This window comes from Pedobacter steynii, from assembly GCF_900103665.1.
GTDB lineage: Bacteria > Bacteroidota > Bacteroidia > Sphingobacteriales > Sphingobacteriaceae > Pedobacter > Pedobacter steynii.
Genome location: NZ_FNGY01000003.1, coordinates 634,386 through 865,071, shown reverse-complemented (window position 1 = coordinate 865,071; position 230,686 = coordinate 634,386). Strand labels below are relative to the sequence as shown.

The 230,686-nt window shown below is 42.3% G+C and carries 178 protein-coding genes and 2 tRNA genes (2 of these 180 only partly in view); 97 read left to right on the top strand and 83 right to left on the bottom strand.

Features of this window, described 5'->3' with window-relative positions; translation table 11 throughout:
* The 9 genes from BLQ87_RS11820 to BLQ87_RS11780 form a co-directional block, all read left to right on the top strand.
* Positions 1 to 1,176: the 3' end of a TonB-dependent receptor gene (locus BLQ87_RS11820; RefSeq protein WP_074606707.1), read on the top strand. Its footprint begins 2,319 nt before the window's first position; only the last 1,176 of its 3,495 coding nucleotides appear in the window; its start codon lies off the left edge, out of view; the stop codon is at positions 1,174 to 1,176.
* 29 nt (positions 1,177 to 1,205) lie between these two features.
* Positions 1,206 to 2,966, top strand: a complete 1,761-nt coding sequence (locus BLQ87_RS11815; protein WP_172664746.1) for a RagB/SusD family nutrient uptake outer membrane protein — start codon at positions 1,206 to 1,208, stop codon at positions 2,964 to 2,966.
* Positions 2,967 to 3,075: 109 nt separating this feature from the next.
* Positions 3,076 to 3,990, top strand: a complete 915-nt coding sequence (locus BLQ87_RS11810) for a helix-turn-helix transcriptional regulator (protein WP_074606705.1) — start codon at positions 3,076 to 3,078, stop codon at positions 3,988 to 3,990.
* 172 nt (positions 3,991 to 4,162) lie between these two features.
* Positions 4,163 to 5,065 carry an alpha/beta hydrolase gene (locus BLQ87_RS11805; protein ID WP_074606703.1) on the top strand — a complete coding sequence of 301 codons (903 nt, stop codon included), beginning with the start codon at positions 4,163 to 4,165 and terminating at the stop codon, positions 5,063 to 5,065.
* Positions 5,066 to 5,229: 164 nt separating this feature from the next.
* Positions 5,230 to 6,147 carry a dihydrodipicolinate synthase family protein gene (locus tag BLQ87_RS11800; protein ID WP_074606701.1) on the top strand — a complete coding sequence of 306 codons (918 nt, stop codon included), beginning with the start codon at positions 5,230 to 5,232 and terminating at the stop codon, positions 6,145 to 6,147.
* A 2-nt stretch (positions 6,148 to 6,149) separates the two neighbouring features.
* The gene (locus BLQ87_RS11795; protein WP_074606699.1) at positions 6,150 to 7,697 is read left to right on the top strand and encodes an aldehyde dehydrogenase (NADP(+)); all 1,548 of its coding nucleotides are present in this window, start codon (positions 6,150 to 6,152) and stop codon (positions 7,695 to 7,697) included.
* Positions 7,697 to 8,698, top strand: a complete 1,002-nt coding sequence (locus BLQ87_RS11790) for a 4-hydroxyproline epimerase (RefSeq protein ID WP_074606697.1) — start codon at positions 7,697 to 7,699, stop codon at positions 8,696 to 8,698. The genes BLQ87_RS11795 and BLQ87_RS11790 overlap by 1 nt, the downstream gene beginning before the upstream one ends.
* A gap of 33 nt (positions 8,699 to 8,731) precedes the next feature.
* Positions 8,732 to 9,976 carry an NAD(P)/FAD-dependent oxidoreductase gene (locus BLQ87_RS11785; protein ID WP_074606695.1) on the top strand — a complete coding sequence of 415 codons (1,245 nt, stop codon included), beginning with the start codon at positions 8,732 to 8,734 and terminating at the stop codon, positions 9,974 to 9,976.
* 108 nt (positions 9,977 to 10,084) lie between these two features.
* Positions 10,085 to 10,990, top strand: coding sequence for an AraC family transcriptional regulator (locus tag BLQ87_RS11780; protein WP_074606693.1), 906 nt, complete (start codon positions 10,085 to 10,087; stop codon positions 10,988 to 10,990).
* 6 nt (positions 10,991 to 10,996) lie between these two features.
* Here BLQ87_RS11780 and BLQ87_RS11775 read toward each other — a convergent pair whose 3' ends face one another.
* The 14 genes from BLQ87_RS11775 to BLQ87_RS11705 all read right to left on the bottom strand — a co-directional run bounded on the left by BLQ87_RS11775 (position 10,997) and on the right by BLQ87_RS11705 (position 30,975).
* Positions 10,997 to 11,497, bottom strand: coding sequence for a GNAT family N-acetyltransferase (locus BLQ87_RS11775; protein ID WP_074606691.1), 501 nt, complete (start codon positions 11,495 to 11,497; stop codon positions 10,997 to 10,999).
* Positions 11,497 to 12,873 (bottom strand): aspartate kinase, encoded by a 1,377-nt coding sequence (locus BLQ87_RS11770; RefSeq protein WP_074606689.1) that lies wholly within the window; start codon positions 12,871 to 12,873, stop codon positions 11,497 to 11,499. The genes BLQ87_RS11775 and BLQ87_RS11770 overlap by 1 nt, the downstream gene beginning before the upstream one ends.
* A 17-nt stretch (positions 12,874 to 12,890) precedes the next feature.
* Positions 12,891 to 13,793, bottom strand: coding sequence for a prohibitin family protein (locus tag BLQ87_RS11765; RefSeq protein WP_074606687.1), 903 nt, complete (start codon positions 13,791 to 13,793; stop codon positions 12,891 to 12,893).
* 274 nt (positions 13,794 to 14,067) lie between these two features.
* Entirely contained in the window at positions 14,068 to 15,279 is a 1,212-nt protein-coding gene (locus tag BLQ87_RS11760; RefSeq protein WP_074606685.1) for a serine hydrolase domain-containing protein, read from the bottom strand.
* A gap of 85 nt (positions 15,280 to 15,364) precedes the next feature.
* Positions 15,365 to 16,600 (bottom strand): RagB/SusD family nutrient uptake outer membrane protein, encoded by a 1,236-nt coding sequence (locus BLQ87_RS11755; RefSeq protein WP_074606683.1) that lies wholly within the window; start codon positions 16,598 to 16,600, stop codon positions 15,365 to 15,367.
* A 36-nt stretch (positions 16,601 to 16,636) separates the two neighbouring features.
* Positions 16,637 to 19,480, bottom strand: a complete 2,844-nt coding sequence (locus tag BLQ87_RS11750; RefSeq protein WP_083361811.1) for a TonB-dependent receptor domain-containing protein — start codon at positions 19,478 to 19,480, stop codon at positions 16,637 to 16,639.
* A gap of 240 nt (positions 19,481 to 19,720) precedes the next feature.
* Positions 19,721 to 20,602 (bottom strand): hypothetical protein, encoded by an 882-nt coding sequence (locus BLQ87_RS11745; protein ID WP_143010415.1) that lies wholly within the window; start codon positions 20,600 to 20,602, stop codon positions 19,721 to 19,723.
* Between the two features lie 93 nt (positions 20,603 to 20,695).
* Positions 20,696 to 23,635, bottom strand: a complete 2,940-nt coding sequence (locus BLQ87_RS11740) for a hypothetical protein (protein ID WP_074606676.1) — start codon at positions 23,633 to 23,635, stop codon at positions 20,696 to 20,698.
* A 2-nt stretch (positions 23,636 to 23,637) separates the two neighbouring features.
* Positions 23,638 to 24,123, bottom strand: a complete 486-nt coding sequence (locus BLQ87_RS11735) for a DUF4280 domain-containing protein (protein WP_074606674.1) — start codon at positions 24,121 to 24,123, stop codon at positions 23,638 to 23,640.
* A gap of 16 nt (positions 24,124 to 24,139) precedes the next feature.
* Positions 24,140 to 25,033 (bottom strand): hypothetical protein, encoded by an 894-nt coding sequence (locus BLQ87_RS11730; RefSeq protein ID WP_074606673.1) that lies wholly within the window; start codon positions 25,031 to 25,033, stop codon positions 24,140 to 24,142.
* 15 nt (positions 25,034 to 25,048) lie between these two features.
* A complete protein-coding gene (locus BLQ87_RS11725) occupies positions 25,049 to 26,857 on the bottom strand; it encodes a type VI secretion system Vgr family protein (RefSeq protein ID WP_074606670.1) in 1,809 nt (602 codons plus the stop codon).
* A gap of 472 nt (positions 26,858 to 27,329) precedes the next feature.
* Positions 27,330 to 28,988, bottom strand: coding sequence for a DUF3472 domain-containing protein (locus BLQ87_RS11715; protein WP_172664747.1), 1,659 nt, complete (start codon positions 28,986 to 28,988; stop codon positions 27,330 to 27,332).
* 316 nt (positions 28,989 to 29,304) lie between these two features.
* Positions 29,305 to 30,096 carry a class I SAM-dependent methyltransferase gene (locus BLQ87_RS11710; RefSeq protein ID WP_074606664.1) on the bottom strand — a complete coding sequence of 264 codons (792 nt, stop codon included), beginning with the start codon at positions 30,094 to 30,096 and terminating at the stop codon, positions 29,305 to 29,307.
* Between the two features lie 3 nt (positions 30,097 to 30,099).
* Positions 30,100 to 30,975 (bottom strand): 1-aminocyclopropane-1-carboxylate deaminase/D-cysteine desulfhydrase, encoded by an 876-nt coding sequence (locus tag BLQ87_RS11705; RefSeq protein WP_074606663.1) that lies wholly within the window; start codon positions 30,973 to 30,975, stop codon positions 30,100 to 30,102.
* A gap of 352 nt (positions 30,976 to 31,327) precedes the next feature.
* On the opposite strand from BLQ87_RS11705, the gene BLQ87_RS11700 reads away from it, so the two are divergent.
* Complete coding sequence (locus tag BLQ87_RS11700) at positions 31,328 to 32,359, top strand: RluA family pseudouridine synthase (RefSeq protein ID WP_074606661.1); 1,032 nt, start codon at positions 31,328 to 31,330, stop codon at positions 32,357 to 32,359.
* Positions 32,360 to 33,205, top strand: a complete 846-nt coding sequence (locus BLQ87_RS11695; protein WP_074606659.1) for an aminotransferase class IV — start codon at positions 32,360 to 32,362, stop codon at positions 33,203 to 33,205. It abuts the gene before it with no gap.
* On the opposite strand, the gene fmt is transcribed toward BLQ87_RS11695, so the two are convergent.
* Positions 33,173 to 34,093: a methionyl-tRNA formyltransferase gene (gene fmt, locus BLQ87_RS11690; RefSeq protein WP_074606657.1), complete on the bottom strand. Its 921-nt coding sequence runs from the start codon at positions 34,091 to 34,093 to the stop codon at positions 33,173 to 33,175. The genes BLQ87_RS11695 and fmt overlap by 33 nt on opposite strands.
* Before the next feature lie 61 nt (positions 34,094 to 34,154).
* Between fmt and BLQ87_RS11685 the strand changes: the two genes are divergently transcribed.
* A complete protein-coding gene (locus tag BLQ87_RS11685) occupies positions 34,155 to 35,210 on the top strand; it encodes a DNA topoisomerase IB (RefSeq protein WP_074606655.1) in 1,056 nt (351 codons plus the stop codon).
* A 19-nt stretch (positions 35,211 to 35,229) separates the two neighbouring features.
* Here the strand turns inward: BLQ87_RS11685 and BLQ87_RS11680 are convergent, their stop codons facing one another.
* A complete protein-coding gene (locus BLQ87_RS11680) occupies positions 35,230 to 35,442 on the bottom strand; it encodes a hypothetical protein (protein ID WP_074606653.1) in 213 nt (70 codons plus the stop codon).
* A gap of 12 nt (positions 35,443 to 35,454) precedes the next feature.
* On the bottom strand, positions 35,455 to 36,726 hold the full coding sequence (locus tag BLQ87_RS11675; RefSeq protein ID WP_083361810.1) for an exo-beta-N-acetylmuramidase NamZ family protein: 1,272 nt from the start codon (positions 36,724 to 36,726) through the stop codon (positions 35,455 to 35,457).
* Positions 36,727 to 37,088: 362 nt separating this feature from the next.
* Here BLQ87_RS11675 and BLQ87_RS11665 point away from each other — a divergent pair, with 362 nt between their 5' ends.
* The 4 genes from BLQ87_RS11665 to BLQ87_RS11650 all read left to right on the top strand — a co-directional run bounded on the left by BLQ87_RS11665 (position 37,089) and on the right by BLQ87_RS11650 (position 42,087).
* The gene (locus BLQ87_RS11665) at positions 37,089 to 37,274 is read left to right on the top strand and encodes a hypothetical protein (RefSeq protein WP_074606648.1); all 186 of its coding nucleotides are present in this window, start codon (positions 37,089 to 37,091) and stop codon (positions 37,272 to 37,274) included.
* 90 nt (positions 37,275 to 37,364) lie between these two features.
* The gene (locus BLQ87_RS11660; protein WP_074606646.1) at positions 37,365 to 38,585 is read left to right on the top strand and encodes an ABC transporter permease; all 1,221 of its coding nucleotides are present in this window, start codon (positions 37,365 to 37,367) and stop codon (positions 38,583 to 38,585) included.
* Positions 38,586 to 38,609: 24 nt separating this feature from the next.
* Complete coding sequence (locus BLQ87_RS11655) at positions 38,610 to 40,340, top strand: ABC transporter ATP-binding protein (RefSeq protein WP_074606644.1); 1,731 nt, start codon at positions 38,610 to 38,612, stop codon at positions 40,338 to 40,340.
* Complete coding sequence (locus tag BLQ87_RS11650) at positions 40,330 to 42,087, top strand: ABC transporter ATP-binding protein (RefSeq protein ID WP_074606642.1); 1,758 nt, start codon at positions 40,330 to 40,332, stop codon at positions 42,085 to 42,087. The genes BLQ87_RS11655 and BLQ87_RS11650 overlap by 11 nt, the downstream gene beginning before the upstream one ends.
* On the opposite strand, the gene BLQ87_RS11645 is transcribed toward BLQ87_RS11650, so the two are convergent.
* Genes BLQ87_RS11645 through BLQ87_RS11635 form a run of 3 tightly spaced genes read right to left on the bottom strand, consistent with a single transcriptional unit; the run spans position 42,084 to position 43,840 of the window.
* Entirely contained in the window at positions 42,084 to 42,530 is a 447-nt protein-coding gene (locus BLQ87_RS11645; RefSeq protein ID WP_074606640.1) for a DUF2059 domain-containing protein, read from the bottom strand. The genes BLQ87_RS11650 and BLQ87_RS11645 overlap by 4 nt on opposite strands.
* Before the next feature lies 1 nt (position 42,531).
* Positions 42,532 to 43,074, bottom strand: a complete 543-nt coding sequence (locus BLQ87_RS11640; protein ID WP_074606638.1) for a YfiT family bacillithiol transferase — start codon at positions 43,072 to 43,074, stop codon at positions 42,532 to 42,534.
* Positions 43,075 to 43,081: 7 nt separating this feature from the next.
* Entirely contained in the window at positions 43,082 to 43,840 is a 759-nt protein-coding gene (locus BLQ87_RS11635) for a YqjF family protein (RefSeq protein ID WP_074606636.1), read from the bottom strand.
* A 103-nt stretch (positions 43,841 to 43,943) separates the two neighbouring features.
* On the opposite strand from BLQ87_RS11635, the gene BLQ87_RS11630 reads away from it, so the two are divergent.
* Positions 43,944 to 45,245, top strand: coding sequence for a DEAD/DEAH box helicase (locus BLQ87_RS11630; protein WP_074606634.1), 1,302 nt, complete (start codon positions 43,944 to 43,946; stop codon positions 45,243 to 45,245).
* Positions 45,246 to 45,315: 70 nt separating this feature from the next.
* Here the strand turns inward: BLQ87_RS11630 and mazG are convergent, their stop codons facing one another.
* The 5 genes from mazG to mnmD form a co-directional block, all read right to left on the bottom strand.
* On the bottom strand, positions 45,316 to 46,122 hold the full coding sequence (mazG, locus tag BLQ87_RS11625; protein WP_074606632.1) for a nucleoside triphosphate pyrophosphohydrolase: 807 nt from the start codon (positions 46,120 to 46,122) through the stop codon (positions 45,316 to 45,318).
* A gap of 59 nt (positions 46,123 to 46,181) precedes the next feature.
* On the bottom strand, positions 46,182 to 46,382 hold the full coding sequence (locus BLQ87_RS11620; protein WP_245723844.1) for a hypothetical protein: 201 nt from the start codon (positions 46,380 to 46,382) through the stop codon (positions 46,182 to 46,184).
* 4 nt (positions 46,383 to 46,386) lie between these two features.
* On the bottom strand, positions 46,387 to 47,502 hold the full coding sequence (locus BLQ87_RS11615; RefSeq protein ID WP_074606630.1) for an AI-2E family transporter: 1,116 nt from the start codon (positions 47,500 to 47,502) through the stop codon (positions 46,387 to 46,389).
* Positions 47,503 to 47,623: 121 nt separating this feature from the next.
* Positions 47,624 to 48,574, bottom strand: coding sequence for an aldo/keto reductase (locus BLQ87_RS11610; RefSeq protein ID WP_074606628.1), 951 nt, complete (start codon positions 48,572 to 48,574; stop codon positions 47,624 to 47,626).
* A 161-nt stretch (positions 48,575 to 48,735) separates the two neighbouring features.
* Positions 48,736 to 49,398, bottom strand: coding sequence for a tRNA (5-methylaminomethyl-2-thiouridine)(34)-methyltransferase MnmC2 (gene mnmD / locus BLQ87_RS11605; RefSeq protein WP_074606626.1), 663 nt, complete (start codon positions 49,396 to 49,398; stop codon positions 48,736 to 48,738).
* A gap of 100 nt (positions 49,399 to 49,498) precedes the next feature.
* Between mnmD and BLQ87_RS11600 the strand changes: the two genes are divergently transcribed.
* Entirely contained in the window at positions 49,499 to 49,834 is a 336-nt protein-coding gene (locus tag BLQ87_RS11600) for an MmcQ/YjbR family DNA-binding protein (RefSeq protein WP_074606624.1), read from the top strand.
* Positions 49,835 to 49,894: 60 nt separating this feature from the next.
* On the opposite strand, the gene BLQ87_RS11595 is transcribed toward BLQ87_RS11600, so the two are convergent.
* The 3 genes from BLQ87_RS11595 to BLQ87_RS11585 all read right to left on the bottom strand — a co-directional run bounded on the left by BLQ87_RS11595 (position 49,895) and on the right by BLQ87_RS11585 (position 54,039).
* Entirely contained in the window at positions 49,895 to 51,928 is a 2,034-nt protein-coding gene (locus BLQ87_RS11595; RefSeq protein WP_074606622.1) for a M13 family metallopeptidase, read from the bottom strand.
* A gap of 247 nt (positions 51,929 to 52,175) precedes the next feature.
* Positions 52,176 to 53,072, bottom strand: a complete 897-nt coding sequence (locus BLQ87_RS11590; RefSeq protein ID WP_074606619.1) for a DMT family transporter — start codon at positions 53,070 to 53,072, stop codon at positions 52,176 to 52,178.
* Positions 53,073 to 53,157: 85 nt separating this feature from the next.
* Positions 53,158 to 54,039, bottom strand: coding sequence for an NAD(P)-dependent oxidoreductase (locus tag BLQ87_RS11585; protein WP_074606617.1), 882 nt, complete (start codon positions 54,037 to 54,039; stop codon positions 53,158 to 53,160).
* A 148-nt stretch (positions 54,040 to 54,187) separates the two neighbouring features.
* Here BLQ87_RS11585 and BLQ87_RS11580 point away from each other — a divergent pair, with 148 nt between their 5' ends.
* From BLQ87_RS11580 to BLQ87_RS11545, 8 genes are all read left to right on the top strand, one after another.
* Entirely contained in the window at positions 54,188 to 54,544 is a 357-nt protein-coding gene (locus tag BLQ87_RS11580; RefSeq protein ID WP_074606614.1) for a winged helix-turn-helix transcriptional regulator, read from the top strand.
* Positions 54,545 to 54,694: 150 nt separating this feature from the next.
* A complete protein-coding gene (locus tag BLQ87_RS11575; protein WP_074606612.1) occupies positions 54,695 to 55,237 on the top strand; it encodes an RNA polymerase sigma factor in 543 nt (180 codons plus the stop codon).
* 178 nt (positions 55,238 to 55,415) lie between these two features.
* On the top strand, positions 55,416 to 56,927 hold the full coding sequence (locus BLQ87_RS11570) for a glycoside hydrolase (protein ID WP_074606985.1): 1,512 nt from the start codon (positions 55,416 to 55,418) through the stop codon (positions 56,925 to 56,927).
* Positions 56,928 to 57,145: 218 nt separating this feature from the next.
* Positions 57,146 to 58,057 carry a FecR family protein gene (locus BLQ87_RS11565; protein ID WP_074606609.1) on the top strand — a complete coding sequence of 304 codons (912 nt, stop codon included), beginning with the start codon at positions 57,146 to 57,148 and terminating at the stop codon, positions 58,055 to 58,057.
* A 175-nt stretch (positions 58,058 to 58,232) separates the two neighbouring features.
* Positions 58,233 to 61,655, top strand: coding sequence for a TonB-dependent receptor (locus BLQ87_RS11560; protein WP_218129450.1), 3,423 nt, complete (start codon positions 58,233 to 58,235; stop codon positions 61,653 to 61,655).
* A 16-nt stretch (positions 61,656 to 61,671) separates the two neighbouring features.
* The gene (locus BLQ87_RS11555; RefSeq protein WP_074606607.1) at positions 61,672 to 63,471 is read left to right on the top strand and encodes a RagB/SusD family nutrient uptake outer membrane protein; all 1,800 of its coding nucleotides are present in this window, start codon (positions 61,672 to 61,674) and stop codon (positions 63,469 to 63,471) included.
* A gap of 93 nt (positions 63,472 to 63,564) precedes the next feature.
* The gene (locus BLQ87_RS11550) at positions 63,565 to 65,970 is read left to right on the top strand and encodes an outer membrane protein assembly factor BamB family protein (protein ID WP_074606605.1); all 2,406 of its coding nucleotides are present in this window, start codon (positions 63,565 to 63,567) and stop codon (positions 65,968 to 65,970) included.
* Between the two features lie 362 nt (positions 65,971 to 66,332).
* Positions 66,333 to 68,486, top strand: a complete 2,154-nt coding sequence (locus BLQ87_RS11545) for a S9 family peptidase (RefSeq protein ID WP_074606602.1) — start codon at positions 66,333 to 66,335, stop codon at positions 68,484 to 68,486.
* Between the two features lie 202 nt (positions 68,487 to 68,688).
* On the opposite strand, the gene BLQ87_RS11540 is transcribed toward BLQ87_RS11545, so the two are convergent.
* On the bottom strand, positions 68,689 to 69,135 hold the full coding sequence (locus BLQ87_RS11540; protein WP_074606600.1) for a putative immunity protein: 447 nt from the start codon (positions 69,133 to 69,135) through the stop codon (positions 68,689 to 68,691).
* A 489-nt stretch (positions 69,136 to 69,624) separates the two neighbouring features.
* On the opposite strand from BLQ87_RS11540, the gene BLQ87_RS11535 reads away from it, so the two are divergent.
* On the top strand, positions 69,625 to 72,294 hold the full coding sequence (locus tag BLQ87_RS11535; protein WP_074606598.1) for a valine--tRNA ligase: 2,670 nt from the start codon (positions 69,625 to 69,627) through the stop codon (positions 72,292 to 72,294).
* A gap of 199 nt (positions 72,295 to 72,493) precedes the next feature.
* Here BLQ87_RS11535 and BLQ87_RS11530 read toward each other — a convergent pair whose 3' ends face one another.
* Both BLQ87_RS11530 and BLQ87_RS11525 read right to left on the bottom strand, forming a co-directional pair.
* Positions 72,494 to 72,718 (bottom strand): DUF6965 family protein, encoded by a 225-nt coding sequence (locus tag BLQ87_RS11530; RefSeq protein WP_074606595.1) that lies wholly within the window; start codon positions 72,716 to 72,718, stop codon positions 72,494 to 72,496.
* Positions 72,719 to 72,792: 74 nt separating this feature from the next.
* Positions 72,793 to 73,254, bottom strand: a complete 462-nt coding sequence (locus tag BLQ87_RS11525; protein WP_074606593.1) for a type I restriction enzyme HsdR N-terminal domain-containing protein — start codon at positions 73,252 to 73,254, stop codon at positions 72,793 to 72,795.
* A 56-nt stretch (positions 73,255 to 73,310) separates the two neighbouring features.
* Here BLQ87_RS11525 and holA point away from each other — a divergent pair, with 56 nt between their 5' ends.
* On the top strand, positions 73,311 to 74,336 hold the full coding sequence (gene holA / locus BLQ87_RS11520) for a DNA polymerase III subunit delta (RefSeq protein ID WP_074606591.1): 1,026 nt from the start codon (positions 73,311 to 73,313) through the stop codon (positions 74,334 to 74,336).
* Positions 74,337 to 74,527: 191 nt separating this feature from the next.
* Here holA and BLQ87_RS11515 read toward each other — a convergent pair whose 3' ends face one another.
* From BLQ87_RS11515 to BLQ87_RS11505, 3 genes are all read right to left on the bottom strand, one after another.
* Positions 74,528 to 74,857, bottom strand: coding sequence for a DMT family transporter (locus BLQ87_RS11515; RefSeq protein WP_074606589.1), 330 nt, complete (start codon positions 74,855 to 74,857; stop codon positions 74,528 to 74,530).
* A gap of 113 nt (positions 74,858 to 74,970) precedes the next feature.
* Positions 74,971 to 75,537 (bottom strand): Crp/Fnr family transcriptional regulator, encoded by a 567-nt coding sequence (locus tag BLQ87_RS11510; protein WP_074606586.1) that lies wholly within the window; start codon positions 75,535 to 75,537, stop codon positions 74,971 to 74,973.
* Positions 75,538 to 75,629: 92 nt separating this feature from the next.
* On the bottom strand, positions 75,630 to 77,081 hold the full coding sequence (locus BLQ87_RS11505) for a TlpA family protein disulfide reductase (RefSeq protein WP_074606585.1): 1,452 nt from the start codon (positions 77,079 to 77,081) through the stop codon (positions 75,630 to 75,632).
* 444 nt (positions 77,082 to 77,525) lie between these two features.
* On the opposite strand from BLQ87_RS11505, the gene BLQ87_RS11500 reads away from it, so the two are divergent.
* From BLQ87_RS11500 to BLQ87_RS11480, 4 genes are all read left to right on the top strand, one after another.
* A complete protein-coding gene (locus BLQ87_RS11500; protein WP_074606583.1) occupies positions 77,526 to 78,362 on the top strand; it encodes a DUF6266 family protein in 837 nt (278 codons plus the stop codon).
* 383 nt (positions 78,363 to 78,745) lie between these two features.
* Positions 78,746 to 82,558: a PKD domain-containing protein gene (locus BLQ87_RS11490; protein ID WP_074606579.1), complete on the top strand. Its 3,813-nt coding sequence runs from the start codon at positions 78,746 to 78,748 to the stop codon at positions 82,556 to 82,558.
* Positions 82,555 to 86,292 carry a DUF6443 domain-containing protein gene (locus BLQ87_RS11485; protein ID WP_074606577.1) on the top strand — a complete coding sequence of 1,246 codons (3,738 nt, stop codon included), beginning with the start codon at positions 82,555 to 82,557 and terminating at the stop codon, positions 86,290 to 86,292. Before BLQ87_RS11490 ends, BLQ87_RS11485 begins: the two co-directional genes overlap by 4 nt.
* An 11-nt stretch (positions 86,293 to 86,303) precedes the next feature.
* Complete coding sequence (locus BLQ87_RS11480; protein ID WP_143010413.1) at positions 86,304 to 86,708, top strand: hypothetical protein; 405 nt, start codon at positions 86,304 to 86,306, stop codon at positions 86,706 to 86,708.
* Between the two features lie 482 nt (positions 86,709 to 87,190).
* On the opposite strand, the gene BLQ87_RS33500 is transcribed toward BLQ87_RS11480, so the two are convergent.
* Entirely contained in the window at positions 87,191 to 87,436 is a 246-nt protein-coding gene (locus tag BLQ87_RS33500) for a hypothetical protein (RefSeq protein ID WP_143010412.1), read from the bottom strand.
* Positions 87,437 to 88,588: 1,152 nt separating this feature from the next.
* Between BLQ87_RS33500 and BLQ87_RS11465 the strand changes: the two genes are divergently transcribed.
* Positions 88,589 to 88,996: an EVE domain-containing protein gene (locus BLQ87_RS11465; protein ID WP_074606568.1), complete on the top strand. Its 408-nt coding sequence runs from the start codon at positions 88,589 to 88,591 to the stop codon at positions 88,994 to 88,996.
* Positions 88,997 to 89,286: 290 nt separating this feature from the next.
* On the top strand, positions 89,287 to 91,632 hold the full coding sequence (locus BLQ87_RS11460) for a hypothetical protein (RefSeq protein ID WP_074606566.1): 2,346 nt from the start codon (positions 89,287 to 89,289) through the stop codon (positions 91,630 to 91,632).
* A 14-nt stretch (positions 91,633 to 91,646) separates the two neighbouring features.
* Here the strand turns inward: BLQ87_RS11460 and BLQ87_RS11455 are convergent, their stop codons facing one another.
* From BLQ87_RS11455 to BLQ87_RS11445, 3 genes are all read right to left on the bottom strand, one after another.
* Complete coding sequence (locus BLQ87_RS11455) at positions 91,647 to 92,840, bottom strand: cation:proton antiporter (RefSeq protein WP_074606564.1); 1,194 nt, start codon at positions 92,838 to 92,840, stop codon at positions 91,647 to 91,649.
* A 41-nt stretch (positions 92,841 to 92,881) separates the two neighbouring features.
* Positions 92,882 to 93,403 carry an acyl-CoA thioesterase gene (locus BLQ87_RS11450; protein ID WP_074606562.1) on the bottom strand — a complete coding sequence of 174 codons (522 nt, stop codon included), beginning with the start codon at positions 93,401 to 93,403 and terminating at the stop codon, positions 92,882 to 92,884.
* Positions 93,404 to 93,466: 63 nt separating this feature from the next.
* Entirely contained in the window at positions 93,467 to 94,855 is a 1,389-nt protein-coding gene (locus BLQ87_RS11445; RefSeq protein WP_074606560.1) for a phosphatase PAP2 family protein, read from the bottom strand.
* Positions 94,856 to 94,992: 137 nt separating this feature from the next.
* Between BLQ87_RS11445 and BLQ87_RS11440 the strand changes: the two genes are divergently transcribed.
* Positions 94,993 to 96,483, top strand: coding sequence for an alpha-amylase (locus BLQ87_RS11440; protein WP_074606558.1), 1,491 nt, complete (start codon positions 94,993 to 94,995; stop codon positions 96,481 to 96,483).
* 2 nt (positions 96,484 to 96,485) lie between these two features.
* Here the strand turns inward: BLQ87_RS11440 and BLQ87_RS11435 are convergent, their stop codons facing one another.
* Both BLQ87_RS11435 and BLQ87_RS11430 read right to left on the bottom strand, forming a co-directional pair.
* Entirely contained in the window at positions 96,486 to 97,757 is a 1,272-nt protein-coding gene (locus BLQ87_RS11435) for a type IX secretion system plug protein (RefSeq protein ID WP_074606556.1), read from the bottom strand.
* The gene (locus tag BLQ87_RS11430; protein WP_074606554.1) at positions 97,757 to 99,670 is read right to left on the bottom strand and encodes an ABC-F family ATP-binding cassette domain-containing protein; all 1,914 of its coding nucleotides are present in this window, start codon (positions 99,668 to 99,670) and stop codon (positions 97,757 to 97,759) included. The genes BLQ87_RS11435 and BLQ87_RS11430 overlap by 1 nt, the downstream gene beginning before the upstream one ends.
* A gap of 241 nt (positions 99,671 to 99,911) precedes the next feature.
* On the opposite strand from BLQ87_RS11430, the gene BLQ87_RS11425 reads away from it, so the two are divergent.
* A complete protein-coding gene (locus tag BLQ87_RS11425) occupies positions 99,912 to 100,940 on the top strand; it encodes a quinone-dependent dihydroorotate dehydrogenase (RefSeq protein WP_074606552.1) in 1,029 nt (342 codons plus the stop codon).
* Positions 100,941 to 101,043: 103 nt separating this feature from the next.
* On the opposite strand, the gene BLQ87_RS11420 is transcribed toward BLQ87_RS11425, so the two are convergent.
* The 3 genes from BLQ87_RS11420 to BLQ87_RS11410 form a co-directional block, all read right to left on the bottom strand.
* Positions 101,044 to 101,220: a spore protein gene (locus BLQ87_RS11420; RefSeq protein WP_074606550.1), complete on the bottom strand. Its 177-nt coding sequence runs from the start codon at positions 101,218 to 101,220 to the stop codon at positions 101,044 to 101,046.
* A gap of 40 nt (positions 101,221 to 101,260) precedes the next feature.
* Positions 101,261 to 101,331, bottom strand: a tRNA-Cys gene (locus tag BLQ87_RS11415).
* 48 nt (positions 101,332 to 101,379) lie between these two features.
* The gene (locus tag BLQ87_RS11410) at positions 101,380 to 102,129 is read right to left on the bottom strand and encodes a TrmH family RNA methyltransferase (protein ID WP_074606548.1); all 750 of its coding nucleotides are present in this window, start codon (positions 102,127 to 102,129) and stop codon (positions 101,380 to 101,382) included.
* On the opposite strand from BLQ87_RS11410, the gene tamL reads away from it, so the two are divergent.
* The gene (tamL, locus tag BLQ87_RS11405; protein ID WP_083361809.1) at positions 102,120 to 104,534 is read left to right on the top strand and encodes a translocation and assembly module lipoprotein TamL; all 2,415 of its coding nucleotides are present in this window, start codon (positions 102,120 to 102,122) and stop codon (positions 104,532 to 104,534) included. The genes BLQ87_RS11410 and tamL overlap by 10 nt on opposite strands.
* On the opposite strand, the gene BLQ87_RS11400 is transcribed toward tamL, so the two are convergent.
* Together BLQ87_RS11400 and BLQ87_RS11395 are read right to left on the bottom strand one after the other, a co-directional pair.
* A complete protein-coding gene (locus BLQ87_RS11400; RefSeq protein WP_074606546.1) occupies positions 104,531 to 105,061 on the bottom strand; it encodes a hypothetical protein in 531 nt (176 codons plus the stop codon). The two genes, tamL and BLQ87_RS11400, sit on opposite strands and share 4 nt — an antisense overlap.
* 82 nt (positions 105,062 to 105,143) lie before the next feature.
* Positions 105,144 to 105,620 (bottom strand): TspO/MBR family protein, encoded by a 477-nt coding sequence (locus BLQ87_RS11395; protein ID WP_074606544.1) that lies wholly within the window; start codon positions 105,618 to 105,620, stop codon positions 105,144 to 105,146.
* A 148-nt stretch (positions 105,621 to 105,768) separates the two neighbouring features.
* Here BLQ87_RS11395 and BLQ87_RS11390 point away from each other — a divergent pair, with 148 nt between their 5' ends.
* The 3 genes from BLQ87_RS11390 to BLQ87_RS11380 are packed head-to-tail and all read left to right on the top strand — an operon-like array spanning position 105,769 to position 108,979.
* Positions 105,769 to 106,449 carry an HAD-IA family hydrolase gene (locus BLQ87_RS11390; protein WP_074606542.1) on the top strand — a complete coding sequence of 227 codons (681 nt, stop codon included), beginning with the start codon at positions 105,769 to 105,771 and terminating at the stop codon, positions 106,447 to 106,449.
* A 7-nt stretch (positions 106,450 to 106,456) separates the two neighbouring features.
* Positions 106,457 to 107,794 carry a DUF5690 family protein gene (locus BLQ87_RS11385; protein WP_074606540.1) on the top strand — a complete coding sequence of 446 codons (1,338 nt, stop codon included), beginning with the start codon at positions 106,457 to 106,459 and terminating at the stop codon, positions 107,792 to 107,794.
* 21 nt (positions 107,795 to 107,815) lie between these two features.
* A complete protein-coding gene (locus BLQ87_RS11380; RefSeq protein WP_074606539.1) occupies positions 107,816 to 108,979 on the top strand; it encodes a TIGR03364 family FAD-dependent oxidoreductase in 1,164 nt (387 codons plus the stop codon).
* Positions 108,980 to 108,981: 2 nt separating this feature from the next.
* Here BLQ87_RS11380 and BLQ87_RS11375 read toward each other — a convergent pair whose 3' ends face one another.
* Positions 108,982 to 109,401 carry an SRPBCC family protein gene (locus tag BLQ87_RS11375; protein WP_074606537.1) on the bottom strand — a complete coding sequence of 140 codons (420 nt, stop codon included), beginning with the start codon at positions 109,399 to 109,401 and terminating at the stop codon, positions 108,982 to 108,984.
* Positions 109,402 to 109,589: 188 nt separating this feature from the next.
* On the opposite strand from BLQ87_RS11375, the gene BLQ87_RS11370 reads away from it, so the two are divergent.
* The 3 genes from BLQ87_RS11370 to BLQ87_RS11360 all read left to right on the top strand — a co-directional run bounded on the left by BLQ87_RS11370 (position 109,590) and on the right by BLQ87_RS11360 (position 112,763).
* The gene (locus tag BLQ87_RS11370) at positions 109,590 to 110,837 is read left to right on the top strand and encodes a PepSY-associated TM helix domain-containing protein (RefSeq protein WP_074606534.1); all 1,248 of its coding nucleotides are present in this window, start codon (positions 109,590 to 109,592) and stop codon (positions 110,835 to 110,837) included.
* A 15-nt stretch (positions 110,838 to 110,852) separates the two neighbouring features.
* A complete protein-coding gene (locus BLQ87_RS11365) occupies positions 110,853 to 111,560 on the top strand; it encodes a DUF4198 domain-containing protein (protein WP_074606532.1) in 708 nt (235 codons plus the stop codon).
* Positions 111,561 to 111,698: 138 nt separating this feature from the next.
* Positions 111,699 to 112,763 (top strand): META domain-containing protein, encoded by a 1,065-nt coding sequence (locus BLQ87_RS11360; RefSeq protein ID WP_074606530.1) that lies wholly within the window; start codon positions 111,699 to 111,701, stop codon positions 112,761 to 112,763.
* Between the two features lie 76 nt (positions 112,764 to 112,839).
* Here BLQ87_RS11360 and BLQ87_RS11355 read toward each other — a convergent pair whose 3' ends face one another.
* The 3 genes from BLQ87_RS11355 to BLQ87_RS11345 all read right to left on the bottom strand — a co-directional run bounded on the left by BLQ87_RS11355 (position 112,840) and on the right by BLQ87_RS11345 (position 115,694).
* A complete protein-coding gene (locus BLQ87_RS11355; protein ID WP_074606979.1) occupies positions 112,840 to 113,790 on the bottom strand; it encodes a nitrilase family protein in 951 nt (316 codons plus the stop codon).
* Positions 113,791 to 113,913: 123 nt separating this feature from the next.
* Positions 113,914 to 114,702 (bottom strand): helix-turn-helix transcriptional regulator, encoded by a 789-nt coding sequence (locus tag BLQ87_RS11350; RefSeq protein ID WP_074606528.1) that lies wholly within the window; start codon positions 114,700 to 114,702, stop codon positions 113,914 to 113,916.
* Between the two features lie 11 nt (positions 114,703 to 114,713).
* Positions 114,714 to 115,694, bottom strand: a complete 981-nt coding sequence (locus BLQ87_RS11345; protein WP_074606526.1) for a GlxA family transcriptional regulator — start codon at positions 115,692 to 115,694, stop codon at positions 114,714 to 114,716.
* Between the two features lie 128 nt (positions 115,695 to 115,822).
* Between BLQ87_RS11345 and BLQ87_RS11340 the strand changes: the two genes are divergently transcribed.
* Positions 115,823 to 116,242: a VOC family protein gene (locus BLQ87_RS11340; RefSeq protein WP_245723843.1), complete on the top strand. Its 420-nt coding sequence runs from the start codon at positions 115,823 to 115,825 to the stop codon at positions 116,240 to 116,242.
* A 5-nt stretch (positions 116,243 to 116,247) separates the two neighbouring features.
* On the opposite strand, the gene BLQ87_RS11335 is transcribed toward BLQ87_RS11340, so the two are convergent.
* The 4 genes from BLQ87_RS11335 to BLQ87_RS11320 all read right to left on the bottom strand — a co-directional run bounded on the left by BLQ87_RS11335 (position 116,248) and on the right by BLQ87_RS11320 (position 119,390).
* Positions 116,248 to 116,970, bottom strand: coding sequence for a siderophore-interacting protein (locus BLQ87_RS11335; RefSeq protein WP_083361808.1), 723 nt, complete (start codon positions 116,968 to 116,970; stop codon positions 116,248 to 116,250).
* A gap of 49 nt (positions 116,971 to 117,019) precedes the next feature.
* Positions 117,020 to 117,451, bottom strand: coding sequence for a DoxX family membrane protein (locus BLQ87_RS11330; RefSeq protein ID WP_074606522.1), 432 nt, complete (start codon positions 117,449 to 117,451; stop codon positions 117,020 to 117,022).
* Between the two features lie 80 nt (positions 117,452 to 117,531).
* A complete protein-coding gene (locus BLQ87_RS11325; RefSeq protein WP_074606520.1) occupies positions 117,532 to 117,759 on the bottom strand; it encodes a hypothetical protein in 228 nt (75 codons plus the stop codon).
* A 2-nt stretch (positions 117,760 to 117,761) separates the two neighbouring features.
* On the bottom strand, positions 117,762 to 119,390 hold the full coding sequence (locus BLQ87_RS11320) for a dihydroxyacetone kinase subunit DhaK (RefSeq protein WP_074606517.1): 1,629 nt from the start codon (positions 119,388 to 119,390) through the stop codon (positions 117,762 to 117,764).
* A gap of 156 nt (positions 119,391 to 119,546) precedes the next feature.
* On the opposite strand from BLQ87_RS11320, the gene BLQ87_RS11315 reads away from it, so the two are divergent.
* Positions 119,547 to 120,584, top strand: coding sequence for a glycosyltransferase (locus tag BLQ87_RS11315; RefSeq protein ID WP_074606515.1), 1,038 nt, complete (start codon positions 119,547 to 119,549; stop codon positions 120,582 to 120,584).
* Here the strand turns inward: BLQ87_RS11315 and BLQ87_RS11310 are convergent.
* Positions 120,570 to 122,945: an ABC transporter permease gene (locus tag BLQ87_RS11310; protein ID WP_074606513.1), complete on the bottom strand. Its 2,376-nt coding sequence runs from the start codon at positions 122,943 to 122,945 to the stop codon at positions 120,570 to 120,572. The genes BLQ87_RS11315 and BLQ87_RS11310 overlap by 15 nt on opposite strands.
* 251 nt (positions 122,946 to 123,196) lie before the next feature.
* Positions 123,197 to 125,668 carry a YfhO family protein gene (locus tag BLQ87_RS11305; RefSeq protein ID WP_074606511.1) on the bottom strand — a complete coding sequence of 824 codons (2,472 nt, stop codon included), beginning with the start codon at positions 125,666 to 125,668 and terminating at the stop codon, positions 123,197 to 123,199.
* A 149-nt stretch (positions 125,669 to 125,817) separates the two neighbouring features.
* Between BLQ87_RS11305 and BLQ87_RS11300 the strand changes: the two genes are divergently transcribed.
* From BLQ87_RS11300 to BLQ87_RS11285, 4 genes are all read left to right on the top strand, one after another.
* Positions 125,818 to 126,381: a Crp/Fnr family transcriptional regulator gene (locus BLQ87_RS11300; protein WP_083361807.1), complete on the top strand. Its 564-nt coding sequence runs from the start codon at positions 125,818 to 125,820 to the stop codon at positions 126,379 to 126,381.
* Positions 126,382 to 126,496: 115 nt separating this feature from the next.
* On the top strand, positions 126,497 to 126,934 hold the full coding sequence (locus tag BLQ87_RS11295; RefSeq protein WP_074606974.1) for an SRPBCC domain-containing protein: 438 nt from the start codon (positions 126,497 to 126,499) through the stop codon (positions 126,932 to 126,934).
* 221 nt (positions 126,935 to 127,155) lie between these two features.
* Positions 127,156 to 127,470, top strand: coding sequence for a hypothetical protein (locus BLQ87_RS11290; RefSeq protein WP_074606509.1), 315 nt, complete (start codon positions 127,156 to 127,158; stop codon positions 127,468 to 127,470).
* A gap of 79 nt (positions 127,471 to 127,549) precedes the next feature.
* Positions 127,550 to 128,053, top strand: a complete 504-nt coding sequence (locus BLQ87_RS11285; protein ID WP_074606507.1) for an anthrone oxygenase family protein — start codon at positions 127,550 to 127,552, stop codon at positions 128,051 to 128,053.
* 38 nt (positions 128,054 to 128,091) lie between these two features.
* On the opposite strand, the gene ccsA is transcribed toward BLQ87_RS11285, so the two are convergent.
* The 5 genes from ccsA to BLQ87_RS11260 all read right to left on the bottom strand — a co-directional run bounded on the left by ccsA (position 128,092) and on the right by BLQ87_RS11260 (position 133,636).
* Positions 128,092 to 131,439, bottom strand: coding sequence for a cytochrome c biogenesis protein (ccsA, locus tag BLQ87_RS11280; RefSeq protein WP_245723842.1), 3,348 nt, complete (start codon positions 131,437 to 131,439; stop codon positions 128,092 to 128,094).
* A 193-nt stretch (positions 131,440 to 131,632) separates the two neighbouring features.
* Positions 131,633 to 132,283, bottom strand: a complete 651-nt coding sequence (locus BLQ87_RS11275; RefSeq protein ID WP_074606505.1) for a nucleotidyl transferase AbiEii/AbiGii toxin family protein — start codon at positions 132,281 to 132,283, stop codon at positions 131,633 to 131,635.
* Positions 132,284 to 132,290: 7 nt separating this feature from the next.
* Positions 132,291 to 132,788 (bottom strand): helix-turn-helix transcriptional regulator, encoded by a 498-nt coding sequence (locus BLQ87_RS11270; RefSeq protein WP_074606503.1) that lies wholly within the window; start codon positions 132,786 to 132,788, stop codon positions 132,291 to 132,293.
* A 101-nt stretch (positions 132,789 to 132,889) separates the two neighbouring features.
* A tRNA-Arg gene (locus BLQ87_RS11265) sits at positions 132,890 to 132,961 on the bottom strand.
* A 120-nt stretch (positions 132,962 to 133,081) separates the two neighbouring features.
* On the bottom strand, positions 133,082 to 133,636 hold the full coding sequence (locus BLQ87_RS11260; protein WP_143010411.1) for a hypothetical protein: 555 nt from the start codon (positions 133,634 to 133,636) through the stop codon (positions 133,082 to 133,084).
* A gap of 146 nt (positions 133,637 to 133,782) precedes the next feature.
* Between BLQ87_RS11260 and BLQ87_RS11255 the strand changes: the two genes are divergently transcribed.
* Positions 133,783 to 135,174 carry a TlpA disulfide reductase family protein gene (locus tag BLQ87_RS11255; protein ID WP_143010410.1) on the top strand — a complete coding sequence of 464 codons (1,392 nt, stop codon included), beginning with the start codon at positions 133,783 to 133,785 and terminating at the stop codon, positions 135,172 to 135,174.
* A gap of 320 nt (positions 135,175 to 135,494) precedes the next feature.
* Positions 135,495 to 136,868 carry a magnesium transporter gene (gene mgtE / locus BLQ87_RS11250; protein ID WP_074606497.1) on the top strand — a complete coding sequence of 458 codons (1,374 nt, stop codon included), beginning with the start codon at positions 135,495 to 135,497 and terminating at the stop codon, positions 136,866 to 136,868.
* Positions 136,869 to 136,933: 65 nt separating this feature from the next.
* Here the strand turns inward: mgtE and ychF are convergent, their stop codons facing one another.
* Positions 136,934 to 138,028 (bottom strand): redox-regulated ATPase YchF, encoded by a 1,095-nt coding sequence (gene ychF / locus BLQ87_RS11245; protein WP_074606495.1) that lies wholly within the window; start codon positions 138,026 to 138,028, stop codon positions 136,934 to 136,936.
* 101 nt (positions 138,029 to 138,129) lie between these two features.
* On the opposite strand from ychF, the gene BLQ87_RS11240 reads away from it, so the two are divergent.
* Positions 138,130 to 138,600 (top strand): hypothetical protein, encoded by a 471-nt coding sequence (locus BLQ87_RS11240; protein WP_074606969.1) that lies wholly within the window; start codon positions 138,130 to 138,132, stop codon positions 138,598 to 138,600.
* An 83-nt stretch (positions 138,601 to 138,683) separates the two neighbouring features.
* Here BLQ87_RS11240 and BLQ87_RS11235 read toward each other — a convergent pair whose 3' ends face one another.
* Complete coding sequence (locus tag BLQ87_RS11235) at positions 138,684 to 141,101, bottom strand: outer membrane beta-barrel family protein (RefSeq protein WP_074606493.1); 2,418 nt, start codon at positions 141,099 to 141,101, stop codon at positions 138,684 to 138,686.
* A 201-nt stretch (positions 141,102 to 141,302) separates the two neighbouring features.
* On the opposite strand from BLQ87_RS11235, the gene BLQ87_RS11230 reads away from it, so the two are divergent.
* Both BLQ87_RS11230 and BLQ87_RS11225 read left to right on the top strand, forming a co-directional pair.
* On the top strand, positions 141,303 to 142,316 hold the full coding sequence (locus tag BLQ87_RS11230; RefSeq protein ID WP_074606491.1) for a sensor histidine kinase: 1,014 nt from the start codon (positions 141,303 to 141,305) through the stop codon (positions 142,314 to 142,316).
* Positions 142,317 to 142,364: 48 nt separating this feature from the next.
* On the top strand, positions 142,365 to 143,099 hold the full coding sequence (locus tag BLQ87_RS11225; RefSeq protein ID WP_074606489.1) for a LytR/AlgR family response regulator transcription factor: 735 nt from the start codon (positions 142,365 to 142,367) through the stop codon (positions 143,097 to 143,099).
* Between the two features lie 6 nt (positions 143,100 to 143,105).
* Here BLQ87_RS11225 and BLQ87_RS11220 read toward each other — a convergent pair whose 3' ends face one another.
* Both BLQ87_RS11220 and BLQ87_RS11215 read right to left on the bottom strand, forming a co-directional pair.
* Positions 143,106 to 143,795 (bottom strand): SRPBCC family protein, encoded by a 690-nt coding sequence (locus BLQ87_RS11220; RefSeq protein ID WP_074606486.1) that lies wholly within the window; start codon positions 143,793 to 143,795, stop codon positions 143,106 to 143,108.
* Positions 143,792 to 144,037, bottom strand: a complete 246-nt coding sequence (locus tag BLQ87_RS11215) for a hypothetical protein (RefSeq protein ID WP_074606484.1) — start codon at positions 144,035 to 144,037, stop codon at positions 143,792 to 143,794. The genes BLQ87_RS11220 and BLQ87_RS11215 overlap by 4 nt, the downstream gene beginning before the upstream one ends.
* Before the next feature lie 173 nt (positions 144,038 to 144,210).
* Here BLQ87_RS11215 and BLQ87_RS11210 point away from each other — a divergent pair, with 173 nt between their 5' ends.
* The gene (locus BLQ87_RS11210; RefSeq protein WP_074606482.1) at positions 144,211 to 145,632 is read left to right on the top strand and encodes an alpha-L-fucosidase; all 1,422 of its coding nucleotides are present in this window, start codon (positions 144,211 to 144,213) and stop codon (positions 145,630 to 145,632) included.
* A gap of 60 nt (positions 145,633 to 145,692) precedes the next feature.
* Here the strand turns inward: BLQ87_RS11210 and BLQ87_RS11205 are convergent, their stop codons facing one another.
* Genes BLQ87_RS11205 through BLQ87_RS11185 form a run of 5 tightly spaced genes read right to left on the bottom strand, consistent with a single transcriptional unit; the run spans position 145,693 to position 153,347 of the window.
* The gene (locus BLQ87_RS11205; RefSeq protein WP_074606480.1) at positions 145,693 to 148,827 is read right to left on the bottom strand and encodes an efflux RND transporter permease subunit; all 3,135 of its coding nucleotides are present in this window, start codon (positions 148,825 to 148,827) and stop codon (positions 145,693 to 145,695) included.
* Between the two features lie 29 nt (positions 148,828 to 148,856).
* Complete coding sequence (locus BLQ87_RS11200) at positions 148,857 to 149,951, bottom strand: efflux RND transporter periplasmic adaptor subunit (RefSeq protein ID WP_074606478.1); 1,095 nt, start codon at positions 149,949 to 149,951, stop codon at positions 148,857 to 148,859.
* 5 nt (positions 149,952 to 149,956) lie between these two features.
* Positions 149,957 to 151,225, bottom strand: coding sequence for a TolC family protein (locus tag BLQ87_RS11195; RefSeq protein ID WP_074606475.1), 1,269 nt, complete (start codon positions 151,223 to 151,225; stop codon positions 149,957 to 149,959).
* A 58-nt stretch (positions 151,226 to 151,283) separates the two neighbouring features.
* The gene (locus BLQ87_RS11190; protein ID WP_074606473.1) at positions 151,284 to 152,642 is read right to left on the bottom strand and encodes a sensor histidine kinase; all 1,359 of its coding nucleotides are present in this window, start codon (positions 152,640 to 152,642) and stop codon (positions 151,284 to 151,286) included.
* A gap of 21 nt (positions 152,643 to 152,663) precedes the next feature.
* Positions 152,664 to 153,347 carry a response regulator transcription factor gene (locus BLQ87_RS11185; RefSeq protein ID WP_074606471.1) on the bottom strand — a complete coding sequence of 228 codons (684 nt, stop codon included), beginning with the start codon at positions 153,345 to 153,347 and terminating at the stop codon, positions 152,664 to 152,666.
* Positions 153,348 to 153,554: 207 nt separating this feature from the next.
* On the opposite strand from BLQ87_RS11185, the gene BLQ87_RS11180 reads away from it, so the two are divergent.
* Entirely contained in the window at positions 153,555 to 154,001 is a 447-nt protein-coding gene (locus BLQ87_RS11180; RefSeq protein WP_073233468.1) for a KTSC domain-containing protein, read from the top strand.
* 218 nt (positions 154,002 to 154,219) lie between these two features.
* On the opposite strand, the gene BLQ87_RS11175 is transcribed toward BLQ87_RS11180, so the two are convergent.
* On the bottom strand, positions 154,220 to 154,864 hold the full coding sequence (locus BLQ87_RS11175; RefSeq protein WP_074606469.1) for a hypothetical protein: 645 nt from the start codon (positions 154,862 to 154,864) through the stop codon (positions 154,220 to 154,222).
* 130 nt (positions 154,865 to 154,994) lie between these two features.
* Between BLQ87_RS11175 and BLQ87_RS11170 the strand changes: the two genes are divergently transcribed.
* Both BLQ87_RS11170 and BLQ87_RS11165 read left to right on the top strand, forming a co-directional pair.
* On the top strand, positions 154,995 to 155,453 hold the full coding sequence (locus tag BLQ87_RS11170; RefSeq protein WP_074606467.1) for a GNAT family N-acetyltransferase: 459 nt from the start codon (positions 154,995 to 154,997) through the stop codon (positions 155,451 to 155,453).
* Between the two features lie 8 nt (positions 155,454 to 155,461).
* A complete protein-coding gene (locus BLQ87_RS11165; protein WP_074606465.1) occupies positions 155,462 to 155,929 on the top strand; it encodes a VOC family protein in 468 nt (155 codons plus the stop codon).
* Here BLQ87_RS11165 and BLQ87_RS11160 read toward each other — a convergent pair.
* Complete coding sequence (locus BLQ87_RS11160) at positions 155,926 to 156,822, bottom strand: lysophospholipid acyltransferase family protein (RefSeq protein WP_083361806.1); 897 nt, start codon at positions 156,820 to 156,822, stop codon at positions 155,926 to 155,928. The genes BLQ87_RS11165 and BLQ87_RS11160 overlap by 4 nt on opposite strands.
* Positions 156,823 to 157,384: 562 nt before the next feature.
* Between BLQ87_RS11160 and BLQ87_RS11150 the strand changes: the two genes are divergently transcribed.
* The 4 genes from BLQ87_RS11150 to BLQ87_RS11135 all read left to right on the top strand — a co-directional run bounded on the left by BLQ87_RS11150 (position 157,385) and on the right by BLQ87_RS11135 (position 161,024).
* Positions 157,385 to 158,008 (top strand): hypothetical protein, encoded by a 624-nt coding sequence (locus BLQ87_RS11150; protein ID WP_074606461.1) that lies wholly within the window; start codon positions 157,385 to 157,387, stop codon positions 158,006 to 158,008.
* Position 158,009: 1 nt separating this feature from the next.
* Positions 158,010 to 159,044 carry a hypothetical protein gene (locus BLQ87_RS11145; RefSeq protein ID WP_074606459.1) on the top strand — a complete coding sequence of 345 codons (1,035 nt, stop codon included), beginning with the start codon at positions 158,010 to 158,012 and terminating at the stop codon, positions 159,042 to 159,044.
* Between the two features lie 182 nt (positions 159,045 to 159,226).
* Positions 159,227 to 159,934, top strand: a complete 708-nt coding sequence (locus tag BLQ87_RS11140) for an RNA ligase family protein (protein ID WP_074606457.1) — start codon at positions 159,227 to 159,229, stop codon at positions 159,932 to 159,934.
* Complete coding sequence (locus BLQ87_RS11135) at positions 159,906 to 161,024, top strand: AAA family ATPase (protein WP_245723841.1); 1,119 nt, start codon at positions 159,906 to 159,908, stop codon at positions 161,022 to 161,024. Before BLQ87_RS11140 ends, BLQ87_RS11135 begins: the two co-directional genes overlap by 29 nt.
* A 39-nt stretch (positions 161,025 to 161,063) precedes the next feature.
* On the opposite strand, the gene BLQ87_RS11130 is transcribed toward BLQ87_RS11135, so the two are convergent.
* Positions 161,064 to 165,110, bottom strand: coding sequence for a hybrid sensor histidine kinase/response regulator transcription factor (locus BLQ87_RS11130; protein ID WP_172664748.1), 4,047 nt, complete (start codon positions 165,108 to 165,110; stop codon positions 161,064 to 161,066).
* 524 nt (positions 165,111 to 165,634) lie between these two features.
* Between BLQ87_RS11130 and BLQ87_RS11125 the strand changes: the two genes are divergently transcribed.
* From BLQ87_RS11125 to BLQ87_RS11090, 8 genes are all read left to right on the top strand, one after another.
* A complete protein-coding gene (locus BLQ87_RS11125) occupies positions 165,635 to 168,502 on the top strand; it encodes a SusC/RagA family TonB-linked outer membrane protein (RefSeq protein ID WP_074606452.1) in 2,868 nt (955 codons plus the stop codon).
* A 17-nt stretch (positions 168,503 to 168,519) separates the two neighbouring features.
* Positions 168,520 to 170,160: a RagB/SusD family nutrient uptake outer membrane protein gene (locus BLQ87_RS11120; protein WP_074606450.1), complete on the top strand. Its 1,641-nt coding sequence runs from the start codon at positions 168,520 to 168,522 to the stop codon at positions 170,158 to 170,160.
* A 24-nt stretch (positions 170,161 to 170,184) separates the two neighbouring features.
* The gene (locus tag BLQ87_RS11115; RefSeq protein ID WP_074606448.1) at positions 170,185 to 173,238 is read left to right on the top strand and encodes a SusC/RagA family TonB-linked outer membrane protein; all 3,054 of its coding nucleotides are present in this window, start codon (positions 170,185 to 170,187) and stop codon (positions 173,236 to 173,238) included.
* Between the two features lie 9 nt (positions 173,239 to 173,247).
* Entirely contained in the window at positions 173,248 to 174,990 is a 1,743-nt protein-coding gene (locus BLQ87_RS11110) for a RagB/SusD family nutrient uptake outer membrane protein (protein ID WP_083361805.1), read from the top strand.
* 229 nt (positions 174,991 to 175,219) lie between these two features.
* Positions 175,220 to 175,606 (top strand): hypothetical protein, encoded by a 387-nt coding sequence (locus BLQ87_RS11105; RefSeq protein WP_074606446.1) that lies wholly within the window; start codon positions 175,220 to 175,222, stop codon positions 175,604 to 175,606.
* A gap of 13 nt (positions 175,607 to 175,619) precedes the next feature.
* Positions 175,620 to 177,584 (top strand): heparinase II/III domain-containing protein, encoded by a 1,965-nt coding sequence (locus tag BLQ87_RS11100; protein WP_074606444.1) that lies wholly within the window; start codon positions 175,620 to 175,622, stop codon positions 177,582 to 177,584.
* A 118-nt stretch (positions 177,585 to 177,702) separates the two neighbouring features.
* Positions 177,703 to 179,142, top strand: a complete 1,440-nt coding sequence (locus tag BLQ87_RS11095; RefSeq protein WP_074606442.1) for an alpha-L-fucosidase — start codon at positions 177,703 to 177,705, stop codon at positions 179,140 to 179,142.
* A gap of 14 nt (positions 179,143 to 179,156) precedes the next feature.
* Positions 179,157 to 181,229 carry a glycoside hydrolase family 2 protein gene (locus tag BLQ87_RS11090; RefSeq protein ID WP_216857747.1) on the top strand — a complete coding sequence of 691 codons (2,073 nt, stop codon included), beginning with the start codon at positions 179,157 to 179,159 and terminating at the stop codon, positions 181,227 to 181,229.
* A 58-nt stretch (positions 181,230 to 181,287) separates the two neighbouring features.
* Here the strand turns inward: BLQ87_RS11090 and BLQ87_RS11085 are convergent, their stop codons facing one another.
* Positions 181,288 to 181,845 carry a thioredoxin family protein gene (locus BLQ87_RS11085; RefSeq protein WP_074606439.1) on the bottom strand — a complete coding sequence of 186 codons (558 nt, stop codon included), beginning with the start codon at positions 181,843 to 181,845 and terminating at the stop codon, positions 181,288 to 181,290.
* A 129-nt stretch (positions 181,846 to 181,974) separates the two neighbouring features.
* Here BLQ87_RS11085 and BLQ87_RS11080 point away from each other — a divergent pair, with 129 nt between their 5' ends.
* The 11 genes from BLQ87_RS11080 (at position 181,975) to BLQ87_RS11030 (ending at position 197,659) form a co-directional block, all read left to right on the top strand.
* Positions 181,975 to 182,754, top strand: a complete 780-nt coding sequence (locus BLQ87_RS11080; RefSeq protein WP_074606437.1) for an Fpg/Nei family DNA glycosylase — start codon at positions 181,975 to 181,977, stop codon at positions 182,752 to 182,754.
* A 50-nt stretch (positions 182,755 to 182,804) separates the two neighbouring features.
* On the top strand, positions 182,805 to 183,326 hold the full coding sequence (locus BLQ87_RS11075; RefSeq protein WP_074606960.1) for a CAP domain-containing protein: 522 nt from the start codon (positions 182,805 to 182,807) through the stop codon (positions 183,324 to 183,326).
* Between the two features lie 323 nt (positions 183,327 to 183,649).
* Positions 183,650 to 186,820 carry a SusC/RagA family TonB-linked outer membrane protein gene (locus BLQ87_RS11070; RefSeq protein ID WP_083361802.1) on the top strand — a complete coding sequence of 1,057 codons (3,171 nt, stop codon included), beginning with the start codon at positions 183,650 to 183,652 and terminating at the stop codon, positions 186,818 to 186,820.
* A gap of 10 nt (positions 186,821 to 186,830) precedes the next feature.
* Positions 186,831 to 188,327: a SusD/RagB family nutrient-binding outer membrane lipoprotein gene (locus BLQ87_RS11065; RefSeq protein WP_074606435.1), complete on the top strand. Its 1,497-nt coding sequence runs from the start codon at positions 186,831 to 186,833 to the stop codon at positions 188,325 to 188,327.
* 114 nt (positions 188,328 to 188,441) lie between these two features.
* Positions 188,442 to 189,683, top strand: a complete 1,242-nt coding sequence (gene phnA, locus BLQ87_RS11060; RefSeq protein WP_083361801.1) for a phosphonoacetate hydrolase — start codon at positions 188,442 to 188,444, stop codon at positions 189,681 to 189,683.
* A 53-nt stretch (positions 189,684 to 189,736) separates the two neighbouring features.
* Positions 189,737 to 191,182, top strand: coding sequence for a phosphonoacetaldehyde dehydrogenase (phnY, locus tag BLQ87_RS11055; RefSeq protein WP_074606433.1), 1,446 nt, complete (start codon positions 189,737 to 189,739; stop codon positions 191,180 to 191,182).
* Positions 191,183 to 191,203: 21 nt separating this feature from the next.
* Complete coding sequence (locus tag BLQ87_RS11050) at positions 191,204 to 192,349, top strand: TIGR03364 family FAD-dependent oxidoreductase (protein ID WP_245723840.1); 1,146 nt, start codon at positions 191,204 to 191,206, stop codon at positions 192,347 to 192,349.
* Between the two features lie 29 nt (positions 192,350 to 192,378).
* Positions 192,379 to 193,611, top strand: coding sequence for an NAD(P)/FAD-dependent oxidoreductase (locus BLQ87_RS11045; RefSeq protein ID WP_074606431.1), 1,233 nt, complete (start codon positions 192,379 to 192,381; stop codon positions 193,609 to 193,611).
* Positions 193,612 to 193,626: 15 nt separating this feature from the next.
* Positions 193,627 to 194,937, top strand: coding sequence for a DUF5690 family protein (locus BLQ87_RS11040; RefSeq protein WP_074606428.1), 1,311 nt, complete (start codon positions 193,627 to 193,629; stop codon positions 194,935 to 194,937).
* Positions 194,938 to 194,940: 3 nt separating this feature from the next.
* A complete protein-coding gene (locus tag BLQ87_RS11035) occupies positions 194,941 to 196,026 on the top strand; it encodes an alkaline phosphatase family protein (protein WP_074606426.1) in 1,086 nt (361 codons plus the stop codon).
* Between the two features lie 31 nt (positions 196,027 to 196,057).
* Positions 196,058 to 197,659 carry a LamG-like jellyroll fold domain-containing protein gene (locus tag BLQ87_RS11030; protein WP_172664749.1) on the top strand — a complete coding sequence of 534 codons (1,602 nt, stop codon included), beginning with the start codon at positions 196,058 to 196,060 and terminating at the stop codon, positions 197,657 to 197,659.
* Positions 197,660 to 197,685: 26 nt separating this feature from the next.
* Here BLQ87_RS11030 and BLQ87_RS11025 read toward each other — a convergent pair whose 3' ends face one another.
* Entirely contained in the window at positions 197,686 to 198,300 is a 615-nt protein-coding gene (locus tag BLQ87_RS11025; RefSeq protein WP_074606424.1) for a class I SAM-dependent methyltransferase, read from the bottom strand.
* Positions 198,301 to 198,385: 85 nt separating this feature from the next.
* Between BLQ87_RS11025 and BLQ87_RS11020 the strand changes: the two genes are divergently transcribed.
* From BLQ87_RS11020 to BLQ87_RS11010, 3 genes are all read left to right on the top strand, one after another.
* Complete coding sequence (locus BLQ87_RS11020; RefSeq protein ID WP_074606422.1) at positions 198,386 to 198,760, top strand: hypothetical protein; 375 nt, start codon at positions 198,386 to 198,388, stop codon at positions 198,758 to 198,760.
* Between the two features lie 97 nt (positions 198,761 to 198,857).
* Positions 198,858 to 203,216 carry a CusA/CzcA family heavy metal efflux RND transporter gene (locus BLQ87_RS11015; RefSeq protein WP_074606950.1) on the top strand — a complete coding sequence of 1,453 codons (4,359 nt, stop codon included), beginning with the start codon at positions 198,858 to 198,860 and terminating at the stop codon, positions 203,214 to 203,216.
* A gap of 13 nt (positions 203,217 to 203,229) precedes the next feature.
* Positions 203,230 to 204,375 carry an efflux RND transporter periplasmic adaptor subunit gene (locus BLQ87_RS11010; RefSeq protein WP_074606421.1) on the top strand — a complete coding sequence of 382 codons (1,146 nt, stop codon included), beginning with the start codon at positions 203,230 to 203,232 and terminating at the stop codon, positions 204,373 to 204,375.
* A 119-nt stretch (positions 204,376 to 204,494) separates the two neighbouring features.
* Here BLQ87_RS11010 and BLQ87_RS11005 read toward each other — a convergent pair whose 3' ends face one another.
* Positions 204,495 to 205,589: a PDDEXK nuclease domain-containing protein gene (locus BLQ87_RS11005; protein WP_074606419.1), complete on the bottom strand. Its 1,095-nt coding sequence runs from the start codon at positions 205,587 to 205,589 to the stop codon at positions 204,495 to 204,497.
* 560 nt (positions 205,590 to 206,149) lie between these two features.
* On the opposite strand from BLQ87_RS11005, the gene BLQ87_RS11000 reads away from it, so the two are divergent.
* Positions 206,150 to 207,385: a thioredoxin family protein gene (locus BLQ87_RS11000; protein ID WP_074606416.1), complete on the top strand. Its 1,236-nt coding sequence runs from the start codon at positions 206,150 to 206,152 to the stop codon at positions 207,383 to 207,385.
* Between the two features lie 225 nt (positions 207,386 to 207,610).
* Positions 207,611 to 208,045 (top strand): response regulator, encoded by a 435-nt coding sequence (locus BLQ87_RS10995; RefSeq protein WP_074606414.1) that lies wholly within the window; start codon positions 207,611 to 207,613, stop codon positions 208,043 to 208,045.
* Positions 208,046 to 208,048: 3 nt separating this feature from the next.
* Here BLQ87_RS10995 and BLQ87_RS10990 read toward each other — a convergent pair whose 3' ends face one another.
* Positions 208,049 to 208,528, bottom strand: a complete 480-nt coding sequence (locus tag BLQ87_RS10990; RefSeq protein ID WP_074606948.1) for an ankyrin repeat domain-containing protein — start codon at positions 208,526 to 208,528, stop codon at positions 208,049 to 208,051.
* A gap of 210 nt (positions 208,529 to 208,738) precedes the next feature.
* Positions 208,739 to 208,933, bottom strand: a complete 195-nt coding sequence (locus tag BLQ87_RS10985) for a cold-shock protein (RefSeq protein ID WP_074606411.1) — start codon at positions 208,931 to 208,933, stop codon at positions 208,739 to 208,741.
* Positions 208,934 to 209,188: 255 nt separating this feature from the next.
* Here BLQ87_RS10985 and BLQ87_RS10980 point away from each other — a divergent pair, with 255 nt between their 5' ends.
* On the top strand, positions 209,189 to 209,836 hold the full coding sequence (locus BLQ87_RS10980) for a response regulator transcription factor (protein WP_245723839.1): 648 nt from the start codon (positions 209,189 to 209,191) through the stop codon (positions 209,834 to 209,836).
* Here the strand turns inward: BLQ87_RS10980 and BLQ87_RS10975 are convergent.
* Positions 209,816 to 210,820: a glycosyltransferase family 9 protein gene (locus BLQ87_RS10975; RefSeq protein WP_074606406.1), complete on the bottom strand. Its 1,005-nt coding sequence runs from the start codon at positions 210,818 to 210,820 to the stop codon at positions 209,816 to 209,818. The genes BLQ87_RS10980 and BLQ87_RS10975 overlap by 21 nt on opposite strands.
* A 284-nt stretch (positions 210,821 to 211,104) precedes the next feature.
* On the opposite strand from BLQ87_RS10975, the gene BLQ87_RS10970 reads away from it, so the two are divergent.
* The 7 genes from BLQ87_RS10970 (at position 211,105) to BLQ87_RS10940 (ending at position 221,353) form a co-directional block, all read left to right on the top strand.
* Complete coding sequence (locus BLQ87_RS10970) at positions 211,105 to 214,080, top strand: CheR family methyltransferase (protein ID WP_074606404.1); 2,976 nt, start codon at positions 211,105 to 211,107, stop codon at positions 214,078 to 214,080.
* Positions 214,058 to 215,686: a PAS domain-containing sensor histidine kinase gene (locus tag BLQ87_RS10965; protein WP_074606401.1), complete on the top strand. Its 1,629-nt coding sequence runs from the start codon at positions 214,058 to 214,060 to the stop codon at positions 215,684 to 215,686. The genes BLQ87_RS10970 and BLQ87_RS10965 overlap by 23 nt, the downstream gene beginning before the upstream one ends.
* Before the next feature lie 10 nt (positions 215,687 to 215,696).
* A complete protein-coding gene (locus tag BLQ87_RS10960) occupies positions 215,697 to 216,674 on the top strand; it encodes a chemotaxis protein CheB (RefSeq protein ID WP_074606399.1) in 978 nt (325 codons plus the stop codon).
* Positions 216,675 to 216,763: 89 nt separating this feature from the next.
* A complete protein-coding gene (locus BLQ87_RS10955; protein WP_074606396.1) occupies positions 216,764 to 217,414 on the top strand; it encodes a response regulator transcription factor in 651 nt (216 codons plus the stop codon).
* Positions 217,415 to 217,569: 155 nt separating this feature from the next.
* Positions 217,570 to 218,106, top strand: coding sequence for an RNA polymerase sigma factor (locus BLQ87_RS10950; RefSeq protein ID WP_074606394.1), 537 nt, complete (start codon positions 217,570 to 217,572; stop codon positions 218,104 to 218,106).
* A gap of 170 nt (positions 218,107 to 218,276) precedes the next feature.
* Positions 218,277 to 220,415: a carboxy terminal-processing peptidase gene (locus tag BLQ87_RS10945; RefSeq protein ID WP_245723838.1), complete on the top strand. Its 2,139-nt coding sequence runs from the start codon at positions 218,277 to 218,279 to the stop codon at positions 220,413 to 220,415.
* Positions 220,416 to 220,420: 5 nt separating this feature from the next.
* Positions 220,421 to 221,353: an MBL fold metallo-hydrolase gene (locus BLQ87_RS10940; protein WP_074606391.1), complete on the top strand. Its 933-nt coding sequence runs from the start codon at positions 220,421 to 220,423 to the stop codon at positions 221,351 to 221,353.
* On the opposite strand, the gene BLQ87_RS10935 is transcribed toward BLQ87_RS10940, so the two are convergent.
* Positions 221,331 to 222,092, bottom strand: coding sequence for a DUF6266 family protein (locus tag BLQ87_RS10935; protein WP_074606388.1), 762 nt, complete (start codon positions 222,090 to 222,092; stop codon positions 221,331 to 221,333). The genes BLQ87_RS10940 and BLQ87_RS10935 overlap by 23 nt on opposite strands.
* A gap of 426 nt (positions 222,093 to 222,518) precedes the next feature.
* On the opposite strand from BLQ87_RS10935, the gene BLQ87_RS10930 reads away from it, so the two are divergent.
* The 3 genes from BLQ87_RS10930 to BLQ87_RS10920 all read left to right on the top strand — a co-directional run bounded on the left by BLQ87_RS10930 (position 222,519) and on the right by BLQ87_RS10920 (position 224,041).
* Complete coding sequence (locus tag BLQ87_RS10930) at positions 222,519 to 223,214, top strand: alpha/beta hydrolase (protein ID WP_074606386.1); 696 nt, start codon at positions 222,519 to 222,521, stop codon at positions 223,212 to 223,214.
* Between the two features lie 93 nt (positions 223,215 to 223,307).
* The gene (locus BLQ87_RS33970; RefSeq protein WP_074606384.1) at positions 223,308 to 223,616 is read left to right on the top strand and encodes a hypothetical protein; all 309 of its coding nucleotides are present in this window, start codon (positions 223,308 to 223,310) and stop codon (positions 223,614 to 223,616) included.
* A gap of 230 nt (positions 223,617 to 223,846) precedes the next feature.
* A complete protein-coding gene (locus BLQ87_RS10920; RefSeq protein WP_073233356.1) occupies positions 223,847 to 224,041 on the top strand; it encodes a pinensin family lanthipeptide in 195 nt (64 codons plus the stop codon).
* A gap of 45 nt (positions 224,042 to 224,086) precedes the next feature.
* Here BLQ87_RS10920 and BLQ87_RS10915 read toward each other — a convergent pair whose 3' ends face one another.
* The 4 genes in view from BLQ87_RS10915 to BLQ87_RS10900 are tightly spaced (at most 28 nt apart) and all read right to left on the bottom strand, a layout consistent with a single transcriptional unit that may run on beyond the window.
* On the bottom strand, positions 224,087 to 226,033 hold the full coding sequence (locus tag BLQ87_RS10915) for a lanthionine synthetase LanC family protein (RefSeq protein ID WP_172664751.1): 1,947 nt from the start codon (positions 226,031 to 226,033) through the stop codon (positions 224,087 to 224,089).
* 16 nt (positions 226,034 to 226,049) lie between these two features.
* Entirely contained in the window at positions 226,050 to 226,937 is an 888-nt protein-coding gene (locus tag BLQ87_RS10910; protein WP_074606380.1) for a thiopeptide-type bacteriocin biosynthesis protein, read from the bottom strand.
* A 3-nt stretch (positions 226,938 to 226,940) separates the two neighbouring features.
* Positions 226,941 to 229,631 carry a lantibiotic dehydratase gene (locus BLQ87_RS10905; RefSeq protein ID WP_074606377.1) on the bottom strand — a complete coding sequence of 897 codons (2,691 nt, stop codon included), beginning with the start codon at positions 229,629 to 229,631 and terminating at the stop codon, positions 226,941 to 226,943.
* Positions 229,632 to 229,659: 28 nt separating this feature from the next.
* Positions 229,660 to 230,686 carry the final stretch of a peptidase domain-containing ABC transporter gene (locus tag BLQ87_RS10900; RefSeq protein WP_074606375.1) on the bottom strand. 1,178 nt of this gene lie beyond the right edge of the window, so 1,027 of the gene's 2,205 nt are visible here — the last part of the coding sequence; its start codon lies beyond the right edge, outside the window — the gene reads right to left on this strand; the stop codon is at positions 229,660 to 229,662.

Genomic DNA, 230,686 nt, shown 5'->3' with positions numbered 1-230,686 from the left:
TCTTATGGTAAACTGGGAGATCAGCAATTTTTAGAAAACAACTATTATCCTTTCTATCCGAGTCTGGGAACAACGAGTCCGACCAGCACTTCCTGGCTCTTTGGAGGATCAAGACAAGCTGCGGTAGGTCAGCCAGGTTTGGTAGACAATTCATTGACCTGGGTCAGTACTTCGACCTTGAACTTTGGAACAGATGCGGCCTTTTTAGACAACAGATTGAACACGACGTTCGACTGGTATATTCGCAAGGCAAATGATGTAATGGGGCCAGCGGCAGCATTACCCGCTATTTTAGGACTTTCAGCTCCGGGCATTAATAACTCGGCCATAGAAACCAGAGGTTGGGAATTGTCTGTCGGATGGAGAGATAAAATTGGGAATGTGAGCTATGGACTTAAAGGTGTATTGAGCGATTATAAAGCCAAAGTAGTGCGTTATCCAAATCCAACAGGTGATTTAGGTACCTGGTACAAAGGACAACAAATGGGCGAAATCTGGGGATATCAGACCATAGGCTTTTTCAAAAGCCCGGAAGAAGTTGCAGCTGCGCCTTCACAATCTAAAATTAATGCCAATCTATGGACCCCCGGAGACATCCGTTACGCGGATCTGAATGGTGATGGTAAAATCGATGCAGGTACGAATACACTCAGCAATCCCGGCGACCGTAAAGTGATCGGAAACCTTACACCACGCTACAGTTATGGCCTTACTGCCGATGCCAGCTGGAAAGGTTTTGATGCCATGATCTTTATTCAGGGGGTGGCGAAACGTGATGCCGCGATCGGAAGTAATTATTTCTGGGGAATCGTAGGTGACGAGTGGCAAAGTTCATTATTTGCCCCTAATCTAGACAGATGGACACCGGAAAATCCAAATGGTTATTATCCTAAATATTACATGAGCGAGCAGAATGGTAAAAATACACAGGTACAGACAAAATACCTTCAGGATGCAAGCTATATGAGGATTAAGAATGTTCAATTGGGGTATACCATTAGTAAGGCGCTTCTTGACCGTATCAAAATCAGTAAGCTGAGGTTCTATGTCAGCATAGAAAACCTGGCCACCTTTACCAAATTTACCAAGTCGCTTGATCCTGAACTTACGTTAAATGAAGGAAAAGTATATCCGCTTCAGCGGAGCTATTCGGCTGGACTAAGTGTGACATTTTAATTCTACAGGCAATGACAAAAAATATGATTATGCGCAATAAACTATATCTGTTGATTCTTATAGGGCTGACTTCTCTGGCTGCCTGTAAGAAAAGTTTTCTGGACCAGACTCCGGAAACAAGCATTAGTGAAGCCGAATTTTGGAAAACACCCAACGACCTTCAGCTTTATGTCAATAACTTTTATTCTGCCTTTCCTTCTACCATCAGTGCTTTTGGCACGATAGGCCCTTATGGATTGGACGCAGACCAGGGGAGTGACAACATGATCACAATGTCTGTGGACGGGCCTTTAAACGGAACGAGAGTGGTACCTGGTGCAGGTGGTGGCTGGGCTCCCGGCGACTGGACGACACTAAGGAACATCAATTATTTCATGGCGAATTACAATAAAGTAAATGCCGCATGGGATAATCAAAAAAGCTATGTTGGTGAAGCCTTGTTCTTCAGGGCCTGGTTTTACTTTAGCAAACTCAGACAATTCGGAGATCTTCCATGGGTAAATAAACCGATGAACCCGGTGTTGGATCAGTTAAAAGGAGCACGTTTATCCAGGGCGGTCATTGTGGATTCCATTATGAACGACCTAGACAAGGCGGTAAATTACCTGCCGTCCAAAGGAAAAGCCCAACCTTCGAGGGTAAATAAACAGATCGCACAATTGCTTCAGGCAAGGATTGCGCTTTTTGAGGGAACCTGGGAGAAATACCACGCCAATACTCCTTTTGGGGTAAGCGGTAGCGATGGAACTAAATTCCTGCAAAAGGCCGCAACGGTAAGTAAGGACCTGATTGATAATCCTGATGGAAACGGACTAGCGCCAACACCAGGAACGGATGGCTATTGGAAATTGTTCAATCAAAGTAATTACAACGGAAATCCGGAAATCATGCTCTGGCGACAGTTTGACCTGAATGCAAACGGCGGTCATTATTGGCATCGTTATACAAACACAGGCGCAGGAAGAGGAATCACCAAAAACCTGATCGATTATTATTTATGTACCGATGGAAAACCAATCAGCGGAAATCCATTGTATCAGGGAGATGCCAACTTGTTGAATGTGGTTAAAAACAGAGATCCAAGGATGTTGCAAACGCTATATGTGAATGACGGAAATCACATCGTTACGAACAACAGACCAAATGGAGCTGCTGCGGCAATTTTTGAAGTACCCACTTTTACCTCTCCAAATGAGCAAAAACCAGCTACAGGGTATCAGGTCTACAAAGGACATAACCCGGATTATACGCAACAACAGGATCGGGGGACCACTGGCTACATCATTTTCAGGTTTGCAGAGGCGCTCTTGATTTATGCAGAAGCCAAAGCCGAATTGGGAACCTTTAATCAGGCAGATGCCGATTTATCTGTAAACAAGCTAAGGAGCCGTGTAGGCATGCCTAACCTGATGGTAGGCGGAATTGTAAATGACCCTAAATGGGAGTTTCCAACATTGAGCCCCGTGATCAATGAAGTGCGCAGAGAAAGAAGAATAGAGCTGGCCTGTGAAGGATACCGCAGAGATGATATGTATCGCTGGGCTGCGGCAGATGAATTATTGGTAGGCTGGAAACCAAAGGGAGCAATCCTGAGCCAGTGGACAGGTTTGGTTCCGGCTGCCAGTCTTGCTACTTATCCGGTTGATGCAAACGGCTATATCGAGTTGTTTAAAAATATTCCGGCGATGGCTTCCGGCTATCAGTTTAATGTACTCAGAGATTACCTGGCTCCGATTGCAATTGATCAGATGAGCCTGAATCCGGACATTAAACAGAATCCGGGATGGTAGTGTAAATAAGAATTAACGTTCTCCAGTTGGGTTAATAAAGTTACAGGTACGTTTGGTCACGTACCTGTTTCTTTTTTAGGGTCTTAGTGAAAATCATTATCTTGTTGGTATGTATTTTACCAGTCTGCCAGACCATACCAGGCCAGGGTTTGATGAAGCATTGCACTTCAGCAGATTCAGGAAGCACAACATCATTTTTAATGCAGAGAGCAGCGCGAGTAATTGCGACAATCATGTGGGCTGTCTTTCTTTTAAAACGGTGTTGAGTGGGGAAGAATGGTATGGCATTAATCGTCAAAGACTTGCGGTTAGACCGGGACAATTTTTGATTTTAAATGATGATCAGAACTATTCCTGCAGGAGTGATAATGGCGAAAAACTAAGGATCCTGTCGGTTTTTTTTAAAAAGGAATTTGCTTCGGCTGTATTTCGTGATGCCTTACATACGGAGTCGTTTTTACTGGATGAACCACTGAATAACGGAACACGAACCCTCGAGTTTTTTCAGACATTAAACCAGATCACACCTGAATTACAATTGCAGTTGTCAGGACTGCTGACAGCCCTTGATCAACAGGGGGATGAAGAGAACATGATGGACGAATACCTGGTTTTTTTGTTGCATGAGCTCATCCGGACGCATAAGTCAGCGTTCAATCGTGTGGGGCAGGTTGCTGCCCTTAAATCAAGTACAAAGACCGAGATTTACAAAAGGTTATGTGTTGCTAAAGATGTCCTGCATTCGACTTATATGGAGCATACAGATTTAGCGCATATCAGTAGTTTAGCCTGTTTGTCGGTTCCTCAGCTGGTCAGACAATTTAAAGCTGTTTTTCGCATCACTCCCCACCAATACCTGATCCGGGTCCGGCTGAAACATGCGGCGGATTTATTACAGTTTACGGATAAACCGATTCATGAAATCACCTGGATGACCGGCTTTGAAAATGTCAGTGCTTTTTGTCGCGCTTTCAAATCGGGTTACGGTATACAGCCCCTGAATTTCAGGAAAATGAGAGGGTAGATTGAGCATTCTTGCATATTTCTCTTCCTGGGGGAAGTATAATTTTGAGGTTAATCAATTGTATCCTTAAGTAAATCTGAAAACATTGAAACCATCATAAGTATACCACTTACAAACAGTAATGAATATGCTTATGATAGCTTCATAACCGCAAAAAAACAATTATATTCTGATGAAAAAAGTAATCTTAATTTTAGTATTGGCCTCATTTTTTAAGCTTTCCTATGGCCAGGAGAAAGCCATTCCTTTGTATGAGGGCATGATTCCAAATTCAAAAATAGCTCCGGCAGATTATGTGGAGCATATCGACAGCTCCGGTCTGACCCGTAATTTAAGCAATCCAGGTATCACACCTTACTTACCGGAAAAAGGTACCGCAACAGGAACCGCTGTAATTATCTGTCCGGGGGGTGGTTATCTGGTTTTGCCAACTATGGAGAATACTCTGGCTACCGTAAAGGCCTTTAATAAAATGGGAGTCACTGTTTTTGTGCTAAGATACCGTATGCCAAGTGATAAGGTAATGATCGATAAAACCATTGGGCCATTACAGGACCTGCAAAGGGCAATGCTTATCGTTCGTAAAAGGGCAGGAGAATGGGGAATAAACCCGAATAAAATTGGTGTTGCAGGTTTCTCGGCTGGTGGGCACCTCGCGACTACGTTAGGAACACATCAGGGCTGGACGGTGATAGAGAACAAAGAAAATATCAATCTTCGCCCTGATTTTATGGTACTGGTTTATCCGGTGATTCTTTTCGATCCGAAAATTCCAAGTGGGGTGAGGGAACGGTTAATCGGGATGACGCCATCTAAAGAATTGTTGGATCGCTTCAGCAATGAAAAACATGTTAGTTCCGATACGCCACCAACATTCCTGGTGCATACTGCAGATGACGATATCGTCCCGGTTAAAAACAGTCTTGATTTTTTTAATGCCCTGCTGAATTCCAAAGTTAAAGCTGGCATGCATATTTTTCAGTCCGGCGAACATGGATTTGGGCTAGACAATCCTAATAATAAGGATAAATGGATAGACATGTGTCAGCATTGGCTGGAAGAAAACGGGTTTTAACCAAAATCTGTTTATGTTGAGCATTCGTTCTGGTGTATTTACAGGGCATATTGGTTAATATCCGGGCATTTCCAGGCCTGCTAAACGCCTAAATTTGATTCTGATCAAGGGCTATGAAAAATGACCAGTCCCTGTTTTTAATTAAAAAATAAACCAAACAACGTATGAGTATCAATTGGAATGGGGTATTCCCCGCTGTGACGACAAAATTTACAGATCAGGATGAGTTGGATTTTAACATGTTTAACATCAACCTCGAGGCGCAGTTGGCCGCAGGTGCAGGTGGAATTATCCTGGGTGGTTCTTTAGGAGAAGCGAGTGTATTGAGTGATGAAGAGAAATTTGAATTGTTGTCGCATACCCTAAAGGTAGTAAACGGCAGGGTTCCTGTATTGTTAAACATTGCAGAACCGACTACAAAAAAAGCGGTTGCTGCAGCAAAAAAAGCAGAACAACTGGGTGCAAATGGCTTGATGTTGCTTCCTCCAATGCGTTATTATGCCGATCAGGAAGAAACACTGGCCTTTTTTGAAGCAGTCGCCCTAAGTACCCCACTGCCGATCATGATTTACAACAACCCGGTGGATTATAAGATCGAAGTTACCCTGGATATGTTCGAGGCTTTATCGAAACATGCGAATATACAGGCCGTAAAAGAATCAACAAGAGATATTTCCAATGTGACCAGAATGATCAATCGTTTTGGCGATAGGTTTAAGATCCTGACTGGGGTAGATCCTTTGGCGATGGAAAGCCTGGTGATGGGTGCTCATGGATGGGTTGCCGGACTGGTAGACGCGTTCCCTAAAGAGACCGTTGCCATTTTCAGACTGGTAAAACAGAACCGCATTCCCGAAGCATTGACGATCTATCGTTGGTTCCTTCCGGTGTTGGAACTGGACATACATCCTAAACTGGTTCAGTACATCAAGCTTGCGGAAACAGCTACAGGTATTGGAACCGAAACAGTAAGGGCACCGCGTTTGGCGATAAAAGGAGAAGAAAGAGAAAGGGTATTGAAAGTCATTAACGATGCATTGGCCAATCGTCCGCAATTGCCGGAGGGTAGCTGGGGAATCTAAATATGGAACAGATGAATGGAACTTTTTACGCTTTAAATCCGGCTACCGGTAAAGCCCTTGAAGGGGAGTTTTTAAAATCCGGACTAAGGGAGGCAGATGAAGCACTTCGCGCTGCTGAGCAAGCCTTTCAAAGTTATAAAAACATTAATAAGGATGTCAAAGCAGCCTTTTTAAGGTGCATTGCAGATGAGATCGCTGCACTGGGCGATACCCTGATCAACAGAGCAGCTGAAGAAAGCGGTTTGCCGATAGGAAGATTACAGGGAGAGCTGGGCCGTACAACAGGACAGCTCAGGTTATTTGCTCAACTGGTTGAAGAAGGATCCTGGGTGGATGCCATCATCGATACTGCGATGCCGGAAAGGCAACCGCTGCCAAGACCGGATATCCGGCGCATGCTGGTTCCACTGGGGCCGGTAGTGGTTTTTGGAGCGAGCAATTTTCCACTCGCATTTTCTGTTGCAGGAGGAGATACCGCTTCTGCGCTTGCTTCAGGTTGTCCGGTGATTGTAAAGGCACATCCTGCCCATTTGGGAACAAGCGAACTGGTGGGCTCGGCAATCGTAAATGCCATTCGTAAATCCGGGCTTCCTGAAGGACTCTTTTCTTTACTGTATGACGATGGCTATGAAATCGGAGCCTATCTCGTGACACATCCTAAAACTAAAGCGGTGACCTTCACCGGATCTCTTAAGGGAGGAATGGCCTTGGTCAGTCTGGCACAACAACGGAAACAACCCATTCCGGTATTTGCAGAAATGGGGAGCATCAATCCGGTCGTTTTATTGCCGGAGGCGATGGCAGAAAAAGCAACGGAACTTGCAGCAAAATGTGCCGCATCGATTACTCTGGGAGCCGGGCAGTTTTGTACCAATCCCGGTCTGTTAATCGCTGTACAGTCTGAGGGACTGGAGCTGTTTAAACAAGAATTGAGTAGCATCATCTCGGCAACACCTTCGGCAACAATGCTGACAGAAGGAATTTTTGCCAATTATGAAAAACGTGCTCAGGAAGTCTTGAAGGCGGCCGAAGTCAGCTTATTGGCAGAGTCTGGATTGAAGAACACGGATTTACAAAATCAGTCTATTGCTAAAATAGCTCAGGTTGGTGCTGCCGATTTTCTCAAATCGGATCATCTTCAGGAAGAAATCTTTGGGCCCTACTCTCTATTGGTAGTTGCAGAAAATACAGCGCAAATGGAGGAAGTACTGGATAGCCTGGAAGGGCAACTTACTGTGACGCTTTTTGCGGCAGAAAATGAGCTGAGCCAATATCCGGAACTGATCAGTAAGATTGAAGATAAAACAGGAAGAATGATCAGGAACGGTGTGCCTACCGGAGTAGAAGTTTGTAGTGCGATGCAGCATGGCGGACCTTATCCGGCGACAAACGACAGCCGGTTTAGCTCGGTAGGGACGACGGCAATTTACCGTTTTGTCCGCCCCCTTGCCTGGCAGGATTGGGCACCGGAACTCTTGCCGGATGCGCTTAAAGAGGGCAACCCTCTGGGAATTTATAGATTGATCAACCAACAAAGAACCAACACCTAATGTCAAGTAAAACCTTCTTTTGTGTAGATGCACATACCTGTGGAAATCCGGTAAGATTGGTAGCCGGAGGTGGCCCTCAGCTTAGAGGAGCCAATATGAGTGAAAAGAGGCAGCATTTTCTACGGGAATACGACTGGATCCGTACGGGTTTAATGTTTGAGCCCAGGGGCCATGATATGATGTCGGGAAGTATTCTCTATCCGCCACATGACCCTGCAAACGATGTGGCTGTGCTGTTTATAGAAACAAGCGGTTGTTTGCCGATGTGCGGTCATGGAACGATCGGAACGATTACCATTGCCATCGAAGAAGGCCTGATCAGCCCCCGTATTCCGGGAATCGTGAGAATGGAAGCTCCGGCAGGCCTGGTCCTGATTGAATATCAGCAGGAAGGAAAAAAAGTGACCGCTGTAAAACTGCGCAATGTTCCGGCTTACCTCGCCGCATCAGATCTTGAAGTGGAGTGTCCGGAACTGGGAACGCTTACTTTTGACGTAGCCTATGGGGGAAATTTCTATGCAATTGTAGACCCTCAACCCAACTTTTCAGGAGTCCAGGACTATACCGCCTCGCAATTGATCAGCTGGAGTCAGGTGATCCGTAAACGCATCAATGAACAACATACGTTTGTCCACCCGCTGGATGAAACGATCAATGGCTGCAGCCATATCCTTTGGGCCGGAGACCCTTTAGATCCGACCTCAACCGCGCGCAACGCCGTTTTTTATGGGGATAAAGCGATAGACCGCTCTCCTTGTGGAACGGGGACCTCTGCACGTATGGCGCAATGGCATGCAAAAGGTAAGTTGTTACCCGGACAGCCCTTTATTCACGAAAGCTTTATCGGGAGCAAATTTACCGGTAAGGTAGAGGAGGTGCTGAAGCTGGCAGACTTTGATGCGATTATTCCAAGTGTGGAAGGCTGGGCGAAAGTTTATGGATACAATACCATCAAGATCGATGATGATGATCCCTATGCCCATGGATTTCAAGTGATTTAATAGTCTGTTGTTTCAAGAAAAGGAAAAAAATAAATGTCGCATGTTTTAATTATAGGGGCCGGGATTGTCGGATTGAGTTCTGCCTATTACCTCCACAAGCAAGGTCACCAGGTCACGGTTTTAGATAAAGGAGAGGTTACTGATAATTGTTCTTTTGGAAACGCAGGGATGATTGTACCGAGTCATTTTGTACCTCTTGCTTCGCCGGGGATGGTCCAGCAGGGAATCCGCTGGATGTTCAACAGCAAGAGCCCGTTTTATGTACGGCCATCAGCAGACCTGAATCTGATCAGCTGGGGCCTGAAGTTCCTGAAATCTGCAAATTCCGGGCATGTATCCAGGTCGGCAGTGCCTTTGAGGGATTTATCCCTGCTCAGTAAGCAGCTTTTTGAAACGCTTGCCCAGGAGCCTGGTTTCGATTTTGAGCTGAAAAATAAGGGAATACTTGCTTTCTACAAAACGGAAAAAGTAGCGGAAGAGGAGGCTCATCTTGCCGGAAAGGCAAAAGAACTGGGCCTGGATATGGGCGTGCTAAATGCTGCCGAATGTCAGCTGCTTCAGCCGGAACTTCAGCTGGATGTGCTTGGCGCAGTGCATTATCGCTGCGACGGACATTTGTATCCGCCAAAATTAATGGAAGCCCTGGTTCATTACCTGGAGCACAATGGGGTCAATATTGTACGGCGTTCGGAAGTGAACAGAGTCGAACAAAACGGAACTAAAATAACAAAAGTGTTTACCGGGGAGAAAGCCTGGGAAGCGGATCAGTATGTATTGGCTTGTGGCTCCTGGTCGCCGGCCATCGCAAAAACGATGGACATCCGCGTGCCGCTGATGCCGGGTAAAGGTTATTCTTTTATGGAAAGCGAACCTGAACAACGCATGACGATTCCTGCTTTACTTTGCGAAGCAAGGGTAGCGATTACGCCGATGAACGGATCGATCAGGTACAGCGGAACGATGGAACTGGATAAAATCAACAATCGCGTCAATATGCAAAGGGTAAAAGGGATTGTGGAGGCGGTACCAAAGTATTTTACTAACCTGCATCCGCAGCTTCCCGCTGCCGAAAAGGTCTGGTTTGGTTTCAGACCTTCTTCACCTGATGGTTTACCTTATATCGGGCATAGTGCTAAATTGAAAAATTTGGTCATCGCTACAGGACATGGCATGATGGGATTAAGCCTGGGACCGGCAACGGGTGCGCTGGTTAGCCAGCTTATTTCCGGTCAGAAAACAGAGATAGAAATTGGCGCTTTTTCTCCTTCAAGGTTTTAAGGCTTGGCAAATATTAACTGGATATAACCGTATTTTAACATGATAATGGTTTTATGTCTTTACAGAATGTTAATATCCGTATATTAACATTCTGTAAACCGACCAGATATGAAAGTATTTCCATTTACATTGTTTGTGCCAGACGATAAAAGTGTCATATCGGAACACATTTCCCAGCCTTACTTTTACCAGTACCTTCATCGTCATGATGAATGGCAGATTACCTGGGTTCAGCAAGGAGAGGGAACCTTAATTGCCGGGAATAACATGCATTCCTTTTCCTCAGGGGATGTTTTTCTGATAGGAGCCAATCTGCCCCATCTTTTCAAGTCGAATCCGGAGTATTTTGCTGGCGATGAAAATAAAAGCATTTCCGCTTGTTCTCTTTATTTTAACCCTTCGGGCATCCTGAAGGCCTTATTTGATTTGCCGGAGATGAAACTGCTGAATTCTTTTTTTAAGAACAATAAGCATGGTTTTAAAATCCCGAAGAAATGGGCTGAGGAGATTTCTAACCAGATATTTGAAGTTCATCAGGCCTCGGGTACCCATGTTCTGTTTAGTCTTGTTCAGCTGCTGAATACACTTCAGGGAATAAATGAGGAGGTGGAAGTCCTTTGTTCCGAGGTGTATTCCTCAGACATTTCCGAAGATGAGGGAATCAGGTTGAGTAATATTATCAATTTTATTATGCGCAATTATAACCGGCAAATCACATTGGAAGATATTGCAAATACCGCTTATATGACTCCACCGGCATTTTGCCGATATTTTAAACAGCATACCGGACATACCTTTGTATCCTTTTTAAATGAAGTCAGGGTAAATGATGCCTGTAAAAGCCTGCTTGCCGGAACAAAAACAGATGGCATTTCCGGGGTTGCCTATAAGGCAGGATTTAATAGCATTACCAATTTTAACCGGGTATTTAAAAGCGTTACCGGGCAATCGCCACGCGCTTATATGGACGCTTATCATGGCCTGAGCAGCGCCAACTTGTCGGCCCGGATGTAACCTGCGCTATCCTTTAATCTTTTTAGCCAATATTTCTCCCGGTAAACCTTCTATTTCTCCCAGATATTCAGATGCGAAGCCCTGGTTGATCAGGATCTTTCTGGAAGCGCCATTTGCCGGATCAATGATGGCTGTAATTTTATGGAGAAAGGGTGTTGCTTCTGCCAATGCCATTAACTCCCGGGCGATTTCAGTTCCGTAGCCTTTGCCCCAGTATTCGGGCAATAGTAAATAACCGAGCTCTGCTTCACCGGCCACGCTATCGCTCAGGTCCATTTTCCCCAGGCCTATAAATTGATGGGTAGCAGAGTCGAATATTTTGAAACGCCCGAAATCAGGATATTTCTCATTCTTTTTGAGGACGATTTCAAATTCTGCTGTGGCTTCCTCCATTGGAAGCCCTCTTTCTGTCACCATAGCCATTACCTGCTCATTGGAAACGAGCAGGTAATAGTCTGAAAAATCAGCATACGTAGAGAATTTTTTGAGGTAAATTCTGTTTGTCATTAGCCCATAGCTTTATTTAATGCAATGATGGCTCTTTTGAAGTGCTCCGGAGCAATTAAGAACTGGATGTTCACTTTTCTTAGCGCAAAGCCTGCACTTTTAATGTTGATTCCATCTTCAGTAAGGGCATAGGCACTTTTTGCCAATAAGCCCGGCTGATCCATATTTGTGCCCAGCAAACAAACCATGGCTACATTCTCTACAGTCACCTTCTCGAAATCCTCTTCCAGTTTATTGATGAGTTTTTTATTGAAATCACGTGCCCAGATGACAATAGAGATGCTGTTGGCACTGGTCGATTTAAAGGTATAACTTACATTATAGTCGAAAAAGGTCTGCATGATCTGAAGGTCACTTCCTACATTTCCTACCATCGAAGGATCATACACATCGATCATCATCAGTTTATCCGTTCCTGTGATCACTTCCACACGTTTGTGCTCACATATAAATTCACGGGTAATCAAGGTTCCCGGGTGTGAAGGCTCAAAGGTGTTTTTAATCCTCAGGTGAATGCCGCTTACTTCCAGCGGTTTTGAAGCTTTAGGGTGGATGGCTTCCATGCCTACATCCGCCAGCTGATCGGCGATGTCGTAATTGGTATAGCCTACAGGAATGCAGTTTTCTATGCCTACCAATGCAGGATCAGCAGTGGAAAGGTGGTATTCCTTATGGATGATCGCTTCCTGAGGCTTTAAGAACTCCGCAATCTTACTGAAAGTAACTTCAGAATAACCTCGGTCAAACTCTCTCATGATCCCTTCCGTACCCTTCGCATAACCAGTCGTAATGCAAATGGTCTGTTCAAAATCAATATTTTTGAAAGCATGCCTGATCCGTTGGTCAATCGTAAAAGGACGGTGGTCACCAAATCCACTCAGGTCAACCAGGCGGGTATTAATGCCCATGTTTTGCAGGATATTGGTGAAGTTGAAGGCCGAATGGCTTTCTCCGATGGAAGCAAGAATCTCACGTGCTGCCTGAAGGATACCTTCTCTGCTCACATAACCTGAAGCCAGGATATTGGCCAGATTTTCCAGATAGGTCTGTGCTTCTTTAACGTGGTTCTCAATAAAACGATCAGCAACGGCAAGGTCCAGACCAAGGTCTACATATCTTTTATTGATGGTTTTTAATTTAACGATCAGCTCCTTTAAAGGGCGGTGAAAATCCTGTTGTTTTGCAATGCGATGGTAAACACCCGGAGCCCCGGTTTTCTTGTTCTCCAACAGGAGATCCGTAACCCCTGAGAATGCAGAGACTACGAATATCCTGTTATATAGTTGTTCACCGCTACGTTCAAATAATATGATATTTTGTATGACTTGCTCTAAGGCACTCATTGAAGTGCCGCCTATTTTTTCTACTGTTAACATGTAAGGTTTATAACGACTTAGTTTGAGCCTAAAATTACAGGATTTTTTCCGTTCCCCATAATGATGATCTTGGTATTTGGAGATAAAGCGATCTCTTTTTGCGCCTTTATCGACTCATACTGGAGTTGTTTGTCACTAAGTCCGGTAGACAAAATATGCTGATAATCGGCGATACCCTGGGCTTCTACCCGTTTCCGTTCTGCTTCCTGCTTTTCTTTCTGTAATACGAACTGCATTTTCTGTGCATCCTGCTCGGCGTTGATCTTTGATTCAATTGTTTTACGGACAGATTCAGGTAAGGTGACATTTCTGATCAGCAACTGTTCCAGCTTGAGCCCTCTTTTGGCAAAGCTATGGTTGATGGTAGAAAAGATCTTGTTCTGAAATTCCTGGCGTTTTGTGGAGTATAAGGCTACCGCTTCATACGAAACGGCATTGTCGCGGATGGCTGTTCTTGCGATCGGGCGGACCACCTTGTCCAGGTAATCCCCACCGATTTCTTTCAGAATCTTTGGCGCATCCTTAGGTTGAACACTGAATAAAACGGAAAGGTCAATCGTGACTTCCAATCCATCGGAAGTTAAAATCCGGATGGCATCATCGCCCGCTTTGCTTCCTTCATCATGAATGGCAGACATGGTATAGTTTTGTGTTTTAACGTCAAAAGTAGTGACCTCTACCAGGGGATTAATAATGTTCAGTCCGCTGTAAAGTACGTCATTATCTACTTTTCCGTATAAGGTTTTTACGCCTACCTGCCCTGCGTCGACGACCTTGAACATAGAAAGTGCGGCGCCTAATAAAGTGAGAACGATACCTGCAATCCGAATGAGCTTGCTGAATTTTGCAATTTGCTGATCAGTTCTGGCAACAAAGAAGCTTATGGCTGTGATAAGCAATCCTAAAATAATAAGAAACATCTTCTGAGGGTTAATTAAGGTTAAAATCCAGGTTTATATTTACTTTTTCGAGTGGTAATAGTAGCGCAGCATGATGCGCCGGATGTTGGAGCAGTTTGTAGTTTTCCATCTTTTTGATTTTTATGCGAGGAAAGCGGCAAAGGGGATGCCTCAAACTGGCTGCAACGAATAAATGCCCCTCAGGGCATTTAAGGTGTGTTTTTTCTTTTTTGCGAACTAATGGAAGTTAGCGGTAGTCTTTCAAAATGGGGTGGTGCTTTTCATTTTGAACCGGTTATTCCCGCTTTATTTTAGGTCCATATTTTTTCATTACATCCAAAATCTCATTTCGGTTTTCCAGGTATATATTGCTGAGAAAGATGATGCCGATCTCTTTATTGAAAAGCACATTTGAAATTACCCCGGGATCATCCCCGTCATGACCAATAAAGCCATCATTGTAAAGATTCCAGAGCACTCCTTTGTTTCTTGTTTTCAGGCTGAAGTTTTTAGGTAATTTATCTGCTGAGAACTGAGGCTTAAATATCAGTTCAAAACTCGCTTTAGAAAGTAAGGTTGAATTTCCTTCCAGTCCGAGCATCATTTGACTCACATATTTGCTGAGCTCATTTGTAGAGGTTCTTAATCCGCCATCCGGATAGGTAATCAATGAATAAAGAGGGAAGGTGATTTTCTTTTTGACATCAAAATATGGAAGCGAATGACTTTTAACGTTTTTCGGCGTTAAGTACCAGCCTGATTGGTTCATTTTCAAAGGTGCAAGTGTATACTTCTTGCTGAAATCGGCAAAAGACATGCCCGCTTTTATTTCTATCAGATACGCAATAAGTGCTGAACCAATATTGCTGTAAGCAGCACTTTCGGAAGGCTTGCTATTGGAGAAATTCGCTTTATCATATAACTTCCCCTCGTCAGACAGGTAGCTGTACATAAAGGTGCTTAAGGTCGTGTCAGAAAGCCCTCCCGTATATCCATTCTGATTCATAAAGGCCAGCACGGTTGGGTCCGTTTTTACATTGTGTTTAAACAGATAAGCCCTGGTGTAAATCCGGTTATTGTCTATGATTCCGGAGGTATGGGTAACTAAATGTTTTATTTTGATCTGCTCTTCAGGAAAATAAGGATTTTTTACTTTAAAAGGCAAGATAGAATTGATGTCTGTTTCTAAATCGAAATACCCCATTTCTATGGCTTTCATGAGCGCAAGGGCGACGAATGTTTTGCTTACAGAACCGATATTCTGGATCGTATGGGTGCCAAATACCCTTTTGTTTTCCATATCTGCATAGCCCAGACTTTTTTGATACAGAATTCCTTTTTTATCGACGATAATGGTGGAAAAACCTGGGAATTCTGATTTGGAATAGATACTGCTCAGTGCCAGGTCCAGAGAATCTTTGTAATTCTGAGCGAAAGCAGGGATATTCAGTAAATTGAAAAGAAATAAGAAAATAAAGATGTTTCTGATTTTCAGGATGATATTCATTTGATAAAGATAAATATCATCCGGAAAATAAAACACCCGGTATGAATCTTATTTCATACCGGGTGTTCTAATTATGTATTAGATTTTAACGGGTTTCAATTTCCGGAACACTGATCCAGTGCCATTTCCTGTTGGTAAAGCCCGGGTTCAGATCACCATCGATATTGAACCTTCTCAGGTCGATTAAGCGGGTGCCTCTCCAGGATAAGAAAACCCGTCGGATGGCCGTAAGCGTAGTCAAGTCTGACAAAGCAGTTTTGAGGTTAGAGTTTCCGGTGGCATCGTATTTTTGAATCACGCTGTTAACCAGTGCAGTGGCATCACCCGGGATTAAACCTCGGATCACCAGCTCTGCCCTGATCAGCTGCATTTCTTCTTCATCAGTCACCATCAAAGGATCTCTTTCTTTGTAATAGGTTAATGACCAATGGCCTTTAGCAGCTTTGACCACTGGAATCCGGGTCTGCTCTGCCACTGTTTTTAACTGAGCTACTAAGGTAGGGTCAACTGCGGCATCCCTTACATTGACATTTAATGCTGTAAAGAAGGCATTACTCGTTGTACCCACCGTATTCAGGAAAGAGAAATTCTCTGTTGGCTTAAAGGAAGAATTGATGTGTGATGCAGCAAGTGGGAAATTGCTGGTATGAATTCCAAGCTTAGCCAGTAGGGAATGCAGTAATCTTTTCTCCTGGTCGTTGGCCAGAGGCAAGGCTTCTTCCCAATAGCGTTGCGCTTTTGCGTAAGCATCGGCATGTTTTACCAGCTGATGGTCTGCATAAACGGCCTGATTTGTTTCACTCACGCTAAAATAATCAGCCATTAACATCCAGGCATAACCTGCATGAAGTTTCGCATTGAAAGTAGCGGATTGTTTAATCTTGATCTGGTCTGCATCAGCAGGGTTGAGTTGTTCTGCAATTTTGATGGCATCTTCTGCACGGGCCCTGTAGTTCTGTACGTTAGACCATACCCCAAATAGAGAAGTATTGTCGGGAGCAAGTTTATCTTCATCCAGTTCTTTATAGAAAGGCGAATTTGGGACTGCAGTTGGCACGATCTCGTCAACAATAGCACCAGAAGCCACCAATAGGTCTGAAGCAGAGGAAGCACCCGCACGCCATACTCCGGCGATCACAGGTCCATATACATAATTTCCTTTTTCAATGCGGCCCAGCATTTGAATGTTGTTCAGTTGGGATTCATCAACGGTATTGTTGGGCAATTTTGAGTCGTTCACCCACTTGTCGCAGGAGGAAAGGCTGAAAGCAAGGACGAACATTGCTGCGGTGCTCAAAAGGCTTTTTGTGTTCTTTAACATAAATTATTTATATCAACAGACTGAAGACAGTCCTAATTAAAATCCAATATTTAAACTAAATGCATAAGTGCGGGGAGCAGGAACAGTGGTCCAGTCGGACGACAGGTAGCCGATACCCCTGGTTCTTTTACTTCCTCCCTGAGAATCGATCTGAGGTTCAGCTCCACCATAATTGCTGCTGAGCCAAAGGTTATTCCCGGTCACAGAAACTACACAACGTTTCAGCACACCATTACTTTGTTTCTTTGCCCATGAACCCAGGTCGTAAGAAAGGGTTAAGTTGCTCAACCTCAGGAAATCTGCTTTTTGGATATAATCACCTCTTGTTCCTTCGTATTTAGACAATTGTGTCGCAGTGGCGATATAATCCGGAGTACCTGGAGTTTGTGTAGCCAGTTGTTCTTTTAAGCTTTCTTTAGCTTTAAAGTTTGTCCCCTGACTCGCTACGTTACGGTGTGAAATGTTGTACACTTTAGCGCCTTTTGAATAGGTGAACAATGATTGCAGTCGCAGATTTTCAAACAACTGAAGACCGAATCCGAATGAGCCGTTATAAGTAGGGAAGGGCTTGCCCAATTCCTGTAGAATACTTTCTTTAGCGCCGGTATATTCACCTTTTGCATTAAAAAGAGGACCTTCAGAAACGTTGGAATAAAACGTAAAAGCAGGCAACCCTTCACGGATCAGGTTTACAGTATTCAGGATATCCCTGCCACCGGAGTTCACCACTTTGTTGGATTGATGGTTGAAGATGGCGAAGATATCTAGGCTGTGTTTTTTATTGCTGCTGGTAAATACGCGGCCATTATAAGTCACCTCAATTCCTTTTCCCTGGATCTTTCCAATGTTTTCCGGATAATCTCCGCTTAAGCTGGATGGCCAGCCCAAAGAAGGCAATAAGGTCGTATATACGATCGCATCACGGGTATGCTGCTGATAATAGGTAAAGCCAAAACGCTGACCAAAAAGACTGATGTCGGTTCCCATTTCCAGCTCTCCCGTTCTTTCCGGTTTAATGTCAGGATTTCCTTTTCTTAAAGGTCTTACCTGTGTTCCGAAAGAAGAAGCTTCTACAAGGTAAGCGGTTTGCGCATCATTTGGATAAGGCAAACGGCCGGATTCCCCATAGGCAGCCCTGAACTTCCATTCCTCCACTTTACCTTTCAGGAAAGGCATGTCAGCTACATTGTAAGCTACACTAACAGTAGGGTACCAGATGTTGGCCACATTGGCACCAATCATATTGGAAACATCTCTTCTAAGTCCGGCGTTGATGAACAATTTGTTATCGTAATTCAGGAACGCTTCCCCATATAAACCATGGGTACGTTTCTCGTAGTCAGTGTCTGTTACGGACAGGATCTCCGCTGCTGAAGCGATGTTACTGATGCCGGGTACTGCGAAGTTCTTCACACTGATTCCGTTCACCCGTTCCGTAGCACTGGTCAGCTGGGAAAGTACGCTTAAATTTAATTGCCATTTCGGACTGAATACAAAGTTTTTGGACAGTTTAAAGTCCCAGTTCATATTCTGGTTGCGGCGGCTGCTCACTTGTTTGGCTCCGGTATTGTTGGTGCCTTGCAGGTAACCATATGGAAGATAGTTTAAACCTTCAATGTGGTTTAAGTCTAGTCCGACAAGGGTTTCCATCTTGATTTCAAATGGCAGGGTATAACCCAATCTCACACTTCCGGTAAAACGGTCATTGTCATATTGTTTTTGAATGGCTCTCCAGGTTTCTTCTGAAATAAAAGGCCATGGTGTGCGGTCTCTCATCAAGTTCCAAATTGCATCATCACGTCCGGAAGCAGATTGAGGGATGCTGAGCTTTCCTTTCACATAACCTGCAGTAACGGAAAGTTTAAAACGATCTTTTACCAGGTCGTAACCCGTACGGAAGGTTTGTCTGTTGTCCTGGTTTCCAGGAACGATACCTGCATTTTTATTGGTATTTGCAGAAAAGAAAATGCTGTTGCTCTGGTCTAACTGTGCAGTTAGGTTGGCATACAATTGTTGCTCCGATCCTTTCCTGAAAAAGTCATTCAAAGGATCATTGTTCACAAACTGGTCGTATTTTTTTGCCAGTTCACTGAAACCGGCGGTATATTTTACATTTACGGCAATTCCTTTTTGTCCGCTTAATCCGCGTTTGGTCTGAATGATGACCACACCATTTGCCGCTTCTGCACCATAAGAGGCTGCGGCAGCCGGGCCTTTGATGACATCTATCGAAGCGATGTCGTTTAAAGGCAGGTCATTTAATGCGCTCATTGCCTCCTGCGAAGAGTTGACATCGGCAGTATTGCTGTTGTTGTAGCGCACCCCATCTATAAAGATCAAAGGATCACGCTCCATGCTAAAAGTTGCCGCAGAGCGGATGTCAAAGCGGATAGGCATGCCTACTTTACCATTGGTATTGTAAACCTGTGCACCACTGATTCTTCCATTCACGATATCGGCAAGGGAAGAAGGATTACTTGTTGCAGCAACGGCCGCAGCATCAATATGGTCTACATTTGTTCCAATTGCCTTTTTACTTCTTGAGTTTGCTAAACTGGCAGTCACCATCACCTCATTTAAAGCAAGTCCGGATTCCAGATAAATAGCCAATTGCTGTCCATCTTTGCTCTGGTATTGCTTTTGAAAGGTTTTATAACCAACCATTTTAACGATCATCGTTTCTCCGGATTGCAGCTGTATGCTGAATTGTCCTTTTTCATCGGCCATCACACCCTTTCCCGGGCGTTCTTTGATGGCAATACTTGCCCCGATGATGCTTTCACCTGTATGCTTATCGTATATGGTCCCTTTGATCAGCTGCGCATGAGCCGCAGTGCAGAGGAGCATAGTGAGTCCTAAAATGGTAAAAAATCTATTCATATTGTGTATTCTAATTGTTCGTGGAAACGATGGTATCTCCTCCTGAGGAAACTTTAGGAAACCTAAAAAGCTCAGGAGCTTTGGATAGCTATTTAGTTTAAATCTAAATAAGACTAATCGGCCGCAAAGGTAAGAATTCTTGTAAAAAAGCCAAGAGATATCTGAAATAGATGGGTGTAAACGATAAAAACCACCTTGTAGATATAAATAAGGTGGTTTTTTGAAGGAAAAGGTATTGAATTAATGGATCAGTTCGAGGGTATTGCTGCCTTCCGGCTTATGCAACTGGCAGAAATAAAAGCCTACAACTGCTCTGCCATCTTCTTTGGATTCAGAACGCAATGCCGGTTCACCAATATTTGGATAGTCTATCCGCTCCAGGGTTACCAGACGTCCGTTTGCATAAAAATTCATTTTATATTTCTCTACAGGTTCCATTACTAATGTTGGATCTTTTATCAGTTCCAGGTAAGAGTCCCATTGATTTTGAGTTCCTTCCTGATCCAGAAACAAGGCCTGTGCATAATTCTTTTCTTTTTTATAAACCAGCTTGGCTAAAGCACCCGCATCTTTATTTTTTACGATGTTGATGTATTGCTGATAAAAGGCCAGGACCTCTTTTTCCAGTGTTGCTGAATCTTCTTTTCTAAGGTCTTTGCTTTTAGACCATGCGGTCAGGTCATAAGGAACTTTGGCATCAAACGTTCCTTCATAAATGGCGGTCGGTTTTCCTTTTTCAGTAAAGGCTTTACCATTCTCCCCAATTTCCAGAATCGTGAAAGGCTCGACAATGGTTTTCACGCCTTCTCCTTCATATTTTAGACCTTCAATGGTAATTTTTGCAAGTACGTTTTCAGATAAGGCAGTAAGCGGTACGTTGTTTTTGAAGCCTGGATATAAGATCAGTTTAAAGTGTTGTTTTCCACTTTTCAGGATCATGTCGTTAATCGGGGCGCTGGTATTGAATGTACCACCTGCTTCTTCAAAATTCTGAGCTACAGGTACATCATTGATCAATAAAACGAAATTAGAAGCCCCGACTTGTATGCCTGCACGGTAACTGATTTTTTGATCTTTAAATTTTACTTCTTTGTATAAATCCGGAATTAAATTATCATTCATTTTTTTCTTTTCTTGTGCACAGGATGCCAGTGAGCAGCCAATTAATAAATACAGAATTGTTTTTTTCATCTTATGGTTATTGAGTTGATTCTATCATATTCCCAGGTATAGTCTTCCCAGTTCCTTTTCATCCTGCTTGTCAATGGCCTGGTATTTAATTGATTTTTCCAGGTTCACTTTTCCGGCAGATGAGGTTTCTGTAGGCTTTTTTGCCTCTTCAGCTGAAGGAGGGTTTGCACCTGCCGCCGGAGGAGGGGTAGGGACCGGATCTTTGTACTTTTTCCCACTCACCTGTCCACTGATCTTAGCCTTACCAACAACTTCCAGTCCTGCGAAGTTACCATAATACTGGGTATAAAAACCCCTGTCGTCATAGCCAACGGTTCCCCTTGAGGAGAACTTTGCTTTGGCTTCCAGACTGGCTTCTACGCTTCCCTGCACCTGTACAAGCACGTAATCTTTTCTGACTTCAATTTTAATCTGAACAAGGAGGGTAAACTCAAGGTCACCGGTAATGGTAGCCAAAGGTTTCCCATTATTGGCCTGGTCTATCTTGTTAAACGAGTTTTCCTTCGTTACCGTATTAAAGAAACCTTCCAGTTTTCCACCAATGGTTCCTTTTGCACGAAGCTCACAAACAATTTTACTGCCATCTCCGATGAGTTTCATGCTCAGGTCGACTGCCGCGATTACGGCCAATGCGATTGGGTGTGCCCGTTGTATCAATGCCAGGAAGTCCAGGTAAGCGGACAATCCGATCAATGGTTTGGCTTCCACTGTGCCACTTAGTAAAATGCCGGTTTGATTGCGAAGGTCCTGCCGTTGTTTGGCATTGGTGTTCACCCTGCACCAACTGAAGGCTAAGGCGATCTCCGGCCATTCTACATCAAAACCTACAACTGATCTCTTGAGGTCTGAGACGCTCTCGAAGAGGGTATCCTGATCGGCCCGCGCATCTTTGTATTCGTCGCTGCTTTTATCTCCGGAGCTTGCCTTTATTTTGTCTTTGTTGTCCTTTACCTGCTGTTGCACGCGAAGCAGGTCTGCTCTTTTCTGAGCGGCTTCATCCTGCTCGGTGCCAAACTTTTTTCTGGCCTCTTTTAACCTTTCCTTTGCTGCAGCGTTTGGTTGGGTATGTTCTGAAGTACTGTTGTTCTGCTCTCCATTGAAAATACTTTTAACCATATCAGCGATCTCTGTGAAGGTCTTTATCTTTTTTAAGATGTTGTCTTTCAGGTCTTCCGCAAGGTCAAGTTTCTCTCCATCATCCCATTTGGCATGGAGTGCAAGTGTAATTTCCCATTCCAGTCCGAGTTTAAACTTAATTGGAGGCGTAGGTGGTGCAGGCAAGGGGGTATATGTTGCCTTCTTTTTAGACCTGCTGGATTTAAATTCAAGTGCAATTTCCCAGGAAACATCAGGATAAGTGAAAATTTTTATTTCCCGCTGATGCCTGCAGGTCCTGGCCACAACAACGTAAGGTTCGATCAGTACATTTTTGCCGATCCAAAAATACCTGAAAACCCAATGTATTGCTAAACCAGCCAGGTTTAATTGCTTCTTGTTGTAAATATACCTGGCATTGAATTCGAATAAGGCATCGGTGCTGTTTAGGATTTCCAGTGCATTCTCGCCTGTTGTGGAGGCATGTTCTTCTGCCTTCCCTAAGCCAAATCCTTCAAATCCATGTTTCCAGGTGGAGCTCCATTTGCTTTTTTCCACAACCGCTCCCGGTTTACTGTTGCCTATGGAACTTTCAGGATAGCCCAGCATCTTCATCACATTTCCTTTATGTTTTTGTCCCTGGGGCTGAGAACAATCGCTTTCCAGTGTTTCCAGGCTGTCGAGTCTGATGCTGATTTTCTTGGTGTTTTTCGTCTCTCCAACCACGATTTCAAACTCCCTCATGTTCCGGTAAGTGCCATTTTGTTCGTAGAGAATAACGTCTTTTACGATGTCTTTCTGAGTTACCTCATCTTTCTCAGGAATCAATAAGGTGATTCCTGTGTACTTACAGGCATGGTAAGTGCCGATCTCTGTAGGGATATAGTCTACTACAACCGGGTTATTACCGGAAAAGGTTAAGGCCGATTCTTCTTTCGCCACTCCCTGAACATTGATAAAGGCGTCTGTAAATTCCTCTTCTTTGGCCCGGCCTATTCCTCTGACTTTGGGATAGATTTTCAACCGGCTTCCACCATTAATCAGCCATCCTTCTTCAAGGTAGACGTCTATTATCGTTTTCTGAACATGGTATGTACTCGTATCGGCCAGTACCTTCGGCTTTGAAGCATTTCTCTGGGCCAGGGTGGAGGCAACCCTTAACTTGGATTTCTCTTCATCAGGCAGCATTTGATGAACCCTGACTTCAGTGGTGAAAAATGCAACCGGTGCCCCGTACTGAGACTTCTGGTCGATGATCAACAGATCGTTCGGATCCACCGTATCATGATCCATGAGTGTGATCTGCAGGTCATGACCGTACATGGCTTGTGTATAAACATGGAGTTGTACACTCTGGTTGATTTTCTTTAGGGAACCATTGATGATCCTGCCATCGTTATTTTTGCTGTATTCCCGCCATACTGCGGAGAGGATTTTAGGCTCGCCTTTGGCAGAGATAAAATAGCCGTTGGGTGCTTTATTTGTAGGTTCACTTCCCGGAACGAAAGGTTCCAGCCAGACCAGGCCTCCGCCTTCCATGACCTTGGGGAAATTGATCTGTAATTTAGGCCCAAATAATTTGGCGTTTCTGTCAATACTCTGAAAACTTGATTTACCACCCAGACTGCTCCAGATCCAATCCATTTCTGGAACTGGTTCAACCGGAGGTTTTTCAGGCGTTCCAGGTTTTTTTTTCTTACCCTTGATTCTGCTGGCGGTAATCACTATAGGGCCCAACTCTTCTTCTCCGGTAGTCGTTACCTCCACGTCAAAGTCGCTGGCAGCGTAAAGTGTGAGTTGATTCGTTGTACGGTTCACTACTCCTTTGGTAGGACTAACGTTTATCTTTACTTCTTTAATTATACGCATATCTATAGGTTATCCGCTGCTGCCGGAAGGTCAAATCGGAAAAGTTTATCGGCTATCTTCGTTACGTTCATGAGTGGATTCAGATAACTGGAACTGTCCTCCTCTGCTTTTTTTGTATTCTGACTGGAAACTGCAGCGGTCTGTCCATGAAAAGTGAACTCCACACAGGGTGCCCCGGCAACTGCACAGGTTCCTTTGCTATTTTCGAGTAATAGTTTTCCTCCGTTGTCGAGAACCACGTTCTCATAAAATTTCAGCCATGCTATAATCGCCGGACTGCATTTTGCATTGTTCATTAGCTTGCAGCTGCCAAAGGTTTTTGCCTTAAAAGGTTGCCCCAGATCCATGGTGTTACCCAGTGGTTTCTCAGATCCCTGTTCGTCATTGATGTAATGTTTTTTCTGCGAAAGGACCATGAGCTGATCCGGTGTAGAACCGAATTTACATTCGCAAATGGCGCCCTGGCATACTAAATGTTTCTCACTCATAGTGCTCTGAAATTATTTATTCAAGAAATGAAAAAAAGCTTTTGCTCTTTTTTACTTCTTTCTCTTCTTCTTTGTTGTCTTGTAACGGTGCTGTTCCCGCTTCATCTTTTTCCCTTAAGTGATATACCTGTACCTGAATGGCTCTTAAGGTTCCTTTTGAAAACAGGTCGAAACTTCCGGTGATCGAATTGATCGTATGGTCTTTTCGGTATAAGGAATAACGTAGGTTTACCTCGCCTTTACCGGGATCAATCTGGTCCCGTTCATCGGTACAGTGCCCTTTTTGTAAGAGCTGAAGCGTTCCGTTATCTGTTGGACTCCCGTCTGTCTCCTGCTTGATTTCGTATTTTACTGCTCTTGTATAAGGAAGCCCGGGAATGGAGATTTCAAAGGTTTCAAGGCCGATCTTATGACTGATGGCAATGGCTTTAGAAAAATAAAGTGCGACAAACTGATCCTCAAATACGGAATTCACCAGGTGGTGATCACTGCCCAGGGCAAGGTCCATGTAGCTGAAAATTTCTTCTGCTTTTTCTCCCTTATAATACTGCTGTAGTTTCGGCTTTTTCTCTTCCCATCTTTCCCTGATCGCCTTTTTATTGTTGATGCCAAGAAATTCACCATGCGCACTGGTGATGATCTCCAGGGGGTATAGTATGGCACCACAGGCAGCCGTGAACTGGTCAATTGTATTCTCGGGCATCTGGTTATTGATAAAAACGTCTTTTTTATCCATTTCTATCAAAAGATACTGGTCCTGAAGCTTTCCCAGGTATCTTATGCGAACCTCGAAATGAACATGCAGTTCTTTTTCTCCGTTTACCAGGTCAAAAATTACCCCATAGGTTCGCTTTAACCCTGCAGGGTTATAGAAAAGCGGGGAGGAGTGGGTTAGATTTACCTTTTGCATTGTTTCTCCGGCAGGTTAAAAGAGTTTGTTTTTCTCCACGCTTTTAGAAACGACAGATTTTCCTGAATACAGGGTCAGGTTCTCAACTTTACTGTTGATGTTGACATGGTCTGCGGTTTTTTCTACTTTCTTAGCTGTGATTTTATAGTCATTTGTTGCCCGTTCGGTAATGTTTTCAGCGAGTAAGGTAGCTTGTTTTGCCACACTGATCTTATGGTTCTGACTCACCTGAGTGTTCATGTCTTTCCTCACATTGACCTGCATGTTTTCCTCCACATTGATGTGCATGTTTTTGGCATTGAAAGTCATCGTTTCCAAAGCGGTAATGGTGATGTTGTTCCCTTTGGTATCGATGAGAATGCTGTTGTTGTGATGATCGGTGATTTTAATCCCCTGAGTCCCTTCTTCATCATCAAATTCAATGAGGTGACCACTTCTTGTCGAGATTTGTTTAAGGTGGTTCTTCTCATATCCTCCGGCACCTGTTTTTCCGTGGAATATACTACCGAGTACGAAAGGACGGTTGGGATCATTGTAACGGAAGCCAAGAATGACCTGGTCGCCGATTTCCGGAACAAACACGTAGCCTCTGTTTTGAGTCACAAGGTTACTGCTTCCGGCATCGGGTGTCAATACCCTGATCCAGTCTGTGGTTTCATTGTGTTTTTGCCAAAGCATCTGGACTTTCACCCTGCCTTGATTGTTAGGGTCTTTGTTGTCTTTTACGGTTGCCACCTGCGATTCTGCCTGTGGATTATGAACATTATCAGCCGGTACGATGCTCACATCGGCAGGAATTCCTTTAAAAATATTGCTATATCTTCCCAGCCCGTCAATCTGGTGGGTGATTTCTGTAATCAGGTATTTGTCCAGCGCTTCTTTTTTAAAGCTGTCCAATCCATCCCTCAGCGACACGTTGATGTCGGCCACAGAACCGATGGCCAATGCAGCGTTGGTGCTTTCCCCGCTAACATCTGTTAAATTTGCCGCCTGGCCTGCCTGATGGTCCCGGATAAACCTGGAAAGCTGACTTTTATTGGCTGGTCTTGGTTTCACAGGAACGTTTCCTTTTGAAGGAAAAATGTCCATAGATCCGGAAAGTGCCGTGCCCACATAATGGTTGCTGATGTTTACCGAAGATCCGGTGTGCTCATCGAGCATGTTGTCTTCTTCAGATTGGTAGCTATAATAGGAGAATTGCAAAGGAACTACACGAAGGGAAGAGTTTAAATAGGACAGGTTCTGACCCAGAACGAGGTGTACACTTTTTAATTCGCGGGGCTTGCCAAAACAAATGTCTACGCCATTGTTATAGAACCATTGACCATATTCTGAAGACAAACGGTTGATAAAATCAAAATTACTTTCTTTGAATTGAGTTTGATATAGAATCTGATCTTTGAAGCTATTGTTGATGATCATATTGGAAAAGCCGGACAATTCAGGCTCGGCAATTTTTTGAACAATCTCCTCTAATGTCATCGCACTGAAAGAACGGATCTGTTTTCCGGAGTCTAAAAGAATAGTGGTAGAATACCCTTTTACGATAATATTTGACCTTAATCCATGATTCTGGGAAAGGCCAATCTCACAAATGATCCCTTTGAAATTGTTTGCCCCCTGGTCAAAACTAGCGGTAAGAATATTTCCAACCCATTTCTGTGCCTGGTCAAGCTTATGTGTGCCGGTTTGTTCCACTACATCGTAATTGATGACTAACTCGAACTCATGGTGTTTATTGAATTTCTGAATTAGTTTAAAGGAACTGATGTGTAAAATTTCTGTTCCATTAATTTCTATTTCTATACTAGTTCTTTTTTCCATAAGTATTAATTGTAATAGCGTTCATTCTATCGTGTATGTTTAAATGGTCTCTTTCCTTAAAAATGCGGACAGTTCATTGCCAGCCTTTTTTGAGGTAATTAAATTTCAGAAGATTAATGTTTTATAAATCAGTCCTTGAACAGGACTTTGGTACTACAGAAAACGGTTCAAAATGCTTAATTTGATAGGAAGAGGCTTCCTGCATAATGAAATTAGAAAGAATTTTATAATTCTTATTTGAAAAAATTGGTCTTACTATGAAAGCCATAAACCTTGTTATTAAATAAATTATTATTCGGTATCATTCTGTTTGTGCAAAAATGTTGCCAGTTTGAATTTATTATGGAGTTAATTATCCGGATTTTATTTGCCGTGCGACAGAACTGCGATGAGAAACAAGATTATTACAAAACCGCAGAAATGAGGGCTGCTCATTTCTGCGGTTCGATTGGAATATTGATTTTTTAAACGGTTATTGTGCTTCTAATATCCATTGCTGATTTGGAGATCCGGATGCACCATTGATGGAGTATAAGGTGATTTTAGTGCCGGAAGTACTGCTGCTACCCGGATTGTCCAGTACATAATGACTCGACATGTTACTTTGGATCACATATTGATTTGTACCTGCAGAAAGAAGGTTCCATTGCTGATTAATGGCATTACTGATGGTGTACTGGATGACGTTTGCACCTATGGTTTGTGTTCCTCCTGAAATGTCAATGGCTTTGTTGCTGTTTGCATTGACGATTACATAGGCGGTTCCCTGTGCGGTGAATTTCCATTTCTGACCATTTCCGGTGCTGCTGCTGGCTTGTACAAGAAAAGCACTATTGGCGGTGCTGTTGTTTTCCAGTGCAAGATAAAGTCCGCTGGAGGCATTCTTTATTTTATACCATGTTGTTCCCGAAATGCCTGAAGTTACCGGAATGGTGATCGGGCTGGAGCTTTGATTAAAGATGTCTGTTATCGTAATTCTTACGGAATAGGTTCCGGTTCCCAATGTGCTGGAAATACTGGCAGATCTCTTTTGAGGCAGTACTTCGTTAACGGTACTTACCACTCCCCCTGTAGGATTGAGCAATTCTACTTTTGAAGAGAACTGAGGGCTTTTAACCGGATTGTTTACCCAGTTTACGGTAACGGTATTTCCTGTGCTTGTTGCTGTTGCAGATTGAACCTCCGCGATGGTCAGCAGGGGAGCTGTTCCCTGATTGGTTTGATCAGGAAGTGCCAGTGTACGTCCGGTTCCAAAGCCGGCACTGGGTTGTACGGTACCGCCATGCTCCATGAAATAGGCATCTTCGGTAGCGTCATATCCGGAATTAAAGGCCCGGTCGTAAATGCCGTTTCTACCCTGATCACCATCATTGGCACTGAAACTTCTGCTGGTGTGTTTTTGCCAGGTATTGGCGGTGTTCAGGTTCCAGCAATCTTTAAAGAATGCTTTTCGGATAAAACGGCCGTCATAAGCGGCATTGCTTCCAGTCCAGTTTTCCAGAAAGGCATCATTTCCGGATCCAAGGAAAGTAGTCCGTTCAGGAACAGCGAGTGTGGAGGTATGGAACCAGTTTCCTGTGGTCATGTTTTGAATAAAGGTACCGATGTACAGTTTCCCGTTCAATTTCCAGGCCCTGAGGGCAATATTGTACCAGGTATTCATCGCCCATTGGTAAGGATTGATGGTTTTATAGCCGTCTCCTTCTCCACCAAACCTGCTGCTGATGGTTCCCGGGGCAGTATAAGCGACTTCCGAAAAGATGCCTCCCGCCGTATTGGGATCCCATAAAGAGGAGATCAGAATGTTTGGCGTTCCAAAAGAATTGTCCGGGGTTTGTTGCAGACCTGCATAACCACCGGAATAATTGTGTACAGAGAAATATTCCGCATTGGCCGATTGCGTAATTTTTATCTTGTGTATTTTAACAATAGCATCCGAAGGAAAATTAAAATAAAGGTGCTCTGAAGGAGCTGCATTTTCTGTACCTGCCAGGGCTGCACTTGCAGCACTGAGTTCGGAACGTTGCTTCGCCTGATTTTCGGGAATCAGGGATTTGTGACAAGCGGAAAGTGCAGTGCAGAGAAAGAGCATGGCCATTACAGGCCAGGAAAAAAATCGGGTTGATTTCATGTTTTTGTTGGTTTAGTAGTTTAGGTTATACTGAAGTTCCTCAAAAACGATGGTAATGTGACACTCCTCCTTTACGCAAACGGTTGTGTAGCTCAAAACGGCTGAATTTAGCCGCTGAGCGGCTAACTGTTCATTTTTAAATCCCATAAAATGAGCAGTTTATGGCTTTGTCCGGCCGTTCGCTGTTTGGTTTTTACTTTTATGCTCCGGAAAAGTAGCCTAAAGGGGCTTGTTGCGGTTTTTTAGGGTCAATTGTTTGTAATGCAAACGTTTGTGTTGAGCTTTGGGTGTCTGCTGGTTTCGCTGATGAAATACTTTAAGCCTCAGCTGTTTTAGACAACACAATAAAAAGGTAATCGCCCATGCGGTCATCAAACCTGTCGCGCACAATATTGATTTTCTGTGATTTTATATCCCGCTCCAGCAATTCCAATCCGGAGGGAATTTCATCGGCCTGAGCCAGATCCGCGAAAGAAGAGATTCCTTTTCTGATTTCGGGATCAAGGTATATTTCCGGTTTTCGCTTTCCCGCATAAAGGAATAGGTCTTCGAGGTCAGCGGCGACGAAGTATTTCTCTGTTTTAGTGATTTCAAAGCCTGCATCGGTCCCGTACTCCCAGATCTTGGAAAAAGAAGGCATTTGATTCATCGCGCTGCTCATCATCTTTGGAAAATAATGATGCAGCCAATAATTGCGCATCTGCTCGGAAGTAGCGGTAAATATAACGAGGTTTGAACCCGATTTGAGGACCCTGTACAGCTCTTTTAAAGCTTTAGCCAGGTCAACCCAATGGTGGATGGTTAAGGTGGCAATGGCACCATCAAACATTGCATCAGGAAAGTCTATTTTTTCTGCGTATCCCTTTTTCCAGATGACCGGACTGACATTTTCTTCCGCAATCTTCAGCATTTGATCTGAAGGGTCTGTTCCGTACATCTGTAAGCCGGTTTTTGCCAGTTCCAGCGTATAGTTTCCCGTTCCACAGCCTACATCAATGATTTTATCGCCTTTTTTATTGCCGGTCAGGATACGGAGCCGTTGAGTGATCAATGGGTCTGCAGTTCTGGTGGTATTATAGGTTTGTCCGGTTTGATGGTATAAATTCATAGGTTAAGGTTTAAACTTTTCTTTCATCCCAAGGATTCCGAGTAAACCGCCGGTATGAAGGGCAACGATTTTCTCCTGTGGTTTAAAGTAATCTTTTGTAGAAAGGTCTTCAATGGCATAGAGCATTTTTGCGGTGTATACCGGGTCTATTAAAATGCCCTGGCTGCTTACAAAATTTTTAATGAAGTCGATGAGGGCGGGTTGAGTCTTTGCATAACCTCCGAAATGGTAAGCTGTGTGGAGCACGAGCTGATCGGTATTGCCCAGATAGTTAAAGATTTCTTCCTCAATAAAGCTTCCTCCTTTTAGCGCGGGAACTACGTGGAGGGTTGTTTTTAATCCTCGTTCCAGGATCCCTTTCAATAGGCCTGCTGCAGTAGTCCCTGTTCCGGCAGCGCAGAAGAGATGGTCAACGTCTTCCGGGAGCTCTGCGATAATCTCGGCACAACCCTGTACTGCCTCCGCACTTGCGCCTCCTTCATCAATAAAGAAGGCATTGGGATCATCACCAAAATGTTGTTGAAATAGTTGAGTTTTGTCTTTGTAGCTGGTCCTGTCGGTAAAGACCAGGTGCATTCCGAAGATCCGGCAGAGCATGAGCATCTCGTTTTCTACTTCTTCCCCACGTACAAAGGCGGAAGATTTCAATCCTGCTCTTGAGGCAGCGGCTGCGGTAGCGAGTAAATGATTAGAATAAGCACCCCCAAAAGTGATGAGGTGATGCTTATTCTCTTTAAATGCTTTTGATAAAAGGTACTTGAGTTTACGCCATTTATTTCCCGAGATATAAGGATCAATTAAATCATCTCTTTTCATCCAGAATTCCCGAAGAAGAGGATGTTTTAATTGTTGAAGGGGGCTATAAATATCTGTAAACATGCCTGCAAATATAGGCGCCTTTTGTTAAGCAGATAAATTAGGGCTTAAAATAGATCTTCCTTAACAGGTAAGGAAAAAAGTTTAAGATAATTTTAACGTTCTGAGTAAAGTTTTTCATAATTCTTGAATTAAAATTTAACAATTCTGATTCGTCGAGACCTTTGCCACCCGCTGTTTTTATTAGCCTAAGCCCTGAAGAATTCACAAAAATTATATTTGTTATTGGACTACGGGGTTATCAAAAAGCAGACCAATTTATTTTTTTTGAATTATGTAGTAGTTAAAGATTAGTTTTGCATTATGGAACCATCCTAGAATATGGCTTCCACAATCATAAACAGAGATACATTTCATGGAAAATAGCAGCAGTGTGCAGGAGTTAGAAGAGCAGGATTTATATGAACATTTTAATATTGTTGTTGATAAAGGACAGTCTTTGTTAAGAGTAGACAAGTTCTTAATGGGGCGACTGGAAAATGCTTCACGTAACCGTATTCAGAATGCGATTGATGCTGGAAATGTGCTCGTTAACCAGTCTACGGTTAAAGCGAGTTATAAGGTGAAACCTGCGGATGAGATCTCTATTGTCTTCCCGCATCCACCCAGAGATACCGAAGTTTACCCGGAAAATATCCCATTAGATATTGTATATGAAGATGAAGATCTGTTGGTGGTGAATAAACCAGCGGGTATGGTGGTTCATCCTGGGTTTAACAATTATACCGGAACATTGGTGAACGCGCTGGCCTACCATTTTGAAAAATTACCACAATTACCGGGAAATGAAGGCAGGCCTGGCCTGGTTCACCGGATTGATAAAGATACTTCCGGTTTGTTGCTGATCAGTAAGAACGAGATCACGATGACCAAACTGGCAAAACAGTTTTTTGACCATACCATTACCCGTAAATATATTGCCATGGCATGGGGAGATGTGCTGGAAGATGGCACCGTTACGGGCTATATTGGAAGGAGTGCAAAGAACAGGATTGTGATGGATGTATATGATGAGGAAGAAAAAGGTAAGTGGTCGGTAACACATTATTCGGTATTAGAGCGTTTAGGTTATGTAACCTTAATCAGTTGTCAGCTGGAAACTGGCCGTACACACCAAATCAGAGCGCATATGCAACATATCGGACACCCTTTGTTTAACGATGCCAATTACGGTGGAGATAAAATATTAAAAGGAACGACCTTCAATAAATACAAGCAGTTCGTTCAAAACTGTTTTCAAATGTTGCCACGTCAGGCATTACATGCACAAACTTTAGGGTTTATCCATCCGACTACTAAAGAGTACATGGAATTTGAGGCGCCTTTGCCGTCTGATTTTGATTCGGTATTAAACAAATGGAGAAACTATATCGTTGAGCCGTCGTAAATGCAACAGGAATATATTTTACATAATGATGAGTTTGTAGTGGCAAACCATCCTGTGATCGGGGTGCAGAACCGTGCATTCAGATATGGGGATGGCTTGTTTGAGTCTATGCGCATGGACAATGGTAAACTGAAGTTTGCAGAACAGCATGCTGATCGCCTCAGGGCAGGAATGAAGGCTTTAAAAATGGATGGCAGTAACCTGATGGATGAATATTTTCTGAAGCAGAAAACTGCAGAGCTGTGCAAAAAGAATAAGCTGAAGGATCACATTCGTTTCCGTCTTTCAGTGTACAGAGAAGGAGAAGGCTTATATACCCCTGAAAGTAATAAATCGGGCTATGTCCTGGAAGCGGCTCCCCTTGCTCAGCCAACATATGAGCTGAACAGGAAAGGGTTGATCGTAGATGTTTACGATGAAATCACGAAGCCCGTGAACAAGCTCTCCAATTACAAAACCACCAATTCCTTGTTGTATGTGATGGCGGGTTTGTATAAGAAACAGCACAACCTGGATGAGGCATTTATTTTGAACCAGCATGGCTTTCTTTGTGAAAGCATCAGTTCAAACGTATTTGTTGTTTACGATAAGCAGATTTATACCCCTGCTTTATCGGAAGGCTGTGTGGCAGGAGTGATGCGTAGTGTGGTGATGACTATGGCCAAAAGCAATAACATCCCGCTTATTGAAGCGCAGATAAATCCTGAAGTGCTTAAAGAAGCAGAGGAGGTTTTTATCACGAATGCAACAGGCGGGATCAGGTGGGTGATGGGCTATGGAAGGAAACGTTATTTCAACGAGATCTCCAAAGACCTAAGCGCCAGACTCAATGCGATAACCCCTTAGGAATTCTTCAGTTGACATGCGTTTTTTGCCTTCGTATTGAAGGTCTGTCAACTTGATGAAACCATCTTTTGCGGCAAATTTAATAAAGGTTTTTCCGTCCGACAGGAATCCACCGGGAGATATGCCTGTTTCTTTTTCTTCCAGCTCTGCGCGGAATACTTTCAGTGTTTTGTCGTTAAGCCTGGTAAATGCGGTAGGATAAGGACTCAACCCGCGGATCATATTGTAAATTGTTCTTGCCGGCTGGTTCCAGTCGATCAGACAATTTTCTTTAAATATTTTGGGTGCATGTTTCAGTTCTTCATGCTGAGGCTGTGGCTGCTCTTCGTAATTTCCTTCCTCAATCGCTTTTACGGTCCTGACCAATAATGCTGCTCCGACATTCATCAGCTCATCATGAAGCTCACCTGCAGTCGTGGTATCGCCGATAGGCACACTTGCAGAGAAGATCACATCACCGGTATCTATTTCCTGTTTCAGGAAAAAGGTCGTTACGCCGGATTCTTTTTCTCCGTTGATGATGGCATGGTTGATCGGTGCTGCGCCACGATACTGTGGCAATAGGGAGCCATGAAGGTTGATCGTTCCTTTTGCAGGCATATCCCAGACCACTTCCGGTAACATGCGGAAAGCAACAACGACCTGTAAATCGGCATTTAAAGCCTTTAACTCATTAATAAACTCCGGATCTTTTAATTTTAAGGGTTGTAATACCTTTATCCCTTTTCCTACAGCATATTGCTTTACCGCACTTTCCTGAAGCTTCTGACCTCTTCCGGCAGGCTTGTCGGCAGCCGTAACAACGCCAGCCACATCAAATCCGGCTTCCACCAAAGCGCTTAAAGAAGCTACTGCAAAATCGGGGGTACCCATAAAAACTAATCTCATCATCCGTATGTTTTAGATCACAAAATAACTAAAAATTTCAGGCATATTTTATGGAAAGTATATGGTAGAGACATTGGAAGTACTTAAAACAAGCGGATTGGTCTATGTAACAGACAGCAAACCTGGGATATACAGAAAGGGGAAGCCGGGGGATTTTCATTACGAAGATAAAGATGGAAATCCGCTGAAGGACGAAAATGACCTGAACAGGATCGCAAAGCTGGTACTTCCTCCGGCATGGACAAAGGTCTGGATTTCTCCAAAGAAAAATGGTTACCTGCAGGCTACCGGAGTTGATGTGGCAGGAAGGAAACAATACCGGTATCATGAGGAATGGACTTCCAGACGTTCCGATAGCAAATATTTCAGATTGCTGGATTTTGGAAAAGCCCTGCCTCAGGCAAGATCAAGAATTGCAAAGGACCTGAGGCGCAAAGATTTTGATGAACTAAAGGTCCTGGCCATCTGTGTGGAGTTTATGCAAAAAACTTTAATCAGGATTGGCAACGAATCCTACAAGCAGTTGTATGGAAGCTATGGATTGAGCACGCTGCGGAACAAGCATGTGAAGATCAATGGAAATCATCTGGTGCTCAGCTTTGTCGGTAAGAAGGGTGTTCAGCAGGAACTGAGTCTGAACGATAAAACCCTGGCTGCTTTGCTGAGGAAATGTAAGGAAATCCCCGGACAAGACTTGTTCCAGTATTATACAGACGGAACAGAACGCAGGGCGATAGATTCAGGGATGGTCAACAATTACATCAAGGAAATCACCGGGGGAGATTTTAGTGCCAAGGACTTTCGGACCTGGGGAGGAACACTGGAAGCATTGCGGCAACTGGCGATCTGTGAAGCAATGACTATTGAGGAGAAACCAAAGAAAAAAGTAATTGTTGAAGTGCTGGATGGTGTGGCCGCCAGACTTGGAAATACCCGGGCGGTATGTAAAAGTGCATATGTGTATCCGATGCTGCTGGAAGCTTTTGAACAGGGGGAGCTAACGAAGTATCTGAAGAAAATCGATATCGGTCAATCGAATACTTTAGCGGGAAGAAAAAATGACGAAAAGGTGCTGATGTCGTTTTTACGGGCGATACAGAAAAAAAAGAGGCCCTAAAATTGCTTCAGGGCCTTGATTACGCTTTAGGTGCTTTTTTTATAGGATGCACAGGTTGTTCTCCCTGTTCTCTTTCTTTAGCCGGATTCTTAAAGTCGGCTTCTTCTTTCTGATAATCTTTGTCTTCCGGTTTCTTTACTGCCTTATCTCCGGCAGGAACCTTATCCTTAGGGATTTCTTCCAGATAATTGCTACCTGGTTTTCCACTTTTCTTTTTGGGTTCGCTGTTCATTGGGATCCTTTTTTAAGGATACAACAAGTACTGTTGGCGCATTGTTTTATATCTGCTTAACCCAGGCTCCCAGCTGGCCCTGATTTCCTTTTCTGATTTTCCCGCAATGATTTGTTGTTTCAGGCCATAATCTCCGGAGAGCTTATCGAAATTCCCCATCTGGGTGCTGAGCTTAAAGTTGAAAAAGTCTGCTTTATTGGGGTAAGCATTGTAGAGTTCGATCAGCCAGTTTAAATTCAGCGCTTTGTCTTTGCGGATTTTAGCTACATCGTAAGTTCTGAGGTCCATACCGTAGCAGGCTTTATTTTGATGAAGGGGTGTTTCGGCCATTCCTTTAATGCTTTTAGGAGTAAAGCTGAAATCGTATTTTCCTTTCAATGCCGGTGCACCCAATACCGTAAACGGAAACTGGGTACCTCGTCCCTGACTCAGGTAAGTGCCTTCAAAAAGACATAAAGTTGGGTATAGCAAAATGGATTGTTGGGTATTCAGGTTTGGTGATGGTTTCACCGGAAGGTCGTAGGGAAGATCATGGTTGTAATTTTCTACGGTAATGATCTTGATTTTACATTTTACTTTGTTCTTTAACCAGCCTTCACCATTGAGCATTTGGGCGTATTCTCCAACGGTTAACCCATGAACAATAGGAATGGCTTGCAGGCCGATTCCGGAAACGAGTTTCGGATCGAGAATGGGGCCATCGATATAGAACCCGTTAGGATTGGGACGGTCCAGGATGAGTACTTCTTTATTTTCTGCTGCGCAGGCCTCCATCACGTGTTGCAGGGTATTGATATAAGTGTAAAAACGAACACCCACATCCTGAATGTCAAAGATCATGAGGTCTACATCTGCAAGGTCTTCTTTGGTAGGTGTGGAGTGTTTCCCATAAAGTGATACTGCTTTAATGCCTGTTTTTGCATCTATCGCATCGTTTACATGAATTCCTGCGCTGGCATTGCCACGGAAACCGTGTTCCGGACCGAAGATTTTTACAATATTTACGCCTAGTTTTAATAAGCTGTCTACAGAGGTTTCATTTCCGATAACGGAGGTTGGATTCACCACCATTCCAATGCGCTTGCCTTTCAGGTAAGGAAGGTATTTTTCCGTCTGTTCCGCACCGGTACGGATTGGGTTTTCTTGTACTTTTCCCGATTTGACGCCAGTTGAAGAGGCGCCAGTTATTGCCGGCTTAATTTTGGCAGGCTGACTGGAAGCGCAAGCCTGAAGACTAAAAGTAAGAAATGCAGCCTGGAAGATATAGGTTAGTGATCGTCTCATTGGGGAACCTTTTTTTAAGATAAAGGTATGAAAAAATGGCTAAGGCAGGAATTGAGGTTATAATTCCTAATTTTAGGAACGATAAAATGAATAGATGATGATCAGGTTTAGAACAAAACCAACTTTAGTTGCGCTGGCTATTTTTTTCTTTGTTACTATAGTGTATTCTCAATTTGAAGCCCCGCATGATGGTTTTACTTTGATCGGTTTTCCTTTTACTTTTTATAAATATAGCTCTGGTAAGATGGACCCGGAATATATTCATCTTAGCGATCTTGGGTTTTCGGCGGTAAACTTTATCCTGGACCTGATTATTTTAGGGTTTTGGATATCGTTTTTGAATTACAAAAAAGACCGGATTTATGGAGCTATATAAACAAATCTGTTTTGGTATTGTAGTTGTTGGACTAGGTATTCTTTTACTAAGAGACATCACGCAAAATTTTAAAGACTTTACCTTAACAGGCAATGGCTATAGGTTATATCTGGTGGCTTTAGCCTGTATGCTGCTGGGTTTCTATCTGATTTTTTTCTACCAGTCAGGGTAGATAGAATTGACCTAATGTATATTAAATTAAAAATTGCATTTTTACAGCTGAAAAGCAGCGAGCCTGCCATTTACCAATTATAGCAAAAGATTGAATACAGAATATTTCATAGCAGGGCGGATAGCCATTAAATCTGAGCGTACTTTTTCCAAGCTGATCGTTCGCATTGCAATAGCGGGTGTGATGCTCAGTTTAGCGGTAATGATTCTGTCGGTTGCCATTATAAACGGCTTTAAGACAGAGATTCAGGAAAAGGTGAGGGGATATATCGGAGATGTCCGCATCTTTAAGTTCGACCTGAATAATTCTTTTGAGCTTACGCCCTTTGTTCCGGGAGCAGAAACGATCAACAACCTTAAGAAAAATAAAGATGTCGTGTACTTTCAGCCTTATGCGACTAAACCTGCAATCATTTCGGTGAATGATGAAGTAGAAGGGATCAATTTTAAAGGGATCGACAAGAGTTTCAACTGGAAATATATTTCGGAGCATTTGGTAAGCGGAAGAGTGATCAGTTTTGCCGATAGCGCAGCAGCGATGAAGGAAATTATGATCTCTCAATTCACCGCAAACCGATTGAAGCTGAAAGCAGGGGATTCTTTTATCATGAATTTCGTACAGAACCCGCCCCGAAGCAGAAAGTTTAAAATTGTAGGTGTCTATAGCGTTGGCGTAGAGGAAATTGATAAGGGCTTTGTTCTTGGAGATCTGAATGTGATCCGCAGGTTAAACAACTGGGGCCCAAATGAGATCGGAGGGATAGAAGTCCGGATTAAGGATTTTTCTAAGCTTAAACCGGTTTCCCTGGATATCTATGAGAACCTTGAGGTAAACCTCAAATCAGAATCGGTTTCTGAATTTTTTCCCGCAATTTTTACCTGGCTGTCCTTACTGGATGTCAATACACGAGTGTTACTCATCTTAATGATGATCGTAGGGGTGATCAATATGATTACCGCGCTGCTGATCATGATTTTAGAACGAACCAATATGATTGGTATGCTGAAAGCCTTCGGGATGACGGATTTTAGTGTGATGAAAATTTTCCTTTACAATGCAATTTACCTGGTAGGCTTAGGTTTGCTGCTGGGCAACATTTTAGGGCTTGGCTTAGGCTTCCTGCAACAATATACACACCTGTTTAAGTTGGATCAGGGATCTTATTATTTATCTTATGTTCCTATAGAAATTCATTTTTCAGAAGTATTAATACTCAATGTCTGTACTGTGGTCATCTGTTTTATGGTGTTGATCCTGCCTTCTATGCTGGTCAGTAAAATCTCACCACTCAAAGCAATCAGATTTAAATAACAGATGCCAATAACCCATCCGGATATGAAAAAAAACAAAGCAGAGAAGAAGTCAAGTGTTTTTAGTCTGCTAAAGCCATATCGGGGAATGATCTTTTTATTGATATTCCTGGCTCTTTTGAGCAACGGTGTGAACTTGCTGCTCCCTAAAATAATAGCGAACAGTATTGACGCTTATACCGCAGGGACCTTTGAGATCCGGGCAATATTCATTGAATTCGGGATTGCCATTCTTCTTATTTTCCTGTTTACTTACCTCCAGAGTTTGGTGCAGACTTATGCTTCAGAGCGGGTAGCGAGGGACCTGAGGACCCGGCTTTCCGATCAGATTTCCCGTCAGAGTCATGCTTATATAGAAAAGGCAAACCCTTCGAAATTGCTAACTAACCTGACTATAGACATCGATGCGATCAAAACTTTTGTATCGCAAGCCATTGTATCCATCGCTTCTTCTATATTTCTCATTGTTGGTGCCAGCATCCTGTTGCTCAGCCTGAACTGGAAACTCGCTTTGGCGGTAATTGCGATCGTTCCCATCATCGGGACTTCTTTCTACCTTGTCCTGAGTAAAGTGAAACCATTGTTTAAGAAGAGCAGGGAAGTGATCGACTGGCTCAATAAAGTCATCAGTGAAAGTATTCTCGGGGCAGCATTAATCAGGGTGATCAATTCGCAACAGCTGGAATATGATAAATTCCTGTTGGCGAATACCGAGGCAAAGAATCTGGGCCTGTCTATCCTTAAATTATTTGCGGGGCTGATCCCACTGATCATCTTTGTAGCCAATATGGCCGGACTGTCGATACTTGCCCTGGGTGGTCATTTTGTGATCCAGGGAACGATGAGTTTGGGAGAATTTGCCGCTTTTAACAGTTATCTGAGCTTGCTGATCTTTCCGATCCTGGTGATTGGTTTCATGAGTAATGTAATTGCTCAGGCCACCACCTCTTACCAAAGGATCGAAGGCGTATTGAATATTGGAGAAAGTCCTGCGGATGGCAACATTAAGACCGTGCTGAGAGGAGCGCTGGAACTAAAAGATGTTTCCGTCTCTTATGGGCAGAAACCCGCTTTAAAAAATATTTCTTTTGCTTTAAAGGCAGGATCAAAAACAGCCATTATCGGCCCGACCGCAGCGGGAAAGTCGCAATTGTTGTACATTCTTACCGGATTGATCGATCCGGAATCCGGCGAAGTGTTATTCGACGGACATGACATTAACAGTTATAACCAGGAAGCCTTTCACCAACAGGTAGGCTTCGTTTTTCAGGACAGCATAATCTTTAACATGAGCATCCGGGAAAACATTGCATTTAGTGATACCGTGACTGATCAGTCTTTAGAAAAGGCAATTGAAACAGCCGAGCTGAATGATTTTGTTGCAGGGCTTCCCAATCAGCTGAATACCCTGGTTTCTGAACGCGGTTCGAACCTTTCCGGCGGACAAAAACAGCGGATCATGCTGGCAAGGGCCTTAGCCCTAAATCCTAAAGTTTTGCTTTTGGATGATTTTACTTCCCGTGTAGACCACAATACCGAAAAGAGAATCCTGGAAAATGTTCAACGAAATTATCCGGGGATCACCTTACTTTCTGTGACGCAGAAAATCGTATCCGTAGCACATTATGATAAAGTTATTGTGTTGATGCAGGGCGAGATCGTTGCTCAGGGAACACATACGGAACTGATGAAAAGCAGTCCTGAATACGTTCAGATTTATACCTCACAACAGAGCACCAGCAATTATGAATTATAATCTTAACCAGGGAAGTGCCACGCAGGAAAAGCGCTCTACTTATCAGGCGCTGAAAAAGCTGATACAACTGATCAGTAATGAGCGGAGAAACTTATGGATTGCTTCGGGCATCATTCTCTTAAACTCCGGATTACTGTTATTAGGCCCCTTATTAATTGGGCATACCATCGATGCTTATGTACGTACGAAACAATATCAGGGCGTATTGCAGTTTTCGGCAATTTTGCTGGGAATGTATCTGATCGCTTTTTGTACAGGATACCTGCAAACAAAATTGATGGGAGGGGTAGGGCAACGAATGTTGTATACGTTAAGAAATGCCATCTTTAATAAGCTACAGGAATTGCCGGTTGCCTTTTTTAATGAGAACAAAGCCGGCGATCTGATCTCCAGAGTGAACAGCGATACCGATAAAATTAACCAGTTTTTCTCTCAGTCGCTGATGCAGTTTATTGGCAGTATCGTGACGATGATAGGAGCGGGTATTTTCTTACTGCTGATCAATTTTGAGCTTGGAGCAGTCACTCTCGGACCGGCAGTGCTTATCCTGATCTTTACAGCGCTGGTTTCACCCTGGGTAAAAAGAAGAAATGCAGCCAACTTAAAGAGTGTCGGAGGGATGAGTGCAGAGATCCAGGAAAGCCTGAGTAACTTTAAGGTGATCATTGCCTTTAACAGAAGAGATTATTTTAGAAAACGATTTGATGAGGCCAACCAGAATAATTACCGGACTGCAATAGGTGCCGGACTGGCCAATAATATTCTAATGCCGGTTTATGGTTTGCTTTCCAGTATGGCGCAATTGATTGTCTTACTCTTTGGGATTTACCTGATTTCCCAGGGTGAATTTACGATCGGTCTATTGGTGAGTTACCTGTCGTATGCCATTAACTTTTATAATCCTTTAAAACAGCTGGCGGCTTTATGGGCCAGTTTTCAGGTAGCCATGGCCAGTTGGGACAGGGTCTCACAGATTCTATCTCTGGAAAATGATTTGCCTCAGCTGAAAGACACTGTGGAGACCTCCACCTCATTGCTGGAATTCCGTAATGTACATTTTTCTTATACTGAAGGACAGGAAATTCTGCACCACATTAATTTTAGCCTGGAAAAAGGCAAAACATATGCGTTGATTGGTCCTACAGGAGGCGGAAAAACAACGACAGCCTCGCTGATCGCCAGGTTGTATGATGCTACCGAAGGAACTGTATTGTTAAGCGGTAAGGACATCCGTTCCTATACGGATGAGGAGAGAAGTAAAAAGATCGGTTTTATTTTACAGGAGCCCTTCCTGTTTAGCGGAACGGTGAAAGACAACATCTTATATGGCAACCCTAAATATCAGGATTATTCGAATGCGCAATTGGAGGAGGTAATCAAAGCGGCAAATCTGGAAGCCTTGCTGGCGATATTTGATGAAGGGCTGGAAACGCTTGTTACGTCCGGATCAGATAACATCAGCCTCGGACAAAAGCAATTGATTGCTTTTATGAGAGCCGTATTGCGCAATCCTGAATTGTTAATTCTGGATGAGGCTACCGCAAATATCGATACGATCACAGAACAATTGTTAGGCATGATCTTGAAAAATTTATCTAAGGATACTACGCTTGTGATTATTGCACACCGCTTAAATACGATTGAGAACGCGGATGAGATTTTCTTTGTGAACTCCGGAGAGGTGATCAGGGCAGGTACGCTGGATCATGCAATGGATATGCTGCTCAAAGGAAAGAGGAAGAGCTAATAGCCCTTCTCTTTTAGTTTTTTATCGAACTGCTCTGTCAATCTCATGCCCCATTGCTGGCCTGCCTGCATGGATTCCTGCATAATGAGCGGTGTTTTTTCTGAGAATCTTTTGCCCGCAGGACTCTGATAGAAAGCAATAATGGCTTTCAGATCGGGCAGGCTGATGTGTTTCTGATAAATTGGGACTAACATTCCTAACAGTTCTTCCTGGGAAGCATCCAGGAAAGACTTTTCAAAATGTGTCCATACTTCATCAGGAACCTTGGACTTTTGCTCTTTAAGCATTTTAAAGGTTTGTACAATGGCGACTTTATAGCTTTCTGTTGCGCCGGAAACGTCCATCATTTCCTTTAGTGTATTTTTGTAAGCGGAATCGTCCTGGCCAAAGGATAGTGTTGCAGCAGCGAAGATTAAGGTAAAGGTGATGATGATTCTTTTCATATTAGTTCCAGTTTTTTCTCTTTTTCAATTCGGTGATATGTGCCAGGTGATGTTCCCCATGCCAGGCATAGATGCTTGTGTTTTCATTTAATAAAACTTTATTCCCATGTGCCGGATGAATAAAACTGCGTTCCAGATCTGAAGGAGAAAGGCTGCGGAGTAATTGCTCCCATCGGGCGTGCAGGCCTTCCAGCAAGATTAAACTGGCTGTGACTGCCATCGTTTTACCATCTGCGAGTTCTGCCCAGATTTCCTCATGGTAAGGTTTGATCACAGGATTGTCCTCCGTTAAAGCTAATTTAAAACGGATCAGCGCATTCATGTGGCTATCGGCACAATGATGTACCACTTGCCTGATCGTCCAGCCATCGGGCCTGTAAGGGGTGTCCAGCTGCTGGTCATTCAGGTCGATCACCTCTTTTTTAAGCTTTGCCGGAAAAGCAGCAATCTTTGAGATATACTGTTCCATCAATTCTGGTGTAATGCATTCCGGCTTTTCGTGTTGCCCTATCGGGAATTTAAGTTTTTCAAGTGCTATCGACATCGGGGGATTAGGTTTTGATTTCTTGTCTGGCCCAGGCGAGTACTTTCACACCCGGGGAATAACCGATCAGGTCTGGAGTCCGGTCGGTAAAACAGAAACCATTGATCTGATAGTCTATCGTTGTTTTTTTTAATTCCATTGCTGCAATCTGCCATTCCAGGTGATGGATTTCGTACCTGTACAGTTTCTGCCCCTGGTTAAGGTAAAGGCAATATCTTTCTGAAAGCCATAAATCAAGCTTGCTTTTTGACTGGAGGAAAGCCTTTACTTCAAATTCGAGGTCCAGGTTAAAGCCTTTTGCTGCATTTCTGGAAAGATAGGTATTTTTGTTGCGTTGCATCGTTGCTTTCCCGTAAGGCAAACCGGACAGCAGCTTTGCAATCCATACCGACAAATGTTTTTCGGCTTCTATATTTAGAAAAAAGACGCCCGGTTTACCTTCCGTTACCACATATGTTCTCAGGTTAATTTCATGGAAATCAGAAATGAAAGTCAGAGGAGGGAGTCCCGCCGGACTGATCTTCTGCATGGTAAAAGGAACCAATGAAATCCAGGCCTCGTTTTCAAAAAGGTCCAGTTCCAATCCTGCAGGAATCAAGGGTTTTAACAGCGCTGCCGGAACTTTCCAATGAAAGAACAATACTTCATTCCATTCCTGGTAATATTGCCATTTTCCTTCAGGTACAGGCCATGGCCGGTGACTGCTTTCCTTTAATAAGGCATTAAGATCTGCTAAAGAATAACCAGGAAACCAATTTTTAATCATTTAAAACAGCTTTTACATGCAATTAATAAGACAATTTGAAAAGCCTACAGACCTCAATTAAATATTACGTAAATTTGCAGAATTATATACTAATAAGGAAACTGTGTCATTAGAGAAATTAAAACTAAGCAAGCAACTGGTAACAGCGATGACTGATGCCGGATATATATCCGCGAAAGAGATTCAGGCAAAAACAATGTCAAGAATTCTTGGCGGACAAGATATCATAGCTGTTGCTCCTGAAGGGTCGGGTAAAACAACAAATTACGTGCTTGGGGTCCTAATGCGCTTTAAATATACAGCGGATGAAGCGCCGAAAGTTTTGATCCTTGTTCCGACTAAGGAGAAAGTATTGGAAGTGATTGCAGAATTCGAGAAGCTGAACAGAAATAAAAATCTTCGCATCATGGGCCTTTATGGAACTGGTGGGACAGAACAGGATGTCCTGGATCTGGTAGACGGAGTAGACATTGTAGTTGCGTTGCCAACACGTGCACGTGCGATTTATCTGAAACTGGGTTTAAACACCAGTAAACTGCAAATGTTTATTGTGGATGATGCAGAAATGATTGTAAAACAGGGAATGCAGCTTCCGGTTGCAGAACTGGCAAGAAGCGCAGGGAAATGTCAACACCTGATTTTTACCACTGTTGTTCACGAAAAACTGAACAATATGATTGATCAGTTCCTGAACTTTCCAACGACATTGGAAGTGGAAGACCTGGGCGATAGTCAGGCCAATACCCATGAACTGATTTTATATCCTGTTCCTAACTTTAAAACAAAAATAAACCTGCTGAACCTTCTTTTGAGAGATGATGAGGTATTTGATAAAGTGGTGGTATTCGTGAATACCCGTCTTACTGCTCAAAAACTGGGTAAAAGTTTGCATTCCGCTAAACCTGGTGCGGTTTCCGTATTGAATCCTTTGTTCTTCGATGAAGAGGGTTTTGACCATATCGAAGATTTCAAAGAAACGCCTGAAGCAAGGGTACTGATCGTTGCCAACGAAGGTACTGCTACTTTAGACCTCTCCGGAATTCCTTTCCTCTTCCATTTTGAAGTTCCGGAGCAAAAGGAAACTTTCCTGAGCAGAATTGTGAAAACCGATGATGAAGAGGTGGTTGCCATTACTTTCTCTACGGATATGGAACTGGTGGAAGTGAAAAAGATCGAGCAATCTATCGGAAAGAAATTAACCGTAATGGAACTGCCTGAAGATCTGGTCATCGATAAAGTAGCGAAATCTAAAGGAGGAATCGATAAAAGCAGGATCGTTAAGGAGAAGAATGTCGCACCTCAGGGCGGTGGCGCTTACCATGACAAGAAAGAAAGCAATACCAAAGATTATAATTATGGCATTGGCCAGAAAGCAAAAATGACCATGAAAAAGAAGCATGGTTAACGGATAAAAATTTAATGAAATGGCCCCAAAAAGATCAACTTATTGGGGCCATTTTTATGATTATAGCATCCTATACTTTCTTTGCTTCATTCCAGTAAACGTCCATTTCTGCAAGGGTCATATCCTGTAAAGCCTTCCCATTTTCCTTTGCCCTGGCTTCCAGATACTGGAAGCGTTTGATGAACTTTTTATTTGTTTTCTCCAGTGCATTTTCCGGATTGATGTTGATGAAACGGGCATAATTAATCAGAGAAAAGAGCAGGTCTCCAAATTCTCCTTCGGCCTTTTCTACATCTATCGCCGTATGGTCTACAGTATTGAACTCGTTTTTAAATTCCTGCAGTTCTTCTTCTACCTTTTCCCAAACCTGGGTTTTATCGTCCCAGTCAAAACCAACACCTCTGGCTTTTTCCTGAATCCGGCTGGCTTTCACCAGGGATGGCAAACCGGCAGGCACGCCCGCTAAAACAGATTTATTTCCTTCTTTAAGTTTGATCTGTTCCCAGTTGCGTTTTACATCGTTTTCATCCTGAACTTCTACATCACCATAGATGTGCGGATGACGGTTGATGAGTTTATCGCAAACCCCGTTCAGTACATCAACAATAGTGAAGTCGTTGGTTTCTGAGGCAATTCTCGCGTAAAATACGAGGTGCATCATCACATCTCCCAGCTCTTTTTTTACTTCTTCGAGGTCACCCTCAAGAATGGCGTCCGACAATTCATAGGTTTCTTCGATGGTTAAATGACGAAGGCTTTCCATGGTTTGCTTTTTATCCCATGGACAATCTGTACGAAGGGTATCTAAAACAGTTAATAACCTTTGGAAAGCAGCAGAAGGATCGGAGGCAGTTGATGGGGCGATATGGTTGGGCATTTTGACAAATTATTTGATGACGTTAAAGGTAATCATCATTGTCGTTAAAAAAAGAACAATCAGGCCTGATAAAAAGATGATGTCGCCAGAAAAGAAAGAATACAGCTGGTCATAAAAAGAATAATGGCCAATGCCGTCGTCTCATCGATCAGCGTGACGTCCTGCATCTTTGAAACCTTGATGGAGGTGAGTACGATGAAGCATAAACCCAGCAAATTTGCTGAGGTGCTTAAGATATGAGGCGACCTGTTTTCGCGCATAACGTTATTCCTGTTCTTCTAATTTGATGTTCTTGGTAATCCGGTAAACCTTTCTCTTTTTATGTGGCTTATCCTCACCACCAAGCAGGATTCCCCATGGTTTCAGTGAATCCACCTTGTCAAAAATGATCTTTAACATGGCAAGATAGGGGATACAGAGAAACATTCCTGAGATTCCCCAGACCATTTCTCCTACCACAATACCAATGAATGCAAATAATGCATTGATTTTAACTTTTGAGCCGACCACCAATGGCATGAGGATATTTCCATCAACGGCATGTATTGCTGCGAAGGCGATGATCACGAGTAATACTTTCGCCGCACCTGCCGTTGCAAAGGTGATGAGTACACTGATGAGTAAAGCACTGAAAATACCGATATAAGGAATGATGTTAAAAATCCCTGCAATTAAGCCCAATAAAACGGCATACTTTACACCCAATGCCCAAAGCACCAGCATCATCATGATGGTCACAATGAGCATCTGTAAAAACAGACCGGTAATGTATTTTTTAATGATGTATTGAATGCGTCTGACAATTTCACTTACTTTTTCCGTATGTTCTTCCTCGAATACGGAGGTCAGAAAGCTGAACAATACCTTGCGGTAGTTGAGCAGGAAAAAGGTGAAGAGCAGGAGGAAAAACAAGAATAAAAGGGAAGAGGAGAGGGTCAGTAAAGTAGCGCCCAATACCGTGGCACTTGTAGAAAGCGCTTTCGAGGCACCATCTTTCACATATTCAATCTGCTTCTGTGCATTCACACCAAAAGTAGATGATATCCAATGCTGCAGGTCATGAAAAGAAGTTTCTCCCTGTTTCTTCAGCAGTGGCCAATCCTGCCATAGATCGGTCAGCTGGTTGGCCAGAAAGTATAGAATTCCGGAAATCACCGCAATCATAATCACCACGGATACGATGGAAGCCATACTCCTTTTGAAACGCCATTTTTGCTCCAGAAAATTAGCCATGGGCAGCAACAGCACCGCAAGTAAAAAGGAAGTCAGCAATGGGGCAAGTAAGGTCTGACCTAAAATGGCCAGGTATCCCAAACAGATGATGGAGAACAGCACCATCGCCAGTTTGGTGGTAAAAGGTTGTGTGGAGAGGTTCTTCATAGGGTTTTTCCGGGTTTTAAATTAAAGGTAATTTACACATAAAGACAAATGCCCTGCCAATTATTATTCGGCAGGGCATTAATATTTAAAATATATTCCTTTTTAAGCAAAGATGAATGGCTTATTTCCAGTCACTTGCCTGATCCAATATGGCAATATCTTCTATGTTTAATTTTAAAGCAGCGGCCCTTTTCAGGTCTTCCAGCTGGCTTAAACTCGTTACACTGGCAATTGGAGCGGTTACCGAGGGACGGGCAATCAGCCAGGCCAGGGCAACACTTGCAGGAGAGGCATTGTATTGTTCTGAAACTTCATCTAAAGCTTTCAGGATTTTAAAACCTCTTGCGTTTAAGTATTGTTTCATTCCACCGCCCCGCTGACTTTTATTTAAGTCAGCCTCAGAGCGGTACTTTCCGCTTAAAAAGCCACTGGCGAGAGCATAATAATTGATCACACCAAGCTGATATTCAGTGACCACCTGCTCCAGTTCTTTTTCATACCCTTCACGGGCATATAAATTGTATTCCGGCTGGAAGGTCTGGTATTTCGGAAGACTGAGCTTTTGTGCAGTCTCCAAAGATTCCTTTAAACGCTCCGCGGAATAGTTGGAAGCCCCGATCCAACGGATCTTGCCTGCTTTGATCAGCTGATCATAAGCTTCCAGTGTTTCGGAAACCGGAGTAGCAGGATCATCGTAATGCGATTGATAGAGGTCAATATAATCTGTTTTTAATCTTTTAAGAGAGGCTTCCACAGATGCCAGAATGTTTTGTTTGGACAGGGATTTCCCATGTCCCATATCGGCACCTACTTTGGTGGCAATGATCACCTGACTGCGGTTTTTTCTTTCCTGCATCCAGTTGCCGATGATGGTCTCTGATTCTCCTCCGGAGTTTCCGGGATTCCACCTGGAATACACATCTGCAGTATCTATAAAGTTGAAGCCGGCTGCTGTAAAGCCATCTAATATTTCAAATGATTTAGCCTGATCTATTGTCCAGCCAAAAACATTACCACCAAAGGTGATCGGGTATACAAATAAGTCTGAATTTCCTAATTTTCTTTTTTCCATTTTGTAGCTATATGATGATATTGAGAACGTAGAGACATCAACAATATCCGGGATGATTTTGTTCCACAATATCTAGCTTCTTACTGGAAAATATAAAGAAATAAAGGAATTAAACATTCCGCTGACTTTTCTGCCGGCAGATTTGAACCCCTGTGTTGAAATTACAATTTTGTTCCTCTGAGCATTTCGCGTTTACCGGGTGCCCCAGGGAGTTTTTCAATGCTGAACCCATTGGCTTTCAGTGCACGTTTTAATTTTCCTGTGATGGCATACGTCACAAAGGTGCCGCCAGGTTTAAGAAAGCTACAGGTATGTGCAATGATTTCATCAGACCACATTTCCGGTTGATGCTGTACGGAAAAGGCGTCAAAATAAATCAGGTCAAATGGGGTGTCGCTTTGAAACTGATCAAGTGTGGTATGTGGAATGAACAACTGCTGTCCGGGCAAAAGTGCTACCGGGGCCTTTAATGCAGAAAGGTAATTTGTTTCCAGACTGTCCCATATTTCCTGAGGGACATATTGGTCATATCCTGTAGATTTCAGTTCAGTGGTTTCCAAAGGGAAGGCTTCAATCCCCGTATAGCTGAGCTGCAGGTTTTCTGCTACTGCATGGGCGAGTGTCAAAAGAAAATTAAGACCAGTACCAAAGCCTATTTCCAGAATGGAAATGTCCTTTCGGCTGGCAGCAACGTGTTTCAGGCCAGCATCAATAAACACATGTTTGCTTTCCTGCAATGCACCATGTTTGGAATGGTAATGTTCGCCAATAGTTTCGTTGTATAAGGTGTTCGAGCCGTCGGCAGTGATCGTTATTTTATTCATTTTTACAGATGTGCCGCAAGATAATGTTTTTTAAATTGTAGGAAGGAGAGGGCTTGCATTTATTCAAAAGGTGATTAGCTTTAGGAATTATTTGCAAATTATGGATATCGAAACATTCAGAGATTACTGTCTCAGTTTAAACGGAACTACTGAGGGCATGAAATGGGGACACCTTTGTTTCATGATCGAGGAGAAAATGTTTGTGATCATTTCTTTAGAAGAAGGCAGCTTTTCTATTAAGTGTGATCCAGAGGATTTTGATGCGCTGGTAGGCAGGGCAGGAATTCAACAGGCATCGCATATGGCTAAAAGGCAATGGGTCAGGGTGGATGGCTTGGAGGTGATGCCGGATGATGAGCTTAAAAAAAGGATTTCCGGATCGAGGGAATTGGTCCTTGCCAAGCTGAGCAAAAAGCTTCAGGAAAAATATAAATAAGTAAAAAGGCATCATTTTCATGATGCCTTTTACATATGGATATCTATATGTCAATATGTTTTACCACATCCTGATTCTGTCTTCAGGTTTTTTGTATAATTTGTCACCTGGCTGAACATCAAATGCTTTGTACCAGGCATCCATGTTTACCGGAGCACCGATGGTCCTGTAAGGGCCTGGCGAATGCGGATCGGTTTTGATTAACTGCGCTGCGGTTTCATCCAAAACATTTCCTCTCCATACCTGAGCCCAGGATAGGAAGAAGCGCTGATCCGGGCTAAAGCCATCGATTTTTTCTTCGGACTGACCTTGTTTGGTTAATTTGAATGCGGTATAAGCGGCATTTAAACCACCCAGATCGCCAATATTTTCGCCCATGGTCAGCTTACCGATGACATGAATGGTATCCAATACGGTGTAAGCATCAAACTGTTCACCCAATGCTTTGGTTTTGGTTTCAAATTTAACTTTATCTTCCGGTGTCCACCAGTTGCGCAGGTTTCCGTCTTTATCGTACTGACTACCTGAATCGTCAAATCCATGCGACATCTCATGTCCGATTACTGCACCAATACCACCGTAATTTACCGCGTCATCAGCATTCGGATCAAAGAACGGGAACTGAAGAATTCCCGCAGGGAACACAATTTCATTCATCGTCGGACTATAATACGCATTTACCGTTGGCGGAGTCATGCCGAAACGGGTCCGGTCTACCGGTTTACCCAGTTGCGTTACCATTTCGTTATAGGCCCATGCTCCTGAATTGCGCAGGTTTTGTAAATACGTCGTGCGACCGATCGTTAAGCCATCATAGGTTTTCCACTTTTCAGGATAACCGATCTTTGGTACAAAGGCATTTAGTTTTTCCAATGCTTTTCCTTTGGTTACGTCGCTCATCCAGTCCAGCCCTTTAATTCTGATCTCAAATGCTTTTCTAAGGTTGCTGATCAGCTCAGTCATGCGGACTTTGGCATCCGGCTTGAAGTATTTAGCCACATAAAGCTGGCCTAGAAGCTCACCTATGGTACCATCTGTAAGCTGAGACATCCTTTGCCATCTTGGTGTTTGTATTTTTTGTCCGCTTTGTGCCTGTGTAAAGGCAAAGTTTGCGTTCACAAAAGGAGAACTCAGGTTAGGTGCTGCGGATTTTAAAATATTCCATTCCAGATAGGTTTTCCAGTCGGAAAGAGAAACGGTTTTCAGCATTCCATCAATGCCCGTAAAGAACTTAGGGGAGGAAACTAAAATCGTATCTTGTCCCGTTACCTTAAATTTAGGCAGCATGGTGCTCCAGTTTAGTCCCGGAGTTATTTTGCTGAACTCAGTAACGGTAAATTTGTTATAAGTTTTATGCGGATCACGCATTTCCAGCCTTGTCATCTGTGCTTCTGCCAGTTGCTTTTCAATCGCCATTACAGCAGTTGCTTTTTTCTGTGCTTCCGCTGTTGTACTTCCGGTTAAGGTAAAAAGGGTCGTCATATAGGTTTGGTAGGCTTCCCTGATTTTTACACTCCTGCTGTCGTCCTTTAAATAATAATCGCGATCGGGTAGGGTTGTTCCACCCTGTCCAAGTTGTGCAAGGTATTTGTTTGCATTTTTTCTGTCCTGCCCAACAAAAAAGCTGAATATAGGCGCAGCAAGGCCTGAAGTACGCAGGTAAGCGGCGTGATCCAAAATACCCGGAATGTCTTTGATGAGTTTAATTTTTGCAAGATCTGCTTTGATCGGTGTATAGCCCAGTTTCTCAATGGTAATGCTGTCCATTGCTGCAGTGTAGAAATCACCAACGCGTTTTTTAATGGAACCTGCAGGAGCAGATTTGTCGGCCGCCGCATCCTCAACCAGGCCCTTAACCGCATTGATATTGAAGTCGCGAAGAGCGTTGAAACTTCCCCAACGGGTTTCCTTTGCAGGAACAGGGTTGTTCTTGATCCAGGTCCCACTTGCATATTTATAGAAATCGTCCCCAGGTTTTACAGTAAGATCCATATTTGCCGGATCTATAAATTTTGCCTGAGATTGGGCTTGTGCAGAATAGCTCGCAGCAATAATCCCCAAAGCAGCAAAATAGCTTTTCAGTTTTATATTCATAAGTCAATAAGTTAATAGTATGAGGTGTATTAATCCCTCAATGGGATCAATGTAGGAAATACCATTTAACAAATAATGTTCTTAATGAAAATATTACTTATAGAACCAATAATAGATTTTGGTTAACCCGAGTTTTCTGATGATCACCCCCGTAAATAAAACTAACTTTATCGCTTTCATATCTTGGGTATTTATATCTATTTAACATATTTTAACATATATTATTGTGTTTGGGGAAAAATATAGGTTATAATGTTTGCTTTTTTTGTCGCTGGCGTTGTCCGATATAAAGCCCAAGGATAACGAGAATGGTACCGCAAATGGTATACCAGGTGATGGGTTCGTTCATTAACCACCAGGCGTAGAAGAAGCCGAACAGGGGACATAGAAATAGCCATAAAGAAGCCTTTACGGTATCTATTTTTAACAGGTAAAACCAGCAGATGAGGCCAATTACAGAGACTGCGAGGCTTAACCAGAGGACAGCGTACCAGAAGGTCTGATCGGCATGAAAGGATTGAAAATCAGCAAAAGTGCAGATAACAGGCAAAAGGAATAAGCCACCAAGCGTTACCTGCCATCCATTGATCAGCAGGTTCGGTAATGTCCATTTTATCCGGGCATAATACACACTGGCAAAGGACACGATCACCATGCTCAGCAGGAGCAGGCCAATGCCTAAAAAGCTGGTGCTTTTGTCATGCAGTAAAGGATAGGTGGCAAAAGCGATACCCGACATTCCCAGAAAAATACTCAATAGCTCGGCAGATGTAGGTCTGCGCCGGATGAGCCAGGAAGAGAACAAAACAATGAGCAGGGGATTGGTGGAGACGGCCAGGCTCCCGATTCCTGCGGCGGTAAACTTCATGGCGTATACATATAATCCAAGATAAAGCGTGGTATTTAACAAGCCAAAGATGGCGAGCTGTTTCCATTCCGTTGCAGTGGGAAGACGGTATATTTTATTTCTGCTCCATCCATAACAGTAGCCGAGCAAGACCAGGCCGGCGAGGAAAAAGCGGATATTTGCCAGAATTAAAGGAGGAGCGGACTGTACCCCAAACTTGGTAGCTACAGATGCAGAAGCCCAAAGCATAGAAAATAATATGCCGGTTCCAATGTTCTTTAGGCTCTCTTTTGTCATTTGTTTTTAAACCTAACAAATTTGGGGATTTATCTGATCATTTAAAATGAAATGATGATCAGCAAAAATGAAATAATGGCGCGGTTTATTGTTCCCGGAGCACCTTAATCAAGGCTGCAACTTCCTGATCACCGTATCCGGCGAGGTCTGCTTTTTTAAAGAGTGCCGCCGCAAAAGAAGGGAACCGGGCATTGATACCAGCCTCAATGGCCGTTTGCTCCAGTCGCGCGGTAGCTGCTACAGAAATCCGGAGCGGACTTTCGGTAATGGCGTAGTTTTCGGTATGAACCATGTTCCCCTCATGTTTTAAAAATTCGCCAAAAGAAGGGCTGATGCCTGCGATGATCCTGGCATATTCTGCTACGGAAAGCCCCTGAGATTCTATGATTCTGGCACCATGGAAGAAACCAATTGATGCACCATATATATAGGATAAGGTGGCAAGGTCTACTGTTGGAGATGCGGCTATTTTCTCACCAAGATAGCTGATGGCACCACCAAAAACTTTCAGGATCGGCTCAGCAATGCGGTAGGTTGCTTCTTTTCCGGAGATCAGGATCGGGGTATCCGGCTGTCCCATTTGTGTTGGCGCTGCCTGAATGCCGCCATTGATATAACTTGCGCCATGTTCCGATGCCCACAATTCCGCTTCAACGGCTTCTTTCGGACTAATGGTGCTCAGTTGAACGAGTAATTTTTGATGGAGCAATGCGCTGACTTCCGGGCTATCCAGAATACTTTGACTGGCCTGGTGGTTGTAAACGCAGATCACGATGACCGGACTTGCAGCGATGGCTTCAGTAATATCTTTGGCCATGATTGCCCCTTCTTTGACCAGGTCATCCGCTTTGCCGCTACTCCGGTTCCATACAGTAACCTCATATCCTTTCTGTAATAATAGCCTGGCTAAGGTGGTTCCCATTGAGCCAAGACCTATGACACTTACTTTGTTGTTGTTCGTTTTCATCTTTTTTGTTGTTTTATGAAGACAAAATTCAACAGAATTGCAATGCCAAAAAATAAGGGAAAAAAGATTCAGCGGGGGAATAATTATTCCCTGTGAAGGGAATCCGGCAACAATTATTTTTATACATTGTGGGATAAAACCGATGCTTATGTACGAGAGAAAAATACCGGAAGACCTCGAATGTGGAATTAATATAGCGATGAAAGTATTGAGCGGTAAATGGAAGCCCTGTATCATTGATTGCATTAACAGGGGCATCAGAAGACCGAGTGAATTGCATGCTTATATCGATACTGCGGCACCAAGGGTGATCAATATGCAGCTTCGGGAGCTGGAAGCGTATGGGATCATCTGTAAAAAGATCTATCCCGGGCTTCCTTTAAAAGTGGAATATTACCTTACCGCTGTAGGAGAAGGTACATTACCAGTCATCCAGGCTTTAGACGAATGGGGGAATGAGAACCGGGAGCACGTAATGAAAGTCGTTCCACAGGGAGAGGAATAGGGCGATCCTGGCATATTAAGGGGGTGAAGAAAGACAAGAACTTAATGAAAACTTAACGGTGCTCATACCGAAGGTGTTTTTCTATTCCTTTATTTTTGCAATTAATTTATATATTGTATCACCAAATAAACCACCTAAGACCAACCTTTATTGAAATCGCTTACAGACCCGGCATTGCTGGCCTTACTGAAACAAGACAATGATGAAGCATTTAATGAAATTTATGCGCGTTATTGGGATGTGGTATATGCCATTGCCTGTAAGAAACTGAATAACCGGGAAGAGGCAAAAGACGTTGTTCACGACCTGTTTATGGTCATCTGGATGAAACGCCATACGCTTAAAATCACAACGACCTTTATCGGATATATTTACATCATCTTAAAAAATAAGCTCACTGATCTCAACCGTCGTCAAAGCCTGCGGATCAAACACGATGATGAGCTGTTGAAAGTGAGCGGCGAAAGCGATCATTCCTTATTTGAACAATTCGCCTCTAAGGATACGGCACAACACCTGCAGCTGGAAATACAAAACATGCCGGTCGGTATGCGTAAGGTATTTTTAATGAGCAGGGAAGAGGAGTTGTCTATCAATGAAATTGCAGGGCGACTGTCTATTTCCTCGCAAACGGTGAAAAACCAAATCACCAATGCTTTAAAACGGCTGAAGTCAAAATATCCCTTCCATTAAGTTACTGTTAAGTTTCATAAAACACCCTTTTTGCCATAGTACTCTTCCGGCTGATGTCCGTTATGTATTTCGTATGCCCGCAAAAAACTATCAGTTTATGCATAAAAACCATTTAAAAGATGGCGAGGGTTACGAATATATTTAGGTATTGAAAATCAATGTTTTAATTAAAATCCTTATGAGCTACAAAAGCCTGAAGATTGCCTTTTTAGCGATGGCCACCCTTACCATTGCAGAAAGTTGCAAGCAGAAATCTACGGAAGACCTGCTGTCGGATGCAAGCCGTCTGAAAACAAAAGAAATGTCGGCTGCTGCTGCAGGAAATGCCGGCATTACCCTGAACTGGGACCAAACTTACCAGCGGATCGATGGCTTTGGTGCCTTCGGCGGAAGGATCGTCCCTTTCTTTGAATCCCAGAAGCGGGATAGCATTATGTCCTATCTCTGGGGTGAGAATGGCTTACACCTGAACATGGTGCGTGGAAAAGTGCTCCATACTTATGGCTTTAACCAGCAAACGGGTATAGTGACCATCAAGCCGGCGGGGGTAGACATCGATGTGGATGTAAACAGCAATGCTTATAAATCGCTTACAGATGTCCAGAAGGAACATCTGGGGCAATTGTGGATCTTAAAGAAAATAAAAGAAAGGTACCAGGTGCCAATTACTTTTGCCAGTACCTGGACGCCGCCATTGTCTATGAAAACCAATCCAAACAGTGAAAGCGGGAAATGGTTTAACGGCCTGAACTTCAATACCAGTTCCAGCGCCTTTGCCCGTTACCTTGCAGGTTTTGCCAAGGCCTATCAAAATGAAGGGATTAACTTCTATGCGATATCGCCTTCCAATGAACCGGAGAACGTCTTTTCCGATTGGGATGCTTCTTACTGGAATTCTGCTCACCTTGGAGAATTTATCACCAATAATCTAAGACCGGCATTAAACCAGCAGGGCCTGAACTCTACCAAAATCTTATCTTCTGAAAATGCAGCCTGGGGTACCGCAAATACTTTCCTCGGCGGGATGGATAAAAGTAATGTGGATATTCTTGCAGGACATGGTTATGTGGAAATCGGTGAACTGATCACCGGAAAAAGAGGCTTGAATCAGAATCCGGTAACCTGGAATTATGCCACAGGAAATAAGCCGGTATGGATGACCGAAACTTCTGATGATGGTGGGACTTACGACAATAGTATTACCGGCGGATTGAAGCTTGCAACGAGTATGCATAAATTCATGGCGGAATGTAATGTCAATGCTTTTGTGTACTGGTTAGGGATGCTGGCGATCAGAAACAACGAATCGCTGATCTGCACCAACGGTGATGGTTCCCTTGATTTTCCAAAGACCTATGATGTGATGGGACAGTTTTCCCGTTATGTACGTGCCGGATATTTCCGCTTTGGGGCAAGTGTTCAAAACAATTCAGAGCTGAAAGTCTCTGCCTATAAAGATCCGGCAACGGGCAAGTTCAGTCTTGTCGTGATCAATCCCGGAACTCAGCAATTGACGACTACTTTGCATTTGCAGGGTTTTTCTGCAGGGACTTTGGTCGGTTACCAGACTACCGGAAGCAGCGCTGCACACTGGCAGCAGGGCAGTCCGGTAAATGTGGCTGTTGATGGCAGTTTTACATTGAACATTCCAGCTCAAAGTGTAACCACTTTCACGGGTACAAAAAACTAACGTTTATGATCGCTTCATAACCGATAAAAAACAATTATATTCCAATGAAAATCTCCCGCAGCAGCAAATCTCCGGGAGATTTTTTGTAGCTGGCACCCGCGTATGACGCCTTCTTTCCGTTTCATTATTTCAGATTATCTAAAAAAACTGAAGAATAAATAAAAAATATCAATTCCGCATAGTACCTCTCTGGTCCTCATTCGTTATGTACTTAGTATATGAACGAAAAAGATAAAAAAGACCTTTATAAAGAATTCGGAATCAATAACCCTGATGTGTTTTTTGAAGGGGAAAGTGACCGGGAAGCCATCCGTCAGGAAATTCTGGGACGGATACAGGCTACAAAAGAAATTCATAGCAAACAACAAAGCAGACCTGGCGTAAAGAGAAACTTTATAGGCATGGCTGCTGCTATCGGACTGATCCTGCTTTCTGCGGCCTTAATGTTGTACTATAATCATTCAGGAGCCCAAAGCAATTACATTACTGTAGTTGTTCCAAAAGGACAAACCCGGGAAGTGGTCTTGCCGGATGGATCTACGGTTTGGCTAAATGCAGCAAGTACCTTAAAATACCCTAAAAAGTTTGGAAAGAAACGGATGGTCTACCTGTTGGATGGAGAAGGTTTCTTTAAAGTAGTCCATGATGAGCATGTGCCTTTCGTAGTAGATGCTTCGGGCATTATGACGAATGTTTTGGGCACCTCTTTCGTCGTGAAATCTTATAAAAGCTTATCCACCATGAGTGTATCTGTGGTGACGGGAAAGGTCGCTGTAAGCGATGAGCGGAAACAACTGAGTGTACTCGTGAAGGATCAGGAGGTCGTTTACCATAAAGACCACCGGAAGCCAAGTGTCCTGAAAGTGAAAGCGCAGGAAAAGACGGAATGGAATAGCGGTAAAGTGATCCTGAATGCGGCCAATTTCGAGGAGGTCATTCTGGCGCTGGAGAATGCCTTCCAGGTGAAAATAAATTACGACCTGGACAAGTTTAAAAACTGCAGCACTACGATCAAGTTTGATACGGGAAAAAGTCTGACAGATGCAATGGAAACCCTAAAAGACATACAAGGAATAACTTATCAAATAAAAGAAAAGGAGGTGCTTATAGTAGGTAGCGGATGTAATTAATTGATCATTGGTATAAAAAAAATGATCAGTACCTGTTGGAGCAGATACTGATCTGAATGTACAGCATGCGGGCAACTCTTCGAAAAATTTTCCGGATGGCTGTGCTTTGTTTCAAACAATTTTTAAAACGAATAAAAATATGAAAAAAAACATTACTACACTAATTCTTAAGATAATGAAGGTAGGATTAATAGTGTTTGCTACGTTACTGACCTCTGCGGGGACCTTATTAGCAGAAACGGTCTTCAGCCAGAACCTTAAAGATGTTAAAGTTAGTATCAATCTTAAAGGCGAATCCCTGGAAAGGGCAATAGAAAAAATCAGCAAGACGAGCAAAATGGACTTTTCTTATAACAATAATGAGTTGAGAAAAGTCAAAGGGATAGTGCTTGATGTGAGCCATATGCCGTTAAATGAAGTGTTGATCCAGCTGTTAAAAGGGACACCTTTTTCTTATAGAGAAGCAGATAAAAATGTAGTGATCTTCCGGAAACGGGACCAGGATGCGCTTCCGGTTTTATCCTGGATTAATGAAGCAATTTTAATCAAAGGGGTCGTTACCGACGATCAGGGAGCGCCGATTCCAGGCGTTTCTGTCCGCATTATGGGGACTCAAAAGAATGTATCAACAGATGTGAATGGAAACTATCAGATTGAAGCGGGTTCGCCTGCCGATGTCCTGGTGTTCTCTTATGTGGGGCTAACGGAACAGAAAATCGTGATCGGAACAAGAAAGCTGATCAATGTAGTCCTGAAAGACGATGATAAATTTCTGAATGAAGTGGTGGTTGTCGGTTATGGGGTACAAAAGAAAACAAACCTGAGTGGTGCGGTAGATGGGGTGACGAGCAAAGACATCGAAAACAGACCTTTTCCAAGTGTCGGTGCAGGTTTACAGGGATTGATTCCCAACCTGAATATCGGTGTTTCCAGCGGACAGGTGAATAAAGCACCTTCCTTCAATGTCCGTGGTTTTACTTCCGTAAACGGGGGAGGACCTTATATCTTAGTCGATAACGTTCCTTTTACCACAGACGAACTGATGGCTTTGAATCCGGCGGATATAGAAAATGTAACGGTGTTAAAGGATGCGGCATCAGCAGCGATATATGGTGCAAGAGGCGCCTTTGGGGTGGTCCTGATCACCACAAAAACCGCTAAAAGTGCCGACCTGAAAGTTGGTGTAAATACTTATTATGCCATAAGAAATCTGGGTAAAGTGCCGGCTGTGGTGACAGATCCTTTACAGGTGATGGAATATAAACATGACGCGGCTTATCCTTTGTACAATCTTTACCCTGATAATATAAGGGCGTACGCCAGGGAACGTTCTCAAAATCCTTCCTTACCTTCTGTAATCATTTCTCCCTCAGATCCTAATGCCTGGATGTATTATGGAAGTACGAACTGGATGGATGAAGTGTATAAACCAAGTGCGCCGACCTACAGTGCGAACATGAACATCTCCAAAAAAGACGATAAGCTGAGCTATTATATGTCCTCAGAATATTTCCGGAATGAGGGGATGTTCCGTTATGGTAATGATACTTACGATCGCTATAACCTTCGTGCCAAAGCGGATTACAGCCTTTCAAAATGGCTGACAATTGGAAACAATACCTCTTTCATGTCGAGCACTTATGACGCTTCTTCGTATGGTGGAGAAGGATTTTTTCACAATGTGAACAGACAGAGTTCTTTGGATGTGCCGAAAAACCCCGATGGAAGCTGGACTTCTACAGGGGCAGCATTACTTGGCAGATTGCAAAGCGGCGGCCGTTCGGTAACAAGAAGCAATAACTTCCAAACGACCTTCACCGCGAAAGCGAGCCTGGTGAAAGATGTATGGGACCTGAAAGCAGACGCGACGATCAGAAGGATTGATACTGCCGGGAAATCTTATGAAATTCCTGTGGCCTATAAAGCTGGTCCGAATGCAGCAACCGGCTATACTGGTTCAAATCCAGGCTGGGCGCAAAATGACGATAGACATATCAGACACAATATTTATAACATTTATACTGATTTTCATAAAACATTCGGCAGCAAACATTATGTGCAGGTACTTGCCGGTTTCAATCAGGAGTACAGAAACCGTAATGCTGCCTGGGTCAACCGTAAAGGTTTAATCAGCAGTACCCTGCCTTCGGTTAACCTGGCTACAGGTGAATTAACGAGTAAGGAATACATCGAGGATTGGGCTGTAAGGGGCTGGTTTTACCGCTTTAATTATATTTTCGATGATAAATATATTCTGGAGCTGAATGGCCGTTACGACGGAACTTCCCGTTTTCCTACAGACGACCGCTGGGGTTTCTTTCCTTCGGCTTCTGTTGGATGGGTGCTGAGCAGAGAAAACTTCTTTAAGCCGGTGGCGGAAAAGCTAGGGATCGACCTGCTGAAATTCCGTGCTTCTTACGGAGCATTGGGTAACCAGGATGTAGGTGCATATTATTATATCCCTGCTATGGGGTCAGGACAGATCAATCAGATTCTGGATGGTAAAAGACCAACAGAAGTGAGACCTCCGGCAGCGGTAGCACAAAGCCTGACCTGGGAAAGGGTATCTACGGTTAACGTGGGTGGAGATGTCAGCCTCTTCAAAAACCGTTTAGACCTTAATTTTGATGCTTATACGCGTTATACAGAAGGAATGCTGACCAAAGGCAGAACACTTCCTGGACCATTTGGCGTGTTAGAGCCTAAGGTGAATGCCGCAGATTTGAAAACCAAAGGATGGGAGTTCAGGATCGGGTGGAAAGATGGATTCCTGTTGAACAATAGTCAGTTCTATTATAACATCGGCTTCAATATGGGAGATAGCAAGACTTTTATTACCAAGTTCGACAACCCGAATGGCCTGTTGTCTGATTACTATGTTGGACAGCAAATCGGAGAGATCTGGGGATTAGAAACAGAAGGTTTCTTCCAATCCAAAGAAGAACTGGCAAGTCATGCCGATCAAAGTGCAGTAGGTGCGGATGATACCGGATATAAATTTGATGTGGGGGATTTAAAATTTAAAGACCTCAACAATGATGGTAAAGTCGACAAAGGTAAAAATACAGTGAATGATCATGGCGATCAGAAGATCATCGGAAATGATGAAGCACGTTATCGCTATGGGATTGACCTGGGCGCAGGATGGAAAGGTTTTGACCTCCGCTTGTTCTTCCAGGGTGTAGGAAAAAGAGATTGGTATCCAAATGCGAGTAACCATTACTTCTGGGGCGTATATGCGCAGCCATGGACAAATGTTCAGGAACATAACCTGGATCACTGGACGCCAGAAAATCCAAATGCTTATTTCCCAAGAGTGAAAGCATACATTGCTGAGGATGAAAGTGAGCTTGGAAATCCACAGACGAGATACCTTCAGGATGCTTCTTACCTACGTTTAAAGAACCTTACAATAGGCTATACGCTTCCTAAATCTTTAACAAGCAAGATGAAGATGGATAAATTGAGAGTGTACTTCAGTGCCGAAAACGTATTTGATGTGTCGCACATCAAAGCGAGATTAGACCCTGAAGGTCTGGATGGGAAAGTCTATCCTTTCCAAAAAACATTCTCTTTTGGTTTAAACCTTAATTTTTAACGCAAGAAGAAGCATCATGAAACTAAGAACAACATATATCCTTGCTTTAGGATTGATTACTATAGGGATGACTGCCTGCAAGAAAGACTTCCTGCAGAGAGACCCGCAAACAGAAATTACTGAAGGCTCATTTTTTCAGTCGCCGGCCGATTTGGAAACCTATAGCAATGGCTTTTATAAATACCTTTCTCCAAGTTATTCGGACATTAGCTCCGATAATATTGCGAACTACAATGCCGATGGGGAAGTAGACCTGTTGGTAAGAGGTGGCTTATCCTCGGCTAATGTTGGCGGTTGGGGTAAAAAGGATTGGGAAGCACTGAGGACGATCAATTTTATGCTGGACCACATTCCGCAAGTAAAGGGAGATCCTGCACTGATCAAACATTTTGTGGGTATTGCACGCTTTTATCGTGCCAATTTCTATTTTGAAAAAATAAAGAAATACCATAATGTTCCCTGGTTCAATAAAACGTTAACAGCCGATGATCCGGCTTTAATGAAAACCCAGGATCCAAGAGCGCTGGTTGCCGATTCGGTGTTGAGCGACCTGAACTATGCGGCGGAAAATATCAAACCAGATGGAACAAATACCCGCGTTACCAAATGGGCAGCATTGGCTTTATTGTCGCGCTTTGCGTTGCATGAAGGTACTTTCAGAAAATACCATGATGAAATTCAGCTGACCGGCGATTATCAGCGCTTTCTGGATGCGGCAATTGCGGCTTCGGCAAAAATCATGAAAGATGGTGGTTTTAGCATCACCAATACCGGAAAAGGAGGACTGGATTACAGGGATTTATTCTCCAGTGCTAACCTTTCCGCAAATAAGGAAGTGATTATGCTGGCGGATTACAGTAAGGAACTGGGCCTTGGAAACAATAGCCATACTGTTCTTGATTATACCTGGTCGCTGAGCAGAAATCTTGCAGATACCTATCTGAAAACTGATGGTACCCCTTTTACTTCCAGTCCCGGATATGATACCAAAGTATATACTGAAGTTTTTGCAGACCGTGACCCAAGAATGATGGAAACGATTATTAATCCTGCATTCAGAGGGGCAAGCACGATTGATGAGCCTTATCGCATCAAACCTACCTTAGGAGGTTACAATCAGATCAAGTTTTATCCCCGTTCTGCGGACCTGAGACAAGGATGGGAACTGAATTATACGGACTTGCCGATTTTCAGGTATGCAGAGGTATTGTTGATCAATGCAGAAGCGAAGGCTGAATCCGGAACCATCAGTCAGGCCGACCTGGATCAAACGGTCAACGTGTTGCGTGCCCGTGTAAAAATGCCTTTCCTGAATGTTGGCGTTGGATTAGATCCTGTTTTATCTGCTGCTTATCCGAATGCCAATGCGGCTAACCGGGCATTATTGCTGGAAATCCGTAGAGAGAGAAGGGTAGAACTGGCTTGCGAAGGTCGTCGTTTTGATGATTTGATGCGCTGGAAATCAGGCAAACTGTTTCAGGATAGTCAGCAGGGGATGTATGTTCCTGCATTGGGGGCAATGGATGTGACCGGCGACGGGCAGCCTGACATTGCCATCCTTCCTTCTCCGAATGATGAATCTGCAATTGCAGGTTTGCCGGTAGCTGTCAGAGAAAAATTATCCAAGTATTACCTGAAGGATAAGGATGGAAAAGATCAGAATTTCTACCTGAGCAAAGGAACTTCGGGTTTCATCGCCTTTACCCGCGACAGAGATCAGCCGAGGATTTTTATAGAGCCTAAATATTATTACAGACCGATTCCTATCAGTGAAACGGTGGTAAACCCACAGCTGAAACAAGTATTTGGCTGGTAATAAATCATGAGGTACTCACACGCATAATCGAGCAGCAGGTTGAAAGGCCTGCTGCTTTTTTTATATTTTTAAACACACACACAAATAGAAATAATGAGGTTAATTTTAATGGTAACAATGGCACTGCTGACTTCGGTTGCAGGGGCGCAATACAAAGGGAAAGTCTTTGTAGACAGGAACGGAAATAAAACAGCCGATGGTCCGGAAAAAGGGATGGCAGGAGTGGCGGTTTCCGATGGACAGCATGTAGTCCGTACGGATCAGGATGGAAATTTTAACCTGCCCGGACATGCCAAAACAAGGTTTATATTCGTTACCCTTCCTTCAGGATATAAACTTGCCGATAAACATTACCTCAAGACCGACGATAAGGTAAAGGCGTATAACTTCGGGTTGTTGCCAGACCCTTCAAGTGCAGGGTCTTCGGTAAAAATGCTGCAAATCACGGATACGGAGACCGACAAATACAACGACTGGATTGGCAACTTAAAGAACTTCTCGAAAAAGCAGGACATCAGTTTCATTGTACATACAGGAGATATCTGTTACGAGAAAGGACTTAATTTTCATGCGAATCAGGTGACGGCAGAGACTTTGGGTAAGCAGGTGTTTTATTGCATCGGAAACCACGATCTGGTAAAAGGTGCCTATGGGGAAGAATTATTTGAGCAGCTGTTCGGCCCTGTATATTATTCATTCGATGCCGGACCTGCACATTTTATCGTTACGCCAATGCGCTCGGGAGATGTTCAGCCTTCGTATACCGTGGATGAAGTGATCAGCTGGATGAAGAATGACCTTGCTGCAACGGATAAAAATAAACCGGTCATCATTTTTAACCATGACCTGCTGACGTATAATGATCAGTTTGTGCTCAAAGGAAAGAACGACTCGATCAATCTGAATGAGAACAACCTGAAAGCGTGGGTGTATGGCCACTGGCATAATAACTTTGTCAGAAAGAGCGATAAAACAGGAATACAGTATATCTCTTCTGCTTCGCCAAGCATGGGCGGAATAGACAATTCTGCCGGACAATTTCTGTCGATCGAGATTGATAAGGATGGCGTAAAAGAGATTAAACCGCATTATACCTATCTGCATAAACACCTGGTGGTAAACAGCCCTTCCGGCAAGGATATGGTGTTGATTAAAGACGGCGCATTGCAGATCAATGCCAATATATACGATAGCGAGACGATGCTGAAATCAGCAAAAAGTATCATCTATGATGAAAAAGGAAATCAGCTCGCAGCAACTGCCTTAGCTGCAAATACGGATTGGAGCTGGTCCGGACAGGTTCCGTCAGCAAAGTTATCGAAAGGGAAAACCCTGACCATTCAGACGGAGCTGAGCTTTAATGACGGACAACAATACATTCAGAAACAGGAATTCATATTGCCGTTGAGTAATCATCCGGTAAAATCAGCAGAAAACAAGGCGACGCACTTATCCCTGAAATGGACGAATAATGTTAAAGGAAGTGTGTGGAAAGCCAATCCTTTACTTGCAGAAGGGAAATTGTTTACAGCAACAATAGATGATGCCAATAACCTGCTGTGTGGCGTAACGGCATTGGATGCAAAAACGGGAAAAATTGCCTGGCATTTTAAAACGCGGAATTCTGTGAAACATGCAATTTCTTACGATTCAGGACTGATCTTGTGTACGGATATGGAAGGCTTTACTTATGCGCTGAAAGCAAGTAATGGAACCTTAATCTGGAAAAAAGACCTGGGAATGAAGTACCTTCCGGGTTATGTGTCTGGCGGCATTGCAGAAAAAGGAATCTATTATACGGGCTCCGGAGCTTATTTTCAGGCGCTGGAAGTGGCCACTGGAAAGACCTTGTGGACGAATAAAGAATGGACTGGGGGAGAAGGAACTCCGGAAAAGATGACCATCGCAGGAGAAGTGATCATTACCGGAAGCAACTGGCAGAGCTTATTTGCCCATGATCGTAAAACCGGAAAGTTGTTGTGGAAAAGGAGCGACGAAGGACTCCGTTTCAGGAGCAGTACGGGGATCTACAAGGATGGTAAACTTTACATCACCGGATTAAATACCTTATTTATTATCGATCCTTTAACAGGGAAAAACCTGGATAAGATCGAGGCCGGTTACGAGTTCAAAGTGATGGCTACGCCATTGATTACGGATAAATATATCGTGATGCCTACGGCTAAAAACGGAGTGGTGGCGTACGACCTGAAAACATTAAAGGAAGTATGGAACAGACCTACGGGGAATGCCCTGGTGTATTCTGCTCCTTATACCGGACCGGAATCAGGAACGGTAGAAAGTACAGTTGTAAAACATGGACATGAATTGTTGTTCGGTGCTTCTGATGGTCATCTTTACGTGGTCAATGAAGATTCAGGTGCGGTCTTGCAAAAACTAAACCTCGGTGCTCCTGTCTTTGCAGACCCTGTATTGCTGGGCAATGAACTCTTTGTGGTGGATTTTGCCGGAAATGTATACGCCTTGAAAATTAATTAACTGATTATTACGATTTCGCTACCACTGAATAGTCTGTAATGGATAGATATAGACATATGGGTATGCATCGAATCAGAAAAATACTGGAACAGAAGGAGGGACTCCGACTTGAGTTTAAATTGGCATCAACGGAGTTCCTTCCTGATAATTTATTTGAAAGTATTTGCGCAATGATGCTATAAATGATGCTATAAGTACGGATGAGGCTATAAATGATGCTACAAATGAGGCTATACGTATCGATGATGCTACAAATGATGCTATAATCGGAAATGATGTGATAAATATTAATGTTGCAATATTGTTGCAGTCTAACACTCCTCCGAGTTAATCATTACATTTGGCGCATCAATTATAAAAGAATGAAGAAACTTATCTTAGTATGTCAGTTGGTATCGATTGCTTTTTATGGAATCGCCCAGAATAAAACACTGACGATGCAGGATGCAATGAGTAATGTCCGCACTACCCTTGCCCCTGAAAACCTGTCGCAGATCCAGTTCATCTATGGAACTGAAGATTACGTATATGCAAAACGTCTGGCCAATGGCCCGGTATGGATGACTGGTAATTTCAAATCTAAAGAAGAGCAACCTTTCCTTTCCCTCAGCCAGTTGAACCAGAAATTAAAAGCGGCACAAAAAGATACCTTAAAGGCAATGCCTTTTATTCAATTCAATCAGGGTGCCGACTGGATCCTGTTCCTGAATGGTGCCAAAGTAGCTTTTAACCCGGCAAAGAACACCTATAAAACGGTGGTCAGTGCAAACCTGGCGGAGAAAACAAATGCAGAAGAAAGTGAAGCCGGTTATGTGGCTTACCTGGACAATTTCAACCTGTTTGTATCCGATGGAAAAGAAGCAAAACAGGTGACTACTGATGGAACTAAAGATATCGTCTATGCTTCTTCTGTTCACAGAGATGAATTTGGAATCTCCAAAGGAATATTCTGGAGTAACAATGGCAAACAGCTGGCCTTCTACAGAATGGATCAGCAAATGGTTTCCGACTATCCAATTATCGACTGGACATCCCGCCCTGCAAAGAATGTAAATATCAAATATCCAATGGCGGGCGACAAAAGTCATGAGGTAACAATTGGCGTTTATAATGCAGAAACAAAAGCGGTAGTTTACCTGAAAACAGGTCAGCCGGCAGAGCAATACCTGACTAATATTGCCTGGAGTCCTGATGATAAATATGTATATGTTGCGGTTTTAAACCGCGGACAAAACCACATGAAACTCAATCAATATGATGCGGCAACAGGTGATTTTATCAAAACTATTTTCGAGGAAAAAGATGAAAAATATGTGGAGCCATTGGTGCCGATGTTGTTCCTTAAAACCGATCCTTCTAAATTTATCTGGCAGAGTAACCGCGATGGATGGAATCATTTATACCTGTATGACCTTAAAGGGAAAGTCTTAAAACAACTGACCAAAGGGAGCTGGGAAGTGATCGAAGTAAAAGGGTTTAACCCTAAAGGTGATCAGCTGTACTATGTATCTACCGAAGAATCGCCGATCACAAGAAATCTATATGTATTGAACCTAAAATCCGGAAAATCAAAAAGGATTACCCAGGGATTTGCCGTTCATAATGCACAGGTGAGCAGTTCAGGAAATACAGTGATCGACAGTTATAGCAGCCCGGATCAGCCAAGGGTGATCCAGCTTGTAGAAACTGCTTCTGCGAAAACTAAAGTTTTGTTGACTGCAGCCAATCCACTTGCTGCTTATGCGACAGAAAAGTCTTCGATCTTTACCATCAAAAGCAATACCGATGATGATATTTATTGCAGTCTGTATAAGCCGGTTAATTTTGACAATACCAAAAAATACCCTGTTATTGTTTACTGGTATGGCGGTTCTCATGCGCAACTGATCACCAATAGCTGGAATGCCGGAGCTGGTGATTACTGGTTCAGGTATATGGCGCAGCAAGGATATGTAGTGCTTACCATTGATACCCGTGGCAGCGACAACAGGGGTAAAGCTTTCGAGCAGTCTATGTTTAGAAAAGTAGGTGACGTTCAAATGGAAGACATGATGAAAGCGGTTGATCATCTGAAAGGTTTACCTTATGTAGACAGCAGCAATATGGGCTTATTTGGCTGGAGCTTTGGTGGTTTTAACACCGTTGATTTTATGGTAAACCATCCTGGTGTCTTTAAAGCTGCGGTTGCAGGTGGTGCCGTGATCAACTGGAAATTCTATGAAGTGATGTATACCGAACGTTATATGGATACTCCTCAGGAGAATCCTGAAGGCTTTGCTGCTACTAACCTATCTGATAAAGCAGGGAACCTGAAAGGGAATTTGTTATTGATTCATGGGATACAAGATCCTGTGGTATTGCAACAGAACACTGTTGATTTTGTAAAACATGCGGTTGATAAAAATGTTCAGGTAGATTATATGATTTATCCGGGGCATGAGCATAACGTGACAGGTAAAGACCGTGCACATCTTTATCAGAAGGTAACGGATTATTTTATGCTTCATTTGAAGTAACTTCCCGGTATTGATTCTTTAGATGATATACTGAAATTCTGCGCGTAAAAAAAGCCTATGTACTTTTCGGTCTCAAAATCTTTTGAAGGAAAGATTTTACAGGTCCTCAAAGCACATAGGCTTTTTTTATGTAAAATTAAGTTCCAAGAGCAGGATTCCATAGCATGATACCGATCCGATTATTGCGTAACAACTGGCCGTTTTATCCGGACCTGGCAGATAAAACCAATTCCATAACCTCCAATGGCAAGTGTTCATCCTGCCATTTTCTTTCTTTCTCAATTGATTTTCCGGCAGCCTTAATTGCTTTCAATGCATAGTCTGCGGCTCTTAACGAATGGTCGGCCATATGAGCCGTGGCAACGGCATGTCCAACTGCCCGTGCAATAGCAATTGAAATCCTAGTGGAAGATTCATTGGCAACAGCTATAGCTTGTAAAGAAGCAGCTCTGGCATCTCCAACCGAAGCTTGCCCGTTCTCCCAGGCCTTTGCAATAGTCAAAGCCCGATTCAGGCGGTCATCAATATCTCCCGAAAAATGAGGCAATACATGGGAAACACAATCATGAGCCCATTTTATCAACTGGCCATGCGCTTCTCTGCTAAGCGGACCCCCACGGTGAATGGCGACAAATCGTTTATCTCTCATTTTTTTCTCCTTAAAGCATTTCTCCCACAGGTTATCTGATATTGAGTCCCCTAAGGCTAAATTAGTGTTTTTTCAATCCCCTTTAAAGCTAATGGCTCCTATACAACAAATCTCTTACCATCGTAAGGGGTCAGTATTGATTCTGTTATAGGCTCTTTTACTTAACCTCCCAGTATCCGAACTCCCTGGCCCTCTGCCTGTCCTCCTCGCCTGGTCCTTTACCTTGTCCCTCTACCTGTCCTCCTCGCCTGGTCCTTTACCTTGTCCCTCTACTTGTCCTCCCTGCCTGTCCTCCCCGCCTGGTCCTTTACCTTGTCACTCTGCCTATCCTCCCTGCCCGGCCGCTCAGCAAAAAATTGGGTACTACGAGCTGGCCTTCCAAATGTTTTGCCCTTCAGCAAAAGATTTGAGCCAGCGAATAGTATCCCTATTTTTTTTACTATTTTTGCGACTCAACTGATACTTTTCTTTTATACTTTTTCTTTTAAAATGAGCATTTCTACAAAATACGATCCGGCAGCAACTGAAGATAAATGGTATAGCTACTGGATGTCAAAGAACTTTTTCCATTCTGAGCCAGACGAGCGCGAGCCATATACCATTGTAATTCCACCGCCCAATGTGACGGGTGTTTTACATATGGGGCACATGTTGAACAATACGATTCAGGATGTCTTGGTCCGCAGGGCGAGGATGCAGGGAAAGAATGCATGTTGGGTACCTGGTACTGACCATGCTTCTATCGCTACGGAGGCAAAGGTTGTGGCCATGTTGAAGGAGAGAGGGATTGAGAAGAAAGACCTGAGCAGGGAAGAGTTCCTGAAATATGCATGGGAGTGGAAGGAAAAATACGGAGGTATTATTCTTGATCAATTGAAAAAGCTGGGTGCTTCCTGTGATTGGGAGCGGACCCGTTTTACGATGGAAGACGATCTGTCTGAAGCTGTAATTGACTGTTTCATTGACTTATATAAGAAGGGGAAAATTTACCGTGGTATACGGATGGTGAACTGGGATCCTGCGGGTAAGACTGCAGTTTCTGATGAGGAGGTAATCCGTAAAGAGGTAAATCAGAAATTATACTATATCAAATATACGGTTGCAGGTACGAATGAACAGGAATTCCTGACGATTGCTACAACGCGCCCGGAGACGATCATGGCGGATGCTGCAATTTGCATCAACCCGAATGATGAGCGTTATACTCACCTGAAGGGGAAAAAAGTATTTGTTCCGCTGATCAACAGGGAGATTCCTGTGATTGAGGACGAGTATGTGACGATGGACTTTGGAACGGGATGTTTGAAAGTTACGCCTGCACATGATTTAAATGATTATGAGCTAGGGGTTAAACATAAACTTCCGGTGATTGACATCTTAAATGACGATGGCACATTAAATGAGCTGGCTGTAATCCTTGTAGGCGAGGACCGTTTTATTGCGAGAAAGAAGATCGCTGTATTATTGGATGAGGCCGGACATTTGGACAAGGTAGAAGATTATAAATCTCAGATTGGTTATTCAGAACGTACGGATGCGGCGATTGAGCCGAAATTGTCTTTACAATGGTTCTGTAAGATGGATGAGATGGCTAAACCGGCATTGGAAGATGTTTTGAATGGCGATGTGAAGTTGATTCCGGAGAAGTTTGGAAACACTTACCGTCATTGGATGGAGAATGTTAGGGATTGGAATATCAGCAGGCAGTTATGGTGGGGACATCAGATTCCTGCATGGTATGACGACAAAGGGAATTGGGTAGTTGCGAAAACCCAAGAAGAAGCGTTAGACGAATTTTTAAAGCTTAAAGATATTGACGGTGTATTTACTGCGAGCGAAGCTGCAGGATTTAAACATCAGCTGGCACCGTTTGTGAAACAGGATCCTGATGTAATGGATACCTGGTTCTCTTCCTGGTTATGGCCGATCTCGGTTTTTGATGGCATCAGAAATCCGGACAATGCGGAGATCAACTATTACTATCCGACCAATGACCTGGTTACTGCTCCGGAGATTTTATTCTTCTGGGTCGCGAGGATGATCATGGCCGGGCATGAGTTCCGTGGAAAGAAACCTTTTAACAATGTATACCTGACAGGTATTGTAAGAGATAAACAGGGACGTAAGATGTCTAAGTCTCTCGGCAATTCGCCTGATCCGATTGGCCTGATTGAAAAATATGGTGCAGATGGGGTAAGGGTAGGAATGTTGTTATGCTCTCCGGCAGGAAATGACCTCATGTTTGATGAGAGCTATTGCGAGCAGGGAAGGAATTTTGCCAATAAGATCTGGAATGCTTTCCGTCTGGTTAAAGGATGGGAAGTAGATGAAAGTCTGACTAATCCTAATGCGCAGGCCATCCTATGGTTTGAGAACCGATTCAATGAAGCATTGGCTGAGATTGAGGATAACTTTAAGCAATACCGTTTATCTGAAGCATTGATGGCTTCTTACAAACTGGTATGGGATGATTTCTGTGCCTGGTATCTGGAAATGGTGAAACCTGCTTATCAGCATCCTATTGATGCGGAAACCTTGAGGGTAACGATCGGTTTCTTTGAGAAGATTTTAACTTTATTACACCCATATATGCCTTTCCTTACCGAAGAATTATGGCATGATGAATTGTTTGGTGAAAAAGGAGAGCTGGATTGCTGTATTGTTGCTCCTTATCCGGTTGTAGGAACGGCTGATGCGGCATTGCTGAAAGAAGTAGAAGTGGTGAAAGGACTTGTTGCAGAGATCAGGAACGTGCGTAATACCAAACAGATCTCCCCTAAAGAAGCTTTGCCTTTGAACATCAAAGTAAACTCCGGACTGGATTATGAGAAATGGATGAACATCATTTTCAAACTTGCGAATATCAGTGAGGTGGAGTTTGTAAATGATAAGATTGCCGGAGCAGCTAGTTTTATGGTAGGGAACGACGAATTCTTTATCCAGCTAAACGAGACGATCGATATAGCCGCAGAAACGGAACGCTTAAACGCAGAATTAGTGTACCTGCAAGGCTTCCTGAAGTCTGTTGATGCGAAGCTAAGCAACGAACGTTTTGTTCAGAATGCGAAGCCGGAGATCATTCAGAACGAACGCAATAAAAAAGCAGATGCGGAAGCTAAGATTGGCATCATTGTAGGACAGATCGAATCTCTGGGTTAATCGCCCGGGATTCTTTTATCATAAGATCAAATGAAACCATCATAAGCATACCGCTTACAAAAAGCAATGAATATGCTTATAATAGCTTCATAACCGATAAAAATCAAATTATATTCCAATGAAAAAGACAACCCTAAAGGTTGTCTTTTTTTATAGCTGCTCTTTTTCTTTAATCTTTGAGTTTTCTTTTTGTTTCTTTTTATTCTTCTTCGGAGTTTTCCTGTTCCTTTTCTACCATTTCCTTGATTTTAAGGAGCCTGTCGTAGAAACATTCATAGGGTCTGATGTTGCCATAGATTTTCAATACAGTGAGGTGGGTATCTACACATTGTGCCACATCATTGAGTTTTGTTCCCGGATAAAGCTCCAGGGTTTGAGGTAAGTTTATGCCGGAAAAATAATCTTCTAATTCAGGAACTGTCATAGGGCAAAGATAATACTAAAATGAAGCTCCTCCGGTAAATTTATTAAAAAGGAAGGCTTTTCTCTGAAGGGTACTTAGAGTTGCAGGTATTCCGGTAACTCAGGACTAAACTGAAACCGCTCGGCAATATGGTCAATCTGGGCATAACAATGTTTCAGTCCGTTGGTAACCACCAGCCATTTGGCTTTATATACCGAATTGTAGCGGGATGCCTGGTCGAACACTGCCTGCGTAATGTTTACCGATGGCGCTTTGCATTCAATCACCATCAGTCTTTCTCCGGAGGTGTTAAAAATAACGATGTCGCTTCTTTTTTGCAGTTGGTTCAGGTTCAGTCCCCCCTCAATCTGGATCAGTGTTTTAGGGAATTTTTTTTCAAGAATAAGATACTGAATGAAATGTTGCCTTACCCATTCTTCAGGGGTCAGGACAAGGTGCTTTTTACGGATTTCATCGAAGATAAAATGCCTGTTGTCCTTTAGTGTAATTTTAAAAGGATACTCAGGAAGGTTCAATGCGGTAGGGGTAAATGCCATTTGTGCAAAAATAACCTTTAATATTTAGTTTTTAGCCGTTACATTTGGATAAATATATGAGTGCTGCCAACATAATCAAAGACATTAAAGCCAGAAAGTTTAAACCTGTTTACCTGTTACATGGTGAAGAGCCCTATTATATAGACCAGATTATTCATTATATGGAAGAGCATATTTTGACTGATATGGAAAAAGGGTTCAATCAAACAGTGCTATATGGTAAGGATACAGATATGGCTGCTGTCATGAATGCTGCTAAACGCTATCCGATGATGTCAGATTACCAGCTGATCGTTGTGAAAGAAGCACAGGATCTGAAATGGGCCAAAGAAGCTGAAGGAAGCAGTAAGGAGGCGGAGTTTGTTCAGAGTTATTTTGAAAAGCCCATGCCAAGTACCATTCTTGTACTGGGGTATAAATATGCCAACTTTGATAAGCGGAAGAAGATTTATAAGTCGATCGATAAAAACGGATTGATATTTCAGTCAGAGCTGGTCCGCGATTATAAGCTTGCCGCATGGATCGACGATTTTGTAAAAGAGAAAGGGTATAAGATTGCCCCGCAAGCCTCCGCCTTAATGGCCGAATACCTGGGTGCCGACCTTTCCAAGATCGCCAATGAGGTAGAGAAGTTAATGCTGAATATCGGCAAGGAAGTGACCATTGATACCGATCTGATCCAGAGAAATATAGGCATCAGTAAAGAATATAACGTTTTTGAATTGCAGAAAGCACTGGCGGTAAAGAACGTTTTGAAGTGCAACCAGATCATCAACTATTTTGCCGACAATCCCAAAGCCAATCCGATGGTGATGGTGATGGCCAACCTGAACGCTTATTTTTCCAAAATTCTAAAATATCATTATCTGCAGAATAAGGGGGATGCGGCGAAGGAGCTGGGCGTAAATCCATATTTTGTAAAGGATTTTGAAACTGCAGCACGTAGTTATAGCCTGCCTAAAACTTTCGACATCATCAGCCTTTTGAGGGAATACGACCTGAAAAGTAAAGGGGTGGACAGTACCGGAAATATCACAGATGGAGAGCTGTTAAAGGAGTTGCTCTTTAAAATGCTCCATTAAAGGACAAAAATTGTATACGCTTCGGTGTTGCTGAGGGGCTGGAGACGGGTTGACGAGGGGTTGGTAACGGTTGGTAAGGCCATTTACGTAACCAACCCCTCGTCAACCCCTAATAGCCCCCTGCTCAGGGACTAATGCTATACAAAATCCTATCTTTGTTAAACCTGTCTGTTTCGCCTGGTATTGAATTTTTAGTGAGAAGAAACGGCTTTCAATCCGATGATAGAACAGATCAGTGTCGTAATGAAAACGATACGCCAGAATGTAGCCGGTTCCTGGAATACAAAAATCCCAACCAGTACTGTTCCTACTGCGCCGATACCTGTCCATACTGCATAGGCAGTTCCGATTGGCAAGGTTTGCGTGGCTTTAATTAATAGCCCCATACTGATGAACAAACAAACCACGAAGCCTGTTCCCCACATGATGGCGGTGTTTCCTGTTGTTTCTTTCATTTTTCCAAGGCAGGAAGCAAAAGCAACTTCAAAAAGGCCTCCTAAAATTAATAATATCCAGCTCATAATATTGGTGTTCTTTGTGTTTATTGGTGTGCATTACAGCGTTAATTGCTGTTAAATTCTCCGACAAAGTTCCACAATTGCGATGGAAAGCAAACTAAACAAATGATAAGAAATTACCGGATTTCGGCGCGAATCCTGCTTAAGGAAACCGGAGTAATTCCGAGGTAAGAAGCGATATAGCTGAGCTGAACCCTTTGTAGCAGTTCCGGCTGATGGTCCATCAGGTTTTTGTAGCGTTGTGTGGCATTGAGCAATAGCCTGGAAATGAGCCGTTCTTCTACCAGGATGATTTCTTTTTCCATCAGTTTCCGTCCCCAGTTGGCGATTTCTATATCGGTCTCATATAAAGCGCCAAGGTGCTGGTGTTCCAGACGATAGAGTACGGTATCTTCCAGCAGTTCGATACTTTCATATCCGGGGGTCTGGTTGATATAACTATTGTAAGAAACTACAGCACTGCCTTCTGTCCCAAACCAAAAGGTCACATCATTGTCGTCGGTGCGATAGTAGGCCCGGGCAATTCCCGATTTGATGAGATAAAGGGTAGGGTCCATTTCATGTTGACGAAAAAGAAGATGGGATTTCGGGTAATGAATCTCCTCAAAAAGGTCGCACAGCTTTTGGGCTGAGGCTTCAGAAATAGCAGCAATATCGGTAATGATCTTTTTGAGGGTTTCCATTCGCAGGGGTCGATGTTTCAGCAAATATAAAGATCTTACTTTAACGCTGCTGAAGCTTTAAATTTTTCAGGGCTCAGGCCCGCTTGTTTCTATTAATTTTCTATTGATTCTTTTAATTTATCAATTAACAAAGGAGACGATGGTCGTTCTGCGAAAGGATCAATTATTTTCCCAAGCTTATCAATTAAAATATATCTAGGTAGACTGTTTATAAAATAATTATTAAGGAAGTCTTTTGCATCTCCGGATAAAACAACATTTGTCCCCAATAGTGGATTAGATTTTATGTAATTGTTAAGCCCATTCAGGTTATTGTCTATCAAAATATTTAGAAAAACAATCCTATGATTGATTTCAAATTGCTTGGCTATCCGATTAATGTTTTCCAATTCTTCAATAGAACTATGGCAGCCCTGAGACCAAAGATTTATAAATACACTACTCCCTTTAAAAGACGCTAATGAGATTTTTTTTCTTGTCAATCTCTCTTCCATTTGAAAATTTGGAGCAGTGCTTCCTCTTCCAATTTTTCCTAGGGCTTGAAATTTACGGGTAGCTATATCTAAATATTTAGCTTTTTGAAAAATAATACGAGCCTTTTTTAGCCTTTCTTCAAAAAATGAGACAAAGCCTAGATCAAGTGCATTTATAAGAATCTGAGTTGAGAAAAACTCGGCTATTTCCTTGTTTTTGAATATGGAAACAGACATATCTAATTTTTGGTCGAAAAAAAGCAACTGTTCCTCTTTGATGCTCAATTCATTTACCTTTTTTATTGCTCTAATCTGATTATCCATATACATGGATAAAAGATCCCTGAAGTTCCTGGATAGCAATCCATATTTGTTATTAAAAGGAATGTCTTTTGGTAACTCAGCAAAATCATATAAAATGGGCGTTTTTTCTTTAGTAAAATGATGGTGATATTCTGGGTATAGAACTTTTCTAATGATTAATAACGAGGACATATCAGCAATGTCATACATTTCAAAATCATGGTTAATCTCATGCTGTAGGTACTTGTTCCTAAGTGTAGAGATTTCCTTACTCACAGTTTCATTAAGCAGTTCAAATCTATCAGTGGGTAATGAATAAATATCTTTAAGACTTCCAGACGAAAGGGAATCCAATTTCCCTTTTTTTGCAGTCAGATATTTATTAATTGAAGAGTGGGACCCACTAAAATCGAAAGACGGTTTTATTTTCTTAAAATCCAGATAAAGACCAATCTTAGCTCCTTTATCAATGTAAATCGGAACAGTGACATCCCTATATGTCGCATAAATTATTGATGGCGCAGTGCAATTAACCCTAAGAGAAATAATCTCTAATCCATTATTTAAACTTACTGAAGTTATAATTTGTTCCTTGCCATCTATATATTGTTTCTTCAAGAAATACACTTTATCTGGCCGAGTATGACTGGATTTAAGACTAATTAAAGCAAAATCATTATTATAAGGCGCTGAATGATTTTGACCACCCAATCCCCTTAATGTAAAACTCAATAATACGATAGATATATATAAGATTTTCTTTATCATGATAGTGAAGATAAGGTAATACTTGTATTACCTTCTTAAAGTAACTTTTCTTGGTAAGGAAATGGTAGCAGTAATCAAAATCGCGATGCCATAGTTATTTAGATCTCTCGTCTGAGGGAAACTGATAACAGTGGATTTTTATAGAAGAAAAATATGTCAGGCTTCCTCTTCAGGAAAATTGCATTCGCATGATCATTTATGTTGATTATGGTGGGTATCCACTATGAAATCGCAATTCTTATCCAGCGCTAAGGGAGGATTTTGCTCCGTACCTTGCGTTAGACAAGTTTCAGGTTATCAGGCTTTATGTTCGCTGTATCCTCGGTCTATACTCGGTGAAGACAGGCTTGGTGGCGTGTAAACAGCGTATTAGCAAGGAGTAAATATCTAGTCAACTGTGACCGGGCCCGGAAACAGGTATGGCATTAATTTAAATAAAGGACTATGGCAAGAATTACAAAAGGTTTATTGGGTGGTTTCAGCGGAAAAGTAGGTACTGTGGTTGGTTATAATCTATACGGTATAGACCGGATGAGGAGTTTACCCGATCGGACTGCTCCTCCCACAGAAAATGAATTGAAAAACAGAAGCCGGTTTAAGCTGATGCAGGAAGTGTTGAACTCCATTAAAGGGTTGATTCAGGTTGGTTTCAAAGACTATTGGACAATAAGCGGAGGGATGCGCGGAGCCCTTTCCTATAACAGAAAATTTGCCCTTAAAACAGATGAGGAAGGAGATTACATTGATCCGGCTTCATTTAGGATCAGTGGCGGAAGCCTTGCTGGTTTAACAGCAGCGGCGGTTGTGCAGGAAAATGAGGAGGTATTGCGCTTTAACTGGGACCCTTCCCTTGTTGAAGGAGGGGCCTCTTACGATCAGGTGATGCTGCTGGCTATAGATATGCAGGGTAGAAAAGCTTCTTATCAAAGTACGGGTAATTTTAGAAGTATGGGAACAGATGTACTGGTGCTTTCAGAAGATTTGATAGGAAAAGAAGTTGATATTTATGTTGGGGTTGTGGCTAAAGACAGGTGTAGCCAATCGGAGAGCCAGTATTTGGGAAGGATGAAACTGCAGGGACCGGAACCGGTATTAACAGGGGAGAGCGAAACAGCTGAATTGATTGCGGAGTTGGCAGCAAAGGGTTTTCAAGCCATTGACAGTAGTGAAACGGGGAAGCTAGTGAAGAAGAATCATGTAGTTATGGATATTCGCCCATTTGTAAACCCCTTGTATGACAGGAGTATGGCGCCAGTTTTAGTTCGAAAACACATTTCTTAAGTAGATAAAACAACCCCTGTATAGGTGTTCTTTATTTTGTTTGGTTTATTTTTTTTATTTGCATGAGACATATATTTGAGTAATTTCGCATTAATTAATTATAATCATCCAGATTAACGCCGCTTCAATTAAATGGATGTTGTGTTCTCTTGATTGATATGGCGTATGTCGCATTTATGAAAGAATTTTTATTAGTAGTTTCGTTTCTCTTTAAGATCATTCCCGTACTAAGGGAAATTAAGTCAATCTTTTTTATCAAGCCATTGATTTTGAATCAAGCCAGATATACCGATTTTGTTGGGCTGGCTTTGATTTATGGAATCACAAATAATAAAAGCCGGTTGTCTCCGGCTCAACGAATAATTTTTTAATATATCAGCAGCATGAGAAAAAACTTATTCTTAGCTTTTGTAGCCATTTTATTTACGGTTACAGTCAGCAAAGCGCAAAGTGAAGTTAGCGTAAACAATTTTAAAGGGACACCTACCATTAGAATTCCTCTGATCGAGATTGGAGTAACCGGACTGATTCACCCTATTCAACTGACCTACCACGGAAGATCTGTAAAAGTGAGACAAGGGGATGGTGAGGTTGGAATGGGCTGGAATTTGGATGCCGGAGGTAGTATTGAAAGGGTTCTGAATGGTTTGCCGGACGAAGTTATGCCTACTGGAAAAGCAATTGGCAGTGGCTGGAGGCTGAAGAATAACCATAATGTGCCGATAAACTTTCCGATCTCAGATGACAACAATGATGCGACATGTGCCGATGAAGTGATAAACCATGATAATCTTCTTTACATGGCTACGTATCCAAATGACACTGAGCCTGATCGATTTGTGGTGAATGCGCCTGGTTTAAATTGTACGCTTGTTATTGATAATAACAATAATTTTAAAGTCATTCCTGCCCAGGATATCAAAATTGAGCTTGTTAAGCCATATCCCCAGTATGAGCCTCATTTTATCATAACCACTGCTGCCGGAATAAAATATACCTTTCAAACGATGTCTAAAACTACTAAAACAGTTTCCAGAAGTCGTGTTGACTACGATCTTTTTAAAAAGGAATACCTGCAGTTTCAAGAGCCGGTTTCTTACATAGGAACATGGTACCTTTCGGAAATAGCCAGTCCGGGAAGCACCAACCCAATTCGTTTTAACTATTCCGCTCAAGGAAATAGAACTGAAAACCGTACTAGCGGGCTGGGGTTTAATCAAATCGAAGAAGTTAAGGGGACTTGGGAATTGTTTGGCATTTCAAATGTTGGTACCAGCCAGGAGATCAAGATTAACAGGGAATTTAATAGGATAACGAGCTTTGACATTATGGATGGTCAATCCACACTTAGTACGATCACTTTAGAAAGATTAAGCAATGATATAGGTGGCCATCATATCCTGGAATCAATAAGTGAAACAGCTGGCGGTTGTACTTCAAAACTATATCGTTTCGATTACTATGGCATTAGTCTGTTTGGATCAACAGCATTGCCGGATTGGAGGGAACCTTCCAGATTTGACGCCTGGGGAAACCTTCATAATAACGAAAAAGGAGGGATTTATGTTTATCCGGGAATTACAAGTCCAACAGATATTTATCGACCATATGAGATACCTAACTATCAGGGTGAAAAATATCCGCTGGAAGGAACAACGCCGCATATAGATGAGGCTGCACTTCAGGTAGGGCTGATGTCAAAAATTACTTACCCCAATGGAGGTAGTTCCACATTTGAATATGAGACCAATCGTTTTTGGGATCAGGATGGAAACGCTGAGGTTAAGGGGGCTGGGGTTCGCATCAGGAAAATCAGCTTTTTCGATGGAATTTCTCCTGAAAAAACTATTGTCAATGAATATGCCTACAATATTCCCGGACAAAACAGGACATCCGGTACTATTCTGTCTTTACCTCAATATGCAGTTACAACCAACTATTTTGATGATGTTGTTAATTCAATTAAACTGTCAAATCAACAGATATTAGGCCTGTGTTCCGTACAGTCTGCGAAGTATTGGAATTACCATACTATAATCAGTAAGGAGGATTTGTCTGATGAAGACCACGATGTGAGATATGAGTATGTTACGGTCAAAGGAAATATGGCTGGTAGAACAGAATATCATTATTCAATTCCCGCTAATCTCTGGACGCAGGACAATAACAGTATGACTTATCTTGGATCAAAATGTACTACTCCTAAGGAGGCGGGGCTTCCCGTTAGAAAAGGCTTTGCGAAATATCCATTTTCATATAAGGAGAGTTTTAATTACGCAGAAGGATTGTTGCTCCAGTCTAAAATGTTTTCTGATTTAAATGTCCCGGTTAAAACTAAAGACTATGAATACGAAGATTTTAATCCGAATGAGCAGATCTATGGCCTGGCTTACGATTGGGTATATGGTAACCTGGTATTTAGTAAGTATGCGATTTCTGTCAATTCCAAAATCCTGAAAAATGAAAAAGCAACAGATTACGATTCTGGATCCGGGATTGGTTCTCTGGTTTCAGAAGTCAGTTATGACAACTCTGCACCAGGTAGAGGGTTAAGGGCAAAAACGACCGTTGGCAGTAATAAGGCAGTAAGCCAGTTGTATTATACTTATAGCGGAGATTTTTCATTACAAGCTTCGGAAACGGCTGCTGACCCTTTTGTGGAAGGAATTTATCTGTTAAATCAGAACAATATAAAAAATATAGTTGTTGAACAATTGCTCAAAATAAAAAAGCCTGGTGATTTGGCATTTAAGACCTATAAAGCTGAATTAAATCTCTTCGCAAAAAACCCAATCAACAACTATCCTGTTTTGACCGAATCCAAATTATTTAATTCTATTGGCGGGGTTCCGGATTTTTCGGCTTTGAGAATTAATGACGGACAGAACGGAAAATCTTTAGTTTATAATGGCAGTTTTCGCAGCAATAAGAAGTTTTTAGAACATAACCAATACAATTTCCCACAAACAATCACCGAGAATCGCATAAAAAAAACGCTAAAATATTATGACCATTTCAATGTTCCAATGGCAGAATTTTTAGGAGCTGAATCAATTAATATTGTGTACAATAAAGATCTGGTTACTGAAAATCTGGATGTCTTTAAAGATTACAGTTCAGATGGTCGTACTGACTATCAGGCTTTTGTATTGAGATCTGATAATTCTTTTTACAAAAGCTTCATGAAGCCAACTGGTGCAAAGTTTTATACCTTGTCAATATGGGTTAAGTGCGATGCTGCCTCTACGGTAAATGTACTGGTGGATAATTCCATTGTTGCAACCATAAATTGTGACGTTACCGGGAAGTATGTTTTTTATCAAAAACAAATTGATGTTTCGGCATTGCCTGCCAATTCTGTCCTAAAATTAAAATCTTTGCAGACCGTCAAAATCGATGACGTTGTATTCTGTCCGCAAGAAGTGAGTTACTTACTAAGCACTTATCGTTTCCCTTATGGAAAAACCTCAGAGACAAGTTCATCGGGTAAAACAATGTTTTATGAATATGATGCCAAAGGACGGCCTTCTTTTGTGAAGGATGGAGATAAGAATATTATAAAATATAACAGATATCAGAACTATAATACCGCCTCACTTTCTGCAGATTTCTACCACGGGAAGGATGAACCTAAAGCAAATGAGCCAGTTACCTTCGGTACATTAAATAGTTGTCTTTCTGGTGTTAAATACAATTGGAATTTTGGTGATGGAACCCTGCTAGAGACATTTGCAACTAATGTGACTCATACCTTTCTACCAGGTGGACCGTATACCGTTACACTTACGGCCAGTCACCCTGACTTCGGAACCAAAACCCAGAGCACGGTTTACACCTTACCTCTGTTTATCACCATTTGTGCATCTGGTGAAATCACAAAAGATCTTTGTGGAATACGTGATTCTGAATACGGAGACTGCTCCGAGCCGGGTACATATGGTGTAGTTCTTAAAGTGACCAGTATTAACGGCGCTCCGCCTAACGATAGTTATACTTATAGCTGGTCGGTTCTCAGAAATGGTATGGAGTCAAATACCGGGCCGATTGCGTCTTCACCGGTGCATCAGCTTAATCCAGGTGAGGCCTATTATGTGGTTCAGTGCATGGTTCAATCGCCTACAGGAGGAACGGTAGGCTACTCACAAAAGATTTCTATCAACTATTACAGAAGTGACTCTAATTGCGCTCAACCATGAGAAATAAGTTATTTATCCTAGTGTCATTTTTGGCCCTCAGTAGAGGAGCTCATGCACAAATCGAGTATGTTACAGCGAAAGAAGTTTCTCAATACGAGGGGAAATCTTATTCCGCAAGTATTTCTGTGACTTTGAAATCAGGGTTTCATTTTGCTTCAAGTGCTGAATCCAGTTTTTTTGCAAAGATCAGCACTGGTCCGGAAGTGCCGGGTTTTGTAAGGCAAATTACAAAGCCTGCTTATATCGAGACGCAAATAGTTCGGGTTTCGGGGGTTAAGACTGAAATTGATCTGCGGTCCCTTTCTCCTGAACAAAGAATCGTTAACCGAAAATATTTGGATGGCCTGGGCAGGAATTTGCAGGAAATCATTGAAGGGATGGGATCGGCAGCTAAAAAAGATCTGATCTCATTCAATGAATATGATGCAGCTGGGCGGTTGGCGACGACTTATCTGCCATATGCTGCGAATACTCAGGGCCAATTTCAAGATAATGCCGTAAGTAGTCAGCTGGCTTTTTATGCCACATCTAATACTTCCGGTAAATATGCAAAGGACAATGCTCCCTATTCCCAAAGCATTTTTGATAATAGTCCGGTGCAGATGATGTTAAAAGAAGGATCATTTGGAACGAACTGGCAGACTTCAACAGGAAAAGTTAAACAACTTTCTGTCAGGATCAATACGGATGCGGATCAGGTTCGTTTATTTGAGGAAGACGGATCAAGCACAGGGTTTTATGTTTCCGGTGCATTAAGAGTGGCCGAAATTGCGGATGAAGAAGGGCAAAAAACATTGGTGTTCAGTGATAAGGAAGGTAAAGAAGTTCTAAAAAGAGAAGTTTTCGACAAAACAATAAACGGGCAATATCATCAATATAAAGAGACGTATTACATCTATAGTGCCGGTGGATTTCAGAGTTTAATCCTGCCTCCTAATGTAGTTGCAAATCTTAAATCAAATGGATGGGTCTTAACTGCTGCTGATCAGAACAATAATATTTTTAGGTTTATTTATGATGATAATGGAAGGTTAATTAAACAAAAGAAACCTTCTTCTGCATGGGTTTATACCATTTACGATCGGCTTGATCGTCCGGTTTTAATTCAAAATGGCGCATTAAGGGTAATTAAGAAATGGTATTTTATTAAATACGATATCGTTAACCGACCGATAATGGATGGGATTATTCAAGACAATCAACGTGTTTCTTATGAAGATATGAAAGGTCTGGTGGATACTTTTGATTATTCAGATTCTGCTGTTGCTTTTGGTGAAGGACGGGGAAATAGCATTGAAGGATACACAAATCTTAGTTTTCCTACGACAATTAATAGCAACAACCTGCTCACTATAAGATATTATGACAACTATGATATTGATAATAATGGTGTGGATAATTACAGCTACACTGATCAGGGAATGGGAGCAGATGAAGGGAGACAAGGAAGTGCACAAGGGAATTTAAGTGTTTTAAAGAATCGGGTAGTAGGAGGTTCAAAATGGTTGGAGAAGGTCCTTTTTTATAATATTAACGGCCAATTGATTCAGCAGAAAGGTAATAATTTGATCAGCCAGCAATTAAAGGATGCGGTCACATACGCGTATAATTTTGACGGTGGTATGAAGAAAAGTATTACTAAAAAGAATACCTCTGTTGAACAAAAAATAACGGAGTCTAATCTCTATGACAATTCGGGACGTTTAAAGGAAATCAATCATCAGGTAAATAATGGGCCTGTTGTTACTTTGGCTACTTATAATTACAATGAGCTTGGACAACTTGTCGATAAAGATCTCAATAAACTTGCAAATAATTCCTATCTGCAGTCAGTTGATTATCGCTACAATATAAGGGGCTGGTTAAGCAGAATTAACAATCCTAATCTTGAAGCGGATGATTACAATGAAGAGGGCAACGATATATTCGGAATGGAATTACTTTATGAGAAGCAGACGGAAATTGGTAATACTGGATTCTATAATGGTTTGATCTCAGGAATAAAATGGAAGTCAAAAATGACCAATCATAGTTTTAGTGAACTCGAGCGCGCATATACCTATACTTATGATAAGCTCGGTCAGCTTAATGATGCGGTATTTAAGGCAAAAAAAGGAGGAGACTGGAATTATATGATGGATGCCTTTAGTGAAAAAGGAATAAAATATGATCTGAATGGTAATATTACTTCCCTAAGCAGGTACTCCTGGAATATCAATACGAATACCAATCAGGAAATAGATCGCTTGAGTTATACTTACGATGTGTTGAATACCGATCAGCTTGCTCAGGTTAGTGATGGACAGGGAGCTATCGGTGGTATAGGCTTTAAAGATCTTGCTACCGAGGCTAAGGAGTATGAATTTGATGAAGATGGTAGCCTCACTAAAGATAAAAACAAAGGGATCTACTATACCTATAACGAAATTGGGAAAGTGAGTAAGATGTCTTACATTTCTGATGGTTCTAAATACATAGAATTTGATTATACCTCTTCGGGAGAAAGGATCAGAAAGTCGGTCTACCAGAATGGGAGTCTGCTAAAACAACAGGATTATCTGGACGGATTTCTATATGAAAATAATGAACTGACTTCTGTTGCTCACGCCGAAGGACGAGTGAGGATTTCGGCTGTAAACATAAAATATGAGTATTTTATTCGGGATCACCTGCAGAATGTAAGGGTCAGTTTTGAAGAGGGGGCTAACGGACAGGCAGAAGTCAGACAGGAGAGCAGTTACTATGCGTTCGGAATGCAGCATGCTCCGGTATCTAAACCTGGTAATGCTAATACCGCACTCTTTAATGGCGGAAGTGAGTGGTTGTCTGATTTTGATAATGATCCGGATCTTTACAATACTTTCTATCGCCAGTACGATCCTGTTTTGGGGCGATTCAATGGAATTGACCCAATGATGGTCAAGTATAATGATTTTTCTGGCTACCAGTTTGTCTTTAACAATCCGGTATCCTTGTCTGACCCAAGTGGTGCGGATCCATCGCTTGATAGGTTCTTAAGCCAGCTGGAGCACATGCTTGATGGGGGAGGCTCTGGTGGGAGCTGGACACGAGGCGGGGAGACTGTTATTTTTGGCAGTGATGCGGAAGCGTTTAAGGCTGGTGCAGATCATAATGATATGTTTAATTCCTGGGCAAACACTGCTGTGGGGGTTGACGGGAGAAGCGCATATTTAGCAAGAGCTGATGGCTATACACCGACAGGTATTATGTTAAATGAGGTGAATATCACCGCACAGAAGAAAAACACTTCGAGTGCCAAAGAGGAGGACAGTCTGCAGAAAACTTTAGGAAAGATTAATGGAGGTCTAGGTGCATTTTCAGTGGGCATTAGTGCTCAAAATGAAATATTTGATTTTGCGGTAAGAAATAATTATAAATCCGCCAGGAGTTGGAGTAAATTTGGGAAATTGACTTCGAGTCAGCGGGCCTGGAGGATAACAAATACCTTAGGTAAAACAGGAACCAAAATATTAAGAGTTACGAAAGGATTGGGTGGCGTTGCTGCTATCGCGGTGGTGGGAATCACTGGTGTGAGGGCAGGAACATATTATTTAAATGGAGGAGAGGATAAAGCAGTGGCAGTTAAAGCGGTGTTAGATATAGTGATGACGGGTGTGGGCTTCTTAGGACCAATTGGTTTTGGAGTAAGTGCGACTTATTTTATCCTGGATACCGCAACAGGAGGGTTTGGCGGCTATGGAGCGATTGAATAATTAGAATTAGTATGAGAGATAGATTAGATTATATATATTATAGACTTTATAGATTTCAGATATCTGTAGGAAATGGAAGTATTGCGATAATGTTTTCATTTCTGTTTTTGTCTTTTTTGGTGATGATAAATTTTTTTGCTTTTACTTATATCTTGTACGCCCTTTTCGGAATAAAGATACTTCTTTTAAATGGTGGCACGTTTGGTTTTATCGTTGTAGGAATGATCCCAGTGATCAACTATTTCCTCTTTATTTATGGCAAGAGGTATCAGGAAATAATTAAAAGATACAAAAAAGAAAAACCAGAAGCAGTTAAAAAAGGAAATATTGCCGTTGTCATTTATATGGTCTTTTCTTTTGTGATGATTGGGATGGGCTTTTATTTAATGATTATGCGAAATCGTGGGCTTTTGTAATTTATGATAGTCATTACAAGTTGATTATCCTTAGTCCGCTAATACCATAATGACCAACTTTTCAAAGAAACCCTTAAACTTCATATTGATGAGCATCTTTTCGATAAGCTTGAATGTGGATGGACTGGTGAAATATTTTAATAAAAGTTATGTTTTTAGATTGTATGTATATTATCTGTTGTGATTTTTACAGGAAAAGAGAGCCAGATATGTTTAAGATTAGTGGTTTGATTTTATTGATTGTAGTTTTTATGCTGAATTTCATGTTAGTATCTTTCCTTGGCTCTGGTTTTAAATGGACAGATAATGATATTTATCAATATAGAGCGCATATTTCAGTAGGTTGTTTTGTACTCTTCGGATTTATTCTATACATAAGATACTTTAAGGTTACCAGTTACGATGAGGTGAATAATAAATTTTATAAATTAAATAGCACTGTGAGGAATCGGTATTTAATTGGGGCCTGGTGCTATATCATTCTATCGATTCTTTCCGCAGTGGGCTATATAGTTTATCACCGTGGCACTGTTAATGGATGGTGGTAAAAACAGACGATAAAAAGGAAATGGAATATGAGTGGAAAACTCAAGTTCCATTTCCCCAACATTCATTACTTTTGGATGTTCGAATAGTGTTTCCATTTTTTTAGCAAAGAAATCTTTAAACTTCATATTAGTAAGCATCATTTTCAATAAGCTTGAAAATGGTTTGCTTACCGTTTTCATTGAGTTTTTTGCTGCTTTTAGAGGATTGGAAGCTACCAGGCGGCATTGATTTATGAAACAAACGAAATATAGTTGACAATTGAAGTTTTTAGACTATTTGATATTTATTACGCATAATTTTTTGACTCTTTTCAAGCGTTTCAACGAGTTAGACTTGAAAGGGAGATGCATTAATGCGGTTGCTTTTATGTTATTCTTTTTGAGCGCATTAATCGCATCATCATTATGTATGCTGCTGATAAGGTTTGGTCTATTAGGTTTTTATAAGCCTGCTTATTATATTCTAGGTATTACTCTTTTCTTACTTGCTTATACATTGGCTGACAGAAGGTATAAAACCAGATACGTATCTGTTGTGGAAAGATTGGAAGAGAGGTTCAACTATAAGAAGCGAACGTACGTGCTACTTTTCTTATTATTTTGGTTTGCTGCTATCTTTTCTTTGTGGGGAGGACTGCTTTTATTGAGGTCGTTATTATATTAATAAGGTAGTATTTTCGATCGGAAATTGCCGGGAGAACATCTTGATACAATGAAATTTAAATATAGAATAAAACACACACTTAAGATTCGAGCTGACGTTCTGGAAGAAAAATTAGCGCGTATTTAACAAAAAACTCTTATCGGATTACCGAAAGAGGCTTAGGATACATCATCTTTGTTGAAGATGAATTTAGTGACAGAAGGTAAGTTTGTATTTAACCAAAAAACATGGATCGTGTAGTTGTTTTTTCAGAATCGCAAAAGTTTAACCAATGGTGGTTGTGGCTGATTTTGATCGGCTTAAACGGATTGTTTGTTTTTGGTATTTTTAATCAGATAGTAGCTGGGGGTAAGTTCACAAGTCCTTTAAACATTACTCCTGGAACAAGGTCGATCGATTTTATGTCAGGAAATATAGCCCTATTGGAGAATATGGAGGCTGGGGAATCAGGATCGGACAAAATGGAACGGCCTTTAATATTTCAGGAAATCAGGGGTTACAGATGGAACTTAAGGACCGTAAACGATTGTTCATCGGAACAAATAAGCCCGAAGAATTGACAGCCGCATTGAATAAAATAGGACAGCTTGCTTCCTAATCCATTCCCTTTTGTTAGTTTTGGACTATTAAATAATAGTCGCAAATTGCCCTTTTAAATAAAGAATACCATGAATCATTGGCTCGTAAAAAGTGAACCCTTTAAATACAGTTGGGAAAAGTTTAACCAGGACGGACGTACCTTCTGGGATGGCGTAAGAAACTACCAGGCGCGCAATAACCTGAAATTGATGAAAGAGGGCGACCTTGTTTTGTTTTACCATAGCAATGAAGGAAAAAATGTGGTAGGAATTGCCAAAGTTGTAAAAGAGTTCTATCAGGACCCGACTACAGAAGATCCGAATTGGGTAGTGGTTGATTTAGCTCCTCTTGAAGCACTAAAAACACCAGTTACTTTAGAGCAAATCAAAGCAGAAGAAAGCCTAAAAGACATTTCTCTTGTCAGACAAGGCCGCTTATCTGTGATGCAGCTTAAAGCAGAAGAGTTTGATAAAATCCTGGAAATGGGTTCTGTGTAATGAACTGCCGCTATTTTTACAGATCGTAACCCGATACTCATAAGCAGGCTTGACCTCAGTACTACAAGGAACAGGAAAGCCGTACCTGGCTCCGGAATAAAGATTCCAGAGCCAGGTTAACACATCCCACAAGATACTGATCAGGCCTCCCAGGCCAATAAAAGCATCCGTACCGTTGTTTTCTTTTCTGAACATCTTCAGGTAAATAATTATTGTTTCTTATCGTAACTTCGCTTATTCAAAGCCAAAAAAATACACACACAAATCAACCAAACAAACTAAACCACGTTATGAAGAAATTGATTCTCATTACCGTTACCCTGTTGATCCAGGTATTTGATGCTTCGGCACAAATAAACCTGAAGACAAATGATCTGAACCTGACTGTTTCTCAGACGGGGCAGGTCACCGCAATGTTGAATCCTGCGACAGGTAAAAATTATCTGGCTAAAGGAGAGAAAGCACCTTTATTAAGAATTCGTACCTCCGGTGAATGGGAGGAGCCAAGTCAGGCATCATTTAAATCGGGGATCATTACCTTGAATTATCCGGTATCCAGGCAGACTGCAGAAATCAAAGTTGGTCAGCATAAAACCCATTTGGTTTTTGAATTGGTCCGCCTGAATGGAAAGGACCGGGTAAATGCAGTTGCCTGGGGTTCCTATCCGACGATTATAGGACAAACGATTGGGGAAGTCGTGGGAGTGGTCCGTGATGGAGCATATGCCATCGGACTTCAATCCTTAAATGTAAAGACGATCGGAGGTGTTTTGAAAAATTCCGGTGGGGCGGATGATTCAAGGGGCTCAGTAGCAGTTAGTCAGCCTTATGGTAGTAGTTTACAGGCCTTTAGTCTTGACCGTTCCACAGCCCGAAAAGTTACGGCCTGGGGGCAGTATCCGGAGATGCCTGTAAATGCAATACCAAATGAGACCAACCTGGGTTCGAAGATTGCGCTTTTTGGATGCGCCGAAAGTCAGGTGCTCTCCAGAATCGGCGTAATCGAAGTTGCGGAAGGCCTTCCGCATCCATTGATTGACGGGGTTTGGCATAAACAATCACCCGAAACCGGAAGGGCTTACATGATTTCCGATTTTGATGAAAAAAATATAGATAGCTTATTAGATTATGCGAAACAGGCAGGTTTAATGTCTGTTTACCATGAAAGTCCCTTTCAGTCCTGGGGGCATTTTGTACTAAACCCCACCAGTTTCCCCAATGGCAATGCAGGAATGAAAACTTGCGTAGAGAAAGCGTCAAAGAAAGGACTTCGTATCGGTGTACATACCTTGAGTACCTTTATCAATACGAATGATCCCTATGTTACACCGGTGCCTGACAAACAGCTGGCGGAAACAGGTTCATCCATACTAACAGAAAATGTAACCGCATCCACTACAGAAATTACGGTTGAATCCAATCAGTATTTTAAAAACATAAAACCAAGTACCCTGCATGCGGTGCGAATTGGAGAAGAAATTATCCGTTTCCGTGACGTGACTGCCGAAGCTCCCTTTAAGTTGCTGGATTGCCAGCGCGGAGCCTACGGAACAAAAGCGTCGGTTCACTCAAAAGGAGAGGCGGCAGGAATGTTAATGGACTATCCTTACAATACACTTTTCCCGAATTTTGCGCTACAGCAGGAAATTGCCGGAAACCTGGGACGGTTTTTTAATGAGACTGGTGTCTCCCAAATGGATTTTGATGGCCACGAAGGTTGTTACTCTTCAGGAGAAGGTGATTATGGGATACAGGCTTTCGCCGAAAAGGTTTTTAAAGATACCAAGCACACGCTGGTGAACGGTACAAGCCGGTCGAGTCATTATTACTGGCATATTTGTCATTACTGGAACTGGGGAGAGCCATGGTACGGTGGCTTCCGTGAATCTCAGGGGGATTACCGTTTAGAGAACCAGCCTTTTCTGGAACGGAATTACATGCCTAATATGTTGGGCTGGTTTTTACTTTCTTCTACAACAACTTCAGAAGATATAGAATGGATGATGGCACGGGCTGCCGGTTATAACGCAGGTTTTGCCTTGGTTGCACGCTACAAAAATCTGCAGAAAAACCCAAATACGGCTCAATTGTTAGGTTTGATCAAACTTTGGCAGGAGGCTTATAGAACGAAGATTTTCTCCGCTGATCAATTGACAAGATTGAAAAACCCTGAAAATGATTTTCATCTTGAACGGAATAATGAAGGCTGGAAGCTTTACCCGTTTAAAAAGTTCAAATTCGAGCATAGCAAACAAGTGCTTCAACCGGGACAGCCCACCTTTTCGGAATGGACATTTGTAAACAATAATGCAGAACAGCCACTAAATTTTACGCTTACTTTTATGGGGAAAGAGGGCACGATCAATAATCCATGGCTGGAACTGGACGGCTATTTTAAGCTTGAACTGCCAGGCGAGTATGAAGCGGGAAATTCAATTGTATGCAATGGAACAAGCATTAAAATATACAATAGTAAAGGTGGTTTTAAAAAGGAAATTCCATTGAAACAAGCACTGCCAAGCCTGAAAACAGGGAAACATACCATCAAATTTGATTGTGAATTTACGGATGAAAAAGAACTGACAAACAGGTTTATCGTTAAGACAATCAGTGCTGCGGAAATCATCGCGAAATAATCCGTTCTGATTGCTTAGCTTTTAAAATCAGAAACCAGTTTGGTTTTCTTTGCAGAGAGCAATCCGATACTCATAATCAGGCTTGATCCCAGTACCACAAGGAACAGGAAAGCCGTACCTACCTCCGGGATCTTTAATTCCGGAGGCAGGTTAAAATACAATAAGATACTGATCAGGCCTCTCGGGGCAATAAAAGCTTCTGTGCCGCTGTTTTCTTTTCTGAAAACCTTCAGGTAAACAAACCGGATGATAAAGACCGTAGCCAGGATAATCAATCCGTTTGCAATCACAATGCCGTCGTTCAGCGCATAAATATTCATCGTAAATCCGAAGATCACAAAGAAAAAGGTGCGGATAATAAAGGCACTCTCTGCCGAAAGCTGATAGAGCTGCGTCAGGTCATTCGATAAATTCTTATAGATAAAGACGCTCCTGAAATAGGCATGCTTGATCGTATCGGCATTGTTCAGGAACAGGCCAAAGGAAAGGATCAGTACGAGTGAAGACAGGTGATAAGATTGTCCGATCGCATACACCATGATCAGGATGGAAATGATCAGGAAGAACTTAATATGGTGTGAAATTCTCCCCATCAGGTACAATAGCGTAATGCAGGAAATGGCAGAAAGAATCAGGATCAGGAAGGTGCTCAGGCCTAATCCGGCAAATGAGGAAACCGAGATATAGGGGTTGGAAATGGCAAAGTTAAAAAGGATAATCCCCAGGATATCCGAAAAAGAAGATTCATAAATGATAAACTCTTTGCTTTTATTGCTCAAAGCTGCTGCAGAAGGAATGGCAATGGCCGAACTGATCACGCTGAAAGGGATGGCGTTGGTGAAACATACGTACAGCTCTTTTCCGGTGATCTGATAGATGATAAAGGTGATGACCGATACTGTAGTGATCAGAATAAAAAAGGCTGACAGGAAGGCTCCTTTGATCAGTTTATTCTTCTCCCGTTCATATTTGAGTTCCAGGGAACCCTCAAAAACAATGAGGATCAGGCCAACAGTACCCAATGTGGGCAGGATCGTTAGAAAATTAAAAGTATGCAGCTGAAGGTTATCGACGAGTACACGTAAACCGATCCCTAAAAGCAGAAGCAAGAGTACAGAAGGTAATTTGGTCTTACTGGCAACCAGATCAAATAGGTAAGAAAAGATGACGAGTCCGCTTAAAATAATCAGTGTCGTGTATGTCGTCATATTTCCTTTTTATTTAATAACGGATTTCCGCGGGGATGGTTTTAATCTTCAAAGAACAAAGCTTTAAGTTCTTTAGCATCATTGGCTTTCATTTTTCCGCCAAGGATCAGGCGGAGCTGTCTTCTTCTCAAAGCTCCGGCAAACAATTCCGTTTCTTCTGCGGTTTCCGGGCTAAGCTCAGGAACAGGAATGGTCCTTCCGCTTTGGTCTACGGCAACAAAAGTATAATAGGCTTCGTTAGATTTTACACGGCTTCCTGAAGGAATATTTTCTGCCCATACATCCAGTCTCACCTCTACTGAGGTGTTAAATGCACGGGTTACCTTGGCTTCAATCGTGATCACATCACCCAGTTTGATCGGTTGTTTAAAGGATACATTATCCACAGATGCGGTAACGACGATCCTGTTGCAATGTTTTTGAGCAGAAATAGCGGCAGCAATGTCCATCCAGTGAAGCAACCTGCCGCCCATTAAATTGTTAAGTGTATTGGTATCATTGGGCAATACCAATTCATTCATGATGGTGAAAGATTCTTTCGGGCTTTTTATTTTTATGCTCATAGCTGCTGCAAAAGTAAGTAAAAATGAACATACATCATGAATGGGTAAAACGATTAAAGGAGCCTACCAGATAAACGCGGTAATCCCCAGACCGAAGGTGAGGTGGTTAAACTTGGTTTTGCTATAGTCTGGAGGTAGGGGCTCGTAGATGTAATGGCCGTCGGAATCAATGTCCATAAGTCCCTGCATGTCAAACTCATGAGCAGAATTAAAGTAAGTTGTATAGGCTTTGATAGCCGTATTTCTGCCAATTCTTTTTTGAATGCCCATTCCGGCCGACCAGCTGAAGGCCTCCTTTGGTTTATACTTCAGGTAAGGTAATTCTGCAGTTCCGTATTCTTTCTGATATTGCTCTTTGATGTTTAAAATGACGTTTCCGTTGCTGCCTGAAGAGAGGCCTGCGTTGAGCTTGGCTGTGATAAACCAGTTGTTGGCCAAAGGCAAACTGAAATAAGGACCGATGTTTAAATACCTTACCCCCAGGGCTTGTGTAAACAGGCCATTGCTGATTTCATCTAATTCGGGGCCTAACTTTACTTTCTCGGAGTTTAATGGGAAACTGGTAAAGGCAAACTCACCGCCAATACCGAAGTTCTTGTTTAGAAACCAGGCGCCTTCGAGTCCGTAATTGAAACCGTCTTTTGTGTAAATGCTTCCCGGATCTATTGCGGCCATATCACTGCTCGTAGGCGTGGCATAACCGAGGTGCATCTCTATGAAACTTGGCCTGGCCTGAATCGGAATCGGGTTGCGTTTTACAGGTTCATTCATGCCCCTGTTCTTGAAAATCTGGTCGGTAATCAGGTAGCCCAGTTCGGTGGAAATGATCCCTACACCCGCGCCGGCGAGTACATCTGTTACCCAATGTCTGTTGTTGAGTCCCCGGCCTAAAGCGGTTGCTGTAGCCATTGCATAACCTGCAACACCATATAAAGGATGCGCATATTGCCCGTATTCCTTGTCCAGTACTGTCGCATTCATGAAGGCCATTGCCGTATGTCCCGAAGGAAAGGAATTCTTTGAACTGGCATCAGGACGTTCCACTCTCGAGGTGTGTTTTACCCCGTTTACGATTGCCCCCATAATTCCAATGGAGAAAGCATAGGAAACAAAAGCCCTTTTAGGGGTATGCTTGCCTTTTACACCAGCCAAATTTAAGGCCACTACGGCCGCTGCCGGTGCATACTGCATGTAATCGTCGAACTTATACCTGAAGGAGGGAATAAACCTGTTCCTCACTTCTCTGAACTGCCTGCGGTGTGGCCAGGTGAGGGCGGTTGCGCCAAACATGAGTAAGGGAACGGTTGATTGTTTAACAAAAGTACTTTTCCAAAAGGTGTTCACCACGGGCTGCTGTAAGGTGCTGTCCGCATATTGTGCTTTTCCGATAATGGTAAATAAACTGAGGCATCCGGTAAGTAAGAGCGGATAAAAACGGGGTCTGAGTTGCATCTATAACTGTAAAAAACTTTAACGGGCTAACCGGCCCTAAATTGCTATCCCTGGCAAATAAATGTAGGGGCCCCAAAGATAGCCGAATTCTTTAAATGCTGATAAACAAATTATAAGCCTTGCTGTTATTGTTAAACATGGACAATCAAACGCTGATGCAGTACTTTCATTGGTACTATAATGAGGAAGAAAAATTATGGGTTAAAGCGAAAAATGAGGCGGAAACACTTGCAGGGATAGGAATTACCGCAATCTGGTTTCCTCCGGCCTATAAGGCCAATTCCGGAGCAGCTTCTGTTGGCTATGATCCTTACGACCTCTACGATCTCGGTGAATTTGATCAGAAGAATACGGTAGAAACCAGGTATGGATCGAAAGCAGCCTACCAGGAAGCCATTCGGGTTTTGCAGGACAAAGGAATTGTAGTTATCGCTGATGTGGTTTTTAACCATAAAGCCGGAGGAGATGAACTGGAAAAGATGATGGTAAGAGCGGTAAATCCGGAAAACAGGGAGGAGTTCACTTCCGAAGCCTATGAGATTGAAGCATGGACCAAATTTAACTTTCCCGGACGAGCAGGACTATATTCAGAATTTATATGGAACAAGGACTGCTTTAGTGGGATTGATTGGGCCGAAGACCGGAAGGAAACAGGGATTTATTCCATTCAAAATAAATACGGAGAAGGTTGGGAGGAAGTCCCTTCTACGGAGTTGGGGAATTATGATTACCTGATGTTCAATGATATAGAGTTTAGAAATCCGGAAGTCAGGGCAGACCTGAAATATTGGGGCGAGTGGTATGTCAATACCTGCGGAATGAGGGGCTTCCGGCTGGATGCGGTGAAACACATTTCTACCGACTTTCTGGTCGACTGGCTGGATCATATGAAAAGCAGGTTTCCGGAAGGATTCTTTGTCGTGGCCGAAAACTGGAACATTGAAAGCCTGGAAGCGCTTCAGCATTACCTGGAGCTTACTGAAGGAAGGATGCAGCTGTTTGATTCCCTCCTTCACAGGAATTTTCAGCATGCTGCTCAAGAAAAAGAAAACTACGACCTGACTAAAATATTTGACGATACGCTTGTTCAGACGCATCCATTGCTGACGGTTACTTTCGTGGACAATCACGATTCTCAGCCACTACAGGCCTTGGAATCTTATGTGGAATTTTGGTTCCGCCCGATGGCTTATGCTTTAATCCTGCTCAGAGAACAGGGGATTCCATGTGTTTTTTATCCTGACCTTTATGGTGCAACCTATACTGATGAAGATAAAGAAGGGGAAGAAGTGGAAGTTACACTGCCGGTATTGCCTTGCTTAACGGAAATGATTAAAATCAGAAAAGGCCTGTCTTATGGTTTACAACGGGAATACTTCGACTTTCCCAATTGTATCGGATGGACGAGGGAAGGAATGCCGGAAAAAGAACATTCCGGTTTAGCGGTGTTGATGAGTAATGGAGCGGAGGGTTTTAAAGCAATGGAAATGGGCATCGGGCATGCTGGCAGGATCATGGTGGATGTAATTGGAGGCAGGGCAGAAGAAGTCAGCGTTAACGAAAATGGATGGGCAGCGTTTTTCTGTAATGCGGAAAGTCTTGCAGTATGGGTACTTAAGCAGGAATAGCTTTATCTTTTGGTGGTATTTACATTCGAGAAACCGATGAGCTCCTCCCAACGGGAACCTGGTCTGCGGTAATAAACGAAAACCTGATAGGTGTTTTCTGTTTCAAAGAAAGAACCTTCAAAAACAGACTGGTCTGTCCTTCCGCTTTGTTTATCCAGCCATACATATTTATAATCGTATAAGCCTTGCTTTAGCTTGATGTTCTTGTAAAAACGACGGCGGGTAGGTTCATAACTCAGCTTACTGGCCTCATTTAGCACGTAATTGTTGAAACGGCCAACCACATAAGCATCTCCTCCTGCATTTGGAGGCGTTGCATTTAAGCTAAACTGAATGTTGGCATAATCGCTATCTGTATTTGGATCACGGCCTTCTGTGTTCCTGATAAAGAAATTGCCGTTCTCATCAAACCTATTGGTGAATTTTGCAGCCTTGCCATTGATATCGGTAAAGAGTGTGACGTTTATGGCCGTATCTTCTCTGATGATTTCCTGTACATTCTCTGCCTTATAGCGGAAGCTGCGGGTGTCGAATTTCCGGAATTCATTTCCTCCCAAAAAATCGTTGCTGTTCAGGTCGCTGTATACGAGTGAACCAGGTCTGATAAAAGTGGGGTTTGTATTTAGAATTGTCGTTTGAGGAATGCCATTTTGCATGACTATCGCCTTTAAATCAAGCGAAGGGTTTTGGATTGGTGTGCTATGGGCAATCGTAAAATCAATCTTTTGGTTACTTTGGCGTTGGGAAACCTGTTGGCTTGCCGTGATGTTAATGCCAACGGTGACCTGTTTGTTGACCACATAAAAGCGCTGGGAAAGTACGGCCTGCTGAGGATTGCCTTCCTCATATACTTTTAACAGGTAATTGCCGGAGATCTTTGGTTTAATCTGGGAATTTGGCAGGATCAGGGAGTAATTGGTATACTTCTGTAAAGTGCTGAAAGAATATTTGTACTCCGTAATTCTGTCTTCCGAAAGGCCTTCCAGGTAATCCAGCGGCGACAAACGGGAGGGTTTCCAGTCTGAGGTGCATTGCTCTATGGTATAGGAATAAATCTTTGCGCCTCCGTTCAAATCATCAAAAGAGAAATAAAGCTGTTCATTGGAATTCAATGCAATAACCGGCAATGACTGTTCTTTCTGTGTATTATAACATTGTACCGTCCGTATTTCTGGCAGGTACACTTTATTGTCGTATACAAATTGCCGGTCCTGAGCCACAGCAATTTGCATACTTAATAACAGCAGGAAAAAGAGTCCGCCTGATTTTATCATTATCCTTCCATTTCCATAATGTCTGAAGCCAGCTCTTCCCATTTGTTCTGGGCATTATCCAGCTGGTGCTTGGCATTGATATAGTTTTTGTTGGCTTCTGCTAACTTGCCTGCATTTGAATACACGGCCTCATCTGCAATTTCTGCCTCGATACTTTTTACACTTTGTTCAAAATCAGCGATCTCTGCTTCAATCTTTTTCAATTGCTCATTCAGCTTTTTTAGCTGCTGCTGATTGCTCGGTGCTGGTTTTTCGGCTACAACTTTTGGTTTAACCTCTTTGTCTGGTCTTACCGGAACACTGGAAGGTGCAGCAGGTGCTCTTTTGCTGTTCCACTCTTCATATTCCGCATAGGTACCCGGATATTCTTTGATGTCTTTATCTTCAATGAACCAGATCTTATTGGCTACATTATCGAGGAAATACCTATCGTGGGATACCGCGATGAAAGTTCCTTCATATTGTGTCAGTGCCTGAATCAGGATATTTACCGATTGGATGTCCAGGTGATTGGTCGGCTCATCCAGAATCAGGAAGTTTGAATCTGTAGTTAATGATTTTGCCAGTGCTACCCTTGATTTCTCTCCTCCGGACAGGACGCGGATCTTTTTGAACACATCGTCGCCGGTGAAAAGGAAACAACCCAGGATCCCACGCAATTCTGTATCGGTATGCTTAGGTGCAAATGCCTGAAGTTCTTCTAAGATTGTATTGTCCAGGTGTAAGGACTCCAGCTGATGCTGTGCAAAGAAGGTAGTGGTTACATTATGACCGGTTTCACATTTCCCGTCAAAGGCTTCCGCACCTGCGATGATCCGCAATAATGTCGATTTACCTTTACCATTGGCACCGATTAAAGCGATTTTATCTCCTTTTTCAATCAGGCCTTCTGCGTTTTCAAGAATGTCTACGTTCGGGTAGCTTTTGTACGCTTCCTCAACGCGGATCACGTGACGGCCAGAAGGTTTAGAGAATTTAAACTGGAAGTTTACGGTTGGATTGTCGTCATCTACATCTTCCACACGTTCCATTTTATCCAGGGCTTTCATTCTTGACTGTGCCATTTTCGCTTTTGAAGCTTTGGCACGGAAACGTTCGATCAGGCGTTCTTCCTGTTTGATCTTTGCCTGCTGGTTTTTGAATTCTCCCTTTTGAATCTCTCCGCGAAGGGATTTTTCTTCCAGATAGAAGGTATAATTTCCTGCATAAGGTGTTAGTTTTCCTTTGCGGGATTCTACAATACGGTTGACCACTTTATCTAAGAAATACCTATCGTGAGAAACAATCACAATGGCACCTTCAAAGCTCAGTAAATAAGTTTCCAGCCATTTGATGGAGGGTAAATCCATGTGGTTGGTCGGCTCATCGAGTAAAAGGATATCCGGTGTTTGCAAAAGAATCTTTGCCAGCATTACCCTCATCCTCCATCCTCCGGAGAAGGTATTCAATGGCCTGTGCTGATCTGCGGTACTGAAACCAAGACCTGCAAGGATCTCATTCGCTCTGTATTCTATGCTATATCCGTCCAGGGCTTCAAACTCCTGTTGCTTATCGCTCAGTTTGTTTAAAACTTCTTCAGAATAATCGGTTTCAATCTTTTTTAGGAGTTCTTCGATTTCATCATGAAGTTGATTTTGGCGCTCAAAGGCCTCCATCGCTACGTGTAAAATGCTATGGTGTGAGTCGTAAGAAAGTAAATCCTGATTCAGGTAGCCTATTTTCAGGTCTTTCGACATGGAAATGCTGCCTGAAGAGGGGCCATACTCTCCAACTATTATTTTTAGAAGTGTTGATTTACCGGTTCCGTTGGCTCCGATTAATCCAATTCTCTCGCCTGGTTTAATGTGCCAGTTTGCCTCGTCGTATAAAGCTCTGGAGCCTATCAGGAATGTTAAGTCGTTTATTGAAATCATTTGGCTGCAAAAATACGATTTTGTTTGCTTTTCAAGGACATATTATTCGCTATCGTTTTGTAATTTATTTTGGCGCTTTACAGGCGTTAAATGCCTGTTTTTTGCTTGTTTATGCGGTTATTTGATGCCGGGTTAAAATGGAGGGTATGCTTGTAAGGGGATTTTTATAAGTAGTGTTGATGTTTTGTTAACATAACTGCGTATTTTTGCGGCTCGTCTAAACCCTTTTTATATTCGTTAAATGTATCGTCTAATTAAACCTCTGTTTTTCCAGTTTGATCCAGAAAAAGTGCACCATTTTGTGGTGAAACAGCTGAATTGGTTCCACAATCATTTCCCCTTAGGGAGAACAATTTTACGCAGCAGCTTTGATGTGAACATTAAAGGACTGGAGCGTGAAGTCTTTGGGATTAAATTCAGGAATCCTGTAGGGCTTGCTGCAGGTTTTGATAAAAACGGAGAATATATTGAAGCACTGAGCAATCTGGGTTTCGGATTTATAGAAGTAGGAACGGTTACGCCGTTGCCTCAGCCCGGAAATGATCAGCCCCGCATGTTCCGTCTTCCTGAAGATGAGGCCATCATCAATAGAATGGGCTTCAATAATAAAGGAGTAGATACCTTGGCGGAGCGTTTAAGGCTCCTGAAGGATAAAGATAAAAGCATTGTGATCGGTGGAAACATCGGAAAGAATAAAAGTACGCCGAATGAAGAAGCGGTAAATGATTACATCAAGTGTTTTGACCGTTTGTTCGATGTGGTGGATTACTTTGTAGTCAATGTCAGCTCTCCAAATACCCCCGGTTTAAGGGAGTTGCAGGAGAAAGAGCCGCTGATGCATTTGCTGAATACTTTGCAGCAAAGAAATCAGACGCATGAGGTTTGCAGGCCAATTCTGTTGAAGATTGCTCCTGACCTGACCAATGAACAACTGGACGATATCGTAGAGATTGTGATGAAGACTGGTATAGCCGGTGTGATTGCAACGAATACAACGATTGACAGATCTGGCTTACGTACGACTGATAAGGTGCTGAGCGAAGCCGGAGGCCTAAGTGGTAAGCCGCTTACACTCCGCTCTACAGAGGTGATCAGGTATCTGTCTGAAAAATCAAATAAAGCATTCCCGATTATCGGGGTAGGAGGGATTCACTCTCCGCAGGATGCAAAAGATAAACTGGAAGCTGGTGCGTCTTTAGTACAGCTTTATACCGGCTTCATCTATGAAGGACCTGGTATCGTGAAAAGAATCTGCAAAGAACTCGTGTAAGCGGGTTCTTTAATTTGAAGATCGCTCCGGAAAAATAGTCATTATACGAAAAAACGCCTTAGGATATCCTAAGGCGTTTTTCTTTGCTTTTAAAAACAGAAACTTATGCTTTTGCAGTAAGTTTATCAAGAACCGCATTGTTTTTAGCCAATTGGTCTTTAGTAGATTGTCTAGAGCGGCTACCTAATTCGATGTTCGTAGCTAACTTTAAGTTTTTCACGTCTAATTTAGCGAAAGTCTTATTTCTTCTGTCTTTTCTTTTTAATCTCGTAACTGCCATGGTGTGTAAACCTTTAATTTTTTAATTTATTATAAATCTGAGGTCGAGAGCGGATTCGAACCGCTGTAGGAGGTTTTGCAGACCTCTGCCTAGCCACTCGGCCACTCGACCTGTTGAAATTCAGGATGCAAAAATAGTAATTATAACTTAGTATGCAATTTATTTTTGAAAATTTCTGCTAATATCTGCGCATAGTATTGCAGCACAAACAGCTACGTTTAAAGATTCTGCTCCTCCAATCCTCGGAATTGTGACCGGATCTGTGATGAGTTCGATGATTTCCGGGGAAATTCCCTGTCCTTCATTGCCCAAAATGACCAATCCTTCCTTTCCCCAATCCAGTTCGTACATGCTTTTGCCATTAAATACTGCTCCGAATACCGGAACCTTTGTTTCGGATAACAGGGGGGCAAGGTCCTGATAAAAAATATTTACCCTGCTTAAGGAACCCATTGTTGCCTGTACCGTTTTCGGATTATAGACTTCTACGGTATGGTTGGAACAAATGATCTGCTTAATGCCGAACCAGTCGGCCGTGCGGATAATGGTGCCCAGGTTTCCCGGATCCTGTATATCGTCAAGTACTAAAGAAAAGGTATTTTGGAGCTGTTTCACATCCAGCACCGGATTTTTAGGAATATTGACCAAGGCAAGAATTCCCTGTGGCGTCTGTAACGTACTAATCTTATCCAGTTCGGCGTTGTTTACTTCAAATAACTTTATATTTGCCGGTAAAGCAGGGAGTAGCGGCTGATATTGAGCCAGGTAATAGATACTATGAATCTGGTATGAAGATTGAATAAATTCTGCAATAGATTTTATACCTTCAATAATAAATATCCCATTTTCTTTACGGTACTTTTTTTGATGTAACGATTTAATAAAACTTATTTGAGATTTTGAAAGCATACTATATTTATAAAAAGAATGTCCGGTTTCGTGCAATATTACTACTTATTATTGTTTTTGCTGCAGGATGTTCCTCAACAAAATACATTGAAGACTATCAATCCGTTGTAAAAAAAGTAAAAATTGACAGCTTAAATAAGACTTTCGAAGAAGAAGCTTACAACTATATTCAAAAAGACATCCGACCTACTTCAACGATTGGCGTAAATGTGTTTTTGTACAATATATTCAACACGAAGAACGGCCGTTATAAGACCAGTAATATTAAATCTATTGGAAGTCCTCCGCCAATTCTGGATAGTGCGCTGGTAGAAATCTCCCGCAACCAGATTGAAAAATACCTCGTTTCCAAAGGGTATTTCATGGCTAAAGTGAAATCGGATATTAAAGTTAAGAACCAGAAGGCAGAAGTACTTTTTACCACTGATACAGGACCGGAGTTTTCGATTAGTGAAATCAATTATGAGATTCCGGATTCTGCGGTTAAAAGCCTGTATTTGTCGAAGAAGGAGCTGTTTACCCATATCAAAAAAGGGATGCGTTATGACGATGATTCTCTTGGACATGAAAGGGATCAGATTTATCAATTGATGAAGGAGAACGGATATTATGACTTCGCGAAACCTTATGTGAAATACCTGGTCGACTCTAACAGCAATGCGAGCAAGGCAAAAGTGACTTTACAGATCGACAATCCATTGGATAAGCCTCATCATGTGAAATATACGATTGGAGAAACAAATCTGTTGATTGCCCCGAATTCAGACGGATACCCGGATACTGTGGTTTTAAACAAACGGATATTTAATGGATTGAGGTATACGGATCTTTCAAAGAAATTCAGAAGAAACCCTATCGTCAGGTATAATTTTTTACGTCAGGGGGAACAATATGACATTCGGAATGAGACGACCACTTTTGATCGTTTATACGAATTGAATGTCTTCAAGAATGTGAAGATTGAGTATCAGAAAGCGAAAGACAGTTCCAATAAAGTGAATCCTTTTATTCAGTTGATTCCTCAGAAAATCATGAGCAACAGGGTAGAGGGAGAGGTTCCTTTTAACGGAGGAACAGTTGGTTTTACTTTGAGTAATACCTATACCAATAATAACTTTTTCAGGGGGGCAGAAAAATTTGAGTTTCAGGTCAAGGGAGGTTTGCAGTCCAGAATCGGGCAAGGTGGTGGTCTTTTTGGTGATGTATATCAGCGTGATTTTTCTGTAAGTACCAGTTTATCTGTTCCGAGACTGATGGCACCGTTCTTCTCCAAATATGTGACCGGTAAAAACGGGATGCCACATACTATTTTTTCTGCCAGTTATGTCTATGCCTTACAGAAAGACCTTTTTACCAGGAAGGTGATCCAAACCTCTCTGACTTATGAATTTATTGAAACAAAATCGAAGCTGCATTCATTTACTCCCTTGAATTTCGAATATAGAACGGGAAACATACTTTTTGATCTGGTAGATTCTACAGGTAACATCAGTGATCCTGTTAAAACTAATGCTTATAGCATTGCTTTACTTGACAGAAAAGACATTACCCTGGGAATAAAATATACTTACTCTTTAAATGCTGATAAGCTTTTGAGCAATAAGAGTTTCATCTATTTTCGGGGAAATATAGATGTTGCAGGTAATTTACTCCAGGGGATCTCAAAACTTACAGGAACTAAATCGGATCCTAAAAACGGAAAACCAGCCGAAATTCTTGGCCTTCCTTTTAACCAGTATATCCGTCCGGAGGTCGATGTTCGCTGGTATAAAGGATTAGGTGGAGAACGTCAGTTCGTGGCAAGACTAAATGCCGGTGTCGGCTATGCTTATGGAAATTCAACAGAAATTCCTTTTGAGAAGCAGTTTTTTGCGGGAGGTTCTGCCGGGGTAAGAGCCTGGCAGGCGAGAACACTTGGTCCCGGTAATTATAACAGGGGAAACAGGATATTAACTAAAGAACTCCGTAGGGCATTTTTCGGCATTGATCAATTAGGCGAAATGCATATCGAAGCCAACCTGGAATACCGGTATAAGATCGTGGATAAGTTTTTCGGCGGGAAATTAAAAGGTGCAGTATTTTTGGATATGGGAAATGTCTGGAATGTTTCTGATAGTGCATCTCACCCATTTCCGGAAACCCGTTTTCAATTTAAAAATCTGGCAAAGCAAATTGCAATCGGTACGGGTGTAGGATTCAGGTATGATGTACAATACTTCGTATTCCGTTTTGATGTCGGACTTAAACTTAAAGACCCACAATTTACCGGAGAGGGAGAATCTCAATGGGTAATTGGTAAGTTCTTTAGCGGAGGCCGGGATTTCAAGGCTGCATATAAGCTCAAAAATGATCCGGACAGCTACCGCTTTGTACAATACAATTTCGGGATAGGGATGCCTTTCTAAAACATTTTCTTGAGGCCGTCAAAGACCGTCTCAAAGAAAGTAGATACATTCAATCCGTTGCTATGGTTAAAGTAAAAGAAAACCAACAACAGGATCACTGCAATGATGATGAACTTTCTGAAGGCAAAGGCCAGGAATACCAGGATGACCGGAAAGAGGATCAGCCACATGCTGTTGATCGTATATGGATTTAGCGTCCCGTCCTTCTTGTACACATACAAAAGCTTACTGTGTGTGCCTGTATCATTCTGATGTTTCAGGTATACAAAAGCAGACCTTTCCAGTTGTAAAGGCAAGACTGCAACCCCATCATTGAAGGTAATAGACTGGGTAAATCCACTTACCGTAAAGGTATAAACCCCGTTAATTTTTTCTATCGGATGATCCAGGGAATCTGCTGCAATAATGGCCAGCTTGCTGTTTTTAAGCAAGCTTTCTTTAACGATAAAATTATTGATGTCTGCATTTTGTGCGAAAGCAGAAGCATAGGCCAGGAATAGAAAAAACAATAAGGATATACGTTTCATTAGGCTACAAATCATTTATGATGATTAAAAAATATTCCAAATGTAGCAAAAGCACTCATGTTTTCAGGTGTTGCCCAATAAATTATCCGTTCAGACTGAAAATGTTGTAAGTCAGTAAGGTTGCAAAGCATACCCATAAAAAATAAGGGATAAAAAGTAATCCTGCGGTTTTGTCTATCTTATAAAACACCCTGGCATTGATCACAATTGCAATCAGCAAAGCAAAGATTTCAAATAATGCAGCACCGATAGAATGGGCATAAAAAAACAGGAAAGACCATAAAATATTTAACACGATCTGGATAAAATAAATCGCAATGGTTCTTGGGAAATGGGCCACCTGTGCTCTTTTTTGCCATACCAGGTAAGCTGAAAATCCCATCAGAATAAATAAAGAAGTCCATACGGGAGGGAAAAGCCAGTCGGGCGGATTAAAAGAAGGTTTAGCTAAAGTCGGATACCATGTTTTTACCGAGGTCAGGGTGAGCATGCTGCCCAGTGCGCCTGCAGCTAAAGGAATGGCGAGGTTAACGACGAAAGCAATGGGATTGAACTTCATGGTCTGTTTTTGATAAGGTGAACACCGCAAATCTAAGATTTTGATTCGATCCGGGGCGATTTAAATAAACCTAACAATTCCTTAACTTTAACTTTGTTTAGTTTTAATAAACAAAGTTTAGTATTGCAGAACAAATAAATGTTCTAAGATGTCTATAAAATTAGTAGTGTTCGACATGGCCGGTACCACCGTAAAAGATAAAAATTACGTAGGTCTGGCCTTCCAGCAAGCCATGAAAGTGCATGGTTATGAAGTAAATATTGAAGTCATAAATCCAATGATGGGTTACGAGAAACCCATTGCTATAGAAATGATCCTTCAAAAAGAAGAATCAGATCAAACCAAGATTACTGCGGAACTGATTGCCAATATCCATGCCGACTTTGTGGCGTTTATGATTGATTTCTACCAGACTTCGGCTGATGTGGTTCCCCTTCCGAATGTAGAAAATACCTTTGTTCAGCTGAAAAAGCTGGGCATCAAGATCGGCCTGGATACCGGATTTTCAAGAGATATCGCCGACATCATCCTCTCCCGTCTGAAATGGGAAGATACCGTTGATTTTATGGTGGCAAGTGATGAAGTACCCAATGGCAGACCTTATCCGGATATGATCAAAAAGATCATGGCAGAGTTAAACATCACAGATCCGATGGAAGTGGCGAAGGTAGGAGATACGGAAGTAGATGTAAATGAAGGCTTAAATTCGGGTTGTAAATATACCATCGGCATTACCACAGGTGCATTTACCCATGCTGAATTGTTGCCATATCATCCTACACATATCATCGATGATATCGCTGAAGTGTTAGAAATCATCAGTCAATAATAGCAGGATGAGCCTCTTACAGCATTGCCGGAACAAGGTTGCCGGATGGTCGTATAGTCATATCTCTATATTGGCCGGCTTAGCAGCATTTGGTTGTTATACGAGTATGTATGCTTTTCGTAAAGCATTTACGGCGGGCACCTTTGATGGACATGGCTATCTGGGGATCGATTATAAAGTATGGCTGGTCATTGCTCAGGTATTGGGCTATACCTTCAGTAAGTTTTACGGCATTCGCTTTATTGCGGAATCCTCAGGAAAAAACAGGGGACGAAGCATTCTTAAGCTGATTGGGGTCTCCTGGTTTGCCTTACTGGGTTTTGCGCTTACACCAGCTCCCTGGAACATTGCTTTCCTGTTTATCAATGGTTTTCCCCTGGGAATGATCTGGGGACTGGTGTTCAGCTATCTGGAAGGCCGGCGTAATACGGAGTTCATGGGCGCAATCCTGTCGGTCAGTCTGATCTTTGCTTCGGGATTCATAAAAACGGTAGCAAGAACGATTATGGAGGTGTTTCCAGTTAATGAATACTGGATGCCTTTCTGTACAGGTCTGTTGTTTGTGATTCCATTATTGCTGTTTGTAGGCTTTCTGGAACTCATGCCGCCACCAACGAAAGAAGATCAGCTGTTGAGAACGAAAAGGGCACCAATGGACGCTGCACAGCGTAAAAAGTTTATCCTGAATTTCCTCCCCGGGATTATTCTCACTGTAATTATCTATGTAGTCCTGACCGTTATCCGCGACCTGAGGGATAATTTTGAAGTCGAGATCTGGCATGACCTTGGGGTAACAGATAACCATATCTATACCAAAATAGACGGTTTCATTGCGCTAGTCGTTTTGTTCCTGGTGAGCATGCTGATCCTGGTAAAGAACAACCTGAAGGCCTTCATTATCATTCATGGAATGATCATCGCCGGATGTGCCTTAACGGGAATCGGAACCTTACTCTTTGATGCACATTACATCAGCCCGGTAGTCTGGATGGTGATGGTGGGGATGGGCTTATACATGGCTTATATTCCTTATAATGCCATCTTCTTTGAGCGCATGATCGCTACCTTTCATTATAAAAGCAATATCGGTTTTGTCATGTATGTGGCAGATTCTATCGGATACCTGGGGAGTGTGAGTATTTTATTGTTCAAAGAGTTTGGTGATGCAGAGATCAGCTGGGGTCATTTTTTCAGGCAGAGCGCGGTCATCGCAGCAGTGGTAGGGGTAACCTGCAGCATGTTTTCTCTGCTGTATTTCCGTCAGAAAAGTTTAAAGAATAAGAAAAAAGAAAGTAACATTGCCCTCTCCGGATTGAGCCTGGAGGGAAAAAGGGGAGCCGAATAAATCATCATTAAAATTAAAAAAATGAGTACAAAACATTATGACCTGATTGTAATTGGAGGTGGAATATTAGGCACCTTCCATGCTTACCATGCCTTGAAAAACGGAAAGAAGGTTTTGCAACTGGAAAAAGACAATTATCCGGTAGGCGCTACGGTAAGGAATTTTGGTCAGGTGATTCCTTCCGGGATGACCGGCGTTTGGTTTGATTATGGGGTCCGCGGTCTGGAGATCTATCAGGAGATCCAGCAGGAATTTGACATTTCCGTAAGAAAAAACGGAAGTGTATATATTGCTTCCGATGAGGAAGAACAAAATCTGATTCATGAACTGAAAGCACATTATGATACGCTGGGTTATACTCAGCAACTGCTGGGAAAAGCGCAAATTCTGACTAAATATCCGGCCATAAGAAGCAGCTATGCAAAAGAAGCTTTGCTTTTTGATCAGGAGATCAGTGTAGACCCGACGGCGATGATTTATCGCCTGCAGGAGTTCATGCGCGGGAAGTTTGAAAACTATACCCTGATGTGCAATTCGCCGGTTGTAGATTGCGTTGCCAACGGAAAAGGAGCGGAAGTCCGTTTGAGCAGAGGGGACATTTACAGCGCAGATAAAGCGGTGCTTTGCAATGGTTATGAATTTAAACTATTGTTCCCAGCTTTATTTGAAAAGAGTGGACAGGTGATCAGTAAGCTTCAGATGATGCGCACTGTTCCCATGCCGAAAGTGGAACTTGAAGGGAATATCCTGACGGGTCTAACCATCAGGAGGTATGAAAGTTTTGAAGAATATTGTCCTTCGTTTAAAAATTTAAGCATTCCGGAACATTACCGGGAACTTAAAGAATGGGGAATTCACCTCCTGCTTAAAAAAGCGGAAGATGGTAGCTTTATCATCGGGGATTCTCATGAATATGCCGATGTAAATCATTTCGATGAACTTGGTTTTAATGTGAAACAACACATCAATGAACTGATGTTAAAAGAGGGGGAACGGATTGTGAACTTCAACCTCCGTGATATGGCAACTACCTGGGCCGGATTTTATCCGCAGCACCCTACCGAGCATATCCTGGAATACGACATCGAAGATTGCATCCATATCCGTACCTGTATCGGTGGTAAAGGCATGACGGCAAGTGCCGGTTATACGGAAGCGAGTTTGAAAAAGATCCTGGGGATTTAGGATTACCGCTGCTGGTAATTGATGCCTTTTCCGTTTTCACAATAGCATTGAAGACTGTATAGGAAGAAGGCCCAGTTATAGTTGCAATGCCTGTAAAACTCCGTTACTTCCGCCCAGTCGGTTTGCTTCAGGGTGACAAAGGTCTTTCCGTTTTTCTCTTCCAAATCAAAAGAAACACTTGTTCCTATCCATTGGGGATCGGAATCTATACAATACCATAACACCCGTTGGTTAGGAACAAGTGCTTTAATCTCGAAACGATCCGTTTCAGCACCAAAGCTGAACTCATTGATAAAGCCTACTTCTGGTTTTACTTTCAATTCACTGGTCCATACCGCTGTCAGTCCTTCCTCAGTAGTGAGTGCCTCGTATACCTTTGCTATAGGAGCGCGTAATACATTGATGTGTTCTATATTGGCCATTTCTTTTTTCGTTAAAGATAAGCTCCATATGATCCAATTGTAAAGGGGAAACCGGAATTATTTAAGGGGAATTCAAGACAAATTATCAAGGCTTTTCCGGAAGATGCTGATAAAAATATATCGTAATAAGCTTATCTTTATTTGTACCTATTCTAAATAAGCATATATTTGCGGATGCCAGTAAATTTATGACATCCAATACAAACCCTAAAAAGAAAAAACATCCACGATCCTTATTTTACCGGATCTCTGCCTGGCTTCACCTTTGGTTGGGATTGGTAACAGGAATCGTGATGGTGATCGTTTGTGTAACGGGATGCCTTTATGTGTTCATAGATGAAATTCAATCTGTTTTAAATCCGGAAACCAATATTGCGAGACAGGATAAGCCTGTTTTGACGCCTTCCCAGATATCCAATGCAGCCGCGAAGATTTATCCTGATAAAAAGGTGAGTTATGCCACTTACAGACAAGGTAAAGCAATCACCGTCGGACTGGGAGAAGGAAGAAGTGGAAATACTACGCTTTACATCCATCCTTATACCGGGCAACTCATTAAACAAGAGCTGAAAGAAAAAGGGGAGACAGATTTCTTCAGTTTCGTGCTCAGCGGACATCGGTTTTTATGGATGCCCTATCAGATCGGAAGGCCCATCGTGAATTATAGTACCCTGATTTTTGTCATCATACTGATTAGTGGAATTGTATTGTGGTGGCCAAAGAAATGGACCAAAAATACGAGAGAACGAAGCTTTCAGATTAAATGGGGCGCCTCATTTAAACGGGTCAACTATGATTTTCATAATGTATTGGGATTTTATTCGCTGCTGGTGCTGCTTGCGATCGCTTTAACGGGAATGGTCTACGGAATCGAATGGTACAGTAAAGGTTTGTATTGGGTAACTTCAGCAGGCCAAAGCCTCCCGGATTATAAAGATGCAAAATCTGATTCCCTGCAGGCCAATAAGTTCTATACTTCCGCTGCAGCGATGGACCTGGCCTGGAAAAAGGTGATCACTAAAACTCCGGAGGCAAGGGGATTTTACTATGGTTATCCAGATACAACGGATGCAAAGTCGACGATTAATATCTATATCTATCCCACGGTTGGAAAGTATTATGACAACATGAGTTTTGCTTTTGACCGCCATACTTTAAAGGAATTTCCCGCACACCCGGTTTATGATGTGAAGTTTTCAGAAGCGGCTTTGCCGGCGAAAATCAGAAAAATGAATTACGATATCCATGTTGGCTCTATCCTGGGATTACCGGGTAAAATTCTGGCTTTTTTTGGTGCATTGATTGGTGCTTCATTACCCATTACCGGATTTATCATCTGGTGGGGCAAGCGAAAAAAGAAACCAAAAAAGCCAGGTACAGCAGCAGCCAAGCCTGTTGCTAAAAAGACTGTTGTCGTTGAAGAAAGTATCACCTAATTACAAAATAAAACAATGAATAAACTAAAAACACTTGTACTATCGCTGATCCTGATGTTTAGCGTAAATCAATTATTTGCCCATGCCTTGTTTATTAAAACGGCGGCAAATGGTAAAAAAGGAGCCGCTCAGGAAGTGAAAATTTTCTACGGTGAACCCGGAGAGAACCAACCTGAGAAACTGGGCGACTGGTGGTCGGATACAAAAGAATTCAGCCTTTGGCTGATCAATCCTCAGGGAGAAAAAGAACAATTAAAAGTGACGCCAAAGGAAGATCATTTTGTGGCCAGCTTTACTCCGGCAGCAGATGGTGTATATACCTTAAGCATCAGCCATACGGTAAAACAAATCGCAGGTAAAAAGCAATATCAATTTAATGCAGCTGCATTGGTCAGTGTAGGTAAAGCAAATGTGGGCAATACTGCCTTAGCAAATAAAGCTGATTTAGGTGTGTTTGTGGATGCATTGGCCAGCTTAAAAACAGGAAAGGCAATCACATTGAGCAGCCATTTCAAAGCGCAGCCGACAGGGGATGTAGAAGTTTCTGTATTCGCCCCGAAAGGATGGACGAAACAGGTGAAAACAGGTGCTGATGGAAAAACTACTTTTATCCCGGAATGGCCGGGTACTTATCTGCTGGAAGCGGGTAAAAATGAAAAAGTAGAAGGACAGGCATTTGAAAGTATTGAACGCATTGCAACATTGAGTATCGCGGTAAACTAAGCCCTCAATTGAGCTGATGAAAACGGCGGTCACCGATGGTGGCCGCCGTTTTTGTTTTGAATTTGGTGTGGGAATTGCAAGGATATCAACGTCCGGTTAACTGGACAAAGGTTAAAACACAATATAAATACACACACAATGTTAAAAAGTATCATTACAAAAAAGGGAATTTTGTCCTTATTAATCGTTCTCGGAAGTATTTCCAGCACCATGGCTGCTGAAGTTATCAGACTGATGGTAAAGGAAGACAGGGCTTCCTGCACGGGAGTTGCTCCAATGAATTGTCTACAGGTAAAATATAAGAATAGTAAAAACTGGGAGTTGTTTTATAGCGAAATCGAAGGCTTCAAACATCAGGAAGGTTACCGTTATACGCTTTCTGTGATTCGTACTAAAAGAAAGAATGTACCTGCTGATGCGTCCATTTATACCTACAAATTGAAAAAGGTGATCAAAAAGCAGAAAATAGCGGTTAATAATGCCGGAAAAGATCCGCTTGTGGCTGTAGGAAATCAAAAATGGACTTTGGTGAACATGAATGGAAAAGCGGTAGAGGGTGGTAGAATTCACCTGACCTTAGATCCTAAAGTCAATAAGTTTTCCGGTTCCGGAGGATGTAATCGTATCTTCGGTGGTTTCAGCTATGATCAGAAAACAGAGCTGATTACGGTAGGAAATGTAGCTTCCACATTAATGGCTTGTCCGGATGATAAAGTAAATAAATTGGAGCATGAGTTTACAGAGGCATTAAACACCAAAACGTTTAAGGTAGTGAAGAACGGCAATACCATGACTTTCTATAAAGGTGGTGTAAAAGCTTTAGAATTCAGTAATGGAAAAGGTGAGGCGGGGAATGACATCTGGAAGTTTATTGGAAGTCATAAATGGAGACTGATTCAAATGAATGGAGAAACCCAGACGGAATCGCCGGTAACGATCAATTTCAACCTTGCGGAGAAACGTTTCAATGGTAACTCTGGTTGTAACAACTACGTTGGTACTTACCAGGCAGGAAGCAAGACCATTGCTTTTGGACCTGCGGCAAGTACCCGTCGTGCTTGTTTAGATCAGAAATTGAGCGCTTTGGAAAATAAGTTTTTAAGCATATTAGGGACTAAAGATTTTAGTTTTGATGTTGCTGATCAGACTTTAAACCTTTATCAGAACAATCACCTGGTATTGATGTTTGGACTGACCAAATAAGCAATTTTATCATAAAGTATATTTAAGAGGGGGCAGGATTTATTTTGCCCCTCTTTGCGTATTGATAAAAACAGGATCAGGCTTTGGTCATCCAGGTAACCTGCTGGTTTGGCTCATGTTCCTGTCCGATGATGTCCCGGTATAAATCAGGTCTGCGGGCGTTTTTATAACGATGTCCACCGGCTTTCTCCAGCTTATCCGGCGTAATTGAGGCGATAGCAATGTCATTGCCCAGTTCCCGGCATTCTGCAATTACATCACCGTAAGGATCAATAATCATGGAACAGCCGTTCTTAAGCTGATCATCGTCCATTCCTATCGGGTTGGAGAAAATGGCGTAAACGGCATTGTCGTAAGCCCTTGCAGGAAGCCATTTCATCAACCATGCCCTCCCTTTCAGGCCATCAAATTCTGCACGGACAGAAGTAGGATCATTTGCCCTGTTTTCCCACAATTCAGGTGCTACAAAGCCTGCTCCCGGACGGGTAGAAGGGGTACACATTGTGACATGAGGCATAAAAATGATTTGTGCACCAAGCAGGGTGGTTGCCCTGACATTTTCAACAATGTTGTTGTCATAACAAATCAATATGCTGCATGTCCATCCGAAAAGATCAAAAGTGACATATTCATTTCCAGGCTTCAGGTGCGGGTTAATGAAGGGATGCAGTTTTCTGTATTTGGCGATGAGTCCGTTCTGGTCCACAGCTACATAGGCCTTAAAGAGATCATCATTGCTGTCTTTTTCAAACAATCCTGCCAGAACTACAATCTGATGTTCAGCAGCAATTTCTTTTAATTTCTGAATAGAGGGGCCATCGGGAATATATTCTGCATGTTCCAGCATTTCGGCTTTGCTCAGATTTCTGGCGAAAGTATATCCGGTGATGCTGCATTCATGGAAGGAGATAACGTCTGCTCCTGAGGCTGCTGCACGGGCAGAGAGTTCATTGATGCGGTCCAGATTATACGCTTTATCGCCGCTGCGGTTTTCAAATTGTGCGGTTGCAATTTTTAGTGTCTTCATCGTCTTAAATTTTGTTTTAATCAGCCTGTTGCCATAACAGGGGAATATAGGAAAGCAAACGTATTGGAAAATAAGCACTGGAAATTGTACAAAGCCGACAAGCATCAGTCTCTGACAAACCGCTTATAAAAGCGGAGGGAGCTGGACAAGATTTACAGCCAGGCGGTTGGTTTTAAAGATGTACTGACCAGGGCTTAGCCCCACACTTTTCCGGAACTCCCGGATGAGGTGTGCCTGGTCATAATAGCCACTTTCATAGCCGATGTCTGTGAGGCTTTTTTCCGGGGATTTGGTCCGGAACAGCTTTAAAAAGAACTGTAAACGGATCACATTGGAGAAGTTTTTAGGAGAAATTCCGATATTTTCTTTGAATTTTCTTTCCAGTTGTCTTTCACTAACCTGGAGTATTTGATTCAGTTCATGTATCGGGGTTAGGCCATGATGGGCATAAATCAACTCCAGGCTTTGCCGGATCACCGGATCTGTGTCCAGGCAACCGTTTAATTTTTTGGTCAGAAAGTGTTCCAGGATTTCAATGCGCCTCACATTATCTGCTGCATGAAGGACCTGATCTTCCAGCGTTCTGGCTTCAGCGCCCCAGAAATCAGGCAAAGTGCAGATTTCGTCGCTGAGCTCATTGGCGGGAATTCCCAGCAGCAGGTGGCCTCCATGAGGCTGAAAGACCACCACCAGCATTCCGATTTTACCCTGGGACCGGATGCGCCTGAATTTGCTCACCTGCCCGTAGATAAAGCTCCCGGGATGCTCAACAAAAGGATCTCCATAATGAAAAACCATTCCCGAATTACCATCTGGAAAAAAATGATGTTCCGCCAGTTCCGGATGATCACTTTCGATAATGAGAAAGTGTTTGATCATATTGGACAGATGAGGGGAGGGAAAGATTTGCATAGGAGCTGTTGTTAAGCCGGTACGGCTTGTTTGTTATACTTGTTCCTGTACTCTATCGGGGTTAGTCCGGTAATCTTTTTAAACACATCCCGGAAGGCCTTTGTATCCGTATATCCGACATCGAACATCACTTCCGTAATGTTTTTTCTGCTACTTTCAAAGCTTCTTTTTGCCGCTTCAATTTTTACCCTCTGGATGTATTCTACGACGGTATTGTTGGTGGCTTTACTGAATCTCCGTTCAAAGCTTCTTCTGCCCAGGGCAGACATGCCAGCCAGCTGGTCTACAGTGATTTTATCCTGATAATTACTTTCTATAAATTCCTGAACCTTTTTGATCTCGATATCTTCATGGTCTTTCTGGCCCTGGAACATCATAAATGCAGCCTGACTTTCCCTGTCTATATCAATGGCGAAAAACTTGGAAGCCAGAATTGCAGTGTCACGGTCTGTATATTTCTCTACCAGATAGAGCAGTAAATTCCAATAGGAATTGGCTCCGCCACTGGAGTAAATCCGTTGTTCTTCGGTGATGATACTGCCATCAACGAGGGTCACATCAGGAAACATCTCCCGGAATTCCGTTGCATGCAGCCAATGGGTAGAGCATTGCTTTCCTTTAAGCAAACCTGTGGAAGCGAGGAGGAAGGCACCAATACATAGTGAAGCGACTTCAGCCCCTTTATGGTAATGGTCAATGATCCATGGAAGGAAGTCTTTGTTCAGTTCCAGGGCAGTTTTCATATGTCCGCTCAATGCAGGGATAAAGATCAGGTCGGTCTTTTTGACTTCATCAATTAATTTATCCGCGTGGACAGAAAAGAGGCTGTTGTTCAATCTGGTTTCTTTTGATAAACCCACCAGTTGTACATGAAATAAGGCGGGCTTTCCCGAAGATTCCAGAAACTCGTTAACCATCCTGAAGAGATAGCCTGGATCGGCAATAGATTCAATAACCGCTGTTTCAGGAACTAAGATTGAAATATGTTTCATCTGCGCATTCGATTTGATATCAAATATATTGTGTTTTATTGTCGTAAACAACCCCTTTAATTGTCGCTTTTACACAAGGCTTTTTTTTAAGCTTCCTGTTAAGTTTGAATCGTTAATTTATTTTGATCATGATGACATCTATTAACTCCTATCTCACTTTTGCCGGCAACTGCAGGGAGGCGATGACTTTTTACCAGTCCTGCCTGGGTGGAGAACTGAGCTTCCAAACGATTGGAGCATCACCGCTATCGGAAAAAATGCCGGAAAAGATGAAAGGTTATATTTTACATGCGACGCTGACGAATGGACTGATCCGGATTATGGCATCGGATATGGTAGGGAGCGAAGGCTTGTTAAAGGGGAACGCGGTTTCCCTGATGCTCAATTGCAGTACAGAGGCCGAAGCCCGCAGCTGTTACGAACGCCTTGCAGCGGGAGGTACCGCAACCCATCCTTTGGAAGATAGTTTCTGGGGGGCTTTATTCGGCGACCTGAAGGATAAATATGGGAACAATTGGTTGTTACATTTTGATAAAAATCAGCAGTAGGTGGATTAAAGACCTTTTTTTCCTTCCAGCCAGTAAGGTTTCATCCTGATTTGTGCGCCCGGAACTCCGGTGGAGACCAATATGCGGCGCAGGTTTTTGATGGTGTTTGCATTTCCACTCAGGAAGTAGGCCGTGGCAGAATCAGCAGTTTGCAGGTGTTGCCGAAGCCATTCTTCCTGTATCCTTCCCGGAAATGAAGGGATGGTTTGTAAGGGAATGGCCTTCATGCCAATCTTTTCCGGCCAGCCCATTGCTTCTGCTTCACATTCAATCAGGCAATGGATGTTGGTTACTCCGCCCGGCAATTGCTGTTGCATGCCATAGAAAGTGCTCAATGTCGTTTCATCACCCATCATGACCATTCTGGAACTGTTGTCGGGAATGATAAACTTTCCACCGGGGCCAATCAGGAGGAGCTCATCATTTACTTTCAATTCTGAGGCCCAGGTACTTCCGGGGCCCTTGCCATGAAGGTAAAACAGGACATCGGTATATCCTTTTTCCTTGTTCCAGTACATGGGGGTATAGTGCCGGTATTCGGTGTCTGTAACGCGGAACTCGACTTCCTGTGCGGGTTTCCATTCGATACTTCTGAGTGCATCGCCCTGGTACCTTATTCTTTTTAGCTTAGGGGCATAATATTCAACCTCAGTAATCACGGTTTGCTTGTAAGCAGCTTTAAAAGTTTTCTCTGAAAAATCAGCTAACCATTTGGGCATTCTGGGCATATCAAATTCTGTTTATAAAGTTCTGATCATGGTTTTTTAATCTTTGGGCTTATATCCAGGTCTTTTGTGGTTTAAAGAAGGTATTTGTTAATGACCGGAAATGCAATAAAATGAGGTAGAGGTTCATGGTAAGGACCAGGGTATCGAAGATCAGGAAATCCTGGGCATGAGTAATAAATAAATGACAGCAGAACATTCCAATGGAAATGGGCAGCAACCAGACCGCTCCGAAAAGATAGGTCTTCGTGAACAGCAGGAACAATCCGCCAAGAAATTGCGCGATACCAATTACCCAGATGTATCCGCTCTTTTCCCAGATCAGATAAAAGTTGATGAAGTCCTGCCCCAGCTTGAAATCAATATACTCCTGTACATTGATTTTGGTATAGAGTTTTTCCAATCCGTGCGGGATATATACATAAGCAAGTAAAGCCCTTACGAGGTAAGTGAAGATGGTAATGATGCGGTTTTCTGTTTCCATGAATTCATTCAGCGATTTTTGTAAAAGTACCCGGAGCAGAGGCGATGCTGTTTATCAATTCAGGATTTATATTTACGATATCAGGAGTATTTTAGGGTGATTAATTGCTTATCCTTTCCATATCCGTTGAAATATTGCTCGTAAACCAGTTTATTTCCTTTGGTGATGAGTATGCTATGGACTTTATCAAAGGCCGGGTGTTTTACCGAGTCTGTTAGCTGCGATAAAAGACCCTTATCTTTTACATGTGCAAGGGATGGAAAAGTGCCGGATATCAATAAGGCGAAAACGATAAGCTTAATCTTCATATTTAATTTAGTGAAGCAATTTTTTCGAAGACCCTGGCGATTACTTCTGCTCCCGGATCAGGGACGTTTCTCAATACTTCTTCAGAAAGGTAAGAGGAACGGCCAAATTTGGTATTGATGATCGTCTTGGTATGTTCTGCTCCTTGTCGTGCATGCTGGGCAACCAGGCTGGCCGTTTCTCCATTTGCAAGCGATTCAAAGGCAGGTTGTAAGGCATCTATCATGGTACGGTCGCCGGTTTGTGCGCCACCGTAATCCTTTACTTTTTGTAATCCTTCCAATAGCGATTTTCCCAGTTCAGGAGATTTGGTATAGGCCGTTCCGGCAGCAGTAAAGAGGATGGACAATAAGACGCCACTGGAGCCTCCGGCTTCTCTTGCCAGAATCCGGCCAATGCTGAGCAGCAATTTCCCGGTATCATTCAAAGGAAGTCGGTCTATGACTGTTAACAGCCTTCTGCCAGTCAGGGCAAAGGTAGATCCTGCATCACCATCTCCAACTTTAGCATCCAGTCCGTTGATTTCCTTTTCGATGGACACGAGTAGTTGCGCGACTTCGTTGATCAATTGATAAACCTGGTCATTAGCCGAAGCTTCGTAAGGAATGGTTTCCGGAAGTTTTGGACTGCTGACTTCGGCAGGTTTTTTAAAGGCTTGTACCTGCCAGGCATTGGGCTCGGCCTCTGCCAGTAAAGCTTTTTCTATTTCCGGGCTCAGTAATAAGACGGATACGGAAAAACCACTCATATTGATCGAAGACATGAGGGCTGCCGGGCCGATCATGTAATCTATTTTTGCGGCTAATTTTGTTTTGCGGAAAGCGTTGACCAGTAAGCTCATTTCAATTGGGCTTACGCTTCCCATATTGTTGAAGATCATGGCATAACGGCCATGTATATCCGGTAAATTTGCTTCGAGTTTTTCCATAGCAAGGGCCATCAGCTGATCTGCTTTTGCATAAGGAATGACTTCTATACCTGGTTCTCCATGAATTCCCAATCCTAGTTCTACCTGGTCATCATTTAACCGGGAGCTGGTTTCTTGTCCTAAGTGCTGGCACTCTGTTAAAGAAAGGCCAATAGAGGCGGTTTTGTCAATCACCTGTTGTGCAATGGCAGCGATTTCTTCCAGTGATTTTCCTTCTTCAGCAAGCTGTCCTGCAATCTTATGTACAAACAGGGTTCCTGCCAGTCCTCTTTTCTTTACGTCTTTGCCCAGGGCGATATCGTCATCTACGGTTACTGTTTTTACTTCGTATCCCAGGGCACGTGCCTGTTCTGCTGCCAGACCGAAATTGAGGCGGTCGCCGGTATAGTTTTTTATAATTAACAAACAGCCTTTTGGTCCTGTAGCTGCAAGGATGGCCGATAATACCGCATCCACAGTTGGGGAAGCAAAGATATCGCCACATACTGCTGCGGTTAACATGCCTTTACCTACAAAACCGGCATGTGCGGGTTCATGACCTGAGCCGCCGCCAGAGATGACCGCAACCTTTGATTTATCCCAGTCTTTACGGATCACCACCCTAACTTCAGGGAAGGAGTCCAGTCTTGCCAGTTTTGGATTGGTTAATAATCCTTCTATCGCTTCGTTTACAATCTGATCAGTTTCATTAATGAAGAATTTCATGCTTTATTTTTTTTCTCAATATAGTTATTTGGTGTACTTTCCTGATGTATTTTGAAAAAATATGACTTTTTGTGAAAAATAATTTGACGCTTAGGTCAGGGCTCTTTAAAATTAGTTTAGTTTTGCCGCCCATTAGATACCTGCCCATATTCCCCGATGCTAAAGAAGCTACAGAAGATCATAAGAAAATTCAAAAATAAGCCAGATAACGATTACGAGTCTATGCCGGAAACAGGTGGAAGTATCCATCACTGGCGACACCTTAAAGATGAACAGCTCTATACAGATAATGACTATGCGCTGGCGAGTCTTGAAAATGGATTTGATCTGGATGCCTCAGGATTTACACCTCAGAAAACGCGGGAAGAAAAAACAATTTATCATTGCTACTGGTATGGGGTTATAGGACGTAAACAGGCCTTTTCTATCAAATCATTCCTCTGTACCCAGGACCTGGGGAAGTGTCGGGTAGTTCTTTGGCTTGATCAGGACAATGGATTTGAAAATCATGATCAGAACCCCCTGTTAAAAGCAATTCTGCCTTTCATAGAAGTCAGATCTTATGATCCGTTTCTGGAGATGAAAGATACGCCATGGAAAAACAAAAAGAACCTGGTGGCTGAGTCTCAAAATTTAGCAAAACGATCAGATGCCTTCCGGTTTTTAGTGCTTTTTAAATATGGTGGGGTATACTTTGATCTGGACGTGATGTTTCTTAAAGATTTCGGTACGCTTCGTGATTCAGAATTTTGTTACGCATGGGAATCACAACCCTTTGCCAATAGCGCTTTACTGAGGTTGAACCGTCAAAGCTTAATTTCGACCTATATCATGCATAAAAGCATAGAAAAACATACGGTCTTACCCTGGGTGATTTTGAATTATTCGGATGTACTCCTGAAAGACTTATATGTTTTTCCATGTGCTCTTTTTGATCCAATATGGCAGGGAGGAAAACTGGAGAACAGCCCGCTTGCCGATTTTCCGGATTTCTTTAAACCTTTTGACCGGGAGTTTATCAATAAATCTGACATAGATTCTTATCAGAAATTTTTTCCAGGATGCTATGCTTACCACTGGCATAACCAATGGAAAGCAGATGAAGTTGAAAATTCATTTTTTGGCATCTTTGAAAATGAATTTAATGAGCAGCTGATGATCCCTTCAGCTGCTTCCGAACTACTCGTATTTTAAGGCATCTATCGCATTCGCTTTTGCCACTTTGAAGGTTTGTAAACTCACGGTTAATACCGAAATAAAAAGAGAGATCAAGCCTGCAATCAGGAAGGGCCAGATCGCGATGTCTATTTTGTAATCGTATTTACTGAGCCAGTTTTTCGCAAAAATATAGGCCAGTGGAAAGGCGATCATATTAGAGAAGATCACGAGTTTAATGAAATCTTTATTCAGCAGGATCAGTATGTTTTTCAAATCGGCACCAAGTACTTTTCTGATGCTGATTTCTTTGTTTCGCTGTTCGGCCATATATAAAGCGAGACCCAGCAACCCAAGGCAGGAGATCAGGATGGCAAAGCCACCGAAAATATTAGACAGGGCACTGAGCAGTTTCTCATTTCTGAGTTGTTCTTCCATCCCCTGGCTAATGAATTTGAGTTCGGCCGGGTACGCCGGGTTGATGCGGTTGCTGATGGTCCTGATGAGCTGTACAGATTTATTCAGAGGTTTTGAAGGATCGAGTCTTAACAACAATATCCGGCTTTTTGCAGGGTTAAAATAAAATAAGGTTGGTTTTGGTTTTTGCCCAATAGCTTCGTTGGAATAATCTTTTACCACGCCAATGATGGTCAGTGGCGGATTGTCTCCCCAGGTAATATTTGTGCCAACCGGATTTTTAAGTCCCATTGTTTTTACGGCCTGTTCATTGACCATCACAGAAGTAGCGGTGTCTGCCACAAATTCAGGGCTGAAATCCCTGCCAGCAAGGAGTCCGCCGCCTATGGTATTGGTGAATTCGTATCCTGTACTTCTGTAATCGATGACAGAATTGTCGTTCGCCGCTTTTCCAGGCCAGCTGATTGCTCCGGTGATGCTTCCTCCTTCCGTAAAAGTAGACGCAAACTCTGTTGCAGATACAATCGCGCCAGCTTTCTTTAATGTTGTTTTAAAAAGCTCAAGTTTCCCCGCTTTTGCCCATTCTCCCTCGATATCCAGTTGTACCAGACCATCTCGCTCAAAGCCAAGAGGTTTGTTTTTCATGAATTGAATCTGTGTGTAAATTATAATTGCACAGATGATCATGCCTACCGAAAGGCTAAATTGTACAATCACCAGGACTTTTCGGATAGACATGGAAGATCCACCGGTTCCCTTAAAACCCTTCAAAACTTTTGTCGGACTGAAAGAGGATAAATAGAAAGCAGGATAGCTGCCTGCGAGAAGTCCGGTGATGGAGACCATGGCTACCAATGTGGTCCAGAACAGATAGGAATGGTAATTGATCTGAATCTGGATGTCGAGCAGGTTGTTGAAATAAGGAAGGAAAATTTCTAAGAGCACAAAAGCGATCAACATGGCTGCAAAGGACAACAGCAGGGATTCCAGGATAAATTGCCCCATCAGGTTGAACCTTGAAGAGCCCATCGCTTTGCGGATACCCACTTCCCTGGCACGTTTTTCAGAACGGGCAGTGGAGAGGTTCATGTAATTGATGCTGGCAATCAGCAAGACGCAAAAGGCAAGAAAAGCAAAGAGTTTAACCTGATCTATTCTTCCGCCGGTTGTTTTTCCATTCTCAAATTCATCGTAAAGATGGAGTTTGGAATAAGGAAAGAGAAAGGCTTCAAGGTCTGTATCTTTTTCCTTTGAGAAAATCAGCTTTCTTACTGCAGCATCTGCGGCGGCAAAAGTCTGTTTGTCCTTTAGTTTGATGATGGTCATACAGGTGATCGTTCCCCAGCCATTTTCTTTTTCTGAAGGGTTTTCCTGCTCGAAAAGGGCCCAGGTTTGCAGGATATCAAACTGAATACTTTGATTTTTTGGAAGGTCTTCGATAACCGCCGCAACTTTTAATGGTTTACGGTTATCCCACATCACGCTTTGTCCGATGGGATTTTCGTTTCCAAAGAGTCTTTTTGCAGTGGAGGAAGTCAGGAGGATGGAGTTGGGGTCTTTTAACGCAGAGCCGGCATCTCCATAAATGAACTGGTAGTCAAATATTTTTAAAAAGGAAGGGTCAACGGTAAGCCCTTTCAGTTTGAAATTGTTTTCCTTATGGCTAAAGAGCTTGTCGGGCGTTGCCATTGCAATCCTGGCGGCGTTTTCAATGCCAGGGATGGTCTGTAAAGCGGTGGCGGCAAGTTTATTGGGCGTGGCTATGGTAGTATTGAGCTTTCCGTTGATTTTCAGGTTAAGCCTGGTGAAATAAGTTCTGTCGACATCCGCAAACTGTTTGTCGTAACTCCATTCATAACCCACATATAACAATAACATCAGCGAGCAAGCCAATCCAACGGCCAGACCGCCTATGTTAATTAAGGTAAATCCTTTACTTCTCCAAAGGTTTCTTAATGCAATTTTTAAGTTTATCCTGAACATGTGGTGTTTTTTTCTGGGTTTTGCGAATTGTATGCCATCTTTGTTTTCATGTTTGAGAACTTGATTTATTTGCGCCTAGAACGGTTTATAGCAATTCTCCTGTTCGGAAATGGACAGTAGCGGTGTACATAAACGCACAGCCTGGTTAAAGCCGCCTCATGCTTTCGTCATCGTCTGGTAAGCTGAGCTATTGGCAATACCAGAGCAGGACTGCGCTTTTCCTATGTGGTTGTGTCGCGGTCATAAATTTTCTAAGCGATTGGTTTTGGTTTGATGATACTGAGTACGAGTGCTGCAATTAAGGAACCGACCAGCAGAATGGAGGCAAGCAGGGAAATGCGTTCTCCCCAATAGTAGGATTTTGGTTCGAACTTAAATATCAGTTCATGTTTTCCTGCAGGCAATACCGCTGCCCTTAAAATGTAATTTGCCCTAAAGTAGGGTATTTCCTGCTGATCCACATAAGCCTTCCAGCCTTTGCTATACCATATTTCCGCAAACACGGCTATTGCCGCTTTGTTCGATTGATAGCGGTACACTAAATTGTCCGGGTGGTAACTGATCAGTTTAATTTCCGATTGCGGATCGAAGCCCGGCTTTTGCTGGTCGACCTGGGATTGAAAATCCTGATGAACAAAAACATCTTTCTTTGGGTCGAAGCTGGTGATGGCGTTCATTTCCTCTTCTGCATTTTTGACAAAATGTACCTGCGGGACGAACCAGGCATTTCCACTGGCCGTAGGCCTTTGGATGGCCTTCTCTGATAAACCTCTGGCGGTATCAGGAACAATCAGGTATTTTGTGTTGAGCATATCCAGGACAGGCTCGTTTATGGTTTTATTGAATTGCCTGTCCAGCATTTCCTGGTATCGCTGAAGTCTGGCAGAATGGCGGCCGCCGATAGATTTATGGAATATGGATGGGGTTGCATCACCCAGCGGATTGGAACGGGAAAGGTCAAACACCCGGTAGTCCAGACTTTTATCGGTTTGGATCAGCTTATCTACGGATCTGGGTTCAAATTGTGAGGCCATCATATCGGCATCTACGAAACTACGGTCGTTCAGGTATCTTTTGTCAATTCCCCAGACATCTGTCAGGATGACCAACGTCAGGACCATGAAGCCGGTCTGCTGACCGATCTTCTTTTTTAAAATCAACCAGATTAAACCTGCCGCAATCAATACGAAAGCCAAAGACCTGAAGGCATCTGCCCTGGCCACTGAAATGCGGTCTTTGATCAATGCATTTCCGATTTCATTTGCGAAGACCGGACTCCCGCTCACCTCATTGAGCTTTTGAATGAGCTGTGGATGCGCTGATGAGGTAAAGCTGAAAAACAGGGTAGGAATGAGCAGGAACAATACTAAAAAGCCAGCCACGATATAGATAGATTTCAATAAGTTTTTTTGCGTTATCCGGGGATCTTCTTCTCCGTCGGTCGCTTTTTTTAGTGCCAGAAAACCGAGAATAGGGAGGAGCAGGCAGGGGATGATCAGGGTGAATTCTACAGACCGGAACTTATTGTATAGTGGAACGTAATCGAAAAAAAGATCTGAAATGAGTGGAAAGTGTTTGCCAAAAGATAAAAACATAAACAGAAAGGAGGCAGATAAGACCCACCATTTCATTTTATCGTTTAACATAAACAGACCAAAAACGCCTAGAAAGCAAACGATAGCGCCAATGTACCACGGACCGGAAGTAGTAGATTTCTCTCCCCAATAACTGGGTAATTGTTTGACAAAATCTTCGGCCTGATCTTGTGGTTGTCCGTTTTTTATCAGGGTTTTTACCACTTCAGATCCTTTAACGGGAATTTGCGTAGCGGTAGAACCACCATAAGCATCGGGAATCAGAAAAGTGATCATTTCACCTACGCCCTGGCTCCAGTAATAGGCGTATTCTTTATCAAGACCATCTTGTATGGGCTGATTTGCTTTGCTAAGGTTGGCCTTTCCACGGATAGATTCTTTTCCATACTCGTAGGTGGTCCATAAGGTTCCGGCATTTACACCGATAGCGATAACCGCTGCGGCTGCCAGATAAGAAATAGATTTGAAAAAGCTTTGCGTAGTTTTAGACTGAATGGCATGGTATAGTTCGAAGCCGATCAGGATCAATATCGCAATGAGCAGGTAGTAGGTCATTTGGATGTGGTTCGCCCTGATTTCTATAGCCAGGAAAAGAGCCGTTAGGGAGGCACCGAGCAAATGTTTACCCTGTAAAGTGAGGATGATTCCGGCAAGAATAGGTGCGAAAAATGCAATGGCGAATGCCTGGTTGGCATGTCCTGCCTCAATCAAAATAAAGTTAAAGGAGGAGAATGCAAAGGCAATTGCTGCCCCTGCGGCCAGCCATGGCCTCAGGCCTAAAACACAAAAAAGAAGATATGCACCGGCTAGATACAAGAAGATAGTGTCTACCGGATTGGGGAAAACAGCTTTGAAAAAGTTAACGACATAACTGCTGACATTAGATGGGTATTGAACCCAGATCTGGAAAGCCGGCATTCCGCCAAACATGGAGTTTGTCCATAGTGGTCCTTTACCCGTCTCCGCTTTTACCTTCATAATCTCTTTTGACATCGCCTGTGCTTCTACGACATCGCCTTGATAAAGGACTTTATCCTGAAGTACAGGACTGAGATAGATGAAACTGATGGCGAGAAAGAGGACAAGGATGAGCAGGTGAAGGTGGTTTCTTTGTAGCCAGTTTTTCATAATGGGTGTCCAATTGATTTCTTTTTTATTACCGCAATAATACAAAAATTAAAAACTGTGTTTCAATGGAGACATTTGCTGATCCTTTTTCGCAGATATAATTTGTATTTTAGTGGCTCCCGGATATTACTCATCGGCAGAGAATAATTATGACAGCGCTTGAACAGTATGTGAGTTCCTACTTCGGAGTTGCGGAAGCAGCCGAATTAGCCGTGATCAGTTCTTTATTTAAGCCGGAAACGATTAAAAAAGGCGATTATTTCCTATTGACCGGGAAAGCTTCCGATAGGTTAAGTTTTGTTCAGACTGGTATTTTAAGGATCTTCCTGGCGACAGAAAACAAGGAAGTTACGCAATGGATCTCTACGAAAGGATATTTCGTAACCGACCTCTCCGGATTCATCTTTGAAAAACCTGCCCGCTGGACGATTCAGGCATTGACAGATACGGATTTATTTACCATTAAAAGAGAAGATTACAAAAGGATAGGCGTTCTTGTGCCCAAATGGCATGAACTGGAAAAATTGTTCATTGCGAGTTGTTTTACCACTTTGGAGGACCGGATTTTTACCCATCTTTCTATGACTGCCGAAGAACGGTATGAGCTGTTTTTTGAACACAATAAAAGTCTTTTCAACCAGGTTCCATTACAATATATTGCTTCAATGCTGGGGATGACCCCGGAGACACTTAGTCGCATCAGAAAGAAATAAATGTTCTTGATTTTTGTCAAGTGGAAGCTGATGCCTCCTTCAGACCTTTGTCTTGTTCGCAACGCAGGAAATTAAACTGTTGCTTGCTGATCATTTAATTAATCAAATTGTAAAGATGACAAAGGAAATTAAAACAGAAATCTTAATCAATGCAAGACCGGAAAGTATATGGGAAATATTAACCGCATTTGATCAATACCCTAATTGGAACCCCTTTATCAAGTCGATCAGCGGGGATCAAACAGTTGGAACTAAGCTAGTGGTGAGGGTTGAACCACCAGAAGCAAAAGGCATGACTTTCAGACCAAGGGTCCTCGCATTTGAGCCCAATAAAGAATTTCGGTGGATTGGACATTTACTGTTCTCCGGGCTTTTTGATGGGGAGCATAAATTTGAACTTATTGATCATGGAAATGGGACTACGACTTTCATTCAAAGCGAAAACTTCAAAGGTATCCTGGTTTCACTTTTTGCGAAACAACTGGACAACAATACCAAACGGGGCTTTATGGAGATGAATGTGAAGCTGAAAGCGCGGGCAGAAAGGAGTTGATGGTTTTAACGGCCCGATCCTGAACTCCTGTTAAAATTTGTTAAATCAGTCCTGGAAATTCTGTTTTTTAGTTCTTCCCGAATATTTTTGGGAAACACACATGATATGAACCTGATACCGGGTTCGATTTTATAATGAAACCACCATAAGCATACCGCTTACAGAAAGCAATGATTATGCTTATGGTAGCTTCATAACCGCTAAAAAACAATTATATTCTGATGAAAAACAAGAAACAGATGAAATGGACTTTTTTGATGGTAGCGCTTGTCATTTTTGCATGGGGATGTAAGAAAGATAATGCGGATGATACTACCGTTTATAACTGGAAACGCGACCTCTACAGGGGGGCAATTACAAAGGAAGGCCCGGCGTTGGTTGGCTCTTCAGAGATTACGATCGGCACTAATGCTGTTTATGTCAGCAGTGATTATGTTTTTCTGACGGAACGTCAAAAGAATAAACAAAAAGATAGTATTTACAGGACAAGTGGGAGGATGTTCGCTTACAAATACGAAAAAATAAAGACCAAATAAAACCAGGGATAGGAGTTTGTCGGTTTTGTTCTATTTTATCTTATGGAAGATGATTAACTTCAACTAAAGATAAAATGAAATGATTACAGCTGATTTTATACTCCTCCTGACGGCAACATTAACCGCCCTGACAGGCGGGCTCTTCTATGCTTTTTCCTGTGCAGTGAATCCCGGTTTAGCTAAACTATCCGACGAAGGATATTTGGCTGCCATGCAATCTATTAATAAGGAAATACAGAATCTTTTGTTCCTGAGCAGTTTTATGGGAACGCTGTTGCTTTTGCCCTTCAGCACCTGGTTACAGTTCAGGGCAGGGGTAACGGATAGCTTCTGGTTATTACTGGCAGCAACATTCGTTTATACGATAGGTGTATTTGGATTAACTATGTTTGGGAATGTCCCTTTAAATCAGGCACTAGACCGGTTCAGCTTATCATCAGCTTCTGCCAAAGAGATGACCATACAAAGAGAAAGATTTGAAATTCCCTGGAACAGGTTCCACCGCATCCGTACAGTGGCTTCGGTTTTGACGGTGGTCCTGGTGGTTGTTGCGCTGTTGTACCGTAGTGGAATCAGCGGGTAAAAGAAATGCCTATGCAGGTTTGCATAGGCGTTTTTTATTTATTTGCTGGCCTGTTTGGTATTTCGGGCCTGGTATCGTTTATAAGAAATCAGGGCTAAAAGGAAGACTACAGCAATGGTAATATATACCCATGATGGGATGGGAACAGGATCACCCTGTGCATAAGAGTGTAAACCCGTCAGGTAATAATTTACACCGAAATAGGTCATGATAATGGTCGAAAAGCTCAATAATGACAGGAGGTTAAATAAATACTTGCTCTTTAATTTAGGAATCAGACGTATGTGCATGACAAATGCATAAACGATCACCGATATGAAAGCCCATGTTTCTTTCGGGTCCCAGCTCCAGTAACGTCCCCAGCTTTCATTGGCCCATATTCCTCCTAAAAAGGTACCTATGGTCAATAAAAATAATCCTACCGTTAACGACATTTCATTTACGATCGTAAGCTCCGTTACAGAGGCCTTTACTTTGGCACTGATCTTTTTGCCGTCAATAATGTAAAGCACCAATACAACTGTTCCTAACAAGGCGCTGAGGCCAAAGAATCCATAGCTGGAGGTGATGATGGCTACGTGGATCATCAGCCAGTAAGATTTAAGCACCGGTACCAATGGTGTAATCTGTGGATTCATCTGTGATCCTCCATGCGCAAATCCCATTAGGATTACCGCAATAAGACAACCGGCAGCAGGGATAAAGGCATTGCTGTTTCTGTACATCAGCAAACCGGATAAGACGCCGATCCAGCTGATAAACAAGACGGCTTCGTAACCATTACTCCAGGGTTCATGTCCGGAAATGTACCAGCGTGCACCCAGGCCGACTGCCTGAAGTATGGCGGCAACACTGATCAGGATTAAGGTGAAAGTCACCAGCCTGTCCAGCATTTTGGAAGATTTAAAGAGTTTGAAAAATGCCAGCGTCAGGATTACTGTTCCTAATAAAGCATAAGTAATCATGAGGTTCAGGAAGATGTTCCAGGAATTGTAACTCACTTCCCAGTTGATCTTTGACTGTGAGGGTACTACATCTTTCCCGAATTTAAGCTGGATGTCTTTGATGACATTTAAGGCAATATTTGCACCATCCCAGTTTCCGGATTGTGCCGCAGCCTTGATGCTTTTTACATAAGGATCCAATGCGCTGGATACGACCGCTTTATTGGAGGGATCAGAAGGGGGCATGGCAATCCAGGTATTGTTGGTATCGCCGGCAATCGGAAAGATGCGCAGGTACTGGCCATCAACCAATTGCTGCATGGCCTGTAATTTATCATTAAGATCGATGACATCTTTATCATAGCTCCCCTGTTCAGCTGGTTTCTTTGCAAATGATTTCAGGTACTGCTCTTTTAACACAAATTCTAATGCTCCTTCGGGGCTAATGGTCAATAAATTGATCATTGAGGTATAACCCTCTTCATTTGCCTTCACTGCTTTTAGCAGTTCAGGGCCACCTTTCGAGCCAACTTTTATAAAAGGAACATTCATCCAGATAAATGGTGAGCTGGAAACAGAAAGAAAGAACTGATTGGCGCTCAGGTTGTATAAATGATCCTTGCGGTGTAGTTTTCTCAGAATTTCCAGTGCCATGGTATTGATGGGCTCAATTCTTCCGTCTATATTTTGTACCAGCAGGTATCCGAAGCTATCTGCATGGGCTTTATCAATCTTAATGGATGCGGCAAACTCCTGTGCATTTGCATTTTTAGCACTTAAAAGCTTTTGCACATCTGCCATATAATCCTGATCGTGTACATGTTTTGCGGGTTGGTCAGCACTGGCCGGGCCATGGTCATGACCGTCACCTTCGGTATGCACATGGTCATGTTCTGCCTGAGGCATCCCGGCGGCGGGCATAGGTGTTTTTCCATCGGTACCATGCATGTCGATCTTCTGATCAGCCTGCTGACTGAAAGCAGCACCCAGAGGTAAGAACAACAGCAATAAGATCAGGGTTTTTGATTTAGAAAGGGTTTTCAATTGTTCATTTAATTTAGAGAAATGCGTTCCCTTCCAGAATAAAGTCACGAACATACCAAGGAAAAGTAGGGTATAGCCTATGTAAGTTACGTTTGTGCCCCAGTAATCATGATTCACAGAAAGTACGGTTCCCTTTTCGTCATCATCGAAACTCGCCTGAAAGAAGCGGTATCCGGAATGGTCTAAGACATGGTTCATAAAGATTTTATAAGGACGATCGCCGGTTGCTTCCTGGATCATCACATCGGAAGAGTAAGCCGCAGGACTGTTACTTCCCGGGTATTTCTCCATTTTAAAGTCGACCAGTTTAAGCGTAAACGGGGATTTATATATTTTTGATCCGTAGGCTAAAGAGATTCTCAGTCCGCCGATTTCACTTTGGTGCTGGAAGTTGGTCATCCCTTTTCCACCATAAAAGGAAACGGTGTCCTTTGCATTTGAAGTGGTAATCTCCAGTTTTACGAGGTCAGGATCATGTTCATGATTTTTCTTATCTCCTTCAAAATAGGTGATGCGTCCAGGGATAGGCCCTTCGGGAACTACGAATGCCAAAGCACCAATGGTGTATAAACTTCTTAAATTGAAAGCTTGTGGCGCACTATTCCCTTCTACGGTTTTCTTTTCCTGGGTGGCCATCACCATGTAATTCCCCGGATATGGAGAAGTGATTTGCAAGGCGCCATTGGCATCTTCAATGTTAATGGTGCCGGGGGTTGGTTTATTATAGCTCACCAGCATGTTCTGCATCAGCTGAACACTGCCTGAAGGAATGTATTTGTTGACTCTTTTTCCGTTTTCCAATACCACCAGATGGAGGGTTGGCCTGCCTGAAGCTTCACGAACCAGGGAGTCCTGAGCTCTGGCATAAAAGTCGATGACCTTCATCTTTACCCGCTCGCCATTGTAGTCGTATTCGGCTTTAAATGTTTTTTTAAATGGTTTAAGATAGGTTGGGATGTTATTGGAGATTAAAATTGCAGGGACATCATCGTAGGCCAATGCCTGGTCGTCTTTTCCAATCTGTACTTTGAAAAAGGTGGCATCAGAAATGATTTCATCACTGGATTCGCCTTCACGGATGTGCATCGATCCTTCAAAGCTGACATATCTGGTAATGTATCCGCCAATAAAGATGACGATAAACGCAAGGTGAAATACCAATAGCGGCCATTTTTTGCGTTGTGTAAGTTGATACCTTCCAATATTTCCGATGAAGTTAAGGACCAGGATTACCATCACCAGTTCAAACCACCAACAGTTATACACCAATGCTTTGGCTACGGCTGTTCCATAATCGTTTTCCACAAAGGTGGCCATGGCCATGGAAAAAGCATATAACAAGAGCATGGCACCCATCGTACGGGTGGAGAAGAGTATTTTTCCTAAACTTTTAATCATTCTTATTTTTCTTATTCATTTTCAGCGCCTGGCGGAAAGGGGCAAATTGCAAGGCGATGGATTTTCCCTAAACTTCGGCAAAGATGGTTTTGATCGGCCATAAAAATAAGAGGATCTGAATTTATGGCAAAAATAAGACGAAACTACGATGCTTTTTTGATGAAATGGAATTTGATTACTTTCCAGGCGGCATTCATATATTTACAGAATCCACTGCAATCTCTATATCTTCTTTAATAAATATCCATTCCTTATCAAGTAAGCAAATTGGATCGAAATCCTGATCAGCAGCTTGAAAGTCTACGAAGTTTTTAAGGATGAGTTTTGGATCATGCGTCCATTCAAATCGTTGTCGATGTAAATCAATCATAGTTTTGACATCATACCGCGGCAAGAGCTCATGTAAATCCCAAAAATCTTTTTTCCGCCCACCACGTTGAATAACATCAACTTTCATTGCTATTATTTCTTCTACCGTAGCCAATCTTATTCCATCATATTCCATTTCATCCTGAAAAAATGGATCCATGGAATAATAAACATCAAGCTTAATTGCCTGATCAGAACTACTGCCAATCAAATACGATTTTCCCATTCCTGGATTACCTCCAAAATCACCCACAACGTATTCAAAACTGTTACGTAAGTAATGATCAATTGCATCAAAATCAATTGATCTATAAGTTGCATCTGTAAACAGATCAATATCAACTGAAATTCTATGTCCCAGGTGTAGACTTAATGCAGTACCCCCAACTAGTCTGAATTCACGAAATTCATTAGCTTGCATTAATTTAAGTAATATATTTCTTAGTTCATTATTAACCGTATTCCAGTAGAGCATAGCGATATTATTTGTGCTGACTGAATATTGGTAATCTGCTTGAAACAGAGTAGCTTCCGGCAACCTCTTCTACTTTGTCTTTGCCGTAGAAATCGATGATAACTTGTTTTTCTCCGGAGTCTCCCCGTTCAAATATTCTTGTGATAATCGGTTTGTATTGCTTCTCCCAATCAAGTTTATTCATATCTGTGTCCCAAAAAAGAGCTTTACGGAAAAGAGTCAAATCTGGATGTAGCTTAGTCTGTTCTTTCAGTTGCGCTACTTTAATCGCATGATAGGCCTGTAGAAGGAACATAGTGCCTTCTGCTAAACCAAGAGCACGATCTATTTTTAAAGATACTTCGGGAGTAAGGTTACGCTTGCCCTTTGTGATATCGTTAATTGTTTGAGGATACTCTGGCAAAGAAAGTGCAAACGGGCGCTTCTTAAGCTTTCTTTTCTTAAGCTCACGGTCTAATATCAGGCCGGGATGAATACCTTTATATTTTTCCAATGACATTTCCATATACAAATATAAACAAATTTGTTTATAACTGATCTGCTTGTCGTAAAAGCGCAAAGCATTGAAAACAAGAAAGCCCTAGATTTTCTCTAAGGCTTTCTTTGTGCACTCGAAGGGATTCGAACCCCCATCATCAGAACCGGAATCTGACATTCTATCCATTGAACTACGAATGCTGGTTTTTCAAGATTGCAAATCTAGGAAACTATTTCATATAATAAAATGCTTATCATCATCCTTATGATAAATCTCTTAAAAGATCTGTCACCTTTTTTATTTTAGGAGGACACCGGGGCCTATCTTATCCTGTTGGAGAAAGTTGATGCAGTAGAATTCCCCCTGATCATCAGCGTATTTGCTTTTTCAAGATTTTCTTTTGATCTCGTTAAGATCTCGATGACATCAAACTTTACCTGAGCGTCTTTTAATGACGCAATGCTGTCCGATGTAGAAATTTGAATGCTCAAAATATACTTTTCATCGATTTTTTGACTGTGGTCTTTGACCAGCTTGCCATTTAATAAATATAATGCCCTGGGATATGTAGATTTAACGTACTTGTTCCTGATCTCCTGAAGACTAAGGAAATTAAAACTAGCAGGATTTTTTGTCGTGATAAAAATCTTTGAAGATTCTTTGTCAACATCCAGGGATAAAATCTGATTAGCATCGAGATGAATAAATATATTATCTCCTACATAAATATTGTCGACATAGTAGTGAGGTTGACGCTGAACATTAGTGTCGTAAGTTATTTTTATAGAGTCTCTAGCTACTTGATTGCCTGGTTTTACCTGAGCAAAAGTCTTTATGGTGAATAAGCAAATAATAATGGTAAAGTACGGTTTCATAAAAGCGCAGTTAAGTTGTCTTAAATATATGATTTTTTTAGGTCTGAGCATTTGCAACAGGATTTAAACAAGGGTAATCTCCCTGCTTTTACTAAGGAGAATTAGATTCCTGATTCAGGCCGTTCTTCAAAAATAAAAAAGCGCTTTTGCAAAAATGGAACCATGATAGGAAGATCGCTCGCAAAAAAAACATCAATATTGATCAATATTTGAATGGTTTACCTGTAGTGCTATTGTTATTTTGGAGGAATTTAAATAACTCTTTTGTCATCATGATGCTGCAATTTATAAATACAACGAAGCTAATTTTCTTTTTTCTTTTCATTTGCTCTTCTATAGCTTATGCTCAAAAAACAGACATTATTTTAACAGGTGAGGTACTAGGTAGAAATAGTGAAAAAATACTTTTGTCAAAATGCACTCAAGATCCTCATAGCGAGCATATCATAATTCCAGTTAAGGATAAAAAGTTTGAATATAAAGTTTCTTTAGACACTACTGAAGCTTATCAGTTAATTTTCGAAGACGAGTTAGCGGTTGGAACGTGGCTCCCAATAATTTTCTTTCCTGATTCAGTAAACGTAAAGTTTACTTTATTTGATAAGGGAAATACGCAAAAAAACAAAATTGAAGGTGGCAAATTAAATAGTGATTATAATTTGTCTTTAACCCGTGGTTATGAGATTTTTAAAGATAGAATTTCAGCAATCAAGAAAAAAATAAAAATACTCTCAGATGCTGGAAATCTTTATAGTGAAAAATACAAATCCTTAATGGCTGACTTAAGTAAAGCATCCAATGATGATGAGAAACGTTCAATCTACAAGGATCAGGAGGAATTGAGAAAAACGGGATTGGATCGAAGTTTAGAAGGCGCTGCACTTAAATTAGATCAGGACAAGCTTTTGTTGGAACAAATTAAATGGAAATATGAAACTATTCAGAAGAATCCTTCCATTGCATCTTACTTTCTTCTCTTAAAAGATATGAACCTGGCTAAAACAAGTCCGGAGATCGCAATGGAATTTGACAACACCTATCAGGTGTTGTCAAAAAGATTTCCTGCTCATAAGTATACCAGACTCATTAAAAATGAGATGTCTGGTTTTAACCAAATTCGTCCGGGGGGGAAATTTATAGATTTTACGGCTCCTGATTTGAACGGTTCCAAAATCAAGCTGTCAGAGCTGATAAAAAACAAAGTTTCCGTAATTATTCTATGGGGATCCTGGTGCGGGCCATGTATTGCTACCAGTAGAACTATTGTTCCTCTTTACAAAAAATACAACAACAAAGGATTTGCTGTTGTCGGAATAGCCAGAGAATTTAAGAATAACCAGGCGTTGTTATCACGTTTAGACAAGGAATCTTTTAGTTGGCCAAATCTCCTTGAGCTTGATGATGAAAATAACATTTGGAATAAATATGGAATTTCAAATGCAGCAGGAAAGGTTTTATTGGTAGATAAAAAAGGAACAATATTAGCAGTTGACCCTTCGGCACAAATCATCGGGGGCTATCTGGAGAATCATCTCTAATGAATCATTAAATACCTTCCTGATTGCTATGTTTAGATCTGTATGCTGAGGGAGCAAGACGATGGCAAGTATCTGAATTTTTTAGGTCTGAGCACTTACAACAGGATTTAAACATGGTTAATCTCGCTGCTTTTACCAAAGGCAATTATATTCCCTTATAAAGGCATTTTTTCAAAAATAAAAAAGCACTTTTGCAAAAATGAAAGCGGGATGACTGTGCGGGTCATATCATGAGCTGTGTCTTAAGTTCATGGTCCTTTCATAAGGGGTAAATAACAATTGTAATGGTGATGAAAATCATGTAAAGAAAAGAGGCGTTTATGGAAGAAATGATTGTTGAAGAAATCGTAAAGCTCTTAGAGCAGGAAGACAATGCACAATTGAAGATATATTTGGATGACCTGAATATTTCAGATGTGGAGCATTTAATAGACGAACTTCCCCAACACGCAGTCACATTTATTGATACGCTGTCCATCAAAAGGGCCGTAAATGTTTTCAGAATCCTTGACTTTCCTACTCAGGAAAGAATCATTAAAAAACTTCCCGGAAATAAACTTGCAGAGCTGATTAACCTGCTGCCTCCCGATGACCGTACTTCCTTGTTCAGTGAGCTGAAAGGCGATGCCGTAAAGAAGCTGATCATTCTGTTGCCTGCTAAGGACAGGGTGGAAGCGCTCTCTTTGCTGGGTTATGAGGAAGACAGCGTGGGAAGGCTGATGACGCCGGATTATGTTGCAGTAAAGAAAGACTGGACGGTATCCCGCGTACTGGCACACATCAGGCGTTACGGTAAGAACTCTGAAACCATTGATGTGATCTATGTGATCGATAAAGATGGAGTCCTGCTGGATGACATCAGGATCAGAGAAATTCTCCTGGCAGATCCGGAAGCTAAAATCGGAGACCTGACAGATCAGCGTCTGATCGCCTTAAAAGCAAATGACCATCAGGAAGAAGCGATTAATATTTTCAGGATGAATAACCGGGTAGCCTTACCCGTAGTAGATGATTATAACGTATTGCTGGGTATTGTAACTGTAGATGATATCCTATGGATTGCAAACGAAGAATATACAGAAGATATGCACAAAATAGGGGGTACTCAGGCATTGGACGAACCCTATCTGGATATGCCGATTTTCGGTTTGTTTAAACGAAGAATAGGTTGGCTGGTGGTACTTTTCCTTGGAGAAATGTTAACCGCTACGGCCATGGGACATTTTGAAGCCGACATTGCGAAAGCAGTAATCCTGGCGATGTTTGTTCCGTTGATCATTTCAAGTGGGGGAAATAGCGGTTCACAGGCTTCTACTTTGATTATTCAGGCCATGGCTTTGGGAGAGATTACGGTGGGCGATTGGTGGAGGGTAATGCGAAGGGAGCTCATTTCGGGGCTGATGCTCGGAATTGTACTTGGCTCTATTGGTTTCCTCAGGATTTTCGTCTGGACCTTCTTTACTCCGATGTATGGACCACATTGGCCCCTGATTGGCGTTACAGTAGGTGTCGCGCTGGTTGGTGTGGTTTTATGGGGATCATTGGCAGGTTCTATGCTTCCGCTGATCTTAAAGAAACTTGGTGCTGACCCTGCAACCTCATCTGCTCCTTTTGTAGCAACCCTGGTTGATGTAACCGGACTGATCATTTACTTCTCAGTTGCAGTGATGTTCCTGACGGGAGTGCTGCTCTAAGCGCCAAAAACAACATAAAAAGAAAGGCCGGATCATCCGGCCTTTCTTTTTATCAGGTAATGTGATTATACGTTGAAACGGAAGTGCATGATGTCTCCATCTTCCACTACATAGGTTTTACCTTCGACACCTAATTTACCGGCATCTTTACAGGCAGCCTCTGAACCCAGGGTTACAAAGTCAATATATTTAATGACCTCAGCGCGGATAAATCCTTTTTCAAAGTCAGTGTGGATCACACCAGCAGCTTGCGGAGCTGTGAATCCTTTAGTGATCGTCCATGCTCTTACTTCCTGAACACCTGCAGTAAAATACGTGTACAGGTCTAATAAACGGTAAGCCGCAACAATCAGCTTGTTTACGCCAGACTCGGTAAGACCAAGGTCCGCTAAAAACTCCTGACGTTCTTCGTAACTTTCCAGTTCCGCAATTTCTGATTCTATTTTAGCAGAGATCACCAATACTTCAGCATTCTCATTTTTTACAGCTTCTTTAACGCGGTCTACATAAGCATTCCCGTTGATCACAGAGTTCTCATCTACGTTGCATACATACATTACCGGTTTTTGAGTTAACAAACCCAGGTCCTGAATGAATTCAAAATCTTCCGCTGCAACAGCTGCAGAACGTGCGGATTTACCTTCTTCAAGATGTACTTTAATCACGCTTAAAATATCGAAAGTTCTTTTGGCATCTTTATCGGTTTTTGCCATTTTCTCCACTTTCTGAATCCGTTTGGTAACGGTATCCAAATCTTTCAGCTGTAATTCAGTATCAATAATTTCTTTATCGCGAATCGGATCAACAGAACCGTCTACGTGGATCACATTTCCATCGTCAAAGCAACGCAATACATGGATAACGGCATTTGTAGCCCTGATATTACCCAAAAACTGGTTTCCTAAACCTTCCCCTTTGGAAGCACCTTTTACCAAACCTGCAATATCCACAATCTCAATGGTATTGGGAACAATACGGTTTGGCTGTACCAGTTCGGCCAATTTAGTCAACCTGTCGTCGGGTACAGTAATTACGCCGATATTAGGTTCGATTGTACAGAAAGGAAAGTTAGCCGCTTGAGCTTTTGCGTTCGATAAACAGTTAAATAAGGTGGATTTTCCAACATTTGGTAAACCAACTATACCACATTGTAATGCCATGAATGATATTTTTATAGTTTTGGCGCAAAGCTACCAATTTTTTAAAAATAATCTTTATGTTTAGGGTATCTAAAAAGTATTTAAAGATTAACACGATCCTTATGGAAGATTTCGAAGAAAAAGAGCCCCTTGAAGCAGAAAATGAAACCCTTATAGTTACTGAAGACATCCGCAGCTATATTTACGAGACGGCAAAATGGGCTAAATTCTTATCCATTATCGGATTTATTTTTTGCGTATTGATCATCATATTCGCATTTTTTATGCCTGCTGTGATTTCATCGATGACCACCATGGGCGGTCAGACGCCTTTATCTCAGGTGGCTCCGGCAGCGATTACCGTGACCTATTTACTCATTGCGCTCATTTATTTTTATCCGAGTTTAATGTTGTTTAAATATGCGACCGCTGCGCAAAAGGCAGTCCTGTTTCTGGATCAGCTGAGCTTAGGTGTGGCGATGAGCAAAATGAAGTCGTTCTTCAAGTTCTGGGGTGTACTTACCATTGTAGTCCTCAGCTTTTATATTGTCGGGATTTTATTCGCTGTTGTAGCGAGTATTGGAGTCAGCTAAGCAATTAAGCCGCTTTCCGATAAACAAGAACAGCCGGCTATTGCCGGCTGTTCTCGTTTTAAAAACAAATAGATTACCGGGCGTTAATTCTTAACCCTGCTTTCTTCATCGGCCGTGCCGGTAGTTCTTGTTCTGGCATTTTTGACTTTCATATTGCCAAATTTGTAGTTCAAAGTCAGGTTAATCTTGCGGCTTTCCCACTGATTTTGCCAATAGGTATCCACATTGCTATAACGCAGCTGGCTCCTGAACTTAGAGGTATCAAAAACATCATTGAGCTTTAAACTAACCGTTGCTTTTTTGTTCATAAATGTTTTTCTGGCAGAAACATTCATTCCATAATACTCCAGCGACCTAAATAATCCGGATACAGAAGGGGAACCGTAATAGAAGGTATAGGCCAGCTGGAGGTCTTTGGGGAGGTTGAAGGTCTGTTCCGTGTTCATCGACCAGTTGAATTTATGGCTGTTATAGCTTCCGCCCTGTACTGCCGATTTTACGTCATCATAGGCAAAAGATACCTCGGTATTGTTGTTCCACCATTTTGTCAGATCAAAAGGGCTTCCGATAGCGAGGTATAGGTTTTGCGCCCTGCCAAGGTTTTCATCTACACTGATGCTTTCCTTGGTCTGGTCGTTTTGATAAATTACAGGAGAGATCACATCTGTACTTTTAGCATAACTAAGCGTAATCACCCGGAAACTTTTGATGTGGTAGTTGAGCTCAATATTGTTGGAAAATGAAGGCAGCAGGAGTGGATTTCCTTTTAAAGCCGTGTAAGGGTCGGAATAGGTCGCAAATGGATTTAAATCTGAGTAGGATGGGCGGTTGATGCGGCGGGCAAAACTTCCCTGAATCTGATGGTTTGCATTGACCTTCCAGGAAGCGAAAAGAGTAGGGAATAGCTGCCAGTATCTACGGTCTATCTTTTCCTGGGTACCGGAAGAAGCTCCTTTTCCAAGTGTTTGCTCTGCCCGCAATCCCGCTTTCAGCTCCAGCTGCTTAAAGGATTGGCTGAAGGATAAATAAAGGGCATTGATGTTCTCCCGGTAAACAAATTGATTGGTGCGCTTGGGATCATTTACCCAATTGGATGTTTTTAGGGAATCGAAACTGACATCACTATTGGTCTTTACCCAGCTGCTTTTATAGCCAGCTTCTGCTTTAAGTGTTTTTGAGAAGGGATGCACATAATCTATTTTAACCGCATAGATGTTCACGTCACCAAATCCTTTGTTTCTGAGATTGATGACTTCTCCGATACGGCTTCCTGCAGCGTCAAAATAACTGTTAAAATATTGCTCAGTTCTGGAATTGTCATAGTTGACCTGATCGAGATCAAAACCAAGTTCTCTGCCTGCAGTGTCTATTTTAAAGCGATAGTTCAGGTTAATCGCATAATTCCCGGCGGTATTGTCCTGTGGGTTTTGAGAATACACACTTCCCATTTGTTGTTTTGCCGCATTGTAATTCACGGAACGGCTCTCACTGTTCGTCGTATAGGGAGCCGCTGAGCCTTTCCATAACACGCCAACGGTATGCCTGTCGTTAATAAAATAATCTGCTCCTGCTGAATAATTACTGCTTTTGGTAATCGGATGCCAGAAATTGAGCTGGTTGAATTGTTCATCTCCAATCTTACGGTTCATGGTTAGCCGGTTAAAGGAATTGTAATAGCCATAACTGAACCGGGCATAGGTGCTGATTTTTCCAATGTTGTAATTCAAATTGGTACCACCATATCCTTTTCCATATTCGCCATATCCTGCGCCGATATTTGCGGTTCCGTTAAAGCCCTGTAGCTTGTTTCTTTTCAACTTGATGTTGATGATTCCGGCAGATCCGGCAGCATCAAAAGAGGAAGGAGGGTTAGAAATCAGTTCCACCTTACTCATCACGGAGCCGGGTAAAGATTTCAGATAGGTACTCAGTTCCAGTCCAGACATATAGCTCATCTTGCCATCTATCATGACATTTACACCGCTTTTGCCCTTGAGGATGATGTTGTCATCTTTATCGAGCTTAATCCCAGGCGCTCTTTTTAACACATCCAATGCATTGTCTCCTGCCGTATTCATCTGCTCTACATTCAGAACCGTACGGTCTGCGAGTTGTTCAATTAAAGGTGTTTTAGCAGTGATCCCTACTTCTTTTAAGGTCTTTACTGAACCGGTTAATTTCAGCGCAGGCAATACCATCGCGATGTTGCCAACGTCAAAAGTTTTACTTTGAGTTCTTTCATAACCTACTGCAATCACTTTAACGAGGTAAGTTCCTGGTTTGATGTTTTCAAATGAAAATACTCCTTTTTCATTGCTCATGCCAAGTCCTGCTCTTGTGGAATCCGGCAACTGTATCAATGCAACGGAGGCAAATTCAACGGCTTTGCCATCTGTTGAGCTAAGAACGCTGCCGCTTAGCTTTGTAGTTTGACTAAAGGCACTGGCCTTGATCAGTAATAAGAAAAAAAAGGGAAAGAAGAATTTTAAATGAGTACGCATGTTTGTTTGAATTGTTTGCTCAAATGGAATCAATATGCGCGGATTCTTAAATTAAATGATCCCAACCCGCCGAAATATTATGCAAACCGTTTGAATCTTGTAAAGCGGTATTCGTCCGCCAAAAGACAGGTCTTGCGTAATTAAGGATGGGGTTGGGATAAGAAAAATAAAAGAAACAATGACTTTGATTAGTTTTATGGCATGAATATAAAAAAGCAGGTGCTCATACATATACTTTGCTGGACGCTTTTGTTGGGTTATTATTCCATAGGCGATATCATCAATAACAATTGGCACGACGGGGTATGGCATTTTGATGTAACTATGAATTTTTTACATATCCTGGAATTTTATATCTGCTACCTCTGGGTATACCCCTGTTATCTCCGCAAATCAAAAGTTCCACAGTTGATTGGCGGGGTTGTGTTCACCATGGTTGTGTTTATTTCTCTACGTTACCTGCTGGAAGAAGTGCTAAACCGACATTTTTTTGGATTTGGTAATTATGGTAAAGATACGACCACCTTTTACTATATCCTGGACAATATATATTACGGGACTTCTTATATCGTCATTGCAGCTGCGGTTTGGAGTACCCAGAATGCCTTCAGAAATGAGAAAATGAACCAGCAGCTCAGAGTGGAAGCCGAAAAAGCGGAACTGTCATTCCTTAAATCTCAGATTAATCCTCATTTTCTATACAATACGCTGAATTATATCTATTCCCTTGCCCTTCCGGTTTCCGATAAACTGGCAGAAGCGGTCATCAGGCTTTCTGACCTGATGCGTTATACCCTGACTGAAAGTCCCGATGGCAAGGTCAGTTTACTGAAAGAAGTCGATTATCTTGAAAGTTATGTGGAGTTATTTCGAATGCGCTTTGACCCGCTTTTCTACGTCAACTTTGAGGTCGAAGGAGTTACTGAGCAGCAGCGTATGGCGCCATTGTTACTCATCTCTTTTTTAGAAAATGCCTTTAAGCATGGGGTGCTGAACGATCCGGATCATCCGGTCCGAATACAGATTAAAGTGATCCGGCAGGAGCTGAAGGTGACCCTTTTTAATAAGATTAACCAGAACCAGAAAGATCATTCCAGTGGGATTGGTTTGATGAATGTACAGCGAAGATTGTATCTGATTTATCCGGGTAAACATGATTTGGAAATACAGAATGATGGGAAATCCTACCAGGTCAACCTGAGAATTGAACTGTAGTTATTCTCTATATTTAATGAATATTTTACCATTACAAAAAAATAACCAATGATTCGTTGTATTGCCGTTGATGACGAGGCTTACGCCTCAGAGATACTAGCCACGCATATTCGTAAATTGCCATTTTTGGAACTGATTGCAACAACGACCAATGCATTTGAAGCGCTGACGATGGTGCAGGAGGGTAAAGTGGACCTGGTCTTTCTGGACATACAGATGCCTGAATTGACGGGAATTCAATTTTTGAAGATCTGCGGACATAAATGTAAAGTTATTCTCACCACCGCTTATCCTGAATATGCATTGGATGGATTTGAACACAATGTGATTGATTACCTCCTGAAACCCATCTCTTTTGAACGTTTCTATAAAGCGGTTCAAAAAGCAGAACTTTTATTTCATCCGCCTGTTCCGGTTGCAGACGCTGAAAATATCGCCTTACTTCAGATGCCAACTGCGGGAACGGATTACATGTTTATCAAAGGAGAAAGCAAGAATAAGTTTATCAAAGTCAGTTATGATGACATTCTGTATATCGAAGGATTGAAAAACTATATCTCTGTTTTTACTGCTGAGGAACGCATCATCACTTATTTAACGTTAAGGGAAATGGAACTTTACCTGCCTAAAAGCAGGTTCTACCGTGTTCACAAATCTTACATTGTGGCTATAGATAAAATCCGGATGATAGATGGCAACTCCATCTTTATTAAAGAGAACATCATTCCGGTAGGTGAAACCTATAGGGAAGAGTTTTTTAAAGTAATCCGCGAAACAAAATAGCTGATTTTAAGTGTATACAGGGGTTTTGTTTTCAATGGTATGCTTGAAGCTTTTTATTTCTTTCTTTAATAAGCCTTCCAGATAAGGGTTCATGAGTTTAGCGAGGCCAATGCCTACACCACCTGCAGGAGGACGGTAGGAAAGGGTTACTTTTAAAACGGTACTCTGCCCATCAGGCCCAGGTGTAAACTCTACTTTTCCTACATGATGGATCAAAGCCCCTGCAGAGGATTGCCAGCCGATGAAATGCCCGGGTTCGTCCTTTACGATTTCTGCATCCCAGTCAATAGAGAATAAACTGCCCATGACATTGGATTTCCAGTGGGATAGATTTTCATCGATTACCTTGACGTCTAATAAATGCCTGATGCTTCCCGGAAGGTTATTCAGGTTTCGCCAATAGGTATAGACCTCTGAAGCTGGTTTTTCAATCACAAATTCACCTCTGATGTTTACTGCACGGGGCCTTTTGGCATCTATACCCAGCTGTTCATATAGCAGACACCTTCCTGTAGCCGCACGGTAAGCCATGTAGGCACCGTATAAAAACTTAACCTTAGATGGTTTTCTTAATCCCCAGCTAATCAAAGCGCCACTCAAAAACATGGAAACCATCCGTTCCGACCATCCAATGTTTTCATACTGGTGCTTCTCAATAGAGAACCTGCCAGACCTTAGTTTCAGGTGTGTGTTCATATCGTTAGTTTGTATTTAATTGCCTTTCCGATTAGTGTGACCGCATGATGGTCCAGTTTCCCCCAGAGCTGCTCCCAGCTGCCATCGGCTTCTTCTCTCAATTGCGTGATGGTATTGCCCGACAGGTCGCAGATAAAGTATGGAGCTCCATCGCTGGTCTCATCTGGTTTTACCGTAATTTGAGTATCTGTCCCATCTAAAGTAACCATGATCTCAAATTCATCCGGATGTAAGTTTTTCATCTTTGGCTGATTTAGTTTGCAGATATAACAACAAACAAAGTCGCATTGTGTTTGTGTTTAAATCAGCATGGCGCCAAAATCATTTAGTTTAATGACAAAAGAAATGAATTTCCGATGGCTAATATGTTGCAATTTTAAAACTCAAATGCTAACCACAAACGAACCTTTATTGTATGAAGAAGTTATCAATGCCTTTATTGTTTTCCTTTTTGCTAACCACAGGTGGGTTTGCACAAAAGGCACCCGCACCATTTGGTGCAATCCCAAACAAAAACCAACTGGCCTGGCAGGACATGGAATATTATATGTTCATCCATTTCGGGCCCAATACTTTTACCGATAAAGAATGGGGACATGGGGATGAAGATCCTAAAATCTTTAACCCTAAAAAACTGGATGCCCGTCAGTGGGCACGCACGGCTAAAGCAGCTGGGATGAAAGCCATTATCATTACCGCGAAACATCACGATGGTTTTTGCCTGTTCCCAAGTAAGTACAGCACGCATACCGTAAGGGAAAGTGCTTGGAAAGACGGGAAAGGAGATGTTTTGAAAGAACTTTCTGCCGCCTGTAAAGAATATGGGTTGAAGTTTGGCGTCTACTTATCGCCATGGGACCGCAACCATCCCAAGTATGGTACGCCAGAATACAATCAGATCTTTGCCAATACCCTGAAAGAAGTACATACCCAGTATGGACCTGTTTTTGAACAATGGTTTGATGGCGCCAAAGGCGCCAATGAGAAAGATCAGGCCTATGACTTTAAGTTGTTTAACAGCGTGGTCCGCACCCATAATCCACAAGCAGTGATTTTCAGTGATATTGGTCCTGATGTCCGCTGGATGGGAAATGAAAGAGGTATTGCCGGAGAAACCAATTGGGCAACATTGAATACAGACGGATTTGGTGTAGGAGCTGCGGCGCCTGCATCGGCAGTGTTGAACACCGGAAATGAAAATGGTAAATACTGGATTCCTGCAGAGGTAGATGTGTCCATCAGACCAGGATGGTTTTACAGTGCTTCAACAGACGATAAAGTGAAAACTCTGGAAGAGCTGATGTCTATTTATGAAAGTTCAGTAGGCCGCAACAGTAACCTGTTGTTAAACGTTCCGGTAGACCGCGATGGCTTAATTCATCCAACCGATTCCACACGGTTAATGGAATTTAGAAAAGCCATTGATGCAAGCTTTAAAACGAACCTTGCGAAGGGAAAAAAAGTACTGGCCAGTAATACAAGAACAGGGAAACAGTTCCTTGCGCAAAACCTGACGGATGGAAAGACCAATACTTACTGGGCAACATCAGATCAGGTAAAAACAGCGACTTTAACGATAGACCTTGGAAAGGCAACTGAATTGAACCGTATCGTTCTTCAGGAATACATTGCCCTGGGGCAACGCATCAAATCCTTCTCTGTGGAATATCTGAATGGTAAAGAATTTAAACCTTTATTAACGCAAACTACGATAGGTCATAAAAGGATCCTTTCTTTTGCAACGATAAAAACGACTAAGATCAGAATCAATGTACTGGAGGCAAATGCCTGTCCGGTGCTGTCGGAAATAGCAGTGTATAAGGCACCGGACTTATAGGCATTGCAACAAATACATAGATGTATCAAGATGTTGATATATCTATGTATCTATGAGTCTTTAAATCTCTGAGATCGCCGATTGTAAATGATTCACTTTTTTCTGATAGGCCCAGTAAAACACAATCGGGTAGACGAAAAGGTTGAATAAAGTATTGGTAATCAATCCCCCAATCACAACAATCGCTAAAGGTTTGGAGGCTTCAGAACCTATTCCCGTAGATAAAGCTGCGGGCATAAGACCAATGGCAGCCATCAGCGCGGTCATGATTACCGGACGCATTCTACTCGCTACACCATCTTTGATCGCATCTGCAAAGCTCCATTCCGGCCGATGTTTCAGCTCCGTAATGTTGCTCTTAAATCTGGTGATCAGGATCACCCCGTTCTGTACGCAAATCCCAAACAAGGCAATGAAACCAATCCCGGCAGAGATGTTAAAATTAATTCCCGTAGCCAGGATTGCCAGCATTCCGCCCACCATTGCAAAAGGTACATTGTTCAGTACGAGTAAGGAATCTTTGATGTTTCCAAATAATACAAACAGGATAAAGAAGATCAGGAGCAAGCTGATGGGAACGGCTTGTGATAACCTGCTGGTTGCCCTTTGCTGATTTTCAAAATCTCCTGCCCATTCCATTTTATATTCTTTAGGTAATTTGATCTCTGCTTTTACTTTAGCCTGAGCTTCGGCAATTACACTGCCCATGTCTCTTCCCCTGATGGAGAATTTAATGGCCCCATACCGCTGGTGCTTATCGCGGTAGATCATGCTTGGTCCGGTGATCTTTCTGATACTGGCAATCTCTCCCAATGGAACCTTTGCACCGGCAAGGGTCGGGATCCTGAGTTTGGCGATAGAACTTTCATCTTTTCTGAAATCTTCCGGATAACGGATGATCAGGTCGAACTTCCTTTCTCCTTCATAAATCTGGGTAGCTGCTTTACCGCCGATGGCCATTTCAATCACCGCATTCGCATCGGCAGTGCTCACCCCATATAAAGCCATTTTCTTTTGATCCAGATTGATCTGTAATTCCGGCTGACCAAGATTCCTTAGAATTCCTAAATCTTCGATACCCTCTACCGTTTTCAGGATTTTTTCTATCTTTTTTTCTTCTTTCTCTATGAATTTGAAGTCGTTGCCAAAGAGCTTAACTACAATAGAACCTTTAACGCCTGAAACGGCTTCCTCCACATTGTCCGAGATGGGCTGGGAGAAATTCAGGCTGATGCCCGGAAAGCTTTTTAACTTTTCCTGCATCCGCTCAATCAGCTGTTCTTTGGTCTCCTTTCGCTTCCATTCCTTTTTTGGATAGATGTCTACATGGAATTCCATATTGTAAAAGCCGGTGGCATCGGTCCCATCGTTAGGTCTTCCGGTCTGCGACATCACCTGTTTCACTTCTTCAAAACTTAAAAAGATCTTTCTGATGTCATTGGACAGTTTTTTTGTTTCATCCAGCGAGATGCTCAATGGACCTGTTGCCCGCACATAGATCGAGCCTTCATCCAGGGTTGGGAGGAACTCCGTTCCCAGGAATTTGAAGCTGAACAAGCCGAGCACCAAAACCACCATAGACACTCCGAAAGCCAGTTTCCTGAATTTAAAGCAGGCATCAAAGAAACGAATTACATGTTTGGTCAGGAATTCCAAAAAGATGTTGTGTTTCTCTCTTACATTTTTCCGCAACAAGACACTTGCCATCGCCGGCACGAGAGTAAAGGTGAGGAGCAGAGCGCCCAATAGGGCAAAGCTCAACGTCCAGGCCAGGGGAGAGAACATTTTTCCTTCTACCTTTTCAAAAGTAAAGATGGGCAGCAATCCGGTGATGATGATCAGCTTGGCGAAGAAAATTCCCTTTCCGTTTTCTAAGCATGCCTTTTTGATCAGTCCGAGTTTACTTAGTCCATTGAATTTCTCCATGCCTACTTTTTTGGCTTTATGGTCAAGGGCCACAAATATGCCCTCGACCATGACCACCGCCCCATCGATAATAATTCCAAAGTCAATCGCTCCCATGGAGAGCAGATTGGCCGACATGCCCTTCAGTTTTAGGCAGATGAATGCAAAAAGCAGTGCCAGTGGAATAATGATGGATACAATTAATGTCGTACGCCAGTCGGCCATAAACAGGAATACAATCAGGGTCACGAAAATGATCCCTTCCATCATATTGCCCATCACGGTATGTGTGGCATAGTTGACCAGGTCTTCCCGGTCGTAAAAAGGATTGATCTTTACATCGGGTGGTAAAATGGTTTCATTTACCTCCTTGATCTTTTCCTTAAGTTTACTGATCACCTCGCTTGGATTTTCTCCTTTGCGCATGACCACGATCCCTTCCACCACATCGGGATCGTGATCGCGGCCTACCTGTCCTAATCTCGGTAGGGCCGACTCTGCGACATCTGCAATGGTTTTAACGTATACCGGAGTACCGTTAAAGTTATCCACTACCACATTTCTGATTTCATCAATATTGTTCAGGATTCCGATTCCGCGGACCACATAGGCCTGTCCGCTTTGTACAATCACATCTCCGCCGACATTGATGTTGCTTTTGGAGACAGCTTCAAATAATTCTGCTGCGCTCACACCATATTGGATGGCTTTCTGAGGATCCACGGTGATCTGGTAGGTCTTTACCTCTCCCCCAAAACTCACTACATCCGCAATGCCGGGCACAGACAAGAGCTCCCGCTGGATCACCCAGTCCTGCAGGGTTTTTAACTCTCTGACCGATTTCTTGTCACTGCTCAAAGTATACCTGAAGATCTCTCCTGTGGGCCCATAGGGTGGCTGTACCTCCGGCTTTAGGCCCTCAGGTAAATCTGCTTCAGCAATATGATTGTTCACCTGGACTCTTGCAGCAGCATAGTCTACATCGTCCTCAAAAGTGATTTTGACAATAGATAACCCGAATAAGGAAGAAGAACGGATGCTGGTTTTTTTTTCAGTTGGGTTCATGGCAATTTCCAAAGGTCTGCTCACAAACTTTTCCACTTCTTCGGCACTTCGGCCCGGCCATTGGGTGATAATGGTAATATTGGTATTGGTTACATCCGGAAAAGCCTCAATCGTGGTATGCTTAAAACTGAGATATCCTGCCAGGATTAAAATAAAAGTGGCAAAGAATATGAAGTATTTATTTTTTAGGGAGAAGCCGATGACGGTCTTAATGAATTTATTCATTACAGCTGTTTTTTGTGAAGATGTACCGGTTAATTTTTAAGGCTCTCGTATAAGAATACCTGTTTGGACGCCACAATGCGGTCGCCGGCTTTTAGCCCTTTACTGATATAGGCTTTATCTACCGTTTTGCGGCCAATCTCTACTTCCTGGATGCGAACCTTTTTTGCGGCATCGACCACGAGCACATAGCTTTTGTTTTCATCAAAGATGATGCCCCTGGAGTTAACAACAGGAAGGTCGATGCCGGATTTTGCAGAGATGAGCACGGTGGCCATCATTCCTGGTTTTAACAGGTAACCCGGATTGGCAATGCTCACTCTCGCATTCATCACTTTACTCTCATTGTCGATCATGTTGTACACTTTATCAATCTTTCCTTTGAAAACTTTTTCAGGGTAGGAGAGGATAGAAATGCTCACTTCATCACCTTCTTTTATTCTGGAAATGTCTGATTCGTAAATGTTAATCATAGCCCAGACCGAAGAAAGGTCTGCAACAGTAAAGAGGTTTTTGTTGTTGTCCGGACGCAATTGCATGTTGGAGGTCACATTTTTCTCAATGATAAACCCTGTTAATGGGGATTTGATGGTGTAATTACCATTGTTGTTCCCGCCATTCAGTTTTAATGTCGCCTTAGCACGTCTATCTTCTGCCTGTTTGATCAACAGATCGTTTTTGGCTTCTTCCAGTTCTCTGCCCGAAGAGAGGCCGCTTTTATACAATTCTTGAATTTGTTTGACGTTTCTTTCTGCGTTCCTGAGTTCGGCAGCTGCGCTGATCACCTCTTTATCAAATCCGGCCATTTCTGTGCTGCCCATCGTGGCGAGCACTTGTCCGGTGTTTACTTTATCACCTAGTTTTACCGGAACATTGCGAACGGTACCACTTACCATGGGAAAGATCTCTGCTTTACGTTCTTCATCGGCAGTGATTTTTGCCGAAAAGCTCAGGTCAGTTCTGTTATTGGCTTGTTGTACGGTATCAATCAGCAGCCTGTTGATTAAAGAATCCGTAACGGCAAATTTCTCCGCTACGGGAGCTTCTTTAGAGCTGGTGCAGCTTTGGCCGAGGATAACCAATCCGATCAGGGAGAGTTTGCTGATGTTTTTTAGGAGGGTTTGCATGTTACTTATTTAAAAATGTTAGCACCGGTGACGTAATTGATTTCTTCTTTGGCATTCATTCGCTCGTATTTCAGTTGATTCAGTTGCAGGGTACTTTCTTTATAAGAATCATAGAAATCGATAAACTCTACCAGGCTGATGTTCCTGCTTCGGAAGTTTTTGTTGACCTCAGTAATGAGTTTTGTAAAGTCCTGACTAAAATTCCGATCCATACCCTGATAGAGGGCTTCAGTTCTGAGGGCTGATTTATAGCTGTTGTAGACCTCATTTTCCAGGGTTGCTTCCTGTTGTTTCAGGCTTACATTTCCTGCAGTAATGGCAATCTTTGCTTTTTTGATTTCCCCTTGATTTCTGTTAAATAAAGGAAGCGGAACTTTGATGCCCAGGCCGGTATAATGATTTGGTGCGCTGCCTTGCAGGTCGTAAGTCAGAGAAACTTCCATATCGGGAACTGCCATTGCTTTTTGCAGGCTTAGGTTGTGTTCTGCCTGAATAACGCTGGTTTTTGCCAGCTGAAGATCGGCCCGATTGGCTCTTGCCATTTCCAGAAGCTGCAGGTAAGGTTGTTTTTGCAGGGAATAGTCTTGTTCTTCCTCCGCAGGAGCAGTTAAAGACAAAGGTGTGTTGGCCTTGATATTGGTCATTAGTTTCAAGGTCGTTTCTGTGTCCTCAATTTCATTGAGCAGGCTGGTGTATTCTCCTTTTAGGTGATAGACAAGTGATTTGATCCTGATGATGTCCTTTAAAGCAACATTGCCCATTTTGAGTTGTTGTTCGGAAGCGGCCAGCAGTTGTTCCAGTGATTTGATTTGTTGCTGGTAAACGATGGCGGATTGCTGAGCATAATAAGCTTTATAAAAATTGCTTCTCAATTGAAAACGCAGACTGCGCATAAGGTCGAAGTAAGCATATTCGCTTAGTTTGATCCCCGTATTGGCCAGCTGAATGTTTTTATTCCGCTTTCCGGCCAGTTTAATGAGTTGTGAAATTTGTACGTTGTATTGTCCTGAGGGTAAAGAATTCTGGAAGAATTTCTTCGTGACCGGATTGTACAGCTGGTTTTCATAGCTGATTTCCGGGTTGTCAAAAAGTTTTGCGGTAATGGCATCTGCTTTTGCCTGTTCAGTCTGGTATTGCTGCGCGATCAGCTCATAGTTTCCTGCTATAAACATTTTCTCTGCTTCAGGCAGACTGAGTTTCAGGCTGTCCTGCGCGCTGCCCGCCATACCAAGTCCGAGTAAAAGAATGCCGGTCAGAATTAATTGTCTTTTCATCTCCGGCAAATCTATCCGGAGCGAATTAAACCCGAATTAAAGGGAAGTTAAAATGGGATTAAAATTTAGGGAAACTGATTTTAAAGCTGGTTCCTGCTCCCTTTTTTGACGTTACACTGAGATTTCCTTTAAAAAGACTGATGATTTTATGGGCCATATATAGGCCCATTCCGTTACCCTGGTGTCTGCTTTCAGTCGCCGCGCTGTAAAAGGGCTTAAAAATATCTTCCTGTTTATCTTTAGAAATTCCCGGCCCCTGATCGGTAATGGAAACATGAATAAACTCGGCTTGTATATCCAGGGAGCAATGAACATCCTGATCATCAGAAAATTTAAAGGCATTGGAGATGATGTTGTTCAATGCAATGGTCAATAGGGTAGGGTTGGCCTGTATGAGGAGCGCTGCAGGATCCTCCGGCATATTCAGGATGTCTACGATGAGCTTACCTTTTGGCCTCTGGTTCCATTCCTCAGCGAGGATCCAGAGTGTTTCATCTATTCTGATGTCCTGCAACTGAGGGGCACCAAATTCAAGGTCTGCCTGAGCGAGGCTAACCAGGCCGGTGATGATCTTGTCCATCTTTTCCGCATCTTCCATCACCGAAGCCAATGCTTTTTGATAATCCGTAATTTGTCGTTCCTGTGATAAGGCGATTTCTGCGCCGATCATCATTCTGGTAATCGGGGTCCTGAGTTCATGCGAAGCATTGGCCACAAAGGTTTTTTGCAATACAAAAGCTTGTTCGAGATGTTCCATCAGGTTATTGAAATTCTGTGCAAGCAGGTTGATTTCATCTTTATTCTTCCCTTCCTGAACCCTGAAATGAAGATTGCTGGATTTGATCTGTTTCACCTCTTTAATGAAAAGATCCAGCGGTTTCAATATTTTCTTGGCAATCCACCTTCCGGAGAGTAGCAGTCCGATAAAGATGACGACAAATATCATCACCATGATTTTTTGCAGTTTGTCTATCCGGGAATAAGTACTTTGGTCGATGGCAGAAGCAAGAATCACAAAATCCCCCTGATTGTCTTTATAGAAGATTCCCACCACCTGTCTCTTTCCATCAAGAAACTGCATTTTTTTCTGCCTTCTGACTTTATTAATGGTCTCGTTGCTCCAGTACTGCTGATCGTCCCCAATGAATGTAGCGCTGTTTTTTGCGTTATAAATACGGATCACTTCTCCGTTTAAAGTTTCCAGGTATTGATTTCTGACGGTATTGAGGGAGTCCGCGGAGATCTCATCCGCTTCCAGGTACAGTTTTGCAGTCACCATGGTCCGGTCTGTTAAACGGTCAAAGAAATCGGCCTCCAGAAATTTGATGAAGGTGAAATATACCGCACATAAGACACCAAGCAGGGTTAAAGTGCTGATCAGGGTGAAGTATAAGGAAAGGCGGTTTTTAAGTTTCATCAATTGAATTTGGCTAAAGCATTATTTCAAAATATAGCCCATCCCAATTTTGGTATGGATCAGTTTTCTGGAAAAACCCTTTTCGATTTTGTTTCTGAGAAAGTTAACATATACGTCGATTACATTGGTGCCGGTATCAAAGCTGATGTCCCAGGCATTCTCCGCAATGTATTGCCGGGAGAGCAGGCGGTTTGGGTTACGGAGGAACAATTCCAGCAAGGTATGTTCTTTGGCTGTCAGTTCGATGAGGATTCCTGCCCTTTTTACTTCCTTGCTATAGGTATTCAGGCTGATGTCGTCAAAGCTGAGCAGGTGATCGGTTTTGTCTTTTCCGGTTGCTACATGTTGCCTGCGCAATAAAGCTTCAATTCTGGCCAGCAGTTCTTTGAAATGAAAGGGTTTAACGAGGTAGTCGTCGGCTCCGGAATTCAGACCGGTTACTTTATCGTCGATAGAACCCAATGCGGTAAGCATAAGGATCGGTAAATCTTTATTCCCGCTGCGGAGCGATTTACAAACGGCAATCCCGTTCATACCAGGCATCATCACGTCCAGGATGACCAGGTTGAAATCTGTTTCTTTGAAAGTTTGAAGGGCCTCTTCTCCATTGGAGACAATGGTGACGAGGTATCCTTGTTCTTCCAGTCCGGTTTTAACAAGCCCGGCTATTTTAAGGTCGTCTTCTGCTAACCCAATTTTAAACATAGCTGAAAATGGTTATTGTTGAAGCCGTAAAGGTAATTTAAAAGTTGTTCTCCTTATCTGTCAGGTTATCAATTACTTTGTTAATATAATCTTAATCTTTCTTTCGTATAAAAAAGTGTACCTTTGCAAAAATTGTTTCCCTGGAGCATCTGTGGCGCTTAAAATTATGCTGCTTTTCAAAGACAATAATTGCCATTAAACACATTTATGAAGAAGATTGTTGACTACAGAAAACTATTGGGTGTACAAAAGGATACCGAATTAAAAGAATTGAAGACCATTTACAGGAATTTGATGAAAGATTGGCATCCTGATAAATTCCAGGATAGTGAAGAGGCCAAAGTGGAGGCAGAAGTTAAAAGTAAGGAAATCATTGAAGCTTATCACTTTTTGGTAAGTATTGCTCCTGAAACTTTAGAGCTTTCTATTGAGGAGTATACTCAAACTACTGCCACTTGCGGAATTGCGGATTATTCCTGGGCTGGCTTAGTCCTGACCGTTCACTTCCTTGATGGCAGCGCTTATGAATATTTCGGTGTTCCTAAAGCAATCTATGTGAAGCTGGTAAATGCAGATTCTCCAGGTAGATTTGCACGTCGTCATATCTTTACTTCATTCCCATACAGAAATATAGCTAAGTTACAAACTGCATAGACACAGTTTTTAGTTACCTTATATATTTAATTTCCTCAAAAGGGGCTGCAGGCTTTTTGCTTTGCAGCCTTTTTTTTATGCCTTGGTCAATTCAAATCAATTTTAAGGTAAACCCTGCAAATATTAAATCAGCAACGTAACAGGCAATTGGTTTACCCGGCTTTGTTGAAAATCATTCAAAAGCCTTTAGGTAAAAATCCAGAGGCTTTTTTTGAGGGTTAACGTGTGAAGAGCGAAAATATGGTAAACATAAGTCCGCTGATTAACATCAGAAAAAACAAGAATGATTTAAGTTCCTTTGCTTTACGGCCATCTTTTAATACGAGCCGGCTAAAAGGTTCGGATAATAGGATTGCGAGGGCAAACAAAAAGGCAAAGGCTAAAGCCATTTGTGCGCCAATCCCAATGGGGATACGATTATTGGTATTTCCAAAATAACCCAACAGATCGCCTAGAAATAACAAATTCCAAATAAGACCAAAAATAACCACCGCTGACCATTTCAGTGGAAAGCTTCCGCTTGATTGATATTTGATTATTCTGGCCTCAACTTCTGCAGGTAGGGTATCGGAGTTACTCAAAAATCCGGTATCGTTTATTCGCTTTATCAAATCGCGGCTGCCGGAAGTTAAAAAGATGACCTTTTCGCTATATCCACCGACCCGGTGATTAATTTTTATGCCAGTTCCGGAGAATAAGGTGAATGGTTCGATAGAGATCACATCTGAAGGCCTGAAATAAACGTTGCCTAGGATTGATGCATTTAGTTGCAACTCATTTTTATTAACTAACAATTTAGCAAATGGCCATGTGGCCCGGCCAAAACCAATGTTTGCGCCACCGGTTTCTTCGATTTCATACATTATTGCTTATTCATGGGGTTTACCACTAAAATTATTTAAAAGCAATGGAATAACAAAATTACCGGAAGAAATTTCTTTTCCTAACCTTGTTTTGCTATTTTGTTTTTTTACGATCTAACAAGTATTTAAAATGAATGATATCGTCATCAGAAAGCATGAGGTCACAGATCGTGACCGCATTATTGAACTGCTAAAACTGAACATACCCGAATATTTTTCTCCAAATGAAGAAGCTGATCTGATCGTATATTTAGACCATCATGCCGACAATTACTATGTGGTTGAGCTGAACGGTGTAATTTTCGGCTGCGGTGGTTTCAACTTGTCGGAAGATGGAGAAACCGGAAAGTTATCCTGGGATTTCTTTCATCCTGAAAGTCAGGGGAAAGGTCTTGGATCTGCATTAACAAAGTTCAGGATTCAAAAAATAAAAGAAATAGAAGGAGTAAAGACGGTTTCTGTACGAACCTCTCAGCTGGCTTATCAATTCTATGCGAAATTTGGTCTGGAGCTTAGAGAAGTAGTTAAAGATTATTGGGATGAAGGTTTCGACCTGTACAGGTTGGACCGTGATGTAAACTTAGTTTAAAGAAAAAAATGAAGATAGCTGTTCTGATGGCAACTGCCCTGATTGCCCTTATTCCTTTTCATAAAACAATGGCACAAACCGAGAAAAAACAAACGACAGCGAGGTTAAACCACATTGCCGTATACGTTACCGATCTGGAGAAATCCACCGCATTTTACAAAGACGTTTTTGAGTTTATTCAGATTCCTGAACCTTTTCATGATGGCCGGCATACCTGGTTTAGTTTAGGTCCGGCAGGGCAGCTTCATTTGATTCAGGGGGCTAAGGGCAAAGGAAATTTCGATAAAAACGAGCACCTGTGTTTCAGTGTGAGCTCCGTAGAAACTTTTATTGAAAAGATTAAGGCCAAAGAGATCGCTTATGAAAACTGGGCCGGAGCAGCTCAGACTGTGACTTTAAGGGTCGATGGAATCAAACAGATCTATTTCCAGGATCCCGACGGGCATTGGCTGGAAGTGAATGACGACCATAACTAAGCGATCTTCCACCTTTTGTGCGACCATAACCAGTAAGCCGGATGTTCTTTGATCGTTTCCTGAAGCTTATCGGCAAAGGACCTGGTGATCTGATGATCCCGGGTTTCCCTGGCAGCATCTGTAATCAGAGAAAAGTTTACTTCCCAACAGCTGTTGGGCTTTCTTTTCATATCAATGTAAACAACAACAGCATCAGTAGCAATGGAAAGTTTTTCTGCACCATTGAACATATTGGTCGACTGATGAAGGAAGTCAAATTTGGTGTCTTCATTGATCCCCGGAAACTGGTCTGCAATAAAAATAGACATTTGTGGTTGACCTTTCTGTTTCAGTAGGTATCTTAATGCTTGATTTGCCGGGATCAGGCGCATTCCAAAGCGCGTTCTGATGTGCTGAATAAGTTTACCCATTATCGGATTGCTGAGGGGCTTATAAATGGCATTAACGTTAAATGGCAGGTAGGATGGAAGGATATTCAGGTACTCCCAATTCCCATAATGTCCAAGAACAGCAATAATACTCCTGTTTTGCTGATAATATTCAAGCACCATTTCTACATTGGAAAGCGTTACCTTTTTCCGAAGTTCATTCCTGCTGATGGAGAATAATTTCGTGGTTTCAACTACCATAGCGGATAGATGCCGGTAAAAATCTTTAGAAATCTGCTGAATTTCCGTGTATGACTTTGTAGGCAAGGCCCGGGAGAGATTTTGTAAAACGACACTATAGCGATACCTGAAGACCCGGTAAGACAGGAAATAAAGCATTTTTCCAATAGTACCGTTGGCAACCTGAAGCGGGAGTAATCCAAGCAAATAAACCGGAAAGCAAACGGAGAGAAATGAGCAATCGTGCAGGAATTTTTTTAGCGGATTATTCTTCGCAGGGTTCATGGATAATTTTTAATAAATAAGCAATTAAAACAATCACTAACACCATTGCAATGAGCAAGATGCTGAGGATCCAAAAATATGGATTTGCGGTGAGTATTGTCATGATTTTTAATCGTATCATTAGATTTTTTAATTTAAAACATCTTTATTCTTCGGTGAAAATGAATCAGGACGAAATTAATCCATACTTTCAGGTTATAGAAAAGAAATTGACCAGTTGTGGAAATGTATCCACGAACGGGTAGTTTGAAAGGATTTAGTCAGAATCATTTTTCATAATATGGGGCTGGTCTTTGTCTGTAAGACAACAATATTTGCCTTTACCCCTACGACGTAAGAAAATAAATTGCTGATCCTCCCATTTCACGGCAGAGTTATATGAGGAGTATTTCACAAAAATACGGACGTACTTATCACTACTTATAGTGTGGTGGAAAATAAATTTTTATAAACTGCGGCCATGTATTATCTATGGTAATGCTTTGTATCTTTGAGCTAATCTATCTTTATTAAAGAGATAGGAACGCAATATGTCTCACATTTAAACTAAAATCTTATTGGTATGAAAATAATTGCTTTTATAAGCCTGATCATCGGTGCCGGTACCAGTGTATATGGTCAGTCCAATGATTATCCGGTTACAGGTAATCCAACGATATATGACTATTCGCCAATGATTGTATTAAAGAGAAATACAAATATTGGAGGATTCACACAAGGAATCCAGACGGTACTACAGAATGGAACTAACAATTGGTTTTTCGGCGCTTTACATGAGAATAAATGGATTGTGGGCAGAGGAGATTATCAAGATGCGAAGCTTGTTGTTACTTATACCGGAAATGTTGGAATTGGAACTTCCGACCCAACTGAGAAATTATCCGTTAATGGTAAAATTCGCGCTCATGAAATTAAGGTCGAAGTTGTCAACTGGCCGGATTATGTATTTGCTAAATCTTATAAACTCCACAACCTGCAGGAGACTGAAAAGCACATTAAAGAAAAAGGTCATTTGCCAGGAATTCCATCAGCTTTGGAAGTTAAAGAAAATGGGATTGACCTGGGAGATATGAACGCAAAATTGCTACAGAAAATTGAAGAGTTAACCTTGCACCTGATTAAAATGGAAAAGGAAAATAAACAACAACGGGATGATATCAATTTTCTGAAATCAAAACTGAAATAAGATGAGAAAATTAATATTAGTGAGTTTAATAGGGATTGCGCTTTATGCACAACCTTTAAGTGCATTAACGAATAATCATCATGTCGTAAAGGATGGAATGAAAACTGTGGGTCAGGCAGCTCGGATAGAAAATGAAGATTACGTAGGACAGGTGATATTTCATGCCGGTTATGCCATTGGGGATTACATTGAATTTGTTGGGTCTTCCCCGATTAATGCGGGAAGTTCAGGTAATTACGAAATCTCTATTTCTTATACAAGAGGTAACATTGCGACTGCTGCCACCTATTGGGCAAGTGTTGCGCATGCTGGACAGACACTGTGGAGAGAGGTTGGAAGGGTTAATAGCAACGGCTATCACAATGCTGGTTCTTTAGGGCATAATTTTACGGTGGATTGCAATACTGAATCTGGAAATCCACGATTTAGGATAAGAGCAATAAATACGCTCGGTATAATTGCGGATGACATAGGTATTAACATCAGGATCAGGTCAATTAATTTTAATGGCGGGTGGAGGGCTTTGAATCAGGTTGGGAATGATTTAACTGTCAGTAAATTTCTGCCCATGACGAATGATTGGAGTTTATATGTGGGAAATACTTCCAATGTAAATGGGGCTACCGTAGCGATAAAAGTAGTCGAGAATGGGAATGTTGGCATTGGAACAGATAAACCCAACTCAAAACTGGCTGTAAACGGAAATATTCGTGCTCATGAAATTAAGGTTGAAACCGCAAACTGGCCAGACTATGTTTTTGCTAAATCTTATCTGCTTCCGAGTCTGGACGAAACTGAAAGCTATATAAAAGAAAAGGGACATCTTCCTGGTATTCCATCTGCAGTAGAGGTGGCTAAAGAGGGGATTGATTTGGGAGAGATGAATGGAAAGTTACTGAAGAAGATCGAAGAATTGACCCTGCATTTAATAAATGAGCGGAAAGCTAATGCTGAAAATCAAAAAAGATGGAGTGAAGGACTTAAAAAAATGGAGAAAAGAGTTAAAAAACTGGAGAAATACAATCGCTATAAATAAAACCGCAGCATTGGGAAGTGTTGCTGGTACGGAGCAGAACAAAATAATTTTACTACTTTTGTCAGGAAAAAAAACAACTCTATAAAGACCTTGTCATGTAATACAATTAAAATAAACTAGGAATCTACCTCCCCATTTTATGGCGGAGGTGTCGGTCTTGTCTTTTATTTTAATTTTATATCATGAGTATTTCACAAAAATACGGTCGCACTTATCACTACCCTTTTTCTCCGGGAACCAGCAGTGACGACAGAATACAGCATCACTATTGGGAGCAATTAGAAAAGATCCCTGCTTTGATACATACAGAAAAACTGGATGGAGAGAACAATTGTTTGTCCAGAAATGGTGTATTTGCCCGTTCCCATGCAGCGCCTACCACCTCTCCCTGGACAGAAAGTCTCAGAAGGTTCTGGCAGTTGATCAGGAATGACCTGGGCGATCTGGAGATCTTTCTGGAGAACCTGTATGCCGTCCATTCCATAGAATACCGGTCGCTGGAGCATCATTTTTATGTTTTCGGTATCAGGCAGCAGGACCAATGGCTGAGCTGGGAAGAAACCAGATTTTACGCGGCAATGCTGGATTTACCTACAGTTCCGGTGATCGGGATGTTTCAACCCTCAATGGATCCGTCTTCGTTTGAAAAGCAAGTGATACAACTCGCATCTGGCAGAGGGCAGTTGGAGCCTTTTGATGCCTATAACGGAGAACTGGTAACGATGGAGGGAATCGTAACGCGGAATTTAGAAGGCTATCCGGTAGCCGGATTCGCCGATAATGTTTTTAAATATGTAAGAAAAGGGCATGTGAAAACGGACCAGCACTGGACCCGGAACTGGAGACGTGCCCGTCTGAATAATGAAGGAGGTACCCATGTGGACCATTAGTAAAGATAAATCCTGGTTAAACCTGGAAAAAGAGTTTGATTGGGTAAAACGTATGGAGGAAGTGCCTCAGGATAAAATTTACCATGCCGAAGGCAATGTTGCCATACATACGCAAATGGTATTGGCAGCTTTGGAAAATGAACCCGGATTTCAAAAGCTGGGTGCTCAGGAAAAGGAAATCCTATGGGCATCCGCATTACTGCATGATGTAGAGAAATACAGTACCACCGTACTGGAAGAGGATGGAAGCATCAGCTCAAAGGGACATGCTAAAAAAGGGGCGATGAAGGCCAGGCAATTTCTTTACAGGGACCTGCCAGCGCCTTTTTACATCCGGGAACAAATTGTGGCATTGGTGAGGCATCATGGCCTTCCGATCTGGCTTTTTGAAAAACCGGACCCCCTGAAAGCATTGATCATGGCAAGCATGGATCTGAATACGGAATGGCTGGCCTTATTGGCCAGAGCAGATATGTTAGGCCGGATTTGTGAGGATCAGGAGGCGATGTTATATCGGATAGACTGCTTTGAAGAGTTCTGCAGGGAGCAGGGGTGTTGGGGACAGGCACGTTCCTTTGTATCGGAAGATGCAAGAATGTATTATCTGCAAAAAGAAAATGCTTATGTCGACTATGTTCCCTTTGATACCCCCCTAATGGAGATGGTGCTGATGAGCGGACTTCCGGGAGCGGGGAAGGATACTTTTATTAAAAAGAATTTTCCGGAAATGGAAGTCATCTCTTTGGATGATATTCGTAGGGAATGGGGAATAAAGCCGACTGATAAATCCGGAAACGGACGCGTGATACAGGAAGCTAAAGAAAGGGCAAGGGTCTTGCTGCGCAAGAAAATAAGTTTTGTCTGGAACGCAACCAATACCACGAGTCAGATGAGGATGCAATTGATTGAGCTCTTCAGTACTTACAAAGCAAAGGTCCGTGTGGTCTATATAGAAAGTCCTTATGCCGATTTATGCCGCCAAAACAGAGGGCGTGAAGCAATTGTGCCGGATCAGGTACTGGAAAAACTGATCAATAAGCTGGAGGTTCCCGCATTGTGGGAGGGGCATACGGTATCTTATTTTACGTAGAACTTTATGGGTTGAAGGAATTTGTTCCTTCAACCTTTTTTATGTTTTATTTTCTTTAAGCTGGTTGATAAAGCCCCTCGGTGTTTCTCCATATTGTTTTCTAAACTCCCTGCTGAAATATTTAGGATCATTAAATCCAACCAGATAAGAGATTTCTGATATGGTATATGCGTTTTGTTCCAAAAGCTGGGCCGCCTTTTTTAAGCGGATAGACTTGATGAAATCATTTACCGACAGGTCTGTAATCGCCCTGATCTTCTTGTATAAAACAGGTTGACTCATGCCTACCTCCGTAGCCAGATCGGGCACAGCAAAACTTTGGTCTGACATGTTTTCCTCGATATATTTTAATACCCTGGTCATAAAGGCCTGATCCATTGATCCGATCACCACATTTTGAGGTTGTAAGGTGACCTGTTGCCCATACTTCTCTCGCATGGCAGATCTGGAGTTCAAAAGGTTTTTTATATTGAGTTCCAGCAATTCCGTACTGAAAGGTTTGGTAACATAAGCATCTGCACCTGTTTCCAATCCGCTTACCTGATGGATGTGGGTAGATCTTGCCGTCAATAAGATCACTGGAATATGACTGGTCCGTTCATCTCCTTTTAACCGCCTGCAGAGTTCTAATCCATCCATTACCGGCATCATGATGTCGCAGATGATCAGGTCAGGAAGGAGTTCAATTGCAGTTTCCCAACCTTTTAATCCATCTTCACTTTCTTTGACCTGATAGCTTTTGCTTAGTAGTCCGGAAATCAACTGTCTGATTTCCGGATTGTCTTCTACTACTAAAATGGTTTCATGGAACTTTGTATTTTTGATTTCTTCTGCCAATGGCGGATCATAGGTGATCAGGGCAGGAACCTGACTTTCCGAGCTGAGGTCGTAGCCGATGGTTTCCATCAGCTCTGCCGGTTTAAAATGAGTTTTCCCTTTTCGTAGTGTTACTGTGAAACAAGTATCTCCGGTTTTTTCTGCTATTGCAGGCTGGCTTTCTATGCCAATCGTTCCACGATGAGATGCTACAATACTTTTGGAAAGGGCAAGGCCAATCCCTGAGCCAATATGACTTGATCCATGTTCATCTACCTGAAAAAAGTCGCTGAATAATTTATTCTGACTTTCATAAGGGATGCCTTTTCCATTGTCTCTTACTTTCAGCACCACAGAATCAGCGCCTTCCAGAATAGAAAGGCTGATCTGACCCTTATCATCACTGAACTTAAAGGCGTTGCTCAATAAATTAAACAATACTTTCTCGAGTTGCCCCTTATCAAAATAGAGCGGAATTGATTCTTGTGTACATTCAAAAGTATACTTAATGTTTCGGCTGATGGCAATATGGTTGAAAGCAAGAAATATCTCCTTGCCGAAACTCACGATATTTTCCCTGCTGACCGTCAATTTTAAATGTCCGGCTTCCGCCTTTCTGAAGTCCATTAATTCAGTGATCAGTCTCATTAAGCGGTCTGCATTATTTTTGATAGGGATGACCTGACGGTAGATTTCCGTATTGTTCTGTGTACTTCTCAATAGGTTCTCTAATGGTCCCAGGATGAGTGTTAAAGGTGTGCGGATCTCATGAGAGATATTGGTAAAGAAGCTCAGCTTCATCTGTTGCAGGTCTACTGATCGTTTTAATAAAGCACGGATCACAATGTAACGAATCGTTAGAAAAAGGATAACTGAAAAAACGAACAGGTATAAACAATATGCCCACCAACTAGCCCATAGTGGGGGAGTAATGCGGATATTGATCGTTGCCATGCCGGCACCGGAAATGCCATCGTTATTGATGCCTTTTACCATGAAAATATAATTCCCCGAAGGGAGGTTGGAATAGGTTGCACTAGGATCAGTCGTATGATTCCATTCTTTTTCGTAGCCCTTCAGTCGGTAAGCATACCTGTTTTTGTCCGATTTAATATAGTTTAACAGGGCAAAGCCAAGTGTAAAATGATTCTGATCATGTGCAAAGGTGATATTTTTAGAGCGGCTGATGTCTTCATCTAAGAGCTGATCGGGTCCATCTACTACAACCGAAAGATTAAAGAGCTTTAGTCCGGTAAAAACAATAGGACTGTGGTAGCTGTTGATCTCTATCTGTTTTGCAAAAAAGGAAGTCAAACCATTATAGCCGCCAAAGAAAAGTTCTCCTTTACTATCTTTAAAATAAGACCTCACGTTGAAGTCATTGCCGGCAAGTCCATCACTTTTGGTATAGGTTCTAAAACTTCCTGTTTCCGGATTTAACTTTGATAAGCCATTATCGGTACTGATCCATAGGCTATGCTCCTCATCTTCAATAATGCCAAGTACATTGTTATTGCATAAACCTTCTCTTTCAGTATAGGTGCTGAAATGATTCGTTTTTGGATCATAGATACTTAATCCACCAAAGTAAGTTCCTATACAAAGCTTTCCTCCTGCAGTTTGAACAATACAATTGATATAATCGGACTGAAGCTTAGTCCGGTCATTCTTATCCTTTAAAAAGACCTGAAATTGTCTGGTCATTAAATTATAACTATGTAGTCCCCCTTGAGTACCAATCCAGAGGTTATGCTCCCGATCTTCAAACAGCACCTGTATGTGTTTATTAAAAAGTTTTTTCTCCAGGGGGCTCTTTTCGGTGTAGGCCCTGCCTTCCCCGGTTTTTCTTTTCAGAAGATTGAGACCCGAATAAGAGCCAATCCAGATGTTACGCTCCGTGTCCTCGCAAATGGCAATGATCTCGGCAGTACTGATGGTATGATTGGTATCCTTTACATTAAGAACCGAATGGAATGTCTTATCTATTGGATTAAAGAGGTTTAGTCCGCCGTGGTGAGTTCCAATGATCAGATTTCCGTTCCTGTCTTTACAAATAGTCTTGATCAGATTGGAAGTCAGTCCTTGCTTACTATCCGGATTGATCTTATAATCTGAATAGGTATTGTTGCTTCGGTTGTAATAGTTTAATCCACCACCTTCTGTTCCTATCCATAAATTATGATGTTTGTCTTCCACAATAGAACTCACGATATTACTGCTGATACTTGGCCGTACTTTACTGTTTTTATAGGTTCGGAACTGGGTAGGGAAGGGATGTACAATATTAACACCTCCGTAAAAGGTCCCTATCCAGATGCTGTTGTTGCGATCTTGAAAAATGCTGTGTATAGAGTTGTGCGTAATGCTTTCTTTTACGTCAGGATTATGCTGGTAATTGACGAATTTTTTACTTGCCGGATCGAAAATGCTCAAGCCTTCCTGAGTGCCTATCCATAACATCCCCCGTTGGTCGGGCATGATTTCGCGGATGTCATTATGGACAAGTGAATTGCTGTTGGCACTGTGTCGATAAACTGAAAAGGAGGCATCAGTATAGTTGAACAGATTTAATCCATTGTCTGTTCCAATCCAGATGTTTTGCTGTGCATCCATAGTAAGGCTGGTAATGTAGTTGGAACTCAGGCTTTCTTTTTTTTGCTGGTCATGTCTGTAAATCTGGTATTGCCCGTTTTTAAGCTCCATCCGGATCAAACCATCACTGGAAGCGAACCACATCTGGTCATTCAGGTCTCTTAATGTAGCATAAATATTGTTGATTCCCGGTTTTGAAGTCTTGTCTTTGAATAGGAAGGTCTTGAATTCATTGGTTTTACGGTTACTAAGTAAATTGACACCGTGTAAGGTTGCTATCCATACATTTCCTTTTTTATCCTGATAGATGTGTTCTATGGCGTTGCTGCTGATTCCATTTTTGCGTTTCTGGTCGACGGTAATGCGAACGAATGCGTCATTTTTTGAATCGTACCTGTTTAAGCCCTTGACCGTTCCTACCCATAAGACCCCTTCGTTGTCGGTTAGAATAGCCGTGATTTCATCGCTGGAAATACTTTTTGGATCGTTGGGGTTGTTTTTATACACTTTAAACTGATACCCATCATACCTGTTTAGTCCATGCTTGGTACCAAACCATATAAATTGCTGATGATCCTGGCTGATGGCCATGACAGAGTTTTGAGAAAGTCCATCCTCCAGCGTCAGGTTACTGAAACGGATGTTTCTCTGAGCAAAGAGACTTATCTGTAATAGCATAAGAAAGGAAAGCAATGACAGACCAAAGCTCCTTTTAATAAATTTCATACTTGTTCCCTCCCTATGGGCTGTTAATATTGGTTTTGCTAAGTTATGAATATCCGATTAATCATCGTTAATCCCTGCTTTTTTCGATTTTTCTACCCTTTCTTTTAGAATATTCATCTTTTTAAAATAAATAATCCTCCAGCTTTGGGACGGACAAAGAGCAAAATGCTGAGGGTGGTAGCCCATCTCCGGAAGCCTCATGTCCTGAACCTAATCAATCAACTAACCAAACCACAAAACCATGCACCAAATTCATTTTTCCGGGCAGTCCCGGGTAGCAAAGCAGCCCCCTCGCTGAGGTCCTGATCAGTACGATACGGACATACACTAAAGATAGCTATATCAGCTATTGAAATAATTTACACCATTGGTTGAGGTTGAAATGCCCCCTTTGCTCTTGCTTGATCGCAATGGTAAAAGGCATGATTTAACCTACACCCCATCATTGATCTCAACAAAAACTTAAAACCAGATATATGAGAGAAAAACTACGCCATTCATTTAGAAATTTGGGATTGGGGCTACTCTGTTTTACAGTGGCAGCTCAACAGGTTGCACATGCCCAATCCCAGGATAGTACTTTCAATAAGAAAGCACTGAATGATTCTGCAAGGAAGGCAGTCAAAAGTTCTTATTCTTTTCAACAACCTGATAGTAAAATTCCGGTCTTGTTCGGTACACAACGTAAAGAACAGGTATTACAATCTCAATCCCTGCTAAGTGGAAATGAATTACTCAGCTTTCCTGTTGCACAGATTGAAGCTTCGTTATATGGTAAATTTCCCGGTTTGTACCTGGTACAATCTTCGGCTAAACCGGGCGAAGATGCACCATCAGCTGCGCTTAGAGGACGTGTTCCTCTGGTATTGGTAGATGGAGTGCCCAGAAATCTGAATAGCATCAATCCGGAGCAGATTGCTTCGGTATCTGTATTGAAAGATGCTCTGGCGACTTCAATATACGGAATGAGAGGCGGAAACGGCGTCGTATTGATTGAAACCAAAAGGGGAGGAATTGCACCAAGAAGGATATCTTTTACCGCCCAGACCGCGATTCAAAAACAATTAAATATCCCGTCCTTTCTGAATGCCGGAGATTATTCTAGTCTGTTTAATGAGGCATTGGCCAACGATGGAAAACAGCCGGTTTATTCTGCAGATGATATCGCAAAATATAGAAACGGATCTGATCCGGTAAGACATCCGGACGTAGACTGGTACAATACGATAATGAAAGAGAAAGCAGCGCTGCAAAGGTATAACCTGAATTTCTCAGGTGGAAACGAGGTTGCGCGTTATTTTGTGGACCTGGATTACCTGAGCCAGGATGGTTTCTTTGTTTCAGATCCAAATAGAAACAGCTATGAAACAAATAATTCCTTTAAACGCTATGGTTTCAGAACCAATATTGATGCAGATCTGACCAAAAAACTATTGCTGTCACTGAATGTTTTCGGGAGGATCAGAAATGGAAATGAACCAGGCGGGGTAGATGGTTTGTTACTCGGTATGACGGGTACTGACCTCATATATACCAGTTTGTTCCGCACTCCAAACAACGCCTATCCGGTATTAAACCCCGACGGCTCTTTTGGGGGTAACCAGCAGTTTACTAATAACCTGTACGGAATGGTAATCGGATCTGGTTACAGACCTGGTTACAATAGAAATCTTGGGGTAGACCTGAGTTTAAAACAAGACCTGGATATCCTGTTAAAAGGTTTATACATTAAAGGTAAAGGATCATTCAATACCTATTATTCGGAGCTGATCAACAGAAGCAAGTCATTTGCGGTATATGATTATATGCCCAATCCGACAGGCACTCCAATTATTAATAAGTATGGTACGGATGGCTCTCAGAATAACGGCTCCATCCTGGAAGCAACCAACAGACAGATTTATACGGAACTATTTCTTGGCTATGACCATGTGTTTGGAAATCACGAATGGAACGCTTCCCTGAACTATAATAAAGATAGCTTTACCAATAGAACGGACCTGAATCTGGATAATTCTGCCCTTGCAGCAAGGCTACAGTATAACTACAGCAAGAAGTACTTTGTAGAATTGGTATCCTCTTATATGGGATTGAACCGCTATCCAACAAACAAGCAATGGGGATTCTTTCCGGCAGCCGGCTTGGGTTGGGACATCTCAAAAGAAGATTTTCTGAAGTCCTTCAAAGCGTTAAATACCCTTAAACTCCGTGCTACTTATGGGAAAAGTGCAGACAATAGCGGCGCAGGAAACTTTGTATACCGTCAGTCTTATGGCGGTTCAGCTGCCGTTTTTTTCGGAAATCCGGCAACGAGCAATGGCTCGATGATCGAGGGTACCCTGGCTAATCCCAATATTACCTGGGAAAGTGTTAACAAGCTAAATGCCGGACTGGATATCGCAGCTCTGGATAACAAACTGCAATTCTCAGCAGAGTACTACCGCAATTCCTACTCCGACCTTTTACAGCAGCGTGGAACAAATGCAAGTGGCATCCTGGGCAATACAAGACCCAACGAAAATATTGGTAAGAGAACCTATAGTGGGGTTGAACTGATGGCCGGTTACTATGGTAAAACCGGTGATATGAACTGGTTTGTGAATGCCAACGCTTCTATTAGCAAGAGTAAGTTAGATTTTATAGACGAAGTGACCCAGCCTTACAGCTGGATGAGAAGGACAGGGTTACCTGTAGGACAAGCATTCGGAATGGTGGCCGATGGTTTATTTAAAAACCAGGCTGAGATTGACAATAGCGCGAAGGTGGATGGTTATAAAGCTGTTCCCGGCGACATACGCTACAAAGACCTCAACGGCGATGGTGTGATCAATGTTTTTGATGAACAGGCAATTGGCAGCACAAAACCAATGGTTTTCTATGGCCTGACAGCTGGTTTTAATTATAAAGGCTTTGAATTTTCTATGGTATGGAACGGTGTAACCAACAGAAATGTGATGGTCAATGGTCCCGGTACTTATGAATTCCAGTCGATCGGAGTGGGTGGTTACGGACAGGCATTTGCGCATCATCTTGACAGATGGACCCCGGAAACTGCCGCTACAGCCAGCTATCCCCGTTTAACGGTAGGTACGAACATTAATAACCAGCGAAACTCCAGCTTCTGGCTAAAGAACGGCAGTTACCTTCGCCTGAAAAATGTAGAATTCGCTTATTCTCTGCCACAAAGCTGGATCAGCCATATTAAGCTGGACAGGGCAAGGATTTTTATCAACGGAACAAATCTTCTTACGATCACGCCGCTGGAAAGAGTAGATCCTGAAGTCGTAGCCTGGGATTATCCCAATCAACGCGTGTTCAATGTTGGAATTAACCTACAGTTTTAAACCTGAAAATTAAAGTAATGAAGAGCGTAAAAAATATAATCACAGGATTAAGTCTGATGGTCATCCTGGCTTCCTGTTCTAAATCAGTAGAGACTGAACCTCTGGAAAGAATCAGCGAGGACCTGGTCTTCGATAACATAGATAAAAATGCCGACTATGCCAAGCAGTTTCTGAATGGCACTTATTTACAGCTGCCAGACGGTTATAACCGTATCGTTGGTGCTTTTTTAGAAGCTGGAACTGACGATGCCGTATCCTCACAGGATGGCAGCATTGTCGAAGGCTTCAGAACAGGCCTGGTTTCCGGGCAAAATGTACCTGATAATACCTGGTCAAGAAATTATACCGGCATCCGTAGGGCGAACATGTTTTTAAGCAAAATCGATGTGGTACCCACTACCCCGGAGTTAAAAATACAGTGGAAAGCTGAAGCCCGTTTTCTTCGTGCCTATTTCTACTTTGAATTGGTAAAACGCTGGGGCGGAGTGCCTCTGATCGGAGATAAAATATTCGGTTTAAATGACAATGTTAACCTGAGTAGAAATACATCCGATGAGTGTTACAATTATATCCTTTCGGAGATCGAGGCAGTAAAAGACCTGTTGCTTCCGGCTGTAGTGGCTGATCAGAATATAGGAAGAGCGAATAAAGGGGCTGCCCTGGCTCTGAAATCGAGAGTTCTGCTATACCGTGCGAGCCCTTTGTTGAATCCCAATGGTGATATGCAACGTTGGAATGATGCTGCAAATGCAGCTAAAGATGTAATGCTGCTTGGCAATTATACCTTGGGAAGCGATTTTATCGCCTTATTCAATTCCGTGAAAAATTCGGAAATCATCTTTATGAAAGAACAGGCGCAGAGTAAAGAAGTAGAAGTCCAGAACGGTCCGATCGGATATTTTGAAGGGCAGGGTGTAACGAGTCCTTCTCAGAATCTGGTGAATGCTTTTCCAATGAAAAACGGAAAAATGCCTTCGGAAAGTGGTTCTACATATGACCCGGCAAATCCTTACAGCAACAGAGATCCGAGATTTGCAGCCACGATATTTTACAATACTTCAAAATGGCTAAACAGACCGCTGGAAACATTTGATGGGGGGTTGGACAGACCTGGGGGAAGCCGGACCCAAACCAAAACAGGGTATTACCTGAGGAAATTTATGGGCAAGTTTGAAAGTTCAGGAGTTTATAGCAATCAGAATCACCATGTGATCCTGTTTCGCTATGCGGAAATACTGCTCAATTATGCAGAAGCTGTAAATGAAGTAAACGGACCGGTTAAAGAGGTGATGGACGCAATAACCGCGATCAGAAAAAGGGCTGGAATAACTGCCGGAGCAGACAGCAGGTATGGAATTAATCTACTGATCACAAAGGATCAGATGCGCGAGCTCATCAGGAACGAACGCCGGATTGAGATGGCTTTCGAAGAGCAGAGGTTCTGGGACATCAGAAGATGGAAAACTGCCGAACAGGTACTGAATGGTCCGGTAAAAGGAATGCGCATTGTTAAAAATCCTGACGCAACTTTTAGTTATACCATTCTGGATATCGCACCCTCGACTTTCGATGCTTCAAAGAATTACCTTTTCCCGATTCCTTATGCGGAGATCCAGACCAATCCAAACATGACTCAAAATCCAGGATATACTTATTAATTCCCCTAAACAAACATAGAAATAATGAGAAAAATAATTCTTTTATGCTTTATGCTGTGCCTGGGCACGATGGCATTCGCTCAACAAATTGCATTGAGCGGCAAGGTGACCGATAAAGACGGTCAGCCTATTCCACAGGTAACGATCAGAGAAACCGCAAATCCCAAAAATGGAACATTCAGCAATCACAACGGTGCTTTCAGTCTCAACATAAACAGCAATAAGATATCCGTTAGTATGATGGGCTTTGAATCGCAGGTGATTACCATAGGAAATAATCACAAGATTACCATCAAAATGATCGACAATAGTGCTGACATGGATGAAGTCGTAGTGGTTGGTTACGCAAAACAAAAGAAAATCACCAATACCGGAGCTATATCTTCCATTACCGGGAAAGAGTTGCGCCAGAGCCCGGCGGCAAGTATTCAAAACTCACTGGCCGGAAGGTTACCTGGTTTGTTTCAGCAGCAAACCAGCGGACAACCAGGCAAGGATGCTGCAAACATCTATATCCGTGGGATCAGTTCTTATACCACAAATCCAAATCGCCCACTGGTGATTGTGGATGATGTAGAGTTTCAATATGATCAGCTCAACCAGATAGATCCGAATGAAGTCGAAAGTATTTCCATTCTTAAGGACGCTTCTACCACAGCGATATATGGGATAAAGGGGGCAAATGGTGTAATTGTAATCACTACACGAAGGGGGAAAGAAGGCCCCGCAGTCATTACCTTCCGTACAGAAGCGGGTTTACAGATGCCTACTATCTTAAGAAAGTCACTGGGTTCTTATGAAAGTTTGCTATTGTTGAAAGAACAGGCGATCAACGCTAAACAAGATCCTAATGTGGCTTTTCCAGGATTGGTAAGCGACGAGGCTTTAGAACATTTCCGTCTGGGAGATGATCCATTCCGATATCCAAATGTAAATTGGTATGATGAAGTAATGAAGAAAAGTGCAGTCCAGCTGCGCAATAATATCGATATCAATGGTGGAACAAAGAGTCTGCGTTACTTTATTTCCGCAGGATCGATCTATCAGAACGGGATCCTGAAAGACGTAGACCGAAAAGAAGATTTTGACAACAACTACTATTTAAAAAGATACAACATCCGCTCAAATATCGATCTGGACGTTAATAAAAACCTAAGCCTAAAATTAGACTTATCTACCCGGTTCAGTGAAATCAATGAGCCTAATTTACCAGATCCTATGGCAGGAGGCGCATTACCTTTTTGGCGTCGCATCTCTAGCGGATTGCTTGGCCCATGGGTATATCCGGTGCGCAATGCTGATGGAAGTTATGGCGGTAAAAAAGCCGGTTCACTCAATCCTGTTGGAGCATTGGAATACGGTGGATATAAAAGAAGCTATAGCAACGACCTTAATATCAACCTGAGTGCAGATCAAAAGCTGGGTTTTATCACGGAAGGACTATCCATAAAAGGGGTGATTGCCTATACAAATAAATCGCAGTTTAGAAGAGAAATGACCCGGGGACGTTTTCCGGTATACAGTATAATTCCGGAAACAGGGGTATTGGATCCTGTATATCCGGAATTGTTGAGAATCGAGCCATTGGTACGTGGTAGTGGTGACTATGATGCGCCTTTCAGACGTTTAAACCTACAGGCTATCCTGAATTATGGAAGGCAGTTTGGAGACCATAATGTCTATGGATTGGTGCTGTCCAACCGTACCAGCGATATTGATGGTGCCAGGGCCCCTGGTAATTTTCAGGGTTATGCAGGTAGGGTAGGATACAATTTTAAATCCCGCTACCTGATCGAATTTAATGCTGGCTACAATGGTTCCGATCGTTTTAAGGCTAAGAACCGTTTTGGCTTATTTCCTGCAGTATCCGCCGGATGGAACATCAGTGAAGAACCTTTCTTTAAGAAAAATATCCGCGTCATCAATTACCTGAAATTCAGAGGTTCTTATGGCACTGTAGGAAGTGATGAAATCATCGCAAACCGTTATCTGTATGAAGAAGTGTATAATGTCGCAAACAATGGTTATTATTTCGGAGAGACGCCTACCGGTCAGCCCAGAGTAACTCCAGGAACTCTTGGAAATGATGATGTCCGCTGGGAAAAGGAACATAAAATGAATATTGGTCTGGACATGAAGTTGTTTGACAGCAAGCTGGAAGTGACCGCCGATTATTTTGATAACCTGCGTTACGACATTCTTAGTGCAAGGGAAACCGTTCCGCTTTATTCAGGTCTGGATTTGCCCCCAGTGAATAAGGGGAGAGTGAGCAATAAGGGGTTCGAACTGGAACTGAACCACCGCAATCAGATTAACGATCATTTTCAATACTTCATCAGAGCCAATGCTTCTTTTGCAAGGAATAAAATCCTGTTTCGTGATGAACCAGATGGAGTGGCTGCAAACCTGAAAAAAACAGGGCGTCCGGTGGGTCAGTTATTCGGTTATATTTCTGAAGGTTTTTATTATGATGAGGCAGACATCGCCAATAGTCCTAAAGTATTGGGGAAAACCTTATTGCCCGGCGACTTAAAATACAAAGATGTGAATGGAGATGGAGTCATTGATGGCAATGATGTTGCCCCAATTGGAAATCCGGAGATTCCTGAAATTACTTATGGTTTTTCTGCTGGTTTCAGCTATCGCGATTTTGACTTCTCTTTCCTGCTTCAGGGAGCAGGCAGAAGCAGTGTCAGCTCTAATACTTTATTGCAAATCGGAAATGTGAATGGTATACCATCGGCAATTCACCTGAAACGCTGGACGCCAGAAACCAGGGATGTTGCGGAATATCCCCGATTGGGAGGGGTGAGTTTTGACGCATCGACCTTCTGGTTAAGGCCAGCCGACTATATCCGTCTTAAAAACGTAGAATTAGGTTATCACCTGCCAAAATCTTTATCTAAGCGACTCAGATTGATGGATGTGAGGTTTTATGCCAATGGCTTAAACCTATTTACACTTAATAAGTTGAAAATTTATGACGTAGATCCGGAAGTGAAAAGAGGTACGACACAAGCCTATGAGAATTACCCACAGATGAAGATTGTCAATTTTGGAGTTCAGGTAACATTTTAATGCAAAATCATGAAGAAGTTAATTAAATATATGATGGTCACTGTTGGTCTTGGACTGGCAATATGGACCACTGGTTGTAAAAAAGCATCGGATAAAAGTTTCCTTGACCCTACAGATATCGGGCAGATGAACGAAAAAACTGTGTTTGCCGATAGTGCCCTAAGTATTCAGTTTTTAAATTCTGTATATGGAGATTTGAATAAAACCTATTTCATGCAGAATGGAACTACCGGGGCTGGAATATGGGCTTTTTCTGATGCAACAGATGATGGAGAGGCACGCTGGAGCAGCGGCTTCTCACAGGGATATAACACGGCAAATGTGGCGAAGGCTTCCGATAATGACTTTAGCCGTGCCACCTGGAGAGACACTTATCTGTTAATCAGAAGGGTGAATGTCTTTTTGGATAACCTGCCACGTGCACCGCTTTCGGAAGTCAAAAAAACAAGACTTAAAGCGGAATCGAGGTTTCTGAGGGCATTTGCCTATTATCACTTGTTGCGAACTTTTGGTGGGGTTCCATTGCTGGGCGATAAAAAGTATGGGCTGTTGGATGATTTTTTGGTCCCGAGAAATACTTTTACCCAGACCATGGACTACATAGAGAGCGAGCTGAATGCAGTAGTACCAATATTGCCGCTGCAACATTTACCGGAAGACTTTGGTCGTCCGACCAGAGGAGCTGTCCTTGCCATAAAGGCAAAGTTGTTATTGATGGCGGCGAGCCCGCTATATAATGAGTCCAATCCAAATTCAGGCCCGATTAAATCTATTCTCGGATATGACAGTTTCGATGCCAATCGCTGGAAAAAAGCAGCTGACGCGGCCAAAGCAGTAATGGATATGGGACTGTATAGTCTGGTAGAGGATAATACTACAGCTCCGGGATACGGATACTATGATATGGGCATTCAGCGTATGAATTCGGAATATATTTTCCAGATTATGATGCCTCCTGGACGTTTTTATGAAACATATATGTTGCCGGCTTCAAGAGGCGGACAAAATTATGGAAACCCGACACAACAGTTGGTGGACGATTATCCTATGAAAAATGGTAAACTCATTTCTGAATCCGGGTCAGGATATGTTGAAACCAATCCATATGCCAATCGCGACCCGAGGTTCTATTATACTGTTCTATATAACCAGGCACTCTGGCTCGACAGAACAAGTTTAACTAAAAAACCGGTAGACCTATATGCGCTTGCCCCAGGGGACGGAATGAGTACAGCACCCTATAATACGGTTACAGGGTATCTTTGGAGAAGATTCTGTAATGAGAATGCCGGTGGAAACTATGGAGTAACGAGTCAGATTGGACTGGTGGTTTCCAGATATGCGGATATCTTGTTGGGATACGCAGAAGCAACAAATGAATTTCAGGGAGCAGGTCCGGAAGTCTATCAGGCAGTGGAAGCTGTGCGTAAGCGCGCAGGCCTGGTACCCTATGCTTTGAGTACCGGACTGAGCAAAGAACAGATGCGGGAAGTCATCCGTCATGAAAGACGTATTGAATTTGCCAACGAAGAAGGTCATCGCTTTTTTGACATCTTAAGGTGGAAGATCGCAGAGAATCTGATCAATGGCCCGATGGGAGGAATGAGATGGACAAAAACCGGGAGTGCTTTTACCGGAACAAGGATCACTTTTGAGACTAGAAAGTTCAATAGCCCTCAGATGTATTATCAGCCAATTCCACTTCAGGAAGTGAACAAGAATAGCCAGTTACTTCAGAATCCAGGTTGGTAAAAATGAGGATAATCCCACAGTTTTGAATTCGTATCAACCTACCGGCAGACAAAGTTGCCTCAGCGGAGGATTCAATGACACTGTATCATCAGTGAAGGTTAGTTATAATAATTAGGTTAAGTTGGGTTTTCCTTCGTCTGTTGTTTGGTCGCAACAACGAAGGGATTCTTTTTTACCTCCTTCAGAAATGCAACCAATTCATAAATCTATAAATCCTAAAAATTAATCAATGAAAAAAAAACTCTTAATGTTATGTATGACATGTGCGGCAATGCTGCTCTTGTCTTTTGTGAACAAAGTTCATGCACAAATTCAAATCAAGGAATATCAGATCACGAGTACTGATAATAAGGTATTCAATTTAGTTGTTCGCCTTACCGCCAATCAGGGCATACAATCTATTCTCGTGACCGATCCTGGGAATACTTTTTTCGAATGGATAGAACCACTTGATTTTACAATGGGTGGTTATGAAGAAGGCGCTTTCGAAGGAGATGGGAAGTTTAGGATCTATGATAATGGGATTCAACAATATCAGATTTTAATTACCTTGATGATTGATGGAGATGGTTCAGGAGCAGATGGGAAAGGGAACATCACGATTTACCCACTATAAAAAATACATAAATATGGAAACCCGAAACACAATACTGGATAAAGGCAATGTATGGCATGGACTTAGAAAAAGAGGATTGTTTTTTTTATTGATTTTGGGTTTCCATATCACCTATGCACAGAAAGAAATATCAAGGAACTGGCTGACTTCGGAGTTTAAAAAGGGAGTAGACTTTAATGAGATCGACGAATGGAGAACAGCGCAACAAAGGGCTACTTTTCAAAAAATAAATGCACTCCCTGAAAATTTGAAATCGACCTTTATCCAACAGGCAGAAAAAGCGAATGCTTATCAATGGCCTTCCTTACCTGCCAGTCTTTACCTGGATTATAAACATACAGGAACGAGGACAAACTATGAGCAATTGCAATCTGAAAGGCGAAGGAAATTATCCAACCTGGTCATCGGGGAGCTGATCGAAAGAAAAGGACGCTTTATTCCTCAGCTAGTCAATGGCCTTTGGCTGGTATTGGAGGAAAGTACCTGGGTAGCCCCGGCACATATTGTGGTGCAAAAGGAAGGGGCAGATCTTCCTAATCCTGAGGAGGGGTATATTGACCTCAATGCCGGGCGTACCGCAGTAACGGTAGCTATGATTTATCATTTGCTGGCTCCGGAGCTGGGGGCTTATTCGAAAGTGATCAATAAAAGGATCTTGTCTGAACTGGACAAAAGAATTTTTCAGCCTTATATGAAATACAATCATTTCTGGTGGATGGGATTCAAAGGAAACGCGGTTAATAACTGGAACGCATGGGTAAATACCAATTGTATGCATACGGCTTTACTGACGATGCAAAGTCCGGATTCCCTGAACAGATTCACAGAGAAAATTATGCGCAGTACCGATAATTTTCTAAATCAGTATCCCCTGGATGGAGGCTGTGATGAAGGCCCGAGTTATTGGGGAGAAGCGGGAGGAAAACTGATCAGATTGTTAACCTTGTTAAATAGTGCCACTAAGGGGCAGCTCAACTGGGAGGATAAACCATTGATTCATGAGATGGGCAATTATATTTATAAGATGCACATCGCCGATGATTACATGGTGAATTTTGCCGATGCTACGGCACGTTCTACCCCGGATTTTGAAAGCATTTATCAATTTGGAACGCTGTTTAATGATTCGGTTTTAAAGCAATTTGCTGCTTTTCAGTTTAAACAGGAACATCAGGAACTTCCATCCGGAGATGTAACGGATTTTGTGCAGTCGGTAGCCATTTATGCTGACTTATTGAAAATCCCTGCAACCGCAGCTTATCCGAAAGTTTCCTTACTTCCACAATTGCAGGTCCTGACGATGAGGTCAGAAGCCGGAAGCAGCAAGGGGATGTTTGTGGCGATAAAAGGAGGTAACAATGCCGAAAGTCATAACCACAACGATATTGGTAATTTTATCATATGCATGGATGGAAAACCCGCAATTATTGATGTGGGGGTGGGGACCTATACCAGCAAGACCTTTAGTAAACAACGTTATGAGCTCTGGAACCTGCAGTCTCAATGGCACAACTGCCCGGTCATCAATGGCATTCCACAGTCGGACGGAAAAAAATATGCGGCTAAGGATTTTACCTATTCGCATGAACGGGATCATGAAAGCCTGGATTTAGATCTGGCTGCGGCTTATCCTGAAACTGCGGAAGTTAAACAATGGAAACGTAAGCTGGACTTCTATCCGGCTAAAGAAAGTTTAACCTTAACAGAATCTTATCAGCTGAAGAAATTTCAGCAAGCTTCGGTTTTAAATTTTATTACCGCAGTAGCGGTACAACAAAGCCAGGGAGAATTGACTTTCGGCAACACCGGCCTGGCCCTGAAATACGACCCTTCGAAATTTGAGCTAAAGATCACAGAGAAATTGCTCGAAGATCAGCGGCTTAAAAATAGCTGGGGCGAGAAAGTATATCGGGTGGAACTCCGGTTAAAAAGTAAATCATTAAAGGATCAGGTTGTCCTTAAATTCTATAAAAAATAATATTAGCCAATACAACCCACAAAGAAACGATGAAACCATCACGATCTTACAAATCACACAACGATTGTACGGCAAGATCATGATAGCTTCATAACCGCTAAAGAACAAATATATACTGATGAAAAGATTGATGATTGCAGCATTTGGACTTTCAGTTCTGATGAATTTACAGCCGCTCTCTGCACAGCAGAGCAGCACAAAAGAAAAGATAGCCTTACTGCATGGCGCACATAGAGTAGGAAAAAGAACGGATGCAACAATGGAGAAATGGCGGGGCTATGGCCTTGGTCAGTTTATCCATTGGGGCTTGTATGCGATCCCTGGGGGAGCCTGGAACGGAAAACAATACAATGGTGCCGCAGAATGGATCAGGTCCTGGGATGGAATTCCTAAATCTACTTATGATTCCCTGAACTATAGTTTTAACCCAACTGCATTTGATGCTAAAGCATGGGCAAAGACAGCCAAACAAATGGGGGCAAGATATGTGACTTTTACCACCAAACACCATGATGGCTTTTGTCTATGGCCAAGTAAATACACGAAATATACCGTAAAGAATTCCCCTTATAAAAAAGACATCGTAAAGGCGGTAGTGGATGCTTATGATCAGGAAGGAATCGATGTGATCCTGTATTTTTCTGTGATGGACTGGAACCATCCGGATTGGCGTTATGACATCAAAACTAAAGAAGACAGCATCGCTTTTGAGCGCTTTAAAAAATTCACCCGCAACCAGCTGATCGAATTGCTGACCAATTATCCTACGGTTAAAGGCTTGTGGTTTGATGGCACCTGGGATAAATCCTGGGTGAAACAAGCGGCTTTTGCGGATGAACTGGAAACGGAAATGCGTCGGCTTCGTCCGGGTCTCATTATTGGCAGCAGGTTCAGGGCAGACGAGAATGGAAAACGTCATTTTGATTCCAATGGTGTATTGATGGGCGACTACGAACAGGGATGGGAGCGGAAAATACCATCTAAAATCGAAGATGTTCATGGCAACGATTGGGATTGTGTGATGACGGTTCCTGAAAATCAATGGGGATATAACGCGGCCTGGAACGGACACCTAAAAACCGGAACTGAGCTGATAGAAATGACGGCCAGATGCGTTTCATTGGGTGGTAATTTTGTGCTCAACTTCGGTCCTAAAGGAGATGGGGCTATCCGCCAGGAAGAAATCAAACTGGCAGAAGAGATTGGTGATTGGATGAAAGTTAATCAGGAGGCGATCTACAATTGCGAATATGCAGGCTTCGATAAACAGGATTGGGGTTATTTTACCAGGAAAACCGGTACAGATAAGGTCTATATGGTGGTGTTTAATGTACCGCTATCTGGCGCTTTGAGAATTAAGACGCCCTCAAAAACGGCCATAAAAAAAGCATATATGCTGGCGGATGCAGAGGAAAGTTTTGTTCCGGAAGAGATCAGTGCGGATGAGTATTTCCTGCACCTGAAAAAAAGTACAAATTCAAAACCATTCGTGATCGTTCTGGAAACCCTAAAAGCGACGCAGGACAATGGTACTAAATACGAGAAAGCTAAAATTTAAAACGAGATACAGATATGATGATAAAATGCGGAAGATCTCTGTTGGTACTGGCGGCATCCATGATGCTTTTTCATACCACAGCCAGGTCACAGACGAAGGTGAAAGCGGCGGCAAGACAAGTCATTGCCATAAATAACGACTGGCAGTTTAAAAAAGATGCAAACCGGAGAGATGCCGCCCTGGCAGATTTGAAATGGAAAAATATCAATATTCCTCATACCTGGAACGACAAGGATATCCAGTCTGGAAATGGCTTTTATGCCGGAGATGCTACTTATAGAAAAGAACTGCAGGTCGATACCAATTGGAAAGGAAAGCGGGTATTTATCCGTTTTGAAGGGGTAGGCTCGGAATCCCGCCTGTATGTAAACGAACGGTTCATCGGAGAACATAAAGGATCTTATTCTGCTTTTGCCTTTGACATTTCCTACGCATTGAAATATGGACAGAAAAATAAAATTGAAGTCCGGGTAAACAACCAGGAACGGGAAGATATTATTCCAATTAATAACCGTCTTTTCCCAATCTATGGTGGGATCTATCGCCCGGTTTCATTGATTGTAACAAATAAAGTAAACATTGCAGTAACCGATTTCGCATCTCCCGGGATCTACATTAGTCAGAAAAATATCTCCGCTAAATCGGCAGATATTCAACTGAAAGTGAAGATGGAGAATAAATCAGAGAAGGCTGCTGCATTAAGTTTGTCTGCAAAAATTTATGATGCTGCCGGCAAATTAGTGAAGGAAGAAAATAGCCCGGTCAACGTATCTACACAGGGAGAACAAATTTTTACCCAAAATCTGAACCTGACAAATCCACATTTGTGGAATGGAATTAAAGATCCTTACCTCTATAAGCTGGTGGCCAGGGTTCTGGATGGAAATCAGGTTCTGGATGAGGTGAGTCAGCCTTTAGGGCTTCGTAAATTTGAAATGAAACCTGGTAAAGGTTTTTTTCTGAACGATGAGCCTTACCGTTTGCTTGGTGTATGTCGCCATCAGGATAAACAGGATGAGGGCAATGCCTTGTCAAACGAACAGCATGTGGCAGATTTAAAGGACATCCGGGAAATGGGCGCTACGTCCATCCGCTTTGCGCATTATCAGCAATCAGAATATCTTTATTCAAAATGCGATAGCATGGGCTTTGTGATCTGGGCGGAAATCCCTTTTGTCAATGCCGTTTCAGGTAAAGAAGCTGCAAATGCGCAGCATCAGCTTAGAGAACTGATCCGTCAGAATTACAACCATCCCTCGATTTATGTATGGGGATTGCACAATGAAGTGTACGGAAAAACACCAGACGATTATACCGCAGTATTAACCAGGGATCTGGATGATATTGCAAAAACTGAAGATCCGGACCGCTACACCGTGAGTGTAAGTGGTTATGGAGAAATGGACCGCCCTACAAATCTGAATGCGGATATTCAGGGAATGAACCGCTATTATGGCTGGTATGAAGGACATATAGGTGATCTGGAACAATGGGTGTCAGGATTAGAGAAAAAATACCCGGACAACAGATTGGTACTATCAGAATATGGAGTAGAAGCAAATATTGATCAGCAGGAAGAGCTGAGCAGAGATACAGGCAATCCATCAGGGCAGTTCTGGCCGGAAGCTTATCAGCAGAAGTTTCATGAAATTCAATGGGGAATCATTGAGAAACATCCATATATCGCAGCTTCCTATGTCTGGAATATGTTCGACTTCGCTGTGCCTCCGGCAAATGGGGGTGGGGTACCGGCAAGAAATATGAAAGGACTGATCACCTATGATAGAAAAGTGAAGAAAGATGCCTTTTATTGGTACAAAGCGAATTGGAATCCGGAGCCTATGGTATACATCGCAGGCAGAAGGAACAATAAAAGAGTGAATGCCTTGACTACAGTAACGGTTTACTCAAATACAGGAACACCGGAACTGATGGTAAATGGTAAAAAAGTAACTGGCGTTAAAAAAGGAACTACCGCCGCTCATTATGTCTTTGAAAAGGTTAAACTTAAAAAAGGAAAGAATAGCATTGAAGCAATGGCAGGTAAAAAAGAAATCATGGACCGCGTGGAGTGGAACTTGAAATAATAGAGGCAAAAGACTAGATTGAATAAGGTCTTACAAGACCTTATTCAATCTAAGTAACTTACTTCCCTTTGAGCGCAGAAAAACGTTCTCCAATAAGGCTGAGCTGAGCTTCCGTAAGTTTGGATGTTTTCCTCAATACCTTTTGAAAAGCAGCAATTTCTTCTGTCGACCCTGGATAGCCTATATTTTGCCCAGGCGTAGTTAAAGGCGCCCCATCTGGTCTGATCTGAGAATCTGCTAAAACTTTACCATCCTGATCAAGAACCAGCCAGAAAGGAATCCCTTGCTGATCACCACCGTTCTCTTTCAGGTAGTCCATTGCTCCAGGATTTTCCAATGCTTTATTCTTATCGTTCTCCAACACAGTCAGGTGACAAGTCACATAGTTATCGTTAAATAGTTTTTTGCAACTGGCATCATTCATTGCCGTATCCAGTTTATGACACCAGCCACACCAGGAAGCATGGAAGATGACAAATACTTTTTTCTTTTCTTTAGCTGCTTGTTTAGTGGCTGCTTTAAGGATCACATCAGCCGATTTTGCTGGTTCCTGTGCATAGCTTGTGGCGAAAAAAAGCAGCGCACAAACCGTAAGTAATACTTGTTTAATTTTCATGGGGGATCTTTTTTAAGCTAATTTAATTAAATTTTTATAGCTAATGATTAGATTTTGATACAGATTACCGGCAGCTGAAAAAACTTTAAATCCTTTTGATTGTTCTACTCCCACATTAACCATTTAGTTATGCCGGAATTACCAGATTTAGAAGTCTTCAGTGCAAATCTTGATGAGCGTTTCGCAGGAAAAAAGCTAAACACTGTACAAGTACCCAACGATAAAAAATTAAACGTTTCCAGTGATGAACTAAGAGATACCCTCTCAGGGCAGAAACTCAAATCGGTAAGCCGTTCGGGTAAGGAATTATATTTCAACTTTGAAAAAGGAGATGTACTCGCCCTGCACCTGATGCTGCGCGGGCAACTTCATTTCTTTGAAGAAAGTCATGAAATTAAATCTCCCGTTATTGAACTTTTTTTTGAAGGTGGAACAGGATTGGTGATGTCTGATTTTCAAAAGATCGCGACGCCAACTTTAAACCCTCCGGTTGCTGAAGCACCTGATGCACTGGATAAAAGTGTGAACGCAGATTTCTTTAACAAAGAATTCAAAGGAAAGAAGGCTGCAATAAAAGCCATTCTCCTGGATCAGAACAAGATCAGGGGAATCGGAAATGCATATGCCGATGAGATTTTATGGAAAGCCGGGATTTCTCCCTTTTCCATTGTGGGAAAGATTCCTGCAGCAAAACTGAAAGATTTACACCAGGCCATAGTAGCAGTCTTAAATGATGCGATCGTACAGATTAGAAAAGCACATCCCGGAAGTATTACAGGAGAGTTTAGGGATTTTCTGAAAGTACATACGCAGAAACAGCCCAAAAGCCCTACAGGAGGGGAGATTATCATTAAAAAAGCAGGCGCAAGAAAGACTTATTATACGGCAGAACAGGAATTTTTTAGTTAATCCGGGCAATTAAAAATTACAGGCAGCGTTTTTGCTGGATGAAGATCGCCATGAAAAAATTACTAATCCTTCCACTGTTCCTACTGGTTTGCTTGCTTTCGAACTGCAAAAAATCTAATTCTTCCACTGAGGAGACAGATCAATCCAACCCGCAGAAAGATCATATAGGTACAAACCTTAACAATGCACTGATGTTACAGGCGGTGAATGCCATCAGGGCAACAGGATGCGATTGTAGCGGGGAGAAGATGCCTGCAGTTCCGGCACTGACCTGGAATGACCAGCTTGCGCTTGCGGCAAAACTACATACAGAGGATATGGTAAAGAACAATTTCTTTGACCATGTCAACAAAGAAGGAAAATCGCCCGGCGACCGCTTAAAAGCGGCGGGTTATATGTACAGGTTCTATGCGGAAAATATAGCCATCATCAATACAGATGAAAAAGGTGTCGTCGCTTACTGGCTCACCAGTCAGGGGCACTGCAAGAATATCATGGACAGCAGAGCAAAGGAAATCGGTGTTGCCCGGGCAAATAACTCCTGGACGATGGATCTGGCTGCAAAATTATAAAATCAACAATTTTCTGGTATATAGGGAAACCTATCCATTGATCTTTTTAAGATGAAATGGATAGGTTTCTTTATATATGGATAATATTCGGTTGTTTATAAATACTAAATATATGTCTTCTGTTTAATTTTTGTCAATCATTTTTATTGACATTATTTTGTGTATTTAATTATTTTACAGTTAGTTGTGTCATTTTTGGTTAAAACTCCGCTGGTGAAAAATATTTTAAAAGTTTAGGATTACTTAACATTGTTTTTACAAATACTATTCTATATTTGCATTAATACTAAACATAAGTCTAGCCAAATTAAACTTTTAAACATATGAAATTTTTCTGCACAGCAAAAAGAGCATGCCTGCTGACGATGTTAGTTTGGCTGTTAGCGCTAAGCGCGACTTACGCACAAAGTACGGTTACCGGAACGGTTACCGACGAGAACAATCAACCGATGCCTGGAGTATCCATCAAGGTCAAGGGGAGTAACAATGGTGGTACTACCAACACCAATGGGAAATTTAGTTTAGCTGTACCAGCCAATGCAACGCTGGTATTTAGTTTTATTGGTTATCGGCCAAAAGAAATTGTAGTGGGTACCCAAACCCAGATCGAGCTGAAACTCGAACCTGATCAGGCCAATTTAAATGAGGTGGTAGTCACCGCCCTGGGAATTAAGAAAGAGAAAAAACGATTGGGCTATGCGGTTCAGGAAGTGAAAGGAGATGCGCTACAGAAAGCAATTTCCCCAAATGTGGTGGAATCCCTGACAGGGAAAGTCGCCGGCCTTACCGTAACCAATAGCAGTGATTTCTTTTCTGATCCTAAATTGTATTTAAGAGGTAAGAAACCTTTAATTGTAATTGATGGTGTACCAAGCACGACCACAGATATGTGGAACATCAGTTCTGATGATATCGAAAATATTTCCGTTTTAAAAGGAGCCGCAGCTTCTGCTTTATATGGTTCCTTAGGATTGAATGGTGCGGTACAGATCAGTCTTAAAAGCAGCAGCAACGCTGCTAAAGGAACAACCATGTCCTTCAATTCTTCCACTACCTTTCAGGGGGGATTCATCAGAATCCCTAAGGCACAAACACAATATGGTCCTGGTGATGCAGGTGAATATGCTTTTGGAACAGGAGGCCCGGGAGGCGGAGGAATAAATGATTTCGATTATTCGGTATGGGGGCCTAAGTTTGATGGCCGCTTATTGCCTCAATATGATTCTCCTATCGATGCCTCAACAGGAAAACGAATTCCTACACCATGGCTTTCCAGAGGAGCAGATAACCTGGGGAACTTCATGGAAACCGGACTGGTTACCTCCAACAACTTCTCGGTGCAAAGCAGGGGGGAAAGCGGTGGCGTCACACTTTCTGATACCTATAAATATTCAAAGGCATCAGTACCCGGTGCCAAACTAAACATCAATACTTTCCGCTTAAATGGTAATTTAAACTTATCAGACAAGCTGTCTGTAGACGGATCATTACAACATACTTATGAGTATGCAAGTAACCTGCCAAGAAATAATTATGGACCACATTCGCCTATTTATAACCTGAGCATTTGGGGCGGAGCCCATTTTGACATCAGAGATTTTAAAGATTACTGGGCTCCTGGTAAAGAGGGGATTAAACAACGCTTCGTGGAAAACTGGAGGTACAATAATCCATATATGCTGGCCAATGAGTGGAAAAGACCTTATACCAAAAACGATGTCCTGGGTTTCCTGAAATTGAATTATAAAATCAGTGATAAGTTCGATGCCCATGTCAGGACGAGCTTAAATACCTATTCATTAACCAAGGATGAGGAGATCTCTATGGATATCTATGATTACGACATCTCTGATCGTGGTGGCAGATACCGACACAATGAATTTGGGATGCTGGAGTCAAATACGGACTTCCTGATTAAATACCATGATAACTTTTTCAATGATAATTTTAATGTCAATGCTACCCTGGGCGGAAATCAGCTGTATAAAAGCAATAGAGAAGCACATGCTGCAACCACTAAACTGATTGTTCCGGGGATTTTTAAACTGGACAACTCCACAGATAAAGTTTTGCCAACAAGCTATAAGGATGAAAAAGGAATTTACAGTGCGTATTCCTCTATTGATTTGGCTTATAAAAACCGGATCTTCCTCGGGATGACCGGAAGGGTGGATAAATCGTCTACCTTACCTGCTAAAAATTCAACCTTCTTTTACCCTTCCGTGTCTTTAAGTGCAGTGGTTAGTGATATGCTTCATTTGCCGAAGGCGATTAATTTCTTGAAACTGAGGGCTGCTTATGCGAAAGTAGGTAGTGACAAGATTGGAGATGATGGCGATGATTACGACGTGTATAACGCCGTGAATTCCTATACTACCGGTAGCCGCAACAGAAACTTGCCTATTGCTGCTTACCCAAGCATCATAGACAACCCAAACCTGAAACCAGAATTCAATACCACTTATGAATATGGAGTAGAAGCAAGGTTCCTGAACGACAGATTAGGATTTGACTTCTCTTATTATAGTAATAATTATGGTCCTCAGATCTTTACGCAAATCTTTTCCCAAACCTCTGGTTATACCGGAATCAGGTTGAATGGAAGGACGACACAAAGAAGAGGTTTTGATTTCTCTTTCAATGCCACTCCAGTTAAAACAGATCATTTCTCCTGGCTGGCGCTGATCAATGTGGATGGAGGGAAAGATTACCTGAAATCATTGCCGGCACTTGCCGATGGAAGCCCCCAGTTAAAAGAAGGCAGAACGCCTGTTGGCGGCCGACTGGATAATTACTGGTATTCAGACTGGGAAAAATCTCCGGACGGACAGCTGGTTATGAATGCGGATGGATTACCAAGAATTACTGATTATGATGTGAATATAGGGAATCAAAAAACAAGCTTCTCTGTGAGCATGAACAATACATTCAGCTATAAAAATATCTCTCTTTCCTTTTTAGTGGATGGCAGATTTGGTGGGATTACCTACGATAGATTTGAACGGGACCTTTGGAGATCAGGTTCTCATCCGGATGCCGTTGCACCAGAAAGAGAACTTTCAAACATTGCTTATGCAAATGGTACTGATCCTAGAACAATGCTCATTCCCGGATTGAAAATTGTAAGCGGAGAAGCGAAGTATGATCCGGATGGAAATATGCTTTCAGACACGAGGGTATTTGCGCCCAATGATTATAAAGTAGACTATCAGACCTGGGCAAAACAATACATGGCTGCATGGCAAAACAATGTGATTGATAAAACTTTTATCAAGCTAAGAGAAGTCGTGCTGACCTATAATGTACCAACCGCATTCCTGAAGAATAAATTCCTTAAGGGGGCCTCTCTATCCTTCGTCGGCCGCAATTTGTATTACTGGACTAAAGATAAAACATTTGGCGACCTTGATACTTACAGCATGAGTACAGGCGATACAGATCTGCAACAGCCTGCGCAAAGAACATACGGGTTCAATATCAATCTTAAATTTTAGAAACATTCTGATGAAAACTATATATAAAGTGCTTGGTTTATGCTTACTGGTAGTAACAACAAGCAGTTGTTTAAAATATGATGAGTTAAGAGAAAATCCGAATAATCCGGCTTCTGTGCCTCCGGGTTTATTGTTTACCGCAGTGACGCCAAGTCCGGTCAGTGCCTTCTCCGATTCTTATCAGGATCCGCAATACCATACTTTTGCGACCGCAGATTCTGGTCCTTTAAGTTACAAATACGGCGGGGGAACTTTTTATTATGGCGCAAGTTCAGCAGCCAACAGTACGTTGAGAAATATAGAAAAAATGATTCAGGAAGCAGGAAAGGCAAATACACCTGTTTATGTCATTCTTTCCAAATTTCTAAAAGCTTATTACTATAGCGTGATGACGAGGCAAATGGGAGATATCCCCTTGTCAGAAGCTTTACAGGGAGAAAAGTTTCCAAAGCCTAAATACGATACACAAAAGTCGGTATTTATTCAATGCTTAAAATGGCTGGACGAATCGAATAATGAACTGGGTGCTTACATTTTGGCCAACCCCGGAGCTTCAGTTGATGGAGATATTTATTATAGCGGAGACCTGAAAAAATGGCAAAAAGCAATCAACGCCTACACCCTCAGGATGCTGATTCTTTTGAGTAAAAAAGAAGGTGATGCAGAGCTGAATGTAAAAGGCCGCTTTCAGAACATCATTCAGAATCCTGCCAAATATCCCTTGTTTAGCAGCTTGAATGACAACATGCAGCTCAGCCATAGAGATGAGGATGGCTTTAGAGGTACATACAATCCAAATAGTGGTATTTTAAGAGAAGGGGTTTTGTATGTGGATACTTATATTGATCTGCTTAAAAAATACCTGGACCCACGATTACAAGTGGTAGCCGATCCTACGCCAAAAGCACTGGCAGCCAACCCGACCAATGAAACTGCAGTCAGGGCGGACTTTGCTTCTTATACAGGAGCAAGTACAGCAGTGACCGCCATTGTCAATAACCAAAGGAAAAACAATGGAGAACTTTCCAAACCAAATGAGAAAAGGTTCTGGAATTTTGTAGGGCAACCCTCCATTTTTCTGGGGTATTCAGAACAGGAATTGAATATTGCAGAAGCTGCAAACAGAGGTTGGATTGCCGAGAATGCAAAAACACATTATGACAATGGCGTCACGGCCTCCATGGCTTTTTATAATGCTCCGGTTGGAGATTACCTGACCGTAAAAGCCCCTTATATCGGAGGTTCCGATGGTTTAAAGCTTATTCATGAGCAGATGTACCTTTCTCTGGCCGAAAATTCAGGAGCGGAAGCCTGGTTCCTGAACCGTCGTACCGGAATTCCTGAATTTAAGTTTTCAGGGGTAAACAGTGTCACTAAACTTCCGGTCAGATGGGCATATCCATCCGCTGAAAATACAGACAATACAGAAAATTACAGAGCTGCATTACGCGCGCAGTTTGGAACCGAAGTGGACGACAGAGACCAGATCATGTGGCTGTTAAAATAAAAAAAAGTTAGGTTAGTACGTTGGGTTAGGGCCGTTTGGTCGCGGTCCTGCCTTTATTTAATGAAACTATAATCGTAAATTAAAATATAATCACCAGTACAAAATAAAACAGAAATGAACAATATCTCAACAACCCCCTTTTCAGTCAACGGTATAGATTATAACCCACCGGCAAAACCAATCGTCGTGATTTGTATGGATGGATCAGCAGATGAATATCTGGACATGACCATGGCGTACGACAGGATGCCGAATCTTAAAAAAATGGTATTACAAGGTTACAGGGGGATGGTACGCGGTGCCTTGCCTTCTTTTACCAATGTAAACAACTCTTCGATCGTTACCGGGGTTAGTCCTGCAGTCCATGGCATCTGCGGTAATTTCTTTTATGATGTTAAAAAAGATCAGGAAGTGATGATGAACTCATCCGAATACCTGAGGGCAGAAACCTTATTGGCGGCAGCAGCAAATTCGGGTCGCAAAGTGGCGGTAGTCACTGCAAAAGAAAAACTGCGTGACATCCTTTCTTATCAGCTAAAAGGCATTGCATTCTCTGCAGAAAAGGCAGACCAGGCGAAACTGGATACCCATGGCATCGAAAATGCAGAAACGGTGATCGGCCATAAAACTCCGGCCATCTATAGTGCAGAAGCCAGCTTGTTCGTATTGCGTGCCGGTGTGGCATTGATTAAAAATGGCATGGCCGATTTCTTATACCTTTCGCTAACAGATTATATGCAACATACCTATGCTCCGGATACAGAAGAGTCCCTTGCTTTTTATGAAGCTCAGGATGTGGAAATAGGAAAAATGCTGGAAATGGGAGCCATTATTGGTGCTACAGCAGATCACGGGATGAATGCTAAGGTGAAAGCAGACGGATCACCCAATGTCTTGTTTATCGAAACCATGCTGACGGAGAAATTTGGTGCCGGCTTCCGCGTGATTTGCCCGATTACCGACCCTTATGTGAAACACCATGGCGCACTCGGATCTTATGTGTTGGTCTATGTAAACAACAATTCAGATATCAATGAAGTAGAACAATGGCTGGCAGCACAACCAGGTATTACAGAGGTGTATAACAAAGAAAAAGGCTGCCGCTTGCTGGAACAACCTGCAGATAGAACGGGTGATCTTTTTGTGTTATCCGCACGTGATGTCGTAGTGGGGAAAACCCCTGCTGATCATGACCTTAAGGCCTTAGATGGAACACTGCGCTCCCATGGTGGAAGGTATGAAGAAATGGTTCCCTTAGTCGTTTCTCATGCCCTCAATGCAAAATACAAAATGAAAGCGCAGGGAGATCCCCGAAATTTCGACGTATTTGACTTCACCGTGAACGGTACCCATTAATATTTAGCGGACTTATTGCAGGGGGAATCTGCACCCATTTTTAAATTAAGTATATGAAAGAAGAATTAACTGCCACTGATAATATCATTAGATTAGCTTCCCTTGTCGCTGGTAAACCCGTTTCCTCACAAAAGCAACTGCTGGTAAATAGCCCCTACGATGGACGATTGGTTGGCACCGTAGAAATGGCAAGCCAGGCGGATACTCAAAATGCAATCGCCATTGCGCTGAAAGGAGGAACCGTTTTAAGCCGGTATGAAAGATACAGCATCCTGGACAAAGCCAGAGCTTTACTCTTGCTTAGAAAGGAAGAATTTGCACAATTGATTACTGCGGAATCCGGTCTGTGTATCAGAGAAGCCGAATATGAAATTGGAAGAGCACACGATGTATTGTTATTTGCGTCCATTGAATGCCTGAAAGATGATGGACAGATCTATTCCTGTGACATCTCCCCGAATGGAAAACAACGTAAAATCTTTACCCTTCGCGAACCTTTAAAACTTGCGGTGGCCATTACCCCCTTTAATCATCCGCTAAATCAGGTGGCACATAAAATTGCTCCGGCTTTAGCCGCCGGAACACCGGTGATTTTGAAACCTTCGGAAAAAACACCTTTAACGGCCATCCGTTTTGTGGAATTATTATACGAAGCAGGTTTACCTGAATATATGTTAAGTGTCCTGCTGGGAGAAACAAAAGAAGTGGCGGAAGTATTGGTTCAGGCGCCGGAAGTAGACCTGGTCTCTTTTACCGGAAGCGTAGCAGTAGGTAAAAAGATTGCAGCGACTGCGGGTTATAAAAAGGTAATCCTGGAGCTTGGTGGTAATGATCCGCTGATCGTGCTGGAGGACGCAGATCTTGATCTCGCCGTTACCTTAGCTGCAGAAGGTGCATTTCGCAATTCAGGACAGCGTTGCACAGCGGTAAAAAGAATCCTGGTTCAGGAAAGTATCGCTGATGAGTTTACCAAACGATTTGTTGAAAAAACAAAAGAATACACTTGTGGCGATCCTGCAGATCCGGAAACAAGAGTAGGGACGGTGATCGATGAAGCCTCTGCGATTTATCTGGAGGAAGTCGTTGCCAGGGCGGTTGTGCAAGGTGCAAAAGTCCTGTATGGCGGCAAACGTAATGGCGCATTACTGGAACCAACAGTGATTGTTGATGTGCCAAGAGATGCGCAAATGGTGGTACAGGAGTCTTTTGGACCATTGGCCCCCATCCTGACTTTTACAGATGTCGACGATGCAATTGCTTTATCTAATTCCACTGCTTTTGGACTATCCTCTGGGGTAGTCACCAACAATATGGACCATGCGATCCGCTTCGTCAAAGAACTGAAAGTAGGAACAGTAAACATTAATGAAGTGCCAGGATACCGCATTGAGAATTCTCCTTTTGGAGGAATCAAAGATTCCGGGCTTGGCATTAAAGAAGGAGTGGTGGAAGCGATCAAATGCTTCTCTTATGTGAAAACATTTTCTATGCCCTGGTAAGATAAAATGATGAAAACAACAATGTATGATTTAATAGTTGTAGGCTCCGGGGTGCTCGGAACCTTTCATGCGATACATGCTGCCCGTATGGGAAAGAAGGTATTGCTGACGGAAAAAGACCAATATCCGGTAAACGCTACGGTAAGGAATTTTGGCCAGGTCGTACCTTCAGGAATGGCCTCCGACTGGTTCCCTTATGCCTTGCGCGCAACTGAACTCTATAAAGAAATTCAGCAGGAATCTGACATCAGTGTCCGTAATAATGGCACACTCTATATCCCTTCAGATCAGGAAGAACTGCAGCTGATCCTGGAATTAAAAGCAACAATGGATCAATCGGATTATGAATCTGTATTGTTATCCTCTGCCGACTGCCTGGCGAAATACCCTTCTTTAAAAGAGGAATATTGTAAAGGTGGGCTTTTCTTTCCGCAGGAAATCAGCGTAGAACCGGATCAGATGATTCACAGGGTGATTGCCTGGGCCAGCGGGAAATATCCCAATCTCAGCTATAAACCTGCTACTGCAATCGTGGAATGTCAGGTGGTGGGCGACGAAGTCCGCATCGTCAGTGCTGCCGGAGAAACGATGCATGCGGAAAAAGTAGTGATCTGTAACGGTGGGGAATTTAAACTGCTCTTTGCCGACCTGTTTAAAGAAAGCGGAATCACACTTTGTAAGCTGCAAATGATGAAGACCATCCCTATGCCGGAAGTACAGCTGGAAGGAAATATCCTGACCGGCCTGTCGGTCAGAAGGTATGAATCTTTTCAGGAATGTCCCTCTTTTAAAAAGCTTTCCAACCGGGAAGATCAGGAAGAACTGAGGAAATGGGGCATTCACATCCTGTTCAAAAAAGGAATAGACGGATCCATCATTATTGGGGATTCCCATGAATATGCGGAAGTAAACCATACCGATGATCTCGGCTTCAAAATCAACCATCAGGTAAATGAACTGATGATCAATGAAGCACAGCGCATCGTGAATTTTGATGTTCATAAAATTTCGGAATCCTGGGCCGGCTTTTATCCCCAGCACAAAAGCAAACCAATCGTAGAATACGATATTGACGACCGGATACACATCCGGACAGCCATAGGCGGAAAGGGGATGACCTCCGCTGCGGGTTATGCCGAAGCAAGTATCCAAAAGATATACCAATAACCAACAAGACCTTTAAAACCAAATTGAGTATGAACAAACAATATAAGAAAGCCGATGTGGTGATCATTGGGGGAGGTGTCTTTGGTTGTGCCATCGCCTACTATTATACCCGTAATAATCCCGGACAAAAAGTGATCGTTCTTGACCGAAACGAACTTTGCAATGCTGCAACAAGTCATGCTGCAGCATTGGTCACCAAAATCAGGGCTAAAAAACCTTTTATCCCGCTTTCTTTAGAAACCTATCAGGTGGTTGCCGAAATGGAGAAAATCCTGGGCGAATCTATGGACATGAAATTTAGTGGCGTGATTCACCTGGCCGCCTCAGAAGCGAGGTTAGCTGAGCTGAAAGAATTGATGGAAATTGCGGCCGAATTTAATCAGCCTGCCCATTATATTTCTCCGGAGGAAGCGCATAAAATGTCGCCCTGGCTAAAGACAGATGAGGCGCTGAGCATTGGTTATATGCCGGATGAAGCCTATTGTGATCCATATCTCCTGGGAACTTTCTTCTCCAGATGTGCCAAATTACAGGGTGCAGAATTTATTCAGGGTCTGGAAGCCTTAAACTTGATTATGGATGGCAATGATATCCTGGGTGTTCATACCAAAGAAGGAGACATCATCGCAGGAACAACGATTGTAGCTTCAGGCGCATGGGCGCCAAAATTTGCCCGTGAAGCAGGAGTGAGCCTGCCGATGGCCCCCACCAGAAGCCAGTATTGGATCACAGAAAAGAACAACATTTTTCCGGTAAATTCACCGATTGTCTTGTTGCCGGATGCGCAGGCTTATGCACGTCCGGAAGGTGGAAGTCTGCTGTTTGGAATCAGGGAACGGAATTCTTTGAGTGTCTCTGCGGATCTGATTCCTTCAAATGTCAATGACTTTTCTTTTAGTCCGGACAAAGGAGTGCAGGACCTTTCAGAAGTGATCGACAGGCTGGCGCGTTTCTTCCCTAAAGTTTACGATATCGGAATGAAGTATTATGTTGCCGGCTTTTCCGGATATACGCCGGACAATAACCTGTCTATGGGCGTTGCTCCCGGTGTAAATCACCTGTTGATGGCTACCGGATGTGTGGGTGCAGGAATCTCTGTGAGCGGGGGAGTCGGTCTGGCTTTTGCAGAACTGGCAGCAGGAAAAGCAAATCCTTACGACTTTTCTGCTTTTGACCTTCAGCGGTTTGGGGAGGTAGATCCCTTCAGTCCCGAATGGCTCGAAAGATGTGCGCGTGCAAGGTCAACAAAAGTAAGTGGCTAAACTTAAACCATCAGAATGAACCGACTTAAACATTTGCTGAGCCATTCCAAAGTATTCTTTGTGTTCTGGTGTATGCTCGCCGCCTTTGGTACTTATTTCTGCATGTATGCCTTCAGGAAGCCTTTTACCAGTGGTACTTATGCTGGAATGAGCCTCTGGGACCTGGACTATAAAGCAGTGCTGATCATTGCCCAGGTATTTGGGTATATGGTCTCTAAATTTTTAGGCATCAAAGTGATCTCTGAGCTCAAAGCTTCGGGCAGAAAAAAGCTGATCATCTGCCTGATCCTCTTTGCAGAGGTGTCCCTGCTGCTCTTCGGCCTGGTGCCTTATCCCTATAACTTTTTCTTTTTATTTCTGAATGGTTTGCCTCTGGGCATGGTCTGGGGCATTATTTTTAGTTATCTGGAAGGAAGACGTTTTACCGAAATGCTGGCAATGGGAATGAGCATCAGTCTCATTGTATCTTCAGGAATCATCAAAACCATTTACTTTATGGTCCATGAATGGCTTCCTTTCATCAGCGAATTCTGGATGCCTTGCGTAATGGGCCTGCTCTTTTTACCGGCCTTCCTCTTGTTTGTATGGATGCTGTCCGTCATTCCTGAACCTGATGATACAGATAAACTATTGCGCGTAGAACGCCTGCCTATGACAGCTGAAGATAAACGCCTGGCTTTAAGAGAATATGGCCCGGCGATACTCGGAATTGGATTGGTCTATACGATGCTGACCACCATGCGGGATTTCCGGGATAATTTCTCGGTAGAGATCTGGAATGAAATTGCACCACATTGGGATAAAACTGTTTTTTCGATTACAGAAGCCATCTCAGGAGTGATCGTATTGATTGCCATAGGATGTTTATCACTGATTCGAAATAACATCAAAGGCTTTTGGGGAACGCAATATCTGGTGGCATTGGGACTCCTGCTTAGTGGGGGAAGTACCTTGCTTTTTCACTTTCATATATTGAGTCCTTTCTTATGGATGCTGCTGGTTGGAATGGGCTTGTTCTTAGCTTATACCCCGATTCAGGTGGTTTTATTTGAGCGGATGATCGCATTGTTCAAAATCAAGGCAAATGCAGGTTTTTTCGTGTATATGTGTGATTCTGCAGGTTACCTGGGCAGCGTCGGCTTATTGCTTTATAAAGAGTTTTTTATGAAGGATCTAAGCTGGGCGAAGGTATTAATGCAGTTCAGCTACTTCCTTACGGTAATCTGTATGCTATTGCTCATTTTATCTGCCATCTTCTTTAACCGAAAAATAGGCGTTAAAGGACCAATCACCGGAATTCTGGACCGTATACCGTTAAATAAATAAAATATGAAACACCTGTTATTCTTCCTCTTACTCCTCTGCGTAAAGGGGACTTTTGCACAAACTAAAACTCCTGACGGAAACCTGATCATCATCTCTATAGATGGATTGAGGTGGGGCGAAGTCTTCAAAGGAGCAGAAAAAGGATTGCTGCTCCATAAAAAATTCAATTCTCAGGATTCTGCCGAAAGGTTTAAAAAGTACTGGTCTGATGATGTACAACAAAGAAGGATCAATTTAATGCCTTTCCTCTGGAGTACGATCGCGAAGAACGGACAGATTTATGGAAACAGAGACCTGGGAAATAAGGTAAACCTGAAAAATCCTTACTGGATCTCCTATCCCGGACGCAGTGAAAACCTGACCGGATATGCGGATCCTAAAGTAAAGTCGAATGGTCACCCGGACAATGAGAACAAAAACATCCTCGAATTTCTGGATCAGCAAAAAGGATACAAAGGAAAAGTAGTCAGCTTTGCTTCCTGGGATGCGGTTGGCAGGATCATCAATAGAAACCGCAATGGTTTGATGGTGAACATTCCAGGTGAGAACATCACCGGAAAAAACCTCAGCGAAGGAGAAGCACTGGCAAATGAAATCCAGCACTATGAGCCAAAAATCTGGGGAGAGGGGGAACGTCTGGATGCCACGACCTATGCGTTGGCAAAATCTTACCTCAAAGCCAGGCATCCTAAAGTACTGTACCTGGATCTTGCGGATACCGATGAGTATGGACATGAAGATAAATATGATTTTTATCTTGATGCCACCCGGAATATAGACGCCATGATTGGTAGCTTATGGAATTACCTGCAAAGTGATCCGTTTTACAAAGGCAAGACGACCTTAATCATTATGCCGGATCATGGCAGGGGCGAAGGCAATCAATGGACAAGCCATGGGGCCAGCATTCCACATGCCAACGATACCTGGCTGATTGCGATGGGGCCTGGAATTAAACCCTTAGGCGAACTAAGAAATGAGGGGCAGATTTATCAGGATCAACTGGCAAAAACAATGGTAAAATTGCTTGGATTTGAATTCAGTTCTGTGAACCCGATCGGAGCTGCAATTGAAAGCATATTGAAGTAAGTCAGATATGGTTCCTGAAATGATAAAATACATGATGAAATTAAAAATGCTGATGATCTCAGCCTTAATTCTTGCACTGAATAATGTAAATGCACAGCAACCGGTGTATCGGCTCAACTTTGATGATTTTAGTTTTAAGGAACACCTTACACCTAAAGACAGTGCCTATTACGCCGTTGATTTACAGCAATCGCAATATGTGAAAGGTCTGTCCGGGAAAGCTTTGGATCTTTCTTCCAATGCGATTTTAAGAAGGCCTGTTAAACTGGACAAAGGAATCTTACCTGAATTCACAGAAAAAACTTCATTCTCCCTGCAGATCTGGGTAAAAACCATTGCAAATGCAAGAATGGGAACACCAATCATGGGAAATAAGATCGCTGAGGACGGCGCTACGATAGGATGGCAGATTTATACGCAGGAAAACGGCGCCTGGGCACTGCTGCTAAATGACGGGAAACAACGTTATGACTATAAACCAACTGCGGAAAGGCAGAGGATCAATGACGGCAACTGGCATCAGATTCTATTCACGGTCCAAAGAGAGACGCATGAAGTCTGGATATACCTGGATGGAAAAAATATCGCCATCTACAATACGCCTGGCTTTGGTAGTCTGGAAACCAAATTCTCAACAGTGATTGGTGGTTCGGATGAAAAATGGGAATACGGATCTAATGCCCAATGGAATGCTTTTAACGGTTTTGTAGATGAAGTAAAGGTTTGGAACCGCGCCATCTCTGTTACCGAAGTACAAAAACAATATTTACAATTCTTTCCAGACAGGACAAAAGAAGAAACAATCGTTCCTGATCATTTAAAAGTTTTTACCTGGAATATCTGGCATGGAGGCCATCGGTATGGGCAGGCAGTCGGACTGGAGCGTGTTATCGAAACGATCAAATCCAGCAATGCCGATATTGTTGGCCTGGTGGAAACCTATGGTTCAGGAGCAGTCATTGCCGATTCTTTAGGGTATTATTTTTACCTGATCAGTGCCAATCTTTCTATCATGAGCCGTTATCCGATTCTCGAAACAGTCAGAGAGTTTCATCCTTCTAATTTTGGCGGAGTGACCTTAAAATTGGGTCCGGAGAAAAAGCTGATCTATTTAAATACCTGGCTGAATTATCTACCGGATGTAGATGCCAGCATCAGGCAGGAGAAAAAAAACGCTCCGCAACTGATCAAAGAAGAAGCTTCGACCCGACACGCAGAAATAAAAGAAATCCTGAAAAAGATCGATCCCTATCTTAAGAATACAGACCGTTTGCCGGTAATTATGGGCGGTGATTTCAATATGGGATCTCACCTGGACTGGATTGAAGATACCAAGGCCATTCATTATGGGCTGACAGTGGAATGGCCGGAGAGTCTGGAAATGCTCAAAGCAGGATTTACGGACAGTTACCGCAAACTACACCGAAATCCTTTGTCAGATCCGGGACTAACCTGGGGAGTAAGGGCAGCCCCGACAACAGATTTATATGGCCTGAGAGATCGGATCGATTTTATTTACTATAAAGGTAAAGGTCTGAATCCTATAGAATCCAGGGTGATTGATTATCATCCGGTGATGTTCCCTTCCGATCATGCGGCGTTAATCACGATATTTCAATTGAAAAAAGATTAACCTTGAAAAGCGCATTCCAGGGAGGTTCAATTGGCTGTTGCCTTGAAACTACAAAACAAAAAATTCTGTTTTGTTTCAAAAGGCGTAGTATGATCTTCAGTAATGCAGCGAATTTTTGTAAAGCCTTTCAATAATTGTTGTTGTAGCTCTTCTTCGTTGTATTGCTTTATTTCCAGACCACTACATTGTTTCGGCCCGTCATGAGAAAAGGTGCCGATGGTAAGGAAGCCTGTTACCGAAGATGCGGCAATACCGGTATATTGCTTTACCTGATCGGCTGCGGTTAAAAAGTGTAAAGTTGCCCGGTCATGCCAAAGGTCATATTGAGTGTCCGGTGAGAAGTTCAGGATATCAGAAGCAATCCATGTGACCAGTTTTGCTCTTTCCCCTAAACGGGATTGCGCACGCAACAGGGCTTGTTCGGAAATGTCCAGAACGGTGATGTTTTGATAACCGTCATCCAGCAGAAAGTCTACAAGTTTACTGTCGCCACCACCAATGTCAATGATATTGGCTGTTTTAGCCAGGTTAAAGTCACGGATAAAGTCAAGCGACGTCTGTGGCACCTCTTGCGTCCAGCTTACTTCCTGAGGTTGTTTATCGGTATAGACGTTCTCCCAGTGTTTTTTATTTTCACTCATAAGAAGAATAAATTTTATACAAAAATAAGCATTAAAATATAATAGGGACCAATGCTTTTTAAAAAGCTAAAGCTATATTTGCCTTGTGAAAAAGGCTTGCTTATTCATCTTATTCCCCATTCTCATCTTAAATGCTTCTTTCATCGAAGTATTTAAAATGCCAAAACTCGTGTCTCATTTTTTAAGGCACCATGAGCTGGATCAAAGGATCGGGGTGTTGGATTTCATCGCCATGCATTACCTCGGTCAGGACATCGACGATGATGACCAAAAAGAGGATATGGAGCTTCCTTTTAAGAAGTTAGAAGGCCAGACGATCATCCAGCTGGCGATTCCCGCAGGGAAAATTACCATCCAAAAAGCAGGTTCGGTTTTGATCGCAGATCAAAATTGGAGCATTGAAAAATACTTCCATTCCAATCCCGAGCCGGGAGCTTTCTTTAAGCCGCCAAGGGCATAACCGATCTTATTTTTTTCTTTTTCCCTCTAACTGCAGGATCATTTCTCCTGATCAGACAGGGTTTTATTATTATCGGTTTCATTAATACACAATGATTATGCTAAATAAAATCATTGGCTTTTCTGTAAAGAATAAGCTGATTATTGGCCTGTTTGTACTCGCCCTGATGGGCTGGGGTACTTACGAGGTTACAAAATTACCCATAGATGCCCTTCCTGATATTACAGACAATCAGGTTCAGGTGATTACCGTTTCACCTTCCCTTGGTGCACCGGACATTGAAAGGCTCATTACTTTCCCCATAGAACAGGCCTGCAGCAGTATTTCAGGTCTGAAACAAATCCGGAGTTTCTCCCGCTTTGGACTCTCCTTAGTAACCATCGTTTTTGATGAAGAAACAGATGTTTACTGGGCCCGGCAGCAGATTAGCGAGCGGCTGCAACAGGTGCAACAGGAAATTCCGCAGGGGATAGGTGCACCTCAGATGGCCCCTGTATCTACAGGCCTGGGCGAAATCTATCAATATGTGGTCAGACCACTCAAAGGATATGAAGGTAAATATGACGAGCAGGAGCTCCGTACAATCCAGGATTGGATTGTTCGTCGTCAGCTACTCGGAACCCCCGGTGTAGCAGAGGTATCCAGCTTTGGTGGCAAGCTCAAACAATACGAAATTGCGGTTAAACAGGAACAGCTGAAAGCCTATAACCTGACCATCACCGATATCTTCGATGCTTTAGAGAAGAACAATGAAAATACCGGAGGTGCTTATATAGAAAAGGGGCCTACCGTATTGTATATCCGGAGTGAAGGACTGACAAAAACTCCGGAGGACATTCAGAAAATCGTTGTTAAAAAATTAAACAATGGCATGCCGGTACTGATGAGCCAGGTGGCTACGGTACAACTGGGCTCTGCCATCAGATATGGAGCCATGACTTATAACGATCAGGGCGAAGTGGCCGGAGCTGTGGTCATGATGCTCAAAGGTGAAAACTCTTCCGTAGTCGTAAAGCGGGTAAAGGAGAAGATCGTTGAAATCCAGAAAATGCTTCCGGAAGGCGTGGTCATAGAACCCTTTCTGGATCGTACAAAAATGGTAGACAATGCCATTCAGACCGTAGAAACGAATTTATTGGAAGGTGCATTGATTGTGATCTTTGTCCTGGTCTTCTTTTTAGGAAACCTGAGGGCGGGATTGATCGTATCTTCTGTGATTCCATTATCTATGCTTTTCGCCATCATTCTGATGAACAAATTTGGCGTTGGCGGAAACCTGATGTCATTGGGAGCCATAGATTTTGGCCTCATCGTGGACGGTTCTGTCATTGTGGTTGAAGCGATCTTACACCGCTTCTCCCATTCCAAACATTTCAGGAAACTGGACCGGATCAATCAGGAAGAGATGGATACAGAAGTGAGCAAATCAACCGGATCGATGATCAAGTCGGCAGTGTTTAGCCAGATCATCATTCTGATTGTTTACCTGCCCATATTGTCGCTGGAAGGGATTGAAGGAAAAATGTTTAAGCCGATGGCATTCACGATTGCCTTTGCCATTTTAGGTGCATTTATACTTTCCATTACTTATGTGCCGATGATGTCGGCTTTATTCCTGAATAAAAAACTGCAGCATAAGAAAAATCTGACCGATAAACTGATCATCTGGCTGGAAAGAAAATATCAGCCTTTACTGGGCGCATTGCTTCGTTTTCCTAAAACCATTTTATTGGTGACGATCTCCTTATTTGGAATTTCCTTATTTGTCCTGAGTAAAATGGGAGGAGAGTTTATCCCTCAGCTGGAGGAAGGTGATTTTGCGGTAGAAACCCGCTTGCTGACCGGAAGTAACCTGAACAATACGATTCAGACCACACAACAGGCGGCTAAAATATTACTCCGGGATTTTCCGGAAGTACAAAAGGTCGTTACCAAAATCGGAAGTGCGGAAGTACCAACCGATCCGATGCCGTTTGAAGCAGGGGATATGATGGTGATTTTAAAAGATAAAAAGGAATGGACCTCTGCCAAATCTTTTCCGGAATTGAGCGAGAAGATGACAAAGGCGTTGGAGGCAGTGCCAGGCATTACAGTCGGTTTTCAGTTTCCTGTTCAGATGCGCTTCAACGAACTGATGACGGGGGCAAGGCAGGATGTCGTCTGTAAGATCTTTGGAGAGGACCTGGATTCTCTGGCTGCTTATGCACACCGCCTCGGCGAAATTATCGGAACGGTAAAAGGTGCGGTGAACATTTACGAAGAGCAGGTGACGGGAATGCCTCAGGTCGTGGTCAAATATGACCGCGATGGAATGGCTAAATACGGACTCAATGTAGGCGAAGTAAACCGGGTGGTCAACACTGCTTTTGCAGGACAGATTGCGGGTCAGGTGTATGAAGGAGAAAAACGCTTTGATATGGTAGTCAGGCTATCGGAAAATGCCCGTAAGAATGTAGAAGATATCAAAAATCTGATGATCTCTACTGGCAATGGAACGCAGATTCCACTGAGCATGGTGGCTTCAATTGAAGAAGTTGAGGGGGTAAACCAGATTCAAAGAGAGGATACGAAACGCAGAATCATTGTCGGCTTTAATGTAAAGGACCGTGATGTCCAGTCGATCGTTCAGGAGCTTCAGGGAAAAGCAGGTAAGGACCTGAAACTGTCAAAGGGATATACGATCGCCTATGGTGGATCTTTTGAAAACATGACAGCCGCGAAATCGAGGTTAGCTGTGGTGGTTCCCATTGCCCTCTTTCTTATTTTCCTGTTGTTATATTTTGCTTTTAATTCTGTAAAACAAGGTTTACTGATTTATACGGCCATTCCGCTTTCGGCAATCGGTGGGATTCTGGCACTCTGGATGAGAGATCTTCCTTTCAGCATCTCTGCCGGTGTAGGCTTCATCGCTTTGTTTGGCGTAGCGGTTCTGAATGGAATCTTACTGGTCTCGGAATTTAACCGGCTAAAGAAAGAGGGCTGGGATGATGTGAAACGCATCGTGGTCCATGGAACCAAATCTAAATTACGTGCGGTACTCATGACGGCACTGGTTCCATCCCTGGGTTTTATCCCTATGGCGATCAGTACCGGGGCAGGAGGTGCCGTACAAAAGCCATTGGCCACCGTAGTGATCGGGGGCTTAATCATTTCTACCATGTTGACTTTATTTGTTTTACCCATGCTTTATATTGTTTTTGAAAAAGGTTTCGGCTATTTTAAACCGGGAAAAAGAATGCTCACTGCACTGGTATTGATCTGTAGTGTTTTTGGAAGTGTAAAAGCGCAGGAGAAAATTTCCTTAACAGCAGCACTGGATACCGCGGCCAAAAATAACCGCTCATTACAGGTTTCGGTCACAGAGATCAGCTATCATCAGGCTTTAAAGAAAAGCAGTTTTGATCTGGAAAAAACAAATCTTGGTTTTGAATATGGCAAATTTAACAGCCTGGCAAATGACCATAAGTTCTCGATTTCCCAGAACCTGGAATTTCCTGCGGTATATGCCCGGCAATCGGCAGTACTTAAAACCAATGTGCGGCTTAGTGAAATCGCGTTACAACAACAAACATCAGATGTGAAAACAAGGGTAAAACTGAGCTATTATGGCTTGCTCGTCCTTCAGGAAAAGGAAAAGCTCCTGCTGGAAGCAGATCGGGTATATACTGAATTTCTGGAAAAGTCGAAGCAGCGGTATCAGGCGGGAGATGTCGATGTATTGGAGTTGAACATGGCCGAAAACCAGAAACTTCAGATCAACAATCAACTGGAAATGTTAAAGAAGGACTATCGCGTACTTTTAAACCGGTTCAATGTCTTATTGAATGGCCGTGTGAAGTTCGAGCCTGCTCCGGAAGCCGCAGTTTATGGCCTGTTGTCCTCAGCGGCTGAAATAGAAGGAAATCCTTTGTTCCGGTTAAAAGAACAGGAGCTATTGTTATCCCGGCAACAGATGCAGCTGGAAAAAAGCAAACTATTGCCTGCTCTTAACCTTGGTTATAATAATGCGAGTATTATTGGCTGGCAAACCAATGCAATAGGAGCGGAGCAGTATTATGGAGGAAGTAAACGTTTTTCTTCCCTAAGTATGGGAATCGGGATTCCGATCTTTTTTGGCGCACAAAAATCCAGAATAAAAGCCTCAAACGTGCAGATCCTTCAAAAGCAGCAGGAGCTGGAAGTTGCACGTCAACAATTGAATATGGAACTGGAAGAGGTACACCAGCACTATGAGCAGCAAAAGAAGCTCATTAAATCCTATCAGGACAGGCTGTTGCCAAATGCAACGGTGATGATGAATACGGCAAGCCAAAAGCTCAATGCAGGGGAAATAGGGTATCTGGACTGGGTAATACTGGTAAATCAGAGCATCCAGGTTCGCAGTGAATATTTTAATACCGTTCAGCAGTTCAATGCGTCTGCTTTTGAAATCGAAAGAATAAGTACCAGCAAATAATAAGCATATTATCATGAAGACAAACACCATATTAAGCCTCTCTTTTTTACTCCTGTTGATGTCCTGCGCAAACGCAGAGAAAGAAGCGACAAAAGAAGTATCCAGGCCGGCAGTTAAACAGGAAAACAACATTGTTCAATTTACTGCTGAGCAGAAAAAGATTGCGGGAATTACGACAGGTATGCCGGAGAAAAGAGGAATGAGCAGTATGCTCAACGTAAACGGGTTGGTCGATGTGCCACCGGAAAATGTCTTTTCTATCAGCATTCCATTGGGAGGATATATCAGAAAAACGAACCTTATTCCGGGAATGATGGTCCGCAAAGGCGCAGTACTGGCGACGATCGAAGATCAGCAATATGTACAGTTGCAGCAGGATTACCTGATGGCAAAAAATAAACTGAAGTTTGCAGAATCAGACTACATCAGACAAAAAGGACTGAATGCAACAAAAGCGACGAGTGATAAACTTTTCCAACAAACAGAGAGTGATTTTAACCAGCAAAAGATCATGGTTAAATCATTGGCAGAGCAATTGCAGCTAATTGGATTAAACCCGCTTACGCTAACTGCAGGTAATATTTCCCGCAGGATTCAGATTTATTCCCCGATTGATGGTCATGTAACCAAAGTAAACGTGAATACGGGCAAGTATGTCAATGCAACGGATGTTTTGTTTGAACTCATCAACCCAAAGAAGCTTCATGTCAATTTAACCGTTTTAGAGAATGATGCTTCCAGTCTTAAAGAAGGACAGAAAATTGTATGTACAACGAATAGAAATCCGGATAAAAAATACCTGGCCACGATTCACCTGATCAGCCCCGCCATTGGGGAGGACAGAAGCATCAGTGTGCATTGTGACCTGGAAAACTACGGTAAAGAGTTGTTGCCGGGAACGTACCTGAATGCTGCGGTAAAGCTGAACCATGCCAGTGTTACAGCGGTTCCTGATGAAGCGGTCGTAAAATGGGAGAACAAGTTTTATGTATTTACAGATGAAGGAAACCATCAGTACAAAATGATCGGCGTAGAACCTGGTATTTTAAGTGAGGGTTTTACAGAGATAAAATCGCCATTGCCTGCGAAGAATATTGTCATGAAGAACGCTTATGCGATCCTGATGAAAATGAAAAACGGAGGGGAAGAAGGAGCGTAAAATTTCTCATTTTGAAGGTTTTAAGAGTTCCGCATCACCGATGCGGAAATCTTAAAACCATTTTGTTACGATATAACAACCATAACTTCAGTTTGATAACCATCTGAGGGCATCAGGTATTACAATAGTTGTTTTTTTAAGGATTCTTTACTCGGTAAAACGGCCTTATACTCTTTTGCAAAAATCTGCTTATTGTCTTCGGGCAGGGTGAATTCTACAATTGTTCTGTTTTCTTCTTTACACAGAATAATGCCTATGGTAGGATTTTCTTCAGAAGTCTTTATTTTCCTGTCATAATAATTTACATACATCTGCATTTGGCCCATATCCTGATGGGTTAATCTGCCAATTTTAAGGTCAAAAAGAACGAAGCACTTTAACAACCTGTTATAGAAAACGAGATCAACAAAAAAGCTGTCTCCTTCAAATGTAAACCTTCGTTGTCTGCCTTCAAATAAAAATCCTTTTCCTAACTCAGACATGAAATGCGCCAGCTTGTCGATAATTGCAGTTTCCAGATCATTCTCAGAATATCCGGAATCTTCTTTTAATCCAAGAAACTCCAAAACGTAATGACTTTTTAAAACGTCAGTCGGTTTTTCAAGAATCTGTCCCTTTTTAATAAGTTGCTGTACGCTTTCCTTGTCTTTGGTTAATGTTAATCTTTCAAATAGCGCTGAATTATATTGCCGTTGTAACTCTCTTACTGACCAGTTATTTTCTGCAGCTTCAATTTCATAGAAGCTCCGTTCATCTTCATTTTTGACTTTTAGGAGCTGAATATAATGAGTCCAGCTTAAACGAAATGGAAATTCAGTTCCGGCAACATTCTCCTGTTTCTGAATCGCTGAGGCCGGTTTTGAGCGACTTGAAGATTTCCGCATCACTGAAGCGGAAATCCTGTGCTGATAAGCATTGTAAAATTTCCTGAACCTTTCCAGATTGTCTGCGGAATAGCCTTTTCCAAATTCGGTTGTTAATTCTTTACTTAAACGAAGGATGGTTTTTTTTGCATAGGCTGCACGTTGAATTCCTTGCTGCTCATTTTCGACGATCATTCTGCCTATTTGAAAATAAGCCACAATTATCGCCGAATTAATGCTCTGGACAACCTGATTCTGCGTCTCAGATATAATGGCTTTAATATTTTCAAGAAGAGGAAAGAAATCCCTTTTTAACGGCGTTGTCCGGACTGTGCTATTGGGTTGCTTCATTTATTTTTGGTATTTCCTGCCGTTTTTATGAATGTTTATCTAATGCAATGTTGAATAATATATCTTGTAATTCCAGATCATTCATCTTTTTTATTTTACTAATAAATAATTTTATATCTGTTTATGATACTTTGAGTCTTTTAATGATTTGGCTATTAAAAAAGAGAAGGAGCCTAAATATCATTAAAAGGGGTATAGCCAGAGCAGGACGAGACCGCTTGAGGGCAGCTTGCGGATCAACTCGTTCTAACCAGGCTCTATACACGCTCTATACTCGGTGGTGACCCGCTTGAAAGCGTGTTAAAGGCGGGTAGGCAGCTGGTATAAAACGCGCTTAAAATGTGTATTTCCGGGAGCTGTTATGGTCTTGCCGGAAAGCGTTACAAATGGTGGAATCTTGGTATAGAGGACCATGAATAAATCAGAATAAGGGTTAGAAGAAGGGGGATATGTTGAATGTTTTTCAAAAATATGATGGAGTTATATCGTTATATGATAGAGAGTTGTTATCTTGTGTGTTAGAAAAAAAACAATCTAACGTGTCATAAAAAAACAATCAAATGAAGAAGTTAATTTTATTATTTCTCCTGATCCCTTTCATGGGAATTGCACAGGATAAAGGAACACATTTTGAACATGGCCTGACCTGGGCACAGGTTCGTGAAAAAGCAATGAAGGAAAATAAATACCTTTTTGTCGACTGCTTTACCACCTGGTGTGGTCCTTGCAAATACATGAGCAGCACCATCTTCCCTCAGGAGAAAGTAGGCGCTTTCTTTAATAAGAATTTTGTGAATGTAAAGGTCCAGTTCGATAAAACCAAAGACGATAATGAAGAAGTGAAAAGCTGGTATGCCGATGCGGATGCCATCAATAAAGCCTACAAGATTCAGGCTTATCCTACCTTTCTGATCTTTTCACCAAAGGGTGAACTGGTTCACAGGATTGTGGGTGGTGGTGATGCAGATGGATTTATTGCCAAAGCTGAAAAAGCATTGAATCCGGAAACGCAATATTATACCCTGCTAAAAAAATATGAAGCGGGAAATGCTGCTCCGGAGACTTTAAAGCAATTGGCATCTGTAGCTGAGGAAGCTTATGATCAGGAGAATGCGGGGAAAATCGCTGCAGCTTATCTGGAAACACAAAGTAACTTATACACAAAAGACAACCTGGAGTTTTTAGGCAAGTTTACACAAAGCAGCAAAAGCAAAGGATTTCAGCTGATGCTGAAAGAACCGGGAAAAGTAGATGCCGTACTGGGTAAAGGTAAATCAAATAAAGTCCTGACCGGGGTAATCCTTCAGGAAGAAATCTATCCTCATTTGAGAAAACCTTCTGCTAATCTGGATTCATTGATCACCGTTGCAAAATCAAAATACCCGGCAGTAGACCTGAACAAAGCCACGGAACTGTTGCAGGTCCAGTTTTATCAAAACATGAAAAACTGGCCTAAATTTCAATCCTCAGTATTGGCGTATATGAAAAAATATGGCACAGAGGTAGACGGTTCTATGTTAAATAGTTTTGCATGGACCGTATTTGAAAACTGTCATGATGCAGAATGTGTGGCTTCTGCCATGGCATGGAGCAAACGCAGTGTAGACGATACGCAAAGCAAAGAACCTGCTTTCCTGGATACCTATGCCAATCTGCTTTATAAAATGGGCAAGAAAGAGGAAGCAATCGCAATGCAAAAGAAAGCGATTGCCCTGGTTCCCGCAGCAGAAAAACCAACTTACCAGGCTACCCTTGATAAAATGGAAAAAGGAGAGAAAACCTGGGATAAAAAATAGATAAACATCAGATGATGCAATAATGGAAAAGCTCCGGATTTTAAAATTCGGAGCTTTTTTATAGCTATATATCAAGATGTCTATGTGTTTGTAAAACGGATCAATTTACGGAAACTTTTTCAGCAGGCAAACGCTGAAAATACGTATTTCATCCTGCTAATATCCGTATAAAAACGGGGCAGTCAGGATTATATATTTTATAATTTTATAGGAGTTTAAGCTCTTATGGAAAAATTATTTGTCAAGCCATTTAAAATTCTGGTAGTCGAGTCTGACCGGCGCCTGTATAAAAAACTCTCCTCGTGTTTTAGTAAATGCGGGTTCGAGTACAGGATTTATTCGGGTATAAATCACATCGTCCCCCTGGTCATTGGCTTCCAGCCCGATCTGGTCCTGTTAGAGTACTTATCACCAGTCGTGAATGGGGGAGAGCTTTGCATCCAGATCAAGGAGAATAAGCTGACACAAGATATTCCGGTGGTCATTTATTCTGCATTTCCTAATCAGATATTGTCCTTAGGTGCCTATGGTCATGATGGCTTTATTGCAAAGCCTTTTGAACTGACCGACCTGATGAAAAGGATCGATGCCTTTTTAATGCAATATTGGAGCGATAAGAAAAGAACCGCAAATACACTGGTCTCATCCGGATGTAATTAATGCTTATCCCATTGATTTTAACAAGTTAATCGCTTCCTTATTGTCTTGTAGTATGGCAATATCTATCGCTGAACGGCCCCAGGCATTCCTGATAAACGGATCAGCACCATGTTGCAATAACAATTTTAGAAGCTCATTCTGGTCAAACATGACCGCAAACATTAATGCCGTAGCTCCGTTTTCATGTTGCAGGTTCAGGTCTGCTCCATGGCGGATCAGGAATTCAGCCATCGTTTTATAACCTTCATGGGCTGCAGCCATGAGTGCAGTATGCCCCCCATTGTCCTGAGCATTAACATCTGCACCAGCCGCTACGAGGATTTGGGCAATCTCCTGTTGATTGTGATAACCAGCAGTAATCAAGGGGGTATAACCTCTCATATTCCGGCAATCTACCGCGTTTTCGGAACGAAGCATTTCCTTCAAAATAGCCGTATTTCCCACCCTTGCCGCATGGATGATAATTTGAATGGTATCAAGCATTTGTGTGGTTTGATGTCTTGTTGGAATAATCCTTTGAAATAATGTCTGAATCATTAACAATAATAAGGGAAAATTCTTGCTGCCTGCTGAGGTTAAATACCTGATTTTTTCTGGATTAATACGGTATTTTTTTAAAATAGAAATTTGTATTAAACAGAAGAACAAGTGTCTGACAATAAGTGTAGCCTATTGTCAGACACTTGTTGGGTGCTAAATGCTTTTTTTTACATTTATAGCACTTAAACCTTTTTTGCCTTTTTCAACTTCAAAGCTCACTGCATCGCGTTCGCGGATCTGCTCCCTGAGCCCTGTAGAATGCACGAATATTTCAGGCCCGCCACTTTGCGGCACAATAAAGCCAAAACCCTTGGCTTCATTGAAAAATTTTACTGTTCCTTTTTGCATGGTGTCTGATCATTTATTTTTTTTTAACTGGATACCAGCGGAACATGCGGTATCGGAAATTGTTTCTGCGATCTGGCAGAAATGATCTATTTTAGGTATATTATGCCTGATAATCAGGTGTTAATCCGTACCTCAATACGTATATGTGTATAGAATACAGTATTTACCCGTTTTTAGGATAGTTCCATTGAAATATCCGAACTTTCGGGGGCTATTTTTGTTAATTTAATTGAAATTCAAATAGATATGAAGGCTTTGAAGGTAATATTAGCGGAGGACCACCTGATTGTGAGGGATGGGATCAGGCTTTTGCTGGAAAGGGTAGAAAGTATTCATGTTGTTGGCGAAGCAACGAATGGAACTGAGGTCCTGGAGATGTTGCGCAATGGATTGGAAGCAGATGTGGTGCTGGCGGATATCAATATGCCCGGGATGGATGGGATTTCTCTGATTAAAGCCCTCAAAATCTCTTACCCTCCTATAAAAGTGGTGATTTTGTCTATGCTTGATCAGCAAAAATATGTTGTCGAAGCATTTTCAGAAGGAGCACTTGGCTATTTGTTGAAAAATATAGGATTAGATGAATTGGTCTTTGCCATTCGTCAGGCAAGTATGGGACAAAGATACCTCTGTTCAGAATTGTCTTTTAAATATATGGATGATGTCATGCAGCGCCAGGTTGGGACCTCAGCAACACAGATTCCACTTGTGGAGCTCTCTTCCAGAGAAGTTGAAGTGCTGAACCTGATTGCCGAAGGGCTTACCAATAATGAGATTTCTGATCAGCTTTTCCTCAGCAGGAGAACTGTAGAGGGACATCGCCAGGCATTGATCGAAAAAACAGGTGTCCGGAATACCGCCGCACTTATTCGATATGCGGTGTTAAACGGATTTGTGAAATAACTGCAGCTCCCCGAATAAAGACACTACTTCCTGATGAACGATCCTGAAATCAGGATGGCTGTTCCAATCTATAATGCGGTTCAGCCGCTGATCTGATTTGCCCCAGCGAAAGGGCTCTTTGTCCATACTGATGTACATACTTGGGGTATCAAGGGCGGTGGCGATCTCGGAGATTTCTGTCGCATTGGAAATGACAGCTGCAGCCTGCTTTATCAATACGGCCAATGACCCTAATGTCGTTTTTCCAGCACAAATTATAGGTTTTGTTTTCATCAGATCTGCCACATGCTGTACGAGCTGCATTTCATGCAGACTACCGGTAAGGAGCACTTTGAAGCCCAGATCTGCACAATAGTTGGCAATACAGGCGAAATAAATTGATGGCCATTGTTTCCAGCTCCCTTTGGAACCCGGATGGATGCATACATAAGCACCAGGCCCGATGGGAAGGCGCAGCTGTTCCAGGTGTTGATGGTCGGCCGGAAATAACGGGAACTCCAGTTCATCGCCGGAAAGAGGAATTCCAAGATGCTCCACCAGGCTCAGCTGACGCTGGATTTCGGGTCCATCATCCGGATAGCTCAGAAAGCAATCATTTTGATCGGAACGGTCTCTGCAAAAACCGGCAAGATACCTGGTGTTAAAAGATTTAATCAGTTGATTCAGCAGGTTAGAATTCCCCTGCATCTGTAAAATCAGGTCGAAATTTATGGCCTGGATTTTTGCTAAAAAACAATGGAAATTTTCTTCATCAAAAGGCTGCTCAGGCAGACCCGGGTAACCTGGAAAGGGGATGAAATCATCCAGATAATGCGACAATCTTTTGATCACCGCTTCCGTTTCCGGCAAACCTATAAAGTAAATTTTTGCATTGGGATAAGCTGCGCGGAGACTGCGCATCGCCGGAATGGAACACAGGAGATCTCCCAATTGCAATGCACGGAAAATGCCTATTTTTTTGATTTCTTTCTTTGAGAATTTCATGAGCGTCAGATCAATTGTTAATGAACAGGAACAGGATCAGGCATTTGTTCAATAAATTTAAACTTAGCAAAGCTGATATGAAGTGTTAATTTGAAAATCAGGTACTTATCGTTTTGTGAATAAGTATTATTCCCGGAAAAAAAGAGGTATATACCTGTTTTTTTGTTCATTTAAGGTGTTGATTTTCAGATGACCAGACGGAAATGGAAAGGGCGTTGCCCGAAAAAGGCGGGATTGTATAGAAATTATTTTAATCTTACATTAGCCTATTAATTTTGATCGGTATGACCAGAAGTGTAGAGAAATCTAATCATAAACTGCTAAAAGAGGAAGAGCTGTCTGAAATGACATTAGAACAGAGTGAGAAAAGCAAGCAAACGAAATTCTTTCCTATTATCGCAATGGGAGGATCTGCGGGCTCTTTTTATGCTTTTGAAAAGTTCTTCCTGCACATGCCGGTCGATTGTGGATTTGCTTTTGTCATCATTATGCACCTGGATCCCGTCCAGAATATGGGCGTTGCCGCACTGCTGCAGAAGTCTACAGGAATGCCGGTGGTTGAAGCCACAGACGGAACAAAATTAGTGATCAATCATGTGTATGTGATTCCTCCTGATCGGGATATGGGCATTCACAATGGGCACCTGCTGTTGTTCAATGCTTCCAGGTCTAAAGGAGCGCACATGTCCATAGATTATTTCCTGCAAAGCCTGGCAGAAGATCAATGGAACTATGCAGTGGCGATTATTTTCTCAGGAATGGGTGCAGACGGGGAGACCGGGGTAAGGATGATCAAAGAAAAGCTGGGAATGGCGATGGCCCAGCTTCCGGAAACTGCAGAATATAGCAGCATGCCGGCGGCATCAATTGAGACGGGAATGGTGGATTATGTCCTTGCTCCGGAAGAAATGCCGGCTAAACTGATCCAATACCTGAACCACCCTGCATTAAAAGCCGTGGGAACAGATGAATTGCTTCTTGAACGAAACAACTATACGCATTTGAACAAAATTCTAATGTTGCTGAGATCACATACCGGACATGATTTCACTTTATATAAGAAAAATACGATTACCAGAAGGGTAGAACGGAGGATTGCTTTTCATCAGCTTCCCGATTATATCCATTATGTCAACTACCTGAGGGAAAATCCTCAGGAAATAGAAACCCTATTTAAAGAGTTGTTGATTGGGGTTACCAAATTTTTCAGGGATGTTCCGGCATTCGAGGAATTGAAAGACCTGCTCTATGCTAAACTTTTAAAGAAAAATAACGAAGATCCGATCCGCGTCTGGATTGCAGGCTGCTCTACGGGAGAAGAAGCTTATTCCATAGCCATTCTGATCATGGAGTTTCTGGCTGCAGTAAAGTCCCGTCCTCAGACAAAAGTTCAGATTTTTGCGACAGACCTGGACCCGAACGCCATAGAGCATGCCAGGGCAGGATTTTACTTTTCAAATATTATATCAGAGATTTCTGCGGAAAGATTAGACCGTTATTTCGTAAAGAAGAACAATGGTTATGTCGTTAAAAAGGAAGTGCGTGAAATGATTGTTTTCGCCCAGCATAACCTGATTAAAGATGCACCTTTTACACGGCTTGACTTGCTCTGCTGCCGGAATGTGATGATTTATCTGACCACAGATCTTCAGAAAAAACTGATGCCTATCTTTCATTATTCCCTGAACATTGGCGGATTGTTATTTCTGGGCCCCGCAGAATCTGTAGGTCCTTTTAATGATGCTTTTAATGTCCTGGACTCCAAATGGAGGCTCTATGAACGAAAGGAAGGAATATCTAATGCCGGAAAAATGATTGATTTTCCATTTAACATTACCAATCAGCCGGATAAAACGATTAAAGGGATGACTGATAAGCCTGTAGCCAAAAGTTTGCTTGCGGAACGTTTTCACAAAGTGTTGCTGGATTCCTATTCTCCGGCTTCTCTGCTCGTAGATGAAAGAGGGGAGATTTCTTATATCAATGGAAAGGTTGATAAATACCTGAGGTTCTCCTCCGGAGAAGCTTCAATGAACATTCATAAAATGGTGGTCGAGGAACTGAGGTACGCCCTGGGCAATGCAATCCATCAATGTGCGCTGCAAAAAGATAAAATTGAATATACCGGTTTGAAGATTGACTACCAGGGCCAGGCCCAACTGGTTGATTTTACCGTGGATTACCTGAACGACATTCAGTTGCAAAATATGTTTGTCGTGGTTTTCATAGACCAGGGGCCGGTAAAAAAGCGGAAAACAGCTGGTGCAAAAGGTAGCCTGACCCAGGTGAGTGCAGTGGAAGAACTGGAAAAAGAGCTGACGTATACCAAACAACAGCTTCATACGACCATCGAACAGATGGAAACTTCACTGGAGGAGCTCAAATCCACGAATGAAGAATTGCAAAGCACCAATGAAGAACTGCAAAGTACCAACGAAGAAGCACTGACGACTAAAGAGGAGATGCAGTCCCTGAATGAGGAACTGATGACCATTAACCTTCAATATCAGAATAAAGCGGAAGAACTGACCCGAATGAACAACGATATGAAGAACCTGCTGGACAATACAGATATAGGGACGATCTTTCTGGACAATAACCTCAATATTCTGAGGTTCACCCCACAGGTAAACAAGTTGTTCAATGTGATTTCTTCAGATGTAGGACGGTCAATTACCCATATTGCTTCCAACTTCGACTATCCTTCTATTGAAAGTGCTATTGTAGAGGTGATTGAAAAACTGAATGGGAAAGAGCTGGAGGTAAAAAACAAATCCAATGAATGGTATAACCTAAGGATTATGCCTTACCGGACGATGGACAATTTCATCAGCGGGGCGGTACTGACTTTCACTAAGATCACTCCTGTTAAAGCCCTGGAAAGTAAATTCTCCAGCTTGCTCTGTTACATTCAGGATGCCGTAGACCGGTTAAAACATGCTGCAATTATTCTGGACAGAGAAGGGCGGGTATTGGTGGTCAATCATGCGTTTTTAAAGTTGTTTAAATTAAGAGAGGATGAAATCAGAGAACAATTTTTTATGGAAATTGTTCATAACAGATGGAATACCAATAAACTGGATGCCTTGTTAGATGATAGGCAGAAAACCGAATTATACCTCCAGCACGATTTTCAGGGAATTGGTATGAAGACGTTAATGATCAGTGTGCAGTACGTTCCCGAATCCAAAACGGAAGAACAGGCAGTGAGTATTGTAACCTTCATCGAAAAAGAACGTGAACAAAAAGAAAATCCATAAGGAAAAAGTGATTTCCTTGCTGAGGGCAAGATTGGAAAGGTCTGAAGATCCGGAAATCTCTGCTGAAGAAAGGATCTCAGATCAGGAGCTCGAGGTACTGCTGGGAGAGCTACAGATCTTTCAATTGGAGCTGGAGATGCAGAATGACGAGCTTTCTGCTTCCTATCAGATGCTGGAAAATGAAAGGTCTAAGTTTGCAGGTTTCTTTAATCTGGCTCCCGTGGGCTATTTTATCCTGGATCATCTGGGAATGGTTGAGGAGGCCAATCAAACCGGTGCAGATATGCTGGATATTTCCAAATCAAGTGTACTCCAAAAGCGTTTTCAAAGTTTTATCGCCCCGGAACACTGGGAGATTTTCTACGGTTTTCTGCATAGAATGCAGTCCAAAGACAGCAAGCAAAGTTCTGAGATTCTGATTTCTTTGAATGGGGGACAGGAGCTCTATACCAGGATGGAGGGCATCGCCGTTTCCGATATATTTACCGGAAAAAGTAAATATTATGTGACCGTTATTGACATTTCAGAAAGCAGGAATGCACAGCAAAAACTCATTGAAACCAGTCAGCGGTTAGAAATGACACTTACCGCTTCCGGAACAGGAACCTGGACGATGGAGCTGGGCAACAATAAAGTCTTTCTGGATGCTTTCAGTTATTCCATTCTGGAGCTAAACAGTTGGGAGTTTGACGGCACGATCAAAGGATTGATCGCATTGATCCATCCCAATGACCAGGAAAGGGTAAGGCATAAATTGCTGAATATGATCAATACTTTTACGGATCTGGACCTGGAATTTCGCATTGTTACAAAAAGCGGGAAAGTGAAAAATATTTCTGCCAAAGGGCATGAAGTGAAGAATGAGACCATGCACAACTATTTCGCTGGAATCATCATGGACATTACCGAGCGTAAAAGGCTGGCCAGAGAGGCTGAAGCGCTGGAGAAAGAAAAACAAAAACTCGTTTTATCAGCCACTTTTAATGCGCAGGAAAAGGAACGCTATAAGATCAGCAGCGCCTTGCACGACAGTGTGTGTCAGATTTTATATGGAATCCGTTTAAACCTGCAGAATATACAGCTCACCAAAAATTTAAGGGGGGAGTTTACCAATGTAAACAAACTGCTGGATCAGGCGATCAGGGAAACCAGGGAACTGTCTTACGAGTTGACCCCTTCTGTATTGAGGGATTTCGGCTTTAACGCAGGAGTCCGGGAAATGGCGCAACGCTTAAGCACACCACAGTTTCGGATTAAAACGGTGATCAACAGCGCGGCTGATCTGCTGAGATCTGAGGTTCAGCTGTATGTTTTCAGAATGATTCAGGAACTGATTAATAACTGCATCAAACACGCAAATGCGACTGAAGCAGAGATTAAGATCTGTACAGAAAATGAAATGATTACGCTCGTCATCAGCGACAATGGGACTGGTTTTGACAAGGAGGTAGAGAAATCGCTTTCTCAGGGATCGGGAATCCGTGGTATAAAAAACCGGATTTTTCTCTTAAACGGAAAAATGGATCTGCAGACCTCAGCAAAGGGAACCAGCATTACGATTGAATTCAGAAGTGATCCCGAATTGTCGGAGCTTTCGGGCTATTAAACTTTGTGTTATGCTTAAAAATGAAGTCAGGAACATCATCACCATCGGCGCTTCGGCAGGTGGGATTGCTGCGGTTTCTAAACTTGTTGCTGGTTTTAAGAAAAATTTTGATGCCGCAGTATTTATAGTCATCCATATTTCCAGAAACTCTTTAACGGAAATTATCCTGGGACAGATTCAGAAACAAACGGAGTTAAAGTGCATCCTTCCCGTTGATGGTGAAGAAATTCAAAATGGCCGGGTTTATCTGGCCCCTGCAGATCAGCATATGATGCTGGGAAAGGGAAAAATCAGCGTAAAAAGAGGTGCTTTTGATAACCATTGGAGACCCTCAATAGATGTGCTTTTTCGTTCCGCTGCAGCGGCTTACAATTCTTGTGTGACCGGAATTATATTAACAGGCCTGCTGGATGATGGCACTTCGGGCATGTCTGCAATCAAGAGAAGTGGGGGGAAATGTATGGTGCAAGACCCCAAAGAAGCTGAGTTTCCGGATATGCCGGAAAGTGTATTGAAAAGTATCGTTGTAGATTATAAGGTGTCAATTAACGAAATGGGCTATATTCTCTCCGATTTATTTTCCAGATCAACCTGTGCTGCTGGGGAGGTTCCGGAGGATGTAAAACTCGAAGCAGAGATTAGCCTGAGAATGAGCAGTAATGTAGAGGATCTGGAGAAATTGGGCCCTGTAACCTCCATGACTTGTCCGGATTGTGGTGGCATTCTTGTAAAAGTTGAAAGTGATCAGATTTCCAGGTACAGGTGTTATACCGGGCATTCCTTCACGGAGCGCATTCTGGAATTAGAACAGGTTAAAGGGCTGGAAGAATCCATTTGGATTGCCGTCCGGATGATGGAAGAGCGTAAAAATCTATTGAAAAGCATCGTTGTACTCCATGAAGAAACCAGAACGGAAAGAATAGCTCAAATAAGCATTCATATTGACCGTTTGAAAAAAATATTAATTGATTTGGAAAAAAATAGGTAAAAAATCAAATAAAATGATGAATATTAAAAACTTAAATATCCACTTTCTCGTTTATCTATTCAAACAATTGGCAATTTAAATCAGCTGGAATGTTACAGGTGTTATTAGCAGAAGATCACAACATTGTGCGTAATGGCATCAGGATGTTGTTAGAAACAGATCAGGATATCAATATCGCTGCCGAAGCAGTGAATGGAATCGAGGTTCTGGAGTACGTTGCCAGCGGACAACAGGTGGATGTGGTTCTCGCTGATATTAACATGCCAGGAATGGATGGGATGATGCTGTTAAAAGAGATGAAGCTGCTCAAACCGGAAACCTATGTCATGATGCTTTCCATGCATGACAATGAAAAGTATGTTGCCCAGGCTTTTACAGAAGGGGCTTCGGGATACCTGCTTAAAAGTGTGAGTGCGGATGAATTGATCTTTTCTTTGAAACACGTAGGTACCGGTGGGAAATATTTGTGCTCGGAGCTGTCCATTCGCATGCTGGACAAATTGATGCTTAATGGGTATCATTCCGTTTCTGATACCAAAGTAAGTATAGAATTTTCTCTCCGGGAAATCGAAGTACTGCACCTCATCGCCGAGGGGCTGACCAATAATGAGATGTCTGAACAGTTGTTTATCAGCAAAAGAACGGTCGAAGGGCACCGTCAGAGCCTGATCGAAAAAACAGGAGCACGCAATACAGCCGCACTAATCCGTTATGCTGTCCTTAACGGTGTGATTCAATAATTCTGGTTAAGACCGTCCTTAGTGCATTATTTTTTGAATAAATACGGGTTACTGAAAATTATTACTGGTTTACAGTGAATATATACTGGTATTGAGTTGATTATGGCCTGACGGCATAAGGTTTGATGTTTTTCCCTGCACTAAACTAAGCCCCCATGAAAACATTATCTCCAGATTTCAATTTTGAATTGTGTAGTTTCAAAGAAAACTTATGGTCCTTTGCAATGTCCTATACGCACAATGTCGAGGATGCTGATGACCTTGTTCAGGATACTTTTCTAAAAGCCATCCGGTATGCTAAAAAATTTAAAAAAGGAACAAATCTGAAAGCCTGGCTTTTCATGATCCTGAAAAATACTTTTCTCAATAGTTATCGGAAGAAAAAATTGATTAAAAAGATCATCGATGATCAGACAGACATTTCTTTCCGTTCGGGGATAAAGGCAACAGTTAACATGGGACTGGGGAAGTGTATGATGGACGACATCCATGCGGCATTGAAAAACTTACAACCCCAATATTATATTCCCTTTGTCCGTTATTTTGAAGGCTATAAATACCACGAAATCGCCAAAGAACTAAACATCCCCATTGGAACCGTGAAAACTAGGATTCACATCGCCAGAGGAAGCCTGAAAAGTGATTTGAAAATGTATCGGGAGGAGTTCCGAAAGCAGGAAGATTCACTCTAAAATTATTGATACAAGAGATTGGCCTGAATATCCGGATTGTCTTTTTTAGTATATTAGGAGATAAATTAAGAAAAAACCAGTTGTTCCGGTTATTCGCAAAGAATTTGAAAAATATAATGATACGTATTGAGGTCAGTAAAATAGAGTTGAATTTTAAATTATTTAAGAAAATGTTAGGAAGGTTATCATTTGTGTTTTTCACTACGGCTGTGCTTGCTTGTCAGGCAGCGGCACCAAAAACGCAACCCCTTGTGGATGGAGTAAAGAATATTAAGCCAGATATACAGCAGCAATTCGTGATCAAAGAGGTGGTTGCATTGATTGAAAACTACAATTATAAAAAGATAAAGGTGAATGATTCGATCTCTTCCATCGTTTTGGATCAGTACATTAAAACCTTAGATCAGGGGAAAAATTATTTCCTGAGTTCAGATATCAAAGACTTCGAAAAGTACAGGTATCAGCTGGATGATGATTTTAAAAACGGAGATTTAACCGCTCCTTTTTACATTTACAACATGTACGCTAAAAGGCTGAATGAACGTCTTGACTATGCCGTAGCTCAGCTGAAAACAACGATGAATTTCGGTCAGAATGATACCTATGTTTACGACCGCTCAAAATTAGCCTGGCCTGCTTCAGCAATGGAATTAAATGACACCTGGAAAAAAAGGGTTAAATATGAACTGATCAATTTGAACCTTGCAGGTTCAGCACCGGCAAAAAGCATAGAAACGGTAAGCAAAAATTACCTGGATTTAAAAACTCAGGTTGCCAAGGTGAACAATCAGGACGTCTTTCAAATGCTGATGGATGCACTAACCGCCTCATTAGACCCGCACACGAATTATTTTAACGCCTCCAATGCGAAAGCTTTTAATGAGGAAATGTCGCGTTCAATAGTCGGCATTGGTGCCTTATTAATGATCGAGAACGAAGTGCCTAAAATCGTAAGTATTGTTCCCGGAGGTCCTGCAGCTAAAGGAAAGAAATTGAGTGCCGGCGACCGGATCGTGGCGGTAGCTCAGGGCGATGGGCCGTTTGAGAGTATCGTGGGCTGGCGCTTAGATGTAAGTATTTCCAAGATTAAAGGAGCTAAAGGAACAAAAGTCCGCCTCAAGGTCATTCCTGATGGCAGAGAATTGTCTTCTGAACCGGTAATCGTGGAATTGCTTCGTGAAAAAGTGATTCAGCAGGCACAGTCTGCACAGAAAAGTGTGAAAACAGTCCATAACAATGGAAAAGACTATAAAGTAGGTGTCATCTATGTTCCGGCCTTTTATCTTGATTTTGAGGCGGCAAGATCCGGAGATAAGAATTTTAAAAGTACCACACGCGATGTGAAATTACTGATCGATACCCTTAAAAATCAGGATAAGGTAGACGGGATCGTGATGGATTTGCGTGGAAATGGGGGCGGAGCTTTATTGGAAGCGGTTTCTTTAGCCGGCTTATTTATTGATAAAGGACCAATTGTTCAGGTGAAGAATTTAAGCGGTAAGACCAGGGTTGAAACCTTAAGCGGAAATGAGCTTTCCTGGACCGGGCCATTGGGTGTGATCGTAGACCGTTCCAGTGCTTCCTCTTCGGAAATTTTCACAGGAGTGATTCAGGATTATGACCGCGGTATTGTGATGGGAAGTCAGACTTACGGTAAGGGAACTGTGCAGTCTGTGATTGACTTAAACAGGCTGGTAAATCCTGAGGTGCTGAAAAAAATGGCAGGCTTAATCAACCAGGTTGATGCCAGTCAGAAGAAAGCAGCAAGCCCTGAAGCGATAAATCTGGGACAGATCAACCTGACCATGGATAAATATTACCGGATTACCGGAAGCAGTACACAGTTGAAAGGGGTGAACCCGGATGTGATGTTTCCTTCCAGATACCAGACGGATAAAATAGGCGAAAGCAGTCAGCCTTCTGCCTTATCCTGGGATGTGATCAATAGTGCTGGATTTCAGCCACTGAGCAACCTTTCTGCCATCAAGGCTGAACTGATCAAAAGAAGCGAAAAACGCATGGCGGAATCGTTATACTTCAAGTATTTCAAGCAAAACCTCGCCGATGCAAAAAAACGGAACAAGGAAAGGTCTGTGACTTTAAATGAAACTAAACTGAAGAAAGAGCGTGATGCACAAGAGGCCGAAAGCTTTACCAGAAGAAACGAGTTAAGAAGTTTCAGAGGCCTTCCTGCATTGAAAAAAGGGGATAAAGCAACTAAAGAGGACGCTTTTGATTTTATAGAAGATGAATCTGTTAAAGTAATGGCCGACTTCATGGGGCTTGCTGCTGCAAACAAAAAAGCATAACCCTGATGAAAGTATTAAGCGGCCTGCTTTTGTTAGGCCTGATGAGCTGTTTTAAAGCGGAAGGACAGCAGAATGGACCTTCATTAATCGTATTGGGGAATGTTCAGGATGGCGGATCTCCTCATATTGGCTGCACGAAGTCCTGCTGCAAAGAATTGTTTAGAAATCCGGATAAAACCAGGAAAGTTGCTTCCCTGGGGCTGATTGATCCGGAGTATAAATTGAACTGGCTGTTTGATCCGACACCGGATTTTCCTGCGCAGACAAAACTCCTGAAGAACCTTTCCTTATTCAGCAATAAGGAGGTTCCCGATGGAATTTTCATTACCCATGCGCATATTGGTCATTATACCGGTTTAATGTACCTGGGCAGGGAAGCCCTCAATGCTAAAAGTGTTCCTGTTTATGCCATGCCGAAAATGAAGCAGTTTTTGGAAAGCAGCGGGCCATGGAGCCAGTTGGTTGGCCTGAACAATATTCAGATCAGGCCTATCGAAGAAGCAAAGGAGATCATCCTTTCTCCCAATGTAAAGGTGAAGGCATTTAAGGTGCCGCACCGGGATGAGTATTCTGAAACTGTTGGGTACCTGATTGAAGGCCCTCATAAAAAAGCCTTGTTTATTCCGGATATCGACAAATGGTCGAAATGGGATAAAAGTATCGTTGAGGAAATAAAAAAAGTAGACTATGCGCTGATCGATGCAACCTTTTACGATGCAAAGGAAATCAACAACCGACCGATTTCAGAAATTCCGCACCCTTTTGTGGTGGAAAGCATGAAACTGTTTGAATCGCTTCCTAAATCCGAGAAAGATAAAATCTATTTCATCCACCTTAACCATACCAATCCCCTGCTGGACCCAAAAAGCCCGCAAACAAAAACTGTACTTAAGAATAGCTTTCACATTGCCAGGTTCAACCAGGTCCTGGAGCTTTAAGTTTTGAATCAATAACCAGTAAAGCAGCCGTTTTTTGTATTTGGGCTGGAAGTGGATCAATCGTCTTTTCTCCCTTTTTTATCCGGGCCGGAGCCGGAGGATTTGTATTCAAAGAACCTGCATGTACGCTGTCTGAGATCTGTTTTCCATTATCTTTAATAAAGGTGATATAAGCCTCCATGCGTTGATTAACATGTTCCGGGCCGATCACAATCACATCTTTACCATCGACTCTTTTTGCCCCGATGAGCTGGCAGCAAGTCTCTTTGATATCAGGGAAATAGATCACCAGCATTGTGCGGTCGGTGTGATACTCGCTTGCCGGACTGGCTGATATTTCCCAGTTAAAGGTAATCTCAGTCCCGTTTTGACTGATCGAGGGATTCACTGCCACAGGGAGCTTTCCTATGCTCATTAATACTTTGCTATAATCCAGACTGATGTTCGGATATACGCCCTGAATCGCATTCTTTTTATTGTAAGAAACTGCTTCATTGTACTCGTTTTTGTCCGTTCCGACAACTGCCAAACGAAACCCTGCCCGGATTGCATGAATGGAAGGCTTCAGGATCTCATTGACCACCTTCATCTTTTCGCAGTTTGCTTTCCTTGCCGGAGTAAGCGGTTTTTCAGTTCTGCCTATTGTTCTGATCACGTATTTCCCTTTCAGGGTATAGCCCACCAGGTTGCCGATTTTTCCATGGAATCCGCCAAATAAACCATTTCTTAAATGTCCCATTTTGATTTTTTTTAAGTGATTAATTAAATTGATTATTAGTAATTTACGAAATGTTTTTCATATCCGGTTCTTCTGCGTTCGCATAAAATTAACTGTTTTTTGATCTTGGAAACATCGTTTAAAGGTCCGGAGAACCAATGACCGACCTATCAACCACCTAATAAAAGTTAAATGAAAATCAATTGAAATGAAAGGTATTTGATACGGACTAAAAGCAGATGTTCATTGGGAAAATCATAAATGAAAGTCTTAACCTGGCTTAAGGTTTTTTCTTAATCTGGTTTATAGGTAATGTTCCCTTATTTCTCTCAACTTGGTGTTTAAAGACAACGTATAACAGTTAACCTTAATTTAACCGGAAATCAGAAACTTTTTTCTTTGGTTTCTGTTAAACTAAACACCAAATCTACCTTTAAAAACAAAACAATGAGTAACAAAAATCTAACAATTATCCTGGTTCATGGAGCATGGGGTGATGGATCACATTGGGGGCATGTTATTCCTGCCTTAACCAAAGAAGGTTACAAAGTAAGGGCAGTTCAAAACCCATTGACCTCCTTACAGGATGACATCAACAAAACCAAAGACCTGATTGATGCGCAGGAAGGCAACGTCCTGCTGGTTGGCCATTCCTATGGAGGCGCAGTGATCACGGGAGCTGGAAATCATGAAAAAGTAAAAGGCCTGGTGTATATCGCAGCCTTTGCTCCTGACGAAGGCGATAGCCTTGGCAGTATTTTTGGAAGAAGAGCCGCGCCTAAAGGTGCTGCAGGTATCTACCCGGATAGCAATGGTTTTTTATGGATTAAATATGATGAGTTTCATCAGTCTTTCTGTCAGGATTTGAAGGAAGATGAAGCATTGGTGATGTCATTAGCTCAAAAACCGATTCATGGAAGTGGATTCTCTGATCAAACCACTAAACCAGCATGGAAAAGTAAACCGAGTTGGTATCAGGTTTCAGATCACGACCATATGATTCCACCACAAACAGAACAGGAAATGGCGGAGCATATCAATGCGAAAAAAATTATTCATCTGGATGCAAGTCATGCTTCATTGGCTTCTCATCCTAAAGAGGTGACGGCATTGATATTAGAGGCTGCAGTTGCTGTGGGATAAATAAAAGGCTAACAGGTGATACTCCCGGTTTAATATGGCAATAAATGCGGTATTAAACCGGGAGTATTTTATTTTAGGGGGAAATAGAATCACATGGCAAATTTTACAAGAAGGATTTTTCTCAAATGTGCAGCGGTCGGCACAGCAGGTTTTTTGCTAAATGAGAATGCTGCATCTGGCCGCAGTCTGACGGAACTTTCCTTGCCTGAAAGGATGCTTCCTGCTCCCGTTAAGGGTGGCTTTTCCATGGATGATTATTGGGTTTGGGACCCTTCGGTGGTAAAGGGAGAAGATGGACTTTACCACATGTTCGCTCCGACAAATTTATTTGCGGCAACGGGAACAGGAGATCAGCCTTATCAACTGGACCGCTCATGGAATATGGTGATCCCATTGAAATAAATAATATATATCATGATATTTATATGTAAATATATCTTAACGTATGGATATGTTTTTTGAGCTTTCAGCGCATTGCTTTCGGCTGATCTGAACCAAGATAAAAAAGAGTGAAAAAAATAGTTAAATAAGTTTTGCAACTTTGTTGCAAATAGGTAACTTAGTCCTGTTGCAACCGGGGACAAGCCAAAAACCCGATACCATAGTAGGCATCATTCTTAAAATTATTACATATGAACAATTCAATGGATAAAATCAAGTTGAATCTTGAAGACCTGCAATTAGAGAGCTTTGTAACAAGCATTGATAGTGAAGTTGCCAAACGTTTATCGGGTGGTTTGGGTAACGTTTCAGAACCAACTCATACTGTACCTACAGATGATCATCATCCTACGGAACAGGTGATTTGTACTACAGTTCAGTGCTAATTCAAAACTAAATAAACAAGGGGGCAGATTTCTGATTCCCCTTGTTTATACTTTAATACTGATTATTCCAACCCTGATCAGAGATCTGATTTGTGAGATCAGTCTCTGCTTTAGCGCATCGAGGGCTGAAGTCCGTTGATCATTTTCTATAAAGCCATTTAGAATAACTCTAATCAGTTTGTTACCCTTGATGGCTTCTCTGCCCAGCGGGCTGATCACTAATTTTGGTAGCTGACCAATATAAATCGTATTCAGCCCGGATTCTTCAGCGAGAAATAATACGGCCTGGTCAGATTCTTTTAATTCCATGATTGCTCTCCATCCCGGAGTGATCAGGTGAAAGGTCACATGGTCAGCCAATTTCATCTTAAGATCCAACAATTCTTCATCGCTGAACAATGACAACTGCTCATATTGATTTCTTATGAATTCATTTTTCTTTGCATAGCATAAATAACCCTTGTGTGCTTTCCAGCAATTGGTTCTTTGGTGTTCGAAATTAAAGACCTCCATGATGTTCCGGTCTTTGGCATCTTGTAAAGTATTAATTTTCTGATTTAAAACGTCTTCAAATTCGCAGAGATCTTCTGCATAAAAATGTGCTGTAAAATCAGGTTCAGACCAGTCCAGTAATTGAATGGTTTTAGGGTAATACTGAAAAAAGATGCCCTGGCGTATGCGCTTTTTGTCAGGACCAATATCGACCATCGTGCCGGCCGTGTTTAGTGGTAAATCCGGATAAACAGCACTGGTCATCTCCGGATTTAAAAGCTGCAAAAGCATATAACCGATTCCTGCTTTGCCAGATAAGAGTCCGTAGTCAAATGGACCGGAGGAAACATAGGAATTGTAACTGTTTTTTTGCTCGTATAGATGTTTTGCCTGCCTGGCGACAGCGTATAGTTGTTCGTTAAAATCGTATCCTCTGAGTTCCTGAAATTTTAAAAGAAAAGGGATCATGCCAGCGTAACCACTGCATAAACTAAAATCAGTTCTGTCCATTTTTTCTATATCCGACAAGCACCTGTTTAAGGCTGTTTTACATTGATCAAGATACATTGGATTTCCAGTGATTTGCCAGGCGTACAATCGGGCTAATCCAATTCCGGCGGCACCATGTGCCCAGGAATTGACCTTTCTCATCTCCGGTAAAAACAGATTAAGGTCCCATCTATGAGCGTCAGGTAAACTTAACCGATAACTTCCCAGACGGAGGTCCAGCCAGTTATCTGATTCCTCGTGAAAATATTGCATTTCATATAGCAAAGCTTGTTCTGCAAGATGAATCAGGCCCTCATTTTTAAAGTAATTCCCCACCTGCATCAGGGAATAGGCTATGCCGGAGGCCCCATGAGAAAAGCCTGTAAGGCTATCAAAGGCAGATTTGGAACGATCATAGTCCCATTTTAATCCGGTTTCAGAAATTCTTGCTTCGGTAATTACTCTAGTGATCATCTGCCGGATCATGGTTAGAATTACATCGGATTGAAGGTGATGATAAAGTAAGGTAATGACAAACAGGCTTCCGGAATATCCACTTAAAAAATCCGCTTTTACGGTATTGTTAATGATATTCTCCTCATTGATTCGGATTAAACGAAATGCGGTATTCAGGTAACTTTTTTTTCCGCTTAATTCATAGAGCCGGATGCAGGCATACATAACACCACTTATACCCGTATAAAAACCAAACGAACGGGCTTTTAAGACTTCCTCAGACTTCAGTGCTTTACGTATAATGTCTTCTGCCGTTTTCAGGTCTTCTTTTCTTCCGGAGTATTCAAAAAGTGCCATAAAATATAAGGCAATTCCACTACTTCCGTTAAAAATGTCGATCGTTTCTTTGAAGGAGAACTGACCGGCGCTTGTATAATAAGGGCTTGGCCAATAGAGGCCGGTATCATCTCTGATTGCAGCAGAAAGCAAGTCGTTGTTAAGGCGATGAACCTGTTCTCTGATTTTTTCAGTTTGTTTAGGATCAAATGATGGCATATAAAATGAATGGGATTTAAGCATTTGCAATATAATCCAAGGCTCGTCGGAGGCAATAAACTCCATATGCCTCTTCATAATTGGAGATGCCCAGCCGGTTGTTGTTCATGTGCATCATACTGTTGACAATCTCGTTTAATTTGGCTTCTTCAAATCCTGCTGCAGAATAGTTTTTCATGATTTTTAGGTTCTCCTGTAGAAAACGACTGACTTTTTCCGGTGCAGTATCCCCGGTAAGAGATTCCCAGAAGTGCTGTGAAGCAGGTAGAATTTGTGATTTTGCCCGATCAAAAGCAGATTCAAACTGCTTTAACCACAGCCCTTTTTCGAGTGCAGGATCTTTTGCAGGATCATACAATCTGGGTAACCAGCCATCAATAAAGAGGTCACAAAGCCTGAGCAATCTCGGAAACATCCATTGGCTAGCAGCTAATAACATCAGGTGTATACTTAATGCCTGAACCAATACGGAGGATCCGTCTTTCCGGGAATTGATCCAGTCTAAAATGAAAACGGATGAGCTGCAGAAATGTGCTTCTGCCCAGGGCATACTTTGCTGATTTCCATAGCGATTTATCTCCGGTTCATAACTGGTGTACGTCAGCTCATGACCCGGAGATTCTGACGCTGTTTCCGGACCGGTATGGAGCATCGGACCCGGGTATTGCGAAAAAAATGCATTGACGCTGTTGCTAATCTCTGCAGATAACATTTCCTGTTTTTCAGGATCCACTTTCATCCTTAATCTGATGTGACTTCCATTTTCCCAGTATCGGATAAAGAAGTAAGCCCCATCTGATTCATTTTTGAAAAATCTATTGATAAAGGGATGGATCAATTGTTGAAGCATCAAATCCAGATTTCCCGGATAATATATATGTATCGCAAACCACTTACTTTTCATAGTTTAATATTTATACCAATGTAGCAGGTATTCTTTAACAGGTTCAGATGGGCTTTCAGTTGGGAGTTCCGGCAGCATTTCTTCTACGACCACATAATCGCCCGCCCTGGCCAGCAGACGTTTGAACAATTCGATGAGTAAGGGTTGTTCAAATGAAATAAACTGAGGTTTATAATCATCATTAAATCCTTCTTTTTTTGCGTCCTTCTGAAGCGAGGGTTTGATGAAGAAAGATTTTTTTCTTAAAAACAAGAAGATATTGACTGGAAGTTCATGCCCGAGACGCCAGTCATTAATCCTGATGAAATAGTCGTAATCTGGTTCTGATGGTTGTTGGACTGGTATGGAGTCCGTCTTTATACGCCATGTTTTTCTTCGGATGATGACCGTTTTTTCATAAGTGATTCTGGGGAGGGAGAGAATTTCTCCAACCTGTTCTTCTTCAGGCCCCAGATAGTGAGCATCTACCAGGCTGATAAATTGTGGAAAAAATACCTTTTCTTCTTCGTTAAAGTGGGCCATTAGCTGGTAAAGATTGGAACGATTATAAAATGACTCCAGACATAGGTCATAAGTGTAAATATCTTTTTCTCTATAGCTAAGTTTAAGAAAGTTGGTTTTTTCATTAAAGCTGACCATCAAGTCGTCAATTTGTATTTGCTGATGTTCCGGATAGCTTTTGTTCCCTCCGGGTAAGGCCAATTCATGGTCAAGTAAGGAGGGATGTATATTGGCATTAAAACTCGAAGCATCATTGATTTCTGCTTTGAGTATTCCCGGATGAAGTTGCGAGTTATAACGTAGAAAATCAGTACTAAGCTCAGGAGAGAACAGAGGCAGGAACCGGCCGCTTACTTTACCCATTCCGGGAAGAACAGAATTGATGACTCCGAAAATAACATCCTGACTTTCTTCACGAGCATCCTGCTTTTTTAAATAAAACTGGACAAAAAGTGCCCTGGAATATTGAGTTTCTGCTATTTTGCAGGTAGATAAAGGTTCAAAAAAATGATGATCAAGGTGGATGGAATCCGGCTTATTCAGCGTTAAATCTGCCAATTTCAGACTGAGGGCCGTTACCCATTCACCCGAATTTTTGGTAGACAATGTTGCTGCATTTTCTTTCTCGGGCTTTTTTATATGAAAGTAATAAGCATGGTAAAAATCTGCGACTTTTACTTTCGTATTTTCAGGATAGTGTTCCCGGAAAAAAGAGGTCATTTTCTGACGTTCGGTTTTTAACAAATCCATCGGGCTCAGGTGACTCAGCAGCTGATCGGCCTTTTTTGTGAAATCTGTGATCAGGGCTTTCTCTAAAAATTCAGGTTCTGTGGTATAACAATCTTCGTAAAACAGCTGTCTGCCAGAAAAACGGTACGATTTGAAATTGAGAATTTCAAATGCTGCATTGGGATTGGATTCTGAAACCTGATCCATTTCTTTTTGAGGGCTGGTTAACCCGGCCGAATGCGCTAATGCTTTTAAAACTGTATCAAGCTGGTGTTCCGCAGCCCGGAGTATTGAGCCTCGTTCAGCAGTATTTCCCTTCGAATAGCTGGATTTGTATTGCTGTAATTGTTCAAAAAGGCCAATTAGCTGTTGGGTGTCAGCGTCTTGAGGTGTCGTTTTCAGGAGAAATTTCAATAGTTCTTCATCCCATTTAGGGTTGATGCCTGAAGTTTCCATACTTAGTTCCAGTAATCCAGCAGAAATGAGTTTAAAAAGATAGGTTTTTATTAGGTCCGCACTGGCATTTTCTACAGACTCTGACACTTTATCTATTAACTGAATCAAGGTTGGTGCTTGTTTTTCTTTCCTGAGATAATGAAAGATCAGAAGTTGTAATCCTGTTGCAGGCAATTGCTGAAAGGATTCTATATTGTTAAAATTGATCAGGAAATGGATCTTTTCTACTTTGATTGTAGCAGTCTCGTTGAGCCTGACAGTCATGAGTTCATTGATCCGGGGATGATGAACCAATACAGATTTTAGATATTCAAACAGTTTGTTGTTCAGCCTGATTTTATGGTCAATGGTTTTGGAAAATAGCTCCTGTTTCCGGGGTTGCTTCCCAGACAACTGCATGATTCCGGTATAGGTAAAAGTACTAAAAGGCGAAGTTTTGAAACACATTCTGGTTAGGTAACGTAGCAAACTAAAACTTATCCTGTGCTCTTTTTGACGAAATGCCTCTGGTTCTCTGTTTTGATATCCGGGCAATTGCTCCAATAAAACCGGGCTGGATAAGAGTAGTCCATTTTGCAGGGAAGGAGCAAAGGCCAGCTGTTGAAGCTTTCTGTATTGCCCTGTCAGCTGACGTTGAAAGTTTGTTCGGTTAGCATCGTGGAAATTCACGATAGACTGCTCCAAAAAGAGATAGCTTTTTAATTCTAACGCGAGTGCAACAGGAAGTAAGCCCATTGATTCGTCCAGCTTTTGAATCGCTATTTTTTTGTTGTTATAGATCTGTCGTTTCAGGTTAATCAGAATTTGTCTGTTTTCATCGGTTGTCTGTGCGGTAATTAAGTCGTATAATCCATCACAGATCAATAGCTTCAGTCTTGCTTTTTCGCGAAGGATGTATTGGTGTTTTTGCAGGATTTCGGTTGCTCCTTTCAGCTTAAAATCATCAAAGGTCCGGTAATCCATACCAGCATATCTGACTAAAGAATGTGGAAATATCTGAATGCTCATTTTTATTCTGGTTTTATTTTGAAATGGATTATTTACTGAGTTCTAATTGATTTTTAATGAGGTGGTAATAGCTGCCCTTAAGTTGAATCAGCTCCTGATGTGTGCCTTTTTCTACGAGCGCTCCCTGATTCAGGACCACTATCTGATCTGCGTTTTTTACGGTGCTTAGCCTATGGGCAACAATCAATACAGTTTTGCCTTTAAAGAATTCATTCAGGTTATTGACGATGGACAATTCATTATGGGCATCCAGGGAATTGGTGGCTTCGTCGAGAAAGACATAAGATGGATTTCTATAGATCAGTCTGGCAATCAGGAGCCGCTGTTTTTGTCCTTCACTTAATCCATACCCATCTCTTCCAACTACAGTCTGGTAACCGAAAGGCATGGAACTGAAGAAATCATGCATGTTCGCCATTCTGGCTACTTCATGAAGCCGTTTTTCATCTTTGACAATTGCGCCTGCATAGATGTTATTGGCAATGGTATCCATAAAAATATAGCCATCCTGCATCACTACACCACAGGATGCCCTCCAGGCTTTGGCATGAAGCTGAGCTAAAGATTGGTCTCCAACGGTGATGGAGCCTTTATTAATCTCATAAAATTTCAGTAAGAGTTTAATGAGGGTTGTTTTGCCGCTTCCACTCATGCCTACGATGGCGGTAACTTTTCCTGCGGGAATAAACAGGTCTACGTTTTTTAGGACAAACGGTGCCTGAGGGTTCCCATATTGAAAGCTGAGTTGCTTTAGTATGATGTCCCGGGGACCTGAAGGGACATACTGATCTTTGAGCTCAAAATCTTCCGGGATTTCCTGATGAACTTCTGCCATACGTTGCAGACTGAATTTTGTATTCTGGGAGACCCTGGCAAATTCTATCAATTGTGTGATCGGGGTATTGAGCTGTCCGCAGATATAAGTAATGGCCAGCATTCCACCTAAAGTGACCTGTTCATTGATGACCAGCATGGCAGCAGCATAAGTGATGAAAACATTTTTGACCTCATTAATGAAGTATCCAATACCTTGCATCAGCTGATCAAGTTGTAGG

What these genes read in the sequence shown, in the direction of transcription:
- BLQ87_RS11815 (WP_172664746.1), top strand. Translation starts at nt 1,206, where the DNA reads ATGCGCAATAAACTATATCTGTTGATTCTTATAGGGCTGACTTCTCTG.
- BLQ87_RS11810 (WP_074606705.1), top strand. Translation starts at nt 3,076, where the DNA reads ATGTATTTTACCAGTCTGCCAGACCATACCAGGCCAGGGTTTGATGAA.
- BLQ87_RS11805 (WP_074606703.1), top strand. Translation starts at nt 4,163, where the DNA reads ATGAAAAAAGTAATCTTAATTTTAGTATTGGCCTCATTTTTTAAGCTT.
- BLQ87_RS11800 (WP_074606701.1), top strand. Translation starts at nt 5,230, where the DNA reads ATGAGTATCAATTGGAATGGGGTATTCCCCGCTGTGACGACAAAATTT.
- BLQ87_RS11795 (WP_074606699.1), top strand. Translation starts at nt 6,150, where the DNA reads ATGGAACAGATGAATGGAACTTTTTACGCTTTAAATCCGGCTACCGGT.
- BLQ87_RS11790 (WP_074606697.1), top strand. Translation starts at nt 7,697, where the DNA reads ATGTCAAGTAAAACCTTCTTTTGTGTAGATGCACATACCTGTGGAAAT.
- BLQ87_RS11785 (WP_074606695.1), top strand. Translation starts at nt 8,732, where the DNA reads ATGTCGCATGTTTTAATTATAGGGGCCGGGATTGTCGGATTGAGTTCT.
- BLQ87_RS11780 (WP_074606693.1), top strand. Translation starts at nt 10,085, where the DNA reads ATGAAAGTATTTCCATTTACATTGTTTGTGCCAGACGATAAAAGTGTC.
- BLQ87_RS11775 (WP_074606691.1), bottom strand. Translation starts at nt 11,497, where the DNA reads ATGACAAACAGAATTTACCTCAAAAAATTCTCTACGTATGCTGATTTT.
- BLQ87_RS11770 (WP_074606689.1), bottom strand. Translation starts at nt 12,873, where the DNA reads ATGTTAACAGTAGAAAAAATAGGCGGCACTTCAATGAGTGCCTTAGAG.
- BLQ87_RS11765 (WP_074606687.1), bottom strand. Translation starts at nt 13,793, where the DNA reads ATGTTTCTTATTATTTTAGGATTGCTTATCACAGCCATAAGCTTCTTT.
- BLQ87_RS11760 (WP_074606685.1), bottom strand. Translation starts at nt 15,279, where the DNA reads ATGAATATCATCCTGAAAATCAGAAACATCTTTATTTTCTTATTTCTT.
- BLQ87_RS11755 (WP_074606683.1), bottom strand. Translation starts at nt 16,600, where the DNA reads ATGTTAAAGAACACAAAAAGCCTTTTGAGCACCGCAGCAATGTTCGTC.
- BLQ87_RS11750 (WP_083361811.1), bottom strand. Translation starts at nt 19,480, where the DNA reads ATGAATAGATTTTTTACCATTTTAGGACTCACTATGCTCCTCTGCACT.
- BLQ87_RS11745 (WP_143010415.1), bottom strand. Translation starts at nt 20,602, where the DNA reads ATGAATGATAATTTAATTCCGGATTTATACAAAGAAGTAAAATTTAAA.
- BLQ87_RS11740 (WP_074606676.1), bottom strand. Translation starts at nt 23,635, where the DNA reads ATGCGTATAATTAAAGAAGTAAAGATAAACGTTAGTCCTACCAAAGGA.
- BLQ87_RS11735 (WP_074606674.1), bottom strand. Translation starts at nt 24,123, where the DNA reads ATGAGTGAGAAACATTTAGTATGCCAGGGCGCCATTTGCGAATGTAAA.
- BLQ87_RS11730 (WP_074606673.1), bottom strand. Translation starts at nt 25,033, where the DNA reads ATGCAAAAGGTAAATCTAACCCACTCCTCCCCGCTTTTCTATAACCCT.
- BLQ87_RS11725 (WP_074606670.1), bottom strand. Translation starts at nt 26,857, where the DNA reads ATGGAAAAAAGAACTAGTATAGAAATAGAAATTAATGGAACAGAAATT.
- BLQ87_RS11715 (WP_172664747.1), bottom strand. Translation starts at nt 28,988, where the DNA reads ATGAAATCAACCCGATTTTTTTCCTGGCCTGTAATGGCCATGCTCTTT.
- BLQ87_RS11710 (WP_074606664.1), bottom strand. Translation starts at nt 30,096, where the DNA reads ATGAATTTATACCATCAAACCGGACAAACCTATAATACCACCAGAACT.
- BLQ87_RS11705 (WP_074606663.1), bottom strand. Translation starts at nt 30,975, where the DNA reads ATGTTTACAGATATTTATAGCCCCCTTCAACAATTAAAACATCCTCTT.
- BLQ87_RS11700 (WP_074606661.1), top strand. Translation starts at nt 31,328, where the DNA reads ATGGAAAATAGCAGCAGTGTGCAGGAGTTAGAAGAGCAGGATTTATAT.
- BLQ87_RS11695 (WP_074606659.1), top strand. Translation starts at nt 32,360, where the DNA reads ATGCAACAGGAATATATTTTACATAATGATGAGTTTGTAGTGGCAAAC.
- fmt (WP_074606657.1), bottom strand. Translation starts at nt 34,093, where the DNA reads ATGAGATTAGTTTTTATGGGTACCCCCGATTTTGCAGTAGCTTCTTTA.
- BLQ87_RS11685 (WP_074606655.1), top strand. Translation starts at nt 34,155, where the DNA reads ATGGTAGAGACATTGGAAGTACTTAAAACAAGCGGATTGGTCTATGTA.
- BLQ87_RS11680 (WP_074606653.1), bottom strand. Translation starts at nt 35,442, where the DNA reads ATGAACAGCGAACCCAAAAAGAAAAGTGGAAAACCAGGTAGCAATTAT.
- BLQ87_RS11675 (WP_083361810.1), bottom strand. Translation starts at nt 36,726, where the DNA reads ATGAGACGATCACTAACCTATATCTTCCAGGCTGCATTTCTTACTTTT.
- BLQ87_RS11665 (WP_074606648.1), top strand. Translation starts at nt 37,089, where the DNA reads ATGGAGCTATATAAACAAATCTGTTTTGGTATTGTAGTTGTTGGACTA.
- BLQ87_RS11655 (WP_074606644.1), top strand. Translation starts at nt 38,610, where the DNA reads ATGAAAAAAAACAAAGCAGAGAAGAAGTCAAGTGTTTTTAGTCTGCTA.
- BLQ87_RS11650 (WP_074606642.1), top strand. Translation starts at nt 40,330, where the DNA reads ATGAATTATAATCTTAACCAGGGAAGTGCCACGCAGGAAAAGCGCTCT.
- BLQ87_RS11645 (WP_074606640.1), bottom strand. Translation starts at nt 42,530, where the DNA reads ATGAAAAGAATCATCATCACCTTTACCTTAATCTTCGCTGCTGCAACA.
- BLQ87_RS11640 (WP_074606638.1), bottom strand. Translation starts at nt 43,074, where the DNA reads ATGTCGATAGCACTTGAAAAACTTAAATTCCCGATAGGGCAACACGAA.
- BLQ87_RS11635 (WP_074606636.1), bottom strand. Translation starts at nt 43,840, where the DNA reads ATGATTAAAAATTGGTTTCCTGGTTATTCTTTAGCAGATCTTAATGCC.
- mazG (WP_074606632.1), bottom strand. Translation starts at nt 46,122, where the DNA reads ATGCCCAACCATATCGCCCCATCAACTGCCTCCGATCCTTCTGCTGCT.
- BLQ87_RS11620 (WP_245723844.1), bottom strand. Translation starts at nt 46,382, where the DNA reads ATGCGCGAAAACAGGTCGCCTCATATCTTAAGCACCTCAGCAAATTTG.
- BLQ87_RS11615 (WP_074606630.1), bottom strand. Translation starts at nt 47,502, where the DNA reads ATGAAGAACCTCTCCACACAACCTTTTACCACCAAACTGGCGATGGTG.
- BLQ87_RS11610 (WP_074606628.1), bottom strand. Translation starts at nt 48,574, where the DNA reads ATGGAAAAAAGAAAATTAGGAAATTCAGACTTATTTGTATACCCGATC.
- mnmD (WP_074606626.1), bottom strand. Translation starts at nt 49,398, where the DNA reads ATGAATAAAATAACGATCACTGCCGACGGCTCGAACACCTTATACAAC.
- BLQ87_RS11600 (WP_074606624.1), top strand. Translation starts at nt 49,499, where the DNA reads ATGGATATCGAAACATTCAGAGATTACTGTCTCAGTTTAAACGGAACT.
- BLQ87_RS11595 (WP_074606622.1), bottom strand. Translation starts at nt 51,928, where the DNA reads ATGAATATAAAACTGAAAAGCTATTTTGCTGCTTTGGGGATTATTGCT.
- BLQ87_RS11590 (WP_074606619.1), bottom strand. Translation starts at nt 53,072, where the DNA reads ATGACAAAAGAGAGCCTAAAGAACATTGGAACCGGCATATTATTTTCT.
- BLQ87_RS11585 (WP_074606617.1), bottom strand. Translation starts at nt 54,039, where the DNA reads ATGAAAACGAACAACAACAAAGTAAGTGTCATAGGTCTTGGCTCAATG.
- BLQ87_RS11580 (WP_074606614.1), top strand. Translation starts at nt 54,188, where the DNA reads ATGTACGAGAGAAAAATACCGGAAGACCTCGAATGTGGAATTAATATA.
- BLQ87_RS11570 (WP_074606985.1), top strand. Translation starts at nt 55,416, where the DNA reads ATGAGCTACAAAAGCCTGAAGATTGCCTTTTTAGCGATGGCCACCCTT.
- BLQ87_RS11565 (WP_074606609.1), top strand. Translation starts at nt 57,146, where the DNA reads ATGAACGAAAAAGATAAAAAAGACCTTTATAAAGAATTCGGAATCAAT.
- BLQ87_RS11560 (WP_218129450.1), top strand. Translation starts at nt 58,233, where the DNA reads ATGAAGGTAGGATTAATAGTGTTTGCTACGTTACTGACCTCTGCGGGG.
- BLQ87_RS11555 (WP_074606607.1), top strand. Translation starts at nt 61,672, where the DNA reads ATGAAACTAAGAACAACATATATCCTTGCTTTAGGATTGATTACTATA.
- BLQ87_RS11550 (WP_074606605.1), top strand. Translation starts at nt 63,565, where the DNA reads ATGAGGTTAATTTTAATGGTAACAATGGCACTGCTGACTTCGGTTGCA.
- BLQ87_RS11545 (WP_074606602.1), top strand. Translation starts at nt 66,333, where the DNA reads ATGAAGAAACTTATCTTAGTATGTCAGTTGGTATCGATTGCTTTTTAT.
- BLQ87_RS11540 (WP_074606600.1), bottom strand. Translation starts at nt 69,135, where the DNA reads ATGAGAGATAAACGATTTGTCGCCATTCACCGTGGGGGTCCGCTTAGC.
- BLQ87_RS11535 (WP_074606598.1), top strand. Translation starts at nt 69,625, where the DNA reads ATGAGCATTTCTACAAAATACGATCCGGCAGCAACTGAAGATAAATGG.
- BLQ87_RS11530 (WP_074606595.1), bottom strand. Translation starts at nt 72,718, where the DNA reads ATGACAGTTCCTGAATTAGAAGATTATTTTTCCGGCATAAACTTACCT.
- BLQ87_RS11525 (WP_074606593.1), bottom strand. Translation starts at nt 73,254, where the DNA reads ATGGCATTTACCCCTACCGCATTGAACCTTCCTGAGTATCCTTTTAAA.
- holA (WP_074606591.1), top strand. Translation starts at nt 73,311, where the DNA reads ATGAGTGCTGCCAACATAATCAAAGACATTAAAGCCAGAAAGTTTAAA.
- BLQ87_RS11515 (WP_074606589.1), bottom strand. Translation starts at nt 74,857, where the DNA reads ATGAGCTGGATATTATTAATTTTAGGAGGCCTTTTTGAAGTTGCTTTT.
- BLQ87_RS11510 (WP_074606586.1), bottom strand. Translation starts at nt 75,537, where the DNA reads ATGGAAACCCTCAAAAAGATCATTACCGATATTGCTGCTATTTCTGAA.
- BLQ87_RS11505 (WP_074606585.1), bottom strand. Translation starts at nt 77,081, where the DNA reads ATGATAAAGAAAATCTTATATATATCTATCGTATTATTGAGTTTTACA.
- BLQ87_RS11500 (WP_074606583.1), top strand. Translation starts at nt 77,526, where the DNA reads ATGGCAAGAATTACAAAAGGTTTATTGGGTGGTTTCAGCGGAAAAGTA.
- BLQ87_RS11490 (WP_074606579.1), top strand. Translation starts at nt 78,746, where the DNA reads ATGAGAAAAAACTTATTCTTAGCTTTTGTAGCCATTTTATTTACGGTT.
- BLQ87_RS11485 (WP_074606577.1), top strand. Translation starts at nt 82,555, where the DNA reads ATGAGAAATAAGTTATTTATCCTAGTGTCATTTTTGGCCCTCAGTAGA.
- BLQ87_RS11480 (WP_143010413.1), top strand. Translation starts at nt 86,304, where the DNA reads ATGAGAGATAGATTAGATTATATATATTATAGACTTTATAGATTTCAG.
- BLQ87_RS33500 (WP_143010412.1), bottom strand. Translation starts at nt 87,436, where the DNA reads ATGAAAACGGTAAGCAAACCATTTTCAAGCTTATTGAAAATGATGCTT.
- BLQ87_RS11465 (WP_074606568.1), top strand. Translation starts at nt 88,589, where the DNA reads ATGAATCATTGGCTCGTAAAAAGTGAACCCTTTAAATACAGTTGGGAA.
- BLQ87_RS11460 (WP_074606566.1), top strand. Translation starts at nt 89,287, where the DNA reads ATGAAGAAATTGATTCTCATTACCGTTACCCTGTTGATCCAGGTATTT.
- BLQ87_RS11455 (WP_074606564.1), bottom strand. Translation starts at nt 92,840, where the DNA reads ATGACGACATACACGACACTGATTATTTTAAGCGGACTCGTCATCTTT.
- BLQ87_RS11450 (WP_074606562.1), bottom strand. Translation starts at nt 93,403, where the DNA reads ATGAGCATAAAAATAAAAAGCCCGAAAGAATCTTTCACCATCATGAAT.
- BLQ87_RS11445 (WP_074606560.1), bottom strand. Translation starts at nt 94,855, where the DNA reads ATGCAACTCAGACCCCGTTTTTATCCGCTCTTACTTACCGGATGCCTC.
- BLQ87_RS11440 (WP_074606558.1), top strand. Translation starts at nt 94,993, where the DNA reads ATGGACAATCAAACGCTGATGCAGTACTTTCATTGGTACTATAATGAG.
- BLQ87_RS11435 (WP_074606556.1), bottom strand. Translation starts at nt 97,757, where the DNA reads ATGATAAAATCAGGCGGACTCTTTTTCCTGCTGTTATTAAGTATGCAA.
- BLQ87_RS11430 (WP_074606554.1), bottom strand. Translation starts at nt 99,670, where the DNA reads ATGATTTCAATAAACGACTTAACATTCCTGATAGGCTCCAGAGCTTTA.
- BLQ87_RS11425 (WP_074606552.1), top strand. Translation starts at nt 99,912, where the DNA reads ATGTATCGTCTAATTAAACCTCTGTTTTTCCAGTTTGATCCAGAAAAA.
- BLQ87_RS11420 (WP_074606550.1), bottom strand. Translation starts at nt 101,220, where the DNA reads ATGGCAGTTACGAGATTAAAAAGAAAAGACAGAAGAAATAAGACTTTC.
- BLQ87_RS11410 (WP_074606548.1), bottom strand. Translation starts at nt 102,129, where the DNA reads ATGCTTTCAAAATCTCAAATAAGTTTTATTAAATCGTTACATCAAAAA.
- BLQ87_RS11400 (WP_074606546.1), bottom strand. Translation starts at nt 105,061, where the DNA reads ATGAAACGTATATCCTTATTGTTTTTTCTATTCCTGGCCTATGCTTCT.
- BLQ87_RS11395 (WP_074606544.1), bottom strand. Translation starts at nt 105,620, where the DNA reads ATGAAGTTCAATCCCATTGCTTTCGTCGTTAACCTCGCCATTCCTTTA.
- BLQ87_RS11390 (WP_074606542.1), top strand. Translation starts at nt 105,769, where the DNA reads ATGTCTATAAAATTAGTAGTGTTCGACATGGCCGGTACCACCGTAAAA.
- BLQ87_RS11385 (WP_074606540.1), top strand. Translation starts at nt 106,457, where the DNA reads ATGAGCCTCTTACAGCATTGCCGGAACAAGGTTGCCGGATGGTCGTAT.
- BLQ87_RS11380 (WP_074606539.1), top strand. Translation starts at nt 107,816, where the DNA reads ATGAGTACAAAACATTATGACCTGATTGTAATTGGAGGTGGAATATTA.
- BLQ87_RS11375 (WP_074606537.1), bottom strand. Translation starts at nt 109,401, where the DNA reads ATGGCCAATATAGAACACATCAATGTATTACGCGCTCCTATAGCAAAG.
- BLQ87_RS11370 (WP_074606534.1), top strand. Translation starts at nt 109,590, where the DNA reads ATGACATCCAATACAAACCCTAAAAAGAAAAAACATCCACGATCCTTA.
- BLQ87_RS11365 (WP_074606532.1), top strand. Translation starts at nt 110,853, where the DNA reads ATGAATAAACTAAAAACACTTGTACTATCGCTGATCCTGATGTTTAGC.
- BLQ87_RS11360 (WP_074606530.1), top strand. Translation starts at nt 111,699, where the DNA reads ATGTTAAAAAGTATCATTACAAAAAAGGGAATTTTGTCCTTATTAATC.
- BLQ87_RS11355 (WP_074606979.1), bottom strand. Translation starts at nt 113,790, where the DNA reads ATGAAGACACTAAAAATTGCAACCGCACAATTTGAAAACCGCAGCGGC.
- BLQ87_RS11350 (WP_074606528.1), bottom strand. Translation starts at nt 114,702, where the DNA reads ATGCAAATCTTTCCCTCCCCTCATCTGTCCAATATGATCAAACACTTT.
- BLQ87_RS11345 (WP_074606526.1), bottom strand. Translation starts at nt 115,694, where the DNA reads ATGAAACATATTTCAATCTTAGTTCCTGAAACAGCGGTTATTGAATCT.
- BLQ87_RS11340 (WP_245723843.1), top strand. Translation starts at nt 115,823, where the DNA reads ATGATGACATCTATTAACTCCTATCTCACTTTTGCCGGCAACTGCAGG.
- BLQ87_RS11335 (WP_083361808.1), bottom strand. Translation starts at nt 116,970, where the DNA reads ATGCCCAGAATGCCCAAATGGTTAGCTGATTTTTCAGAGAAAACTTTT.
- BLQ87_RS11330 (WP_074606522.1), bottom strand. Translation starts at nt 117,451, where the DNA reads ATGGAAACAGAAAACCGCATCATTACCATCTTCACTTACCTCGTAAGG.
- BLQ87_RS11325 (WP_074606520.1), bottom strand. Translation starts at nt 117,759, where the DNA reads ATGAAGATTAAGCTTATCGTTTTCGCCTTATTGATATCCGGCACTTTT.
- BLQ87_RS11320 (WP_074606517.1), bottom strand. Translation starts at nt 119,390, where the DNA reads ATGAAATTCTTCATTAATGAAACTGATCAGATTGTAAACGAAGCGATA.
- BLQ87_RS11315 (WP_074606515.1), top strand. Translation starts at nt 119,547, where the DNA reads ATGCTAAAGAAGCTACAGAAGATCATAAGAAAATTCAAAAATAAGCCA.
- BLQ87_RS11310 (WP_074606513.1), bottom strand. Translation starts at nt 122,945, where the DNA reads ATGTTCAGGATAAACTTAAAAATTGCATTAAGAAACCTTTGGAGAAGT.
- BLQ87_RS11305 (WP_074606511.1), bottom strand. Translation starts at nt 125,668, where the DNA reads ATGAAAAACTGGCTACAAAGAAACCACCTTCACCTGCTCATCCTTGTC.
- BLQ87_RS11300 (WP_083361807.1), top strand. Translation starts at nt 125,818, where the DNA reads ATGACAGCGCTTGAACAGTATGTGAGTTCCTACTTCGGAGTTGCGGAA.
- BLQ87_RS11295 (WP_074606974.1), top strand. Translation starts at nt 126,497, where the DNA reads ATGACAAAGGAAATTAAAACAGAAATCTTAATCAATGCAAGACCGGAA.
- BLQ87_RS11290 (WP_074606509.1), top strand. Translation starts at nt 127,156, where the DNA reads ATGAAAAACAAGAAACAGATGAAATGGACTTTTTTGATGGTAGCGCTT.
- BLQ87_RS11285 (WP_074606507.1), top strand. Translation starts at nt 127,550, where the DNA reads ATGATTACAGCTGATTTTATACTCCTCCTGACGGCAACATTAACCGCC.
- ccsA (WP_245723842.1), bottom strand. Translation starts at nt 131,439, where the DNA reads ATGATTAAAAGTTTAGGAAAAATACTCTTCTCCACCCGTACGATGGGT.
- BLQ87_RS11275 (WP_074606505.1), bottom strand. Translation starts at nt 132,283, where the DNA reads ATGCTCTACTGGAATACGGTTAATAATGAACTAAGAAATATATTACTT.
- BLQ87_RS11270 (WP_074606503.1), bottom strand. Translation starts at nt 132,788, where the DNA reads ATGGAAATGTCATTGGAAAAATATAAAGGTATTCATCCCGGCCTGATA.
- BLQ87_RS11260 (WP_143010411.1), bottom strand. Translation starts at nt 133,636, where the DNA reads ATGAAACCGTACTTTACCATTATTATTTGCTTATTCACCATAAAGACT.
- mgtE (WP_074606497.1), top strand. Translation starts at nt 135,495, where the DNA reads ATGGAAGAAATGATTGTTGAAGAAATCGTAAAGCTCTTAGAGCAGGAA.
- ychF (WP_074606495.1), bottom strand. Translation starts at nt 138,028, where the DNA reads ATGGCATTACAATGTGGTATAGTTGGTTTACCAAATGTTGGAAAATCC.
- BLQ87_RS11240 (WP_074606969.1), top strand. Translation starts at nt 138,130, where the DNA reads ATGGAAGATTTCGAAGAAAAAGAGCCCCTTGAAGCAGAAAATGAAACC.
- BLQ87_RS11235 (WP_074606493.1), bottom strand. Translation starts at nt 141,101, where the DNA reads ATGCGTACTCATTTAAAATTCTTCTTTCCCTTTTTTTTCTTATTACTG.
- BLQ87_RS11230 (WP_074606491.1), top strand. Translation starts at nt 141,303, where the DNA reads ATGAATATAAAAAAGCAGGTGCTCATACATATACTTTGCTGGACGCTT.
- BLQ87_RS11225 (WP_074606489.1), top strand. Translation starts at nt 142,365, where the DNA reads ATGATTCGTTGTATTGCCGTTGATGACGAGGCTTACGCCTCAGAGATA.
- BLQ87_RS11220 (WP_074606486.1), bottom strand. Translation starts at nt 143,795, where the DNA reads ATGAACACACACCTGAAACTAAGGTCTGGCAGGTTCTCTATTGAGAAG.
- BLQ87_RS11215 (WP_074606484.1), bottom strand. Translation starts at nt 144,037, where the DNA reads ATGAAAAACTTACATCCGGATGAATTTGAGATCATGGTTACTTTAGAT.
- BLQ87_RS11210 (WP_074606482.1), top strand. Translation starts at nt 144,211, where the DNA reads ATGAAGAAGTTATCAATGCCTTTATTGTTTTCCTTTTTGCTAACCACA.
- BLQ87_RS11205 (WP_074606480.1), bottom strand. Translation starts at nt 148,827, where the DNA reads ATGAATAAATTCATTAAGACCGTCATCGGCTTCTCCCTAAAAAATAAA.
- BLQ87_RS11200 (WP_074606478.1), bottom strand. Translation starts at nt 149,951, where the DNA reads ATGCAAACCCTCCTAAAAAACATCAGCAAACTCTCCCTGATCGGATTG.
- BLQ87_RS11195 (WP_074606475.1), bottom strand. Translation starts at nt 151,225, where the DNA reads ATGAAAAGACAATTAATTCTGACCGGCATTCTTTTACTCGGACTTGGT.
- BLQ87_RS11190 (WP_074606473.1), bottom strand. Translation starts at nt 152,642, where the DNA reads ATGAAACTTAAAAACCGCCTTTCCTTATACTTCACCCTGATCAGCACT.
- BLQ87_RS11185 (WP_074606471.1), bottom strand. Translation starts at nt 153,347, where the DNA reads ATGTTTAAAATTGGGTTAGCAGAAGACGACCTTAAAATAGCCGGGCTT.
- BLQ87_RS11180 (WP_073233468.1), top strand. Translation starts at nt 153,555, where the DNA reads ATGAAGAAGATTGTTGACTACAGAAAACTATTGGGTGTACAAAAGGAT.
- BLQ87_RS11175 (WP_074606469.1), bottom strand. Translation starts at nt 154,864, where the DNA reads ATGTATGAAATCGAAGAAACCGGTGGCGCAAACATTGGTTTTGGCCGG.
- BLQ87_RS11170 (WP_074606467.1), top strand. Translation starts at nt 154,995, where the DNA reads ATGAATGATATCGTCATCAGAAAGCATGAGGTCACAGATCGTGACCGC.
- BLQ87_RS11165 (WP_074606465.1), top strand. Translation starts at nt 155,462, where the DNA reads ATGAAGATAGCTGTTCTGATGGCAACTGCCCTGATTGCCCTTATTCCT.
- BLQ87_RS11160 (WP_083361806.1), bottom strand. Translation starts at nt 156,822, where the DNA reads ATGAACCCTGCGAAGAATAATCCGCTAAAAAAATTCCTGCACGATTGC.
- BLQ87_RS11150 (WP_074606461.1), top strand. Translation starts at nt 157,385, where the DNA reads ATGAAAATAATTGCTTTTATAAGCCTGATCATCGGTGCCGGTACCAGT.
- BLQ87_RS11145 (WP_074606459.1), top strand. Translation starts at nt 158,010, where the DNA reads ATGAGAAAATTAATATTAGTGAGTTTAATAGGGATTGCGCTTTATGCA.
- BLQ87_RS11140 (WP_074606457.1), top strand. Translation starts at nt 159,227, where the DNA reads ATGAGTATTTCACAAAAATACGGTCGCACTTATCACTACCCTTTTTCT.
- BLQ87_RS11135 (WP_245723841.1), top strand. Translation starts at nt 159,906, where the DNA reads ATGAAGGAGGTACCCATGTGGACCATTAGTAAAGATAAATCCTGGTTA.
- BLQ87_RS11130 (WP_172664748.1), bottom strand. Translation starts at nt 165,110, where the DNA reads ATGCTATTACAGATAAGTCTCTTTGCTCAGAGAAACATCCGTTTCAGT.
- BLQ87_RS11125 (WP_074606452.1), top strand. Translation starts at nt 165,635, where the DNA reads ATGAGAGAAAAACTACGCCATTCATTTAGAAATTTGGGATTGGGGCTA.
- BLQ87_RS11120 (WP_074606450.1), top strand. Translation starts at nt 168,520, where the DNA reads ATGAAGAGCGTAAAAAATATAATCACAGGATTAAGTCTGATGGTCATC.
- BLQ87_RS11115 (WP_074606448.1), top strand. Translation starts at nt 170,185, where the DNA reads ATGAGAAAAATAATTCTTTTATGCTTTATGCTGTGCCTGGGCACGATG.
- BLQ87_RS11110 (WP_083361805.1), top strand. Translation starts at nt 173,248, where the DNA reads ATGAAGAAGTTAATTAAATATATGATGGTCACTGTTGGTCTTGGACTG.
- BLQ87_RS11105 (WP_074606446.1), top strand. Translation starts at nt 175,220, where the DNA reads ATGAAAAAAAAACTCTTAATGTTATGTATGACATGTGCGGCAATGCTG.
- BLQ87_RS11100 (WP_074606444.1), top strand. Translation starts at nt 175,620, where the DNA reads ATGGAAACCCGAAACACAATACTGGATAAAGGCAATGTATGGCATGGA.
- BLQ87_RS11095 (WP_074606442.1), top strand. Translation starts at nt 177,703, where the DNA reads ATGAAAAGATTGATGATTGCAGCATTTGGACTTTCAGTTCTGATGAAT.
- BLQ87_RS11090 (WP_216857747.1), top strand. Translation starts at nt 179,157, where the DNA reads ATGATGATAAAATGCGGAAGATCTCTGTTGGTACTGGCGGCATCCATG.
- BLQ87_RS11085 (WP_074606439.1), bottom strand. Translation starts at nt 181,845, where the DNA reads ATGAAAATTAAACAAGTATTACTTACGGTTTGTGCGCTGCTTTTTTTC.
- BLQ87_RS11080 (WP_074606437.1), top strand. Translation starts at nt 181,975, where the DNA reads ATGCCGGAATTACCAGATTTAGAAGTCTTCAGTGCAAATCTTGATGAG.
- BLQ87_RS11075 (WP_074606960.1), top strand. Translation starts at nt 182,805, where the DNA reads ATGAAAAAATTACTAATCCTTCCACTGTTCCTACTGGTTTGCTTGCTT.
- BLQ87_RS11070 (WP_083361802.1), top strand. Translation starts at nt 183,650, where the DNA reads ATGAAATTTTTCTGCACAGCAAAAAGAGCATGCCTGCTGACGATGTTA.
- BLQ87_RS11065 (WP_074606435.1), top strand. Translation starts at nt 186,831, where the DNA reads ATGAAAACTATATATAAAGTGCTTGGTTTATGCTTACTGGTAGTAACA.
- phnA (WP_083361801.1), top strand. Translation starts at nt 188,442, where the DNA reads ATGAACAATATCTCAACAACCCCCTTTTCAGTCAACGGTATAGATTAT.
- phnY (WP_074606433.1), top strand. Translation starts at nt 189,737, where the DNA reads ATGAAAGAAGAATTAACTGCCACTGATAATATCATTAGATTAGCTTCC.
- BLQ87_RS11050 (WP_245723840.1), top strand. Translation starts at nt 191,204, where the DNA reads ATGTATGATTTAATAGTTGTAGGCTCCGGGGTGCTCGGAACCTTTCAT.
- BLQ87_RS11045 (WP_074606431.1), top strand. Translation starts at nt 192,379, where the DNA reads ATGAACAAACAATATAAGAAAGCCGATGTGGTGATCATTGGGGGAGGT.
- BLQ87_RS11040 (WP_074606428.1), top strand. Translation starts at nt 193,627, where the DNA reads ATGAACCGACTTAAACATTTGCTGAGCCATTCCAAAGTATTCTTTGTG.
- BLQ87_RS11035 (WP_074606426.1), top strand. Translation starts at nt 194,941, where the DNA reads ATGAAACACCTGTTATTCTTCCTCTTACTCCTCTGCGTAAAGGGGACT.
- BLQ87_RS11030 (WP_172664749.1), top strand. Translation starts at nt 196,058, where the DNA reads ATGATGAAATTAAAAATGCTGATGATCTCAGCCTTAATTCTTGCACTG.
- BLQ87_RS11025 (WP_074606424.1), bottom strand. Translation starts at nt 198,300, where the DNA reads ATGAGTGAAAATAAAAAACACTGGGAGAACGTCTATACCGATAAACAA.
- BLQ87_RS11015 (WP_074606950.1), top strand. Translation starts at nt 198,858, where the DNA reads ATGCTAAATAAAATCATTGGCTTTTCTGTAAAGAATAAGCTGATTATT.
- BLQ87_RS11010 (WP_074606421.1), top strand. Translation starts at nt 203,230, where the DNA reads ATGAAGACAAACACCATATTAAGCCTCTCTTTTTTACTCCTGTTGATG.
- BLQ87_RS11005 (WP_074606419.1), bottom strand. Translation starts at nt 205,589, where the DNA reads ATGAAGCAACCCAATAGCACAGTCCGGACAACGCCGTTAAAAAGGGAT.
- BLQ87_RS11000 (WP_074606416.1), top strand. Translation starts at nt 206,150, where the DNA reads ATGAAGAAGTTAATTTTATTATTTCTCCTGATCCCTTTCATGGGAATT.
- BLQ87_RS10995 (WP_074606414.1), top strand. Translation starts at nt 207,611, where the DNA reads ATGGAAAAATTATTTGTCAAGCCATTTAAAATTCTGGTAGTCGAGTCT.
- BLQ87_RS10990 (WP_074606948.1), bottom strand. Translation starts at nt 208,528, where the DNA reads ATGCTTGATACCATTCAAATTATCATCCATGCGGCAAGGGTGGGAAAT.
- BLQ87_RS10985 (WP_074606411.1), bottom strand. Translation starts at nt 208,933, where the DNA reads ATGCAAAAAGGAACAGTAAAATTTTTCAATGAAGCCAAGGGTTTTGGC.
- BLQ87_RS10975 (WP_074606406.1), bottom strand. Translation starts at nt 210,820, where the DNA reads ATGAAATTCTCAAAGAAAGAAATCAAAAAAATAGGCATTTTCCGTGCA.
- BLQ87_RS10970 (WP_074606404.1), top strand. Translation starts at nt 211,105, where the DNA reads ATGACCAGAAGTGTAGAGAAATCTAATCATAAACTGCTAAAAGAGGAA.
- BLQ87_RS10960 (WP_074606399.1), top strand. Translation starts at nt 215,697, where the DNA reads ATGCTTAAAAATGAAGTCAGGAACATCATCACCATCGGCGCTTCGGCA.
- BLQ87_RS10955 (WP_074606396.1), top strand. Translation starts at nt 216,764, where the DNA reads ATGTTACAGGTGTTATTAGCAGAAGATCACAACATTGTGCGTAATGGC.
- BLQ87_RS10950 (WP_074606394.1), top strand. Translation starts at nt 217,570, where the DNA reads ATGAAAACATTATCTCCAGATTTCAATTTTGAATTGTGTAGTTTCAAA.
- BLQ87_RS10945 (WP_245723838.1), top strand. Translation starts at nt 218,277, where the DNA reads ATGTTAGGAAGGTTATCATTTGTGTTTTTCACTACGGCTGTGCTTGCT.
- BLQ87_RS10940 (WP_074606391.1), top strand. Translation starts at nt 220,421, where the DNA reads ATGAAAGTATTAAGCGGCCTGCTTTTGTTAGGCCTGATGAGCTGTTTT.
- BLQ87_RS10935 (WP_074606388.1), bottom strand. Translation starts at nt 222,092, where the DNA reads ATGGGACATTTAAGAAATGGTTTATTTGGCGGATTCCATGGAAAAATC.
- BLQ87_RS10930 (WP_074606386.1), top strand. Translation starts at nt 222,519, where the DNA reads ATGAGTAACAAAAATCTAACAATTATCCTGGTTCATGGAGCATGGGGT.
- BLQ87_RS33970 (WP_074606384.1), top strand. Translation starts at nt 223,308, where the DNA reads ATGGCAAATTTTACAAGAAGGATTTTTCTCAAATGTGCAGCGGTCGGC.
- BLQ87_RS10920 (WP_073233356.1), top strand. Translation starts at nt 223,847, where the DNA reads ATGAACAATTCAATGGATAAAATCAAGTTGAATCTTGAAGACCTGCAA.
- BLQ87_RS10915 (WP_172664751.1), bottom strand. Translation starts at nt 226,033, where the DNA reads ATGCCATCATTTGATCCTAAACAAACTGAAAAAATCAGAGAACAGGTT.
- BLQ87_RS10910 (WP_074606380.1), bottom strand. Translation starts at nt 226,937, where the DNA reads ATGAAAAGTAAGTGGTTTGCGATACATATATATTATCCGGGAAATCTG.
- BLQ87_RS10905 (WP_074606377.1), bottom strand. Translation starts at nt 229,631, where the DNA reads ATGAGCATTCAGATATTTCCACATTCTTTAGTCAGATATGCTGGTATG.